A 227,031-nucleotide genomic window follows, 5' to 3' on the forward strand; every position below is an offset into this window, starting at 1 on the left:
TGACCTGTTTCAGGTCGTTCCGTTTGAGCTCGCGCATCGATTCGATCTCCTGATAAAAGTTGACTTTGGCCGGCTGCATCTGCGATCACACTCAGTGCCGACAACGCACTCTATCCGCAGGAGCCGTCTCGATAAATATGGAATTTCTCATGGGTGTGAAGAAATCCGCGACGAAATCGCTGAACCGCTCCGCTCAAGATGCAGGCTCAAGAATCGAGATAACTGTCGGGTTCAGGGATTCGTAGACCGCACCCGTTTCCCGCCGGCCGGGTATCGGCTTTCGTCTTGCGGAGAAGGGGGATACGCGGAACCGTGGAAACAAAAAGAAAAACCCCGCACAAAGGCGGGGTTGATCTATACAGATTCTGCTGACGGGAGGTCAGAACGGAATATCGTCGTCCATCTCGTCGAAGCCGCCACCTGCCGGTGCGCTCGGACGGCTCTGCGCGCCGCCGCCAGCACCGCCACGCGCCGCGCCGCCGGCACGACCGCCGCCACCACCGCCGCGCTCCATCTGCTCGCCACGACCGCCGCCGCCACCACCACCGTAGCCGCCGCCGTAACCGCCTTCGTCACCACCACCGCCGCCACCGCCCGCACCGCCGCGGCCGCCGAGCATCTGCATCTGGTCCGCGACGATTTCGGTCGAGTAACGATCCTGACCGTCCTGACCCTGCCACTTGCGCGTGCGGATGCGGCCTTCGATATAGACCGACGAACCCTTCTTCAGGTATTCGCTGACGATCTCCGCCAGACGGCCGAAGAACGCGACGCGATGCCACTCGGTCATTTCCTTGAAATCGCCGCTTGCCTTGTCCTTGTAGCGGTCGGTCGTCGCGAGACGAATGTTCGCAACCGCGTCGCCGCTCGGCAGGTAACGGACTTCAGGATCGGCGCCGAGATTGCCGACGAGGATGACCTTGTTGACGGATGCCATGTGTTTCTCCAGTAAATTCGATGCCGGGCCGCCCGCGCGTGCGTCGGAGCAGCCCGCCGGACAAGCCGGCGACGCCGCCGGTGCCTGCCCGACAATAGGTTCAGGCCTTGCGCGGCGGCGCTTTCATGCTGGCCGCGATTATAAGCCACGCTGCAACGAGCCCAGAACACGCGTAGAACACCGTGTTCGCACCGCCGTGCTTCAGCAGCCAGCCGCCCGCGATGCCGCCGAGCGCGAGCCCGATCGACTGCGTGGTGTTGTAGACGCCCGTGGCCGCGCCCTTGCGCGAACCCGGCGCGAGCTTCGACACGAGCGACGGCTGCGACGCTTCCAGGATGTTGAACCCCAGGAAGTACACGAACAGGATCGCCGCCACAATCATGATGGTATGCGGCGCGCTGCCCAGCAGCAATTGGCCGATCAGGATAGCCAGAATGCCGCCCAGCAGCACCGGCTTCATCTTGCCCCGTTTTTCCGCGACGATGATCGCCGGGACCATCATCACGAACGCGAGCCCCATCACCGGCAGATACACCTTCCAGTGCGCGGCGACCGGCAGCCCGCCGTCGACGAGCAGGCGCGGCACGACGAGGAACAGCGCCGTCTGCGTCGCGTGCAGCACCAGCACGCCGAAGTTCAGGCGCAGCAGCTCGACGTTGTGCAGCACCTCGGCGAACGGCGCGGGCACGTGCACGGGCTTGGCCGCGTCGGGCACGATCCACAGCACGACGCCGATTGCGAGAATCGACAGCACGCCGACGATCGCGAACAGCCCGCTCATCCCGACCCAGTGGAACACGATCGGCGCGCCGACGATCGCGACCGCGAACGACACGCCGATCGACCCGCCAACCATTGCCATCGCCTTCGTGCGGTTCTGCTCGGAGGTCAGGTCGGCGATGAACGCCAGCACCGCGGACGACACGGCGCCCATCCCCTGGATCACGCGACCGACGATGATCCACGTGATGTCGTGCGCGGACGCGGCGACGAAGCTGCCGAGCGCGAAGATCACGAGGCCCGTGGCGATCACCGGCTTGCGGCCGAACTTGTCGGACGCCCAGCCGTAGAAGATGTAGAACAGCGACTGCGTGACGCCGTAGGCCCCAAGCGCGATACCGACGAGCAGCACGTTGTCGCCGCCCGGGATGGTTTTCGCGTAGACCGAGAACACCGGCATGATCATGAACAGGCCGAGCATGCGCAGCGCGAAGATCGCCGCGAGCGACGTGGTCGCGCGCAATTCGGGCGCAGTCATGCGGGAAGACGTGGCAGACGGATTGGACATCGGGAATGAATTTCGAATGATCGGAATGTCCGCCCGACACCGGGCGGCGGAAGATCAGGACCAGCGGCCCGGGAGGCCTGACGGGCGACACGTCGGGGCAGGATGCCGGCGGCCTGCGGGCCGCCCTGAACCGCGCGGCGCGACCGCTTTCCCCGGCGCAGGCGCCGCCTTGCTGCCACCTGCTGTAAAGGCTGGGGGCCCCAAACGACGGTCTCGAAAAGCCGTTATAGTAGCAGGTTTGGTTCCCTCCATTTTCGCCAGGTTCATGGAACAGATCCGTATCCGTGGGGCACGTACCCACAACCTGAAAAACGTCAATCTCGACCTGCCGCGCCACAAGCTGATCGTGATTACCGGGTTGTCCGGGTCGGGCAAGTCGTCGCTCGCGTTCGACACCCTTTATGCCGAGGGCCAGCGCCGCTACGTCGAAAGCCTGTCTGCGTATGCCCGCCAGTTCCTGCAGTTGATGGAGAAACCCGACGTCGACCTGATCGAGGGTCTGTCGCCCGCGATCTCGATCGAGCAGAAGGCGACGTCCCACAACCCGCGTTCGACCGTCGGCACGGTCACCGAAATCCACGACTACCTGCGACTTTTGTACGCACGTGTCGGCACGCCGTACTGCCCCGATCACGAGATTCCGCTCGAGGCACAGAGCGTGTCGCAGATGGTCGACGCGGCGCTCGCGCTGCCCGAGGAAACCAAGCTGATGATCCTCGCGCCCGTCGTCGCGAACCGCAAGGGCGAGCACGCCGAGCTGTTCGAGGACATGCAGGCGCAGGGCTTCGTGCGCTTTCGCGTGCGCTCGGGCGGCGGCACCGCGAACGAAGGCGTCGCGAAGATCTACGAGGTCGAGTCGCTGCCGAAGCTCAAGAAGAACGACAAGCACACGATCGACGTCGTCGTCGATCGTCTGAAGGTCCGCCCGGACATGAAGCAGCGCCTGGCCGAATCGTTCGAGACGGCGCTGCGCCTTGCCGACGGCCGCGCGATCGCGCTCGAGATGGACACCGACCACGAGCACCTGTTCAGCTCGAAGTTCGCGTGCCCGATCTGCTCGTACTCGCTGCAGGAGCTCGAGCCGCGCCTGTTCTCGTTCAACAACCCGATGGGCGCGTGCCCGGAATGCGACGGCCTCGGCCAGATCACGTTCTTCGACCCGAAGCGGGTCGTCGCGCACCCGTCGCTGTCGCTCGCCGCGGGCGCCGTGAAGGGCTGGGACCGCCGCAACCAGTTCTACTTCCAGATGCTGCAGAGCCTTGCGGCGTTCTACGAATTCGACATCGACGCCGCCTTCGAGGATCTCCCGGAAAAGATCCGGAAGGTGCTGCTGTTCGGCTCGGGCAAGCAGACGATCCCGTTCTCGTACATCAACGAGCGCGGCCGCACGACGATCCGCGAGCACGTGTTCGAAGGGATCATCCCGAACCTCGAACGCCGCTACCGCGAGACCGATTCGGTCGCGGTGCGCGAAGAACTGTCGAAGTACCAGAACAACCAGCCGTGCCCGTCGTGCGAAGGCACACGCCTGCGCCGCGAGGCGCGCCACGTGCGGATCGGCACGGGCGACTACGCGCGCGGCATCTATGAAATCAGCGGCTGGCCGCTGCGCGACGCGCTCGGCTACTTCGACGGCCTGACGCTCGAAGGCGCGAAGCGCGAGATCGCCGACAAGGTGATCAAGGAAATCGTCGCGCGCCTGACGTTCCTGAACAACGTCGGCCTCGACTACCTGTCGCTCGAGCGCAGCGCCGAAACGCTGTCGGGCGGCGAAGCGCAGCGCATCCGGCTCGCGTCGCAGATCGGCTCGGGCCTGACGGGCGTGATGTACGTGCTCGACGAGCCGTCGATCGGCCTGCACCAGCGCGACAACGACCGCCTGATCTCGACGCTCAAGCACCTGCGCGACCTCGGCAACTCGGTGATCGTCGTCGAGCACGACGAGGACATGATCCGCACGGCCGACTACGTCGTCGACATGGGCCCCGGCGCCGGCGAACACGGCGGCGTGGTAGTGGCCGAAGGCACGCCGAAGCAGGTGCAGTCGAACCCGCAGTCGCTGACGGGCCAGTACCTGCTCGGCAAGCGCACGATCGAGTATCCGGACGAACGGCTCGCGCCCGATCCCGAGCGCATGCTGCGCATCGTCGACGCGTACGGCAACAACCTGAAGCACGTCGATCTCGAACTGCCGGTCGGCCTGCTGACCTGCATCACCGGCGTATCGGGTTCCGGCAAGTCGACGCTGATCAACGACACGCTGTATCACGCGGTCGCGCGCCACCTGTACGGTTCGTCGGCCGAGCCGGCGCCGCACGAGGCGATCGAGGGCCTCGAGCACTTCGACAAGGTGATCAACGTCGACCAGTCGCCGATCGGCCGCACGCCGCGCTCGAACCCGGCCACCTATACCGGCCTGTTCACGCCGATCCGCGAGCTGTTCTCGGGCGTGCCGACCTCGAAGGAGCGCGGCTACGATCCGGGCCGCTTCTCGTTCAACGTGAAGGGCGGCCGCTGCGAATCGTGCCAGGGCGACGGCGTGCTGAAGGTCGAGATGCACTTCCTGCCGGACGTCTACGTACCGTGCGACGTGTGCCACGGCAAGCGCTACAACCGCGAAACGCTCGAAGTGCAGTACAAGGGCAAGAACGTCAGCGAAGTGCTCGACATGACGGTCGAGCATGCGTACGAGTTCTTCAGCGCGGTGCCGGTCATCGCGCGCAAGCTGAAGACGCTGCTCGACGTCGGCCTCGGCTACATCCGCCTCGGCCAGTCGGCCACGACGCTGTCGGGCGGCGAGGCGCAGCGCGTGAAGCTGTCGCTAGAGCTGTCCAAGCGCGACACGGGCCGCACGCTGTACATCCTCGACGAGCCGACCACCGGCCTGCACTTCCACGACATCGCGCTGCTGCTCGAGGTGATCCACCGGCTGCGCGACCAGGGCAACACGGTCGTGATCATCGAGCACAACCTCGACGTGATCAAGACGGCCGACTGGGTGATCGACCTCGGCCCCGAAGGCGGTGCCGGCGGTGGCCAGATCATCGCGCAGGGCACGCCCGAGCAGGTCGCGAAGACCAAGGCGAGCTTCACCGGCAAGTACCTCGCGCCGCTGCTCAAGCGCCCGACCCGCAAGGCCGCGGTCGGCTGACGCGCGTTGCACCCTTCCCGCGCGCGGCCGCCCGGCCGCGCGCGTCCCTCCGCGACGCGCCGCCCGCCTCCCCTCGTTTTCCCTTCTGCGTTTACACCATGCGCCAAACGGCCCGGTTGCGGACCATAATGGCGGCTATACTTTACGGTCGTAAGGTTCGTCCTACGCACCAATCCGGTGCAACTCCGGGCGGGCACCGCTCTGTCGCGCATTACGCGGCATGACACACGAACGACAGGAATCCACGATGGAGAAGCAACAAGACTCGTCGCGCGATGCGCAGAACCGCGAGCCGCACCTGCGCAGCGTGCGGCTGACGAGCGACTTCAGCCTGCCGAATCTGTCGGCACTCGAAATCGGCAGCTATCTCTTCGCGATCGTTGCAATGTGGCTCGTGATCGAGCTCAAGCTGCTCGGCGGGCTGCTGGCCGGCCTGCTCGTCTATCAGCTCATCCACACGATCGCGCCCGTGATCGAACGCCACACCACGAGCATGCGCGCGCGCTGGGTCGCCGTCGTGCTGCTGTCGATCGTGATCGTCGGCGGGCTCACGGGCCTGACGATCGGCATCATCGAACACTTCGAGCGCACGGTGCCGAACCTGCAGAGCCTGCTCGACCAGCTGATGCAGATCGTCGAGCAAACCCGCGCACGCACGCCGGCCTGGATCGCGAACCTGCTGCCCGTCGACGTCGAACAGATGAAGACCAAGGCCGCCGTGCTGATGCACTCGCACATGGACCAGCTCCAGCAGAGCGGCAAGAGCGTCGCGCGCGGCTTCGGCCACGTGCTGTTCGGGATGATCATCGGCGCGATGATCGCGATCGGCGTCGAGCACGGCAAGGTGCGCCGGCCGCTGTCGACCGCGCTCGTCACGCGCGTGTCGCGCTTCTCCGACGCGTTCCGCCGCATCGTGTTCGCGCAGATCAAGATCTCGGCGATCAACGCGGTGTTCACCGGCATCTACCTGCTCGTCGCGCTGCCGCTCTTCCACGAACGGCTGCCGCTGTCGAAAACGCTCGTGCTCGTCACGTTCATCGTCGGCCTGCTGCCCGTGATCGGCAACCTGATCTCGAACACGCTGATCGTCGCCGTGTCGCTGTCGGTCAGCATGGGCACCGCGATCGCGTCGCTCGCGTTCCTCGTGGTCATCCACAAGCTCGAATACTTCCTGAACGCGAAGATCATCGGCGGCCAGATCGAGTCGCGCGCGTGGGAGCTGCTGCTCGCGATGCTGATCATGGAAGCCGCGTTCGGGCTGCCGGGCGTGATCGCCGCGCCGATCTTCTATGCGTACCTGAAGCGCGAGCTGTACCTGCTGCGGCTGATCTGAAGCCCGCGTATCAGGCGATAAAAAACGCCGCGCCCCGTGAAGGGCGCGGCGTTTTCATTTGTGCCGGCAGGCCGATCAGCGGAACACGACCGTCTTCGTCCCGTTCAGCACGACCCGGTGCTCGACGTGCCACTTCACCGCGCGCGCGAGCGTCACGCACTCGACGTCGCGGCCGATCGCGGTCAGCTGGTCGGGCGTCATGCTGTGGTCGACGCGCTCGACTTCCTGCTCGATGATCGGGCCTTCGTCGAGATCGGTCGTCACGTAGTGCGCGGTCGCGCCGATCAGCTTCACGCCACGGTCGAACGCCTGGTAATACGGCTTCGCGCCCTTGAAGCTCGGCAGGAACGAATGGTGGATGTTGATCGCGCGCCCGGCGAGCTGCTGGCACATGTTCGGCGACAGGATCTGCATGTAGCGCGCGAGCACGACCAGATCGGCCTGGTGCTCGTCGATCACTTCCAGCACGCGCGCTTCCTGCGCGGCCTTCGCGGCATCGGACGAGCCGCCGATCAGCGGGAAGTGATGGAACGGGATGTTGTAGCTCGCGGCGAGCTGGTAGAACTCCTTGTGGTTCGACACGATCGCCGGGATCTCGATCGGCAGCTGGCCGGTGCGATAGCGGAACAGCAGGTCGTTCAGGCAATGGCCGATCTTCGACACCATGATCACGACGCGCGGCTTCACGGCCGCGTCGTGCAGCTCCCAGCGCATCGAGAAGCGTTCCGCGAGCGGCGCGAATTCCTTGCGAAGCGTGTCGAGCGCCGACGCGGCATCCGCGCCGCCGCCGTCCTGCTCGAAGTGCACGCGCATGAAGAATTCGCTGGTACGGCTGTCGCCGAACTGCGCCGAATCGAGGATGTTGTTGCTGCGCTCGAACAGGAAGCCCGAGACCGCGTGGACGATGCCGTGCCGGTCGGGGCACGACAGTTTCAAGATAAAGCTGTGATCGGTCGGCATGACCGCTACTCCCTTCGTTTCCGTATTCGTCAAATTGCCCGTTCGCACCGCGGGGCCGCCAGTCGCGGCGCGCGTCACGCGGCCGGCGCGAACAGCGCGTCGATGCCCGCCGCGTCGGCCGCCGCGAGCCAGCGATGGCGCAGCAGCGTATCGAGCGTCGCGAGGCTCGCATCCATCGTCGCGCGGCCTTCGCGCAACCAGCCGATCACCTCGGGCACGCCGGCCAGCAGGTGCTCGGCCACTTCGCCGTCCTGGTTGCGCGGCGCGAAGTCGTGCGGCAGCGGCAGGTCGTACACAAAGATCAGTTCGGACTGCGTGCCTTCCGGCAGCGAGCACAGCACCTGCACCGCGCGGCCCGCGATCGCGCGCACCGCCAGTTCGGCCGGAATACCGGCTTCTTCCCAGCACTCCTTCGCGAGCGTCTCGTGAACGCTCAAGCCCCAGCCGATGCCGCCCGCGACGACGTTGTCGAGCATGCCGGGATCGGTTGCCTTGGTCGCGCTGCGGCGGCCGAGCCACATCTGCGGCACGGCCGCGGCGGAAGGCGCGCCCGGCGCAACCGCATATTCTACGATGCCGTTCAGATGCACCGCATAAGTCTGCGTGCCGAAAAAGCGCGACGCGGCGCGCTCGATGTACGCGAGCGGCGGATCGTCGAAGCGGTTGCGGATCGCATAGATCTCGTCGCGCCAGCCCGGAATCGCGCCTTCGGCCGCGAGCGCGCCGATCGCGCTCGCCAGCGCCATGCTGCGCGCGTCGACCGAGTCGTAGCGCGCCGACAGCACGACGTGCTCGCCGGTCAGCTCGAACACGTCGGGCCAGCGGGCAAGCTTCGCGACGTCCTGGCGGCGCACCCAGCCAACCGCCTGGCCGGCGATCTCGAAACGCAGGTGCGCGGCCGGATCGAAGCGCCGCGCGGCCGCGATGCACGGAAACGTCATCGCCATCAGTCCTTCAGCGCGACGCGGATGCCAAGCGCGATGAAGGTCGCGCCGGCCAGCCGGTCGAGCCACACGCCGGCCTTCGGGCGGCGCTTCAGCCAGGCGCCGATCGCACCCGCGCCGACGCCGAACAGCGAGAAGATCGCGGCCGTCTGCAGCATGAACAGCGCGCCGAGCTCGAACATCTGCAGCGTCACGCCCTGCACGCCGTGCGGATCGACGAACTGCGGCAGGAACACGACGAAGAACAGCGTGACCTTCGGGTTCATCAGGTTGCCGATCACGCTCTGCCGGAAGATCGTGCCGAGCGGCTGTGGCGGGCGCTCGTGCGCATTCGAGAGGCCCTGGCTGCGCAGCGCCTTGATGCCGATCCACACCAGATACGCGGCGCCCGCGAGCTTCAGGATCTCGAACGCGACCGGCGACGAACGCAGCAACGCCGCGACGCCGAGCGCCGCGAGCGTCGTGTGGAACAGGATCCCGGCGCTGAAGCCGAGCGCGGCGACGAAGCCGGCCGCGCGGCCCTGCGAGATGCCGCGTGCGAGCACCTGCAGGTTGTCGGGACCCGGCGCGAAGGTGATCGCGATCGACGTGGCGAGAAACAGCATGAAGTTGGGCATCGTGACCTCGCGGTTTAAGCCGGGTTTCAGTGGCCGGCGAATTCGGTGACGGTATAGACGGGCAGTCCCGCGTTGCGCAGCAGCGCCGAGCCGCCGAGATCGGGCAGGTCGATGATCGCCGCGCCTTCGACGACTTCCGCGCCGAGCCGCTGCAGCAGGTTGCGCCCCGCCATCATCGTGCCGCCGGTCGCGATCAGGTCGTCCATGATGATCACGCGGTCGCCGGGGCGGCACGCATCTTCGTGGATCTCGACCGTCGCGCTGCCGTATTCGAGGTCGTACGACTCCGAGCGCGTCTTGTACGGCAGCTTGCCGACCTTGCGGATCGGCACGAAGCCGACGCTCAGTTCGTACGCGACGATCGGTGCGATGATGAAACCGCGCGCATCGAGGCCCGCGACATAGTCGAGCTTCGCATCGACATAACGTTCGACGAACAGGTCGACGAGGATGCGCAGCGCCTTCGGGCTCTGCAGCAGCGTCGTAATGTCGCGGAACATCACGCCGGGCTGCGGCCAGTCGGGCACCGTGCGAATCTGGCTGTGGATGAAGGCGACCGGATCGAGCGGCGCGCCCGACGACGAATGCGGCATGAAACTCTCCGAAAAAAACGGTGCGCGAAGATCGGGCACCGTTTCGAATAAATACGGGTCAGGTTATTGAATCGTGGCTCAAGCGGCCGCGGCCGGCGGATCGCGCCGATGGCGCGACAGCCGCTCCTCCGCGAGCGCGAGCGCCTCGGGCAGCCCGCGCAGCACGACGATGTCGCTCGCGCGCAGCTTGGTCTGCGGGTCGGGTTCGACGCCGCGGATGCCGTGCCGGCGGATCGCCGTGACTTCCAGCCCGAGCGCATACAGCCCGAGCTCCTCCAGCGAGCGCCCGACCGCATCCGCGCGCGCATCGACCGGCACCGATTGTAGCCGCACCTGCTCGTGGTCGTCGTCGTCCGCGTCGTCCGCGCCGCGGAAATAACCGCGCAGCAGGCTGTAGCGCTCGTCGCGCATCTCCTCGACGCGCCGCACGACCTTGCGCATCGGCACGCCGACCAGCACCAGCGTGTGCGACGCGAGCATCAGGCTGCCCTCGACGATCTCCGGAATCACTTCGGTCGCGCCGGCCGCGAGCAGTTTCTCGAGATCGGCATCGTCGACGGTACGCACGATCGCGGGCAGCGTCGGCTCGAGCTCGTGCACGTGGTGCAGCACGCGCAGCGCGGACGGCGTGTTCGCATAGGTGATCGCGACGGCCGCCGCACGGTGGATACCGGCCGCGAGCAGCGACTCGCGGCGCGCCGCGTCGCCGAACACGACCGATTCGCCGGCGGTCGCGGCCGCGCTCACGCGATCGGGGTCGAGGTCGAGCGCGACATACGAGATGCCTTCCTGTTCGAGCATCCGCGCCAGGTTCTGGCCCGCGCGGCCGTAGCCGCAGATGATCACGTGGCCGCGCTGCTTGAGGCTCTGCGTCGCGATCCGCGTCATCTGCAGCGACTGCTGCATCCATTCGGTCGACGACAGCCGCATCACGATCCGGTCGGCGTTCTGGATCAGGAACGGCGCGGCGAGCATCGACAGCAGCATCGACGCGAGGATCGCCTGCAGCAGCGTCGAATCGACGAGATGCCGGTCGAGGATCAGGTTCAGCAGCACGAAGCCGAACTCGCCGGCCTGCGCGAGCCCGATACCCGTGCGCATCGCGACGCCCGGCGTCGCGCCGAACAGCCGCGCGAGCCCCGTGATCATCGTGGCCTTGAACAGCACCTGGCCGACGAAGAAGCCGAGCACGAGCAACGGATGCTCCCAGATCACGCGCGGGTCGAGCAGCATCCCGGTCGTCACGAAGAACAGGCCGAGCAGCACGTCGCGGAACGGCTTGATGTCCTCCTCCACCTGGTGACGGAACGGCGTCTCGGAGATCAGCATCCCCGCGATGAACGCGCCGAGCGCGAGCGACAGGCCGAACTTGTCGGTGATGAACGCGGCGCCGAGCGTGACGAGCAGCAGGTTCAGCACGAACAGCTCCTGCGAGCGGCGCCGCGCGACGACGTTGAGCCAGCGCGTCATGAAGCGCTGCCCGATGACCAGCAGCAGCGTGAGCGCGATCACGATCTTCACGGCCGCAAAGCCGAGCGTCAGCGCGAGATCCTTCGACGATTCGGCACCGAACGCGGCGATCACGATCAGCAGCGGCACCACCGCGAGATCCTGGAACAGCAGCACGCCGAAGATGTTGCGGCCGTGCTCGGTCTCGATCTCGAGCCGCTCGGCGAGCATCTTCGACACGATCGCCGTCGACGACATCGCGAGCGCGCCGCCGAGCGCGATGCTGCCCTGCCACGTGATGTGCACCCAGCGCTCGAACAGCGCGCCGAGCGCGAGCGCGAGCACCAGCGTCGCGACCACCTGCAGCAGCCCGAGCCCGAACACGAGCCGCTGCATCGACCTCAGCTTCGCAAGGGAGAATTCGAGGCCGATCGAGAACATCAGGAACACGACGCCGAATTCCGCGAGATGCTCGGCGCGTTCGAGATCCGCCGCGATCCCGAGCGCATGCGGGCCGACCAGGATGCCGACGGTCAGGTAGCCGAGCATCGGCGGGAGGTTCAGCGAACGGAACACGACGACGCCCACCACTGAAGCCAGCAGCAGCATGAGCGTCATTTCGAGCGGGGAAATCACGGGCAAAGCGTCCTCGTTCGTCGGGGCCACCGCAAAGCGGGCACGGTGGCGTAGCGTGGGATAGGCAACTTCGGACGAGTCCGAAGGCCCGGCGCGGCGAACAAACGCCTTTGCTATACTCCGCGCATGATAGCGAAAATCAATGACAACCGCGCGCTCGCGCTCGCCCGCGACGTGCTCGACATCGAGGCGGACGCCGTGCGCGCGCTGCGCGACCAGCTCGACGGCGACTTCGTCCAGGCCGTCGCGCTGCTGCTCGGCTGCAGCGGCCGCGTGGTGGTTTCCGGAATCGGCAAATCGGGGCATATCGCCCGCAAGATCGCAGCAACGCTGGCGAGCACCGGCACGCCGGCCTTCTTCGTCCATCCCGCCGAGGCCAGCCACGGCGACCTCGGGATGGTCACCTCCGACGACGTCTTCATCGGCATCTCGTACTCCGGTGAATCGGAAGAACTCGTCGCGATCCTGCCGCTCGTCAAGCGGATCGGCGCGAAGCTGATCGCGATCACGGGCCGCGCGGAATCGAGCCTCGGCACGCTCGCCGACGTGAACCTGAACGCCGCGGTGTCGAAGGAAGCGTGCCCGCTGAACCTCGCGCCCACCGCGAGCACGACCGCCGCGCTCGCGCTCGGCGACGCGCTCGCCGTCGCCGTGCTCGACGCGCGCGGCTTCGGTTCGGAAGACTTCGCGCGCTCGCACCCGGGCGGTGCGCTCGGCCGGCGCCTGCTCACCTACGTGCGCGACGTGATGCGCTCGGGCGACGACGTCCCGTCCATCGGGCTCGACGCGACGCTGTCGGATGCGCTGTTCCAGATCACCGCGAAGCGCCTGGGCATGACGGCGGTGGTCGACGCCGACGGCAAGGTCGTCGGCATCTTCACCGACGGCGACCTGCGCCGCGTGCTCGCGCGCGACGGCGACTTCCGCACGCTGCCGATCGCCGACGTGATGACGCACAACCCGCGCACGATCGCGCCGGACCACCTGGCGGTCGAGGCCGTGGAACTGATGGAGCGCCACCGGATCAACCAGATGCTGGTCGTCGATGCCGACGGCGCGCTGATCGGCGCGCTGAACATGCACGACCTGTTTTCGAAGAAGGTGATCTGATGAGCGCAGCGTTGACTGCGGCCGAGCGCGCGAGCCGCGTGAAGCTGATGATTTTCGACGTCGACGGTGTATTGACCGACGGCGGCCTGCTGTTTACCGCCGCCGGCGATGCGATGAAGTCGTTCAACTCGCTCGACGGCCACGGTGTGAAGCTGCTCGGCGAAGCCGGCATCGCGACCGCGATCATCACGGGCCGCCGCTCGGAAATCGTCGCGGCGCGCGCCAGGGAAATGAAGATTGCGCACCTGTTCCAGGGCGTCGAGAACAAGCTCACCGTGTTCGCCGACCTGATCGCGTCGCTCGGCCTCACCGCCGACGCATGCGGCTACATGGGCGACGACTGGCCCGACCTGCCCGTGATGCTGCGCTGCGGCTTCGCGACCGCGCCCGCCAACGCACACCCCGAGGTGATCGCCCGCGCGCACTGGGTGGCCGAGGCCCGGGGCGGCCAGGGCGCCGTGCGCGAAGTCTGCGACGCGATCCTGCGCGCGCAGCGCCGCTACGACGCGCTGCTCGCGGCCGCCTGCGGAGCCTGACGGATGAGTACGCATTTCCGCTGGACCCAGCTGCTGCCGCTCGCCGCGGTCGCCGCGCTCGCGGGCATCACCTGGTGGCTGCTGCAGGCCACGCTGCCGCTGCCCGGAGAGGGCGTCGCGCAGCCGAAGCGCCATACGCCCGATTATTTCGCGGACAACTTCTCGGTCACCGAGCTCGACCAGTCCGGCACGACCCAGTACCGGCTGACGGCCGCGAACCTGATCCACTACGAAGACACCGAAAACAGCGACCTGACCGATCCGGCCATGCGCGCATTCCAGCCCGGCAAACCGGTTGTGACGACCACCGCGAAGCGCGGCACCGTCAACGGCGACGTGTCGATCGTCGATTTGTACGACAACGCGCGCATCCTGCGCGCGGCCGGCGGCGGCGATCCGCAGATGCAGGCCGATTCCCAGCATTTCCGGATCTTCGTCAATGACGATGTGATCCAGACCGAAAAGCCGGTTAAACTTCAGCGCGGCCTGTCGCTCGTCAACGCGACCGACGGCATGAAGTACAACAACGTCACCCGGGTCATCGAGCTTTACGGCAACGTGCGCGGCACGATTGCCGCGACGGACACGTCCGGCGGCTCGAAAGGTCAACCCAAGTGACGCATCCCTCACGTGACTGCATGAACGAACCGTTCCCTCGACAGAATTCCGGCGGCGCTGCGCGCGCCGTCCGCGCCGCGCTCGCCGCGACGCTCGTGGCGCTCCCGCTGATCGGGCTGGCGCCGCTCGCCCATGCCGAGAAGGCCGACCAGAGCAAGCCGATCAACGTCGAGGCCGACAACCTGACCTACGACGACCTGAAGCAGGTCACGGTCGCGGCCGGCAACGTCGTGATCACGAAGGGCACGATCATCATCAAGGGCGATCGCGTCGAAGTGCGCCAGGACCCGGAAGGCTATCAGTACGCCACGTCGTTCGGCAGCAGCAAGAAGCACGCGACGTTCCGCCAGAAGCGCGAAGGCCTCGACGAATACATCGACGGCGACGCCGAGCGCATCGACTACGACGGCAAGCAGGACCTGACCACGCTGACGACCGCCGCGACCGTGCGCCGCCTGCAGGGCACGTCGACCATCGCCGACACCGTGCACGGCAGCGTGGTCACGTACGACGGCCAGCGCGATTTCTACACCGCCAAGGGCGGCAAGGATGTCGCCGCGCCGGGTAACCCGAACGGCCGCGTGCGCGCGATGCTGTCGCCGAAGAACGGCGGCCCCGCTCCGCTGAACGGTGCGCCGGCGAAGCTGTCGCCGTCGACCACCATCCAGGGAGCGCCGGGCCAATGAACGCGTTACCGAACCGCCAGCCGGCCGGCACCACGAGTTCGCTCGTCGTCCGCAACCTGAAGAAGCGCTACGGCTCGCGCACGGTCGTCAAGAACGTGTCGCTCGACGTGAAGAGCGGCGAAGTCGTCGGCCTGCTCGGCCCGAACGGTGCCGGCAAGACCACGTCGTTCTACATGATCGTCGGCCTCGTGCCGCTCGACGCGGGCGAGATCTCGCTGAACGGCAGCTCGATCAGCCTGCTGCCGATCCACAAGCGCGCGTCGCTCGGCCTGTCGTACCTGCCGCAGGAAGCATCCGTGTTCCGCAAGCTGACCGTCGAGGAAAACATCCGCGCGGTGCTCGAGCTGCAATACGGCGAGGACGGCAAGCGGCTGTCGAAGGACGGGATCGCGTCGCGCACCGAAGCGCTGCTCGACGAGCTGCAGATCGGCCACCTGCGCGAGAACCCCGCGCTGTCGCTGTCGGGCGGCGAACGACGCCGTGTCGAAATCGCGCGCGCGCTCGCGACCAACCCGAGCTTCATCCTGCTCGACGAACCGTTCGCCGGCGTCGACCCGATCGCGGTGCTCGAGATCCAGAAGATCGTCAAGTTCCTGAAGCAGCGCAACATCGGCGTGCTGATTACCGATCACAACGTCCGCGAAACGCTCGGCATCTGCGACCACGCGTACATCATCAGCGACGGCTCGGTGCTCGCCGCCGGCGCGCCGAGCGATATCATCGAAAACGAAAGCGTACGCCGCGTGTACCTCGGCGAGCACTTCCGCATGTAACTCCCTCCTCGTGGCTGGCTGCACCCCGCCCGGCATCGCCGCGCGGGGCAGCGCCCCGCTTCGCGGCCATGCCCGCGACCGGGCGGCGCGCCGCGCGTAATCGCGGATGGCTCAACGCGCCTGGGTCGTGGCACACTGCCGGTATGACTCCCTCCTTGCCATGAAAGCCAGCCTTCAACTCCGCCTGTCGCAACATCTGGCGCTGACGCCCCAGCTACAGCAGTCGATCCGGCTCCTGCAGTTGTCGACGCTCGAATTGCAACAGGAAGTCGCGATGGCCGTCGCGCAGAACCCGCTCCTCGAGAGCGACGACGAATGGATCGCGAGCCCGTTGCGCGTTGCATCGGACGGATCGCTGATCGCGCAGACGCCCCCCGCGCAGAACACCGAGCCAAGCGCGGCGAACAGCAGCAGCCAGTCGAGCGATCGCGCGGAGCGCGACGAACCGGCCGGCGCGGACGAATACGACGGTTATGGATCCGGCGACGGCAACGACGGCCCGCAATGGAATCTCGACGAATACGGCCGCTCGAGCGGCGCATCCGACGACGACGACCTCCCGCCGCTGCAGGTACAGGAAGCCGCGACGTCGCTGCGCGACCACCTGTCCGCGCAATTGCGCGTCACGCAGGCCGGCCCGCGCGATCGCGCGCTCGTGATGTTCCTGATCGAATCGCTCGACGACGACGGCTACCTGACCGCGACGCTCGACGAAGTGCTCGCCGACCTGCCGTCCGAGCTGGAGATCGACTGCGACGAACTGAACGCGGCGCTCGCGCTGCTGCACAGCTTCGACCCGGCCGGGGTCGGCGCCCGCTCGGCCTCCGAATGCCTGAAGCTGCAGTTGCTGCGCCTCGATCCGTCCCCGACGCGCACGCTCGCGCTCGAGATCGTGTCGCAGCATCTGGAACTGCTCGCCGCACGCGACTTCACACGGTTGCGCAAGCACCTGAAGGCGAGCGACGACGCGCTGCGCGACGCGCACGCGCTGATCCGCTCGCTGGAGCCGTTCCCCGGCGCCGCGTACGGCAAGGCCGAGGCCGACTACGTCGTGCCTGACATCATGGTGAAGAAGGTCGGCCAGGGATGGCTCGCGGAACTCAATCCGGAGGTCGTGCCGCGTCTGCGGATCAACAACCTCTACGCGAACATCCTGCGCAACAGCCGCGGCGATCCGTCGGCCGGTTCGCTGAAGCAGCAGCTCCAGGAAGCACGCTGGCTGATCAAAAACATCCAGCAGCGTTTCGACACGATCCTGCGTGTCGCGCAGGCTATTGTCGAGCGTCAGAAGAATTTCTTTGCGCACGGTGAAATTGCCATGCGCCCCTTGGTTTTGCGGGAAATAGCTGATACGCTGGGCCTACACGAGTCGACTGTCAGCCGTGTGACAACCGGGAAGTACATGCTGACCCCGTTCGGGACGCTTGAATTTAAGTACTTCTTCGGATCTCACGTTTCGACCGACACCGGTGGCGCCGCCTCGTCGACCGCCATCCGAGCCCTCATCAAGCAACTGATAGGAGCTGAAGACCCAAAATCGCCACTTTCGGACAGCCGCATTGCCGAGCTGCTGGCAGAACAGGGTTTCGTGGTCGCGCGCCGCACGGTTGCGAAATATCGCGAAGCCCTCAAAATCCCGGCAGTGAATCTGCGCAAGTCTCTTTAGGCCTGCTGCCTGCCCGGCGGCAGGCGTGTTCCGGCCACCGCGCACACGGGGAACAAGCCGGGCGACCTGTCCGCGATACGCCGCTTCGTGCGGCAAGGGCAAGTCGACCGGAGCGCCGCCTCGATGCGGCCGGGTGGTCACTCGCTTGGAGAAGCACTATGAACCTGAAGATCAGTGGACATCATCTCGAAGTCACGCCTGCAATTCGCGAGTACGTCATCACCAAGCTGGACCGGGTGCTACGGCATAGCGATCAGGTGATCGATGGCACTGTGATCCTCTCGGTCGACAATCACAAGGAAAAGGACAAGCAGCAGCGCGCGGAAATCAACCTGCACCTGAAGGGCAAGGACATCTTCGTCGAAAGCGCGAACGGTAACCTGTACGCAGCGATCGATCTCCTGATCGACAAGCTGGATCGCCAGGTCGTCAAGCACATGGAGCGCCTGCAAACGCACGCGCACGACCCGATCAAGCTTCAGCCGTCGATCGACCAGATCGAACTGCCGCCGCAGTAACCGACACCGCAACACGCACGCCGCCCGGTTCGCCGGGCGTTTTTTTTGCGACTCCGCGCCCGTGGTGCGACCGGTCCGTCCATGCTGCGCCACGCACGCGGCTGTGCTCTATAATGTTCCGGTTATCGCCGGGGGGGCGTTGGGTGCGGTAGCTGCGTTGCAGGTTGCCGATGCCAAATGCCTTGATATCGCCTGAACATGGAAAATCAGTCTGCCGCCGCAAGGAGACCCCAGGCCGCCCAATCGCCTGCCAACATGAATCGCCTAGCCAAAATCCTGCCCATAGAGAACGTCGTCATCGACCTCTCAGTCACCAGCAAGAAACGCGTCTTCGAACAAGCCGGGCTGATGTTCGAGAATCAGAACGGCGTCGCCCGCAGCACCGTCACGGACAACCTGTTCGCGCGCGAGCGCCTCGGCTCGACCGGGCTTGGCGAAGGCGTCGCGATTCCGCACGGGCGCATCAAGGGTCTCAAGCACCCGCTCGCCGCGTTCGTCCGGCTCGCCGACGCGATCCCGTTCGAAGCGCCCGACGGCCAGCCGGTTGGCCTCCTGATTTTCCTGCTCGTCCCCGAGCAAGCCACCCAGCAGCACCTCGAAATCCTGTCGGAAATCGCGCAACTGCTGTCCGATCGCGACGCGCGCGAGCGTCTGCACAACGAAACGGACATCGCCGAGTTGCATCGCCTGCTCACTCAGTGGCAACCTTGAGTTGATCCGGGCGGAATATTTTCCCGTACAAGGCGGCACACGCCGCCGACCAGGGCCGCCCGGTGCCGGCCCGGCATGGCGACGTCCGTCGCCGCGCGCATGCGCCGGCCCATTGGAGTGACGAAAGTCATGGATACGTCCAGCATCAACGCCCAGAGCATCTTCGACGACAACGCGGCCACGCTGAAACTGAGCTGGCTGACGGGGCATGAAGGCTGGGAACGCGGCTTTTCGGCCGACACGGTCGGCAATGCGACCTCGAGCGCCGACCTCGTCGGCCACCTGAACCTGATCCACCCGAACCGGATCCAGGTGCTCGGCGAAGCCGAAATCGACTACTACCAGCGACAGACCGACGAAGACCGCTCACGCCACATGGCCGAGCTGATCGCCCTCGAACCACCGTTCCTCGTCGTCGCCGGCGGCGCCGCCGCGCCGCCCGAACTCGTGCTCCGCTGCACGCGCTCGTCGACTCCGCTGTTCACGACGCCGATGTCGGCCGCCGCGGTGATCGACAGCCTGCGGCTCTACATGTCGCGCATCCTCGCGCCGCGTGCGACGCTGCACGGCGTGTTCATCGACATCCTCGGGATGGGCGTGCTGCTGACCGGCGATTCGGGCCTCGGCAAGAGCGAGCTCGGTCTCGAGCTGATCAGCCGCGGCCACGGCCTCGTCGCCGACGACGCGGTCGATTTCGTCCGTCTTGGCCCCGATTTCGTCGAAGGGCGTTGCCCGCCGCTGCTGCAGAACCTGCTCGAGGTGCGCGGCCTCGGCCTGCTCGACATCAAGACGATCTTCGGCGAGACCGCCGTGCGGCGGAAAATGAAGCTGAAGCTGATCGTCCAGCTCGTGCGCCGCCCCGACGGCGAATTCCAGCGCCTGCCGCTCGAAAGCCAGACCGTCGACGTGCTCGGCCTGCCGATCAGCAAGGTCACGATCCAGGTGGCGGCCGGCCGCAACCTCGCGGTGCTCGTCGAGGCAGCCGTCCGGAACACGATCCTGCAGTTGCGCGGAATCGACACGTTGCGCGATTTCATGGATCGGCAACGACTCGCGATGCAAGATCCCGACAGTCAGTTCCCCGGCAAGCTGGTGTAACCCGCACGCGCCGGCCGCGCAACGCCGACGCGTCGAGCCGGTGCTATGATGAAACGTCAGGATTCTCTGCTTCCCATGCGCATCGTCCTTATCACCGGCATCTCCGGCTCAGGCAAGTCCGTCGCGCTGAACGCGCTCGAAGACGCAGGCTATTACTGCGTCGACAACCTGCCGCCGCGCGTGCTCCCCGAACTCGCCCGCTACCTCGCCGAGGACGGCCAGCGCCGGCTCGCGGTCGCGATCGACGCGCGCTCGAGCGCATCGCTCGACGAAATGCCCGGCCTGATCCGCGATCTGTCGCGCGAGCACGACGTGCGCGTACTGTTCCTCAACGCGAGTACCCAGGCGCTGATCCAGCGCTTCTCCGAAACGCGCCGCCGCCATCCGCTGTCCGGCTCGCCGTCGCACGACGCGAACGTTGGCCTGCTGTCGTCGCTGGAGGAAGCGATCGAGCGCGAGCGCGACCTCGTCGCGCCGCTCGCCGAATTCGGCCACCAGATCGATACCAGCACACTGCGCGCGAACGTGCTGCGCACGTGGGTCAAGCGCTTCATCGAGCAGAAGGACAACGACCTGATGCTGATGTTCGAGTCGTTCGGCTTCAAGCGCGGCGTGCCGCTCGACGCCGACCTGATGTTCGACGTACGCGCGCTGCCGAATCCGTACTACGACCACGAGTTGCGCCCGCTCACCGGGCTCGACCAGCCGGTCATCGCCTTTCTCGACGCACTGCCGATCGTCCACCAGATGATCGACGACATCCATGCGTTCCTGATGAAATGGCTGCCGCACTTCCGTGATGACAACCGCAGCTACCTGACCGTCGCCATCGGCTGTACGGGCGGCCAGCATCGCTCGGTGTTCATCGCGGAAACGCTCGCCGCGCGCGTCGCGCACGAGGCGAACGTGATCGTGCGGCATCGTGACGCGCCAGTGGATGTCGACGCGTCGTCGCGGCTCGTCTCCGAGGTCCACCGACCCTAGCGACGCCCGCTCCTTCGTCAGCGCGCCATGTCCTCTCTATCGACCACCCTGATCGACCTGCCGTTGTTTCCGCTGCATACGGTGCTGTTTCCGGGAGGCCTGCTCCCGCTCAAGGTGTTCGAGGCGCGCTATCTCGACATGTCTCGCGCATGCCTGCGCGACGATGCGCCGTTCGGCGTGTGCCTGCTGAAGAGCGGGCCCGAAGTCGCGCAGGACGGCGCTGTATCGGTGCCCGAAACCATCGGTTGCATGGCGCGCATCACCGAATGCGACACCGGTGAATTCGGGATGCTGTATCTGCAGGCGGTCGGCACGCAGCGTTTCGAGCTGCTGTCGTATCGCGTCGAAGGCAACGGGCTGCTGGTCGGCATCGCGGAGCCGCTGCCCGACGACATCCCGCTCGAAGGCGAGCAGACGCTCGCGCAGTTCGGCTCGTGCGCCGAGGTGCTCGAGCGCATCATCGACGCGCTGAAGAAGTCCGAACCGGGCAAGATGCCGTTCGGCGAACCGTTCCGCCTCGACGATCCGAGCTGGGTGTCGAACCGACTGGCCGAACTGCTGCCGCTCGACCTGCGCGCGCGGCAAAAGCTGATGGAGTTTCCGGACGTCGGCGCCCGCATCGACGCCGTGCATCACGTGCTCGACCGGCACGGCTGGCTTTGAGTACCTCCAGCCACACCCTGCGCCGACAGAGTCGCTCCCCAGGAAGACTTCCCACCTGGGGCGGCCCGGCGCGCTCTTGAGCGCGCGAGCCACGCCCTTCTCCTTTCGTTACAGCAGCGGCCCGCTCAGCGCATCGAGCAGCTTGCGCACCGGCGCCGGCACACCGTACGCGTCGAGCCGGCTCAGCGGCACCCATGTGGTGTCCGCGTCCCGCCCGTGCGGCAGCACACCACCGCCATCCGTCATGTCGCTCAGCCGCGGCTCGATCTCGAGCCGGAAATGCGTGAACGTGTGCGTGAGCGGCGCGAGCGGCACCGGACCGCCGCCGCCGAAGCCACGCGCGAGTTCCGCGAGCGCGGCGTCGCCGTCGGCTTGCGGCAGGCTCCACAGGCCCCCCCAGATGCCGGCCGGCGGCCGCCGCTCCAGCAGCACGGCGTCGCCGTCGCGCAGCACGAGCATCCAGGTCTTGCGCGTCGGCACGGCCTTCTTCGGCCGCGCGGCCGGCAGTTCGCGCTGGCGGCCCGTCGATTGCGCGACGCAGTCGCCCGCGAACGGACAACGCGCGCAATCGGGCTTGCCGCGCACGCACAGCGTCGCGCCGAGATCCATCAAGCCCTGTGTATAGGCGCTCACGTCGGCCGCGTTCGCGGCGTCGGGCAGCAGCGATTCGGCGAGTGCCCACATGTCGTTCTCGACGCGCTTCTCGCCCGGAAAACCCTCGACGCCGAACACCCGCGCGAGTACGCGCTTCACGTTGCCGTCGAGGATCGTCGCGCGCGCGGCGTAGGCGAACGACGCGATCGCCGCGGCCGTCGAGCGGCCGATGCCCGGCAGTTCGGCCAGCGCGTCGGGGGTCGACGGAAACACGCCGCCATGCTCGGCGACGACGACCTGCGCGCAGCGGTGCAGGTTGCGCGCGCGCGAGTAGTAGCCGAGCCCCGCCCACAACGCCATCACGTCGTCGATCGGCGCCGCCGCGAGCGCGGCGACGTCAGGGTAGCGTTCGAGAAAGCGCGTGTAATACGGGACGACGGTCGACACCTGCGTCTGCTGCAGCATGATTTCCGACAGCCAGATGCGGTACGGATCGCGGGTGTTCTGCCAAGGCAGGTCGTGGCGGCCGTGCTCGCGCTGCCACGCGACCAGGCGCGTGGCGAACGTGCGATGCAGCGGCGTGACGGGGAACGGAGCGGGTGCGGGGCGGGGCGGCTTCAAGTTTTCTAATCGTGGGAAAAGGTTTTAACGCTGGTCTTCAACGCTGGCAGGTCGGGCAAAAATAAGTCGACCGCTGGCCCTGCACGATCTGGCGGATCGGTGTGCCGCATACGCGACAAGGCTGGCCCGCACGATCGTAGACGAAGCAGTCGAGCTGGAAATAGCCGCTTTCGCCGTTGCTGCCGACAAAATCGCGCAGGGTGCTGCCGCCGCGCTCGATCGCGTCGGCGAGCGTCGCGCGCACGGCATCGGCCAGCCGTTCGTAACGCGGCAGCGAGACCTTGCCGGCGGCCGTCGTCGGCCGGATGCCGGCGCGAAACAGGCTCTCGGATGCATAGATGTTGCCGACGCCGACGACCATGTCGCCCGCGAGCAGCGCCTGCTTGACCGACACCGTGCGGCCGCGCGTGCGCGCATGCAGCAGCGCGCCGGTGAACGCCGGCGAGAACGGCTCGACGCCGAGGCTCGCGAGGAGCGGATGCGCATGCACGTCGCCCGCTTCGCGCGGGTGCCACAGCACGGCGCCGAAGCGGCGCGGATCGCGGAACCGCAGCACGAATTCGTCGAAGATCCAGTCGATGTGGTCGTGCTTCGCGGCAACGGGCACGCCGGCCGCGGGCAGCACGCGCAGCGTGCCCGTCATGCCGAGATGGACGATGAACCAGCCCGCATCGACCTCGAACAGCAGGTACTTGCCGCGACGCTCGACGGCGAGCACCTCGCGCGCGCGCAACTGCTCGGCGAGCCCCGCCGGCACGGGCCAGCGCAGCATCGCGGTACGGACGTCGACACGCTCGACGCGGCGGCCCGCGACAAAGGGCTCGATGCCCCGGCGCGTGACTTCGACTTCTGGCAACTCTGGCATGTTTTGCGGGTCTGAGACTAGGGTCTGTTTACATAGGGAACGCGCATGCGTTGCCACGAGAACGGCCGCTCGCGAGGCGCGCGACGCCGCGAATACTGGCGTATTCGCAAGGAGCGCAACGCGGCGAGCGGCCGTTCTCGTGGCAACCCCAAATTAAAGAATTCATGTCACGGGAATGCCCCGAAATCGCCCGCATGGCGGCGTCGCTCGTCGCTTGTTTGGCTCGCCAAACGGCCCTCCTCGCTTCTTGCCATGCGGGCGATTTCGGGCATTCGCATGTACGTTCCCTATGTAAACAGACCCTATCACGATCGTGCGTGTATTGTAGCGAGCGCGTTACAATCGGTTGAAACATCGAACGGATTTCCATGACCCTGCCCTCGAAGCTGCTTCAGAAGCGCCCCGCCGCCGTGCGCGGCGCGCGCGCCTTCCCGGTCCGCCGTGCACTCGGCGCCGCGTTGTTTGCCGCCTGGACCCTCACCGCCTTCCCGGCTCACGCGCAGGATCCGGGATCGGACGACGCGGAGCCGCAGGGCGCGTTCGAGCATGTAATGCCGGACGAGCAGAAGAATCTCCCCGGCGTCCCGCTGACGAGCCAGATCGTCTACCAGGTGCTCGCCGCCGAGGTCGCGCTCCAGCGCAACCAGCCCGCGCCGGCCTACCAGACCTACCTCGCGCTCGCCCGCGACACGCGCGATCCGCGCATGGCGCAGCGCGCGACCGAGATCGCGCTCGGCGCGCAGAGCCCGGCCGACGCGCTGTCCGCCGCGAACCTGTGGCGCCAGTACGCGCCGGACTCGAACCGGGCGTCGCAGGTCGACGCCGCGCTGCTGGTGCTCGCCGGCAAGCCGGCCGACGCGCAGCCGATGCTCGCGCGCGAGCTGGCCCGTGCAACCGGCGAGACGCGCGGCCCGGCAATCCTCGCGCTGCAGGCGCTGCTCGTGCGCGGCCCCGACCGCGTCGGCGGCCTCGCGGTGCTGAAGGACATGCTGAAGAGCGACATGAACCGGCCCGAGACGCAGCTCGCGATCGCGCGGCAGCAGCTCGCGGTCGACGATAAGGACGGCGCCGCGCAGTCGCTGAAGCAGGCGCTGCAGCTCCGCCCCGACTATCTGCCGGCAGCGCTGATGCTGTCGCAGATGGGGCCGGCGGAACGCGCGGCGGGCATCGCGTCGTTCGAGAAATATGTTCAGCAGAATCCGAAGTCGCGCGACGCGCGGCTGGCGCTGTCGCAGCTCTATCTCGCCGACGATCGACTCGAGGACGCGCAGAAGCAGTTCGAGACGATGCGCAAGCTCGATTCGAAGGATCCGACGCCGCTGATGGCGCTCGCGCTGATCAAGATCCAGCAGAAGAAACTCGACGAAGCAACCGCCTACCTGAAGCAGTACGTGCAGCTCGGCGACAAGCAGCCGAACCTCGACGTCGGCCAGGGCTACATCTACCTCGCGCAGATCGCGATCGACCAGGACAACGACGCGCAGGCGTCGCAATGGCTCGACAAGGTCGACCAGACGAGCCAGCACTACCTGCCCGCGCAGATCACGCGCGCGCAGTTGCTGCAGAAACAGGGCAAGACCGACGAGGCGCGCAAGGTGCTCGACGACCTGCCCATCTCGGATCCACGCGACGCCGCCGTGGTCGCGCGCACCGACGCGTCGATCCTGTTCACCGCGAAGCGCTATCCGGAAGCCGAGGCGCGGCTCGGGCAGGCGGTCCAGGACTTCCCCGACGATCCCGACCTGCGCTACGACTACGCGATGGCGGCCGAAAAGACCGGCCACTACGCAACGATGGAAAAGCAGCTGCGCGAGCTGATCCGCACGCAACCCGACAACCCGCAGGCATACAACGCGCTCGGCTATTCGCTCGCCGACCGCAACCAGCGCCTGCCCGAGGCCAGCAAGCTGATCGACAAGGCGATGGCGCTCGCGCCGAACGACGCGTACATCATGGACAGCCTCGGCTGGGTGAAGTACCGGATGGGCGACACGACCGGCGCGGCGACGGTCCTGCGGCGCGCGTACGACCTGCAGCCGAACGCCGAGATCGGCGCGCACCTCGGCGAAGTGCTGTGGAAGAGCGGCGCGCAGGACGACGCGCGTTCCGCGTGGCGTGCCGCGCAGAAGCTCGAGCCCGACAACGACACGCTCGTGCAGACGCTGAAACGCCTCCAGATCAACGGCCTTTGATGCAGATGTTCCCGATGCTTTCCCTGTCTTCCCGCGCGCAGCGCACGCTGGCCGCGGCCGGCGCGGCGCTCGCGCTCGCCGGCTGCGCAAGCACGCCGCCGTCGGCCAGCGCGCCGACAGGCGCGGCGCTGCAGACCGCCGCGACGCACGCTTACCATGGCCGCTTCGCGGTGCAGTACGACGACCGTCTCGGCAAGCAGCAGAACGTGTACGGCAACTTCGACTGGCAGGAGCACGGCGACGACGTGTCGCTCGAGTTGCGCAGCCCGCTCGGCCAGACGCTCGCGGTCGTGAAATCGACGCCGAGCGCGGCGTCGCTCGAGTTGCCGAACCGTCCGACGCAATATGCGACGGACGTCGGCGACCTGATGCAGAAAACGCTCGGCTTCGACCTGCCGCTCGCGGGCCTGCGCTACTGGCTGCAGCCGACGCCCGCGCCCGCGACGCCCGCCGAGACGGTGCGCGATCCGGCCGACGGCACGCGCGTGAAGCAGATCCGCCAGGACGGCTGGACCATCGATTACCTTGCCTACGCGGATGCCCCGGCCACGGGCGTCAAACGCGTCAACCTCGTGCGTGCGACACCGCCGCTCGACATCAAGCTCGTGCTCGACCAGTGAGCACGCCCAGCCCCGACAACCGCATGACCGATTCGACCCGCTCGCTGCGCAACTGCCTTGCGCCCGCGAAACTCAACCTGTTCCTGCACATCACCGGCCGCCGCCCGAACGGCTATCACGATCTGCAGAGCGTGTTCCAACTGCTGAACTGGGGCGATACGCTGCACTTCACGCTGCGCGACGACGGCCGCGTGTCGCGCGTCACCGACGTGCCCGGCGTGCCCGAGGAAAGCGATCTCGTCGTGCGCGCGGCCAACCTGCTGAAGGCGCACACGGGCACCGCGTCCGGCGTCGACATCGAGATCGACAAGTGCCTGCCGATGGGTGCCGGCCTCGGCGGCGGCAGCTCCGACGCGGCGACGACGCTGCTCGCGCTGAACCGCCTGTGGCAACTCGACCTGCCGCGCGCGGAGCTCCAGTCGCTCGCGGTAAAACTCGGCGCGGACGTTCCGTTTTTTATTTTTGGAAAAAATGCGTTCGCAGAGGGTATCGGAGAAGAATTAGCTGAGGTAGAATTGCCGACTCGCTGGTTCTTGGTTGTGACGCCACGTGTTCATGTCCCGACCGCTGAAATATTTTCAGATGAGTTGTTGACAAGAGATTCGAAGCCAGTCACAATTGCTGACTTTCTTGCACAGCAAAACAGCGATGCGGGATGGCCAGACAGCTTCGGCCGGAACGATATGCAGCAAGTTGTGACAAGTAAGTACGCGGAAGTTGCGCAGGTGGTCAAATGGTTGTATGATGTGACCCCCGCGAGGATGACCGGCTCCGGAGCAAGCGTGTTTGCAGCGTTTCGCAGCAAGCATGAGGCAGAAGCGGCGAAAGCCAGGCTGCCCATCGGTTGGAACGGTGCAGTTGCCGAGAGCCTGAACGAGCATCCGCTCTTCGCTTTCGCGTCATGAAGTTTTACTTGGCCGGACGGCCTACACAAGTCCGGTTGAGTTATCAGTTAAGTGTAGGGGAGTCGCCAAGTTGGTCAAGGCACCGGATTTTGATTCCGGCATGCGAGGGTTCGAGTCCTTCCTCCCCTGCCAAAAATTTTTCCCGCATTTCCCGCCTAAGCCTGAAGCAGGTGCACGATGAGCAGCCATGACGGCCTGATGGTTTTTACTGGCAACGCGAATCCCGCGCTCGCCCAGGAAGTCGTCAACATTCTTGGAATCCCCCTCGGCAAAGCAATGGTCAGCCGTTTCTCCGACGGCGAGATCCAGGTCGAGATCCAGGAAAACGTGCGTGGCAAGGACGTCTTCGTCCTGCAATCCACGTGCGCGCCGACGAACGACAACCTGATGGAACTGATGATCATGGTCGATGCGCTCAAGCGCGCATCCGCCGGCCGGATCACTGCTGCCATCCCCTACTTCGGCTACGCCCGCCAGGACCGCCGCCCGCGTTCGGCGCGTGTTGCGATCTCGGCGAAGGTCGTCGCGAACATGCTGGAAATCGCCGGCGTCGAGCGGATCATCACGATGGATCTGCACGCCGACCAGATTCAAGGCTTCTTCGACATCCCGGTCGACAACATCTACGCAACGCCGATCCTGCTGGGTGACCTGCGCAAGCAGAACTACTCGGATCTGCTCGTCGTGTCGCCGGACGTCGGCGGCGTGGTGCGTGCCCGGGCACTCGCGAAGCAGCTCAACTGCGATCTCGCGATCATCGACAAGCGTCGTCCGAAGGCGAACATCGCCGAAGTGATGAACATCATCGGTGAAGTCGAAGGCCGCACCTGCGTGATCATGGACGACATGGTCGATACGGCCGGCACGCTCTGCAAGGCCGCGCAAGTGCTGAAGGACCGCGGTGCGAAGCAGGTGTTCGCCTACGCGACGCACCCCGTGCTGTCGGGCGGCGCCGCCGATCGCATCGCCGCATCGGCACTCGACGAGCTGGTCGTCACCGATACGATCCCGCTGTCGGCCGAATCGCTGGCGTGCACGAAGGTCCGCTCGCTGACGAGCGCGAGCCTGCTGGCCGAGACGTTCTCGCGGATCCGTCGCGGCGACTCGGTGATGTCGCTGTTCGCGGAATCCTGATCGCGACTCGACGCAACCAAGTATTCGCAAAAAGCGAAGCGGCAACGCTTCGCTTTTTGCACAATCGGACGGGATAGACGAAACCCCGGCCGTTTCATCGGGGGCCGCCGTTTGACGGCCCCGTTTTACTGCCTGGTCGCGGGCAGCTATTGGAGAATCACATGAAAGTCGTCGCTTTCGAGCGCCAAGAGCAAGGTACGGGTGCGAGCCGCCGCCTGCGCAACGCCGGTAAGACCACGGGTATCGTTTACGGTGGCGAAGCAGCCCCGCAAAAGATCGAACTCGATCACAACGCCCTGTGGCACGCCCTGAAGAAGGAAGCCTTCCACTCGTCGATCCTCGATCTCGAAGTGGCCGGCCAGTCGCAACAGGTTCTGCTGCGCGACGTGCAATATCACCCGTTCAAGCAACTGGTGCTGCACGTGGACTTCCAGCGCGTTGACGCATCGAAGAAGCTGCACACGAAGGTGCCGCTGCACTTCATCAACGCTGAAGTCAGCCCGGCCGTGAAGCTGTCGAGCGCGATCGTTTCGCACGTCGCGACGGAAATCGAAATCGAGTGCCTGCCGGCTGCCCTGCCGGAGTTCCTCGAAGTCGACCTGTCGAAGATCGAAGCCGGTCAATCGCTGCACGCGAAGGACATCACGCTGCCGAACGGCGTCGCGCTGGTCGCACACATCGATGCGGAAAACCCGGTTGTCGCATCGGCGACGGTCCCGGCTGGTGCCGTGTCGGACGCAGCAGGCGATACGCCGGCTGCCTAAGCGCCCAATCGATCCGTTTCACGAAACGGTCGACGCAACCCGCCGCGGCTTGCCCGGCGGGTTTTTCTTTTTCTGCGCCCAGGCGGCAGTTGCCGCCTTCGAAACGTCATGATCAAACTGATCGTCGGCCTCGGCAATCCCGGGGCGGAATACACCGCGACGCGCCACAACGCCGGCTTCTGGCTGATCGACCAGCTCGCCCGCGAAGCAGGCACGACGCTGCGCGACGAGCGCCGCTTCCACGGCTTCTACGCGAAAGCGCGCCTGCACGGCGAGGAAGTCCACCTGCTCGAACCGCAGACCTACATGAACCGCTCCGGCCAGTCGGTCGTCGCGCTCGCGCAATTCTTCAAGATCCTGCCCGACCAGATCCTCGTCGCGCACGACGAGCTCGACCTGCCGCCCGGCACCGTGAAGCTGAAGCTCGGCGGCGGCAGCGGCGGCCACAACGGCCTCAAGGACATCTCCGCGCACCTGTCGTCGCAGCAATACTGGCGGCTGCGGATCGGCATCGGCCATCCGCGCGACCTGATTCCGGAAAGCGCGCGCGCCGGCGCGAAGCCCGATGTCGCGAACTTCGTGCTGAAACCGCCGCGCCGCGAGGAACAGGATGTGATCGACGCGTCGATCGAACGCGCGCTCGCCGTGATGCCGATGGTCGTCAAGGGCGAACTCGACCGCGCGACGATGCAGCTGCATCGCAACTGAACGCGCATCGCACCGGCACGGTGCATCGAGCCGTCCGGCCGCGCCGGGCGGCCCCGCCCTTCCCACCGTGACGCCCACATGCGGTAATCTCGTCGTTTTGCCCGACAGGAGCCAAGCGGTGAGCCGTTACTGGAGCGACGTCGTTCAGCAACTCGTGCCTTACGTGCCGGGCGAGCAGCCCGCGCTCGCGCACCCCGTCAAGCTGAACACCAACGAGAATCCCTATCCGCCGTCGCCGCGCGTGGTCGCGGCGATCGCACGCGAACTCGGCGACACCGGCGATACGCTGCGCCGCTATCCGGACCCCGTCGCGCGCGCGCTGCGCGAGACGGTCGCGGCCCATCACCGCATCAAGCCCGAGCAGGTGTTCGTCGGCAACGGTTCCGACGAGGTGCTCGCGCACACGTTCCAGGCGCTGCTCAAGCACGACCGGCCGCTGCGCTTTCCCGACATCACGTACAGCTTCTATCCGACCTATGCGCGCCTGTACGGCGTCGCGACGACGGTCGTGCCGCTCGCGGACGACTTCTCGATTCGCGTCGACGACTATCTCGACGACGCCGGCGGCGTGCTGTTTCCGAACCCGAATGCGCCGACCGGGCGCGCGCTGCCGCTCGCGGACGTCGAGCGGATCGCGGCCGCGAACCCGTCGTCGGTGGTCGTGATCGACGAGGCGTACGTCGATTTCGGCGCGCAGTCCGCGATCACGCTGATCGACCGCTATCCGAACCTGCTCGTCGTGCACACGACGTCGAAGGCGCGCTCGCTCGCGGGCATGCGCGTCGGCTTCGCGTTCGGCGATGCGGCGCTGATCGACGCGCTGAACCGCGTGAAGGACAGCTTCAACTCCTATCCGCTCGACCGGCTCGCGCAGGCCGCCGCGCAGGCCGCATACGAGGACACCGACTATTTCGACGCGACCTGCCGGCGCGTGATCGACAGCCGCACGCGGCTCACGCATGCGCTCGACGCGCTCGGCTTCGACGTCGTGCCGTCGGCCGCGAATTTCGTGTTCGCGCGCCATCCCGCGCACGATGCGGGCGCGCTTGCGGCGAAGCTGAAGGAACGGGAGATTTTCGTGCGGCACTTCCGGCTGCCACGGGTCGACCAGCATCTGCGCATCACCGTCGGCACCGACGCCGAATGCGACGCGCTCGTCGCGGCATTGCGCGAGCTGCTGGCCTGAAACGGAAGAACCGGCGCCGGGCGGCGCCGCTCGGGAAGCGAGACACGTGCGCCGGCAGACGAAGGCGCGCGCGTCACCGCAGGATCACGACGCGTCGTCGCCCTTCGCGGCGATCAACACGTGATACTTCTCCATCAATTGCGCGTGCGATTCGTCATGCTGCGGATCGCGCGGAATGCATTCGACCGGACACACCTGCTGGCACTGCGGTTCGTCGAAATGGCCGACGCACTCGGTGCACTTGTTCGGGTCGATCACGTAGATGTCCGGGCCCATCGAAATCGCGCCGTTCGGGCACTCGGGCTCGCACACGTCGCAATTGATGCACTCGTCGGTAATCATCAAAGCCATACTGATCTCACTTCTTCAGGCCGGCGGCCGGCTCCGCAACGAAACCGGCCGGCGCCGCGTCACGCGGCAGGGCCTCCCATCGCGGTGACTTTCTCGGTCAGCCATTTCTCGACGGACGGGAACACGAACTTGCTGACATCGCCGCCCAACTGCGCGATTTCACGCACGATCGTCCCCGAGATGAACTGGTACTGATCGGACGGCGTCATGAACATCGTCTCGACGTCGGGCAGCAGATAGCGGTTCATCCCGGCCATCTGGAACTCATATTCAAAATCGGACACGGCGCGCAGGCCACGCACGATCACGCGTGCGTTGTTGGTGCGGACAAAATCCTTCAGGAGACCGGTGAAGCTCATCACCTTCACGTTCGGATAATGGCCGAGCACCTCGTTCGCAATCGTCAGACGTTCTTCCAGCGAGAAGAACGGCTTTTTCGCGCGGCTGTCGGCAACCCCAACCACCAGCGTATCAAAAATGCTCGACGCACGCCGCACGAGGTCTTCGTGCCCGCGCGTCAGCGGATCGAACGTACCGGGATACACGGCGACTACCATGTCGCTCCTCCTGTCATCACGCAAACGGGATGGCAGCCGTGCGATGCGCACGCCACTGCCGAGATGGGCATGCGTCGCCTTTGCGGCGCGCCGCCTCGTATCGAACGCGCATTATTCATCATTTTCGCGCCGCAGCAAATGATAGTGAACCGCACCCGCCTTGCCGTGCTTCACGACCTCCCAGCCCGCCAGCGCGTCGTGCGCGGCCGGATCGAGTTCCGCGCCGGTCTCGACGTACAGCGCGCCGTCCGCCGAAACGAGCGGCGCCGCCAGCGCGAGCGCGCGCTCGAGCACGGCCGGCTCGCCGAACGGCGGATCGAGAAACACGACGTCGAACGCGCCCGGCGAGAGCCCGGCCGCGAGCCGCAGCGCGTCGGCCTCGGCAACCTCGACCGTGCGGGCGCCAAGCTTGTCCTTGATTGCACGCAGCTGCTGCGCGGCGCGCGGATGGCGCTCGACCATCACGACGCTTGCCGCGCCGCGCGACGCGGCCTCGAAGCCGAGCGCGCCGGTGCCCGCGAACAGGTCGAGGCAGCGCCACCCGTCGAGATCCTGGCCGAGCCAGTTGAACAGCGTTTCGCGCACGCGATCGGGCGTCGGCCGCAGGCCGTCGAGATCGAGCACCGCGAGCGGCGTGCGTTTCCAGTCACCGCCGATGATGCGGATCGTGTGCGGCTTGCCGCGGCCGGGAGGGGCCGCCGGGCGGCCGGAAGAGGAACGGGACATACGGAATAGTGACAACGGAGGGACCGGGCGCGCGCAGGGGCGCACCGCCAAACAGGCGCACGTTACCACAGCGGCGACGCGCACTGACGCGAGCGCCACGCCGCACTGATAAAATGCACGGTTTCGGCCACCGTGCGCCGCGTCCGCGCGAACGCAGAACGGCCCCTCCGGCACCCCGCCCCTGGCGGCGGCCCGCCCTCTTCCCGACGTCAGACCATGTTCAGCTTCTTCAAACGATTCAAGAAAACGCAGGAGCCCGATCCGGCGGAATCGCAATCGGCCGACGCGTCGCAAGCGGACGCGTTGTCCGATGCGCCCGCGGTCGAGGCCCCGCCCGCGGCCGACGTGCCGCAAGCGCCCGTGCATCCGGCCGCACCGGCCGTCGTGATGACGGTCACGCCGACCAACGACGGCCGCGACGAAGTCGTCGAGACGGTCGAAATCGTCCCGCCGCCAACGCAGGACGCATCCGCGAAGAAGTCGTGGCTTGCGCGCCTGAAAACGGGGCTCGCCAAGACGGGCTCGAGCATCACCGGCGTATTCGTCAACACGAAGATCGACGAGGACCTGTACGAAGAGCTCGAAACCGCGCTGCTGATGTCCGACGCGGGCGTCGACGCGACCGAGTACCTGCTCGACGCGCTGCGCGAAAAGGTGCGCACGGGCCGGCTGACCGACCCGCAGCAGGTGAAGAGCGCGCTGCACGACCTGCTCGTCGAGTTGCTGAAGCCGCTCGAGAAATCGCTGATGCTCGGCCGCGCGCAGCCGCTCGTGATGATGATCACCGGCGTGAACGGCGCGGGCAAGACGACCAGCATCGGCAAGCTCGCGAAGCACCTGCAGAGCTTCGACCAGTCGGTGCTGCTGGCCGCGGGCGACACGTTCCGTGCAGCCGCGCGCGAACAGCTGGCGGTCTGGGGCGAGCGCAACAACGTGACGGTCGTGCAGCAGGAAAGCGGCGATCCGGCCGCGGTGATCTTCGACGCGGTCAGCGCCGCACGCGCGCGCAAGATCGACGTGATGATGGCCGACACGGCCGGCCGCCTGCCGACGCAGCTCCACCTGATGGAAGAGCTGAAGAAGGTGAAGCGCGTGATCTCGAAGGCGCACGACGGCTCGCCGCACGAGGTGCTGCTGGTGATCGACGCGAACACCGGCCAGAACGCGCTCACGCAGGTGAAGGCATTCGACGACGCGCTCGGCCTCACGGGCCTCATCGTCACGAAGCTCGACGGCACCGCGAAGGGCGGGATTCTTGCCGCGATCGCACGGCAACGCCCGGTGCCCGTCTACTTCATCGGTGTCGGCGAGAAGGTCGAGGACCTGCAGCCGTTCAGCGCCGAGGAATTCGCGGACGCGCTGCTCGGCTGAACGCCGCCGGCACGCACCGCACGGGGCGCCTTCGGGCGCCCTTTTTCATGCGCGCCCGCAAACCGGGCGCCACGCTCACTCGGCGTCGGGCTGCACGCCGGGCTCGGCGGCCTTGAACGCGTCGAGCGTCGCCGCATGATCGGCGATCCGCTGGATCGTCGGATAACGCGTCGTATCGATCGAGAAGCGGTTCGCGTTGAACACCTGCGGGACGAGGCACACGTCGGCGAGCGTCGGCGTATCGCCGAAACACAGCTTGCCGGTGCGCGGATCGTTCGCCAGACGCGTCTCGAGCGTTTCGAAGCCCGCCTCGATCCAGTGCCGGTACCACGCGTTCTTCGCCTCCTCGGGCACCTGCAGCGTGTGCTTCAGGTACTTCAGCACACGCAGGTTGTTGAGCGGATGGATCTCGCACGCGACCTGCAGCGCGACCGCGCGCACATACGCGCGATCGACCGGCTGCTTCGGCAGCAGCGCGGGCTCGGGATGGGTTTCCTCGAGATATTCGATGATCGCGAGCGACTGCTGCAGCGTCGCGTCGCCGTCGGTCAGCGTCGGTACGACCGCATCGGGATTGAGCGCGCGGTACTCGTCCTTCAGTTGCTCGCCGCCGTTGCGCAGCATGTGCACGGGCACATAGTCGAACGGCAGCTGCTTCAGGTTCAGGGCGATCCGCACGCGGTACGACGCTGAACTGCGGAAATAGCTGTAGAGCTTCATGGGATGTCTCTCGTAGTCGTATTCGGCCGGCAACGGCACAGGCGCGGCACAGCCGGCGCGCGCACGGCCGGGAACCAGAGTGTAGCGCGACGCGATGCGCGGCCGCGCTGACCCCGGCCGCGCCCGTGCGATACTCGGGGCATTCCTCACCGCTCACCGCGCGGCCCGATGCCGGCCGCCCGCCCCACGCCCCGATGACCGCTTCCCACGATCCCGCCGCCGTTCCGTTCCCCTGCGCCCGCTTCATCAAGGAAATCGGCCGCGGCCCGCACGGCGCGCGCGCGCTGTCGGCCGAGGACACGTTCGAACTTTATCGCGCGATGCTCGATGCACGCGTGTCGGACGTCGAACTCGGTGCGATCCTGATCGCCTATCGGCTGAAGGGCGAATCCGCCGACGAACTGGCCGCGATGCTGGCCGCCGCGCAGGCGTCGTTCGAGCCCGTGCACGTGCAGGACGCCGCGTTCCGCCCTGTGTCGATTCCGAGTTACAACGGCGCGCGCAAGCAACCGAACCTCGTGCCGCTGCTCGCGCTGCTGCTCGCGCGCGAAGGCGTGCCGGTGCTCGTGCACGGCGTCGAGCGCGATCCGGGCCGCGTGACGAGCGCCGAGATCTTCTCGGCGCTGTCGCTTCCGCCGTCGACGTCGCACGACGCGATCGAGGACACGCTCGCCGAGCGCCGCGTCGCGTTTGCACCGATCGAAGCGCTGGCGCCGCGCATCGCGCACCTGCTGTCGATGCGCAGCGTGCTCGGCGTGCGCAACTCGACGCACACGCTCGTGAAGATCCTGCAGCCGTTCGCGCCGGCCGGCCTGCGGCTCGTCAACTACACGCATCCGCCGTACCGTGACAGCCTCGCGCAACTGTTCCGCGACCATCCGGACGCCGCGCTCGGCGGCGCGCTGCTCGCGCGCGGCACCGAAGGCGAGGCCGTCGCCGACACGCGACGCCAGGTGCAGGTCGACTGGCTGCACGACGGCGTGTGCGACACGCTGATCGAAGCCGAACGATCGTCGGCCGATGCGCCGCCCGTCGCACTGCCCGAATCGCGCGATGCGACGACGACGGCCGCGTGGACGGACGCCGTGTTGCGCGGCGAGATGCCGGTGCCCGACACGGTCGCGCGACAGGTCGCAACGATCGTGCAGATCGCCCGCATCGCACGCTGACGGCGCGGCGTCGACCCGCCCCCGCGCCCCGGCCATTTGACACGCGCCCGCAATCTGGCATAGAGTTGCCGTAATGCGTTCCTTTCCGAACACCCTCCGAATTACCTCCGGCCGCCTAGCGCGGCCGCTATCGCTACGACTAGCCTAAGGCTGTCGTAGCGCCGTGTGCTGTCCGCACGGTCCCTCCCAGCAGTTCCTCGCAGTACCCCTCTCGCAGTTTTTACAACCCGAAGTCGTCAGCATTCGTCCGTCTATCCGTCGGTCGATTCGCGAAGATCATCCGCATCCGCAGCGCCATCGTGTGCCGCGGTGCGAGGCAGCGCCAACCGTCGCCCATGCCGCCCGTCTTCGCTCGCGACTTGAGACCCGAGGTCCCGAAGATGCAGCGCAATCCGCAAGACAAATACCGCCCGTTCGAACCCGTCCGCCTCAATGGCCGCCGCTGGCCGGCCCGCACCATCGAACGCGCGCCCGTCTGGATGAGCACCGACCTGCGCGACGGCAACCAGTCGCTGATCGAGCCGATGAGCATCGAGCAGAAGCTCGAGTTCTTCGAGATGCTGGTCGCGATCGGTTTCAAGGAGATCGAAGTCGGTTTTCCGTCTGCGTCGCAAACCGACTTCGATTTCGTCCGCAAGCTGATCGACGACAAGCGGATTCCGGACGACGTGACGATCGAGGTGCTCGTGCAGTCGCGCGAAGACCTGATCGCACGCACGTTCGACGCGCTCGACGGCGTGCCGCGCGCGATCGTGCACCTGTACAACGCGATCTGCCCGTCGTTCCGCCGCATCGTGTTCGGGATGTCGAAGCACGACGTGAAGGCGCTCGCGGTCGACGGCACGCGCAGCATCAAGGCGCACGCCGCCGCGCGCCCCGACACGCACTGGACCTTCCAGTACTCGCCGGAAACCTTCAGCATGACCGAGCTGACGTTCGCGCGCGAGATCTGCGATGCCGTTGCGCAGACCTGGCGGCCGACCCGCGACCACAAGATGATCGTGAACCTGCCGGCGACCGTCGAAGCCGCGAGCCCGAATGTGTTCGCCGACCAGATCGAATGGATGGACCGCAACCTCGCGTATCGCGACAGCATCGTGCTGTCCGTGCATCCGCACAACGATCGCGGCACCGCGGTCGCGGCGGCCGAACTCGCGCTGCTCGCGGGCGCCGACCGCATCGAAGGCTGCCTGTTCGGCAACGGCGAGCGCACGGGCAACGTCGATCTCGTCACGCTCGCGCTGAACCTCTACACGCAGGGCATCGACCCAGGCCTCGATTTCTCCGACATCGACGCGGTGCGCCGCGTCGTCGAACGCTGCAACCAGATTCCCGTGCATCCGCGCCATCCGTACGCGGGCGACCTCGTGTTCACCGCGTTCTCCGGCTCGCACCAGGACGCGATCCGCAAGGGCTTCGCGCAGCAGCGCCCCGACGCGGTCTGGGAAGTGCCGTACCTGCCGATCGACCCGGCCGACCTTGGCCGCAGCTATGACGCGGTGATCCGCGTGAACAGCCAGTCCGGCAAGGGCGGCGCGACGTTCCTGCTCGAACGCGGAATGGGCTTCACGCCGACGCGCCGCGTGCAGATCGAATTCAGCCACGCGGTGCAGACGCTCGCCGACGCGTCCGGCGAGGAAGTGACGGGCGACGCGATCTGCGCGCTGTTCGCCCGCGAATTCTTCGAGACCGACGGCCCGGCTGCACGCCACGGCAGCAACGCGCGCTGGCGGAACCGCGAGATCGCGACGGCGCCGGCGGCCGACGCGACGCCGGAGGACGCCGTGCGACGTTTGGCCGCGGCATTTGCGGCGGCCGCCGGCGCGTCGATCGACGTCGCGTCGTGCGAACACGCGCGCACGACGGACGGCCGGTTCGCGGTGTCGGTCGGCTGCCGGGTCGGCGATGCACCGCAGCGGCACGGCGTCGGCCTGCATGCGGATGCGGCGAGCGCCGCGCTCGACGCGGTCGTCAGCGCGATCAACCGCTCGGCATGGCATTGCACGGACCGCCGCGCGGCGGCCTGACCGTCGGGCTTCGATTCAGGGTTCAAACGTCAGCGAGCGGGGCGTGACCGCCCGTGCGCCGCGCGATCCGCGTCGCACGAGGCAACAAAAAGCGGCCCAGAAGGCCGCTTCGGTCGGGACATGAAAAAGAGCGCCACGTGCGCTCATGTCTCGGTCGCGCACCGCGTCGCCTGCCAGGCGAGCAGGCTCCAGCGGCCCTGCTCGTGGGTGTGGACGGACGTATAGGCAATCGGGAAGACCAGGCCGCCGTTGTTCGTTTCCATCTCGATCAACGCGCGCCCGGTGACGACGCAGGTTTCGTCGCCAACGGGCAACACGTCCTGCGACTGGATTTCGATCTGACGATAGCGACGGCGGCCTGCGACGATGGCGTCGATGAACTGCTGCTTGGTTTCACGTTTGCCGTTGGTGTGAACAAAGAACACCTTGTCCGACAACAGCGCGTCGAGCGCCTCGCCGTCCCCGTCCACCATCGCCCGGAACCGATCGCGCTCGAGCGCGCGGATCGCATCGACCACCTTCGCCATCGCCTGACTCCTCGGCAACGCGCACGCCGTGCGCGGGCATGCGGATCAGAAGTTGTACTGCACGTAGAACTGGTGGAAATTTATACCAGGATTCGGCTCTTTGATACCCGCGTTAGACACATGTTGAAAACGGTAACCGACCTGATATTGTTGCCGTTCCCCGAACTGCGCGCCGACACCGACGACGTCCACGAACTGGAACGAGGTCCCCAGCGAAAGATGGGTGGAGATCGTCGGCGAAGTCAGGAAGCGGATGCCGGCGCCGGCCTCGACGAACGGGCGCACCTGGCCCGCGCTCTTGATGAAGCGGAACATCGGCGTCGCGCCGAATTCGCCGAGGCCGCTGTGAACGTTGCCGCCCGTGTGCCAGTAGCCGACGTGGCCTTCCATCACGAACGTGAAGTGCCAGCCGCCGATTTCCCACCAGTTCCAGCCCGGATCCCACACCACGCCGAGATCGGCCTTGTCGATCCCGTGACGATCCGAAAACCCGCCGCCCGCCTGGATCCCCCATCGATCCGCAAATGCCGCGCCCGATCCGCCCAGAAGTGACGCCGCCAGCATCGCGTGCAGCGCAAGCCGGCTGCGGGGCCGGCGATTCTTCTTATTGTTCATCTGACACTCCAACTTTTTGGGTTGAATGGAGCCGGCCGCACCGGCCTGGCCCGAGCGAACTGAATGGTATGGTAAAGGACTTTTCGGATCGGCATCGCGAAGCGAAATGGCTTCCTTCCAAAACGACAAAAATCGAAATCGTCTACTGATTCCTATCAGAAACAACGGTTTACGGAACTTCGATCCGCCGCTTTGGTCGCAGATTAGACTATCGACTCGACTACTTCGATAGAAAACTGGGAACTCCGATGCCCACGCCCGCTCTAAGGAATTAGCACTCGGATTACGGGAGTGCTAAGATTGGCTCCGGTCTTTCATCCGAGACCCGGGGTTTGTCCCTGATTCCAAAGGAGTTTTTTAGTGAGCAACGCCCTGACCCTTCCGAACACCCTGAGCCCGACGCCGGCCAAGGCCGAATCGGCAGGCTCGCTGGCGCTCGCAGCTCAATCGATGTTGCCGGGCCAGCTGGGCAACATCGACGCGTATATCCAGGCCGTCAATCGCATTCCGCTGCTGACGCCGGAAGAGGAACGCCAGTACGCGACCGAATTCCGCGAAAACAACAACCTCGATTCGGCGCGCCGCCTCGTGCTGTCGCACCTGCGGCTCGTCGTGTCGATCGCGCGCAACTATCTCGGCTACGGCCTGCCGCACGGCGACCTGATCCAGGAAGGCAACATCGGCCTGATGAAGGCCGTGAAGCGCTTCGATCCGGCCCAGAACGTGCGTCTCGTGTCGTACGCGATCCACTGGATCAAGGCCGAAATCCACGAGTACATCCTGCGCAACTGGCGCATGGTGAAGGTCGCGACGACGAAGGCGCAGCGCAAGCTGTTCTTCAACCTGCGCAGCCACAAGAAGAGCATGCAGGCGATGACGCCCGAGGAAATCGACGGCCTCGCGCAGGAGCTCAACGTCAAGCGCGAAGACGTGTCCGAGATGGAAACGCGCCTGTCGGGCGGCGACATCGCGCTCGAAGGGCAGGTGGAAGACGGCGAGGAGTCGTACGCGCCGATCGCCTACCTGGCCGACTCGCATAACGAGCCGACCGCCGTGCTCGCCGCGCGTCAGCGCGACACGTTGCAGACGGACGGCATCGCGCAGGCGCTCGACGCGCTGGACGCGCGCAGCCGCCGCATCATCGAGGCGCGCTGGCTGCACGTCGACGACGACGGCTCGGGCGGCTCGACGCTGCACGATCTCGCCGCCGAGTTCGGCGTGTCGGCGGAACGTATCCGCCAGATCGAAGCGAGTGCGATGAAAAAGATGCGCACCGCCCTCGCCGAATACGCATAAATCCCCGACGATTTAGAGCGCCTCATCGAAAACCGCTGCCCGACCGGCAGCGGTTTTTTTTCGCCCGTCTTTTGCGCGTGCTTTTCACGCGCTTCTCCGTTCGTTTCTCCGCCGATTAATTGACCTGATTCATCAGGTATTAGGCTGTTTGCGGCCCCCTTCCGCATAACCTTGATCTGCCTCAAGTTTCGGTCCGCGTTTCGCGACGGTCTGCCGCAGCGCAGCACTCGGCATCGGAAAGCAGTCCTTTTAAAATTGGCATGTCCGGCGCAAAGGGATTAAAACAGCTTCACGGCCGTCATAAATCCGACGTAAAGTCGCCCCAAAACCGACCTAAATCGATTCAGGATATTCGCCTTGATCTCGATCAATAAAGAGCCTGCGCCGCCTCCCCCGCGGCCGGCCGGCACGATCGGCTGGCGCGCGCGCATCGCCGCGTGGGCACGCGGCCCGACCCTCGCCCGCGACATCACCCTGGTGCTGATCGTCAAGCTGATCCTCCTGATGTCGCTCAAATACGCATTCTTCAATCATCCGCAGGCCGAGCACATGTCGCTTCCGCCTGCCGCCGTCGCCGAGAAGCTGCTTTCGGTGCCGGCGCCTGCACCCACCGAGGGAGACCACCATGATAAGTAGTGAAGTCGTCGATCTGTCACGTCTGCAGTTCGGCATCACGGCGCTCTACCACTTCCTGTTCGTGCCGCTGACACTCGGCCTGTCCTGGCTGCTCGTCATCATGGAAGCGGTCTACGTGATGACCGGCAAGCAGGTCTACAAGGACATGACCCAGTTCTGGGGCAAGCTGTTCGGGATCAACTTCGCGATGGGCGTGACGACCGGCATCACGCTCGAATTCCAGTTCGGCACGAACTGGTCGTACTACTCGCACTACGTCGGCGACATCTTCGGCGTGCCGCTCGCGGTCGAAGGCCTGATGGCGTTCTTCCTCGAATCGACGTTCGTCGGCCTGTTCTTCTTCGGCTGGAACCGCCTGTCGAAGGTCAAGCACCTGATCGTCACGTTCCTCGTCGCGCTGGGTTCGAACCTGTCCGCGCTGTGGATCCTCGTCGCGAACGGCTGGATGAACAACCCGGTCGGCGCCGAGTTCAACTACCAGACGATGCGCATGGAGATGACGAGCCTGTTCGACGTGCTGTTCAACCCGGTCGCGCAGGTGAAGTTCGTGCACACGGTGTCGGCGGGCTATGTGTCGGCCGCGATGTTCGTGCTCGGCGTGTCGTCGTGGTACCTGCTGAAGAAGCGCGACGTCGACTTCGCGCTGCGCTCGTTCGCGGTCGCGGCCGGCTTCGGCCTCGCGGCGACGCTCTGCGTGATCGTGCTCGGCGACGAATCGGGCTATACGACTGGCGAAGTGCAGAAGATGAAGCTCGCCGCGATCGAATCCGAATGGGAAACGGCACCCGCGCCCGCTCCGTTCACGCTGATCGGCATTCCGAACCAGGAGGAACAGCGCACCGACTACGCGATCAAGATCCCGTACGCGCTCGGCCTGATCGCAACGCGCTCGATCGACGAACCCGTCATCGGCCTCAAGGACCTGATGAAGCGCAGCGAGGAGCACATCCAGAGCGGGATGATCGCGTACGGCGCGCTGCAGAAGATCAAGGAAGGCGACACCAGCGCCGCGACGCACGAGCTGTTCGACCAGCACAAGCAGTATCTCGGCTACGGGCTGATGCTCAAGCAGTTCACGCCGAACGTGGTCGACGCGACGCCCGAGCAGATCAAGGCCGCCGCGAAGAAGACGATCCCGCCGGTCGCGCCCGTGTTCTTCTCGTTCCGGATCATGGTGGCCCTCGGCTTCCTGTTCGTCGCGACGTTCGTTGCCGCGTTCTGGTTCTGCGCGCGCCGCGAACTGCTGCAGGACAACCGCCGCTGGTTCCTGCGCTACGCGGTGTGGGCGATCCCGCTGCCGTGGATCGCGATCGAATTCGGCTGGATCGTCGCCGAGCTCGGCCGCCAGCCGTGGACGATCGCGGGCGTGCTGCCGACGCACCTGTCGGCCTCGAGCCTGACGCCGACCGACCTGTACCTGAGCCTCGCGGGCTTCATCCTGTTCTACACCGCGCTGTTCGTCATCGAGATCAAGCTGATGTTCAAGTACGCGCGCCTCGGCCCGTCGTCGCTGCATACCGGCCGTTACCACCACGAACTCGCGGCCGCCAGCGAGCGCGCCCCGGCCTGAGCACGCACCCGAAACGGAACAAGGAATCGCTATGGACTATGCAACTCTCAAGCTGATCTGGTGGCTGCTCGTCGGCGTGCTGCTGATCGGCTTCGCCGTCACCGACGGCTTCGACATGGGAGCGACCGCGCTGCTGCCGTTCCTCGGCAAGACCGACGACGAGCGCCGCATCATCGTCAATACCGTCGGCGCGACGTGGGAAGGCAACCAGGTGTGGCTGATCACGGCCGGCGGCGCGATGTTCGCCGCCTGGCCGCTCGTCTACGCGGCGTCGTTCTCCGGCTTCTACTTCGCGATGCTGCTCGTGCTGTTCGCGCTGTTCTTCCGGCCGGTGGGTTTCGACTACCGCAGCAAGCGGCCTGACCCGCGCTGGCGCGCGGGCTGGGACTGGGGCCTGTTCGTCGGCGGCTTCGTGCCGGCGCTCGTGTTCGGCGTCGCGTTCGGCAACCTGCTGCAGGGCGTGCCGTTCAAGTTCGACAGCGACCTGCGCGTGACCTACTACGGCAGCTTCTGGGCGCTGCTGAACCCGTTCGCGCTGCTGTGCGGGCTCGTCAGCCTCACGATGCTCGTCGCGCACGGCGCCGCGTTCATCAAGATGAAGACCGACGGCGTGATCGCACGCCGTGCATCGATCGCGCTGCGCGTGTCGGCGTTCCTCGCCGTCGTGCTGTTCGTGCTGGCCGGCGTGCTGATCGCCTCATATATCGGCGGCTTCCACATCACGCGCGCCGCGGCGACCGACACGGTCGCGAACCCGCTGCTCAAGGACGTCGCCGCCGGCTCGGGCCTGTGGCTCGCGAACTACAGCCAGTATCCGTGGATGATCGCGGCGCCCGTCGTCGGGATCGCGGGCGGCCTGCTCGCGCTGCTGCTCGCCGGCTCGAAGCAGGAGAAGACGGCGTTCTTCTGCACCGGGCTGATGATCACCGGCGTGATCCTGACCGCGGGCTTCTCGATGTTCCCGTTCATCATGCCGTCGTCGCTCGACCCGCGCAGCAGCCTGACCGTGTGGGATTCGACGTCGAGCCACATGACGCTGCAGGTGATGCTGTTCGCGGTGATCGTGTTCCTGCCGATCGTCCTGCTCTATACGAGCTGGGTGTATCGCGTGATGCGCGGCAAGGTCACGCACCAGACGCTCGAAGAGAACAAGCACTCGATGTATTGAACCGGGCCGGGGCGCGCAGGCGCCCCCGCCCACCGTTTCGCAAGGAGTCGGATCATGTGGTATTTCAGCTGGATTCTCGGTATCGGCGTCGCGCTGTCGTTCGGCATCGTCAACGCGATGTGGCTCGAAGCGCGGCAGAAGACGCAGGAAGCGCCCGTGCGGGCGCGCCGCGACTGACGCGTGACGCGTGCGGCGGATCGCACCGCCGCTGTCCGGACAGAACCTCGCTTCGCGCGAGGTTTTTTTTCGTCCCGGCCGCGCGGACAGGCCCGGCACGCCGATGCCAATTTAGCGCCAGATTGATACCACTTGAATACCAATAAAAGGTTTCATAAGATCTTTGGACACGGCCGCTGACAGGCCGAATCCATCTGGTGGGGGAGACATGCGAATCCCGTTTATGGCGCGCGCCTGCGCGCCGTGTCGTCATCCGTGGGCGGCCGCGCCCGCCGTCGCCGTCGTGCGCGCCCGGTCGAGCGCAGCCGGTTGCGGCCGCCACGCCGCCGCGGCGGTTGCCGCGCGCCGCCGATGAGCACGCGTACGCCACCCCGCCGATCCGATCGGCACGCCTGCCCGCCCCCCGTTCCGTAACGCACGCCCCCGCGTGCCGAATGCGCGCGGTGCGGCCGCATCGCCCCGCGTGCTGTATCTCCCGCAGCTCCATTGAAAGACCCGAACGCAGCGACGTCGCTCCACGACGCCGCCACGCCCCCTTTTTTCTCAGGAGTTCGAATGAAGCGTACCTTGCCATCCCTGTTTGCCGGCCTGTTGATCGCGGCGCTGTCGCCGGTCGCGATCGGCGCGCAGCCTGCGTCGACCGCCGGCACCGCACCATCGGCAGCACAACCGGCCGCGCAACCGGCCAATCTCGCGGCGCTGCTGTCGAACGGCCTCGCGTTGCGCGTCGCCGTCGACAACAACCACGCGGCGGCCGCCGGCGTGCCGTGCGCCGATCTCGGCGCCGACGGCGCGGCCTGCGCGACGGGCCGCCTGATCCTGCAGAACCGCGGCCATCAGGCAATCGCCGACGGCGGCTGGAAGCTCTACCTGCACAGCATCCGCCGCCTGCTGCGGATCGACCGTCCGGGCTTCGCGCTGCGGCGGCTCACCGGCGACCTGTACGAACTGACGCCGCAGCCGGGCTCGGTGCGGCTTGCACCGGGCGAACGTATCGAACTGCCGTTCGTCGCCGAATACTGGCTGCTGCGCTACAGCGACGTGATTCCGCGCCCGTACGTGGTCGTCGACGGCGCGCCGCCGGCCGTGCTTCGTTACAACGACACCGACGACGAGCTTCGCTACGTCGAATCGCTGCCGGCCGACGCGCAGAACAACTCGACCGGCAACGCGCAGCCCGTGGCTGCACGGCCCGACGCAACCCGTGCGCTGCCGAGCGTGAAGCGCGAGCAGTCGCTGCCCGGCACGCTCGACCTGCGCGGCGTCGAACTCGCGCTGCCCAACCTGCCGGACGCGCAGGTCGCGGCGCTGCGCGATCGCGCGACGACACTCGGGCTCGACGGCGCGCGCGTGCCGGTGTGGGGCGCGGTCGCGCCGCGCCGGCTGCCGGCCGACATCGCGACGCCGGGCGGCTACCGGCTCGCGATCGGGCCGCGCGGCGTGTTCATCGAGGGCTACGATCGCGCGGGCCTCTACTACGGCGTACAGACGCTCTTCTCGCTCGCGCCGGCCGGCGGCGGCCCGATCCCGGCGATGCTCATCGAGGATGCGCCGCGCTTCACGCATCGCGGGATGCACGTCGACCTCGCGCGCAACTTCAAGCACCCGGCGACGCTGCGCCGCCTGATCGACCAGATGAGCGCGTACAAGCTCAACCGGCTGCACCTGCATCTGTCCGACGACGAGGGCTGGCGCATCGAGATTCCCGGCCTGCCCGAGCTGACCGAAATCGGGGGACGCCGCTGCCACGACCCGAGCGAAACGCGCTGCCTGCTGCCGCAGCTCGGCTCCGGCCCGGACAACCGCTCCGGCGGCGGCTACCTGACGCGCGACGACTACGTGGCGCTCGTGCGCTACGCGGCCGCGCATTTCGTCGAGATCATCCCCGAGATCGACATGCCCGCGCATGCACGCGCGGCCGTCGTGACGATGGAGGCGCGCTACCGCCGCCTGCATGCGGCCGGCCGCGAGCAGGAAGCGAATGCATACCGGCTGCTCGATCCGCAGGACACGTCGAACCTGACGACGGTGCAGTTCTACGACCGGCGCAGCGACCTGAACCCGTGCGTGCCGGGCGCGCTCAATTTCGCATCGAAGGTGATCCGCGAGATCGCGGCGATGCATGCGGACGCACAGGCGCCGCTGCACATCTGGCATTTCGGCGGCGACGAGGCGAAGAACATCTTCCTCGGCGCGGGCTTCCAGCCGCCGAACGGCACCGATCCGAACAAGGGGCGCATCGATCTCGCCGCGCAGGACAAGCCGTGGGCGCGTTCGCCCGCGTGCACGGCGCTGCTCCAGCGCGGCGAGATCAAGTCGATCGACGAACTGCCGACGCGTTTCGCGCAACAGGTGAGCGCGGCGGTCAACGCGAACGGGATCGACACGATGGCCGCGTGGCAGGACGGCATCAAGCATGCGAACGGGCCGCAGGACTTCAGCACGCGTCACGTGATGGTGTCGCTGTGGGACACGATCTTCTGGGGCGCATCGGACAGCGCACGCGCCCTGAGCGGCAAGGGCTACCTGACGGTGCTCGCGCTGCCCGACTACCTGTACTTCGACTTCCCGTACACGCTCAACCCGCGCGAGCGCGGCTACTACTGGGGCTCGCACGCGACGGACGAGTACAAGGTGTTCTCGCTCGCGCCCGAGAACCTGCCGCAGAACGCCGAGGTGATGGGCGACCGTGACGGCAACACGTTCGAGGTCACGGGCACGGGCCCCGCGCCGCGCATCGAAGGCATGCAGGGGCAAGCGTGGGGCGAGGTGATGCGCAACGACACCTTCCTCGAATACATGGCCTATCCGCGGCTGCTCGCGCTCGCCGAGCGCGCGTGGCACCGGGCCGACTGGGAGCTGCCGTACGCGGCCGGCGTGCGCTACAAGCGCGGCGACACGCATCACGTCGACACGGCCGCGCTGCAGCGCGACTGGGCCGGTTTCGCGACGCTGCTCACGCAACGCGAATTGCCGAAGCTCGACCGCGCGGGTGTCGGCTACCGGAAGCCGACCTTCACGCTGACGAACCCGTGAGCGGTTGAGCGATACGCGACGCGGGCGAACGCATCGCGCCATCGCCCCGCCAATGAAAAACGGCTTGCGACGCATCGCAAGCCGTTTCCATTTTTGCCGGCCGGCCCGAACCCGTGTTGTGGATCAGGCCGGCTTCATCGCATCAGGCCGGCTGGGCGGCCGCCCCGCTGCCCGACGGCGGCAGGCGCGCGCCGAGCTGCTCGGCATAGCGTTGCGCCGCGTTGCCGCAGACGATGTGGAACGTGTCGAGCGACACCCACGCGACATCGAGCGCGCCGAGACGATCGCGATCGACGGCCGACGGATCACGCACGACGACGCGCAGGCGCGTGGTCGCGATCGCATCGAGCGACACGACGTTGGTCGCCCCGCCGAACACCGCGAGCCAGCGGGCCGGTTCCGGATCGAGCGGGCCGGCGGCCGCGCCCGTGACGGGTTGCGCCGCGGCGGCGGTCGCCGTCGCTGCCGCGCCGGTCGCGCCGCTGCCGATCGCTGCACGCATCTCGTCGGCAATGATGTCGGCCTCGGGCCCGATGATCACCTGCACGCTGTTGCCGCCGCGCTTGAGCACGCCGCGCGCGCCGATCGACTTCAGTTCCGGCTCCGAGACCTTCTCCGGATCGACGACGGTCAGGCGCAGACGCGTCGTGCATGCGTCGACGACCGACAGGTTGCCCGCGCCGCCCAGCGCGGCGATGTAGCGCTGCGCACGCGGCGCAGCCGCGGCGGCACCCGCAGCCGGTGCGACGAAGCCGCCCGATGCGTACGATTCGACTGCCGCATCGGCCGATGCCGGCTCACGGCCCGGCGTTGCCATGTTGAACTTGCGGATGAAGAAGCGGAACAGCCCGTAGTACGCGGCGCCGTACGCGATGCCGAGCGGGATCGCGATCCAGCCCTTCGTCGACAGCCCGTAGTTCAGCACGTAGTCGATCGCGCCGGCCGAGAACGTGAAGCCGAGCTTCACGCCGAGGATCTGGCAGATCGCGAGCGACAGCCCCGTCAGCACCGCGTGGATCACGTACAGCACCGGCGCGAGGAACATGAAGCTGAATTCGATCGGTTCGGTCACGCCGGTCAGGAACGACGTGAGCGCCATCGAGAACAGCAGGCCGCCGACCATCGCGCGGCGCTCCTTCGGCGCCTCGTGCAGCATCGCGAGACACGCCGCCGGCAGGCCGAACATCATGATCGGGAAGAAACCGGCCATGAAGGTGCCCGCGGTCGGGTCGCCCGCGAAGAAGCGGTGCAGGTCGCCGTGCACGATGTCGCCGCCGGCGGGCGGCGTGAAGTTGCCGAACACGAACCACGCGAGCGAGTTGATGATGTGGTGCAGGCCCGTGACGAGCAGCAGGCGGTTCAGGAAGCCGAACACGAACGCACCGATCGCGCCCGCCGTCGTCAGCCACTGGCCGGCCGCGTCGATCGCATGCTGGACCGGCTGCCAGACGTACCCGAACGCAATGCCGAGTATCACGCAGACCAGCCCCGTGATGATCGGCACGAACCGTTTGCCGCCGAAGAACGCAAGGTAGTCCGGCAGCTTGATGTCCTTGTAGCGGTTGTACAGCAAGCCCGCGACCACACCCGCGATGATCCCGGACAGCACGCCCATGTTCAGCTTGGGATCGATGTCCTTCATGATCGCGGTTTCGATCAGGTAGCCGATCGCGCCCGCGAGCGCAGCAACGCCGTTGTTGTCCTTCGCGAAGCCGACCGCCACGCCGATCGCGAACAGCAGCGGCAGGTTGTCGAAGATCGCACCGCCGGCGTCGGCGATCATCTTGATGTTGAACACGTCGGGCTGGCCGAGTCGCAGCAGAATGCCGGCAACCGGCAGTACCGCGATCGGTAGCATCAGCGCCCGTCCCAGGCCCTGTATTTTCAGAAACGGATTCCCGTTCATTCAGTCCTCCAATCCTTGTCTCGTCGTTAATCGTCGTTGACCTAATTACGCTCTTGTACCGAAACGGGCCACGCGCCCGCCGTCGACGTTCAGTCGAGCGGCCAGACCTCGCGGCTTGCTGCCCTTACCGCCTGTGCCGAATCGAGCGCGAGCAGATCCTGCGCGCGCTGACGGCACAACTGGTAATCGAGACGGCGCACACGCGCCTTGATGCCCGGCACCGACACGGGGTCGACCGACAGTTCGGTCACGCCGAGGCCGACCAGAATCGGCACCGCGAGCGGATCGCCGCCGAGCGCGCCGCACACGCCGACCCACTTGCCGTGCTTCGCGGCACCGCGCACCGCGATGTCGATCAGGCGCAGCACGGCCGGATGCAGGCCGTCGGACTGCGCGGCGAGATCGGCCTGGCAGCGGTCCATCGCGAGCGTGTATTGCGTCAGGTCGTTGGTGCCGATCGACAGGAAATCCGCGTGTTGCGCGAGCTGGTCGGCCAGCAGCGCGGCCGACGGCACTTCGATCATCACGCCGACCTCGATCGGCTCGGTGCGGCCCTGCGCGCGCGCGAATTCGTCGATGCGCTTTCTCAGCCGCACGAGTTCGCCCGCGTCGGTGACCATCGGCAGCAGGATGCGCACCGCGCCGAACGGCTTCACCGCGAGCAGGCCCTGCAACTGATCGTCGAGCAGATCGGGGCGCACCTGCGCGAGGCGGATGCCGCGCAGGCCGAGCGCCGGGTTCGGTTCGGGCGGCAGCGTCAGGTAGTCGACTTCCTTGTCGGCGCCGACGTCGAGCGTGCGGATGATCGCCGCGCGGCCCTGCAGCGCGTCGACGATCGACTGGTAGCTCTGCTGGTGTTCGGCGACCGTCGGCGCGGCCTGGCGATGGATGAACATCAGTTCGGTGCGCAGCAGGCCGACCGCGTCCGCGCCGTTGTCGACCGCGGTGTTCGCGTCGTCGAGCGTCGCGATGTTCGCGGCGACCTCGATCGCGCGGCCATCGACCGTCTCGGCGGCAACGCCCGCCAGTTGCCGGTTCGCTTCGCGCACGCCGTCCAGGCGCTGGCGCTCGTGGCGCGCACGCTCGACGTCGAGTGCGGTCGGCGCGTGCTCGAGACGGCCCGCGCTCGCATCGACGACGACCTGCGTGCCGTCCGGAATCGCGTACAGCGCGTCGCCGACCGCGACCAATGCGGGGATGCCGAGTTGCCGCGCGATGATCGCCGCGTGCGACGTCGCGCCGCCGCGCGCCATCACGAGCGCGGTCACGCGCTGGCGGTCGAGCGACGACAGGTCCGACGGCGTGAATTCCTCGGCCGCGAGCACGGCCTCGTCGGGCAGCGCACGCGCCGCGCCGTTCGTGTGGCCGAGCGCGCGCAGCACGCGCTTCTCGATGTCGCGCAGGTCCGCCGCGCGTTCGGCGAGCAATGCGTCGTCGAGCTTCGACAGCGTATCGATCTGCGTGCGGATCGTCGCGCGCCACGCGAAGCCCGCGCTCTTGCCGAGGCTGATCAGGTCGCGTGCCGCGTCGATCAGCGTCGGGTCCTCCAGCAGCACGCGATGCACCGCGAAGATGCCCGCTTCGCCGACCGCGCCGCGCGCCGACGCGTTGCGCACCGTTTCGTCGAGTTCGCCGTCGACGGCCTTCAGCGCCTGGTCGAGCTGGCGGCTTTCCGCGGCCGGCGTGCCCGATGCCTGCTCGGGCGGCACGATTTCCGCGTCGTCGAGACGCACCAGCGTGCCGACTGCGATGCCCGGTGCCGCGCAGACGCCCGCGAGCGTGTTCGGATCAATCGGAGCGCCGACGTTGCGCGCGATCGTCTGCGGCGCGGGCGACCGCAGCCGCGCCGGTTTTTCCTCGACTTCGCCGTGCGCTTCGCGCAGCAGCTCGTGCTCGACCGCATCGACGGCCTGCTGCGCGTGCGCGCCCCGGCCGACGAGTTCGACCGTCGCGCCTTCGCCGGCACCGAGGCCGAGCAGGCCGACGACGCTCGCGATCGACGCGTTGCGGCCGTCGAACCGCACGTCGACGGTCGCGTCGAACCCGCGCACGGCTTCGCGTGCACGCGCGGCCGGCCGCGCATGCAGGCCGCCCGGCTGCGCCAGCACGATCTCGCGGCGCACTTCGTTGTGTGCCGCCGCGCCGGCCTGCGCCGCCTGTGCGGCGGCTTCGCCCTTGCCGCGCAATGCGAGCAGCGGCGTCTCGCCGGCCGTCGCGAAACCGCTTGCGCGGTCGACGACCTCGAACGCGTCGGAGTTCGCGATCGCGATCACCGACACGAGCGAATGCGCGCTGCGTGCGACCGTGTCCTGGTCGAACTCGATCAGCAGATCGCCCGCTTCGACGCGCGCGCCGGCTTCGACGTGCGAGGCGAAGCCCTGCCCGTTCAGCTCGACGGTGTCGATGCCGATGTGCAGCAGCACTTCCGCGCCTTGCGGCGTCGTGATCGTCACCGCGTGGCCCGTGCGCGCGAGATGCGACACGATGCCCGCGCACGGCGCGACGAGCTTGCCCGCGAGCGGGTCGATGCCGATGCCGTCGCCGAACATCCCGCCGGAGAACACCGGATCGGGCACGTCGGCCAGCGCGACGATCGGCCCCGTCAGCGGGGCAAGCAGGACGATCTGATCGTGGGTGGGGCTCTTCAACTGGGACTCCTCGGCGCGTCTCATCGGCTGTCTCGGCTATCAGTGCGTTTCGGTGACTTTGTTCAGGTGGCGCGGCGTGTCGGGATTGCGGCCGCGCGCGACGGCGAGATCCGCCGCCATCACGTAGAACGAAAGAATGGCGGCGATCGGGTCGAGCGCCGAATGGGCGGACTGCGCGAGCGGCAGCGTCGCGCCGGGCGTGCCGGCGGGCGCCGCGAGCAGCACGGCGGCGCCGCGGGCGCGCATGTCTTCAGCAAGCTGCAGGAGGCCAGCCTGCTCGGGCCCCGGCGGCGCGAACACGAGCAGCGGATAGTCGCGGTCGATCAGCTCCATCGGGCCGTGGCGGACTTCGGCGCTCGAGAACGCCTCGGCCTGGATGCCGGACGTTTCCTTCAGTTTCAGCGCGGCTTCCTGCGCGATGGCCAGACCGAGGCCGCGGCCGATGACGATCATCCGCTCGATGCGCTCGAGCGCGGCGACGGCCGGCGACCAGTCGAGCCGGCCGGCCTGCGCGAGCACGTCGGGCAGGCCGCGCAGCGCGCTCACCAGCGCGGCGTCGCGCTGCCAGTAGGCAACGATCTGCGCGGACAGCGACAGCATCGCGATATAGCTCTTCGTCGCGGCGACCGACAGTTCGGGGCCGGCGAGCAGCGGCAACTGGTGCTCGCACGCGTCGGCGAGCGGCGACGGCAGCACGTTCACGGCGGCGACGGTGCGCGCGCCGGCTTCGCGCAGCGCGGCCATCGTATTGACGAGATCGGGGCTCTTGCCCGACTGGGAGAATGCAATCGCGAGCTGGTCCTGCACCTTCAGCGGCGCCTGCTGCAGCGTCGCGACCGACATCGGCAGCGACGCGACCGGCACGCCGAGGCGACTCATCGTCAGGCTCGCGAAATAGCCCGCGGCGTGATCCGAGCTGCCGCGCGCGACCGTCAGCGCGACGGCCGGCGGGTGATCGAGCAATTGGCCGGCGAGCGCTTCGACGCGCGTGGTGTCGGCGATCTGCGCGGCGACGACCTGGGCGGACTCGCGCGCTTCCTTAAGCATATTCGACAATCGATTCTCCTTCGACGTAGGTCGCGGTGAGGTTCAGGTCGCGATCGAACACCGCGAGGTCGGCCCATGCGCCGCGCTCGAGGCGGCCGCGATCGGCGACGCCGAGGTAGTCGGCCGCATAACGCGACATCCGGTTCGACACGTCGGCGATCGGCAGGCCGAGCGACACGAGGTTGCGCAGCGCCTGGTCCATGGTCAGCGTGCTGCCGGCGAGCGTGCCGTCGGCCAGCCGCACGCCGCCGAGGCATTTCGTCACGTGCTGGCTGCCGAGCCGGTATTCGCCGTCGGGCATGCCCGTTGCGGACGTGCTGTCGGTCACGACGTACAGGCGCGGGATCGCGCGCAGCGCGGCACGAATCGCGCCCGGGTGCACGTGCAGCAGGTCGGGAATGATTTCCGCGTATTCGGCATGCGCCAGCGCCGCGCCCACCAGGCCCGGGTTGCGGTGATGCAGCGGCGACATCGCGTTGAACAGGTGCGTGAAGCCACACGCGCCGTGCTTGAGCGCGGCGACAGCGTCGTCGTAGGTCGCGAGCGAGTGGCCGAGCTGCACACGCACGCCGCGCGCGGCCATCTCGCCGATGATCTCGATGTGGCCGGCGATTTCCGGTGCGAGCGTGACGACCCGGATCGGCGCGATCGACAGGTACTTCAGCACTTCGTCGAGCACGGCCGACACGGCCGCGTCGGGCTGCGCGCCGAGCTTGCCGGGGTTGATGTACGGCCCTTCGAGGTGCACGCCGAGCACGCGCGCGCCGCCCGGCGTGCGGGTGCGCGCGACGGTGCCGAGGTTGCCGACGACTTTCATGAGTTCGTCGCGCGGCGCGGTCATCGTCGTCGCGAGCAGGCTCGTCGTGCCGAATTGCGCGTGCGTGCGGGCGATCGTCTCGATCGCGTCGCCGCCTTCCATCACGTCGGCGCCGCCGCCGCCGTGCACGTGCAGGTCGATGAAACCCGGCAGGATGTACGGCGCGTCGTTCTTCGCGGGATCGACGGGCTTGCCGTCGAGCGTGGTGATGCGGCCGTTCTCGCTATCGAGCGAACCGTGAATCCAGCCGTCGGGGGTGAGGATGTTTCCAGTCAGCATGACGTTCTCTTGATGATCTGGTGACGCGGGCATCCGCGTCGTGATTTGCAAATCCGTGTCGTTGCTTCGCGCCTGTCGCGCGCGGGCAGTCTCGCGCGTCAGCGTTTCAGTTCGGCGACGAAGTCGTAATAGTCGTCGCGGCAATACGTTTCGGACACTTCGATCGCGCGCTGGTCGGCACCGTAGCCGATGCGCGTGATCACGAGCAGCGCCGAGCCCGGCTTCACCGCCATCCATTTCGCGATCGCGTGCGTCGCGTTCGCCGCGCGAAAGTGCTGCAGCGCGCGGACGACGGTCATCCCGCGCGCTTCGAGGTATTCGTACAGCGACGCGCCGAGCGCCTGCGGATCGGGTACCACCGCGGCCGGCAGCGTCGAATGCTCGACCGCCATCACGATGCCGTCCGCGCGGCGCAGCCGTTCGAGCCGCGCCACCGTCGCGCCGGGCGCGAGACCGAGACGCGTGAGCTCGTCGCGGGTGGCGGCGCGCAGCGTGCGCGACAGCCATACCGAATCGGGCACGAAACCACGCTGCCGCATCTTCGCGGTGAAGCCGACGAGACGCGACAGCGGATCGGCGACGCGCGGCGTGATGAAGCTGCCCGCTCCGCGCGCCCGCTTGATCAGCCCCTGCTCGACCAGCAGCGCGAGTGCGCGGCGTGCCGTGATCCGCGATACGCCGACCGACACCGACAGCAGCCGCTCCGACGGCAGCGCCTCGCCGGCCTGCCACGCGCCGCCGTGTATCGCGCTCGCCAGGTTGCGGGCGAGCTGCAGATAAAGCGGCGTGTCGATGAGCGGATCGGGCGCCAGTTCGGACCAGCTGGTTTCCATGTGTCTCCGGGTGTCGGACGACGACCTCGGGCCGTCGAAAGTGAACGCATTATATAACCACCATAATACCAGTCAACGAAGTGGTATTAGCGGTGCGAAAATCGCCGGAAGCCTTGCCCGGCAAGCGTTTTAGTATCGACAAAGCCTTTGTTTACAACGCAGTGCGGGATAGGGATTTACCCGAATTGGTATGCAAGGGGACAGTTCCGGTGCGCGTCCTGGCCGGATTTTGGGTACGAATATGAGACCGGAATAGAACCAGTTGAGCCGACTGGTATGCATCGCACAAGCCGGCCCGATGCCGGCGCCTTAGTGGAATTCGCGGCTCGACGTGCGCAGGCCGCCGAGCAGCGGCGTCAGATCCTCGAAATGCTGCGCGACGAGGTGCCTCACGTCGCTCGCGACCTGCCACACGCCGGACGCGGCGAGCAGCCGCGAATCGAGCGTTTCGCGGCGCTGCCGCGCGAGCAGCTCGGGCCGGACGATCACGTTCACGCAGCCCGTTTCGTCCTCGAGCGTCATGAACATCACGCCTTTCGCGGTGCCCGGCATCTGCCGCGCGGTCACGAGCCCGCATGCGCGCGCGAGCCGGCCGTCGGGACGGTCGTGCAGTTCGGCCGCGGACGACAGCCGCCGCGCGCGCAGCGCGGGCCGCAGCAGCGCGACCGGGTGGCGGTTCAGCGTGAGGCCGGTGGTGTGATAGTCGGCAAGGATGTCGTCGCCCTCCGACGGCGCGCCGAGCGCGGGCTTCTCCGTTTCGTCGATCGGCGCGGCCGCGAGCAGGTCGCGCTCCGGCGCCGCGGCAACGGCCTGCCACAGCGCATCGCGACGATGGCCGGCGAGCGTCGCGAGCGCGTTCGCGGCGGCGAGCGCTTCGAGATCGCGGCGTTCGAGCTGCGCACGGCGCGCCAATGTGTCGACGGTCTCGAAGCGGCCGGCCGCGCGCGCGATTTCGATGCGCCGCGCGGCCGCCTCGCCGAGACCGCGCACGAGCGACAGGCCGAGCCGCACCGCCGGCTGGCCGTGCGGCGGCGGCTGATCGGGCAGCGCTGCGAGCGACGCTTCCCAGTTGCTTTGCGTGACGTCGATCGGCAGCACCTGCACGCCGTGCCGCTTCGCGTCCTGCACGAGTTGCGACGGCGGATAGAAACCCATCGGCTGGCTGTTCAGCAGCGCGGCGAGGAAGATCGCCGGTTCGTGGCATTTGAGCCAGCTGCTGGCGTAGGCGAGCTTCGCGAAACTGGCCGCGTGGCTCTCGGGGAAACCGTAATCGCCGAAACCCTTGATCTGCTCGAAAATCTGCTCGGCGAATTCGGGCGGATAGTCGCGCTCGCGCATCCCGTCGACGATCCTGCGGTGATACTGCTCCAGATTGCCCTTGCGCTTCCACGCGGCCATCGCGCGACGCAGTTCGTCGGCCTCGCCGGGCGTGAAACCAGCCGCAATCATCGCGATCTGCATCACTTGTTCCTGGAAGATCGGTACACCCTGCGTGCGTTCAAGTGCGGGCTTCAGGTCTTCCTTCGGGTAACTGACTTTTTCGATGCCCTGGCGCCGTTTCAGATAGGGGTGCACCGCGCCACCCTGGATCGGCCCCGGCCGCACGATCGCGACCTCGATCACCAGATCGTAATAGGTGCGCGGCCGCAGGCGCGGCAGCATCGACATCTGCGCGCGCGATTCGATCTGGAACACGCCGACCGTATCGGCGCGGCAGATCATGTCGTAGGTCGCTTCATCGTCCTGCGGAATGTGCTTCAGCGTGAACGGCTCGCCGTCCGGCTCCGGCGGCCCGCGCCACGCGGTGCGCATGTCGAACGCACGATGCAGCGCCGACAGCATGCCGAGCGCGAGCACGTCGACCTTCATCAACCCGAGCGCTTCGAGATCGTCCTTGTCCCACTGGATCACGCGCCGCCCGTCCATTGCCGCGTTCTCGACCGGCACGAGCCGCGTGAGCTTGCCGCGGCTGATCACGAAGCCGCCCGAGTGCTGCGACAGGTGGCGCGGAAAGTTGAGCAATCGCCCCGACAGTTCGGCCCATGCGCGAATCATCGGCGTCGCCGGGTCGAGCCCGGTCGTCGCGAATTGCTGCAGCAGATCGCGGCTGCCGTCGAACCAGCGATGCCCCTTCGCGACACGGTCGATCAGCATCGGATCGACACCGAGCGCCTTGCCGGTTTCGCGCAGCACACCACGCGGACGATAGGTCGAAACGGCCGCCGCGATTGCGGCGCGATCCTTGCCGTATTTCCTGTAGATATGCTGAATGACTTCTTCCCGGCGCTGATGCTCGAAGTCGACGTCGATATCGGGCGGCTCGCCGCGCTCCTCGCTGATGAAGCGCTCGAACAGCATCGTGCTCTGTTCGGGATTCACCTCGGTGATGCCGAGGCAGAAACAGACAACCGAGTTCGCTGCCGAGCCTCGGCCCTGGCAAAGAATGTTCTGGCTGCGCGCGTATTTGACGATGTCGTAGACGGTCAGGAAGAACGGTTCGTAACGCAGCTTCTCGATCAACGCCAACTCGTAGTCGATCCGCTCCTGCACGTGCTCGGGTATCGTTCCGGAGTAACGTTGAAGTGCACCGTCCCGAGTCTCCTGCTTGAGGTAACTCGTTGGCGTATGTCCCTTCGGCACGATCTCGTCGGGATACTCGTAGCGAAGCGTGCCGAGGTCGAAATGACACGCATCGAGAATCGCGCATGTCTCCGCGATCTCCTCCGGCGAAAACAGCTTCGCGATCCGTCCGCGCGAACGCAGATGCTGCTCCGCATTCGGCGCAAGCGCATAACCGCACTCCGAAACCGGCATGCCGACGCGGATCGCCGTCATCACATCCTGCAGCGCCTTGCACGAACGCCGGTGCATCGTCACATCGCCGAGTGCAACGACGCGCACGCCACGCCGCTCGCCCGCCGCGCGAATCTCCTCGCGCTGCACACCATCCAGCGCGCGCTGCAATTGCACGAGCCCAAGCCGCGCACGCTCGCCGAACGTCGTGCGAAACCATGCGACCTGCGCATCGAGCACGTTCGCGCGAACCGGATACGCGGGGACAAGAATCGCGAAGCAATCCGGCACCCCGCGCAGATGTACGAATTCCTCGGGGGGTGCCGACAGCATCCGCGACGTCAGCGTGTAGGTGCCCTTCGGCGATGCCATCCGCCGCCACGAAATCAGCTCGGACAGGTTGCCGTAACCCTCGCGGTTCTGCGCAAGCAACACGAGCCCGAACGCACCGGGGCCCGGATCGTGGCCGGGCGCGACTTCATCCGGCGTGACGTCGAAATACGAACCGATGACGAGCGGCAGCCCCGGCAGCCCTTTCGCCTTTGCCTCTGCCTTCACCGCGACATGCATGCGTGGTGCGCCTGCGAGCGAGCATTCGTCGGTGATCGCGATCCCGCGATAGCCGAGCTCGACCGCACGCTCGACCAGTTCCTCCGCATGCGACGCGCCATGCAGGAACGAAAAGTTCGAACGGCAGAACAACTCCGCGTAGTCAGGAAGAAACTTGAATTCCGCAGCCATCACCGTTCACCCGAACAGGCCGTGCAGGAACCAGCGCGGCTCGGACTCGCTCCCCGCTCGCTCCCTGAACACCCAGTAGCACGCACCGGCTTCATCCTGCGCAACGTGATAATCGCGCGCGGCAAGCTGACCGTCGAACCACCCGGCCTCGATCCGCTCGGGCGACGACATCATCCTGAGCGGCGTATGAAATACCGGCCGGTTCTCGCGCATCAACAACGGCTGCGGCTCGGCCAGCAGCCACGCGGGACGCGGCGGCACGGCCGGCGGACCACCGGCCGGCTTGCCGGCCTGCGCATCGAGCGGCAGCCAGCGGTTCGCGGCCTCGGGCCGGTGATCGGCAACGGGCGCCGCACGCAGCACGTTCTCCGCGCCGAGCCGCGCGGCCAGCAACTCGAACAGCCGCGCACGCGTCTCGCGCGTGCCGCCCGGCTCGGGAAAAAGATCGTCGGCCGGCGGCGCGACCGATTCGACGCGGGTGGCCTTCAGACGCACCGCGATCACCGCGGCCGGCAACTCGACGCGCGCGAGCCGCTCGCCGAGCAGCCGCATGAAGTGCACCTCGTCGCGCACGGGCGCGGCGAACGCGAGTTCGAGCGGCGTCGGCGGCACGGCCTGGCGGCCGCGCTCGTGCTCGAGATCGAACGTCATCGCGGCCAGCGACAGTTGCCGCGCGGCCAGCCAGCCGCAGAGCTGCACGACGAGCCGCCGCGCGGCGAACAGCACGGCTTCCGCGTATTCGACCCGCTCCGGCAATTCGAGCCGCACGTCGAACACGGGCGGCACCGCCATCCATGCAAGCGGCTCGACCGCCTCGCCGTATGCGCGGTCGAGCGCGGCCAGCAGCGCGGGCCCGCAGCGGCGCTGCAGCCCCGCGCGCGGCAGCCCGCGCAGATCGGCGAGCGTGCGGCACCCGAGACCGTCGAACCAGCCCGCATACGGACGCGCATCGGGCAACAGCACACAGGGCAGCCCGTCGAGCGAGCGGACGAGCGAGGCCTGAGCGGCGACGCGGCGCCGGATGCGCGCACGGGACGACGTGCGCGCGAGCAGCCACGCACCGCGCCCGGTCGGTGCGGCGGACAGGCGCGCCGCGTAGCCGAGCGCCGCGAGCGTCGCGCGCACCTGGCGGCACAGCGACGGCAGGCCGCCGAACAGGCGCAGGCTCGGGCCGACGTCGACGATCAGCGTGGCTTCGTCGTCGAGCGCGACGCACGGCGAGAAGCGCAGCAACGCGAGCGCGACCGCGCGCAGCGCATCGGCCTCGCGCGCGGGATCGCGTTCGACGAGCTGCGTCTCGGGCGCGAGCGTCAGCACGCCGCCGCGCTTCATGCCCGCGCGCACGCCGTGCCGCTGCGCGAGCGCATCGGCGATCAGCACGACGCCCTGCTCGAGCACCGCGCAGCCGGCGCCGCCGGCCTCCGCGTCAGACGGCTGCGGGGCGCACACGTCGAGCGGCAGGCGCGGCAGATGGATGCCGAGCAAGACGCGCATAACGACTCTCCACGATGGGCGACGGCAGGTCGAGCGCGAGCGGCTCGCTGCGTGCGGGACCGCGACGCTTGACGATGTCGAGCGAGACGCCGCCCGGCACGGGATACAGCACGACGCGCAGCACGGCCGGCGACGGCTGCCGCGCGGCCGACAGCGGGCGCAGCATCACGAACAGCGTGTCGCCCGTGCGCGCGGCCGCGAGATGCAGGCGCCGCAGCGCATCGGGCCGCGCGTCCTGCCAGAGCAGCAGCGCGCCGCAGCAGCCGGTCTTGAGCGCCTGCTCGGCGGCCCACAATGCATCCGTGCGGCTGCCGGCGCGCAGCCACAGCAGCGCGTCGGCCGGCACGCCGAGACTGGCGAGCGCGGTCGCATGCGGCGATTGCGGCGGCGCGACGAGCGCGAGCGGACGCCGGGCGCTGACGGTGCGGGCGAGCGCGGGCGCGAGCAGCCGCATCTCGCCACAACCCGGCTGCGCGGCCAGCAGTTCGACGAGCCCGCCGACCGGCCAGCCGCCGCCCGGCAGTTCGGCGGTCAGCGGCGCGAAGCCGGTATCGATCGTGCGCGGGCCGCCGCGCGCGAGCTGCGAGCCGCGCCAGAGCGACGGATGAAGGGATTCGGGAGAAATGGAGGATGCGAGCATGACGCCACCCACAACTGTATGGATATACAGTATATGGCAATGCGCTCACGCCGCACAGCACCGGTGCGAAACCGGTGTTTCGTCAGAGGAAAACAGGGAGGGAAGCCGGCGCGCGCGCCATGTTACGGCGCGCCGGCCCGCCGGTCAGCTCAGCAACAACGCGTCGTCGTCGAGCTGCTCGTGACGCACCTTCTCGAACATCTGCAGCAGGTCCGGCACGTCGAGCCCCTTGCGCGCGTCGCCCGACACGTCGAGCACGACCTGCCCCTGGTGCAGCATCACCGTGCGGTCGCCATAGTCGAGCGCCTGCCGCATGCTGTGTGTGACCATCATCGTGGTCAGCTTGCTCTCGGCGACGATGCGCGCGGTCAGCTCCAGCACGAACGCGGCCGTCTTCGGGTCGAGCGCGGCCGTGTGCTCGTCGAGCAGCAGGATCCGCGACGGCCGCAGCGACGCCATCAGCAGGCTCACGGCCTGCCGCTGGCCGCCCGACAGCAGCCCGATCCGGTCGGTCAGCCGGTTCTCGAGGCCGAGATTCAGCAGCCGCAGCTTGTCGCGGAACAGCTCGCGCGACGGCCGGTCGAGCGCGGCCCGGAAGCCGCGCCGCACGCCGCGCGCCGTCGCGAGCGCCATGTTCTCCTCGATCGTCAGCGCCTCGCAGGTGCCGGCCATCGGATCCTGGAACACGCGCGCGACGAGGTGCGCGCGGTCCCACGCGGCCTGGCGCGTGACGTCCGTGCCGTCGATCGAGATGCGCCCCGAATCGACGCGCTGGTCGCCGCTGACCGCATTGAGGAAGGTCGACTTGCCGGCGCCGTTCGAGCCGATCACCGCGACGAACTGGCCGTCGGGGATCTCGAGCGACAGCCCGCGCAGCGCGCGCGTCTCGATCGGCGTGCCGGGATTGAACGTGAGTTTCAGGTCTTGTGCGGACAGCATGTCATGCCCCTCCGTTCTTGCGCGCGAACAGCTTCTTGCGCGTCGCCGGCAGCACCAGCGCGATCGTGACGAGCGCGGCCGTCACGAGGTTCAGATCCTGCGCCTTCAGGCCGATGAATTCGCTGTTCAGCGCGAGCGCGATGAAGAAGCGGTAGACGATCGCGCCGAGCACGACCGCGAGCGTCGTCAGCACGAGCCGGCGCGCGGGCAGCAGCGTCTCGCCGATGATCACGGCGGCCAGCCCGATCACGATCGTGCCGATCCCCATCGAGATGTCCGCGCCGCCCTGCGTCTGCGCGAACAGCGCGCCGGCGAGCGCGACGAGCGCGTTCGACAGCGCCATCCCGGCGAGCGTCGCGCGGCCCGTCGCGATGCCTTGCGCACGCGCCATCCGCGGATTCGCGCCGGTCGCGCGCATCGCGAGGCCGAGCTGCGACGAGAAGAACCAGTCGAGGCCGAGCTTCGCGACCACGACGACGATCGCGAGTAGCGCCGGGCGCAGCACGTAGTCGGGCATCCAGTCGGGCTGCAGCACGGTGAAGAGCGTCGGCTCGGTGATGAGCGGCACGTTCGGCCGACCCATGATCCGCAGGTTCACCGAATAGAGCGCGATCATCATCAGGATGCTGGCGAGCAGATCCATGATCTTCAGGCGCACGTTGAGCCAGCCGGTGATGAAGCCGGCCACCGCGCCCGCGACGATCGCGAACACTGTCGCGGAGAACGGGTCGTAGCCGGCCGAGATCAGCGTCGCGGCAACGGCGCCGCCGAGCGGAAAGCTGCCGTCGACGGTAAGGTCGGGGAAGTTGAGGATGCGAAACGAGATCAGCACCCCGAGGGCGACGAGACTGAAGATCAGGCCGATCTCCAGGGCGCCCAGTAACGAGAACAGAGACATGATGGGGAATCCTGTTGCTTCCCGGCCGGACGTGTACGGCCGGGCGAAGCGGACGGGCGGCCCCGGGTGGGAGCCGCCCGTCCGGCGGTATCGTTCAGGCCCGGATCGGGCCTGCCAGCGCGGCGGTCGGGCCGCGGCTTACTTGATGACCGTCTTCGCTTCCTTCACGAGATCCGACGACAGCGTCACGCCCTGCTTCGCGGCCGCGCCCGTGTTGACGAACAGCTCGAGGTTGCTGCTCGTCTCCGACGCGATCGCGCCCGGCTTCTGGCCCTTCAGGATGCGCGCGACGACCTTGCCCGTCTGGCGACCGAGGTCGCCGTAGTTGATGCCGAGCGCGGCGATGCCGCCACGCTTCACGCTGTCGGTATCGCCGGCGACGAGCGGGATCTTCGCTTCGTTCGCGACCTTCACGAGCGCTTCGTACGCGGACACGACGTTGTTGTCGGTGTTCGTGTAGATCACGTCGACCTTGCCGATCAGGCTCTTCGCGGCCGGCCCGATGTCGACGGTGCGCGGCGCGGCCGCTTCCTTGAGCGTCATCCCCTGCTTCGCGAGGAGCTCCTTGAGCGCTTGAACGACGACGACCGAATTCGCCTCGCCCGGGTTATAGACCATGCCGACCGTCTTCGCATTCGGCACGACGCGCTTGATCAGCGCGACCTGGCGATCGAGCGGCAGCTTGTCGGACACGCCCGTCACGTTGGTGCCCGACGGGCCCCAGCCCTTCACGAGCTGCGCGGCGACCGGATCGGTGACGCCCGAATAGACGACGGGCACGCTCTTGGTCGCCGCGACGACCGACTGCGCGGCCGGCGTCGCGATCGCGACGATCACGTCGGGCTGGTCGCCGACGAACTTGCGCGCGATCTGCGCGGCCGTGCCCGTGTTGCCCTGCGCGCTCTGGTATTCCCACTTGAGCTTGTCGTCGCCGAAGCCTTCCGCCTTCAGCTCGGCGCGCACGCCGTCGCGGATCGCATCGAGCGCCGGATGATCGACGATCGACAGGACCTTGACGGTCTGCGCATGCGCGGCGCCCGCCAGCGCGAGTGCGGCCACGCCGGCCGTGATCGAACGGATCGCGAAAGTCTTGAATCGCTTCATGGGTGAGTCTCCCCCGTATTGTGTCGGTTCTGGATGATGGATTCCCGCCGCCGTCATGCGGGCGCGCCGCGCGTGAAACGCAGCGGCGGCCGGCCCGCTCGCGCCCCGGGAAGGCGTGCGGCGGCGAACGCACGAGGATACCATTTCCGCAGACCACCGCCTGACTCCGCGCTTTCGCCCGGCGCACCGGATCGCACCGCCCGCGGAAGCCCCGCGCCCCCGCGAGAAGCCCGTCCGGCGGCGGCTTCCGCCGGTGTCCGCGCAACGCGTCAGCCGCGCTTGCGGCTTTACGTTATGCTGTCGGCCGACCCATTCCACTCCATCGGAGGACAGATGAAACGGGGGATCCGTGCAATCGCATTCGCGGCCGTCGCGCTGGCACTGCCGGGCGCGGCGTTCGCGCTGACCGACGGCAGCGAGCAATACGACGACTGCATGCTCAACGCGCTGCGCGAAAGCCGCAACGGCGCGGCGGCCCAGTTGATCCAGCGCTCCTGCGACGCGCTGTACCGCAACAACGCGATGCTGCTGCCGCGCGAGCGGCGCTATCACGAGTGCGTCGTGCAGTCGCTGCCGGGCGTGCGCGACAACTACGCGATCCAGCAGATCATGTCGATCTGCTCGCGGCGCGGCGAGATGTGAGCGAGCGCTGAACGCCTGGCGCCGCGCGGCCGTCGATCGGCTGCGCCAACGAAAAAGGGCCTGCGCGATGCAGGCCCTTTTCGTTCAGCGGTCCGACCGGTGTGCGGCGTTCAGAACGACGCGACCATCGAGCCCTTGAACTGCTTCTTGATGAATTCCTTCACTTCCGGCGACTGGTATGCCTTGACCAGCTTCTTCACCCACGGCTGGTCCTTGTCCTTCGCGCGCACGGCGATCAGGTTCGCATACGGGCTCGTCAGCGCCTCGAGCGCGATCGCGTCCTTGGTCGGCTGCAGGTTCGCGGCGAGCGCGTAGTTCGTGTTGATCACGGCCGCGTCGACGTCCGACAGCACGCGCGGCAGTTGCGCGGCGTCGAGCTCGGATATCTTCAGCTTCTTCGGGTTCTCGGCGATGTCGAGCACCGTCGCGTTGTTGCCGCCCGTGCCGGCGCCCGCCTTCAGCTTGATCACGCCTTGCGTCTGCAGCAGCAGCAGCGCGCGGTTCTCGTTCGACGGATCGTTCGGCACCGCGAGCTTCGCGCCTTGCGGCAGGTCCTTCAGCGCCTTGAACTTCTTCGAGTACACGCCGATCGGCGAGATGTAGGTCAGGCCCGCGCTGACGATCTTGTAGCCGCGCTGCTTCACCTGGCTGTCGAGGTAGGGCTGGTGCTGGAAGCTGTTCGCGTCGAGGTCGCCCGAGTCGAGCGCCGCGTTCGGCTGCACGTAGTCGTTGAACTCGATGACCTTCACGTTCAGGCCTTCCTTCTCCTTCGCGACCTTCTGCACGAGCTGCCACACTTCCGAATCCGGGCCGGCGACCGTGCCGACCTTGATCACCTTGTCTTCGGCGTGCGCGCCCGCCGACAGCGTCAGCGCTGCACCGGTAGCCAGCACGGAAAATACCTTCAGGAGACTGCGACGCTTCATCTGTTTCTCGCTTTCTTGCTTACTGGAAATAGGGCGCGATACGGGTAAGCCCCGACTCGCAGGAAGGCGCAAATGGTGTCACAGGATCGGCGGGAAGTGAAATACATCCCGCTCATATGGGTATGCACCGCAGCGGTGCTGGCGGCGGCGGCATGACCCGGCCGTTAGTTGCGTTTAAACCGACAACGTCAAACCACCATCTCGTCGGCCGCCTTCGCGCCGAACGCGGGTTCGGCCGCCCGTGCGCCGGCCCGGCGCGGCGACAGGCCGCCGGCGTCGCCGGTCCGGAATGCGCCGACCGCGTCGCGCAGCCGCGCGGCCTGTTCCTGCAGCGATGCGGCAGCCGCGGCGGCCTCCTCGACGAGCGCCGCGTTCTGCTGCGTCACCTGGTCCATCTGCGTAACCGCGCGCCCGACCTGCGTGATGCCGCTCGCCTGCTCCTCGGACGCGGCCGCGATCTCGCCCATGATGTCGGTCACGCGCGCGACCGCCTGCAGGATCTCGCCCATCGTCGTGCCGGCCTGGCCGACCAGCGTCGAACCGTTGCGCACGCGCTCAACCGAGTCGACGATCAGCTCGCGGATTTCCTTCGAGGCCGTCGCGCTGCGCTGCGCGAGCGAGCGCACCTCGCCCGCGACCACCGCGAAACCGCGGCCCTGCTCGCCCGCGCGCGCGGCCTCGACCGCCGCGTTCAGCGCGAGGATGTTGGTCTGGAACGCGATGCCCTCGATCACGCCGATGATGTCGGCGATCTTGCGCGAGCTGTCGTCGATCTCGCCCATCGTGCCGATCACGCGGTTCACGACGTCGCTCCCCGTGCGCGCGATGTCCGACGCGTTGTTCGCGAGCCCGCTCGCCTGCCGCGCGTTGTCCGCGTTCTGCTTCACCGTCGCGGTCAGCTGCTCCATGCTCGCGGCGGTTTCTTCCAGCGACGCGGCCTGCTCCTCGGTGCGCTGCGACAGGTCGTCGTTGCCGGCCGAGATCTCGCGGCTCGCCGACGCGATCGCTTCCGCCGACTGGCGAATCCCGCCGATCGTCGCCTGCAGCCGGGCCTGCATGTCGTGCATCGCGGCCATCATGCTCGTGCGGTCACCCGCGCGCACGGGCACCGGCTGCGTCAGGTCGCCCTGCGCGATGCGCGTCGCGAGCGCGGCCGCTTCGTCGGGCTCGCCGCCGAGACTGCCGCGCACGTTGCGGATGATCACCAGCATCGCCGCGCTGATCACGAAGCCGATCACGAACACGACCGCGAGGTGGCCGAGCAGCGTGCGGTAGTAGATGGTGTCGATGTCCTTCAGGAACACGCCGCTCGAGATGTTCCAGTCCCACGGCGCGAAACGCGTGACGTAGCTGATCTTCGGCACGGCGGTCTCGCTGTGCGGCAGCCGCCCGCGATATTCGGCGAAACCGCTGCCGGTCGCCTTCGCCGCGTTCAGGATCGTGACGAACAGCGGCTTGCCGTCCGGATCGAGATAGTCGCCGACCTGCGTGCCGACCAGCTTCGGCAGCGTCGGATGCATCAGCACGACCGGCTTCGAGTCCATCACGAACACATAGCCCGAATCGCCGTAGCGCATCGCGGCGAGACTCGCGAGCGCGTCGCGCTTCGCGTCGGCCTCGGGCAGCGTGCCGCTCTGCGCGAGCGCGTGATACGCCGTCACGATGCCGGCCGCCGAATCGACGAGGTTCGCGATGCCCGCCTTGCGTTCGGCGAGCATCGTCGCGCGCGTCTCGTAGGCGCTCCATGCGCCGACGCCCAGGAGACCGATCCATACCAGCGCAAGCGCGAGCCACAGCTTGCGGTTCAAACTCATTCTGCTCATCTGCGTGCCTTGTTGTCGATGTCGATGCGCACGAACGGCCCGCCGCGCGCAAACGGTTGCCCTTTTATTTACGGCAACGAGGCTTACAACTTGAATACACGCCGGTGCGACGTACCTGCGGCCGACACGCAGCCGTCACCCCGCCACGCGCCCGCCGGCGCGACAGCCCGCATCCGCTGTGCTACAAAGACCGGCTGGCCGGCGCGCGCAGCACCGGCGATATTCCAGGGCCATCCATGTACGTCATCGACATCCACTACACCGCGTCGCTCGAGCGCATCGACGACGCGCTCGAACGCCACCGCGCGTATCTGCAGCCGCTGTTCGACAAGGGCATCTTCATCGCGGCCGGGCCGAAAGTGCCGCGCGAAGGCGGCGTGATCCTCGCGGCCCGCATCGATCGCGACGAACTGGACGCGATCCTGAAGACCGATCCGTTCGTCACCGAGGGGCTCGCCACGTATCGCGTGACGGAATTCCGGATCACGCGCGCCGCGTCCGGCTTCAACGTGCCGGCGCTGCCGTAACGCGACGCCTGCACGGCACGCCTGCGCAACGCACGCGCAGGCCGACGCGCCGCCCGACGGGCAGCGCATGCAAACAACGAGAGGGAAAGAGAGAAGGCGTGACGGCGCGTGGCGGCCGTCAACGCGATCGCCGGGCCGCGCGCCCGGCGGATGCCGCTCAGTCGACCAGCAGCTTCAGGTCGTGGACCCACGGGCCGGGGCCCTGGCCGTCGCGCACGAACAGGCGCAGCTTGCCGTCGCGGTCAAACACGTAGCTCGCGGCGGTGTGATCCATCGTGTAGCTGTCGGGCGTCTTGCCGGGCACCTTCGCGTAATAGACGCGGAAATCCTTCGTGACCTTCTTCAGCGCCGCTTCGTCGGCCGGCCGCAGGCCGATGAACGACGGATCGAACGCAGGCACGTACTGGCCGAGCAGCGCCGGCGTGTCGCGCTCCGGATCGACTGTGACGAACAGCACCTGCACGCGCTTCGCGGCATCGGGCCCGAGCTGCTTCAGCGCCTCGGACAGCTCGGCCATCGTGGTCGGGCACACGTCCGGGCAGTGCGTATAGCCGAAGAACATCACGACAGCCTTGCCCTTGAAGTCGGCGAGCGTGCGCACCTTGCCGGCCGTGTCGGGCAGCGAGAAGTCGTTGCCGAACTGCGTGTTGCCGGTGATGTCGAGATTCTGGAATTTCGGCGCGTTGTCGCATCCGGCGAGCAGCAGCGCTGCCGTGAATGCGCACGCGAGCATCCAGCCTTGGCGCGCGCGGCGCCCGAACCGTGAATGGAGCATTGCGTTCAAACCGTGCGGTTACACGCCGAGCAGCGGGCGTGCGTAGTGATCGACGAGCAGCGCGGCGAACAGCAGCGACAGATAGACGATCGAGTAGCGGAAGGCCTTGCGGGCGAGTTCATCCGAATAGTCGCGGTAGATCTTCCACGCATACGCGAGGAACACCGCGCCGAGCAGCACCGCGCTCGTCAGGTAGACAGCCCCGCTCATCCCGGAGATGAACGGCATCAGCGTGACCGCGAACAGGATCACCGTGTACAGCAGGATGTGCAGCCGCGTGAACTTCTCGCCGTGCGTGACGGGCAGCATCGGCAGCCCCGCGCTCTCGTAATCCTTGCGGCGATAAAGCGCGAGCACCCAGAAATGCGGCGGCGTCCACACGAAGATGATCAGCACGAGAATCCACGCGTCGCCGGGCACCGCGCCGGTGACCGCGGCCCACCCGAGCGCCGGCGGCATCGCGCCCGACGCGCCGCCGATCACGATGTTCTGCGGCGTCATCGGCTTGAGCAGCAGCGTGTAGATCACCGCGTAGCCGACGAACGTCGCGATCGTCAGCCACATCGTCAGCGGGTTCGTGAACGTATAGAGCGTCCAAGCGCCGACGCTGCCGAGCACGGCCGAGAACACCAGGATCTGCGGCGTCGTGATCTCGCCGCGCGCGGACGGGCGCCACGCGGTACGGCGCATCATCGCGTCGATCTTCTGTTCGACGAGGCAATTGATCGCGAACGCGGCGCCGGCCAGCAGCCAGATGCCAACGGTGCCGCCGATCAGCACATGCCACGGCACCATGCCCGGTGTCGCGAGGAACATGCCGATCACCGCGCAGAACACCGCGAGCTGCGTGACACGCGGCTTCGTCAGCGCCATGTACTGGGAAAACCGGCTACCGGGCGATTGGGAGAGGGTGCTTTGCATGGGGGCGGTCACGCCGGGGCCGTGTCGCGCGCAGGCTGCGCGACACGGCCGGGGCGGCTTGAAAGGATGCGAAAGTTTAACATGACGACGAGCAGCAGCAGGATCGCGGCCCCGCCGTTGTGCGCGACGGCGACCGGCAGCGGCCACTGCAGCACGATGTTGGTCAGGCCCGTCACGAACTGCAGCAGGACGACCAGCAGCACGCCGTTCGCGGGCCGCCGCAGCGACTCGAAGCGGCGCATCTTCAGCGCGAACGCGACCAGGTACGCGACCACGACGAACGCGAACGTGCGGTGCGTCCAGTGGATCGCGACCAGCGCGTCCTGCGTGATCGCGTCGCCGTCCTTCGTCATCCCGAGCGCGCGCCACAGATGGAAGCCCTGCCCGAAGTCCATCGGCGGAATCCACTGACCATTGCAGGTCGGGAAATCGGTACACGCGAGCACCGCGTAGTTGGTGCTCACCCAGCCGCCGAGCGCGATCTGCACGACCAGCAGCACGAGCGCCGCAAGCGCGGCCGCGCGATAGCGTCCGGCCTCCGAGTCATGCGACGGCAGCGGCGTCTGCCGCGCCGCGAGCCAGCCGAGCGTGCCGAGCAGCATGAGGCCGAGCAGCAGGTGGGTCGTGACGATCACGGGCTGCAGCTTCATCGTGACCGTCCACGCGCCGAACACGCCCTGCACGACGATCAGCAGCAGCAGGCTCGTCGGCCACCACGGCGACACGTGCAGCGGGCGGCGGCGCAGCCGCGCGGACCACGCGATCACGACCTGCGCGATGATCAGCACGCCGATCGCCATCGCGAAATAGCGGTGGATCATCTCGATCCACGCCTTGGTCATGCTGACGGGGCCCGTCGGCATCGCCTGGTGCGCGGCCGTGATCGCGGCGTGCGCGATGAACGGCGACGACGTGCCGTAGCAGCCGGGCCAGTCGGGACAGCCGAGCCCCGAATCGGTCAGCCGCGTGAAGCCGCCGAACATCACCAGATCGAGGGTGAGGAAGGTGGTGATCCACACGAGCTTGCGGAACTTGTCGTCGTCGGCCTTCACCCACACGTACGACAGCGGCAGCAGCGCGATGCAGAAGCCGATCAGGCCGAGTTGCAGTAGATACGACATCGGAATGGTGCCTCGTTCTCTCGCCTTAGCCGATGCTCGACCACTTCAGCAGCTTCGTGACGTCCGCCTTGATCTTGCTGGGATTCGGATCTTTCGGGAAACGCATCATCAGGTTGCCGTTCGGGTCGACCATGTAGATGTGGTCGCTGTCCTTCGTGCCGGCGTCGGCCGGCAGCCACGCGGCAACCGCCGCCGGATCGGCGACGAGCCGGCGCGTGTCGGGATACGCATCCAGCACCTTCTGCGGCATCGCGCCCGCATCCCCGCGCAGCCACACCATCGTGATCCGGTGCCGTTCGCCCGCCTGCGTGACGCGGATCTGGCGCATGAAATAGAGCTTCTGCGCGCACGCTTCGTCGCACGCGCTGCGGTCGGTCATCACGAACAGCCATACGCCGCGCAGCGACGACAGCGGCACGGTCTTGCCGGTTTCGTCGGTGACTTGCAGATCCGCCGGAATCGGCCGCTGCGGCTCGATCAGCGTGCCGTAGTTCGTCGAGCCGCCCTTCGGCTTGATCACGTAATAGGTGAAGTACGACGCGAGCATCGGCGCGGCGCACACGAGCCCGAGCAGCACGAGCATCCAGCGGCCGCGCTTGCGGGCCGCCGGCGAAACCGGCTCGGCGGCCGGACCCTGACGGGAAGATTGCATGGACAAATCAGACCTCTCGAAACGAACCCGCGGCACTTGCGCCGCGTCCTGGCAAGGCGCTCATGCGCCGGCCGACTTCTTCGCCGCACGCCGCGCGGCGTACAGCCCGAAGCCGAGCGCGGCCGCCGCCATCGCCCACCACTGAAACATGTAACCGTAATTGCGCTCGACGCCGGTCGTCGCCGCCGGCCAGTCGCGCACCAGCTTGTCGCCGTCGTCGCTCGTCTGCTGGATCACGAACGGCTGCAGCGGCAGCCCCGTTTCCCGCGCATACGCGCCGACGTCCAGGTTCTGCCGGATCTTCTGGTGCGCCGCCGAACCGCCTTCGCCGAGCTCGAACGCGCGCGACGCGTCGGCGCGCGCGATGCCCACGATCTCGACGTCGCCCGCGGGCGTCGCGAACGGCTCGATCGCCGTGCGATCGGCGATGCTGCGCGGCAGCCAGCCGCGGTTGACCAGCACGACGCCGCCGCCCGTGAGTTTAAACGGCATCACGACGTAAAAACCCGGCTGGTCGTTATACGGCCGATTGTCGAGAAACACGGCTTGCTCGGGCACGAACCGGCCTTTCGCACGCACGCGATGAAACTCGATCGACGCCAGCGGAATCGGCTGCGCGCCGATGTCGACCGGCGCCGCATGCTCGAAGCGCTCGATGCTCGCCTGCAGCGCTTCCTTCTGGTGCGCACGGTCGCGCTGCCAGAAGCCGAGACGGATCGTGACGGCGACGACGACGAGGATCAGCAGCGCAGGCAGCCAGCGAATCTTCATCATGCCGCCCGCCCGGCACATGCGCGAAAGCGAAGTGCGATAATTATCCCCCTCCTTTCGAATTGCCGTCGTCCGGTTCGTGTCATGCACATCCTCGTTCCCATCGCCTTCGTCCTCATCATTGCCAGCATGGGCTCGGCGCTCTACTTCATGATGCACGACCGCGGCCACACGAAACGCATGGTCTGGTCGCTCGCCACCCGCGTCGGGCTGTCGGTCTCGCTGTTCCTGCTCATCCTGCTCGCGAACTGGATGGGCTGGATCCATCCGACCGGCTTGCCGATCGGGCGTTGATGCATGTGCCGCCACGGCCGCTGCCACCCGCTGTGACATTTCGCCGCATGGCCGCGGCACCAAGCAAAAGCGCCGCCTGACTGAGTCGCGGCGGCGCCAGGGTGGTGTCGGCAGGCAGCCAGCCGCTGCCCGCTCGACACCAATGAAAACGGCCCGCGCATTGCTGCGCGGGCCGTTGTTCCATTTACAGCCAGTAGACGACGACGTACAGGCCGAGCCAGACGACGTCGACGAAGTGCCAGTACCACGCGGCGCCTTCGAATGCGAAGTGATGTTCGGGCGTGAAGTGGCCGCGGATCATCCGCACCAGCACCACCGCGAGCATCGTGCCGCCGAGGAACACGTGGAAGCCGTGGAAGCCGGTCAGCAGGAAGAACGTCGAACCGTACACGCCCGAATTCAGCGTCAGGTTCAGTTCGTTGTACGCGTGGTAGTACTCGAAGCCCTGCAGGAACAGGAAGCAGATACCGAACGCGAGCGTCGCGGCCATCCAGGCGATCGCCTTCTTGCGATGATCGTCACGCAGTGCGTGGTGCGAGATCGTCAGCGTCACACCGGACGACAGCAGGAATGCCGTGTTCAGCGTCGGGACCGGCCACGGGCCCATCGTCTTGAAGTGACCGGCGAGTGCTGCGGGGCCTTCGTTCGGCCACACTGCGGAGAAATCCGGCCAGATCAGCTTGTAGTCGAGGCTGCCGAGCTGGTGCAGCGCGATTTCACGCGCGTAGAACAGCGCGCCGAAGAACGCGCCGAAGAACATGACTTCCGAGAAGATGAACCAGCTCATGCTCCAGCGGTACGACTTGTCGACGTTCTTGCCGTAATGACCGCCTTCCGATTCGGCGATCGCGTCGCCGAACCAGTGATACAGCGTGAAGAGCAACCACAGCAGGCCGAGCAACGCCGTAAACGGCGCCCAGTCGTGACCGTTGATCCACAGCGCCGCCGATCCGAGCATGACCAGCAGGCCGGTGGCCGCACTGATCGGATGGTGCGACGGATGCGGCACGAAATAGTACGGGGTCTGGTTTTGACCGCTCATGCTTGATTCTCCACTTCAGTCCAATTTGTGTACCGGAAACCGCTCCGGCTTTATTTCTTGCGCGGCGTGACCGCCACCGCGCTTATCCGCACGCGTCGCCGTGGCGCCGCGCACTGCATTCTTTCGTTGCCGCGGGCTTCAGCCCACGACCGCACGCACGATCAGGATCAGCACGCCGATGAACACGCCGGCCGCGATCAACGCGACGATCAGCACGTGCAGCGGATTCAGCTGCGTCGCGTCGGCCTCCAGGTCGCGCCGCTTGCGCACCCCGAAGAACGACCACAGCACGGCCTTCACTGCCTGGCCGAACCCGCCGCGCTTGACCTCCGTCATCGCCCCGCCTCCGTCGTCATGCACCCGGCGTCGCCGCGCCCTGCGACGCCGTGCTGCGCGTCGCCGGCGCCGGTGCGGCCGGCGTATTCAGTTCGAAGAACGTGTACGACAGCGTGATCGTCTTCACGTCCTTCGGCAGTTTCGGATCGATCACGAACACCACCGGCATCTTGCGCGACTCGTTCGCGGCCAGCGTCTGCTGCGTGAAGCAAAAGCATTCGATCTTCTTGAAGAACTCCGTCGCCTGCTTCGGCGCGTAGCTCGGAATCGCCTGTGCAACGACCGGCCTGCCCTGCCCGTTCGTCACGTCGTACACGATCGTCGTCAGTTCGCCCGGATGCACGTCGAGACTGTTGTGCTCCGGCTTGAAACCGAGCGGCCCGCGCGCGTTCGCATCGAACTCGACCGACACCGTGCGGCTATAGTCGACCTGCGAGTTCTTCACCTCGCGCTCGCTGACGTCGCGCTGCACCAGGTTGTTGATGCCGGTGATCTGGCAGATCGCCCGATACATCGGGATCAGCGCGAAGCCGAACCCGAACATCAGCCCGGCCACGACGAAGAGCTTCACCAGCATCGAACGATTGAACGCGCGATCGACGGCGCCCTCTTCCGGCTTCGACATACGACAACTTCCTCGCTACTGCGTCAGTTACTGCTTCAGTGAGTGGACAGCCACCACTGCTTGATCACGACACCCACAAAAAAAACGGCGGCGATGACGAGCAGGATGAGGCCGAGCCGCTTGTTGCCCGCGCGGATCTGCTCGGGCGTTCGTCTTTCTTGTGGATTCCGGGTCATCTGAAACTTCGGTTCGGCGCCCGCCGCGCCTGCCTGAGCGGCAGGCAGCGGCGGAACGCACAGTGAAACTTACTCGACGTGCGGCGGTTGCTCGAACGTGTGGAAGGGAGCCGGGCTCGGCACCGTCCACTCGAGGCCCGTCGCGCCATCCCACGGCTTGTCCGACGCCTTTTCCAGCTCGCCGCCGCCACGGTAGGCCGGCAGCGCGACCGCGAACAGGAAGTACACCTGCGCGAGGCCGAAGCCGAATGCGCCGATCGTCGCAACCTGGTTGAAGTCCGTGAACTGCGCCGGGTAGTCCGCATAACGACGCGGCATGCCTGCGAGACCGACGAAGTGCATCGGGAAGAACGTCAGGTTGAAGAAGATCATCGACGCCCAGAAGTGGATCTTGCCGCGCGTCTCGTTGTACATCCAGCCCGTCCACTTCGGCGCCCAGTAATACCAGCCCGAGAACAGCGCGAACAACGAACCCGCCACCAGCACGTAGTGGAAGTGCGCCACCACGAAGTAGGTCCCGTGATACTGGATGTCGAGCGGCGCCATCGCGAGCATCAGGCCCGTCAGGCCGCCGAACGTGAACACGAACAGGAAGCCGATCGCGAACAGCATCGGGGTTTCGAAGGTCATCGAGCCGCGCCACATCGTCGCGAGCCAGTTGAACACCTTCACGCCCGTCGGCACGGCGATCAGCATCGTCGCGTACATGAAGAACAGCTGGCCGGTGACCGGCATGCCCGTCGCGAACATGTGGTGCGCCCAGACCATGAACGACAGGATCGCGATCGAAGCCGTCGCGTACACCATCGAGCTATAGCCGAACAGCGTCTTGCGTGCGAACGCCGGGATCACCTGCGACACGATCCCGAACGCCGGCAGAATCATGATGTACACCTCGGGGTGGCCGAAGAACCAGAAGATGTGCTGGTACATCACCGGGTCGCCGCCGCCTGCCGCGTTGAAGAACGACGTGCCGAAGTGGCGGTCGAACAGCACCATCGTGATCGCGCCTGCCAGAACCGGCATCACCGCGATCAGCAGGTACGCCGTGATCAGCCACGTCCATGCGAACATCGGCATCTTCATCAGCGTCATGCCCGGTGCGCGCATGTTCAGGATCGTCACGACGATGTTGATCCCGCCCATGATCGACGATGCACCCATCAAGTGGACCGCGAAGATCGCGAAGTCCATGCCCGGGCCCATCTGCGTCGACAGCGGCGCGTACAGCGTCCAGCCGGCGGCCGTCGCGCCGCCCGGCGCGAAGAACGAGCCGACCAGCAGCACGGCGGCAACCGGCAGCAGCCAGAAGCTGAAGTTGTTCATCCGCGCGAACGCCATGTCGGATGCGCCGATCTGCAGCGGAATCATCCAGTTCGCGAAGCCGACGAACGCCGGCATGATCGCGCCGAACACCATGATCAGACCGTGCATCGTCGTGAGTTCGTTGAAGAACTCCGGACGCATGATCTGCAGGCCCGGCTCGAACAGCTCGGCACGGATGCCGAGCGCCATCACGCCGCCCGACAGGAACATGATGAACGAGAACAGCAGGTACAGCGTACCGATGTCCTTGTGGTTGGTGGCGAACAACCAGCGCCGCCAGCCATGCGGTGTTTCGTGCGCGTGGTCGTCGTGCGCGTGGTCCGCGGCTACGTCGTGCCCGATGCTAGACATGAGAATCTCCTAATGCGAATACGTCGACTAACTGAGCGACACGTCAAGCCGCCGGACCGATCTCGACCCGCCGGGCTTCCTTAGCGTCAGCCCCGCCCGTGATCGTTTCCGGCTTTTTCATGATGATGTGGTCTTCCGCCACGCCGGCCGCCTTCAGCGCGTCGCGCACAGCCAGTGCGCGCTGCTTGGCCAGTTCGGCGTTCGCGTCGGCCGAGCCCGTCTTGTCGGTGAAGCCCGACAGCGCGAGCTTCGCGTCCGGATGTGCCTTCGCATAGTCGGCCGCGGCGGCGATCGCCGCCTTCGCGTCGGCCGGCAGCGCGCTCTTGCCCGTTTCGAAGTAGATCGTCGACAGCGCGGCCGATGCCGATGCTGCCGCCGGCTGCTCGGCTGCGCCCGACGCGGCTTGCGCCGGTGCCGCTGCAGCCGGCGCCGCTGCGCCCGCCGTGTCTTCCGGCATCTTGCCGTTGCGCGCGTCAGCCACTTGCTTCGGCTGCAGCAGGTCGTTCTTGTGGTTGCCCCACGAATTGCGCTCGTACGTGATGACCGATGCGATGTCGAGGTCCGACAGCGATGCCCACGACGGCATTGCACCCTTGCCGTGCAGCACGCGCTCGACGTGTCCGGCGATCGGGCCGTTCACGATCGGGCTGCCGTCCATCGCCGGGAACGCGCCGAGGCCCTTGCCGCTCACCTGGTGGCAGGCCGCGCAGTTCGCCTTGTAGACTTCCTCGCCGTGCGCGACGAGTTCGGCCATCGTGTATACCTTGTTCGGATCGACCGACGCGCTGGCCATCTTGGCCTTCTGCGCGGTCACCCACTTCGCGTAGTCGTCTTCCGACAGGACTTCGACGACGACCGGCATGTACGCGTGTTCCTTGCCGCACAGCTCGGTACAGAAACCGCGGAAGGTACCGACCTTGTCGGCCTTGAACCACGTGTCGCGGACGAAGCCGGGAATCGCATCCTGCTTCACGCCGAACGCGGGCACGTACCACGAGTGGACGACGTCGTTCGCGGTCGTGATGATGCGGATCTTCTTGTTGACCGGCACGACGAGCGGGTTGTCGACTTCCTGCAGATAGGTGTCGGTGATCGGCTTCTTGCCCATCACTTCGTCACGCGGGGTGCTCAGCGTCGACAGGAAGCCGATGCCCTCGCCCGGGCCCTTCACGTAGTCGTAGCCCCACTTCCACTGGTAGCCGGTGACCTTGATCGTGAGATCGGCGTTCGTCGTGTCTTTCATCGCGACGACGGCCTTCGTCGCCGGCAGCGCCATCAGCACGACGATGACGAACGGCACGATCGTCCAGATGATCTCGACGGTCGTGCTTTCATGGAAATTGGCGGCCTTGTGGCCCTTGGATTTGCGGTGCGCGAAGATCGAATAGAACATCACGCCGAACACGCCGACGAAGATCACCGTACACAGGATCAGCATCATCGTGTGGAGATCGTAGAGCTCCTCGGCGATTTTCGTGACCGGCGGCTGAAAGTTGATCTCGTTGACGCGGGGGCCGCCCGGGCTATCACCGACCGCCAGGGCGGCACCGGCAAAGAGCAAACCGCTGCATGCCAGCACGCCCGTGAGGGCTCGCTTGATTGTTTTCATAGCATCCTTACCCAAAATTTCCATTCAAACCCTCCCCCGTCGCAAGCCGCCGGCCTGTTCCCGGCCGGTGCCCGCGCCTCGTCAGCCGCAGCGCCTGAGCGACACTCGCAGTTCGTCGGCGAACTGCGCACGCTTGTACTGCGCGAGATGCTGCCCGATTACGACGGTCTGCCCGCGCGATACCAGTCGAATCGGATCGCGTGGCGTCGCACCCGGCTCGACCCGCACCCAGCGCGGGTTGAATTCGATCTGCGTGAGCCGCTCCGCATCCATCCGCTCGATCACGAGCCGGTGCGGAAACAGCCTGATGCGTTCGTAATCGACCGCATGGCGAGCATAGATCGCAAATGCGACACCCACCACCAGCAACTCGATTCCGGTGAAGGGCATGACGAGCCAGGCCCCCCTCCACATCAGCAACGTCGCAATCACCAGCGAGAAGCCCGCAAGCGACGCGTAAAACAGCACGAACTGGCGTGGCGACACCGAACAGTTGCGTTTGATCAGCCAGTCCTGGAGGACCGGTTCGCCGTTCGTCGTCTCCGCCGAAACACTCGCTGCTTCCATCGCCGCCTCACGCGAATGGCATGCGATGCATGCCTGCATCGGACTCGTCGCCCCGTATTGCGGGGACCCCGGGACGACAAGCTGACGCATTATAGGCGGGTTCAATGGCATCCACAAGCAAGCGCCTATCGCCCCGCAAGCCAAGCGCGACAAGCTTTCCGGCCGTTTTTGGCGCCAATTCGACCCCGCTTTGCGCCGCTAATTTCAGACATAACAAAACCCCTCTTTACCGCTTTACCGATTCTTCGGACGGCCCTTCCCGATGTCCTCGATGCGCACGATCCCGTGCCCTTCGGCGGTCGTGCGCGGCACGGCCTTCCAGGCGTGGCCGTAGATCACCTCGAAGGTCAGCGGAATCGTGCCGTCCGCGCGCCGGCGCGCCTCCAGCGCGTCGCCGAGCGCCGCGCGAAAGCGCCGCGTCGCGCGCTGCGGCGCCGCGCGCTCGAACGGATAGGCGCCCCAGCGGCGCACGTCGGCCAGCAGGGAGTCGGGGGATTTGTAGGTGACGGTCAGCACTTCCTGATCCATCACGGGAATCTCGAAGCCGCTCTCGACGAGCATGTCGCCGAGGTCGTGCATGTCGACGAAATCGATCACGCGCGCGGCAGGCGGCGCAATGCCGAGCGCCGCTTCGGCGTCCGCGCAGGCCGCGCGCAGTTCGCGCAGCGTATCGGGGCCGAGCGTGCTAAACATCAGCAGGCCGTTGACGCGCAGCACGCGCTGCCATTCGGGCAGCACCGCGTCGGGGCGCGAATGCCAGTGGAGGGCGAGGTTCGACCAGATCAGGTCGAACGCGCCGCCCGGAAACGGCAGCGCGGCGAAATCGGCCTGCGCGACGCGCGGGCCGCGCTGGCCCAGTGCCCGGCCGAGCGAAGCCGGCAGCCAGCGGCGCCAGCTCGCCTGCTCGACCTCGCGCTGGCCGGCCCGCGCGAGCATCGCGCCGGACAGGTCGACGCCGAATACGGGCGCCTCCGGAAAGCGCGCGCGCAGCGCCGGCAGGTCGTCGCCGGGGCCGCAGCCCGCGTCGAGCACGGCCGTTGGACTCACCTTGATGTATTCGAGGCGTTCGTTCATCCGCTGCGCGATCTCGCGCGGCAGGAACGCGACCGCGTCGAACGTGGCGGCACGGCGGTCGAAGATCCGCCGCAGGCGCCCGGCGTCATTGGCCGGACGGCTGGTTGAAGTCGAAGCTGGGGACATGTCGGGCACACTGGCGAAGAGCCCGAAGTATACTCGCTCGCCCCGCAGGCTTCATCGAGACGGGGCGGCCAGGAGTGTTCGCGATGATCCGCAGTTCCGCTCCGCGCACGATGCGCGTCGTTTTGTCGCAGGCTCGCGCGCTGGCAGCACGCATCGCCGCGATCGCGTTGCCGAATCGCTGCGCACTGTGCGGCAATTTGTCACATGCCGTGATTTGCGGCGCTTGCGACGCCGCGTACTGGAATGAAGCGCGGCTGCGCTGCGACGTCTGCGCGCTGCCGCTGGGCACCGGGCGGCCGCGTTCGGACCCGTCGTCCCGCGGCGGGCACACCCGTGCCGGCCGCGCGGCCGCCTACCGGTGCGACGCGTGCCGCACGGCGCCACCGCCATTCGACGCGACGCTCGCGCTTGCGGATTACCGCGCGCCGCTCGACGGGCTCGCGCGCGGCCTGAAGTTTCATGCGCGACTCGCGATCGGCGCCGAATTTGCAACGCGGCTCGCCCGGCTGGTCGACGATACGCACGGCACAAGCGGCTTCGACCTGGTCGCGCCGGTGCCGCTGTCGCACCGGCGGCTCGTCGCGCGTGGCTACAACCAGGCGTGGGCGATCGCGCGTCCTCTTGCGAGCCGGCTCGGCGTCCGCGCGGATGCGGTGCTGCTCGCGCGCGTCACCGACACCGCGCCGCAGTCGCGGCTCGACCTTCGCGCGCGACGCGACAACGTGATGGCGGCGTTCGCGGTGGCCGGCGACGTCGCCGGCCGTCACGTCGCGCTCGTCGACGACGTGATGACGTCCGGCGCGACGCTCGCGGCCGCCGCGCATGCGCTGAAGGCGGCGGGCGCCGCGCGCGTGACGAATCTGGTTGCGCTGCGCACCGCCAGGGATTAATTAGATACAGAGGCCGGCCGCCGCGAACGCGGCCGTCACGAACCGGCCGGCCGGGAACGAGCGCCATGCTCCGCCCCGGCCGGCCCAGCCAAACCGAAACATGTTCAACGTCGTCCTCGTCGCCCCCGAAATTCCGCCGAACACCGGCAACGTGATCCGCCTGTGCGCCAACACAGGCGCGCGCCTGCACCTGATCGAGCCGCTCGGCTTTCCGCTCGACGACGCGCGGATGCGCCGCGCCGGCCTCGACTATCACGAATATGCGCAGATGCGCGTGCACCGCGACTGGGACGCGTTCGTCGCGGCCGAATCGCCCGATCCCGCGCGGATGTTCGCGTTCACGACGCGCGGCTCGGGCCGCTTCCACGATCACGCGTTCCTGCCCGGCGACTGGTTCGTGTTCGGCTCGGAGACGCGCGGCCTGCCCGCCGAGCTGCTCGAACGCTTCCCGAACGAACAGCGCGTGCGCCTGCCGATGCGGCCGGACAACCGCAGCCTGAACCTGTCGAACACGGTCGCGGTGGTCGTGTTCGAGGCGTGGCGCCAGGCCGGCTTCGAAGGCGGCGCCTGACGCGTGCCGGGCGCGGCCCGCGCCGCGCAATGCGTCAGGTCCGCGCGAGCCGCGCGCGATACAGGTCGTGGATGTCGGAGGAAAAGCACGCGAACACCACGCGTGTGAGGCTCGGTGCCTGCGGCAGCATTTCGGCGACGGTGCCGACCGCGATGTCGACGGCCTCGCCGGCCGGATAGCGGTAGATCCCGCAACTGATCGCCGGGAACGCGATCGACGTCGCGGCAACCTCCTCGGCCAGTTCGATCGCGCGCCGGTAGCACGACGCGAGCAGGTCGGGCTCGCCGCGCCCGCCGCCGTGCCACACCGGCCCGACGGCATGGATCACGTAGCGCGCCGGCAGCCCGTGGCCGCGCGTAAGCTTCGCGTCGCCCGTGTCGCAGCCGCCGAGCGTGCGGCACTCGGCGAGCAGGCCGGGGCCGGCGGCACGATGAATCGCGCCGTCGACACCGCCCCCGCCGAGCAGCGAACCGTTCGCGGCGTTGACGATCGCGTCGACATCGAGCGTCGTGATGTCGACCAGTTGCGCATCGAGCGTGGTGGAATGGATCTGCAGCATGACAACCTCCCGGAACGCCGGAGACTGTTCAAGCGTAGTGCGCTTTGGCGCCGCGCGCTTGGCGCGGCCGCACCGGCCGGTGCCGGCCCGCGCTACTCGGCGCGCGCGTCGCGCCGCAGCAGGCCGCTGACGGCGTCGCGCGGCGCGATGCCGTCGAACAGCACACCGCACACGGCTTCGGTGATCGGCATTTCGATCGATTGCGCGCGCGCGATCGCCAGCACGGCCTGCGCGCAACGCACGCCTTCTGCCACGTGGCCGAGCGCGCCGAGGATGTCGTTCAGCGAGCGGCCGGCCGCCAGTTGCAGGCCGACCGTGCGGTTGCGCGACAGGTCGCCCGTCGCGGTGAGGATCAGGTCGCCGAGGCCCGTGAGGCCCGTGAAGGTTTCCGCACGGCCGCCGAGCGCGACGCCGAGCCGCGACATTTCGGCGAGGCCGCGCGTGACCAGCGCCGCGCGTGCGTTCAGCCCGAGGCCGAGGCCGTCGGCGATGCCGGTTGCGATCGCCAGCACGTTCTTCACCGCACCGCCAACCTCGACGCCGACCACGTCGTCGCCCGTATAGATCCGCATCGCGCCGTGATGGAACGCGGCGACCGTGCGCTCGCGGCATTCGGCGGACGTGCTCGCCACCGTCAGCGCGACGGGCAGCGACTGTCCGACCTCGCGCGCAAAGCTCGGCCCCGACAGCACGCCGTTGCCGTGCTGTTCGGGCAATTCGGCCGCGATCACCTGATGCGGCAGCAGATGCGTGTCGGCCTCGAAGCCCTTGCAGACCCAGACGACGTGCGCGGGCACGCAGCCCGCGTCGCGCATCGCATGGCACAGCGTGCGCAGCCCGGCCACCGGCGCGGCGATCACGCACAGCGCGTCGTCCGCGGCGCCATGCGCGAGCGCGGCGCCGAGATCGGCGTCGTAGCGCAATGCGTCAGGCAGCGCGATGCCGTCCAGATAACGGGAATTCTCGTGCCGAGCCTGCAGCTCGGCGATGAGCGCGGCGTCGCGCGCCCACAGAAGCGTATCGTGCCGCGCGGCCAGATGGCCCGCGAGCGCGGTGCCCCAGGCACCGGCGCCGAGAACGGCTACTTTCATACCCAGCACCGGTCCGAGTGATACGTCAGTTCAGCGTCGTGCCGTTCGGCGCGCCTTCTGCGCCGGCGTGCTGCTGCTGAAGCTGCGCGAGACGCTGCTCGTACAGCGCCTGGAAGTTGATTTCCGCCAGGTGGATCGGCGGGAAGCCCGCGCGCGTGATCGCGTCGGCGATGTTCGAACGCAGGTACGGGAACAGGATCGTCGGGCAAGCGATGCCGACGAGCGGGTCGAGCTGTTCGTCGGGAATGTTGCGAATGTCGAAAATGCCGGCCTGCTTCGCTTCGATCAGGAACGCGACCTTGTCCTTCACCTTCGCGGTGACGGTACCCGACACGACGACTTCGAACACGCTTTCCGCCAGGCGGTCGGCCTTCACGTCGACTTCGACTTCAACCGACGGCATGTCCTGCTCGAGGAAGATTGCCGGCGAATTCGGCTGCTCGAGCGACATATCCTTCAGGTAGACGCGCTGGATGTTGAAGAACGGTTGGTTTTCGACGTCGGACATGGTGTTTCCCTAAAAGTGGTGACGGGGCGGCCCGGCTTCTCGCCGGCCGCCGCGGATGAATCCTGCGCGCCCAAGCCGCGGCGCGGCCGGCGGCCATTCTGCCTTAATCAGGCCGCTTGCAGAAGCGGTTCGAGCCCGCCTTCGCGGTCGAGCTTCGACAGATCGTCGTAGCCGCCGACGTGCGTGTCGCCGATATAGATCTGCGGCACCGTGCGGCGCCCCGTGCGCGACATCATTTCGTCGCGGCGGGCCGGATCGCGGTCGATCAGCACCTTTTCGATCTGCTCGACACCGCGCAGCTTCAGCAGGCGCTCGGCCTGCATGCAATACGGACACACCTGCGTGCTGTACATCAAAACCTTGTTCACTTCGCCGCTCCTTGTTTGACGACCGGCATCCCGGCCTGCTGCCAGGCGGCCACGCCGCCCTCGAGCACGTGCACCTCGGCATAACCCGCCGCCTCGACCTCGCGCGCCGCCTTCTGCGACTGCTGGCCGTTCTGGCAGACGAGCAGCACGGGCGTGCTCTTGTTCTTCGCGACCTGCGCGATCTTCGCGCCGATCTCGCCCGCCGCGACCTGACGCGCCGACGGCAGGTGGCCGGCGGCGAAATCGGACGCGGCGCGCACGTCGATCACGACGGCGTTGCGGCGGTTGATGAGTTGCGTCGCCTCTGCGGCCGACAGGCCGCCGCGGCCGCGGCGCAGTGCGGGCCAGGCCAGCAGGCCGCCGGATACCACCAGGATGGCGATAAGGGCCAGGTTCGTGTAATCGGTAAAGAACGTCACGGAATTCCGCCGGAAAAAGAGAAATCGGATGAGGACAATCCCGCCATTATAAAATAACCGTCTTGCGCGATGGCGGGCCCCGGTCGGGTCCCGTGCGATGCGCACCGCTTCCTTCACTACCGACCGCAAGATCCATGTACAAACTCGTTCTCATCCGCCACGGCGAATCGACGTGGAACAAGGAAAACCGCTTCACCGGCTGGGTCGACGTCGACCTGACCGAACAGGGCCGCAACGAGGCCTACCAGGCCGGCGAATTGCTCAAGGAGGCCGGCTACACGTTCGACATCGCGTACACGTCGGTGCTCAAGCGCGCGATCCGCACGCTGTGGCACGTGCAGGACCGGATGGACCTCATGTACTTGCCCGTCGTCCACTCGTGGCGCCTGAACGAGCGCCACTACGGCGCGCTGTCGGGCCTGAACAAGGCGGAAACGGCCGCCAAGTTCGGCGACGACCAGGTGCTCGTCTGGCGCCGCAGCTACGACACGCCGCCGCCCGCGCTCGAGCCGACCGACGAGCGCGCGCCGTTCAACGACCCGCGTTATGCGAAGGTGCCGCGCGAGCAACTGCCGCTCACCGAGTGCCTGAAGGACACGGTCGCGCGCGTGCTGCCGCTGTGGAACGAGTCGATCGCGCCGGCGGTCCGCGCCGGCAAGCAGGTGCTGATCGCCGCGCACGGCAACTCGCTGCGCGCGCTGATCAAGTATCTCGACGGCATCTCGGACAGCGACATCGTCGGCCTGAACATCCCGAACGGCGTGCCGCTCGTGTATGAACTCGACGAGAACCTGAAGCCGATCAAGCACTATTACCTCGGCGACCAGGACGCGATCGCGCAGGCGCAGGCCGCCGTCGCGAAGCAGGGCAAGGCGGGCTGACGCCCGTCGGGCCGGGCGGGCCGCGTCCGGCGCGGCGTGCCCGCCCCGGCCCGGCGCGCCGCGCGAACCTTCGCGGCCCCGCTGCTGTCGAACCCGCTTTCGAACCCGCAGCGCGCCCGGCGGTGCCCGCCCGGCCTTCTCCGGGCCCTTTTCGCGCCGTTCCACTGAGTCATCGGACGAACAGTTATACTTGTCCGCTACATCCCCGCTACCGCCACGCGCTTCCCGACCGCACCAGATCTCTATGCGAATGAAATTGAAGAACATCGGCCTGATTGCCGCGGGCCTTGCCACGGGCGTGTTCGCCACGCTGCAGGTTTCCGCATCGGCCGAGCAGACCGCCACGGCGCCGCTTCCCCTCGACCAGCTCCGCCTGTTCGCGGAAGTATTCGGCCAGATCAAGCGCGAGTACGTCGAACCGGTCGACGACAAGAAGCTGCTGACGGCGGCGATCAAGGGCATGGTGTCGAGCCTCGACCCGCACTCGTCGTTCCTCGACAAGACCGACTATGACGAGCTGCAGGAGCAGACCAAGGGCCGCTTCGCGGGTCTCGGCATCGAGATCTCGCAGGAAGACGGCCTCGTGAAGGTGATCTCGCCGATCGAGGACACCCCTGCCTTCCGCGCTGGCATCCGTCCGGGCGACCTGATCACGCGCATCAACGACAAGCCGGTGCGCGGCATGACGCTCGACAAGGCCGTCAAGCAGATGCGTGGCGAGCCGGGCACCAAGGTCACGCTGACGATCTTCCGCAAGAGCGACGACCGCACGTTCCCGGTCACCGTCACGCGCGCGATCATCAAGGTCCAGAGCGTCAAGATGAAGATCCTCGATCCGGGCTACGCGTATGTCCGCATCACGAGCTTCCAGGAACGCACAACGCCCGATCTCGCGCAGAAGCTGCAGGACATCGCGCGCCAGCAGCCGAACCTGAAGGGCCTCGTCCTCGACCTGCGCAACAACGGCGGCGGCCTGCTGCAGAGCGCGGTCGGCGTCGCCGGCGCGTTCCTGCCGCCCGACTCCGTCGTCGTGTCGACCAACGGCCAGATCCCCGATTCGAAGCAGGTCTACCGCGATACGTACGACAACTATCGCCTGCCGTCCTTCGACGGCGATCCGCTGAAGAACCTGCCGCCGGTCTTCAAGACCGTGCCGATGATCGTGCTGACGAACGCCTATTCGGCGTCCGCGTCGGAAATCGTCGCCGGCGCGCTGCAGGATTCGAAGCGCGCGCAGATCATGGGCAAGACGACGTTCGGCAAGGGTTCGGTGCAGACGGTTCGCCCGATGACGGCCGACACCGCGCTGCGCCTGACGACGGCGTACTACTACACGCCGAGCGGCCGTTCGATCCAGAACAAGGGCATCACGCCCGACGTGCCGGTCGATCAGTACTCGGACGGCGATCCGGACGACGTGCTCGTGACGCGCGAGGTCGACTACTCGAACCACCTGGCGAACACGCAGGACCCGAACGAGAAGAAGGAACAGGAAGACCGCGAGCAGCGCCGGATGGATCAGCTGCGCGTCCTCGAAGAGCAGAACGACAAGAAGACGCCGGAGCAGCGCCAGAAGGACCGCGATCGCAAGCCGATCGAGTTCGGCAGCGCCGACGACTTCATGATGCAGCAGGCGCTCAACAAGCTCGAGGGCAAGCCCGTCCAGCAATCGAAGTCGCTGCTCGCCGACAGCACGACGAAGAGCCCGGCCGGCAAGGCCACCGCGGCTCCGAAGGCATCGGGCGCAAGCGCGAAGCCGAGCGCCGCACCGAAGCCCGCGTCAGCGCCGCAGTAAGCGCCGGCCGGCATCCGACGGGCCATCGCGGGAAGACCGCGATGGCCCGTTTTTCATGCGCGCCTAAAATAACGCTACGTCCGCCCGCCTCGCCCACGACTCCCCATGAACGACGATCAACTCCTTCGCTACTCCCGTCACATCCTCGTCGACGAAATCGGCATCGAGGCGCAGCAGCGCTTTCTCGACGCGCATGCGATCGTCGTCGGCGCGGGCGGCCTCGGTTCGCCCGCGGCGATGTACCTCGCGGCATCGGGAGTCGGCACGATCACGCTCGTCGACGCCGATACGGTCGACCTCACGAACCTGCAGCGGCAGATCCTGCACGGGACGGCATCGGTCGGCCGCAGCAAGGTCGAATCGGGGCGCGACACGCTCGCGCAACTGAACCCCGGCGTGAAGGTGAACGCGGTCGCGGAACGCGTCGACGACGCATGGCTCGACGCGCACGTGCCGGGCGCGACCGTCGTGCTCGACTGCACCGACAACTTCGCGACGCGGCACGCGATCAACCGCGCGTGCGTCGCGCATGGCGTGCCGCTCGTGTCGGGCGCCGCGCTGCGTTTCGACGGGCAGATCAGCACGTTCGACTTCCGCGATCCGGCCGCGCCCTGTTATGCGTGCGTGTTTCCGGAAGACCAGCCGTTCGAGGAAGTCGCGTGCGCGACGATGGGCGTGTTCGCGCCGACGGTCGGGATCATCGGCGCGATGCAGGCCGCCGAAGCGCTGCGCGTGATCGGCGCGATCGGCACGACGCTCAATGGACGGCTGATGATGCTCGATTCGCTGCGGATGGAATGGACGACGATGAAGATCGCGCGCCAGGCCGACTGCCCCGTGTGCGGGGGCCGGCACTGACGCGCGACGTGCATGCGCCGGCCGGCGCATGCGTGATGCTTCGCTGCGGTTAGCCGCGCAGCGGGTGCCTAAGCGGCGGCGTCCGCGCGCGGCACGGCGACCGACAGGCGCTGCAGCGCCGCCTGCACTTCCTCCGGCTCGAACGACGCGAGCACGTCGGCCGTCGGCTTCTCGAGCGCCTTCAGGTGCGCGCGCAGGATTTCCTGTTTCACGACGAGCAACTGGCTCGGGTGCATCGAGAACTCGGTGAGCCCCATCCCGAGCAACAGGCGCGTGAGCGCCGGATCGCCCGCCATCTCCCCGCACACCGACACCGGCACACCCACGCGCTTCGCCTCGCGCAGCGTGTACGAGATCAGATGCAGCACGGCCGGATGCAGCGGGTCGTACAGGTGCGCGACCGCGTTGTCCGCGCGGTCGATCGCGAGCGTGTACTGGATCAGGTCGTTGGTGCCGATCGACAGGAAATCGAACCGCTTCAGGAACAGCGGCAGTGCGATCGCCGCGGCCGGAATCTCGATCATCGCGCCGATCCGCACGTTCGGATCGTATGCGAGGCCCGCGTCGTCGAGCTGACGCTTCGCCTCGCGGATCAGGTCGAGCGACTGGTCGATCTCCTGCGCGTGCGCGAGCATCGGAATCAGGATCTTCACCTGGCCGAACGCGGACGCGCGCAGGATCGCGCGCAACTGCGTGAGGAACATCTGCGGCTCGGACAAGCTCCAGCGGATCGCGCGCAGGCCGAGCGCGGGGTTCGGTGCGGTTTCGTAACCTTCGTCGAGCGCCTCGAGCGGCTTGTCCGCGCCGACGTCGATCGTGCGGATCGTCACCGGCATGCCCTTCATCCACTCGACAGCCCGCTTGTACGCGGCGAACTGCTCCTCCTCCTCCGGCATCTCCTTCTGATGCATGAACAGGAACTCGGAGCGGAACAGGCCGACGCCGACCGCGCCGGCCTCGACCGCCGCCTTCGCGTCGTCGGGCAACTCGATGTTCGCGTACAGCTCGATCTTGGTGCCGCACAACGTTTGCGTCGGCGAGAACTTCAGACGCTGCAGCTTGCGTTGCTCCAGCAACTTCTCGGACTGCCGGTACGAATATTCCTCGAGGACGATCGGCGCGGGATCGACGATCACGATGCCCTGGTCGCCGTCGACGATGATCAGGTCGTCCTGACGGATCAACGTGCTCGCATGCTGCACGCCGACCGCGGCCGGAATGCCGAGGCTGCGCGCGACGATCGCCGTGTGCGACGTGCGCCCGCCGAGATCGGTGACGAACGCCTGGAACGACTGCGACTTGAACTGCATCATGTCGGCCGGCGCGATGTCGTGCGCGACGACGATCATCTCGTTCGTGCCGTTCGCGGCCGCGCGGTCGAGCGCCTGCGACGCGGACGGCGCACCGGCGAGGGCCTTCAGCACGCGCTCGACCACCTGCTCGATGTCGGCCTTGCGCTCGCGCAGGTATTCGTCCTCGATGTCGTCGAAGTGGCGCGTGAGCAGCCCGAGCTGCTCGGTCAGCGCCCATTCGACGTTGTAGCGGCGCGTGCGAATCAGATCGATGGTTTCCTGCACGAGCATCGCGTCGCTGAGGATCATCGTGTGCACGTCGATGAACGCGCCCACTTCGCTCGGGGTGTCGTCGGTCAGGTCGGCACGCAACGCGGCGAGTTCGTGATGCACGACGTCGAGCGCCGTGCGGAAACGTTCGACCTCGGCGTCGATCTGGTTCGCCTCGATCAGGTAATGGGCGACGTCGAGCGCCGCCGGCGCGATCAGATACGCTCGCCCGATCGCGATACCACGTGAGACGGGAATGCCATGCAGCGTGAAGGACACGCGCACCTCCTCTGTACAAGTAAAGCCGCGGCACACTGCTGCGATGCGCTTATGACCCCGGTTAGTGATTATAAATTCCGCGACTCCCTGCTGACTGCATGCACCGCAGCATTGCACATTCCGCATCAATGCTTCCGACGAAAAAAATGCCGCGAAATCCGCGGCATTCTGACTGGAAACGGCAACGATCCCGCGCGATGATCACTGGCCTTCGCCGAACTTGTCGGCGATCAGTTTCAGCAGCGCGTCCATCGCTTCCCGCTCGTCGGCCCCTTCGGTCTCGATCGTCACGGTACTGCCGATGCCGGCCGCCAGCATCATCACGCCCATGATGCTCTTCGCATTGATCTTGCGCCCGTTGCGTGTCATCCAGACTTCCGACTGGAAGTTGCCGGCCAGTTGCGTAAGCTTGGCCGATGCGCGCGCATGGAGCCCCAATTTATTGACGATGGTGGTTTCTTGTTGAAGCATGATTCTCGGTCGGGTCGGTCTAAAACTGAAAACGGATGATCAGTGCGATTCGGTGCGCGGCTGCGGTTCGGGCGGAATCGGCGCGCACTGGCCGCAGCCGGCTTCCGTCGGCGGCGGCGGGGTGCCGGCCGCCACTTCGTGGACGCCCTTCGCGCCGCCGGACAACGCCTTGTCGACGAGTTTGTCGAGCGGCACGGTGCGGTAGCAGACGGCCCGCACGAGCATCGGCAGGTTCGCGCCCGCGAGCACGCGCACGTTGTCGATTTTCGCGAGCTGGCCCGCGATGTTCGCGGGCGTCGCACCGTACATGTCGGTCAGCACGATCACGCCGTTCTCTTCCTTGAGCCGCGCGAGCTCCGCGTGCGCGAACGCCATCACCTGGGTCGGATCGCTGTCCGCCGTCACGTCGATACAACCGATGCGCGCGGGCACGCCGCCGTAGATGTGCGCGATGCAGTCCCGCAGCGCGGTGGCGAGCGGGGCATGCGCGATGATCAGGATCCCGGCCATGTCAGATCGCTCCCGGCCGCCCCTGGCGGGCCGATACCCCGCGGCGGGGCAATGAGCGTAGCGAGTGTGGGAAACGTTTCATGTTCAGCCTTGCGACAGTTTCGGCCCGACCGCCGGGCCTTCGGTGCGCCGATCTCGGCACCTGGCAAGCGGGCATTGTAGCAGGCCGGTCAAGCTGCTCCGGCGACGGGGGACCTGCGCGGCCGCCGCCGGGGTTGCGCGGGAAGCAGCCTACGCGGCCGCACGCTCCAGCGCGTCGATGAACATCGCGGCGACGTCGAAGCCCGTCTGCTCCATGATCTCGCGGAAGCACGTCGGACTCGTGACGTTCACCTCGGTCAGCCAGTCGCCGATCGCATCGAGGCCGACCAGCAGCAGCCCGCGCGCCGCGAGCACGGGCCCGAGCGTCCGGGCGATCTCGCGATCGCGTTCGGTCAGCGGCTGCGCGACACCCAGCCCTCCCGCGGCGAGATTGCCGCGCACCTCGCTGCCCTGCGGAATCCGCGCGAGCGAATACGGCACCGGCTCGCCGCCGATCAGCAGGATGCGCTTGTCGCCAGCCTTGATCTCGGGAATGAACTTCTGCGCCATCACCGAGCGCGTGCCGTCGTGGCTCAGCATCTCGACGATCGAGCCGAGGTTCATGCCGTCCGGCTTCACGCGGAACACGCCCATCCCGCCCATGCCGTCGAGCGGCTTCAGGATCACGTCACCGTGCTCGGCGTGGAATGCGCGCAGCCGTTTCGCGTCGCGCGTGACGAGCGTCGGCGCGACGAACTGCGGAAACTCGCCGATCGCGAGCTTCTCCGAATGGTCGCGGATCGACTGCGCCTTGTTGAACACGCGTGCGCCGGCGCGCTCGGCCAGCTCGAGCAGCCACGTCGACGTCACATATTCCATGTCGAACGGCGGATCCTTGCGCATCAGGATCGCGCCGAACGATTCGAGGCGGCGCGCGTCGACCGGGCCCGCTTCGAACCAGGTCTCGCGATGCAGGTCGTCCAGTTCGCCGACGAACGTGATGCGCCGCACGTCGGCTTCGACGGCCGACCCCGTCCACGCGAGGTGGCCCGGCTCGCACGCGTACACCGCATGCCCGCGCCGCGCGGCCTCGGCCATCATCGCGTAGGTCGAATCCTTGTAGATCTTGAAGCGCTCGAGCGGGTCGGCGATAAAGAGAATGTCCATGCGGGTCCTGTACGTAGCGAAGGTCCGTTACACCTGGATGGCTTCGGGATCGGTCTTTTCCAGTTCGATCGACGACGCGATCAGCGACAGCCGCGCGACGACGCCGTACATGTAGAAGCGGTTCGGCGGCGCGGCACCCGGCTTGGCGCCGGCATCCGGCAGCGCGGTGTGCTCGAAGCCGAGCGGCACGTAGTGCATGCCGGGTGCGTTCAGGTTCTGGTCGCGCTCGCGGCCGCCGTGCGTGCGGTAGAAACCGCCGACCACGTAGCGGTCGATCATGTACACGACCGGCTCCGCGACTTCGTCGCCGACGCGCTCGAACGTATAGACGCCTTCCTGCACGATCACGTCGCGCACCGTCAGGCCGGCCTTCGTCTCGGCCATCTGCGCGCGTTCGGCCTTCGACATGCGGCCGATCTCGGCCGCGTCGTGCACGGTCATCACGCCGCGCCCCGCCGTGCCCGCGTCGGCCTTCACGACGACGTACGGCTTCTCGCTGATCCCGTATTCGCGATACTTGCGCGCGATCTTCTTCAGCACGCCGTCGATCGCGTCGGCGAGCGCCTGCTCGCCTTCATGCGCCTGCCAGTCGACGCCCTCGACGTGCGCGAAATACGGATTCACCATCCACGGATCGACGCCGACCATCTTCGCGAACTTCTTCGCGACGTCGTCGTAGCACGAGAAGTGCGTCGACTTGCGGCGCACGGCCCAGCCCGCGTGCAGCGGCGGCAGCAGGTACTGCTCGTGCAGGTTTTCCAGCACGGCCGGGATGCCGGCCGACAGGTCGTTGTTCAGCAGGATCGAGCACGGATCGAAATTCTTCAGGCCTAGGCGGCGCTGCGAACGCTCGAGCGGTTCGAGCACGATCTTCTGGCCGTCGGCCAGCGTGATCGGCGTCATGTCGGTGATGCTCGGGTCGAGCGAGCCGAAGCGCACGTTCAGTCCGGCCTGGCGCATGATCGTCGCGAGGCGCGCGACGTTTTCCAGGTAGAACGCGTTGCGGGTCGGCAGCTCGGGAATCACGAGCAGGTTCTTCGCATCCGGGCAGATCTTCTCGATCGCGGCCATCGCGGCCTGCACGGCGAGCGGCAGCACTTCGGACGGCAGATTGTTGAACGCGCCGGGAAACAGGTTCGCGTCGACGGGCGCCAGCTTGAAACCGGCGTTGCGCAGGTCCACCGAACAATAGAACGGCGGGGTGTGTTCCTGCCATTCGAGCCTGAACCAGCGTTCGATCGCAGGCGTCGCGTCGAGGATCTTCTGCTCGAGTTCGAGCAGCGGACCGTTCAACGCGGTAACGAGGTGGGGAACCATGAATCACTCGCGAGCGGGAGAATGAAGATTGTAGAGCAATTGCCCTGCCCATTTGGGGATTGTTCCCGGCTTCGCAAGGGTTTGGAGGAAGTTTTCGGCTATTGACCCGATAGTGCGCAGGGTTATGCGCTACGGCAGTCGATGACAGGAGAAAAAAAGCCCGCCGGGTGGGCGGGCCGAAGTCGCTGCGCTCATTCGTGGCGGGCGCCGTCGTCGCGGCGGCCCGCCGTTCATCCTTACGACTTATTCGACGTGCTCGCCGTGCAGGATCACGTCGAGGCCTTCGCGCTCTTCCTCTTCGGACACGCGCAGACCGATCGTCATGTCGATCAGCTTCAGCAGCACGAAGCTCAGCACGCCGCTGTAGACCAGCGTGATCAGCACGCCCTTCGCCTGCAGCAGCAGGCTGCCGTCGGCACCGCCGATGTCCTTGACCGCGAACACGCCCGTCAGCAGCGCGCCGAGAATCCCGCCCACGCCGTGCACGCCGAACGCGTCGAGCGAATCGTCGTAGCCGAGCTTCGACTTGAGCCACGTCGCCGACCAGAAGCAGACCACGCCCGCCGCGATACCGATCACCAGTGCGCCGGTCACGCCGACGAAACCGGCAGCCGGCGTGATCGCGACGAGACCCGCGACCGCACCCGACACGATGCCGAGCACCGACGGCTTGCCCTTCGCGATCCACTCGGCAAACATCCAGCCGAGCGCCGCGCAGGCCGTCGCGACTTGCGTCGTCAGCATCGCGAAGCCGGCACGGCCGTCGGCCGCAACCGCCGAACCCGCGTTGAAGCCGAACCAGCCGACCCACAGCATCGAGCCGCCGATCATCGTCAGCACCAGGTTGTGCGGTGCCATCGATTCACGGCCGTAGCCGACCCGCTTGCCGAGCACGAGGCACGACATCAGGCCCGCGATACCGGCGTTGATGTGCACGACGGTGCCGCCCGCGAAGTCGAGCACGCCATCCGACGACAGCCAGCCGGTCGGCTCCCACACCATGTGCGCGATCGGCACATAGACGATCAGCGACCAGAGCGTCATGAACACGAGCATCGCCGAGAACTTCATCCGGTCGGCGAACGCGCCGCAGATCAGTGCCGGCGTGATGATCGCGAACGTCATCTGGTAGACGAAGTAGACGGTTTCCGGAATCGTCGGCGCCAGGTGGCTGACGGTCAGCGTGGTCGCCTTGTCGCCGTGGATGTAGTTCATCCCGTGCAGGAACACGCGCGACAGGCCGCCGATGAAGCCGTTGCCCGGCGTGAACGCGAGGCTGTAGCCCACCACCGTCCACAGCACCGTGATCAGCGCGGTGATCGCGAAGCTCTGCATCACGGTCGCGAGCACGTTCTTCTTGCGGACCATGCCCGCGTAGAACAGCGCGAGGCCCGGGACCGTCATGAACAGCACGAGCGCGGTGGAGGTCAGCATCCACGCGGTGTCGCCCGCGCTGATCTTCGACGAATCGACCGAGAACGGCGCGGTCGGCGCGGCGGGTGCGGCCGGCGCGGACGCGGCAGCGGCGGCCGATGCGTCGGCGGCGCCCGAAGCCGGGGCGGCTGCCGCGGCGGCGGGTGCGGATGCGTCAGTGGCCGCCGGTGCGGAAGCAGCCGGAGCGGCCGCAGCCGATGCGTCGGAAGCCGTTGCGGCGGGCGCGGACGCAGCCGCGGCGGACGCCGCGTCGTCCGCGAGCGCGGAACCGACGCCGGTCGCGATCAGCGAGCCGGCCATCAGCAGGGACATCAGAAGTTTGCGCATCTTGGGTTTCCTCTTGTCGCTTGTCTTGTCTGTTCTGTTACAGCGCGTCTGCGCCGGTCTCCCCGGTGCGAATCCGGATCACCTGTTCGATTTGCGTGACGAAGATCTTGCCGTCGCCGATCTTGCCGGTACGCGCGGCCCGCTCGATCGCCTCCACCGCCTGGTCGACGAGATCGTCGGACACGGCCGCCTCGATCTTCATCTTCGGCAGGAAATCGACCACGTATTCGGCGCCGCGGTACAGCTCGGTATGCCCCTTCTGGCGCCCGAACCCTTTCACCTCCGTCACCGTGATGCCCGAGACACCAAGCGCCGACAGCGCTTCGCGTGTCTCATCGAGCTTGAACGGCTTGATGATTGCGGTAATGAGTTTCATGAAGTCCTCTCGCTGGGTTGTCCCGTCGAATTGGTTGGAATGTTGTAACGGACTCTTCTCAGCAACTCGCATGCCATGTCTGTCCGAGCACCGTCTCGAACGGCTCCTGAACGGGGTCGCATCCCGCGATGTAAGGCGCGGAAGCCCGGCCGAATGGCCAACGTGGCGCGGTTTGCTGGCGCGGCGAAAGGAACGTTGCTAGAGTGCACGCACGTCCCGGATCGCCGGGACATTCACCCATGCGGGCGCCATGCCCGGAATTCGCGCCCCGGGCGCACCATTTCCGGTCATGCGTGCATCATGGGCACGTACGCAACTGAAGATGCACAATTTTTGTGCAAGGAAGGGGAATCACATGAAGCAACCCAGCGACGTTTTCAACGATCTGCAGTCGCGCGTCAGCGATCTGCTGAAAAACTCGCCGGCCAAGGACGTCGAGCGCAACGTGAAGGCCATGCTGTCGCAAGGCTTCTCGAAACTCGATCTCGTCACGCGCGAGGAATTCGACACGCAGGCGCAGGTGCTCGCCCGTACCCGCGTGCGCCTCGAGGAACTCGAAAAGCGCGTCGCGGAACTCGAGCAGAAGCTCGCAGCGCCGCAGGCCTGACGCCTCCACCCGGGCCGCAAGGTCCGGGCGCGGGCCGCCTCGCGCGGCCTGCGCCCGCCGCCCCGAAGCCGAAGCCGTTCCACCGCTTTTCGTAGTCCGTCGTTCTCCGCAGCACCCCCGCTCTTCGCAACGCTCCCGCTCTTCGCCGTTCATCGCTCTTCGCAGTTCGTCGTTCCGCAGCGCCTCGTTCTTTCCCCGCGCCACGCCGGCAAGCGCGCACCGATTCCTCCGATTCCCGCGGCATGCGGCCCCGAACGGCCGTCGTCCGTCTGCTTACAGGAGCCTCGCCATGTCGCTCGCCGTGGTGCGCAGTCGCGCGCCCGCATCCGGCCGCGCGCCGGATGTCACCGTCGAAGTCCATCTTGCCAACGGGCTGCCGTCGTTCTCGATCGTCGGCCTGCCCGATCTCGAAGTCCGTGAAAGCCGCGAGCGCGTACGCGCCGCGCTGCAGAACTGCGGCTTCGAATTCCCCGTGCGCCGTATCACCGTCAACCTCGCGCCGGCCGATCTGCCGAAGGAATCGGGCCGGTTCGACCTGCCGATCGCACTCGGCATCCTCGCTGCGAATGGCCAGATCCCGGCCGACGCGCTGGCCGGCCGCGAATTCGCGGGCGAGCTGTCGTTGACCGGCGCGCTGCGGCCGATGCGCGGCGCGTTCGCGATGGCGTGTGGCGCGGCGCGGGACTGGCGCGCTGGCGAAACCGGATCGGGCCTCGGATCGAGCCCGGATTCCGTCGCCCTATCCGGCTCCGTGGCGGCGTCGCGTCCACCCGAACTGTACCTGCCGCTCGACAGCGCGGCCGAGGCAGCGCTCGTGCCGGGCGTCACGGTATATGGCGCGCGCGACCTACCCGCGCTGTGCGCGCATCTCGCCGATGCGCCGGACGGGCGGCTCGCGCCGGTCGCGGCACCGTGCCTCGACGGCCTGCCGGCGCCCGCCGCCCCCGACCTCGCGGACGTGGTGGGCCAGCGCGGCGCACGACGTGCGCTCGAAGTCGCTGCCGCGGGCGGCCATCACATGCTGATGGTCGGGCCGCCGGGAGCCGGCAAGTCGATGCTGGCCGCGCGGCTGGCCGGCCTCCTGCCGCCGCTGACCGACGACGAGGCGCTGGCGTCCGCCGCGCTCCTGTCCGCGAGCCGCATCGGCTTCTCGCCCGCGCAATGGCGCCGGCGGCCGTTCCGCTCGCCGCATCACTCGTCGAGCGCCGCCGCGCTGGTCGGCGGCCGCAACCCGCCGCAGCCGGGCGAAATCACGCTCGCGCACCTCGGCGTGCTGTTTCTCGACGAACTGCCGGAATTCGACCGGCACGTGCTCGAAATGCTGCGCGAGCCGCTGGAAGCCGGCCGCATCACGATCTCGCGCGCGGCCCAGCAAGCCGACTTTCCGGCCGCGTGCCAGCTGATCGCCGCGATGAACCCGTGCCCGTGCGGCTGGCATGGCGATCCGTCCGGGCGCTGCCGCTGTTCGCCGGACGTCGCCGCGCGCTACCTGCGCAAGCTGTCGGGGCCGCTCCTCGACCGCATCGACATCCAGATCGACCTGCCCGCGCTGTCGCCGGCCGAACTCGCGTCGCGCGCGTCGGCGCCCGGCGAACCGAGCGCCGCGGTGGCCGCTCGGGTCGCGCAGGCGCGCGCGCTGCAGCTCGGCCGGCAGGGCAAGACGAATCACATGCTGAGCGGCCGCGAGACCGACGACCTGTGCCGGCCGACCGACGAGGGCGAGCGGCTGCTGCGCGAGGCCGGCGAGCGCTTCGGCTGGTCGGCGCGCGCGTATTTCCGCGTGCTGAAGGTCGCGCGGACGATCGCCGACCTGGCGGGCGACCCGCTGCCGACGGCCGCGCAGATCGCCGAGGCGATCCGCTACCGGCGCGCGCTCACGGGGCTCTGAACGCCCTCGGGGGACAAAAAACGGCTGTCAAGACTTGACTTATGCACAATTTCTCGAATCCGGCCCCGGATCGCACCTCGCCGGGGCCTTTGCCGGACGGAATCCGTATCTCGTTGTTTTGATTGATTTTTCTCAAACCGCACGCGAGCGACCAAACGAGCCGGAAGGCCGTCCGGCGCGGCTTAGCGGGAAATCCGGCCGACTTTTCAACAAAGTTATCCACATGCGCTGTGGATAGTCGAAAAACCCCCGCAAAATCCGGCGATTAGCGTCGAAAGCTGCGAATGAACTTTCAGTTGCGACACAGAGTCTGAGCGCCCTCGCCGGCCATCGTCAGTCGAGTTTGAACGAGCCGAAAAACTGGTCGAGCTGCTCCTGCGCAAGCGGCCCGTCGGCGATCACGACCGCCTGGTACGCGTGCCGGCCGCGCGCGGCGAGCCGCGCGACGATCGTCTTGCGCGCGCGATCGCCGCCGGCGGCCGCGCCCGCGATGCGCAGCTCGAGCCCGTTCACCGCGCCGCCGGCCGCGAGCGGCACGGGCACCGAAGCCGTCTGCGGCGCGCCTTCGAGGTTGCGGGACAGCCCGGCGCGCAGGAAGTCGAGCGCCGCGCGGCGCGTGTCGTCGCGGTCGTCGGGCAGCGTCAGCGTGCCGACCGCGAACACCGCGCCATCGACGTGCGCGGCCTGCATCCGCATCGGCATCGACGCGCCGCCGATCGCAACCGGCTGCTCCTCGACGGTCGGCTTCGCCGGCAGGTCGATCGTGTAGCCGGCGTCGTTGTGCAGCGTGCGCCAGTCGTACGACGGCGAGCACGCGGCCAGCGCGACGCTCGCGCAGGCGAGCGCGGCGAAGTGTCGCAGAGGACGAAAAAGGGGGCGCAACGAATCGATGACTTCCTTCGGCATGGCGTGGATCGGGCAGGAAAAACGGGCATTATCCGCCGAACGTGAAAACCGGGATGTGCGGCCGCCGCCGGTGCGCGCGCCGCATTCGCGTTAAAATGAGCGACGAATTTCGACGTCCTTTGCATTGATCCGCGTCATCGACCGACTCCGAGAGCACCGAAGATGAACACCACGCCTCCCGCCCGCCGCAGCACCGGCCCCGTCCGCTACATCGTCGCGGCCGCAATCGTCGCGGCCATCGCCGTAGCCGGCTTCTTCGCGTTCAACGGCAAGTCCAGCGTGCCGGATGCGACGTTCACGCTGCTGTCGGGCCAGAAGGTCTCGACCGCCGGCGACCTGAAGGGCAAGGTCTATCTCGTGAATTTCTGGGCGACGAGCTGCGCGACCTGCATGCAGGAAATGCCGCAGATGGTCGATACCTATAACCGCTTCAAGGGTCAGGGGCTGGAATTCGTCGCGGTCGCGATGAACTACGATCCGCCGATGTACGTCGCGAACTACGCGCAGACGCGCCAGTTGCCGTTCAAGGTCGCGCTCGACGACGGCAGCGTCGCGAAGCAGTTCGGCAACGTGCAGCTCACGCCGACGACTTTCGTCGTCGACAAGAACGGCAAGATCCTGAAGCGCTACGTCGGCGCACCGCAGTTCGCGGAACTCGACGCGCTGCTCAAGAAGGCACTCGACAGCAACGCGGCCTGAGCGCCGCCCGATCCGGATCGAAGGGCCGCGCGCCCTTCGCCGACCACGGACCGCACGACCGGCCAGCCCGGTTCCGCGGTCCGTTTGCTTTTCAGCGCTCGGTTTCGCCTTTCGCCGACAGCCCGTAGCGCTTCATCTTCTCGTAGAGCGTCGCCTTGCCGACATGCAGCCGGTCGGCCGTCGCGGCGACCGCCCCGCCCGTCTGGTTCAGCGCCTCGGCGATCACCGCGCGCTCGAACTGCTCGATGCGCTCCTTCAGCGTCTGCTCGTTGTCGGTTTCGTCGCCGCCCGCGCCCGTTTCCTGCGGCATGTCGGCCACGCCGAGCACGAAACGGTCGGCCGCGTTACGCAGCTCGCGCACGTTGCCGGGCCAGTCGCGCTGCATCAGGCTCGCGCGCTGCCGGTCGGTCAGCACGGGCGCCGGCCGCCCGTAGCGCACGGCTGCATCGAGCATGAAGTGCTCGAACAACGGCACGATGTCCTCGCGGCGCTCGGCGAGCGGCGGCAGTGCGATCGTCACGACGTTGAGCCGGTACAGCAGGTCGCGCCGGAACGTGCCGGCCGCGACGAGTTCGCTCATGTCGCCCTTCGCGGCTGCGACGACGCGGCAGTTCACGCGGATCGGCTGGTTCGAGCCGAGCCGCTCCAGCACGCCGTCCTGCAGCACGCGCAGCAGCTTCACCTGCAGCGCAAGCGGCATGCTTTCGATTTCGTCGAGGAACAGCGTGCCGCCGGACGCATATTCGAGCTTGCCGACACGCCGCTTCGCGGCACCGGTGAACGCGCCGGGTTCGTAGCCGAACATCTCCGACTCGAACATCGGCTCGGGCAGCGCGCCGCAGTTCACCGCGATGAACGGCTTGTCGCGGCGCGGCGACAGCTCGTGCAGGCTGCGCGCGATCAGCTCCTTGCCGGCGCCCGTATCGCCGTTGATCAGCACCGACGCGTCGGTGGGCGCGACGTTCGCGATCAGCTTGCGCACCTGCTCGATCGCGGGGCTCCTGCCGATGATGCGCGGTGCGACGACGTCCTTCCCGGCCAGCTCGCGCCGCAGCGCATGGTTCTCGAGCACGAGCTCGCGCCGCTCGAGCGCGCGGCGCACCGTCTCGATCAGGCGCTCGGCCGCGAACGGCTTTTCGATGAAGTCGTAGGCGCCGTCGCGCATCGCCTGCACGGCCATCGAGATGTCGCCGTGCCCGGTGACGAGGATCACCGGCACGTCGGGCACACGCTCGCGGCACTGCGCGAGCACGTCGAGGCCGCTGGCGCCGGGCAGCCGGATGTCGCTGACGATCGCGCCGGCGGTGTCCGCGACGATCGCCTTGTCGGCCGCTTCGGCCGACTCGAAGCCGGCGACGTCGAAGCCCGCCAGCTGAAGGCTCTGCACGCTCGCCCGGCGAACGAGCGCATCGTCTTCGATATAGATCACTTGCAGCCGGTTGGCCATCGTACTCACTTGCTCCTGACGGGCCGCGCGGCGCTGTCGCGCGCGCGGCGGCGTTGATGCCGGTCGTTCGCCGACCGGGCCTGCGACTGACGTGTGCTCAATGCGAGCCCGCCGGCTCGGACACGGAGTCCGGATGATGCGTGCGTGCGCGCCGCAGCGTCAAGACGAACTGCGCACCGCCCGACGGCGCGTTGCGCGCGGTCAGCGCGCCGCCCGCGTCGCTCGCGATCGACGACGAGATCGCGAGACCGAGCCCGAGCCCGCGCCCCATTTCCTTGGTCGTAAAGAACGGCTCGAACAGGCGCGGCAGCAGGTCGGGCGCAATGCCGGACCCGTTGTCGCACACCTCGATCGCGAGCGTCGCGGCCGACACCGCGATCGTCACCTCGATGGCAGGCGCCGCGACGCCCGCGACCGCGTCGAGCGCGTTGCCGAGCAGGTTGATCAGCACCTGTTCGAGCCGCAGGTCCTCGCAGCGGGCAACGAGTTCGGGATAGTCGCAAGCCAGATCGAGCGGCGCGTCGTGCACGGGCGACACGATCGTGTCCTGCAGCGTCAGCGTGAGCGCGACGCCGCGCAGGCGATCGCCGAGCAGCGACAGCACGCTGCGCAGCGCACGCACGACGAGCGCCCGTTCGTTGCGCGGCTTCGCGCGGCCGACGAACAGCTTCAACTGGTTCGTGATCTTGCCCATCCGCTCGGTGAGCGCGGCGATCGCCTCGAGATTCTCGCGCGCGGCCGCCTGCTCGCCGCGATCGAGCAGCACGCGCGTGTTGTCCGAGAAGCTGCGCAGCGCCGCGAGCGGCTGGTTCAGTTCGTGCGTGATGCCGGCCGCCATCTGGCCGAGCGCGGCGAGCTTGCTCGCCTGGATCAGCTCGTCGTGCGCGGCGCGCAGTTCCTGCTCCGCGCGAATCCGGTCGCCAACCTCCTTCTGCAATTGCTCGTTCGCTTCCGACAGGTCGACCGTGCGCTCCTCGACGCGCCGGTTCAGCTCCGCATAGGCCTGTTGCAGCAGCGCACGGCCGCGGATCATTTCGCGCACGCGCGCGCGGCGCATCCGCCAGTAGAACGCGAACAGCGCGACCGACACGAAGCCGAAGCCCGTGACGATCGTCGCGTTGCGCGCATCGGCGTCGACGGGCGCGATCGGCGCGAGCGTGACGAGCAGCCAGTCGGGCTCGCCGATCCGGCGCTTGCTGGCCAGGAAGCGCGGCGCACGCAGGCCCGCGCCGAGCCGCACGATCTCCGCATCGGCGCCGAGCGTCTGCTCGATACGCAGCGGCAGCGGCGTGACCGGTTGCTGCGCGTACTGGCGCGTCTCGTAGATCGACGCGGCGACGGGCCCCGTCAACGGGCGCAGCGTGTGGTACTTCCACGCGGGCACCGACGACAGGAACACCACGCCGTGATCGTCCGCGACGACGAGCGGCTCGGACGCGTCGGCGCCCTGGAACCATTCGAGGTTGAGCTTCACGACGACGACGCCCGCGATCTTGCCGTCGCGCCACACGGGCTGCGAGATGTAGTAGCCGGGATCGCGCGAGATCGTGCCGATCCCGAAGAAGCGGCCGACCTGGCCGTGCATCGCGTCGACGAAATACGGGCGGAAGCGGTATTCGATCCCGACGAAGCTGTCGGGCGCGCGCCAGTTGCTGGCGGCGACGCACAGGCCGTCCGCGCCGATCACGTAGGTGACGGTCGCGTGCGCGTGTTCGTTGAGATCTTCGAGATAGCGGTTGACGCGCGCGCTGTAGTCGGCGCGCTTCGGCTCGGCGAGCAGGTCCTGCACGTACGGATGGCTGCCGAGCAGATAAGGCAGCGATTCGTAGCGGTCGAGCGTGCTCTTGAGCGCGCTGGTGGTGCGGTCGACGCGCACCGCGGCATTGCGCTGCAGCTCGGCGACGCCGCGCCGCCAGGTGATGGTCCACGTCAGCGTGCATGCCGCGGCGAGCGCGGCGGCAAGCACGACGAGGATGAGCAGGCGGCGCGTCACGGTCGAGGCTTCCTGGCGATGCGGATCGCCTATTGTGTCATAGGCCTCCGGATTGCCGCCGCGTGCCGCGCCGCCGGCGGGCGGTGCCGCCGCCTGCTCCTTCATGATGTCAGACGCCGGCCGTCTCGGTCGCAGCGACTTCGCCGCCGCCCTTCAGCGCCTGGCGCAGCTTGTTGCGGTCGAGCTCCTTCTCCCATGCGGACACGACGACCGTCGCGACGCCGTTGCCGACGATGTTGGTCAGCGCGCGGCATTCGCTCATGAAGCGGTCGATGCCGAGGATCAGCACCATGCCCGACAGCGGGATCGTCGGCACCACGGCCAGCGTCGCGGCGAGCGTGATGAAGCCCGCGCCCGTGACGCCGCTCGCGCCCTTCGACGTCAGCATCGCGACCGCCAGCAGCGTGAGCTGCTGCATCCACGTCAGTTCGATGTTGGTCGCCTGCGCGATGAACAGCACGGCCATCGTCATGTAGATGTTGGTGCCGTCGAGGTTGAACGAATAACCGGTCGGCACGACGAGGCCCACGACCGAACGCGAGCAGCCGGCCTTCTCGAGCTTTTCCATCAGCTGCGGCAGCGCGGCTTCCGACGAGCTCGTACCGAGCACGATCAGCAGCTCTTCCTTGATGTAGGACACGAAGCGGATGATCGAGAAGCCCGTGAAGCGCGCGATCGCGCCGAGCACGACGAGCACGAACACGACCGACGTCAGGTAGAACGTGCCGATCAGCTTGAGCAGCGGCACCAGCGAACCGACGCCGTACTTGCCGATCGTGAACGCCATCGCGCCGAACGCGCCGATCGGCGCCAGCTTCGTGACGATGTGCACGATGCCGAACAGCACGCGGGTGAGCCCGTCGATGAAGTCGGTGACGACCTTGCCGCGCTCGCCGAGGTGCGCGAGCACGCTGCCGAACAGCAGCGCGATCAGCAGGATCTGCAGGATTTCACCCTGCGCGAACGCATCGACCATCGTGTTCGGGATGATGTGCATCAGGAAGTCGACCGTCGACTGCCCGTGCGCCTTCGCCGCGTACGACGCGACGGCCTTGCCGTCGAGCGTCGCCGGATCGATGTTGAAGCCGACGCCCGGACGCAGGATGTGCGTGGCCGCGAGGCCGAGCAGCAGCGCGAAGGTCGACACGATCTCGAAGTACAGCAGCGCCTTGCCGCCAACGCGGCCCACCTTCTTCATGTCCTCCATGCCGGCGATGCCGGTGACGACCGTACAGAAGATGATCGGACCGATCACCATCTTGATCAGCTTGATGAAACCGTCGCCGAGCGGCTTCATGTCGGTGGCGAGCGCCGGGTAGTAGTGGCCGAGGATCACGCCGACGATGATGGCGAAGATCACCTGCACGTAGAGGACTTTGTAGAAGGGTTTCTTCTTCACGATGGTTCCTGCTGAAGTAGATGAGCCGGTGGAAACGGCGTCACGCGCGCGGGCGAATGCCAGGGGAGTCATTCGCCCGCGCGGCTGCCGTGCCGCAACAAGCGATGCCTCAAGACGTCCGGAGGGGGAGGAAGGCAGCGGTCATCGATTGTCTCCTTGTTTAATAGTCAGGCCGGTGGGCGGCCATGCGTTTTATATTGCAAGGTCGATGCCAGGTTCCCGAAACCCCTCAAGCCGTTGTTTTCATTGTATTTCTCACAATGCGGCAGGCAAGGAAATCCGGGATTCCGGATTTCCGGAAAATATCCGTCCGGCGATCCGGACGGATACGCGCATTCATCCGACGAATCAGTGCTGCACGGCCTTGCCGGCCAGCAGGCCCGTCTGCGCGTAGAACTCCTGCTGCTCGAACGCGGCGCGCTCGCGCCGTGCGCGCTCGCCGCGATCCGCGAGCGAGCCGACGATGATCCCGATGAACGCGAGCGGCACCGACACGAGCGCCGGGTTGTCGAGGAACACCGGCGCGTGCGCGTGGTGCAGCACGTCGACCCACACCGACTTCGACAGCACCGTGAGCGCCACCGCCGACACGAGGCCGAGGCCGCCGCCGAGCACCGCGCCGCGCGTCGTCATCCCGCGCCAGAAGATCGACATCGCGAGCACCGGGAAATTCGCGCTCGCGGCCACCGCCGCGACGAGCCCCACCATGAACGCGACGTTCACGTGCTCGAACAGGATCGACAGCCCGATCGCGACGGCCGACAGCACGATCGTCGCCGCACGCGAGATGCGCATCTCCAGGCGCTCGTCCGGCTTGCCGCGCGCCCACATCTGCGCGTACAGGTCGTGCGAGATCGTCGTCGCGCCGGCGAGCGTCAGGCCCGCGACCACCGCGAGGATCGTCGCGAACGTGACGGCCGCGATGAAGCCGTAGAACCAGTTCCCGCCGACCGCCTGCGCCAGCTTCACCGCGACCATGTTCGAGCCGCCGAGCAGGTCGTGCGTCAGGTTGAACGTGCCGTTCGCGGCGAGCCGGAAGAATTCCGGATGCTGCGCGAGCAGCACGATCGCCGAGAAGCCGATCACGAAGGTCAGCAGGTAGAAGTAGCCGATGAAGCCGGTCGCATAGAGCACCGACTTGCGCGCCTCCTTCGCGTTCGGCACCGTGAAGAAGCGCATCAGGATATGCGGGAAGCCGGCCGTGCCGAACATCAGCGCGATCCCGAGCGACAACGCGTTGGCCGGATCGCGGATCAGCTTGCCGGGCCCCATGATGCCGAGCGCGCCCGGGTGCACGGCCACCGCGCGGCGGAACATCTCGTCGACACTGAAGCCGAATTCACCGAGCGCGAGCAACGCGAGAAGTGTCGCCCCGCACAGCAGCAGCACGGCCTTGATCACCTGCACCCAGGTCGTCGCGGTCATCCCGCCGAAAAACACGTAGACCACCATCAACACGCCGACGATCAGTTCGGCCGTGCCGTACGACAGCCCGAACAGCAGCTGGATCAGCTTGCCCGCGCCGACCATCTGCACGACGAGGTACAGCACGACGATCGTCAGCGCGTTCGCGGAAGTCATCAGCCGGATCGGCCGCTGCGCGAAGCGGTACGCGACGACGTCGACGAACGTGAACTTGCCGAGGTTGCGCAGCGGCTCGGCGATCAGGAACATCACGAACGGCCAGCCGACCAGAAAGCCGATCGAATAGATGAGCCCGTCGAAGCCGAACATGAACACCATCCCGGACAGCCCGAGGAACGACGCGGCCGACATGTAGTCGCCCGCGATCGCGAGGCCGTTCTGCAGCCCGGTGATGCCGCCGCCGGCCGTGTAGAAATCGCGCGTCGAGCGGGTGCGGCGCGCGGCCCAGCGCGTGAGCGCGAGCGTCGCGAACACGAACGCGAAGAACATCCCGATCGCGACCGGGTTCAGCTCGACCTTGTCGGGCATCGGGCCCGCGACGGATACCGCATGGGCGGCGGAGGAAACGAGAGAAGCAAGCGCGCCGAGCGCGATCGATGTGCGTCGCATGTCGGCCTCCATCACGAGCGCTGCAGAATCGCGTCGACCCGGCGGTCGAACACGCGGTTCGCGCGCAGCACGTAGCACGCGGTCAGGCCGATCGCGACCAGGATGATCGCGACGCCCGCGGCGATCCCGACCGTCGTCGTCGCGCCGCGGTACAGCGGCGTCGCGAGCACGTGCGGCGCAAGCGCGACGAACAGGATGAAGCCGTAGTAGGTGGCGATCATCAGCGCCGTCAGCACGAAGCTGAAGCGGCGCCGCGCACGCACGAGCTGCTGGTAGTCGCGGCGCGCCGTGACCGATTCGATGACGGAAAGCTCCATGGTGTCTCCAATGTCTTCTCGTCATGTCGCGAGAAGTTGGCCGGCGCGTGATCCGATCCGCCCGCGCCGCGGCGGCAAATAAACGCGTTACACGATGCGATCCGCACGCAGCCGCGCGACTTCATCAGCCGACATCCCGAGCCAGCCGCCGAGCACCGCCTCCGTATCCGCGCCCAGCACCGGCGGCGCGCCGCGCACCGGCAACCGTGCGCCGTCGAAGCGGTACGGCGGTGCCAGCAAGTCGACCTCGCCCGCGACCGGATGCGGCTGCCGCGTGACGAGCCCGGCGCGGGTCGCGCGCTCGGACGTCAGCGCTTCGTGCAAGCCGAGCACTTCGCCGCACGGAATGCCCGCGTCGGCGAGCGCCGCGAGCAGCGTCGCGCGCGACCGGCGCGCGAGTTCGCGGCGAATCTCGGGCAGCAGGTCCGCGCGGTTTTCCGAGCGGCCGAGGTTGGTCTTGTAACGCGCGTCGGCCGCGAGGTCGGGCCGCTCGATCGCATCGCAGAAGCGCGCGAACTGCGTGTTGTTGCCGACCGTGATCACGAGCGGGCCGTCGGCCGCGTCGAACACGCCGTACGGCACGATCGACGGATGCGCGTTGCCGTAGCGCGGCGGGTCCTCGCCCATCAGCAGCGCGTCGAGCCCGTAGTACGCGGTGATCATCAGCCCGCAGTCGAACAGCGCCATCTCGATGCGCCGCCCGCGCCCGGTCGCATGGCGCTCGTACAGCGCGGCGAGGATCGCCTGCGCCGAATACATGCCGGTGAACAGGTCGACCGCCGCGACGCCGAACTTCAGCGGCGGCTGGCCGGCCTCGCCGTTCAGCGCCATCAGCCCGGCCTCGCCCTGCACGACGAGGTCGTAGCCGGGCCGCGCGGCCTCGGCGCCCGAACGGTCGTAGCCCGAGATCGCGCAGTGCACGAGGCGCGGATTCAGCTCGGCCAGCGCGTCGTAGCCGAGGCCGAGCTTTTCCGCGCCGCCGAACTTGAAGTTGTGGATCACCACGTCGGCCTGCGCGGCCAGTTTGCGCGCGACGCGCTGCCCGGCTTCCGTCTGCAGGTCGACGCAGATCGACCGCTTGCTGCGGTTCACGCTGTTGAAATACGTGGTCTCGGTGTCGCCGATCCGCAGCCCCCAGTCACGCGTATCGTCGCCGCGCGCCGGATGCTCGACCTTGATCACTTCCGCGCCGAAATCGGCGAGCACCATCGCACACCACGGGCCCGCGAGCACGCGCGAGAAATCGAGCACCTTCACGCCGGCCAGCGGCAACGCGCGCGGTTCGTTCGTCATCCTTGTCTCCTCCATTCGCGTCGTTTGCTTTTACTGTTTCGACAGCGCGATGTAGCGCGCGAGATGGTGATCCTCGTCGCCGAGCTGGTGATCGATCATCACGAGGCGTTTCGCGTAATGCGACAGCGGCAGCTCCCACGTCATCCCGATCCCGCCGTGCAACTGGATGCTCTCTTCCGCGACGAGCGTGCCGATCCGGCCGATGCTGACCTTGGCCGCCGCGAGCGCGCGTTCGCGTGTCACGCGCGGCGCATCGAGCTGCGCGGCCGCGTTGATCACGGCCGAGCGCGCCTGCTCGACTTCGAGCAGCAGGTCGGCCATCCGGTGCTGCAGCGCCTGGAAACTCCCGATCGGCATGCCGAACTGCTTGCGCGTGCGCAGGTATTCGAGCGTGTGCTCCTTCGCGACGTCCATCGCGCCGAGCGCTTCCGCCGACAGCGCGAGCAACCCGTAGCCGAGCACGCGTTCGAGCAGCGCCGCGCCCGCTTCGCCTTCGTGATCGCCGAGCACGGCATCGGCCGGCAGCGCGACGCGCTCGAAGCGCACCTCCGCCGCGCGGCCGCCGTCGATCTTCCGGTAGTCGCGCAGCGACACGCCCGGCGCGTCGGCCGACACGACGAACAGGCCGATGCCGGCCGCATCGTCGTCGCGACCCGACACGCGTGCGCTGACGACGAAGAACGCCGCCTGCGCGGCCTGGTCGACGACGCCCTTCGCGCCCGTCAGCACCCAGCCGTCACCCGATCGTTCGGCGCGTGTGCGCACGGTCGTCAGTTCATAGTGCGAGCCCGGCTCGTCGTGCGCGAACGCGGCGCTCGCGCTGCCGTCGATCAGCGCCGCGAGCTTGTCGCGATGCGCGTCGCCGCCGGCGAGCGACAGCGCGCGGCCGGCCAGCAGCGCGCCGAGGAACGGCTCGACGACGAGCCCGCGCCCGAGGCACTCGAACACCACGGCGATGTCGAAACCCGCGCCGCCGAAGCCGCCGTCGGTTTCGGGAAACAGCGCGCCGACCGTGCCGAGCCCGGCAAGGCGCTGCCACATCGTTCGATCGAAGCCTTCGGCCGACTGCGCGATGCGATCGCGCACCGGGAACGCGTACTGTTCGGCGATGAAGCGGTTCAACGTGTCCGCCAGCATCCGGCGGTCTTCTGTGTGCTGGAAATCCATCGTCGCGTCCCTCGTTACAGCCCGAGCATCATCTTCGCGATGATGTTCTTCTGGATCTCGTTCGAGCCGCCGAAGATCGACAGCTTCCGGTTGTTGAAGTACTGCTGCGCGGCGCTCGCGGCGTCGTCCGGGCCGACCGGTTCGCCGTCGTAGTCCGCATCGAGCGCTGCGTCGACGAACGGCTGCGCGTACGGCCCCATCGCGCGCCGCATCAGCGACGTGATCTCCTGGCGGATCTGCGTGCTGCGGATCTTCAGCATCGAGCTTTCCGCGCCCGGCGCGCCGCCGCCCGCGACCGCGGCCAGCACGCGCAGGTTGGTCGTGCGCATGTTCTCGAGCTCGATCTCGACGCGCGCGACGCGCGCCGCGAAGAACGGATCGTCCGCGAGCGGCCTGCCGTTCTTCGTCACCTTCGCGGCGACCGCGCGCAGCCGGTCGAGCGCGGCCGTCGAGAAGCCGATCCCGGCAATGTTGGTGCGCTCGTACGTGAGCAGGAATTTCGCGTAGGTCCAGCCGCGGTTCTCTTCGCCGACGAGGTTGTCCGCCGGCACGCGCACGTCGGTGAAGAACACCTCGTTCACCTCGTGCTCGCCGTCGAGCGTGATGATCGGGCGCACGTCGACGCCCGGCGTGTTCATGTCGATCAGCAGGAAGCTGATGCCTTCCTGCTTGCGCACGTCGGTCGCGGTGCGCACGAGGCAGAAGATCATGTTCGCGTAGTGGCCGAGCGTGGTCCACGTCTTCTGGCCGTTCACGATGTAGTGCTCGCCCTGCGCGTCGATCCCGCGCACCGCGCTCGTCTTCACCGCCGCGAGATCGGAACCCGCGCCCGGCTCCGAGTAGCCCTGGCACCACCAGTCGGTGCCGTCGAGGATGCGCGGCAGCCAGTGGCGCTTTTGCGCTTCGTTGCCGTACTTGATCAGCACGGGGCCGAGCATGTTCACGCCGAACGGCACGATACGCGGCGCACCGGCGAGCGCGCATTCGTTGTCGAACAGGAACTTCTGCGCGACGCTCCAGCCGGGGCCGCCGTATTCGCGCGGCCAGTGGCTCGCGAGCCAGCCGCGTGCGTTGAGGATCGCGTGCCATTCGCGCATGTCGTCGCGCGTGAGATGCAGGCCGCCCTTCACCTTGCGCGCGATGCGCTCGGGGAGTTCGGCTTGCAGGAAGCGCTGCACTTCCGTGCGGAACGCTTCCTCATCGGGAGTGAAATTGAGGTCCATCTTCGGTCCGTTGCGAATGCGGTTGGCGTTCAGTCGACGCGGTTCAGGCTCGCGAAATCCGCGCCGCGCGCGACGAGTTCGACGAGGAGCGGCGAAGGCTTCCAGAACAGCGGATCCTCCTTCGCGAACGCGCGGATATCGGCGAGCACGTTCGCGAGGCCGAGCGTGTCCGCGTAGTGCATCGGGCCGCCGCGATAGCGCGGGAAGCCGTAGCCGTACAGGAACACCGCGTCGACATCGAGCGGACGCAGCGCGATCTTCTCGTGCACGACGTTCGCGCCTTCGTTGATCATCGCGGCGAGGTAACGACGCAGGATTTCGTCGTCGCTGAACGTGCGCGGCGTGATGCCCTTCTTCTCGCGCTCTGCCGCGACGATCGCGTCGACTTCCGGGTCCGGCGTGCCGACGCGCGCGCCGTCCGGATACAGGTAGTAGCCGCGCGACGTCTTCTGCCCGAACCAGCCGCGCTCGCACAGCCGGTCGGAAATTTCCACGTAGCGGGCCCGCGGGTCGCGCGTCGCCGCGCGGCGCTTGCGGGTCGCCCAGCCGATGTCGCCGCCCGCAAGGTCGACGACCTGGAACGGCCCCATCGGGAAACCGAATGCGCGCACCGCGCGATCGATCTGGTACGGCGACGCGCCGTCTTCCATCAGGTAATCGGCCGCCGTGCGATAGACGGCGAGGATCCGGTTGCCGATGAAGCCGTCGCACACGCCCGCGCGCACCGGTGTCTTCTTCAACTGCTTCGCGAGCGCGAATGCAGTCGCGACGACGTCGGCACTCACGCGCGCCGGCACGACGATCTCGAGCAGCTTCATCACGTTGGCCGGCGAGAAGAAATGCAGGCCGATCACGTCGGCCGGCCGGTCGATGCTCGCGGCCAGCGCGTCGATGTCGAGATACGACGTGTTGGTCGCGAGCACCGCGCCCGGCTTGCAGACGCGCACGAGCTCGGCGAACACGGCCTGCTTCACGGCCATGTCCTCGAATACGGCCTCGATCACGACGTCGGCCTGCGCGAGCGCGTCGTACGACGTGCTGCCCTTGAAGCGTGCGAGCCGCGCCGCGTGCGCGGCCGGCGTCATCCGCCCTTTCGCGACGAGGCCGTCGTACACCTTCTCGACGTGCGCACGGCCGCGCGCGAGCGACGCTTCGTCGCGTTCGATCATCGTCACCGGCAATCCGGCGTCGAGCGCCGCGACCGCGATGCCCGCGCCCATCGTGCCGCCGCCGACCACGCCGATCCGCTCGACCGGCCGCGCGCTCGCCCGCCGCGCCTCGGGCGCCTTCGCCGCTTCGCGCTCCGCGAAGAACGCATGCACGAGGCCCGCGCGCTGCGGGCTGTCGATGCACTGCAGGAACAGGCTGCGCTCGAACTTCATCCCCGCGTCGAACGACTGCGTGAGCGCGGCCTCGACCGCGTCGACGATCTTTGCCGGCGAGAACAGCCCGCGCGATTTCTTCGGCAGCTCCGCGCGCGCCGCGTCGATCGCGGCCTGCGCGGCCGCGCGATCGGCGAGCCCCTGCGCATCGCGCGTGCGGCGCACCGGCGCGCCGAGCGACAGGAGTTCCTGCGTATAGGCGAGGCCTTCGGCGAGCGTGTCGTCGCTGTGCGCGACGCGGTCGACGAGACCGAGCGTGAGCGCTTCGTCGGCGCTCGCGTGGCGGCCCGTCAGCATCAGGTCGAGCGCGGCCTTCGCGCCGATCAGGCGCGGCGCACGCTGCGTGCCGCCCGCACCGGGCAGCAGGCCGAGCGTGACTTCGGGCAGCCCGAGCTTCGCGCCGGGCACCGCGAGCCGGTAATGCGCGGCCAGCGCGACTTCGAGGCCGCCGCCGAGCGTCGCGCCGTGCAGCGCGACCACGACCGGCTTCGTGCCCGATTCGATCCGCTCGCACACGTCGGGCAGCGACGGCGGCACGGGTGGCTTGCCGAATTCGCGGATGTCGGCGCCCGCGATGAAGTTGCGGCCGGCGCCGACGATCAGCACCGCGCGAATCGCGTCGTCGGCCTGCGCGGCGTCGAGCGCGTCGGCGAGGCCGCGCCGCACGTCGGCGGACAGCGCGTTGACGGGCGGGTGGTCGATCGTGACGACGAGCACCTTGTCGCGCCGCTCGCGCGTGACGGTGCCGGCCTGCGGTGTGGCGGGAGATGCGGGGGAATTCATGGTGTCTCCTGTGGTGTGTGCACCAAGCATGTCCCGATTCTCGATTGATCGAGATTCATTGACAATTCCCGCACGCCTTTACAAGCTGTCAAGTCTGACTTGACACTGAATGCTTTCCGACCGTTAAACGGGACGGATCAGGAGCACACGCATGGACCTGAACGCGCTGACGCTGCTCGTCGAGATCCTCGACGCCGGCAATCTCAGCAAGGCCGCGCAGCGGCTCAAGATGAGCCGCGCGAACGTCAGCTACCGGCTGAACCAACTCGAGCGCTCGATCGGCCAGCAGCTCGTGCGGCGCACGACGCGGCGTATCGAGCCGACCGAGATCGGGCTGAAGTTGTACGAGCACGGCCGGCGTATCCGCAACGAGCTGCTCGCCGCGGAGGAATCGGTGACGACGCTCGGCCAGGACCTGCAGGGCCGCGTGCGGCTGTCGGTGCCGAGCGGCTACGGGCAGATGGTGATGTCCGAATGGCTGCTCGCGTTCAAGCGGCTGCACCCGGGCATCGTGCTCGACGTCGTGTTCGAGAACCGCGTGGAAGACCTGATGCGCGACGAGATCGACATTGCGGTGCGCGTGATGCCCGAACCGCCGCAGAACCTCGTCGCACGCGACATGGGCGCGGTGCGCTACGTCGCGTGCGCGTCGGCCGCGTTCGCGGCCGCGCACGGGATGCCGTCGAGCCTCGGCGCGCTCGCGGCCGCGCCGGTCGTCACCGCGACGGTGATGGGCCGCCAGCTCAGGATCGCCGCGTATCTCGGCGACGAGCGGCATGAAGTGCTGCTCGAGCCGACGCTGATTTCGGAGAACTTCCTGTTCCTGCGCCAGGCGATCCTCGCGGGGATCGGCGTCGGCATCGTGCCCGACTACGTGGTGCAGGACGACATGCGGCGCGGCGCCGTCGTCACGTCGCTCGACGCGTACCGGCTCAGCATCTTCGGCACGCACATGTACATGCTCTACATGCCGAACCGGCACCACACGCGCGCGACGTCGACGTTCATAGAGTTCATCCTCGAACAGGCCGGAAAGACCGGCCGGGGCGGGCCCGGCGGGATGCGTCAGGGTTTCCTGTCGGGTGACAATCCGCCGGCCGCGCGGCGACAATAGCGCGCAGGGGCGCGCACGGCGCGCAGCCTGCGCGGGCAGCCCCGTTGCGCCGGCACCGCCGCCGCCATCGAATTCACTGCTGCCGAGGGTTCAATGTTCGACCGGATTCGTCCGCATTCGCGTCCCTGGACGCTGCTCGCCGCCGTCGCGCTCGTCGCGTTCAACGCGGGCTGCACGTCCCCGTCCACGCCGTCGGGCGCCGTCGTCCCGGTTGCCGCCGCGTCGGGCGCCGCCGTCCCGCTGCCCGGCTTCCACGCGCCCGAGCAGTCGTCCGGGTGGACCGACAAGCCGGGCTGGACCTCGCAGCACTTCATGATCGCGGCCGCGAACCCGCTCGCGACACAGGCCGGCTACGACATGCTGAAAGCCGGCGGCACCGCGATCGACGCCGCGATCGCGACGCAGATGGTGCTCACGCTCGTCGAGCCGCAATCGTCGGGGATTGGCGGCGGCGCGTTCATGCTGTACTTCGACGGCAAGGCGACGCAGGCGTACGACGGCCGCGAAACCGCGCCCGCCGCCGCGACCGACCGCCTGTTCTACAGCCCGACCGGCCAGCCAATGGGTTTCTACGAAGGCGTCGTCGGCGGGCGCTCGGTCGGCGCGCCGGGCGTGCTGCGCATGCTCGACGCCGCGCACCGCGCGCACGGCAAGCTGCCGTGGCGCCGGCTGTTCCAGCCGGCGATCCGGCTCGCCGAGCACGGCTTCACGATCAGCCCGCGGCTCGCGATGCTGATCGCGAACGACAGGTACCTGAAGAACGACCCGGCCGCGCGCGCGTACTTCTACAACCCGGACGGCACGCCGAAGGCGGCCGGCACGGTGCTGAAGAACCCGGCGCTCGCGACCGTGCTGCGCCAGGTCGCCGACCGCGGCGCGAACGCGTTCTACACCGGCGCGATCGCGCGCGACATCGTCACGAAGGTGCGCAAGCACCCGACCAATCCGGGCCTGCTGACGCTCCAGGATCTCGCGCGCTACAAGGCGAAGGTGCGCACGCCGCTGTGCGCCGACTACCGGCGCTCGGTCGTCTGCGGGATGCCGCCGCCGTCGTCGGGCGGCCTCGCGATCGCGCAGATGCTCGGCATCCTCGAGGCGATGCCCGACTGGCAGCAGATCGGCGCGCAGAAGCCGGTGCGCAACGACGTCGGCTACGAGCCGACGCCGTTCGCCGCGCACCTGTTCAGCGAAGCCGGACGCCTCGCGTATGCGGACCGCGCGCGTTACGTCGCCGATCCCGATTTCGTGCCGCTGCCGGGCGGCAACTGGGCCAGCCTCACCGACAAGACCTATCTCGCGCAGCGCGCGCGCCTGATCGGCGACAACAGCATGGGCGTCGCGCAGGCCGGCACGCCGCAGGGCGCGACGCTCGCGATGGCCGACGACCGCAGCCCCGAACTGCCGTCGACGTCCGACATCGCGATCGTCGACCGCTACGGGCAGGCGCTGTCGATGACGACCAGCGTCGAGAATGCATTCGGCTCGCGGCTGATGGTGCGCGGCTTCATGCTGAACAACCAGCTCACCGACTTCTCGTTCGTGGCGAACGACAACGGCCGGCCGGTCGCGAACCGCGTGCAGCCCGGCAAGCGGCCGCGCTCGGCGATGTCGCCGGAACTCGTGTTCGACAAGAAGACGAAGCAGGTGACGATGATCGTCGGCTCGGCCGGCGGCCCCGCGATCATCAATCACGTCGCGAAAGCGCTGGTCGGCGTGCTCGACTGGGGCATGACGATGCAGCAGGCGATCGCGCTGCCGAACTTCGGGTCGATGAACGGGCCGACGCAGCTCGAGCGCGGCCGCGTGTCGGACGCGCTCGCCGAAGGGCTCAAGGGCCGCGGGCACGACGTGCAGGTCGTCGAGATGAACTCGGGGCTGCAGGGCATCCAGCGGCTGAACGTGCAGGGGCAGACGGTGTGGTTCGGCGGCGCGGATCCGCGCCGCGAAGGGATCGCAATGGGCGAATGAGCGCGGCAGGGCGGCGCGTGTGCGTCGCCCGCGTAATCTGCGCCGCGTCAGCCTCTGCCCTTCCACGGCACGATCCGCCGCTCGACCCATCGCATCGCGAGGTCGAACAGCCACGCGATCGCGCCGATGATCAGGATGCCCATCACGACGATATCCGTGCGCAGGAAGCTCGATGCGTTCAGCACCATCTGCCCGAGCCCGGCCGTCGCGGCGACCATCTCGGCCGCGACGAGCGTCGTCCAGCCGAACCCGATCGCGATCCGCAGCCCGGTGAGGATCTCCGGCAGCGCGGCCGGCAGCACGACATGGCGCACGATCTGCGCGAAGCTGCCGCCGAGCGAATACGCGGCGTTGATCTGCTCGACCGTCGCCGCACGCACGCCGGCGCGCGCGGCCATCGCGATCGGCGCGAAGCACGCGAGGAAGATCACGACGAGCTTCGCCGTTTCGTCGATGCCGAACCAGATCACGACGAGCGGCAGATATGCGAGCGGCGGCAGCGGCCGGTAGAACTCCAGCAGCGGATCGAGCACGCCGCGCGCGATGCGGCTCACGCCCATCAGGATGCCGGCCGGCACGCCGAGCGCGGTCGCGAACAGGAACGCACCGAACACGCGCGCGGCACTCCACAGCAGATGCTCGGACAGCGGCAGGCCGCCCTGGATGCGGCCGTGCCATGCGTCGACGAACGCCGTCCATACGGCTTCAGGTGCCGGCAGGAACAGCGGCGGCAGCCACTGCCGGTGCGTCGCGACCCACCACAGTACGGCCAACGCCGCGACCGTCGCCGCGCTCAGCCCTGCGGTCTTGCCCTGCCCCGGCAACCGGTAACGGTGCGACGCGCGCACGGCGCGCGCCGCCGCAGGACGCCGCGTCGTGCGCTCGTCCTGCTCGAAACCCGCGGCCGCGCGATCGGCCGCCCACGAATCCTGCGTGCTCATGTTGTCCTGCCTGGTCAAAGTGCTGTTCCGGCCGCGCCCGACGGCCACGCCCTGCCGCGCGAGCTCGCGCATCACGCGGGCTCCGCGACCGCCTCGTCGCGATGCAGGTACGCGATCAGCCGCTCGCGCCACGCGATGAAATCCGGCGACGACTTCACCGCGCGCGCATCGCGCGATTCGACGTAACGACGCGCGAACGGCAGTTCGAAGGTTTCCGCGATCCGGCCGGGGCCCGGCGTCATCACGACGAGACGCGTCGCGAGGAACAGCGCCTCCTCGACATCGTGCGTGATGAAGAACACCGTCTTGCCGGTGCGCGCCCACACGTCGAGCACGAGCGCCTGCATCGTGCCGCGCGTCATCGCGTCGAGCGCGCCCATCGGCTCGTCCATCAGCAGCACGCGCGGATCGCTCGCGAGTGCGCGTGCGATGCCGACCCGCTGCTGCATCCCGCCCGACAGTTCGTACACGCGCGCATGCGCATGGCCGTCGAGCCCGACGAGCGCGAGCATCTCGCGCGCCCGCGCCTCGCGTTCGGCCTTCGACACGCGCGCAAAGCGCAGCCCGAGCGCGACGTTGTCGAGCACGTCGAGCCACGGCAGCAGCGCGTATTTCTGGAACACGACGCCGCGATCGGCGCCGGGGCCCGTGACCGGCACGCCGTCGACGCGCACGTCGCCGGTCGTCGGCGCGACGAACCCGGCCATGCAGTTCAGCAGCGTCGTCTTTCCGCACCCGGACGCGCCGAGCGCGACGACGAATTCACCGGCGTCGATGCGCAGGTCGACGCGCGCGAGCGCCTGCGTCGTCGGCCGTCCGCGCTCGCCCGGATAGGCAACCGATACCTGACGGACTTCCAGCGTGCTCATGGTCGATGGCTCCGCGATGGGTCGCCGCGCTCAGCGCGCGGCCTTCTGCACGAACTGCGGATCGACGCCGGCCGAATAGTCGGACAGCACCGTCTGGATCGTGCCTTGCGATTTCAGGAACGTGGCCGTGGCCGCGAGCGACTTCGCGGCGCCCGATTGCGCACCGCCGCCGAGCCACGTCGGCGACGCCTGCTCGGCCGCCGTCGGGAACGCATAGAGCGCGAGGCTGGCCGGCACGTCCTGCGCGTTCGCGCCCGACACCTTCGCCACCGCCGCGACCTGCGGCGAGCCGACCTTCCACGCAGCCGCATGCGCGCGGTAGTCGGCATCGGCGGCCGCGAGCACCTTCACGAAGCGCGTGACGAACTCGGGGTTGTCGCGCGCGAACTTGCGGCTCACGACGAAGCCGTCGAGGGTCGCCTTGCCACTTTCTTTCGCAACCTGGCCCGACGTCGTCAGCACGGTGCCCGATTGCTTGACCTTCGCGAGCACGGGATCCCAGATATAGGTCGCGTCGATGTCGCCGCGCGCCCAGGCGGCCGCGACTTCCGGCGGACGCAGGTTGACGATCTTCACGTCGTTCGGATTGACGCCTGCGGCCTGCAGCGCGACGAGCGTATGGAAATGCGACGTCGACACGAACGGCACACCGATCTTCTTGCCCTTCAACGCCGCGATGCTGGTGACGCCCGAGCCGTTGCGCGCGACGAGCGCCTCGGCATCGTTGATGTTGTCGAGCACCCAGAACAGCGAGATGTCGAGCCCCTGCGACAGGCCGGCCGCGATCGGGCTCGAACCGGCTTCGCCGAGTTGCACGGAGCCCGACGCGAGCGCGCGGATCACGTCGGCGCCGCTGTCGAGCTTGCGGAACGTCACCTTGTAGCCGGTTGCCTTTTCGACTTCACCGCTCGCCTGCGCGTAGCGCCACGGCACGACCATGTCCTGGTACGCGATCACGACTTCGCGCGATTCGGCGTGTGCCGCGCCGAACGCGGCCAGGGCGGTCAGCGCGACGACGGCGCGGCGGATGAAGCTGAAACGGGACATGCGGCTCTCCTTCGGAATGCGGGCATTGCTGCGGGAGAGCCGACTATAGGAGCTTTGCGCGCGACGGGAGCGAACTTATCCTGCGAAGCTATCGATGCCGTTTCAGCTTTGCTTTCCACGTTCGACCGGATTGCGCGTCCGGTCGGGTGGCGGTTGCGTTGCGGGGGCGCGGGTGGCCGCCGCGCCAACAAAAAAGCCCGCATCGCTGCGGGCTTTTTCGACTGCGTGAATGCAGCGGGAACGCGACGCTCAGACCACGCCGGCCCCATGCGCCTGCAGATCGGCGTGATAGCTCGAACGCACCATCGCGCCGACGGCCGCGTGCGTGAAGCCCATCTTGTACGCCTCTTCCTCGTACATCTTGAACGTATCCGGATGCACGTACGCACGCACCGGCAGGTGGTGCTCGGACGGCTGCAGGTACTGGCCGATCGTCAGCATGTCGACGTCGTGCGCGCGCAGGTCGCGCATCACCTGCAGGATTTCCTCTTCGGTCTCGCCGAGGCCGACCATCAGGCCCGACTTCGTCGCGACGTGCGGATGCAGCGCCTTGAAATCCTTCAGCAGCTTCAGCGAGTGCGCGTAGTCCGAACCCGGGCGCGCTTCCTTGTACAGGCGCGGCACCGTTTCGAGGTTGTGGTTCATCACGTCGGGCGGCGCGGCGTTCAGGATCGAGATCGCGCGGTCGAGACGGCCGCGGAAGTCCGGCGTCAGGATCTCGATGCGCGTGTCCGGCGACTGCTCGCGCGTTTCGCGGATGCACTCGACGAAGTGGGCGGCACCGCCGTCGCGCAGGTCGTCGCGGTCGACGCTCGTGATCACCACGTACTTGAGCTTCAGCGCGGCGATCGTGCGCGCGAGGTTCTTCGGTTCATCGGTGTCGAGCGGATCGGGGCGGCCGTGGCCGACGTCGCAGAACGGGCAGCGGCGCGTGCACTTGTCGCCCATGATCATGAACGTCGCGGTGCCCTTGCCGAAGCATTCGCCGATGTTCGGGCAGCTCGCTTCCTCGCACACGGTATGCAGGTTGTGCTCGCGCAGGATCGTCTTGATCTCGTTGAAACGCGAGCTGCCGGTGGCCGCCTTCACGCGGATCCACTCGGGCTTCTTCAGCTTCTCGATCGGAATGACCTTGATCGGGATGCGCGCCGTCTTCGCCTGCGCCTTCTGCTTGGCGGTCGGATCGTAGGCCGGGGTCGCGGCCGAATCGGCCGGTGCGGGAGAAGCGGTAACGTCAGTCATTCGAATGTTCCAGTGCCTGCGGCTTGTCGGCGGCCGCGGATGCGCCGTCGAGGTTGGCGATCAGACGGCGCACCAGCGTGTGGGCGACGTCGTTCCAGTCGGCGGCAACCTCGAGGCTCGCCATGTCGACAGTTTCCAGTCCGGCATAGCCGCACGGGTTGATCGCAAGAAACGGGCGCAGATCCATCTTCACGTTCAGGCTCAGCCCGTGATAGCTGCAGCCGTTGCGGATCTTCAGGCCGAGGGCCGCGATTTTCGCGCCTTCGTGCGCGCCGGATGCCACGTAGATCCCGGGCGCGCCCGCCTTGCGGACCGAAGCGAGATTATACGCCGCGAGGGTTTCGATCACGGCCTCCTCGATCTTCGTCACGAGCGTGCGCACCATCAGCTTGCGCCGGCGCAGGTCCAGCAGCAGGTAGACGACGATCTGGCCGGGGCCGTGGTAGGTGATTTGTCCGCCGCGGTCGACCTTCACGAGCGGCACGCCGCTGTCGGCCACCAGCAGGTGGGCCGGGTCACCGGCCTGGCCGAGCGTGTAGACGGGCGAATGCTCGACCACCCAGATCTCGTCGCCGGTGTCGGCCGTGCGCGTGTCGGTGAACGCGCGCATCGCGTCGAAGCTCGTTTCGTAGGGCTCGACGCCCCGCCAGCGCACGGTGACCGGGTGAACCGGCGATTCGGCGGGCGTTGCGGAAACGGCGACAGGCGTGGACACGATGGAAACCGGCGAAACGGACATGGGCGGTAGTTTACCGAAAACCCATGGGTCTCGCCGGCCCTGGAAAGGGACGGATACCCGGTATCCGTCGGAGGAAATGCCGGTCAGACGGTGCGCCATCCATCATGGAACAGCGCAGTGACGCGTTCGCGCAGCCGTGCCAGCCCGCCGAGCGCGACCTCCCGGGTCGGCCGCGACACCGAGAACGCGACGCACGCGCCCTCCCGGCCTTCCGCGCTGAGCCACAGCCGCTCGCCGCGGCGCAGCTTCAGCGTCTCGCCGTCGACCAGGAAGTAGTCGTCGACGTCGTTGCTGCGCGTGGCCCACACCGGCCCGCACTGGACCACCAGCCGCGTGCTGCGTTGCACCTTCATCGGCACCGTTTCGCCCGCAGGGATTTCGAACGTGATGCTTGAAGAAATTTCTTGCATGATCGACTCCGCCAATAAATGCTTCGATGGCTACAATCGTAGTCACTTCAAGGCGTCCGACCAAACGACCAATTTTCACGTCGATGTGAGGAAAATTAGCAAATGGACCTCCGACAGCTACCTGCGCTGAATGCGATTCGCGCGTTCGAAGCCGCCGCCCGTCACGAGAATTTCTCGCGCGCCGCCGACGAGCTGTTCGTCACGCACGGCGCGGTCAGCCACCAGGTGCGCGCGCTCGAGGAAGAGCTCGGCGTGCAGCTTTTCACACGCAACGGCAAGCGGCTGTGCCTGACCGACGCCGGCATGCGCTACGCGCAGCAGGTGCGCGGCGCGCTGATGGTGATCGCCGACGCGACCCGCGACGTGCGCGCGAGCGACCGCGACCGGCGCCTCGTGGTGTCGATGCTGTCGTCGTTCGCCGCGCGCTTCATCACGCCGCGCATCGGCCGGTTCATCGAGCGGCATCCGGAAATCGACGTCGAGCTGCAATCGACCAACTCGCTCACCGATTTCGCGCGCGACGACGTGGATCTCGCGATCCGCTTCGGCTTCGGCACCTATCCGGGGCTGCATGTCGAGCCGCTGTTCGAGGAAGTGTTCTTTCCGGCGTGCGCACCGACGCTGAACGGCGGCAAGCTGCCGCAGACGCCCGCCGATCTCGTGCACTACAACCTGCTGCGCTCGGACGACGAGCTGTGGCGGCCGTGGTTCGACGCGGCCGGGCTCGATACGCTGACCGAGCCGAAGCGGGGGATTCTGTACCAGGATTCGTCGAACCTGCTGCTGGCCGCGATCGACGGCCAGGGCATCGCGCTCGTGCGCCGCTCGCTCGCGGTGCACGACCTGCTGGACGGGCGCATCGTGCGCCTGTTCGACATCGACGGGCCGAGCCCGTGGCACTATTTTTTCGTGTGTCCGCCGCCGCTGCTGAACACGCCGCGCGTGCAGGCGTTCAGGACCTGGCTGCTCGAGGAAGTCGCCGAATTCAAGCGGCTGTGCGACGAGCTGGACGCGCGGCGCGCGGCGGGGAAGACCCCCGCCGAGTGCGCGCAGGAAGGAGGCGCTTAGAGTACGACCTTGACCATCGGATGGCCGGTCAGTGCGCGGTAGATGTTGTCGAGCTGTTCCTGGCTCGTCGCGCGCACGGTGATCGTGAGGCCCGTGTAATTGCCGCCGCTCGACGCGCGCTCCTCGATCTTCTCGACATCGATCTCGTTGTCGTGCACGGCGACGACCTTGAAGATCGTGTCCTTGAACTCGGGGTGCGCCTTGCCCATGATCTTGATCGGGAAATCGCACGGAAACTCCAGCAGCGACTCCTTCCGGGTCTCGATCGCGCCGGTGACCTCGACGGTTTTGGTCGGTTCGCTCATCATTTTCTCCGGGTTAGGTCAAACTGTTCAAACTCGCGTGCCTTCGCACGCTGGTACGCGTCGTACAACGCCGCGAACACGGGGCCCGGCTTGCCGCCCTGCACGGGCAGATCGTCGAGCGACGTGACGGGCAGCACTTCCTTCGTGGCCGACGTGATCATGATCTCGTCCGCGGCACGCAGCTCGACCTCGCTGATCTCGCGTGCGACGAACCGAATGCCGCATTCGTCGGCCAGTTGCTCGACCAGCGCATAACGGATCCCTTCGAGGATCTTGTTGCTGCGCGGCGGCGCGAGCAGCTCGCCGTTCTTCACGATCCACACGTTCGACGACGAGCCTTCGGTCAGGTAGCCGTCGCGCAACTGCAGCGTCTCGAACGCGTCGCGTTCGGCCGCATGTTGCGCCATCAGCACGTTGCCGAGCAGCGAGATCGACTTGATGTCGCAATGCAGCCAGCGGCGATCCTCGGCCGTCACGCAGCGCACACCCTTCGCGCGCTCCTCTTCCGGCGGCAGGCGCAGCGGGCTCGTCATCGCGAACACCGTCGGCACCGTGTTCGCCGGGAACGCATGGCCGCGCTTCGCGACGCCGCGCGTCACCTGCAGGTAGACAAGCGCGTTGCCGTCGCCGAGGCCGTCGGCATTCGCCGCGACGACGCGCTCGATCAGCGCGCGCCAGCCGGCCGCGTCGTGCGGGTTCTCGATGCCGATCTTCTTCAGGCTCCGCGCGAGCCGCTCCAGATGCTGCTCGATCCGGAACGGCACGTGCGCGCCGTCGTGCGCATAAACGGGGACGACTTCATACACGCCGTCGCCGAAGATGAACCCGCGGTCGAGCACCGGGACACGGGCTTCCGACAGCGGCACCAGTTCCTCCTGCGACGAGACGCTGAGGTAGACGATCGGTTCGAATTCGGCTTGGCTCATGGCTATGACAGATGGGGATGAAGTCGTGAAAACAAAGGCCCGTCGTGCTTACTTCTTCTTGCTGAACATCAGCAGGATCGAGTCCCAGATACGCCCGAAGATACCCGCTTCCGGCACCGCCTGCAGCGCAACGACCGGGAATTCGGACAGCGTCTTGCCGTCGGCGACGATCTTCACGGTGCCGACCTGCTGGCCTTCCGCGAGCGGCGCGATCAGCGGCGCATTGACGTCGACTTCCGTCTTGACCTTGTCGCCGAGGCCGCGCGGCACGGTCGCCCACTGGTCGCTCTTCACGCCGACCTGCACGGTGTTTTCCTTGCCCTTGTAGATGCGCGGCGTCGAGATCGCCTGGCCGCCCTTGAACAGGCGCACCGAATCGAACGCGCTGTAGCCGTAGTTCAGCATCTTCATGCTGTCCTGCGTGCGCTCGCCTTCCTTCTGCTCGCCCATCATCACCGACACCAGGCGGCGCTGGCCGTCCACGCCCGGAATCGCGCGCTTGGCCGATGCGATCAGGCAGTAGCCGGCCGCTTGCGTATGGCCCGTCTTCAGGCCGTCGACCGTCGGGTCGAGCCACAGCAGACGGTTGCGGTTGCCCTGGCGGATGTTGTTGTACTTGAATTCCTTCTCCGAGAAGATGCTGTAGTACTGCGGAAAATCGCGGATCAGGTGGGCCGACAGGTTCGCGAGGTCGCCGGCCGTCGTGTAGTGGTTCGGGTCGGGCATGCCGTTCACGTCGGCGAAATGCGTGCCCTTCATGCCGAGGCGCTTGACCTCGTCGTTCATCATGTTGACGAACTGCCCTTCGCTGCCGCCGACGAGTTCGGCCAGCGCGATCGCGGCGTCGTTGCCCGACTGGATGATCATCCCGTACACGAGGTCGTGCACCGACACCGGCTTGTTCGCCTCGATGAACATGCGCGACTCGTCGCGGCCGACGCGGCGTACCGCGTCGCTCGGCGTGACGATCTGCTCCATCGAGATCTTCTTCTTGTCGAGCGCCTCGAACACGAGGTAGGCCGTCATCAGCTTGGTCAGCGACGCGGGCTCGACACGCTCGTCCGCATTGCCCGACGCAAGCACCGTGTTGCTCGTCGCATCGACGAGCACCCACGAGCGCGCGTTCACGCCCGGCGGCGGCACCGCGCCCGGCATGTAGGTCGCGGGCGCGCCGGTGAACTGCTCGGCGGCGGCGGCCGGCGCCGCATGCGCGGCCTTGGCCTTGGCGGCCGGCTTCGCCTCGGCGACGACGATCGTCGACGCGAGCGCGACAGGCAGCATCACGCCGAGCGCGACGTTACGCGCGGCGGTGCCAAAGGCGATGGAGGAAGCGAGGGACTTGAGGCCTTGGGGAGACAGACGCATGATCGATTCAGGCTGATGGCAGAAAGTGCGGTGCGAAACGCGCAGGGTTGAACGGCAAGGCGGCGGGCGTTTCGGGCACTCGCCCGAAATCGTCGGGCGACGCGAAACGCGCCGGTTGGACTCGTGCGGACGCGTTCGGTTCGCGGCCGTCGCGAGCGGGCGGACAGGCGGCGAAACGAGCGCCGCATGGGCCCAGCCGGGCCGCGGGCGACGCGGAATGCGGCCATTATACGTGGCCGCGAAGGGCGTTTTCGCGAACCGGGTGTCGTGCCCGCTGCCAGGCGGTGCCGATGTGCCGGCGGATTCACGCTCGCGGCAACGCGCAAACCGCGGCGATGCGCAGCGGCATCGCGAGGAATTGCCACGCCGCCACGGGCGCGAAGGTGCGGCACATCGGTACGGATTGGCGTCGGACACGGCACGGTCGCCGGCCGGCCGCATATCGGCTTCGAGAGCATAGCGCGGGTGCGCCGCCGGTCATCACGCTCGAAGCCGCGCGAAAGGCGCGCGCAGGCGGTGTGCAAGTCGGGTTGCGCCGCACGCTGCGGCGCGATGTCGCGCGGGTGAAGTGGCGCATCCGGCGGGTGCCGGGTGCGCGAGGTGAGCCGTCGGCGGTCAGCCGGTCAGCGCCACGCGTCGACGATGATGCGCTTCAGCACGTGCAGCTTGCGATGGAGGAAATGTTCGGCGCCGGGGATCACGACGACCGGCAGTTCCTGCGGCCGCGCCCAGTCGTACACCGATGCGATCGGCACCGTATCGTCGGTTTCGCCGTGAATCACGAGCGTGTTCTCGGGCACGTCGGCCACCTGCCAGCGGCTCGCGGCCGTACCGACGAACACCATCCGCTCGATCGTCTCGCCCGCGTCGCGCAGCCGCTTCGCGACGTGCGACAGCACGAAGGTGCCGAACGAGAAGCCCGCGAGCACGAGCGGCAGGTCCGCATACGCGGGCTGCGCGCGCATGTGCGCGAGCACCGCGAGCAGGTCGTCGGCTTCGCCGGTGCCGTTGTCGTGCACGCCTTCGGTCGCGCCGACGCCGCGGAAGTTCGACCGGTAGACGACGTAGTCGAGCTGGACCAGCGTGCGCGCCAGCGTTTGCGCGACCTTGTTGTCCATCGTGCCGCCGAACAGCGGATGCGGATGCGCGACGAGCGCGATGCCGCGCGGCGCGGCGCCGCCTTCGCGCACGGCGTCGGGCAGGTCGACCGCGATTTCGATCTGCCCGACCGGGCCCGCGATCAGCGACTTCTGCGTATGAACGTTCATTCGGCCGACCCGCTCAGATCTTCAGACGGTCGACAACCTTGCCGTCGCGCAGGTGCGATTCGACGATCTCGTCGATGTCGGCCTGGTCGACGTACGTGTACCACGTGCCTTCCGGATACACGACCATCACGGGCCCTTCCTCGCAGCGGTCGAGGCAGCCGGCCTTGTTGATGCGAACCTTGCCGGGCCCCGCGAGGCCGAGTTCCTTCACGCGCTTTTTCGCGTATTCCTGCATGGTCTGCGCGTCGCATTGTGCGCAGCTCGGGCGTTCGGCACCCGGGTCGCGCTGGTTCAGGCAGAAGAAGACGTGGTGCTGGTAGTAGGAATCCATGATGGTGGCGAGCGGCCCGGCGCGATGCCGTGCGGAAAGAGGAGCGATTGCCGTTGCACGGGGCAACGGATGATGGTCCGGACGATTATAGCGACCGGCGCGCACCGCTGCCCGCGACGAAGCAGCGGCCGCCCCGCCCGAAGCGCCGCGTCAGCGGCGCAACGCGGCCGGCAGCCACGCGTGCTCGACGCGCTGGCCGAGCCAGATCAGCGCCGCGTAGGGCCAGATCCACGCGAGCCAGCGCGCGATGCTGTTGAAGTGCACGTAGCGGCCCTGCCGCCAGCCCGACAGCGTGAAGTCGAAGAACGGATTGACGGGCAGCAGGTTGACGAGCGCCACGCCAGCCAGCAGCGCGAGCGCCGCGAGCGTTGCGCGCCACGTCGCCGGCACGCGCAGCGCGACGAGCGCGGCCGCGAAACCGAGCTCGATCCCGAGCCGCGCGCCGGGCGTCGCCCACACGACGACGAGGCCGGTGGCCGACTGCATGAACGTCGCGGCCGCCTTCAGCACGAGCGTCGCGGCGACGAACGCGATCAGGAGCCGGATGCGCGGCGCGCGCGGCCGCATCGCGAGCGACGCGATCGCCAGCGCGGCGAACAGCATCAGCCCGCCAAGCGCGGCTTCCCACGCGGAGTCGGACAACCAGCCGTCGACGCGCTCGGGCCATTCGCTCACGCGCCACGCGGTCGGCAGCCACGTGAGCAGCGCGTCCTGCATCGACGCGTCGGCGCGCTCCCACAGCGCGGCCGGCCAGTCGCCGATACCGAACAGGAACGGCGACGGAAACAGGATCGCGAACGGCCACAGCCCGGCGAGCAGCAGCGGCGTCGCGCCGTCCACCTCGAACCACGCGAAGCGCAGCCGGCGCAGCGCGCCGCGGTCGAGCAGCGCGCCCGTGGCCGGCGCGACAAGCGCCGCGCCCAGCAGCGCGCCGAGCGCATTGGCCGCGAGATCGAGATTCGACGCGACGCGCGTCGGCAGGTAGGTCTGTAGCGCCTCCATCGAGCCCGACAGCAGCACGCCGAGCCCGCCCGCGATCAGCGTCGCCGCAACGCCGCGCCAGCGCGGGTGCAGCGCGAGCACAGCGAGCGCGCCGAACGGCAAATAGCCGAGCACGTTCGTGACCACGTCGAATGCGGTCACATAGCGCTGCATCGGCGCGAACAGGTAATCGAACGGCCCGATGCCGAGCGACACCCAGCCTTCGAACGGATACAGCGATGCGTAGACGATGAGCGCCGCGTAAGCGGCAAAGGCCTGCCGCGCGAGCGACGACGCGCGGGGCGCGCCGGGCGCGTTCATCGCGGCTGCGCGGCACGCGTCACGGCGTGCCCGCGTACGCCTGCATGCCGACCCACGCGGCGATCTGCGACACGAGCTCGTCGCTCGCCGCCGCGAGCGCGCGCGCACCGCCGGCCGCATCGGGCGTGCTCGACGGCGCACGCGCGACGAACGTGCGCTGGCCGAGCACCTTGCCGTCCAGCGTCAGCGTCGCGCGCGCGGTGACGGCGCCGTGGCTCTGCGACTGGCCGTCGAACACCTGCTCGAATTCGTTCAGGTCGACCTTGAGGGTCGGCGCGCGCACGCCGTCGGAGCCTTCGAGCACCGCGCCGCGCGCCGACAGCGCGCCGCGCAGCCGCTGCGTGAGCAGTTGCGCGGGCGGTGCCGTCCAGCGGCTGTCGCGATAGACGGCCACGTGCTGCGCATCCGCGTACGCGAGGCGATACGCGAACTTGTCCGAATCGAGCGCATCGGGCGCGGCGACGTCGAGCACCTTCAGCGCGGGGCCCGCGCCGGCCGTCACGACCGAAGCAGCCGGCCCGAGGTCGTAACGGACATTCGACAGCGCCGCGCTGTTGCCGGCGCAGCCGGCCGCAAGCGAGAGCGTCAGCACGGCGAGCGCGGCCGCGGCCGGACGCAGCGCGCGGTCAAGGATTCGTGGCATGGCGTGTTCCTGCATGATGTTTCCGGTTTCGAAGGGCGTCACTGTCCGGCCGTCGCACCCGGCCACACAAAGTCCGCTTCACCGGGCCCGGGCGCCGAGCCAGGCGTACCGAACAACAGACTGCTCGGGTTGCGGCCGAGTTCACCGGCGACGTCCTTCAATTGCCGCGACGCGTCGCCGACGCTGCCGGCCAGCGCATTGAAGCGCGGCAGCGTGTCGTACTGCACGCGCGCGTTGAGATCGTTCAGCGCGACGCCGACCTGCTCCGCGGCCGTGCCGGCCTTGTTCAGGTTCGACACGAGCGGCCCGTTCGGCTGCAGCAGCGTGTTCGCCGACGCCATCGTGCGGTTCACCTGGTGCATCGTCTCCGGCAGCGCGGCGACGGCCGGGGCGAGCTGCTTCGACAGCGTCGTCGCGCCGTCGGCCGCGTGCTGCAGGCTTTCGGCGGTCGCGCGCAACTGCTCGCGCATCTCGGGCGACATCAGCGCGTTCGCGCTCTTCGCGGCCAGTTCGAGTTGCCGCAGCAGCACGTCGCCGCGCTCCTGGATCTGGTCGAACAGGCTCGGCCGCATCGGGATCTGCGCGATTGCCTTCGGCGACGACGGCAGCGGCGCCAGGTCGCGGCCCGTATCCTCGAGCTGCACGAACGCGATGCCCGTCACGCCCTGGAAACCGAGACTGCCGTAGGTCGACTGCGTGATCGGCGCATCGTGGTCGACGAGAATCCGGATCCGGATCTGGCCCGGGTGCGTGCGATCGAAGCCGATCGACTGCACCTTGCCGACGTCGAGGCCGCGAAACCGCACGGCCGCGTCCGGGAACAGCCCCGTCACGTTGGTGCGCGCGAGCAGGTCGTACGGCACGCGCACGGTGCGGTCGACGTTGAACCAGAACACGGTGCCCGCGATCGCGAGCGTCAGCGCGATCGTGAACAGGCCGGCCCAGAACGCATGTGATTTGTTTTCCATTCGCGGATTCCTTGCTCCTTGCCTTGCCTACAGCTCGACGCTCGACAGCGCCGGTTCGAGGGCCGCCTTCGGCAGCTTCGCGCGCCGCTCGGGCGGCAGCGCCTGCAATGCACGGCGCCCGCGCAGCCCCAGGAAATATTCGTGGATGAACGGATGGTCGACGTTCGCGACCTCCTCGACCGGCGCGGCGACCAGCACCTTGCGGTCGGCCAGCACCGCGACGCGCGTCGACAGCGCGACCATCGTGTCGAGATCGTGCGTCACCATCACGACGGTCAGCCCGAGCGTGCGATGCAGCGTCGCGATCAGCTCGACGAATTCGTCCGATGCCTGCGGGTCCAGGCCGGCCGTCGGCTCGTCGAGGAACAACAGCTCGGGCTCGAGCGCGATCGCGCGCGCGATGCCGACCCGCTTCACCATCCCGCCCGACAGCGCGGCCGGCATCTTCGACGCGTGCTTGCACGGCAGCCCGACCATCTCGAGCTTCAGCATCACGATGTCGTGCAGCAGGTCCGGCGGCACGCGGCCGAGCTCGCGCAGCGGCTGCGCGACGTTGTCGAACACCGTCATCGACGAGAACAGCGCGCCCTGCTGGAACAGCATCCCCGAGCGCGTGCGCATCATCCGCGCGCTCGCGTCGTCGATCGTCGCCGTATCCTCGCCGAACACCTTGATCGTGCCCGACGTCGGCCGCTCGAGGCCGAGGATCTGCCGCACGAGCGTGGTCTTGCCCGAGCCCGAACCGCCGACGACCGACACGATCTCGCCGCGCCGCACGTCGAAGTCGAGCTTCTGGTGAATGATGTTGCGCCCGTAGCGCTTCGTCAGGTTGCGCACCTCGATCACGAGGTCGCCGGTATCGGCCGCAGCATGGGCCACAGCGGCATCGGCCGCAGATTCGTTCGACGCGTTCATCCGAGCCCCACGTTCTGGAACAGGATCGCGAACACCGCGTCCGCGAGGATCACGACCGTGATCGACGACACGACCGACGTGGTCGTGCCTTCGCCGAGGCTCTGCGAGTTCGCCTTGATCCGGAAGCCGAAATGGCAGGCGACCAGCGCGATCAGCATGCCGAACACGACGCCCTTGCCGACGCCGATATACAGGTTGGCGATCGGCACGACGCCCGGCAGCGAGCGCACGAAGTAGTTGACGTCGATCCCGAGCACGAGCTTCGCGGCGAGCGCGCCGCCGGTCAGCGCGATGATGTTGGTCCACATCACGAGCAGCGGCATCGCGACGCCGAGCGCGAGCACGCGCGGCAGGATCAGCCGCAGCCCGTGCGGGATGCCCATCACGCGCATCGCGTCGAGCTCCTCGGTCACGCGCATCACGCCGATCTGCGCGGTGATCGCCGAGCCCGAGCGGCCCGCGACGAGGATCGCCGACAGCACCGGCCCGAGCTCGCGGATCACCGACAGCCCGAGGATGTTCACGATGTAGCGGTTCGCGCCGAACATCTGCAGCTGCTGCGCGGACAGGTAGCTGAGCACGATGCCGATCAGGAACGCGACGAGCGCGGTGATCGGCAGCGCCTGCGCGCCGGCGCTGTAGATGTTCGCCGAGGTTTCCTTCCACGGCATGGTCCGCGGGCGGCGCAGCACCGACAGCGCATCGAGGATCACGAGGCCGAACATCGCGATGCCGCCCTGCAGGTGTTCGCCGAACGAGAAGATCGCCTGGCCGAGCCGCGTGACGGGATCGAAGCGCACGACGCGCTCGGGCGCCTCGCGCGCGCTGTCGAGCCGCTCGATGCGCTCGAAGATCGTGCGCTGCGTGGCGCTCAGCGCGACGCCGGCCGGCAGCTTGCGGCCCCACACGCGCCACAGTGCCTGGCCGCCGACGTGGTCGAGCCGCTCGATGCCGGACAGGTCCCATTCGCTCACGCGCCCGGAGCCGATGCTCGCGACGCGACGCGCGACCGCGCCGCGATTGCGCGCGAGCGCGAGCGCGGTCCACTGGCCGTACAGGCGCACCGTCCGGCCCTGGCCGCCGGCGTCGACCGACAGGCCGGGAGGAGTCTCGAAGTCCAAGGGCAGGTTGTTTGCAAAAGGATGACAGCGGCCATTGTAGCGAACCGCCCGGCGCCGCGACGTGAGGATTTCCGTGAGGGCGCCTGGCTGGGGGCGCCCGGCCCGGGTCTGCTCGTTGGCCGCCGCACACCGCCGCCCGCAGCCGGCGTCGCCACCTTTCATTCTTCCGTCACGTTTCCTTTCGATACTCTCACGCGCCGCACCTCAGGCCGTCGGCGCCCCGCGCCGCCATTGTGTTGCGCACCTCGCCAAAACAGAACAGAACTCCAAACAGGACAACCGATGCGTTTCCCCCCGCTTTCCCGCCGCCGCGTACCGGCCGCCACCGCGCTCGCCAGCCTCGCCTTTGCCCTCGCCGGCTGCGGCGGCGACGACATCTCCGCCCCGCCGCCGTCGCAGCCGCAGGCCCAGACGCCGGTCGGCACGAAGGCCACGCTCGCGCTGCTCGAGACGACCGACCTGCACACCAACGTGCTGTCGTATGACTATTTCAAGCTCGCCGCCGACAACTCGCTCGGCTTCGAGCGCGTATCGACGCTGATCGCGCAGGCGCGCGCGCAGTATCCGAACACGCTGCTGCTCGACAACGGCGACACGATCCAGGGCACCGCGCTGTCGGACTACCAGGCGCTCGTGAAGCCGGTCGGCTGCGACCAGACGCTCGCGATCTACAAGGTGATGAACGCCGCGAAATTCGACGGCGGCGGGATCGGCAACCACGAATTCAACTACGGGCTGCCGTACCTGTCGCAGGTGACCGGCAACACGTTCGAGGTCGACGGCCTGCCGGCCCCGGCCCAGCAGAAGAAGTGCGCGGGCCCGAACTTCCCGCAGGTGCTCGCGAACGTGATCAGCGCGAAGACCAACGCGCCGCTGTTCACGCCGTACACGATCCTGACCCGCACGGTGACGGCGACGACGCCGGACGGCAAGACGGTCAGCGCGCCCGTGAAGATCGGCATCATCGGCTTCACGCCGCCCGCGATCATGAACTGGGACAAGCGCTGGCTCGACGGCAAGGTCTACACGACCGGCCTGAAGGAAGCCGCCGAGAAGTACATTCCCGAGATGCGCGCGAAGGGCGCCGATCTCGTCGTCGCGATCTCGCACGGCGGTCTCGACAATTCCGCATATTCGCCGACGATGGAGAACGGCAGCTGGTGGCTGTCGACCGTGTCCGGCATCGACGCGATGCTGATCGGCCACTCGCACCAGGTGTTCCCGGACGCAAACAGCACCGTGTCGCAGTTCAACCTGCCGGGCGTCGACAAGGTCAAGGGCACCGTCAACGGCGTGCCGACCGTGATGGCCAACTACTGGGGCAAGCACCTCGGCGTGATCAAGCTCGGCCTGAAGTTCGACGGCAAGGCGTGGAGCGTCGACAAGTCGCAGACGACCGTCGAGGCGCGGCCGATCCAGAACGCCGACAAGTCCTACGTCGCGGCCGATCCGTCGGTATCCGCGGCGATCGCCGCCGAGCACCAGGCGACGATCGATTACGTGAAGACGCCGATCGGCTCGACCGACTACCGGATGAACTCGTACTTCGCGGATGTCGGCGATCCGGGCGCGATCCAGATCGTCAACGAAGCGCAGGCCGACTACGTGAAGACCTACGTGCAGGCGAACCTGCCGCAGTACGCGTCGCTGCCGGTGCTGTCGGTCAGCGCGCCGTTCAAGAGCGGGTTCGGCGGCGGCAGCGACTACACCGACGTCGCGCCGGGCGCGCTCGCGATCAACAACGCGGCCGACCTGTACCTGTATCCGAACACCGTGTACGCGGTGAAGGTCAGCGGCGCCGACGTGAAGAGCTGGCTCGAGACGGCCGCGAAGCGCTTCAACCGGATCGACCCGACCAAGGCGACCGTGCAGCCGCTCGTCAGCACCTTCCCCGGCTACAACTTCGACATGTTCACGTCCGCCGATCTCGCGTACGAAATCGACGTCACGCAGCCGCTCGGCAGCCGGATCAAGAACCTCACGTACAAGGGCGCGCCGATCGACCCGAACGCGCAGTTCATCGTCGCGACCAACAACTACCGCGCGAGCGGCGGCGGCAACTTCCCGGGCCTCGACGGCAGCAAGACGATCTTCGCGTCGCCGGATGCGAACCGCGACGTGCTGATCGCATTCGTGAAGCAGCGCGGCAAGATCACGCGCACCGCCGACGGCGCGCAGCGCAGCTGGCGCTTCACGAAGCTCGCGAGTTCGGTCGCGCACGTGCAGTTCGCGTCCGCGCCGAACCGTCTCGGCGATGCGGCGGCGGCCGGCCTGGCCGGCATCACGCAGGTCGCGGCCGACGACGGCTCGGGCAAGAACCTCGCCATCTACGAGATCGACCTGACGCAATGAGACACGCGATGCAACCGATCCGGACGATGCGGCCGGCCGAAACCGGCCTCGCCGCCGCCGCGCGGCGCCTGCTGCGCGCAAAACTCCCGCCGGCCGCGCTGCTCGCGGCGGCGGCCGTGACCGTCGCGGCCGTCGTCGCGGCGACCGGCCTGCGCGGGGCCGGCCCCGCGCCGAGCGCCGCGCAGCTCGACGAGTGGCAGGCAATGGTCACGCAGGCCACCGAGCCGCACGCGCTCGCGCAATTGCGCACCCTCGCGCGCCGCGGGTCGGGCGCCGCGCAGGCGGCGCTCGGCATCGCGCTCGTCGACGCGCGCGAACCGGGGCTGCGCGACGAGGGGCGCGGCTGGCTGGAAACCGCCGCGCAGGCGAACGGCAAGGCCGACGCACCGGCCGCGCGGCGCGCGCAGCTCGCGCTCGGCAAGGCACTGCTGCTCGGCAGCGGCGACATCCCGAAGGACTACGCACGCGCACGCGCGCTGCTCGGCGAAGCTGCCGAACAGGGCGACCCGGCCGCCGCGTATTACCTCGGGCTGATCTATCGCAGCGGCTACGGCATCGCCGCCGATCCCGTGCAGGCCGCGCACTGGTTCGGGATCGCGTCGCGCGCGGAGATTCCGGCCGCGGACTTCATGCTCGCGAACGCGTACCGCGACGGCAGCGGCGTGCCGCGCGACGACGCGCACGCACTGGCGCTGTATCGCCGGGCCGCCGAACACGAGTTGCCGGAAGCCGTGCAGACGCTCGCGATGGCCTATCGCAACGGCGAGCTGGGACTCCGGCCCGACGCGGACGAATTCCACGCGCAGTGGATCGAAACCGCGCATGCGCTGAAGCACCCGGTCGTCGCGCCATGACGGTTCGCCCGCCTGCGCCAACACGCACCAGAGGAACCACAGCAGTCTGACGCGCATGACCCGCGCCCCGCGATCGTCCGGAACCGGAACCGATCGCGGGGCGCGGGCGTGCGCGCCGGTCGATCGGCGCGCGCCAATGCCTTAACATGCAGCCTCACAATAAAATCTGAGAGAACTGCACCCATGTCCGATCGCCTGTCCCGGCTTCGCGCCGCCGTCGGCGCTGCCGCCATTTCCGTCGCCGCCGCCCCGCTCGTCGCACTCGCCGCGCCGCCCGCCCATCCCGACATCTTCAACGCCGCGCTCTGCAAGCCGCCGTTCACGTCGGACATGATGGATTCGATCTACAACACCGCGAAGGCAACCGATCCGAAGCCGGACGAGTCGATGCTCGGCGCCGCGGTCTTTCGTCTGCCGGAGCCGATCCACCGTGACGGCTTCACGACCCAGCACGTCGTGTTCGTCAGTACCGGGATCGGCGTGCTCGTCGACGGCGAAGTCGCCGACCGGCTCGCCGCGCGCTACCAGCTCACGCCCGAGAAGGGCCACCTGCTGGGCGCGTCGTCGGTCGGCTATTCGCGCCGGCTGACGGTCCGCGGGCCGGGGGGCGCGCTGATCCTCGTGTCGGCCCGCCAGGGCCCGGCGCTGAAGGGAAAAACGCTGCTTGCGTGCGAGATGACGTCGGAGGAAGACATCAAGGCGCTGGAGCAGATGGAAAAGCAGTAAGGCGTGTGGCGGGGTGCCGATAATCGAGCGGCCCGTCATTGCGAGCGGCGCTAAAGCAAACGGGACACGTAAGGTTCAAGATAAAGCAGACCCGCGAGTAGGGTCCCGATTCCGAGCGCTGCACTCCATCTTTTGCATGACCAACGCCGATACGCTATTGCATTGACGACGCTGAAGAACACCGCTGGCGCAAACAAGTACGTGAAGAAAAGCAGCCCTTACCACCATGAGATCGGGCATTTGTCGATCTCATAGCCCCCCCGCGCCGGTGTGCCTGGGGTTTCCGGCCATCTTATAAGGCTGTATGCATCAAGGTAGAGCCAGGTCAATAGCAAGCCACCGATGGTTCCAGAAAGCGTAATCCAGAATCGCTTCACGCAATCTCCCAAAACCAGATTGAATTCGATCTCCCGAAATCGGAATAACTGAGGCTTGGCAGAACGCTCGCACCCTGCCGAAATGATGCTATCCCGATATATCGCCCTAGCATGATTGTGCCGCAAGGATTGTCGCAGCAGCCAGGCGAACAGGCGGGAATAAACTCGATCTCGATCCGGTTACGCTGGCTCGGGAGAATGAGCGAATCGTTTCGCCACATCTTTGTATCGATGTTGATTCGACTCCGCGAAATCCCAAGATTCTAAAGATACACCTCAACAGATTCCGCTCGGCGACGCGCAACGGTCATCGCATCTTGTTCGCTTCCGTCCGCGAACCCGTAAATTACGACGGGACCGTCCTTCGCCGCACCATCACGGACGGTGATCAACAGACCGGCAAGCTCGACTCGGTCCGCGTTCGAAAGAGATGTAACACCGCGCTCGATCTTTCCACCGTACTGCAACGGGAAACTACACGCGAAAGCCATTCCACAAACACTTGGCACTGAAAAACCGATCAACGCACGGAACGTACCAAACACTATCGTCCGCACTTCTGTTTATCGCGATAAAGTTGATTCATATCGTTTGGAGACGGGCATGATGAACCAATGCACCTCAATCTCCTTTCCGTTTTTTTCTTTCCCGGTTTCGCCCGCATACATACCCACGCCAGCCGCCGATTACCGAGGCCACAACCAGGGACACAAACCAACCAACAAAAAACAGGTTGGCGACATGTGGGTTCGTATCGAACAGACTGCCTCTCCCGTGAAGAATCAACACGCCGAACAGATACAACCCGCCCCAACAAACAATCGTGGCCATGACCGAGCCAGAAATTGCACCGACGATGGGCTTCAACAGCTTCATTTTATCGGGAAGAACATGATTTTTTTAGACATACGAAAATCAGACCACAATCCTGGAATCACGATATTCCAGCGGGTTCGAAGCCCAGTACCGAATCCCGTGAGTTTTTCGCCGTTCCATAGATCAATGTGCCCGCCGCTTGCGTTTCCCTCTGCTTCCCCGTCGCGAGTCCAGTAACCGTCAAACATAATGATGCCAGTTCGCCCTTTGACTCTATCCCTCCAATCATCTCCAGTGACGTTTTCCGCCCTCCCCAGGCCCGCAAAAGGCTGCAGCTTCAACCATTCCCCGAGTTCATTGGCGCGCGTGGCGGTTGCTTTTCCATTCAGCAGGATTCGCCCGATGCTCGACTGACCAGCAAGCGGCTTGACCAGTTTCGATGAAAACGACTTCATTTCAACGCCGACACGATGAAAGGCGACGCTCATGCGGATGGCGCATTGATTCGTATAAGCCGGATTGTCATAGGGATTGCCCGACGGGTAGGCATCCCACAGCTCCTTGAATGTTACCGCCCTCAGTTGCACACCCTTGATGGAATCGGGCGTCGTGTTCGTTCTTACCGTTGTCGGGCTGTTTGGCATGGCGTCCAGTCCTTGTGTACAAGAGCGTCTTCGCCCCAATAGATCGTGTAACTGTCGGCGGTCTCGGAATGGATACGTGGCAACACGCCATCACCATTCACGTACCCTGCGAAGGTGCGCCCGTTACTCATTTCGATCAGATATGGATAGTTCTGCGGTAACGTGGTGCCTATGCCGACACGCACCTGTTCGTCGTAGCAGGGCGCGACGTCCGCTCGTGTCGCTACGACTTCCCCTTTGTCATCGGCTGTTTGAGCTAGCTTGTCTTTCTTGGACGCTCTCGCCTCTTCGGAGGTCACGATCATTTTCATGCCCCGCTCCGCATAGAACACAGGAGGCGGGTTGCATCCGCATACATTGATATCGCCGCTCAATGCCCATGATTTGCCATTGGGGCCCGTGCCCGGCAAACGCGGACCTTCCGGCGCGATGAATCCTTCCTGTTTGCAAGCTGCGCAGTAGGTCTTCATGTAGAGCGTTGCGATCTGTACGCGTGGTGGTGGATTAGAACATGTGACGGACTCCAGCCCTTCCGTAATCACGGCGTTACCGCCCCGGTCACCTTTGGCGAGGAAATAACGAATCATGCTGACTCACCTCGAAACGTCGCGCCCGAACGCTTCGCATCCGCATAAGGACGAACCGGTCCCGATTCGATGACTGCCTTATTGCCGGCCCGGATACTCCCGCTGCTTTCTGCAGCAAGCCGGCGGATAACCGTAGAAGAAGATGCTGGCGACTCTTGCCCGTTGCTCATCTGGATTCCCCGTCGTCAATGGCTGGCATCCAAAATGCCAAAACAGCAAAATGGAATCAATCAGACGAATTCGAAATCCTAATCAATTTATATGGGTCGACGATGTTTTCCTCATCACCCGACAAGAACGGGCCAGACTTCATTTTGCTGGACGATGCACTTCCGCTTGATTGCACGACATCTTCGCCTGACGGCAACGAAATTCGAGCCAACGCGTCGCGACGATCCAGGCAAGCTCCCCGACAAACACCTCCCCGCATCCCGACGCGCCCCCAGCCCCCTGTCGCTACAATAGCCACCATGAACGCCCCCACCTCCTCCGACACGCCCGATTCCGGCGACGCGCACATCGCGCGCAACCGGCTCGAGGCGCACCTGGACGCCGCGCCGCGCGCGTGGCCGCTCGACATCGTCGCCGCCACCGGCTCGACCAACGCCGACGTCGCGACGCGGCTCAAGGCGCTGCCGCGCAACGCGAACGCGTTGCCCGCGCCGCTCGTGCGCGTCGCATTCGAGCAGACGGCCGGCCGCGGCCGGCAGGGCCGCCCGTGGTTCGCGCAGCCCGGCAATGCGCTGCTCTGCTCGGTCGGCTGCATCGTGCCGCGCCCCGTCGACGCGCTCGCCGGCCTCAGCATCGCGATCGGCGTCGCGCTCGCCGAAGGGCTGGCCGCGCTGCCGCTCGATGCCGGCATGCGCGTCGCGCTCAAATGGCCGAACGACCTGCTGCTGACGGCCCCCGGCGACGACACGCCGCGCATCGTCGGCAAGCTCGCCGGGATCCTGATCGAAACCGTCTGGACCACCGCCGACGCAACCGCCGTCGTGATCGGCTTCGGCATCAACGTGCGTGGCGCGGAAGCCGTCGCCGCGCAGGTCGACGCGCTGCGCGCGCGCGAAGCGACGCTCGCGAGCGGGCTGCCGCCCGCCGCGCTGTCGATCGCGTGCGCATCGGCCAACCTCACCGATACGCTCGCCGCGTCGCTGAACGCGCTCACGCCGGCGCTCGCGCAGTACGGCGCCGACGGGCTCGCGCCGTTCCTGCCGCGCTGGCACGCGCTGCACGCGTTCGCCGGCCGCGAAGTCGTCCTGCTGGAACAGGGCGTCGAACGCGTGCGTGGCATCGCGACGGGCATCGATGCGACCGGCCAGTTGCTGCTCGACACGCCGAACGGCGTGCAGGCGATCGCGGCCGGCGACGTGTCGCTGCGCGAGGCGCAATGAGCGAGCCGCACCTGCTGATCGACGCCGGCAACAGCCGGATCAAGTGGGCGCTCGCCGACGCGCGGCGCACGCTCGTCGATACGGGCGCGTTCGGCCACACGCGCGACGGCGGCGCCGATCCCGACTGGTCGAACCTGCCGCGTCCGCGCGGCGCATGGATCTCGAACGTCGCGGGCGCCGACGTGGCCGCACGGCTCGACGCGCTGCTCGACGCCCGCTGGCCGGGCCTGCCGCGCGCGGCGATCCGCTCGCGCGCCGCACAATGCGGTGTGACGAACGGCTATACGACGCCCGAACAGCTCGGCAGCGACCGCTGGGCCGGCCTGATCGGCGCGCGCGCGGCATTTCCGGGCGAGCATCTGCTGATCGCGACGTTCGGTACCGCGACGACGCTCGAGGCGCTGCGCGCGGACGGCTGCTTCACGGGCGGGCTGATCGCGCCGGGCTGGGCGCTGATGATGCGCGCGCTCGGCACGCACACCGCGCAGTTGCCGACGCTGACCACCGACATCGCGAGCGGGCTGTTGGCGGGCGCGCAGGCCGAACCGTTCCAGGTCGACACGCCGCGTTCGCTGTCGGCCGGCTGCCTGTACGCGCAGGCCGGGCTGATCGAACGCGCATGGCGCGACCTCGTCGACGCATGGCAGGCGCCCGTGCGGCTCGTGCTGGCCGGCGGTGCGGCGGACGAAGTCGCGCGCGCGCTGACGGTCCCGCATACGCGGCACGACGCGCTGATCCTGTCCGGGCTCGCGCTGATCGCCGAGGATGCGACTGCGCAGGATTGACGGAAATTCGCCGGCTTCGCCGCCGCGGCGGCGGATTCGACGAACGCCCATGCAGGGCTTCGTCGCGGTGACGATGGGGAAGTGTGCGCCGCGGCGATACAGGCGGCAGGCCGTTCGCGCGGCCACGATCGAAGGTGTGTTGCCTGACTGTTGCGAACCGTCATGGAAGCAGCGAAAAGGCCGGCCATGCGGCCGATCCGACTGAACGACGAAACGACTGAACGAAGAACCGACGAAAAGGAGTGTCGACGATGTTGCGCTGGCTGATCGCTGTTCTCTTTCTCGCCAACATGCTGGCGTTCGTGGTGGCGCGCGGCGTGTTCGGGCCGCTGCCGGCGGCCGGCCCGCGCGAACCCGGCGTGCTGTCGCGGCAGGTGCAGCCCGACGCGCTGCGCGTGACGCCGCTGGCGCAGGCGACCGACCAACCCGTCGTCGGCGGCCCGATCGTGCCGCCGGCCGTCACGGCCGCGCCGCTCGCGGCGTCCGCACCCTGAGCTCGTCAGGCCGCGCTCAGGACTGCTGCGCGCGCACCTTCTTCAGCAACGCGGTGGTCGAGCGGTCGTGCTCGAACGGAATCGCCAGCGCGCGACCGCCCCAACCGCGCACGAGCGCCGATTCCGGCAGCGCATCCATGTCGTAGTCGCCGCCCTTCACGAGGATGTCCGGACGGACGGCCTCGATCAGCGACACCGGCGTCTTTTCCTCGAACTTCACGACCCAGTCGACGCTTTCCAGCGCCGCGAGCAGCGCCGCGCGGTCGTCCTCGCGGTTGATCGGCCGATCGTCGCCCTTGCCGAGCATGCGCACCGACACATCGCTGTTCACGCCGACGATCAGGCATGCGCCGAGCGCTTTCGCGTCGGCGAGATACGTGACGTGGCCACGGTGCAGGATGTCGAATACGCCGTTGGTGAACACGACGGGCGACGGCAGCGACGCGCGCAGCGCGACGAGGGCATCACGGGTGATCAGCTTGCGTTCGAAAGTGGCGGACATGATGGCGATCGGACGGAATGAGCGACGGCGCGCGCAGCGGGCCTGACGGCAGCGGCGGCGCCAGATAAAAAGCCCGCCGGACCGGCCGGGCGGGCTTCATGCAACGGATGCGAAACGGCGCAACGCGGCGCCGTGCGGCCTCAGGCCGGCTGCGCGGCCGACGACGGGCCGCTTTCGGCCTGCAGGCGGCCGGTGACTTCCTTGCGATACCGGTTCAGTTCCTGCGCGGTCGCGAACGTGCGCTCGAACAGGATCGACAGGTTGTGCAGGATGCGCTCGACGACCTTCTTTTCCCACTCGCCGTCGAAGCGAATCTGTTCGTCGAGCCAGCGCTCGAGCCATTCCGGATCGGGCAGGCGCGACTGCACGGTGTCGCGCGGGAACAGCGCCTGATTCACGTGCAGGTTGGTCGGGTGCAGCGGCTTCTCGGTGCGGCGCGCCGACGCCATCAGCACGCCGATCTTCGCGAACGCGGCACGCGCGACGTCACCGCAGTTGTTCAGCGCCTTCTTCATGTAGCGCAGGTATGCGCCGCCGTGGCGCGCTTCATCGCGCGAGATCGTTTCGTAGATCTGCTTGATGACCGGCTCGGTGTGCCAGTCGGCCGCGCAACGATACCAGTGGTTCAGGCGGATCTCGCCGCAGAAGTGCAGCATCAGCGTCTCGAGCGGCGGCGCCGGATCGAACTGGAAGCGCACCGCGTGCAGCTCCTCTTCGGTCGGCACCATTTCCGGCTTGAAGCGGCGCAGGTATTCCATCAGCACGAGCGAATGCTTCTGCTCCTCGAAGAACCACACGCTCATGAATGCGGAAAAGTCGCTGTCGTGCTGGTTGTCGCGCAGGAACATTTCCGTCGCGGGCAGCGCCGACCATTCGGTGATCGCGTTCATCTTGATCGTCTTCGCCTGCTCGTCGGTGAGCAGCGAAGCGTCGAACTTGTCCCACGGAATGTCCTTCTCCATGTCCCAGCGGACGGCTTCGAGCGACCTGTAAAGTTCCGGATAAAGCATCGTGTTCATGATGGTCCCACCCCTGTTCTGCGCAATGCGACTTCGCTAAACGTGACTGTTGCCGCGAAAGCGCACCGTGCGCGCTTTTTGCAGCCAAGACTGTAATTTTACGCGTGAAACCGACCCTCCGGACGCTGATTCCACGTCCGGCAGCCGGGCGGCCGCGCCGCCGCCGTTGGGCATCCCGCCGCCCCGCACCGTTCGAACGGTGCCGGCCGCGCTTGCCTGAGTTGGGGGCCGGCGCTGGCCGGCTCGTTGGCGCGCCCGTCCCCTGCCCCAGGCGGGTTCCCGGCAGGGTTCCCGTGCGGATGCCGGATCGGCGGGCTGCTCGATATGGTGTATACGGCGGCGGCCATGATATCACGCGTACATGTCGGTTCCGAGACGCCTGCCGGCCCGCGCGCCGCCCGTCGCGGTGCGGCGATCGGTCGCGGCCGACCGTCGCGAAAACACAACCTCGCGCGATCCACGCGCGTCAGACCCGTATTTCGCCCGTCGCGCGGCCGTCTTCCGGCGGCGTGCCGGCCGCCGTCGCGCTGCCGCCGTCCGCCAGCGCGATCCAGCCAGCGAGCATGTCGCGCTGCGCGCGCCCGTCGCGGTAGCCGAGCTCGATCAGTTCGCGCGTGAACGCCTCCTCGAACAGCAGGTAGCTCGCGAACGACGCGCCGGCCGGCTGGCTGCCGCCGATCGCGCCGAGCAGCCCGCGCATCGTCGCCGGCATCTGCTTCAGGTGCTTCGCGGCGATCAGCTCGATGCGCTCGGACGGCGCGATCGCGAGCACGTCGACGTGCCGCCAGCCGCTGTCGACCTCGACCTGGTGCGGCAGGTGCTCGATCATCCGGTTGATGTGCTCGATCCGCTCGATGTCCGAGCCGATCGAGTCGAGGAACACGCTCGCGAGCACCTGCTGGCCGATCTGCGCGAGCGTCGGGTAGCCGCGCACCAGGCCCGCGCCGTTCGCGGCCGGAATCTCGGGCCGCGGGTCGGCCGCGCCGACCACGACGATGCGGTCCGCGCCGAAGTGGATCGCCGGCGACAGCGGCGCGATCTGCCGGATCGAACCGTCGCCGAAGTACTCGATCTGCCCGTCGAGCACGAGCGGCACGGCCGGGAACACGAACGGAATGGCCGACGACGCGAGCAGGTGCGACGCCGACAGGTCGACGAGCCGCGCGGTGCGCTGCGCGCGCCGCCACGCCTGGATCGGCTCGGCCGCCTGGTAGAACGTGAGGTGCCGGCCGCTCGAATAGCTGAGCGCCGTCACCGCGAGCGCGTGCAGCAGGCGCGCCTCGAGCATCTGCTCGATCCGGTGGAAGCTCAGTTCGCGGTGCAGCAGGTGCGCGAGCGGCGTGTTGTCGAGCAGCCCGCGCGGCGAGCGGCGGGACGCCCAGCCGAACGTCATCGCCGCGAGCCAGCGGGCGCCGGCGGCCGCGACGCCGAGCCAGTCGGTCCGATACACGTAGTCGGCACGCAGCGGCTCCCAGAATTCGAGCAGGCGCCGCACGCCGTGCGAAAAGTCGTCCGCGTGGCTCGCGATCGACGTCGCGTTGATCGCGCCGGCCGACGAGCCGCACACGACCGCGAACGGCAGCGTGTGCCGTTGCGGATCGGCCTCGCGCGCGATCTCGGCCAGCGCCTTCAGCACGCCGACCTGGTAGGCGGCACGCGCGCCGCCTCCCATCAGAACGAGCGCGAGCCGCATGATCGACCTGCTACCTGCGCCGCGTCACGTCGAGCGCTTCGGCGGACGGGTGGCGGGCGACGACGCGGCTGCCGCGCGTGCCGCGGCCGAATCGGCCGGCTTCGCGCGCTTCGCCGCGGGCTTGCGCGGTGCGGCGGCAGCCGGCGCGGGCTTCGCGGCCGGCTCCGGCGGTGCGGCGGCCGCATCCGGCGGCGCGTCGCCCGGCGCCGCGGGCTGCATGCCCGGCTGCGCCATCGCGAGGCTCGCGAGCTGGTTGAACTGCGACTGCAGCAGGTTCCACCAGCCGGACGGGTCGAAGGCCTGCTGCGCGGCATCGCCTTCCGGCGGCGCATCCGCGGCGGACCCGGAAGCCGCGGCGTCCGGCGATGCCGATGCGGCTTTCGCCGCCTGCGCCGCCGCGACGGCCGCTTCCTCGGCCGCCGACATCGAGCTTTGCGCGAACGCGCCGAACGCCCGCAGCGTCGCGAGCGTCGCGCGCTGCACTTCGAGCGCCTGGATCGCCGACTGCAGCATCCCGAGATTGAGCTTCAGCCACTGCTCGACCGCGCGCAGATCGGTGATCCGCTTGTCGAGTTCCTCGACGCTCGTGAGCGGCGCCATCATGTCGGACATGCTCGACAGCGACGGCGGCAGCCCGTGCGCGGCGCCCGGAAACGACGCCATCCCGCCGAACGGCGACATCCGCATCATGTCCCACATCCGGTCCATCATGTCGGCGGGCTTGAAACCGGCAAAGCCGGCGAAAGGGTTGGAGCCGGAGGCATCGGTCGTCATACGGGCGTCCTGGTTGACTGGGGGAGCGAGGCGGCCGCCATGCGTCGCGCAGCCGCGCGTGGTTCGATCATAGCGCGCGTCAGAACGGCGCGTCGCCGGGGAAGTCGGGCGGGCGCCGCTCGCGCAGCGAACGGATGCCTTCCTGCACGTCGGGCCCCGAGAAGCCCATGAATTCGAGCGCGAGCGACGTATCGAAGGTCGGCCCGGCCGTGCGCAGCCAGTTGTTCAGCGCGTACTTGGTCCAGCGGATCGCCGATTGCGAACCGTGCGCGAGCCGCTCGGCCACTTCGTACGCCTTCGGCAGCAGGTCGGCCGGCTCGACCGCGAGCGACACCAGGCCGATCCGCTCGGCCTCCGCGCCGCTCACGGGCTCGCACAGCAGCAGGTAGTACTTCGCCTTCGCCATCCCGCACAGCAGCGGCCACACGATCGCCGCGTGGTCACCGGCCGCGACGCCGAGCCGCGTATGGCCGTCGATGATGCGCGCATCCTTCGCGGCGATCGAGATGTCGGCGAGCAGCCCGGCGACGAGCCCCGCGCCGACGGCCGGGCCATGCATCGCCGACACGATCGGCTTGCTGCAGTTGATCACGTTGTAGACGAGGTCGCGCGCCTCGCGCCACACGCGGGCGCGCACGTCGAAGTCGTTCGCCATGTCCTCGACGAGCGCGAGATCGCCGCCCGCCGAAAAGCCCTTGCCTTCGCCGCGGATCACCGCGACGCGCGTGTCGGGATCGCGGTCGACGTCGCGCCAGATGTCGGCCAGCTCGCGATGCATGCGCGCGTTCGCGGTCGCGAGACCGCTGCGGTTCGCGCCCTCGCCGCTCATCACGATGTCGAGCACGCCGTGGTCGCGGCGCGTCACCTTCAGTGCTTCGTAACCGCTGTACGCGGCGAGATCGGACATGGGCTGCTCCTATGCTTGATCGAGTGTAGCCAAGCCTGCGCGAGCAAACATCAGGCGAAACCCGGCGCGCGGGCCGGGATCGGGTTTCGCGCGGGTCGCGCGGCTTAAGCCGCGCCGTCGGGCGGTGCGACCGACTGCTCGATCGCGCCGAAGATCGACTTGCCGGCCGCGTCGAACATCTCGATGCGCACGGTGTCGCCGTAGCGCATGAACTCCGTCTGCGGCGCGCCGTGTTCGATCGTCTCGAGGCAGCGCTTCTCGGCGATGCAGCAGTAGCCGCGCTTCGCGTCCTTGTTCGACACCGTGCCCGAGCCGACGATCGAGCCGGCGCGCAGGTTGCGCGTCTTCGCCGCGTGCGCGACCAGCTGGCCGAAGTGGAACACCATGTCGGTGCCCGCATCGGGCTGGCCAACCTTCTTGCCGTTCCAGTGCACGATCATCGGCCGGTGCACGCGGCCATCGCGCCATTCGTCGCCGAGCTCGTCGGGCGTCACGGCGACCGGCGCGAACGCGGTGGCCGGCTTGCTCTGGAAGAAGCCGAAGCCCTTCGCGAGCTCGGCCGGAATCAGGTTGCGCAGCGACACGTCGTTGACGAGCGTGACGAGCCTCACCGCCTTCAGCGCGTCGTCGGGCGAAACGCTCATCGGCACGTCGCCGGTGATCACCGCGACTTCCGCCTCGAAATCGATGCCCCACTCCTCGGACGGGCACACGACGTCGTCGCGCGCGCCGAGGAAATCGTCGCTGCCGCCCTGGTACATCAGCGGGTCGGTCCAGAACTCGGGCGGCATCTCCGCGCCGCGCGCGCGGCGCACGAGCTCGACGTGGTTCACGTACGCGGAGCCGTCCGCCCACTGGAACGCGCGCGGCAGCGGCGCCATGCAGTTGGCCGGATCGAACGTGAACGCGTTGCGCGCGCGGCCGTGGTTCAGTGCGTCGTACAGGTCGCGCAGCTGCGGCGCGTAGAACGCCCAGTCGTCGAGGACGCGCTGCAGCGTCGGCGCGATCGCGTCGGCGATCGCCGCGGTGTGCAGGTCGCGCGACACGACGATCAGCTGGCCGTCGCGTGTGCCGTCCTTCAGCGAAGCAAGTTTCATAGGGAGTTCTGCCGTTGTAGTGACGATGGAAGGAATCTATTTTACGATGGTGAATCCATGCGGCGCGCCACGATCGCGCACGCCGTCTTCGCTCCGATCCTTGCCGCATTTTCGCGCACCCGCTGCCCATGCCCGCCAACCCGCTTCCCGACGACGATCTCGCCGACTCCGACACCGATGACGCCGGCTCCGGCGAGCACGGCGAGAAGGTCCGTTCCGGCATCCAGTCAATCGAGGTCGGCTTCCGCCTGCTCGACGTGCTGACGAGCGAGCCGCGCGCGATGATGCTGCGCGACCTCGCGCAGCGCGCGGGCATGAGCCCTGCGAAGGCGCACCGCTATCTGGTCAGCTTCTCGCGGCTCGGCGTCGTGTCGCAGGACCCCGTCTCGGGCCGCTACGAGCTCGGCGGCTTCGCGCTGCAGATGGGGCTCGCGCGGCTCGCGCGCGTCGACGGCGTGAAGCTCGCGCGGATCGCGCTGACCGAATTCCGCGACCGCCTCGACCAGACGGTCGGCATCGCGGTGTGGGGCAACCAGGGGCCGACGATCGTGCACTGGATGGAATCGAGCCATCCGGCGAAGGCGTCGCTGAAGCTCGGCGACGTGATGCCGCTGCTCGGCTCCGCGACGGGGCTGCTGTTCGCCGCATACCTGCCGCGCGGCAAGACCGCCGCGATGCTCGAGCGCGAACTCGCCGATACGCGCCGCTCGCCGCACCACGGCGGCCCGCGCACGCTCGACGAGGTCGACGCGGTGCTCGCCGACGTGCGCGAGCACGAGGCCGCGCGCGTCGAGGGGATGCTGCTGCCGACGATCCACGCGTTCTGCATGCCCGTGTTCGATGCGGTCGGCGAACTCGCGCTCGCGATCGTCGCGCTCGGCCAGGAAGGCTCGTTCGACATCGCGTGGGGCGGCGAGATCGACACGGCGCTGCGCGCGTGCGCGCGGAAACTGTCTTACGAACTCGGCTATAGTCCCGACGCGCGCGACGCCTGACTCGCGCGCGACACCCCGGTACACGCCGCGCACCGCGAACGCGCGGCGCATCCGACGGTCCGACTCCTGTGGCGCGCACTGCGCGCCCGACGTCACGCGCTCGCCCCGATCCTGTTCCGATGCCCATGCAGCCTGCCGACATCCGCCCGCGTCACGCCCTGCCCCGCCGCTGGCTGCGCGTGGGTATCGCGCTCGTCGTCGTGCTGGTGCTGCATGCGCTCGCCGCGCTCTGGCTGATGCGCAACCGCGATTCGTTCACGCCGCCCGCGCCCGCCGAAGTCCCCGTGCAGATCGAGCTGCTGAAGCCGCAACCGATCGAGCGCCAGCCCGCACCGCCCGCGCCGAAGCCGGTCGAGCATCCGGTCGCGGCCGCAGCGGCCGCGCCCAAGGCCGCCGCACCGAAACCCGCGCCTGAGCCCGTCCTCACATCGACACAGACCGCCGAGCACGCGGAGCCGCCACCGGCCGCCGCATCCGCGGCAAGCGGCGTACCCGGCGCATCGGGCGCATCGGGCGCGCACGCCGCGTCGGCTGCCAGTGCCGCCAGTGCCGTGACGCCGGGCCCCGCGACGAACGGCGTGAAGTTCTCCGCGCCGCCGTCCGGCGACCTGCAATACGACACGTTCTACAACGGGATGCAGAACATGATCGGCACGATCCACTGGCGCACCGACGGACGCACCTACGACCTGTCGGTATCGATGCCCGTGCCGTTCGTCGGCCCGTTCACCTATCGCAGCGAAGGCCGCATCGACGCGTTCGGCGTCGCGCCCGACCGTTACGTCGAGAAGCGCGGCAAGCGGCCGGAAGACATCGCGATCTTCAACCGCGAGATCCGGCAGGTCGTGTTTACGCGCACGCCGAACAACGCGCCGCTGCCCGACGGCGTGCAGGACCGCTTCAGCATGCTGATGCAGTTGTCGGGGCTCGTGCGCGGCAATCCCGCCGCCTACAAGCCGGGCGTCACGCAGCAGTTCTTCGTGATCGACAACAACAGCGGCGAGACCTGGCCGATCACGGTGATCGGCGACGAGCAGGTGCAGACGCAAGCCGGTATCATCAATGCGCGGCACTTCATGCGCCTGCCGCGCCGCGACGGCGACACGCGCCGCATCGACATGTGGCTCGCGCCGTCGCTCGACTGGCTGCCAGCACGGCTCGTGCAGACCGAGCCGAGCGGCGCGCAGATCGAACTGCTGTGGCACGGCCGGCTCTCGGCGCCGAGCGCGCCATCCGATGCCGCGCCGGCAGGCGGCGCAACGAACCCGCCCGCCGCCGCCGCGGCGCCCGACACATCAACCGACGAACCGGCACAACCCGCGCAGCCGGCCGTCGTGCAACCGCCGGCACAACCGGCTGCACCGCCCGCATCGTCGCCGGCTGCACCGTGAATGAACGCACGCGATTCGGCAATTTCGACCGATTACAGATTTCCGCGAAATGGCCGATGACACTCTTTAACAACTATTTCCGTACACCGGCAGACAATAAGAAACGTTTCATAGACATCGGCTTCTAACCGATACACCCTACACAACGGGAACAGGGTGTGCAGCGCAAGCCCCTTGAAACCGGCAAGGCTCGCCCCACCTAGGGGACAACAAGGCCAGATGCCACTGCGAAGAGGAGTGCCGCCATGCAAATGATCTACAACAGCCCCAACTACTGCGTCGTCGAATTCGCGCCGCAGGCCGGCCACCATCTGATGAATGCCGGTGGGTACGAAATCGTCGACAAGAACGCGCAGCGCGAAATCTTCATCGACGGCGAACTTGCCGAACGCTTCCGCGCACACGTGAAACAGCTGATCGAGGATGAACCGTCGCTCGATGAAGTCGACGAATTCCTCGGACAATTCGACAGCCTGATGATGATGCCGGTCGTGCTGCACTGACGACCTCAGCCCGGCGCCTCGTGCGGCCGGGCCATTCGCCGCGCATCGACGCGGCGCCGCGAGCACTCCGATCATGCCCCCGCCCGGTTCGCCGCGCGGGGGTTTTCATTTGGCGGGCAGGCCGCCTGCACCGCGCAAGGCCGGGCGACGGCCAGGCGCACCGGCTACAATGACGCTTTTCCCGTCTTCGCCGGTCCATCGCCCATGTCTGCGACTCCTCTCGCCGCTTCCGCCCCGCTCGACGCGCGCTACACGCGCGGCGCCGCACTGCCCGCGCTGCTGAAATCGCGCATCCTGATCCTCGACGGCGCGATGGGCACGATGATCCAGCGCTACAAGCTCGACGAAGCCGCGTATCGCGGCGAGCGCTTCAAGGATTTCCCGCGCGACATCAAGGGCAACAACGAGCTGCTTTCGCTCACGCAGCCGCAGATCATCGGCGAGATCCACGACCAGTACTTCGCGGCCGGCGCCGACATCGTCGAGACCAACACGTTCGGCGCGACGACCGTCGCGCAGGCCGACTACGGGATGGAAGATCTCGTCGTCGAGATGAACGTCGAATCGGCGCGGCTCGCGCGCGAATCGGCCGCGAAATACGCGACGCCCGACAAACCGCGCTTCGTCGCGGGCGCGATCGGGCCGACGCCGAAGACGGCGAGCATCTCGCCGGACGTCAACGATCCGGGCGCGCGCAACGTCACGTTCGACGAGCTGCGCACCGCGTACTACCAGCAGGCGAAGGCGCTGCTCGACGGCGGCGTCGATCTGTTCCTCGTCGAGACGATCTTCGACACGCTGAACGCGAAAGCCGCGCTATTCGCGCTCGACGAGCTGTTCGAAGACACCGGCGAGCGCCTGCCGATCATGATCTCGGGCACCGTCACCGACGCATCCGGCCGGATCCTGTCGGGCCAGACGGTCGAGGCATTCTGGAATTCGCTGCGCCACGCGAAGCCGCTCACGTTCGGCCTGAACTGCGCGCTCGGCGCGGCGCTGATGCGCCCGTACATCGCCGAGCTCGCGAAGCTGTGCGACACCTACGTGTCGTGCTACCCGAACGCGGGCCTGCCGAACCCGATGAGCGACACCGGCTTCGACGAAACGCCTGACGTCACGTCGGGCCTGCTGAAGGAATTCGCGCAGGCCGGGCTCGTGAACCTCGCGGGCGGCTGCTGCGGCACGACGCCCGAGCACATCGCCGAGATCGCGAAGGCGCTCGCCGACGTGAAGCCGCGCCGCTGGCCGAACCAGTACAGCGACAACGCCTGACCCGACCGCCCACGCCCTTCATTACACGAATTCGCACACCATGACCGATCACATGATGCGCCTTGCCGGCCTCGAGCCGTTCAACGTCACGTCCGGAACGCTTTTCATCAACGTCGGTGAACGCACCAACGTCACCGGCTCGAAGGCGTTCGCGCGGATGATCCTCAACGGCCAGTTCGACGACGCGCTGGCCGTCGCGCGCCAGCAGGTCGAGAACGGCGCGCAGGTGATCGACATCAACATGGACGAGGCGATGCTCGATTCGAAGGCGGCGATGGTGCGCTTCCTGAACCTGATCGCGTCGGAGCCGGACATCGCGCGCGTGCCGATCATGATCGACTCGTCGAAGTGGGACGTGATCGAGGCCGGCCTCAAGTGCGTGCAGGGCAAGGCGATCGTGAACTCGATCTCGCTGAAGGAAGGCGAGGAAGCGTTCCGCCACCACGCGAGCCTGATCCGCCGCCACGGCGCGGCCGCCGTCGTGATGGCGTTCGACGAGACGGGCCAGGCCGATACGTACGCGCGCAAGACCGAGATCTGCAAGCGCTCGTACGACTTCCTCGTGAACGAAGTCGGCTTCCCGCCGGAAGACATCATCTTCGACCCGAACATCTTCGCGGTCGCGACCGGCATCGAGGAACACAACAACTACGCGGTCGACTTCATCGAGGCGACCCGCTGGATCAAGCAGAACCTGCCGTACGCGAAGGTGAGCGGCGGCGTGTCGAACGTGTCGTTCTCGTTCCGCGGCAACGACCCGGTGCGCGAGGCGATCCACACCGTGTTCCTGTACCACGCGATCCAGGCGGGGATGGACATGGGCATCGTGAACGCGGGCCAGCTCGGCGTGTATGCCGATCTCGACGCGGAGCTGCGCGAGCGCGTCGAGGACGTGATCCTGAACCGCCGCGACGATTCCACCGACCGCCTGCTCGAGATCGCCGACAAGTTCAAGGTCGGCGGCGCGAAGAAGGAAGAGAACCTCGAGTGGCGCAACCAGCCGGTCGAGAAGCGGCTCTCGCATGCGCTCGTGCACGGCATCACGACCTTCATCGTCGAGGATACCGAGGAAGTGCGCGCGAAGATCGACGCGGCGGGCGGCCGCCCGATCAACGTGATCGAAGGCCCGCTGATGGACGGGATGAACATCGTCGGCGACCTGTTCGGCCAGGGCAAGATGTTCCTGCCGCAGGTCGTGAAGTCGGCGCGCGTGATGAAGCAGGCCGTCGCGCACCTGATCCCGTTCATCGAGGAAGAAAAACGCCTGCTCGCGGAAGCGGGCGGCGACGTGCGCGCGAAGGGCAAGATCGTCATCGCGACCGTGAAGGGCGACGTGCACGACATCGGCAAAAACATCGTGTCGGTCGTGCTCCAGTGCAACAACTTCGAAGTGGTCAACATGGGCGTGATGGTCCCGTGCAACGAGATCCTCGCGAAAGCGAAGGTCGAGGGCGCGGACATCATCGGGCTGTCGGGCCTCATCACGCCGAGCCTCGAGGAAATGGCCTACGTCGCGTCCGAAATGCAGCGCGACGACTACTTCCGCGTGAAGAAGATCCCGCTGCTGATCGGCGGCGCGACCACGTCGCGCGTGCACACGGCCGTGAAGATCGCGCCGCACTACGAAGGCCCGGTCGTCTACGTGCCCGATGCGTCGCGCTCGGTGTCGGTCGCGTCGAGCCTGCTGTCGGACGAAGGCGCGACGAAGTACCTCGACGAGCTGAAGTCCGATTACGAACGCATCCGCGACCAGCACGCGAACCGCAAGGTGCAGCCGATGGTCACGCTGGCCGAAGCGCGCGCGAACAAGGCGAAGATCGACTGGGCGAACACCACGCCCGCGAAACCGAAGTTCATCGGCCGCCGCGTGTTCAAGAACTACGACCTGAACGATCTCGCGAACTACATCGACTGGGGCCCGTTCTTCCAGACGTGGGATCTCGCGGGCCCGTACCCGGCGATCCTGAACGACGAGATCGTCGGCGAATCGGCGCGACGCGTGTTCTCCGACGCGAAATCGATGCTCGCGCGCCTGATCCAGGGCCGCTGGCTGACCGCGAACGGCGTGATCGCGCTGCTGCCGGCGAACACCGTCAACGACGACGACATCGAGATCTACAGCGACGAGTCGCGCTCGGAAGTGCTGCTCACGTGGCGCAACCTGCGCCAGCAAAGCGTGCGTCCGGTGGTCGACGGCGTGATGCGGCCGAACCGCTCGCTCGCCGACTTCATCGCGCCGAAGGAATCGGGCGTCGCCGACTACATCGGGATGTTCGCGGTGACGGCCGGCCTCGGCGTCGACGTGAAGGAAAAGCAGTTCGAAGCCGACCACGACGACTACAGCGCGATCATGCTGAAGGCGCTCGCCGACCGCTTCGCGGAAGCGCTCGCGGAAGCGATGCACGCACGCGTGCGACGCGAGCTGTGGGGCTACGCGAACGGCGAAACGCTCGACAACGACGCGCTGATCGCCGAGAAATACGCGGGCATCCGCCCGGCGCCCGGCTACCCGGCCTGCCCCGACCACCTCGTGAAGCGCGACATGTTCGACGTGCTGCGCGCCGACGAGATCGGCATGAGCGTGACCGACTCGCTGGCGATGCTGCCGGCCGCGAGCGTGTCGGGCTTCTACCTCGCGAACCCGGACAGCCGGTATTTCTCGGTCGGGAAAATCGGGCAGGATCAGCTCGAGGACTACGCTCAGCGCATGGCGCTGTCGCTCGACGACGCGCGCCGCGCGCTCGCGCCGCAGCTCTGAGCGGTGCCGGCGGGCGGCCGGCCGCCCGTTTGGTCAGACAAAAAGAAAAAGCCCGCTCGAAAGCGGGCTTTTTCCTGCCTTTCCGACCCGCTTACCGCCGGGCAAGGAAGCTCAGAAACCCCAGTGCACGTCGGCCTCGCCGGCCTTCGCTTCGCGCAGCATCATCAGGAACGGCGCGACGCGCTGTGCCAGGTTCGGCGGCACTTCGTGGTGCGCATGGTCGGCTTCGTCTTCGTGGAAATGGCCGGCGTGCTCGGCGCGCTCCTGCTTCGCCTGCGCAACCGCCCCTTCCAGCTTCGCGATCGCGCTGTCCAGTTCGTCATGCGTAATCACGCCGCGCTCGCCCAGCTGCTTGCCGACGAGGCTCAACACATATACGGCGAAATCCTTCAGCACGTCGAGATCCTGTGCCGCCTTGCTCTTGAACGTAATCATGACTATTCCCTTTTCTCTTGTTGTGCCTGCGCGATGCCGTTGGGGAACGCCGGCAGACCGGCGCCCGGCCTCGCGGACACGGGCCGCCTGATCGGCATATTAGCACCTGTTAAAATTCTGCGATCCCTGAAACGCGCGCTTAAAAAGTGCGCCGGCGGGCCGGCGTTTCCGGCCGCCACCAACCAAGCCTTCTACCAGCATGCTGCCAGCACACAAACAGACCCTCGAAGCCCTGCTCGCGGATAGCGTCAAGCAGGTCGCACACGCGCTGAAAGGCGCCGACGCTGCGTTCGTCGCCCCGGCCATCACGCTGGAGCGCCCGAAGGTCGCCGCGCACGGCGACGTCGCGTGCAACGTCGCGATGCAGCTCGCCAAGCCGCTCGGCGCGAACCCGCGCCAGCTCGCCGAGCAGATCGTCGCCGCGCTCAACGCGCAGCCGGCCGCGCAAGGGCTCGTCGAGGCCGCCGAAATCGCCGGCCCCGGCTTCATCAACCTGCGCCTGTCGGCCGCCGCGAAACAGGCGGTGATCGCCGCCGTGTTCAACCAGGGCCGCGCGTTCGGCACGTCGGATCGCGAGAAAGGCAAGCAGGTGCTGCTCGAATTCGTGTCGGCGAACCCGACCGGCCCGCTGCACGTCGGCCACGGCCGCCAGGCCGCGCTCGGCGACGTGCTGGCGAACGTGATCGCGAGCCAGGGCTATGCGGTGCACCGCGAGTTCTACTACAACGACGCGGGCGTGCAGATCGGCAACCTCGCGATCTCGACCCAGGCGCGCGCGCGCGGCCTGAAGCCGGGCGACGCGGGCTGGCCGGAAGCCGCGTACAACGGCGAATACATCGCCGACATCGCACGCGACTACCTGAACGGCGAAACGGTCGCCGCGTCCGACGGCGAACCGGTGAAGGGCACGGGCGACGTCGAGGATCTCGACGCGATCCGCAAGTTCGCGGTGACGTACCTGCGTCGCGAGCAGGACATGGACCTGCAGGCGTTCGGCGTGAAGTTCGACCAGTACTATCTCGAGTCGTCGCTGTACAGCGAAGGCCGCGTCGAGAAGACGGTCGACGCGCTGATCAAGGCCGGCATGACCTACGAGCAGGACGGCGCGCTGTGGCTGCGCACGACCGACGAAGGCGACGACAAGGATCGCGTGATGCGCAAGTCGGACGGCACCTACACGTACTTCGTGCCGGACGTGGCGTACCACGTGGCGAAATGGGAGCGCGGCTTCACGAAGGTGATCAACATCCAGGGTTCGGACCACCACGGCACGATCGCGCGCGTGCGCGCGGGCCTGCAGGGGCTGCACGTCGGGATCCCGAAGGGCTATCCCGACTACGTGCTGCACAAGATGGTCACCGTGATGCGCGACGGCCAGGAAGTGAAGCTCTCGAAGCGCGCGGGCAGCTACGTGACGGTGCGCGACCTGATCGAATGGTCGGGCGGCGCGGCGCCGGGCCAGGAAGCGGCACCCGACCTGATCGACGAGGCGACCATCACGCGCGGCCGCGACGCGGTGCGATTCTTCCTGATCTCGCGCAAGGCCGATACCGAGTTCGTGTTCGACATCGATCTCGCGTTGAAACAGAACGACGAAAACCCGGTCTATTACGTCCAGTACGCGCATGCGCGGATCTGCTCGGTGCTCAACGAACTGAAGTCGCGCTACAACGTCGACGCCGCGCAGCTGCCGGGCGCCGACCTGTCGCAGCTCACGAGCGCGCAGGCCACGTCGCTGATGCAGAAGCTCGCCGAGTACCCGGACATGCTCACGCACGCGGCGAACGAGCTGGCGCCGCACGCGGTCGCGTTCTACCTGCGCGATCTCGCTGGCGAATTCCACTCGTTCTACAATGCGGAGCGCGTGCTGGTCGACGACGAAGCGCCGCGCAATGCGCGCGCCGCGTTGCTCGCCGCGACCCGGCAGGTGCTCGAGAACGGTCTGGCGGTGCTCGGCGTATCCGCGCCCGCCAAGATGTAAGGATGTAAGCGGCCCGAACCGGGCAGCGAATGGCCGCGGCAGCGCCCGCCACGGGAGCGCCCGCCGCGGCCTTTTCACGATTCTTTTTGCAGGTGACTCAAGCAATGGCACAACCACGCCGAACTTCGAAGCAATCGAAACAAGCCGGAGGAACATTTCTTGGAATCGTGCTGGGCCTGATCGTCGGCCTCGCAATCGCCGTGGTGGTGGCGCTCTACATCACGCGTTCGCCGTCTCCGTTCGTGTCGAAGGTCGCGCCGCCGCCGGCCGACGCCGGCGCGAGCCAGCCGCAGCAGTTCGACCCGAACCGCGCGCTGCAGGGCAAGACGCCCGGCCAGCCGGTGCCGCAGGCCGCGCAACCCGCGCCGCCCAACACCGCGCCCGGCCAGGCCGCGAACCAGACCCAGGGCGGCCTGCTGCCCGAGCCGCAGATCGTCGAAGTGCCGCCGTCGGCCAACGGCTCGAACAGCACCGGCAGCTCGAACAGCACGACCGCGTCGAACAATCCGTCGTCGAGCAACGGCGTCGCCGTCGCGCCGAAGCCGGCCGACAACACGCCGCCGAAGAAGACGCCGCCTCCGGCGCAGCAACAGCAGCAGGCAGGCGAGGACGACCTCGCGCGCTTCGCCGCGCAGAAGCAGGCGCAGCAAGCCGCCGCGCAAAAGCAGCAACAGCAGGTGGCCGCCAACACGCCGAAACCGACGTCGTCGGCCACGGCCGCCGCGGCAGCGAAGCCGCCGACCGCGAGCGACGCGAATACCGGCTACTTCCTGCAGGTCGGCGCGTACAAGACCGAAGGCGATGCCGAGCAGCAGCGCGCGCGCCTTGGCTTCCAGGGCTTCGAGTCGAAGGTGTCGAAGCGCGACGTCAGCGGCGTGACCTATTTCCGCGTGCGCGTCGGCCCGTTCTCGAAGTTCGAGGATATGAACTCGGCCCGTCAGCGCCTGTCCGATGCAGGTGTCGACACGGCAGTGATCCGCTTCACGAAGCAGTGAGCCGCCGGCCGAGCCCACGCAGAACCCGCTACGTTTCGCAACCCGAGCAACTGATTCGACGTTCACAACATGAAAAAACTGCTTAGCACGCTCCTTCTGTCCCTGGGCCTCGCGGCCGGCTTCGCCCAGGCTTCGCCCGCCGCGCCGGTCGCCGGCAAGGACTTCGAGGTGATGAAGTCGCCGCAGCCGGTGTCCGCACCGGCCGGCAAGGTCGAGGTGATCGAGTTCTTCTGGTACGGCTGCCCGCACTGCTACGAATTCGAGCCGACGATCGAGGCCTGGGTGAAGAAGCAGGGCGACAAGATCGACTTCAAGCGCGTGCCGGTCGCCTTCCGTGACGATTTCGTCCCGCACTCGAAGCTGTACTACGCGGTGTCCGCGCTCGGCATCTCCGAGAAGGTCACGCCGGCGATCTTCAACGCGATCCACAAGCAGAAGAATTACCTGCTGACGCCGCAGGCGCAGGCCGACTTCCTGGCCACGCAGGGCGTCGACAAGAAGCAGTTCATGGACGCGTACAACTCGTTCAGCGTGCAGGGCGAGGTGAACCAGTCGGCCAAGCTGCTGAAGGACTACGCGATCGACGGCGTGCCGACGGTCGTCATCCAGGGCAAGTACAAGACGGGCCCCGCTTACACGAACAGCATCCCGGGTACGGCCCAGGTGCTCGACTTCCTCGTGAAGCAGGTTCAGGACAAGAAGCTCTGATCCCCGCCCGCGCGCCGGCATGACTACTCCGCTGAAGGTCTTCATCACCGGCGCGTCGAGCGGCCTCGGCCTCGCGATGGCCGAGGAATACGCCCGTCAGGGCGCCACGCTCGCGCTCGTCGCGCGCCGCACCGATGCGCTCGATGCGTTCGCGCGGCGGTTCCCGAAGCTGTCCATCTCCGTCTATTCCGCCGACGTGCGCGATGCCGACGCGCTCGCGACGGCCGCCGCGTCGTTCATCGCGACGCACGGCTGTCCCGACGTCGTGATCGCGAACGCGGGCATCAGCCAGGGCGCCGTCACGGGCCAGGGCGATCTCGCGACGTTCCGCGACGTGATGGACATCAACTACTACGGGATGGTCGCGACGTTCGAACCGTTCGTCGGCCCGATGACGGCTTCGCGCCACGGCACGCTGGTCGGCGTCGCGAGCGTCGCCGGCGTGCGCGGCCTGCCCGGCTCCGGCGCGTACAGCGCGTCGAAATCGGCCGCGATCAAGTATCTCGAATCGCTGCGCGTCGAGCTGCGCGCCGCCGGTGTCGGCGTCGTGACGATCGCGCCCGGCTACATCCGCACGCCGATGACCGCGCACAACCCGTACCGGATGCCGTTCCTGATGGACGCCGACCGCTTCGCCGCGCGCGCGGCGCGCGCGATCGCGCGGCAGCACGCGTTCCGCGTGATTCCGTGGCAGATGGGCGTCGTCGCGAAGGTGCTGCACGTGCTGCCGCGCTGGCTCTACGACCGCCTGTTCGAGAAGGCGCCGCGCAAGCCGAAGGCCGGCGCGCACTGACACACCGGCGGCCCGGCCCGCGCGACACGCGCCGGGCCGTATCGCCGCCTCGAAGCTTCGATTTCGCGGCAATTCCCGCGGCGCCAGCGCTGGTCCCGCCGCAATCCCTGACGGTGCCGTGCCCCGTCCCCGCCGCCCGCCTCTCCCGCCTCTCCCGCCTCTCCCGCCTCTCCCGCCTCTCCCGCCTCTCCCGCCTCTCCCGCCTCTCCCGCCTCTCCCGCCTCTCCCGCCTCTCCCGCCTCTCCCGCCTCTCCCGCCTCTCCCGCCTCTCCCGCCTCTCCCGCCTCTCCCGCCTCTCCCGCCTCTCCCGCCTCTCCCGCCTCTCCCACCTCTCACGCCGCCACCGCGGCACCCGCCGCCGCATCAACACCCGTTCCGTCGCGAACGCAGCCGTTTGTCGGCCAATTCGCCGCGTTCCGGCGCCTTTTTTCACGCGTCGCATGCTTTGACGGTATGCTATTCGTCAGCCGCGCCGGCCCTATCCGCTTCCGGGCCGCGCCCGCATCCCGTTACCCAGCAAAAAACACAAGCCACGTGGGAGATCCTATGCACGTCAAGCTGTTCGCCGCGGCCGCGGTCGCCGCCGCACTCGCCGCCCCCGGCCTCGCCGCCGCCAAGCCGCTCACCGTCTGCACGGAATCGAGCCCGGACGGCTTCGACGTCGTACAGTACAACTCGCTCGTCACGACCAACGCGTCGGCCGACGTGATCTTCAACACGCTCGTGTCGTACGACGAAGCCGCGAAAAAGGTCGTGCCCGCGCTCGCCGACAAATGGGACGCCAGCGCCGACGGCCTCACCTACACGTTCCACCTGCGCCCGAACGTCGCGTTCCAGACCACCGACACCTTCAAGCCGGGCCGCGCGCTCGACGCGGACGACGTCGTGTTCACGTTCAGCCGGATGCTCGACGATGCGAACCCGTGGCACAAGGTGGCCGGCGCGAGCGGCTTCCCGCACGCGCAGTCGATGGGCCTCGTGAAGCTCGTGAAGTCGGTCACGAAGGTCGACGACAGCACGGTGAAGTTCGTGCTGAACGAGCCGAACGCGACGTTCGTGCCGATCCTGACGATGGGCTTCGCGTCGATCTACTCGGCCGAATACGCGGACCAGTTGCTGAAGGCCGGCAAGCAGGCCGACCTGAACGCGAAGCCGGTCGGCACGGGCCCGTTCGTGCTGAAGAGCTATACGAAGGACGCGCTGATCCGCTATGACGTGAACCCGACGTACTGGGGCACGAAGCCGAAGGTCGACCGGCTGATCTATGCGATCACGCCCGACCCGTCGGTGCGACTGCAGAAGGTGAAGGCCGGCGAATGCCAGATCGCGCTGTCGCCGAAGCCGCAGGACGTGCTCGCCGCGAAGGGCGAAAGCGCGCTGAAGGTCGTGCAGACACCTGCGTTCATGACCGCGTTCGTCGCGCTTAACACGCAGAAAAAGCCGCTCGACAACGACAAGGTGCGCGAGGCGCTGAACCTCGCGTTCGACCGTGCGACCTACCTGAAGGTCGTGTTCGACAACACCGCGACGGCCGCGAACAACCCGTATCCGCCGAACACGTGGAGCTACGCGAAGGACGTCTCGCCGTATGCGTACGATCCCGCGAAGGCAAAGCAGCTGCTCGCGCAGGCCGGCTTCCCGAACGGCTTCTCGACGACGATCTGGACGCGCCCGACCGGCAGCGTGCTGAACCCGAACCCGAAGGTCGGCGCGGAGCTGCTGCAGGCCGACCTCGCGAAGATCGGCGTGAAGGCCGACGTGAAGGTGATCGAATGGGGCGAGCTGATCAAGCAGGCGAAGCTCGGCCAGCATGACATGCTGTTCATGGGCTGGGCCGGCGACAACGGCGATCCGGACAACTACCTGTCGCCGCTGTTCAGCTGCAACGCGGTGAAATCGGGCATCAACTTCGCGCGCTTCTGCGACGCGCAGCTCGACAAGCTGATCGCCGACGGCAAGTCGACCGCCGACCAGGCCAAGCGCGCGAAGCTGTACGAAGCCGCGCAGAAGATCATCCACGACCAGGCGCTGTGGATCCCGCTCGGCTACCCGACCGCGGCCGCGCTCACGCGCACGAACGTGAGCGGCTATCACGTGAGCCCGTTCGGACGACAGAACTTCACGACGGTCTCCGTGCAGTAAGCACGCGTGGCGCGCAAGCGACGGCGTGCGCGCCCGTCGCTTGCGGCCCGCGTGCGGCGCTTGCTACACTCCGCGCCTATTCCTCATACCGGACGCCAGCCAAAGTGAACAACTAAGCCTTCCCAAAATGTTTTCGCCGCCGTGCCACGCACGCCGCGCGAAGGTCTTCACGCATTTTCGGAGGTGCTTATGGCTGCTGCCACGCCGACCGGCGCGCTCGTCGCGCTTCATCACGTTTCCTTTCGCTTCGACGACGGCGTCACGCTGTTCGATTCGCTCGACCTTTCCATCGACCGCACACCGACCGGCATCGTCGGGCGCAACGGCATCGGCAAGAGCCTGCTCGCGCAGCTGATCGCGGGCCGCCGCGCGCCGAGCTCGGGCACGATCGACCGGCACACGCCGGTCGTCTACGTCGCGCAGCAGCACGACGATGCGTCGGCCGGCCCGCGCACCGTCGCGCAAATCGCCGCGCTCGATGCGCCGCTCGGCGCGCTTGCGCGACTCGCCCACGGCCGCGCGGAGCAGCACGACTTCGACCTGATCGGCGAGCGCTGGAATCTCGCCGAGCAGTTGCGCGCGGCGCTCGACGCGGCCGGCCTGTACGACGTGCAGCCCGCCACGCCCGCGCAGGCGCTGAGCGGCGGCCAGCTCGCGCGCGTCGCGCTGATCGGCGCGTTGCTGTCCGGCGCCGGCCTGCTCGTGCTCGACGAACCGACCAATCATCTCGACGCGCCGGGCCGCGCGTGGCTGCGCGCGGCGCTCGACGGCTGGCGCGGCGGCCTCGTCATCGTGAGCCACGACCGTGCGCTGCTCGCCGGCGTGCAACGGATCGTCGAACTGACACCGCACGGCGCGCGCTCGTACGGCGGCAACTACGCGCTCTACCGCGCGCAGCGAGACGCCGAACAGGATGCAGCGCACGCGGCACTCGATCATGCCCGCACCGAGCGCGGGCGCGTCAGGCGCAGGCTCGAACAGGAACACGACACGATCCAGCGCCACGCGGCCGGCTCGCTGCGCGACGCAAAGACGGCCAACTTGTCGTCGATGGCGAAACAGAGCCGCAAGGGTGCGGCGCGCCACATCATGGGGCAGGTTCGGCGTCGTCAGGACACGTTCAAGGCGACGCTCGACGAACGCGTGCAGCAGGCCGCCGCACGCGTCGAAGCCGATGCGCCCGTGCTCGTGTCGCTGCCGGGCACCGAGGTCAGCGCGCGGCGCCAGCTGTTCGCGCTCGAACACGCGCAACTGCCGTGGCGCGTCGCGGGCGACGCCGAAACGATCACGTGGTCGGCGAGCGGCGCCGTGCGCATCGCGCTGACGGGCCCGAACGGCTGCGGCAAATCGACGTTGCTGCGGATGCTCGCGGGCGAGCTCGCACCGCGTTCAGGCGCATGCACGACGCACGTGAGCGCCGCGTATCTCGACCAGCGGCTCGCGCTGCTCGATCCCGAGCGCTCGATTGTCGAGCAGCTCGGGCTGCTCGATACGCCGCTCGCCGAAGGCGACCTGCGCAGCCGTCTCGCGCTGTTGCAGCTCGACGCGGCGCGCGCGACGCAGCCGGCGCGGCAGCTGAGCGGCGGCGAACGGCTGAAGGCCGCACTCGCATGCGCGTTGTGGCGCGGCACGCCTGCGCAACTGCTGCTGCTCGACGAGCCGACCAATCACCTCGATCTGGAATCGGTGCGCGCGATCGAAGCCGCCCTGGCCGGCTTCCCGGGCGCGATCGTGGTCGCGTCGCACGACACCGCGTTTCTCGCGGCGCTCGCACCGACGCACACGATGCAATGGCATCACGACGGGTGGCGTTACGAACCCGTCGTGTGAGGAGAACGAAGCGGTATCAGCGGGCGGTGCGGAATCGCAGCACGCCGTCGTCGCCCTGCTCGCGCACGAGTTCGCCCGCGAGCCACAGCAGGTTCAGGTGCGCGAGCGCCTCGCCGAGCGCGAACGTCATCTGGTGGATATCGAGCTCGCGGCGGCGGAACATGATCGGCACGATATCGGCCGCGCTCGTCGGCTGCTCCGCGCACGCGACGCGCACTTCGTCGAGCCGCGCGTCGTGGTGCGCACGCAGTTGCGCGATGCGCGTGCGCACGCCGCGGAACGGCTTGCCGTGCGACGGCAGCACGAGCGTGTCGGGCGCCATCGTCTCGTAGCGGCCGAGCGACTGCAGGTACAGCGCGAGCGGATTCGCTTCCGGTTCGAGGTCGAACACCGACACGTTGGTCGAGATGCGCGGCAGCACCATGTCGCCGGAGATCAGCACGTCGTCCGCCTCGCTGTGCAGCGCGCAATGTTCAGGCGAATGGCCGAAGCCGGTGACGACGCGCCACGTGCGCGTGCCGATCGTCACCGCGTCGCCTTCGCGCAGGCGCCGGTAGCGCGGCGGCACGGCCGGCACGAGATCCGAGTAGTAGTTGCGGCGGTTGCGCAGCTTGTCGAGCGCGGCGGGATCGGTCAGCCCGTGGCGCGCGAAGTGATCGGCGGCCGCCGCGCCGCCCGCGTTCGAGCCGTTGCCGGCCGCCATCAGGCAGCCGAACATGTACTCGCCGAGCGTCATCCACAGCCGCACGTTCCAGCGGCCCCGGTCGCCGCCTTCGCATAGCCAGTTCGCGAGGCCGAAGTGATCGGGGTGGCAGTGCGTGACGAGCACGCGCAGCACCGGCAGGCCGTCGAGATGCGTGTCGAAGATCTGTTCCCAGTGCGTACGGATCGCGTCCGACGAGATCCCGCAATCGACGATCGTCCAGCCGGCCTGCCCGTCGATCTCGTCGCGCAGCAGCCACAGGTTGATGTGGTCGAGCGAGAACGGCAGCGGCATGCGCAGCCAGCGCACGCCGGGCGCGACCTCGAACGTGTCGCCCGCGGCGGGCAGCGTGTCGGCGAAGGGATAGTCGAGTTGGTGTTCCAGTGCGTTCATCGGTGGGGCGTCTCGTCGTTATCGGTGCGAATGCGCGCCGGCGGCAGGCCGCGGCGGGCGATCCGTCGATTCTATCGCCGTCGCACGGAACGCGTGCCCGGCGGCAGCCGGCCCGTCAAAAAAAGTTCGTGTCAGAATCGGTTCCGTACCCGTATCTTTACGCGAAGATGCACCGAACAGCCCCCAACGGCGAATAACGCGCCGACTGACGACCGCCGGTGCGTCCCCGCTAAAGTCATTGAAACGCCGACTTGGGCGCTAAAATGGCGAGTGCTTACAGCCCCTCCCGAACGAGCCTGCACGCGATGAATCACTTCCCCAAACTGCTGTCTTCGCAGATCGGTTTCGACGTCGCGCAGACGATGCTCGAAAACTTCGACCGCCACTACCGGATCTTCCGCGAAGCGGCCGTCGAGGCGAAGACGCTGTACGAGCGCGCCGACTGGCACGGGCTGCAGCGGCTCGCGCGCGAGCGGATTACGTCGTACGACGAACGCGTGCAGGAATGCGTCGAGTGGCTGGAGGACGAATACGACGCGGAGAACATCGACGACGAGGTCTGGCAGCAGATCAAGCTGCACTACATCGGCCTGCTGACGTCGCACCGCCAGCCCGAGTGCGCGGAAACGTTCTTCAATTCGGTGTGCTGCAAGATCCTGCACCGCTCGTACTTCAGCAACGATTTCATCTTCGTGCGCCCGGCGATCTCGACCGAATATCTCGAGAACGACGAGCCGGCCGCGAAACCGACCTACCGTGCGTACTATCCGGGCACCGACGGGCTCGCGGTCACGCTCGAGCGCATCGTCACGAACTTCCAGCTCGAACCGGCGTTCGAGGATCTCACGCGCGACATCGCGTGCGTGATGCAGGCGATCGACGACGAATTCGGCCACTTCGACGAAGCGCCGAATTTCCAGATCCACGTGCTGTCGTCGCTGTTCTTCCGCAACAAGAGCGCGTACATCGTCGGGCGCATCATCAACGCCGACCGCGTGCTGCCGTTCGCGGTGCCGATCCGCCACGTGCGCCCGGGCCTGCTCGCGCTCGACACCGTGCTGCTGCGCCGCGACCTGCTGCAGATCATCTTCAGCTTCTCGCACTCGTATTTCCTCGTCGACATGGGCGTGCCGTCCGCGTACGTCGACTTCCTGTGCACGATCATGCCCGGCAAGCCGAAGGCGGAAATCTACACGTCGGTCGGCCTGCAGAAGCAGGGCAAGAACCTGTTCTACCGCGACCTGCTGCACCACCTGTCGCATTCGAGCGACCGCTTCATCATCGCGCCCGGGATCAAGGGCCTCGTGATGCTCGTGTTCACGCTGCCGTCGTTCCCGTACGTGTTCAAGATCATCAAGGATCACTTCCCGCCGCCGAAGGAAACGACGCGCGCGCAGATCATGGAGAAGTACCAGCTCGTGAAGCGCCACGACCGCCTCGGGCGGATGGCCGACACGCTCGAGTATTCGAGCGTCGCGCTGCCGCTCGCGCGGCTCGACCACGCGCTGGTGCGCGAGCTGGAGAAGGAAGTGCCGTCGCTGCTCGAATACGAGGACGACAATCTCGTGATCAAGCACCTGTATATCGAGCGCCGGATGACGCCGCTCAACCTGTACCTGCAGAACGGCACCGACGCGGACATCGAGCACGGCGTGAAGGAATACGGCAACGCGGTGAAGGAGCTGATGAAGGCGAACATCTTCCCCGGCGACATGCTGTACAAGAACTTCGGCGTCACGCGCCACGGCCGCGTCGTGTTCTACGACTACGACGAGATCGAGTACCTGACCGACTGCAACGTGCGCCGCGTGCCGCCGCCGCGCAACGAGGAAGACGAGCTGTCCGGCGAACCGTGGTATACCGTCGGCCCGCACGACATCTTTCCGGAGACCTACGGGCCGTTCCTGCTCGGCGACCCACGCGTGCGAGGGGTCTTCATGAAGCATCACGCGGACTTTTTCGATCCCGCGCTGTGGCAGGCAAGCAAGGACAAGCTGCTGCAGGGCGAATTGCCCGATTTTTATCCGTACGACGCGGCGCTGCGCTTCAGCGCACGCTATCCGGCGCGCTTCGGCGCGGCGGACCAGAACGACGGCGAAGGCGACGCGCAGCGCGCCGCCTGACGCCGGTGACACCGAATCCGATATCGACCTGATTTCCGCACACGGAATCCACACCGATGAACACCCAAGACAACCCGCTTTCACACCTGTTCGACAACAACGACGCCTGGGTCAAACGCAAGCTCGCCGACGATCCCGAATTCTTCACGCGCCTCGCCGACCAGCAGGCGCCCGAATATCTGTGGATCGGCTGCTCGGATTCGCGCGTGCCCGCGAACCAGATCATCGGCCTGCCGCCGGGCGAAGTGTTCGTGCACCGTAACATCGCGAACGTCGTCGTGCACAGCGACCTGAACTGCCTGTCGGTGATCCAGTTCGCGGTCGACATCCTGCGCGTGAAGCACATCATGGTCGTCGGCCACTACGGCTGCTCGGGCGTGAACGCAGCGCTGCACAACCGGCGCGTCGGCCTCGCGGACAACTGGCTGCATCACGTGCAGGACGTGCGCGAGCGCCACGCGGCGCTGCTCGACGAATGGCCGGTGGGCGAAGCGCGTTATCGCCGCCTGATCGAACTGAATTCGATCGAGCAGGTCGTCAACGTGTGCCGCACGACGATCGTCAACGACGCGTGGGCGCGCGGCCAGTCGCTCACCGTGCACGGGCTCGTGTACGGCGTGCACGACGGGCGGATGCGCAACCTCGGGATGGCCGTGTCGAGCTTCGACGCGCTCGACGAAACCTACAAGCGCTGCGTTGCCGCGCTCACCGCACGCGGCGAGCATGCGCCCGACAACGACATGGTCGCGGCGGACGCCGCGCGGCTCGACGGCGTCGCGCAGGCAGTCGCCGACACGCTGAAGCCGTGCGGGGACGCGCAGTAACGTCACGCTGCTGCCGCTGCTGCGGCGAGGCCGCCACGACACGCATCGAACGGATCTGACACCGGCACCGCCGCCACGGCGGTGCCCAGGAAAGGAGCGACGGGCATGAAAACCGTACTGATCGTCGGCGCATCGCGCGGCCTCGGCCGCGAATTCGTCAGGCAATACCGGCGCGACGGCTGGAACGTGATCGCCACCGCGCGCGACGAAGCGTCGCTCACCGAACTGCACGCGCTCGGCGCGCAAGCGCATGCGCTCGACATCGCTCAGCCGGAGCAGATCGCCGCGCTCGGCTGGAAGCTCGACGGCGAGCGGCTCGATGCGGCCGTGCTCGTGTCGGGCGTCTACGGGCCACGCACCGAAGGCGTCGAGACGATCACCGCCGAGGATTTCGACGCGGTGATGCACACGAACGTGCGCGGACCGATGCAGTTGCTGCCGATCCTGCTGCCGCTCGTCGAGGATGCGCGCGGCGTGCTGGCCGTCGTGTCGAGCCGGATGGGCAGCATCGCCGAGGCGACCGGCACCACCGGCTGGCTGTATCGCGCGAGCAAGGCCGCACTGAACGACGTGCTGCGCATCGCGTCGCTGCAGACGCGTCACGCCGCGTGCATCTCGCTCCATCCCGGCTGGGTGCGCACCGACATGGGCGGCGCGCAGGCCGCGATCGATCCGGAAACCAGCGTGACCGGCATGCGCCGCGTGATCGCCGAAGCCAACGCGGACGTGTCGCAGGCCAACGGCCGTTTCTTCCAGTACGACGGCATCGAGCTGAGCTGGTGAGCCGAACCGACAACCCGGCGTCGTTAATTCCCGTTTCGCATGATTTTGACCCGACCTGACGCGTGCCCGTGCGGCGGCGCGTCCCCCGCTCCCGCCGGCAAAGCCCCGGCGCCCCGCTATGCGGCCTGCTGCGGCCGCTTCATCGACGGCGGCGCCGCCGCGCCGACCGCGCTCGAGTTGATGCGCTCGCGGTACAGCGCGTACGTGCTCGGCGCCACCGACTACCTGCGCGCGACGTGGGCGGCGCGCACCTGCCCGCCCGATCTCGACACCGACCCCGAAGCGCCCGATGCGCCGCGCTGGCTCGGCCTCGCGGTGAAACGCCATGCGCCGCTCGACGAACGGCACGCGGAGGTTGAGTTCGTGGCCCGCTACAAGGTTGGCGGGCGCGCTTACCGGCTCCACGAGACGAGCCGTTTCGAGCGCGACGAGCAGGGTTTCTGGCGCTATGTCGACGGTGAAGTAAGTGAACGCTGACAAATAGTTGCTGTGTCAGACGCCGGGTAATTCCCGCATTGCACAACCCGAATTTGTCGGGCTACGATGACCCCGAATTGGTCATGTTGCATGGCAGGGCTTACGAATGGCGTTCAGCAAGGTATTGGTGGGATGGATGGCGGCCTGTGCGCTGTCGGCCGCTCAGGCCGGTACGCTGCCGAACGCGAATACGGGTGCCGGCACGGCAACCGGATCGCTCGCCCACGCCGAGCGCTTCGATTACAGCGACGCGAACCTGCCGCAGGTCGCGGCCGACCTCAACGAACAGATCCTCCGCATTCCGGCCAATGCTTCGGGCTCCGTCACGCTCGAAGCGACCCTCTTCAAGCCGGATGGCCCCGGCCCGTTCCCGCTCGTCGTCTTCAACCACGGCAAGAACACCGGCGATCTCCATCTGCAGCCGCGCAGCCGGCCGCTCGCGTTCGCGCGCGAATTCGTGCGCCGCGGCTACGCGGTGATCGCGCCGAACCGCCAGGGTTTCGCCGGCTCGGACGGCACCTACCAGCAGGAAGGCTGCAACGTCGGGAAGAACGGCCTCGCGCAGGCCGCCGACGTCGACGCGACGGTGCGCTACATGTCGCGCCAGTCTTACGTCGATGCGTCGCGCATCGTCGTCGCCGGCACGTCGCACGGCGGCCTCGTGTCGGTCGCGTACGGCACCGAAGCCGCACCGGGCGTGCGCGGCATCATCAACTTCTCGGGCGGGCTGCGCCAGGACCTGTGCGACGGCTGGCAGCGCAACCTCGTCGACGCGTTCGACCAGTACGGCGCGCACACGGCCGTGCAATCGCTGTGGCTGTACGGCGACAACGATTCGGTGTGGACGCCCGGGCTCGTCGCGCAAATGCACGACGCGTACGTGTCGCACGGCACGCAGGCCCAGTTCATCGATTTCGGCCGCTACAAGGACGACGCGCACCGGCTGATCGTCGATCGCGACGGCGTGCCGATCTGGTGGCCGGCCGTCAACGCGTTCCTCGCGAAACTGAACCTGCCGACCACGGTGCACTATGCGGTCGCGAACCCGCACGAACCGAAAGCCACCGGCTATGCGGCCATCGATGCGGTCAACGCGGTGCCGTATGTCGACGAAGCCGGCCGTGACGGCTACCGCCGCTTCCTGAACCAGCATCCAAGCCGCGCGTTCGCGGTGTCGTCGGAAGGCGCGTGGTCGTGGGCCGAAGGCGGCGACGACCCGATGGCGCTCGCGCTCGACAACTGCGCGAAGCAAGGCGCGGGCGCGTGCCGGCTGTATGCGGTCAACGACCGCGTCGTGTGGAACACGACGCAGACGGCCGACAACGGCGACGACAATACGCGCGACACCGCTACGCCCGCGCTGGCTTCGCGCTGACACTGACGCTCGGCGGGTAATACGCTGCGCCAATTTCGCTGCCGTTCCCGGCTCCCGCTTCCCGTCTCATTTCTCATTCTTCCGTGCGTGATCGCGTCGCGCGTCGCAGCATGCGCGTTTGCGCCATCCCGCTATCGTCTGCCATTTCGACGGCCCACTCCCGCGCCTGATTCCGCAGACCATTCCGCCGCCACCCTTCGCGCGTGGTATCGCTTCCCTCCGCCGCGCCCCTTCGATCCCCGATTTTTCGCGATCGCACCGCATGCCGCCCCGCGATTTTTTTCTGTCGGGGGGTCTCACTCGAACGTCGTCATCTGCCGTCATTTCCGGGCATCCGATCCGTTCCGTTCCGAGCCGCTCCGATCTGCGCCGAACTCCCGCCCCGTAAGGCTTTGCGGTGTTTGTAACCGCTAGTGCAACGTCGCGCGGAACACGCTAATCTCAGCCCGTTTTCGTATCTGCCGCGCGGCATCCCGTCGATGCCGCGCGGCCGTTTTACCCTCCGGAGTTGCCTTGAGTACGCCAGCCACCGACGACTGGGTCGCGCGCAGCCTGCGCGCGGTCTGGCACCCCTGCACCCAGATGAAGCACCACGAGCGCCTGCCGCTCGTTCCCGTCGCGCGCGGTGCGGGCGTATGGCTGTACGACCGCGACGGCCGCCGCTACTTCGACGCGATCAGCTCGTGGTGGGTCAACCTGTTCGGCCATGCGAACCCGGACATCAACGCGGCGCTGAAGGACCAGCTCGACACGCTCGAACACGCGATGCTCGCCGGCTGCACGCACGAGCCCGCGATCGAGCTCGCCGAGCGGCTGCACGCGCTCACCGCGCGCACGCTCGGCCATGCGTTCTTCGCATCGGACGGCGCGTCCGCCGTCGAGATCGCGCTGAAGATGAGCTTCCACGCGTGGCGCAACCGCGGCCGCGCGGGCAAGCAGGAATTCGTGTGCGTCGCGAACAGCTATCACGGCGAGACGATCGGCGCGCTCGGCGTGACCGACGTCGCGCTGTTCAAGGACGCATACGACCCGCTGATCCGCCATGCGCACGTCGTCGCGTCGCCCGATGCGCGCGGCGCGCTGCCGGGCGAGACGGCCGCCGACGTCGCGGGCCGCGCGCTCGCCGACGTGCGTCGCCTGTTCGTCGAACGCGGCGACCGGATCGCCGCGCTGATCGTCGAGCCGCTGGTGCAGTGCGCGGCCGGCATGGCCATGCACGATCCGTCGTACGTGCGCGGCCTGCGCGCACTGTGCGACGAATTTGGCGTGCACCTGATCGCCGACGAGATCGCGGTCGGCTGCGGCCGTACCGGCACCTTCTTCGCGTGCGAGCAGGCTGGTGTCTGGCCCGATTTCATGTGCCTGTCGAAAGGCATCAGCGGCGGCTACCTGCCGCTGTCGCTCGTGCTCACGCGCGACGACGTGTTCGCGGCGTTCTACGACGACGACACGACGCGCGGCTTCCTGCACTCGCATTCGTACACCGGCAACCCGCTCGCGTGCCGCGCGGCGGTCGCGACGCTCGACCTGTTCGCGCGCGACGACGTGCTCGCGGCAAATTCCCGCAAGTCGGCCGCGATGCGCGCCGCGCTCGCGCCGCTCGACACGCATCCGCAAGTGCGCCACCTGCGCGAGCGCGGCACGTTGTTCGCGTTCGACGTCGCACTCGACGGCGACGCGGCGCGCGGCTTCTCGCGGCGCTTCTTCGAACGCGCGCTCGAACGCGAGCTGCTGCTGCGCCCGATCGGCACGACCGTGTACCTGATGCCGCCGTACGTGATGAGCGACGACGACATCGCATGGCTCGCGCAGCGCACGCGCGACACGCTCGACGCAACGCTCGCGGAGATTGCACGATGAGCCTGCTCGACACCCTGCAGCGCGGCCTCGCCGATCTCGACGCGCAAGGGCTGCGCCGCGTGCGACGCACCGCCGATACCGCGTGCGACGCGCGCATGACCGTCGACGGCCGCGAGATCGTCGGCTTCGCGAGCAACGACTACCTCGGCCTCGCCGCGCATCCGGCGCTCGTCGCCGCATTCGGCGAAGGTGCGCAGCGCTACGGCTCCGGCAGCGGCGGCTCGCACCTGCTCGGCGGCCATTCGCGCGCACACGCGACGCTCGAGGACGAACTCGCGGGCTTCTCGGGCGGCTTCTCCGACGCGCCGCGCGCGCTGTACTTCAGCACCGGCTACATGGCGAACCTCGCCGCGATGACTGCGCTGACCGGCAAAGGCGCGACGATCTTCTCCGACGCGCTGAACCACGCATCGCTGATCGACGGCATGCGGCTGTCGCGCGCGAACGTGCAGGTCTATCCGCATGCGGACACGGCCGCGCTCGCCGCGCTGCTCGACGCGTCCGACGCCGAAACGAAACTGATCGTCAGCGATACCGTGTTCAGCATGGACGGCGACCTCGCGCCGCTCGCCGAACTCGTCGCGCTGGCCGAACGCCACGGCGCGTGGCTCGTCGTCGACGATGCGCACGGCTTCGGCGTGCTCGGCCCGCAGGGCCGCGGCGCGCTCGCGGCCGCCGCGCTGCGTTCGCCGAATCTCGTCTACGTCGGCACGCTCGGCAAGGCGGCCGGCGTCGCGGGCGCCTTCGTCATCGCGCACGAGACCGTGATCGAATGGCTGATCCAGCGTGCGCGCAGCTACATCTTCACGACGGCCGCACCGCCCGCCGTTGCACATGCGGTATCGGCCAGCCTGAAGGTGATCGCGGGCGACGAAGGCGACGCGCGCCGCGCGCATCTCGCCGCGCTGATCGAGCGCACCCGCGCGCTGCTGCGCAACACGCGCTGGCAGCCGGTCGATTCGCACACGGCCGTGCAGCCGCTCGTGATCGGCAGCAACGACGCGACGCTCGCGGCGATGCGCGCGCTCGACGCGCACGGCCTGTGGGTGCCCGCGATCCGGCCGCCGACGGTGCCGGCCGGCACGTCTCGACTGCGCGTGTCGCTGTCGGCCGCGCATTCGTTCGACGATCTCGCGCGGCTCGAGACTGCATTGATCGAAGCCAGCGAGAAGCCGGACCACCCCCACGCTCACTCTCGTTCGCTGCCCCCCGAGGGGGCTGCAGCCTCCCTTGGGGCGGCCCGGCGGGAGACTGCAGCATGACGGCCCCGCTCTCGCTCTTCGTCACCGGCACCGACACCGAAATCGGCAAGACCTTCGTATCGGCCGCGATGCTGCACGGCTTCGCGCAGCTCGGCCTGCGCGCGGCTGCGCTGAAGCCCGTCGCGGCCGGTGCGTACGAACGCGACGGCGTCTGGCGCAACGAGGATGCCGACCAGCTCGACGCGGCCTCGAACGTGGTGCTGCCGCCCGAACTGCGCACGCCGTTCCTGCTGAAGGCGCCGGCCGCGCCGCACATCGTCGCCGCGCAGGAAGGCGTGACGCTCGACATCGACACGATCGTCGCATGCCACCGCGAAGCGCTGACGCGCGCGGATATCGTCGTCGTCGAAGGCGCCGGCGGCTTCCGCGTGCCGATGAACGACACGCAGGACATGGCCGATCTCGCGGTCGCGCTCGGCGTGCCGGTCGTGCTCGTGGTCGGCGTGCGGCTCGGCTGCATCAACCACGCGCTGCTCACCGCCGACGCGATTGCCGCACGCGGCCTCAAGCTCGCAGGCTGGGTGGCAAACCACGTCGACCCGGCCATGTCGTTCCCCGACGAGAACATCGCAACAATGCGCGACTGGCTCGCGCGCGAGCACCGCGCACCGCTGATCGGCCGCATTCCGTACATGGCGCCGGCCGCGCCCGAATCCGCCGCGGCGATGCTCGACATCGACGCGCTCGTCGAGTCGCTGCGCACCGCGCAGCGCTGACCCAACCGAATCCCCACTCCCGCCCAGGACAGGAAAACGAAATGACCCAAGCCCAGACCGCCGCCGTGCAACCCGACGCGATTCCCGTGGCCGCACCGGCCCCGCAGCGCTGGCGCGTCGCCGACGTCGTCGCGCTGTTCGCGCTGCCGTTCAACGACCTGATCTTCCGCGCGCAACAGGTGCATCGCGAGCACTTCGACGCGAACGCGGTGCAGCTGTCGACGCTGCTGTCGATCAAGACGGGCGGATGCGAGGAAGATTGCGGCTACTGCTCGCAGTCGTCGCATCACGACACGGGCCTGAAGGCCGAAAAGCTGATGGACGTCGACACGGTGCTCGACGCCGCACGCGCGGCGAAGGCGAACGGTGCGAGCCGCTTCTGCATGGGCGCCGCGTGGCGCAACCCGAAGGAGCGCCACATGCCGGCGCTGACCGAGATGGTGCGCGGCGTGAAGGAGCTCGGCCTCGAGACCTGCATGACGCTCGGCATGCTGGAAGACGAGCAGGCGCAGCAGCTCGCGACCGCAGGCCTCGACTACTACAACCACAACCTCGACACGTCGCCGGAGTTCTACGGCCAGGTGATCTCGACGCGTACGTACCAGGACCGCCTCGACACGCTCGACCGCGTGCGTGACGCCGGCATCAACGTGTGCTGCGGCGGCATCATCGGGATGGGCGAATCGCGCCGCGAACGCGCGGGCCTGATCTCGCAGCTCGCGAACCTGAACCCGTATCCGGATTCGGTGCCGATCAACAACCTCGTCGCGATCGAAGGCACGCCGCTCGAAGGCACCGCGCCGCTCGACCCGTTCGAGTTCGTGCGCACGATCGCGGTTGCGCGCATCACGATGCCGAAGGCCGTCGTGCGCCTGTCGGCCGGCCGCGAGCAGCTCGACGACGGGCTGCAGGCAATGTGCTTCCTCGCCGGCGCGAACTCGATGTTCTACGGCGACCAGCTGCTGACGACCAGCAACCCGCAATCGCAGAAGGATCGCGCGCTGTTCGAACGCCTCGGCATCCGCGCGAGCGACGCGGACGCGATGTCGGCCAGCGCGTAAGCGCAACGCACGGCGGATTCGTCCACCGAAGAAAAAAGGTTCATCGCGGAATTCCGGGGAACGCGGCGCGGATCTTGAGGAAGAAGTATTCCTCGTCGCGGTACCCGTAAGCCCTGCGCTTGATGACCTTGATAGTGTTGTTGATGCCTTCAACAACGCTGGTATTGAGCGGATGGCGGCAGCGAGTCACGATTCCATGCCAATACCCCTGCAAGCGCTGGGCGAACTTTTGCAGGGCGGCAATCCCGCTTTGCTGGGCCTGTTCGAACCATTGCCCCCAGGCTTTTTCCGCCCAGGCTGGCTTTCGGTAGAACCAGAGCCGCTTGAGTTCGTCGCGCAGCACATAGACGCATAGCAGCGATTGATTGGCGGCCAGCAGTTCCTTCAGGTGTACCGCCTGTTCTGGTTTCAAGTTATGGCGGTTGCGCAGCAACAGCCAGCGGCTGGACTTCAGAACCTTCCGCGCTGGTTTGTCATCTCGCAGTTGGTTGGCCTGATCCACCCGAACTCGGTCGATCACTTCGCGCCCGTACTTGGCCACGACGTGGTACAGATCGAAGACGATTTCCGCCTGCGGGCACTGTTCCTTGATCTCCAGCTCGTAGGCCGTGGTCATGTCGATCGCAACTGCTTCGATACGCTCGGCCACGCCTTCAGGGAGTTGTTCGAAGAAGGCTCGCGCCGTTTCGCGCGAACGTCCTGGCCCGACCCAGAGCACCTGCCGGCCGATCGGATCAACCACCACCGTGGCGTAGCGATGGCCTTTGTGCAGCGCGAACTCGTCCATCGCCAGATAGCGGATCGTCGACCAGTCCGGCTCGGCCACGCGTGCTCGCAGGCGCATCTTGTCGATCGATTTGACCGTGTGCCAGCCCAGATCGTAGAAGCCCGCCACCGCTTGTACGCTGGCCGCTTGCAGCAACTTCTCGCAAGCCTTGGCGAACCGCTCCGTCACTCGCTGGTAGCGGCCCAGCCACGCCAGCTTCTCCAGTCGCGGGCCGCCGCAGTGTTCGCACCAGACCCGGCGACGGGGAACGTGCAGCACCACCCGATATTCGAACAGCGGCAGATCGCGCACTCGACGAACCACCGTCTCATGGATTTGCTGGCAGCGTGCACCGCATTGCTCGCAGTACATGACCTTGCTGACCGGCCTCAGATATAGCGACAGCGTGCGCTCTTCTCCTTGCGGCCATTCCACCCGTTCCAACCGATAGCCGGTCCAGCAGCCCAGCGCCTGAAGTGCCTTTCGATCGAGCAATTGCTTCCTCCGACATCCTTAAAATCATGTGTCAGATTATGCAATCGCTCGAAAACGCTCCACGGTTTCCTGCGATGAACCAGAAAAAAGCCGGGATGCGTCCCGGCTTTTTTCATGCGGGTTCGCCGCGCACTCAGGTCGCGCCGCCCAGCGCGCGCGGCTCCATGAACGTGTGCCTGAAGTAGTCGCGCACCGCGTGCATCGCGGGGCTCAACTCGATGTTCTTGCGCCACGCGAGGCCGACGCTCATCGGCGGCACCGGGTCGCGCAGCACGATCGTCTCGATACGCCGCCCTTCGAGCGACCACGGGCGATACACCATGTCGGACAGGATCGCGACGCCGCTGCCGTTCGCGACCATGCTGCGCACGGCCTCGACCGACGACGTGCGCAGGATCACGTTCGGCCGGTACGGCGTCTCGTTCCAGTAGCGCAGCGCCGTCTGTCCGGCCTCGTCGACCGTCAGCATCACGAACGGCTCGTGTGCGACCTCCGCGAACGTGACGCTCTCGCGCCTGAGCAGCGGATGATGCGCGCCGACCCACAGCCGGCGCACCGAATGGATCACCGGCTCCAGCACGAGCGCCGGGTTCGACACGTTCGACGTAAGCAGCACGGCCATGTCGTAGCGGCCCGCGATCAGCCCTTCCTCGATCGACTCGCGGTTCAGTTCATGCAGGTGGATCGTCAGGCGCGGATAGAGCGTCTTCAACCGCAGCACGTGATGCGGCAGGAAGTAGCCGAGCACCGTGTAGCTCGCGGCGATCGCAAGCGTGCCGGTCAGCGTGCTTTCGAGGTTCGGGATCCGCATCGCCTCGTCGACCGACGACAGGATCGTGTACGCGTGATTGAGAAAGCGCCGCCCGGTGTCGGTGAGCGTCACGCCCGCCGACGTGCGCAGGAACAGCTGCGTGCCGAGGCTGTCCTCCAGCTCCTTGATGGCGCTCGTCACGGCCGACTGCGAGATCGTGAGCTGGATCGCGGCCTGCGAGATCTGTCCGAGCTCGGCGGTCGCGACGAAGTACTTGAGCTGTCTGAGAGTCAGGGCCATGTCCGGTGGAAAACTGATGGGCACACGGCAAACATCATATCAACCGCTCCGCCGGCGGCAATCCGTGACCGCCCGACCCACGCACACGGGCCTGTGGCGGCGCTGCGCGGCCGATTCGCGCGATATCTGAAAAATCGATACGGTCGCATATAAAAATAGAACTATTTTGACGCACCCCGCACGGCTAACCTGCGTTCAACACGGTTTCGGCCCGCGCCCCGGCGCAAACGAGACCGGAGAACCTGGAGGAACGAACCGTATGAGGAAGCACAGTGTCGACCTGAATTCCGACATGGGCGAGGGTTTCGGCCCGTGGACGATCGGCGACGGCGTCGACGAGCAGATCATGCCGCTCATCAGCTCGGCGAACATCGCCACCGGCTTTCATGCCGGCGATCCGAACATCATGGCGCGCACGGTGCAGCTCGCGCGCGACGCCGGCGTCGGCATCGGCGCGCATCCGGGCTTTCGCGATCTGGTCGGCTTCGGCCGCCGCACGATCACCGAAACGCCGCAGGCGCTCGTCCACGACATCCTGTACCAGCTCGGCGCGCTACGCGAATTCGCGCGCCTGAACGGCGTGAGCCTGCAGCACGTCAAGCCGCACGGCGCGCTCTACATGCATGCGGCATCCAATGAAGCGTTCTCGCGGCTGCTGATCGAGACGCTGCAGCGCGTCGACCCCGGCCTGTGGCTGTACTGCATGGAAGCATCGGTTACCTATCGCGTGGCAATGGAGTACGAACAGCCGGTGATCCGCGAGTTCTACGCCGACCGCGACTACGACCGCAGCGGCTCGATCGTGTTCACGCGCCGCGTCGGCCGCCTCGACCCGCAGCAGATCGCCGACAAGGTGCTGCGCGCGTGCATCGACGGCAAGGTGCGCACGATCGACGGCGACGACATCGACATCGATTTCGATTCGGTCTGCATCCACAGCGACACGCCGGGCGCGCTCGACCTCGTCCGCGCGACGCGCGATGCGCTGGTCCGCGAAGGCATCCGGACCGCGGGACCGCGACCGCTCGCCGCCCATCACTGAACCCGATTCAAGGAGACGCCAGATGGCATTGCACGATATCGTCAGCCCGTTGCCGGGCACGTTCTACCGGCGCCCGTCGCCCGATGCGGCCTACTACGTCGCGGTCGATGCGACGGTCGCCGCGGGCGCCGTGGTCGGCCTCGTCGAAGTGATGAAGCAGTTCACCGAGATCGAAGCCGACGCGGCCGGCCGCGTCGTCGAGCTGCTCGTCGAGGACGGCGAACCGGTCGACGCGGGCCAGGTACTGATGCGGATCGAGGGGTGACGCGATGAAGCCGGCAACCTCCCCCGACACGTTCTATCGCCCGTCGCGGATCAAGACCGTGCTGGTCGCGAACCGCGGCGAAATCGCGGTGCGCGTGATTCGCGCGGCACGCGAGCTCGGCATGCGCGCGGTCGCCGTGGTCAGCGACGCCGACCGCGACAGCCTCGCCGCGCGCATGGCCGACGAGGCGATCCACATCGGCTCGTCGCATGCGGCGAAAAGCTATCTGAATCCTGCCGCGATCCTCGACGCCGCGCGGCAATGCGGTGCGGACGCGATCCATCCGGGCTACGGCTTCCTGTCGGAGAACGCCGCATTCGCCGCCCAGGTCGAGGCGGCCGGGCTGATCTTCGTCGGCCCGGATTCGCAGGTGATCGCGACGATGGGCGACAAGGCGCGCGCCCGCGACACCGCGCGGCGTGCGAACGTGCCGACGGTGCCCGGCAGCGACGGCGTCGTGCAGTCGCTCGACGAGGCCCGCGCGGTCGCCGCGCGCATCGGCTATCCGATCATGATCAAGGCGGCCGCGGGCGGCGGCGGGCGCGGCCTCCGCGTCGCGCACGACGCCGCGCAGCTCGACGCCGAGCTGCCGCTCGCGCAGCGCGAGGCGCAGGCCGCGTTCGGCGACGGCGGCGTCTATCTCGAACGCTTCATCGCGCGCGCCCGGCACATCGAGGTGCAGGTGCTCGGCGACGGGCATGACGTCGTCCACCTGTTCGAGCGCGAATGCTCGCTGCAGCGCCGCCGCCAGAAGATTCTCGAGGAAGCGCCATCGCCATCGCTCACGCCGGCGCAGCGCGACGCGCTGTGCGCATCGGCGACGCGCCTTGCGCGCGAAGTCGGCTATCGCAGCGCGGGCACGCTCGAATACCTGTTCGACGACGCGCGCGGCGAGTTCTACTTCATCGAGATGAACACGCGCATCCAGGTCGAGCATCCGGTGACCGAGGCGATCACCGGCATCGATCTCGTGCGCGAGACGCTGCGCATCGCCGACGGCGAACCGCTGCGCTTCGCGCAGCAGGACATCGCGATGCGCGGCGCGGCGCTCGAATGCCGGATCAACGCAGAGGACCCGCTGCAGGATTTCCGCCCGAATCCCGGCCGGATCGATGCACTGGAGTGGCCGACCGGCCCCGGCGTGCGTGTCGATTCGCTGCTCTATCCGGGCTACGTCGTGCCGCCGTTCTACGATTCGCTGCTCGCGAAGCTGATCGTGCACGACGAGAGCCGCGCGGCCGCGCTGCAACGGCTCGCACGCGCGCTCGGCGAACTGCACGTCGGCGGCGTGAAGACCACCGCGCCGCTGCACGTGGCGCTGCTCGCGGACGACGACGTGCGCGCCGGACGCTACCACACGAATTTTCTCGAAGCGTGGATGCCGCAGTGGCGCGAAGCCGCGACGGACGCCGCGCGCGAGCATGCAACCGAGGACGCCGTGCGCGTCGGGGAGGCCCTGTGACGACCCGCTATACGTTCGGCGGCGACGAGTTCGTGTTCGTCGAAATCGGCGAAGCCATGTCGCTCGGCGCGTTCTTCAAGGGCACGGCAATCACGCGCGAACTGCAGCGGCGCGCGGTGCCGGGCATCACCGAGATCTGTCCGGCGAACGCGTCGTACCAGGTGCGCTACGACCCGGACGTGATCGATCCCGACGCGCTCGTCGCGCTGCTGAAGACGGTCGAGGCCGACGTCGGCGAAGCATCGCTCGAACTCGACACGCGCATCGTCGAGATACCCGTGCTCTACAACGATCCGTGGACGCATGAAACGCTGATGCGGTTTCGCGAGCGCCACCAGGATCCGTCGTCAACCGATCTCGAATATGCGGCGCGCATCAACGGCAAGCAAAGCGTCGACGAATTCATCGCCGCGCATTCGGGCTCGCCATGGTTCGTGTCGATGGTCGGCTTCGTCGCGGGCCTGCCGTTCATGTACCAGATGGTCGAGCGCGCGCGCCAGCTCGAAGTGCCGAAATACCTGCGGCCGCGCACCGACACGCCGAAGCTCACCGTCGGCCACGGCGGCTGTTTCGGCTGCATCTATTCGGTGCGCGGCGCGGGTGGCTACCAGATGTTCGGCGTGACGCCGGCGCCGATCTTCGATCCCGCGCAGCGGCTCGACTACCTGCACGATTTCATGGTGTTCTTCCGGCCCGGCGACATCGTGAAGTTCACGCCGATCGACCGCGATGCGTACGACGCCGCCGTCGCGGCGGTCGATGCCGGCACCTTCTCCCTGCGCGTGCGCCCCGTCAAGTTCTCGCTCGACGCATTCCTGCGCGATCCCGACGCGTACAACCGCTCTCTCGTCGAGGTGCTGCATGCAAGCTGACGCGCACAACGTGATCGAGGTCGTGAAACCCGGCCTCGCGACATCGGTCCAGGACACGGGCCGGCAAGGCTATTACCACGTCGGCATTCCGCCGTCGGGCGCGCTCGACCAGTACGCGTCGCGCGCGGCAAACCTGCTCGTCGGCAATCCCGAACAGGCGGCCGTGCTCGAATGCACGCTGCTCGGCCCCGAGCTGATGTTCCATGTCGACGCGCTGATCGCCGTCACCGGCGCCGAGATGACGCCGAAGATCGACGGCGTCGGGCAGCGCTGCAACGTCGCGCTGCGGATCCGCGCCGGCAGCGTGCTGTCGTTCAACTACGTGAAGAGCGGCGCGCGCGCGTACCTCGCCGTCGCGGGCGGTATCGACGTGCCGGTCGTGCTCGGCAGCCGCTCGACGTATGCGCTCGGCGCGATCGGCGGCCATGCGGGCCGGCGTCTGCAGAAAGGCGACCGGCTGCCGATCGGCGCCGCGCACGGCACGCACCGCGAGGGGCGCGAACTGCCGGCGGCCGTGAGCCGGCCGCTCGACAGCCAGGTCGAGCTGCGCGTGCTGCCGGGCCTGTACCACTACCGCCTCACCGACGCATCGGCGCAGACGTTCTTCGACGACGAATGGACGGTCGCGCCCGAAGCGGATCGCATCGGCTATCGCTACAGGAACGGCCGCCCGCTGCAGTTCCGGCCGCGCGAGCAGCCGTTCGGCGCGGGCGCCGATCCGTCGAACATCGTCGACGCGTGCTACCCGATCGGCTCGATCCAGGTGCCGGCCGGACTCGAGCCGATCATCCTGCATCGCGATGCGGTGTCGGGCGGCGGCTATGCGACGATCGGCACGGTCATCAGCGCCGACATGGACCTGATCGGCCAGATGCAGCCGAACCACCGCGCGCGCTTCGTGCGCGTGACGATGGCCGACGCGCTCGCGGCGCGCCGCGAATACCAGCAGCGCCTCGCGCTGCTGCGCGCCGTGCTGCGGGACTGAACGCCGCGCGCCCGACCGTCGCGCCGGGCGCTGTTTGCGGCCGCACGCCGCCTGCGCTTCACGCATTCCGCTTTTCGCTATCCGTTTCCCGCCCGCGCGGCCACGCGCCGCGCGGCGGGGGCGCTTGCGCGTTTTTTCTGCCGGACCGGTTGCCCGCCCGACGTCGGGGCAGCCCTGCGGATCGCATGTGCCGCGGCCGAGACGTCGTTCGCAATTTTGCTCATCGAGGAGCACGATCATGGCCAACCTGGCTCAGGCACGCACCGACGAGGATCTCGACCTGTCGACGCTCGCCATTCCCGATCACGCGCGCATGCCGCCCTTTTCGCTGACGATGGCGTGGTGGGCCGTGTGCAGCGCGGTGTTCTACATCGTCGTCGGCGCGACGCTCGCGCTCACCTACGGCGCGCGCAACGCGCTGATCGGGATGGCGCTGTCGGTCGTGTCGTACGGCGTCGTCAATTCGATCATCAGCCGCTACGCGATCCGCACCGGCCTGTCGGTCGCGCTGTTCTCGCGCGTGCTGTTCGGCAGCGCGGGCGCGGCACTCGCGACGCTGATCTTCTTCGCGACGGCGATCTACTACGCGGTGTTCGAAGGCTCGGTGATCGCGGTCGCCGCGCACCATCAGTTTCCGGCGCTCGACTACAAGTGGGCCGCGCTGATCGTCGTTTTCTACAGCGTGCCGCTCGTGTTCGGCAGCGTGCAGCACTGGCTCGACAAGTTCAACGGCGTGCTGCTGCCGTTCTACCTGCTCGGGCTGCTCGCGGCCGTCGGGCTCGCGACGGCCGAGTACGGCTACCACGCCGCGTGGCTCGATTTCGGCCCCGCCGGCGGCGCGCCGGCCAGCGGCTGGTGGCACTGCTTCGTCTACTACATGGGCGTGTGGGTGCTGATGATGTTCACGTTCGACTATGCGCGTTTCGGGCGCAAGGAAGACACCGACTATCATGGCCGCTTCAACTTCGGGATGCCGTTCTATCTCGTCACGTTCCTCGTCAACGGCGCGGCCGGCATTTATCTCGTCAGTACGATTCCGGGGCTCGGTACGCTATCCGAAGTGTCGGTCGTGCTCGCGCTGCTGAAGCTGATGGGGCTGTGGGGGCTGCTGTTCGTGTGGGTCACGCAATCGCGCATCAACACCGCGAACTACTACCTCGCGACCGTCAACATGCAGGCGTTCTTCCAGAAAGTGGCCGGCCTGCGCGCGCCGAAATTCGTCTGGGCGCTCGTGGTCGGCGCGGTCGTCTATGCGCTGATGATGGCCGACATCTTCTCCCGGATCCTGCAGGCGCTCGCGTACCAGGGCATCTTCGTCGTCGCGTGGGTCGGTGTCGCGCTCGCGCACATCCTGTCGGCGCGTTACGGGCAACTCGTCGGCGACGACGTCGAATGCCGCGACGCGCATGTGCCGACGTTCAACCCGGGCGGGCTGACCGCGTGGTTCTCCGGCGCGTTCGCGGGACTCGCGCTGAACCAGGCAACGGGGTTCGCCGCGTCGCTGTCGGCGCCTGCAACTTTCGTCGTGTCGTGGGCGGTCTATCGCACGTTGCTGGGCACCGCGAAACGAACCTGGTTCGTGCGCAATACGTGACGGTGAAGACGTAGCGCCAACGTGCGCCGCCGCGTGTCATCCGATCGTCTGCACCGCGTTGCCCTGCGCGTCGCGGATCACGGTCTTCTCGACACGCCAGCGCACACCGTCGAGCCCGTCGACCGCATACTCGCCGGCGCGCGGCTGCAGCGCGCGCGCCAGTGCCTGGACGGTCGTGTCGGTAAGCTGCAGCGTCAGCGTGCCGTCTTCGTCGGTCACGCCGTTCGCGTCGCCGCGCACGAACCGCACCGCGCCGGCCTGACCGACCAGCCGGAACGGCCGGTCGAACGGCAGCCGCAACGGCAACAGCGTGACGAGTTCGTCGACCTGTCGCGCGCCGACGGTAATCTCGACGACCGGCGCGCGCAGCAGCCGCTTGCGCGTTTCCCAGCCCAGCACGTCGGTGAACAGGTAGCCGCTCGCCGAGCCGTCGCGCTGCGTGCCGGCGTCGACCTGCGCACGCACGTCCGCGCGCTCGAGCAGCGACGCGCGGCCGAGATCGGTCACCCACAGCGGCAAGTGCGGCAGCAGCGTGTCGAGCAGCGCGCGCGTGCGCCAGCGCTTCGCGGCACGCTCCTCGTCGAGCGTCAGCCCGACGATCTGCAGGAACGCCAGGCGACCGTGCGGCGTGTCGATCGCCGGCAGTTCCGGATCGAACGCGAAGCCCATCGAGCAGAGCGCCGTGTCGGTGTCGAGCGCGATCGGGCCATTGGCCGTCATCCAGTGGCCGTCGTCGAATGCGTTGCCGCTCTGGAACACGTAGCGCGCGAGGTTCTGCAGGAAGCTGAACGCCCAGCGCGGCGGCTCCTCATCGCCGGCATCGCAGGCGACGCGAATCGTCAGCTCGAACCCGAAGCCGCTGACGGCCGGATCGTCGGACTCCTTCGCATACAGCTCGCTCAACCCGTACGTGACGAAATGCCAGTGCGGCACGGGTTCCACGCGCTTCCACACGCTGATCCCGTCGAGCGGATCGGGGCCGCCGAGCCGCCACTTGATCAGCGTGCCGTAATGCTTCGGCTCCTGGCCCGGATAGAGGCACGCAAGCGCGCTGTCGATCGCGTCCCAGCCCGGCGCGCCGTCATCGTCCGCGCCGCCCTGCGTGTCGTGTGTTGCGTCCGTCATGTGGCCCTCTCTCCCGGGTGGAGTCTTTGCGTGTCGGGCACGCGCGTGCGGCGGCCGTGCGCGTTACGCGCGGGTCACACGTGCGACGCCGCGCCGTCGAGCGCCGCGCGCACCCTTTCGACGAGTTGCACGTCGACGCCCGCCAGCACCTCGCCGCGCGGCCGCACGCCCGAGCCGAAATGCACCGCGCGCACGCCGGTCGCCAGGACGAACTCGCCGACCGCGTCGACCGTGAGCCCCGAGCCGGCCAGCACCGTGCACGTCGAGCCTTCGGCCTGCCGCACCATCCGCGTGATCGTCGCGGCCGCGTCGAGCACCGACGGATGGCCGCCCGACGTCAGCACCGACGTGACGGCCGGCACGCGCAGCAGCGCGTCGAACGCGGCGTTGAGGTCGCGCGACACGTCGAACGCACGGTGGAATGTCAGCGCACGGCCATCCGCGGCCGCCGCGATGCGGGCCAGCGCGCCGAGGTCGATATCGCCGCGCGCGTCGAGCGCGCCGAACACGACACCGTTCGCGCCGGCCGCAACGGCCGCGCGCACGTCGCGCTCGATCACGCGCAGGTCGTCGGCGTCGTAGACGAACGACCGGCTGTGCGGGCGCACGATCACGTTGACGGGAATCGGCACGGCGGCCACGACGGCCTCGATCAGGCCGACGCTCGGCGTCAGCCCGCCTTCGGTGATCGCGGTCACGAGTTCGAGGCGGTCGGCGCCCGCGCGGGCGGCGGCTTTCGCATCGCCGACGGTCGTGGCGATCACCTCGAGGAGGACGGAGGAAGCGGCGTTTCGGTTCATCGGCGGCTCGCGATTCGTCAGGACAATTCGCGCATCCTAGCCGAGCAGCGTGACGGGCGCCAGCGTACCGGGCGCCGCGAAAGTCAGCCGCGCCGCACGAGCCACATGCCGGCCAGCGCGGACAGCGCCGTCACCACGGCGCCCGGCGCGAACCGGAACATCCGCGCGTTCAGGTCCAGGCCCTGCTGCTGCATCACGTCGACGATCCCGGGCGCCAGCATGAACGACGCCCAGCCCATCATCCCGAGCGCGGTGGTCGCGGTCGCGATGAGCAGCGCAATGCCCGCGCCCCGCGCGCGCGGCCGGAACGCACCGGCGAACGCGCCCGCGGCGAAGAGCACGGCCGAACACGCGAACAGCGCGGCGATGAATCCGGACATCACGCCCGTTTGGCCGACCCGCATGAACGCGCCCATCTGCGCGGTGATCACGCACATGCCCGCGATCGTGAACAGCACGATCGCCAGCGCATTGCGCACGAAGCTCATGCGAGCGACTGGCGGAAATACGCGGTCGCCGGGCGCCGGAACAGCAGGTAGATGAACAGCGCGAACAGCAGGAAGCCGGGAATCAGCACCGCGAACATCGACGCCGGCATGTTGACGAACGAAAACGCGAAGCCCAACACGGACGTCGCGATGTAAGCCTTGCGCGACCACTCGCGGCCCTTGAGGATCGCGATGCCGATCACGACGTTCGCGGCTTCGATGATCACGCTGACGCCGAGCGTCGCCCAGACGGGCAGCAGGTAGTGCGACAGCAGCGCCTGGGTGGTCGGCATGCCGATCGAGAACGGCGTATAGACGCACGTGATCGCGTTGGTCACGATGATGATCCACGCGAGGATGGTCAGCGAAATCGGTCTTTTCATTGTGTTGTCCTTTTATTCGCCGCCATGGTGGCCCCCGGAACGGCGCGATCGCGGTCACGACGGCCGCGATCGGGCCATTCTCGGGGAAGCGTGCGGCGAATGCAACGGCCGGCCGGCGCCGGTGCGCCCCGGTCGCCAGGATCGCCGCACGCACCGCAGGCGGCGCTAACCGGCGTCCGCTTCGTCGTCGGCCCAGTCGATATCGCCGCACAGCACGCGCTGCGCATCGCCGACGCGCACGGCCACCGACAGCGTCACGCACGGCTGCGCCTCGTTGATCGACAGGTACGGCCGCGTGACCTGCACGCGCCCCGGTTCGGCGATCGCCGAGCGGAAATACGGCCGGCGCAGCCAGTTCGCGCCCTGCGCGTCCGCGAGCGGCGAGAAGCGTGCCTCGCTCAGCGCGCGATCGGCGCGCAGCACGACGTTGCGGCCCGACTGCCGGCCGTGCGCATCGAGCAGGAAGCAGCGCGCGGCCGCGTCGAGCGCGAGGAAATTCCAGCACACCTCGTCGAGCGGCTCGCCGGACGCGAGACGCTCGGCCGCGCGCTCGAACGCGCGCAGGTACGGCGCAAGCCGCTGCGCGTCGCGCCGCTCGCGCACTTCGGTTTGCTGACGAAAGCGCTCGGTCAGCTCGCCGATGCAGCCCGTCGCGGCCGCGCTGTCGGGCAGCCCGGGCGCCGGGCGGCCGAAGTAGTAGCCCTGCACGAAATCGGCCTCGCACGACAGCGCGATCTGCGCCTCGTGCTCGGTCTCGATCCCCTCGACGAGCACGAGCTTGCCGGCCTCGTGCAGCAGCGTCACGAGCCCGTGCAGGATCGCGGTGAGCCCCGTGCGGTGTGCCGCGTGCGACAGCATGATCCGGTCGAGCTTCACGATGTCCGGGTTCAGTTGCCAGATCCGTTCGAGGTTCGAGTGGCCCGCGCCGAAATCGTCGAGCGCGATCAGGAAGCCATGCGTGCGGAATTCGCGCACGGCCTCGGCGAGCCGCTCGACGTCGTCCGCGCGCTGTTCGAGCACTTCGAGCACGATGCGGCGCGGCGGCATGCCGAGCCGCTTCAGGTTCGCGAGCAGCGCGGCCGCCTGGAACGGGTCGGTGAGCACGCCCGGATGGACGTTGAGAAACAGCCACTCGCGCTCGGCGCCGAGCAGCGCGAAGTTCTCGAGATGCAGCGCCTGCGCGAGCCGGTCGAGCTGCAGCAATTCGCCCTGGCGCGCGGCTTCGCCGAACACGTCGAGCGGCGACACGGGGCGGTCGAGCGCATCGTGTGCGCGCAACAGCGCCTCGTAGCCGACCGCACGCTGGTGCGACAGGCTGAATATCGGCTGGAACACGGTCGTGAGCGTCAGGTCGCGATGTTGCGTCGCCAGACGTTCGAGGCCGGAGCTCATCTCCCGCTCGAACCGGTACGGCGACGCGGCGGCCGGACGCTCCTGTTGCACGATCGTCATGCCTTCCTCCTGGTGATGCACTCGCGCGCGACGACCGACGAAACGGACGACGCGCGCAATGTCATGGTTGGACCCTCGGTTGCCCGGTCGATGCCGGACGGCTGACCTGCATCAAGCAAGCTCCGTGCAAGGTGCGTTCAGCCCATATGCCGTGCGGGCGCGCCGGACTGCCGCACCACCGTGGCGCGTGTCCGATGCACCATTTTCGTGCGCACGCACCGGCCGCTCGAACGCACCCGTCACGCCGGCACGCTACACTCCGTACGATCGTTTCATTCCCCGTATTCGCCGTATCGATGGAAATCGTCTTCACCGTCCTGATCCTGCTGCTGACCGTCGCGCTGTCCGGCGCGGTCACGCGCCTGCTGCCGTTGCAACTGCCGTTACCGCTGATGCAGATCGTGTTCGGCGCGATGCTCGCATGGCCGAAGCTGAACCTGCACGTCACGTTCGATCCCGAAATCTTCATGCTGCTGTTCATTCCGCCGCTGCTGTTCGCGGACGGCTGGCGGATTCCGAAACGCGAGCTGTACCTGCAGCGCCGCGCGATCCTGATGCTCGCATTCGGGCTCGTGTTCATGACGGTACTCGCAGTGGGCTACTTCGCGCATTGGCTGATTCCCGAGTTGCCGCTGCCGATCGCGTTCGCGCTCGCGGCCGTGCTGTCGCCGACCGACGCGGTCGCGCTGGCCGGCATCGCCGGCAAGGGACGAATCCCGCCGCAACTGATGCACATCCTCGAAGGCGAGGCGCTGATGAACGACGCGTCGGGCCTCGTTGCGCTGAAGTTCGCGATCGCGGCCGCGCTGACGGGCATGTTCTCGCTGCGGGCCGCGTCGGTCACGTTCGTGATCGTCGCCGCCGGCGGGCTCGCGACGGGCGCGATCGTGTCTTGGGTGTTCAGCGCGCTGTCGACGCGCTTCCTGAACGCCGAGCAGGAAGGCGATCCGGCCCCCGGCATCGTGATGACGCTGCTCGTGCCGTTCGCGGCCTACCTGTTCGCCGAGCATCTCGACCTGTCGGGCGTGCTGGCGGCCGTGTCGGCCGGGATGATGATGAACTACACGAGCTTCTCGCGCAAAAGCACCGTCGCATCGCGCGTGCGTGCCGAAAGCACGTGGGCGATGATCGAGTTCGTGTTCAACGGCATGGTGTTCATCATGCTCGGGCTGCAGCTGCCGCACATCATCGGCCGCGCGCTCGTCGACGCGCACCATACGAGCGACGCGCTCGTCGGCCGGATGATCTTCAACGTGTGCGCGATGATGCTCGCGCTGTATGCGATCCGCTTCCTGTGGGTCTGGCTGCTGCGCTGGATCGCGAGCCGCCGCGCCGCGCGCCAGGGCCTCGCGGGCACGATGGCCGGCGTGCGCACGATCGCGGTGATGACGGTCGGCGGCGTGCGCGGCGCGGTCACGCTCGCCGGCGTGCTGTCGATCCCGGTCGCGCTCGCCGGCGGCGCGCCGCTGCCGGGGCGCGACACGGCGATCTTCATCGCGTCGGCCGTGATTCTCGGCTCGCTCGTCGTCGCGGTGATCGGCCTGCCGTTGCTGCTGCGCGGCGTGCGCTCGTCGCGCAACCCGCTCGCCGACGAGGAGCGCACCGCGCGCTCGGCGGCCGCGCAGGCCGCGATCCGCGCGATCGACTCGTCGCACGACGCGATCTCGGCCGACCTCGACGAATCGGGTGCCGCGCGCTGCGCGGACATCTCCGCGCGCGTGATGGACCAGTATCGCCGCCGGCTCGCCGCGCTCGCCGAGGACGGCCCGACGCCGCGCGCCGAAGCGAAGCAGAGCGAAACGATGGAACTGCAGATGCGGATCGCCGCGATCCGCGCGGAGCGCTCGGTGCTGTACCGGCTGCGCAGCGACAGCAAGATTTCCGACGAGACGCTGACGAAGCTGATCCGCGAGATCGACCTGTCGGAAACCGCGCTGTCGACGCGCAAGAAAGGCATTGTCTGACGGGCCGGCCGATGCCCGCGCGCAGCCGCCCATAAAAAAACGGCGACGCCGCAGCGTCGCCGTTCTTGCATCCGCCCGCGTTCGCGTTACTTCGCGACGACGACCGGGATCCCCTTCAGCATGCCGGCGCCCTTCATCTCGTCGAGCGCATGCTGCACGGCCGCGCTCGTCGCCGCGTCGATGCCGAGCTGCAGCGCGAGCTCGCGCTCGGCGCGCTTCACGCCGGCCAGGTTGCGCACCTTCACGTGACCGAAACCGCGCACGCGCGCATGCAGGTCGGCCAGCTGCGTGACTTGCTCTGCATTGCCGGCCGTCATCGCGGCGAGCGCACGCGCGAGCGTCGTCTCGTAGTCGTCGGCGAGCGCGCGCTCCATCCTGCGCTCGACGGTGCGGCCGAACGGATCGAGCCACGTGCCGCGCAGGCTGCGCACACGCGCCAGCATGCCGAACACCGGCCACATCCATTGGCCGAACACGCGTTTCTTCGGCGTGCTGCCATCGCTGCCGGCCTTCGCGACCGTCGGCGGTGCAAGGTTGAACTTCACGCGGTAGGCCTGCCCCGGCACGCCTTCGAACTGCGCCTCGAGCGCGGTGCGGAATGCGTCGTCCGTGTAAAGCCGCGCGACCTCGTATTCGTCCTTCACCGCGAGCAGCCGGTAGAACGTCGTCGCGACCGCGCGCGTCAGCGCGTCGTCGCCCTTCGCGCGCGCCGCCGTCACCAGCGCACGATAGCGCTCGACGTAGCGCGCGCCGCCGTACGCGTCGAGACGCACCTCGCGATCGGCGATCAGTTCGGCGAGCGTCTCCGGCGCGGCGTGCACGGCCACCGTGTGGCGCGCGTTCCACAACGCATCAAGGCCCGCCGCGTCGCCGGCCGACATCCGGCCGATCGAGAACGCGAGCTTGTTCATCGGCACCGCGACGTTGTTCAGCTCGATCGCGCGCATCATCGCGGCGAGCGACACCGGCACGAGGCCGAGCTGCCACGCGTAACCGAGCATCAGGATGTTCGCGCCGATCGAGTCGCCGAGGAATTTCGCGGCGAGCGCCTGCGCGTCGCAGCTCGACAGGTAGCCGTCGCCGGCCGCGTGATGCATCTTTTCGAGGAGCGCATCCGCATGCAGGTTCGCGTCGGGGTTCTGCACGAACGACGCGTTCGGGATCCGGTGCGTGTTGACGACGATCCGCGATCGCTCGTGACGCACCGTCTGCAGCGCTTCGGCGCTCGCGCCGACGACCATGTCGCACGCGAGCAGCACGTCGGCCTGCTGCGTGTCGATGCGCACCTGGTTCAGCCATTGGTCGCTCGACGCGATCCGCACGAATGACAGCACCGAGCCGCCCTTCTGCGCGAAGCCCATGAAGTCGAGCACCGAAGCGCTCTTGCCTTCGAGGTGCGCGGCCATGCTGATCAGCGCGCCGACCGTCACGACGCCCGTGCCGCCGACGCCCGTCACGAGCATGTCGAACGGCGCCGCGTCGAGATGCGTCGCCGGCACCGGCAGCGCGTCGACGCGCGCGGCAAGCGCCGCTTCGTCGAACGCCGCGCCCGCGGCCTTCTTCAGCGCCGCGCCTTCGAGCGTCACGAAGCTCGGGCAGAAGCCGTTCACGCACGAATAGTCCTTGTTGCACGACGACTGGTCGATGCGGCGCTTGCGGCCGAGCGGCGTTTCGAGCGGTTCGACCGACAGGCAGTTCGACTGCACGCCGCAATCGCCGCAGCCTTCGCACACCGCGTCGTTGATGAACAGGCGCTTGTCCGGATCGGGGAATTCGCCTTTCTTGCGGCGGCGGCGCTTCTCGGCCGCGCAGGTCTGGTCGTAGATCAGCACGGTGACGCCCGGCGTCTCGCGCAACTCGCGCTGCACGGCGTCGAGCTCGCTGCGGTGATGGAACGTCGTGCCCGTCGGGAACTGGCCGTGATGGCCGTCGTACTTCTCCGGTTCGTCGGACACGACGACGAAGCGCGACACGCCTTCCGCCTCGACCTGCCGCGCGATCTGCGGCACCGAGATGCTGCCGTCGACCGGCTGGCCGCCCGTCATCGCGACCGCGTCGTTGTAGAGGATCTTGTAGGTGATGTTCGCTTTCGCGGCGACCGCCTGGCGGATCGCGAGGATGCCCGAGTGGAAGTAGGTGCCGTCGCCGAGGTTCTGGAACACGTGCTTCGTGTTCGTGAACATCGCGTGCGCCGCCCAGTCGACGCCCTCGCCGCCCATCTGGATCAGCCCCGTCGTGTCGCGCTCCATCCACGACGCCATGAAGTGGCAGCCGATGCCGGCCTGCGCGATCGAGCCTTCCGGCACCTTCGTCGACGTGTTGTGCGGGCAGCCCGAGCAGAAGTACGGCGTGCGCTTCACCGCGTCGGCCTCGTTCGACAGGATCTGCGGCGCGACGAGATCGACGACGCGTTCGCGGCGGTCGAGCGCCGGCTTGTGCCGCGCGAGCCATTCGGCGAACACCGGCAGGATGCGCGACGGGCGCAGCTCGCCCAGCTCGGACAGCAGGCAGGCACCGGCCGCGTCGTGCTTGCCGAGCACGCGCGGACGCGCACCTTCGGTGCGGTTGTACAGAGTGTCCTTGATCTGCTGCTCGATGACCGGGCCCTTCTCCTCGATCACGAGCACTTCGGCCAGCCCGTCGACGAAGGTCTCGATACGCGTCATCTCGAGCGGATACGACAGGCCGACCTTGTAGATCCGCACGCCGGCCGCGTCGAGATCGGCCACCGTCAGGTCGAGGCGGCGCAGCGCTTCCATCAGGTCGAGGTGCGCCTTGCCGCAGGTGACGATGCCGACGTTCGCCTGCGCGCTCGGCGCGATCCACTTGTCGATGCTGTTGGTGCGCGCGAAATGGCGCACCGCGTCGAGCTTCGCGGCAAGGCGTGCCTCGATCGTGAGGCTCGGCAGGTCGGGCCAGCGGTTGTGCAGTCCGCCCGCCGGCGGCGTGAAGCCCGCCGGCGCCGGCCACTGCGTCTGCAGTGCGTCGAGGTCGACGGTCGAACCCGACTCGACCGTTTCCGAGATCGCCTTGAAGCCCACCCACGCGCCCGAATGGCGCGACAGCGCCCAGCCGTACAGCCCGAATTCGAGCATGTCGGCGATGTTCGCCGGGTTCACGACCGGCATGTGCCACGCCATCATCGCGAAGTCGCTCTGGTGCGGCATCGACGACGACACGCAGCCATGATCGTCGCCCGCGACGACCAGCACGCCGCCGTGCGGCGACGAGCCGTACGCGTTGCCGTGCTTCAGCGCATCGCCGGCGCGATCGACGCCCGGGCCCTTGCCGTACCACATCGCGTACACGCCCTCGACCGTGCGCTCGGGATCGGCCTCGACGCGCTGCGTGCCGAGTACGGCCGTGCCGCCGAGTTCCTCGTTGATCGCGGGCAGGAAGCGCACGCCGCTGCCGTCGAGCAGTTTCTTCGCCTTCCACAGCTGCTGGTCGACCATGCCGAGCGGCGAGCCGCGATAGCCGCTGACGAAACCGGCCGTGTTGAGCCCCTGCTCGGCGTCGACCGTGCGCTGCATCAGCAGCAGGCGGACCAGCGCTTGCGTGCCGGTCAGGAAGATCCGGCCGCGCGTCGCGGTCAGGTTGTCGGTCAGGCGGTAGTCGGACAGGGCAGGCGTGCCGTCGATGGGCAAGCGGGCGGTCATGGGGGGTGTCTCCTGATTGTGCTGTTCTGGGCTGCGCGGCGGGACGTCGGGCGACGTGTGGCCACCGGCAGCGAATGCCTCTATTTTTTCGTGCGCAGACGAGAATGTTTTTTCTCTTCTTGCTCGGACAGGCCCGCGGCGAGAAAAACTGCGCGGCTTTTTACCGGGATTTGAGAGAGTTTTCGCGCGCGGCTGTGGGGGCGGGATGGGTGGGGTGTCGGGATGGTCGGGCGGCTTGGCGGAAAGCCGGAACACTTCGGACGGCAACCCGCCGGGGTGGCGACAGGCGCTGGCGTCCCGTGTGACAAGGGTTTTGGCGGCTTAAGGCAGTCACCCTCACCGTCGGAATGCACAGCGTTCCGATTGGTCGATGGCGTGGGATGTCCACAATGCCGCGCCCTCTAGCCGATCGGGCTCGCGCGCTCACCGTTCGATTGCACAGCGTTTCGACTGGCGTCGGGGCGGGGATGTCCACATCCGTCATTGGTCTGCAATTCGCTCCGGCGCCGACCCTCACCGTCGATATTCACAGCGCGGCGAGTGGATTTCGACGGCGGATATCCACACCGAGATCGACGCACTGTGTCGGTCCGGTGTTCATCGTCATCGTTCGAATACACAGGATCGCGAGTGCGCTCGCCGGCTGGATATCCAGGTCGGCCCAGCTTGCTGCGCAATCGCGGGGCTCGCGCTCACCGCTGAAATACACAGGGCTTCGAGTGGCTGCGATGGCCGTTGTTCACACAGGAACCGGCATTGCCACCCAGTCTCGCGCCGACCCTCACCGTTGAAAACCACAGCGCTTCGAGTGGGCCGGAGGGCAGGATATCCACATGAACGAGAATCGCCCAATCGATCGCGGACGCGCGTTTCGAAGCACACCGACGACCGGCAACCCACGCCTGGCACCGCGCACCGTCCGATCGGGCGCCGGCGCTCACCTTCAAAATACACAGTGCCGCGAGTTGTTTCGGCAACCGGATATCCACACTGGAATCCGTGCTGTCTTCGTTCGCGTGCTGGCATTCGAGCCGGACCCACGCAGCGTGTCAGACGGCTTCGGCAGCCGAATGGCCGCATCCTGGCGGGCTTTCCGCCGATCGCGTGAAGACGCTCACCGTTGAATTGCACAGCGCTTAGAGTTGCTTGAGAACACGGGTATGCGCAGCGAAATCTGCACGTTGCAGACCACGCGCCTGCGCTCACCGTTAGAATGCACACCCCTTCGAGTGGCTTGCGGAACTGGATATCCACGTCGCGGCGCACTCGCGGTTCGGTCACGCATGCGCGCGTTCGGCTAGAATGCGCGGCGCCCGGAACCATGCCAAAGACCGGGAAACGGTGCTGGAGCGGGCGCGTCGCGAGATCGGGTGCCGACACTCACCGTTGAATTCCACAGCATTTCGCTTCGTCTTGCGGGCGAGTTGTCCACAACCCTCTTCATGCGTTTCGCGGCATCCGGTCATCCTCACCGGTGAAATGCACAGGGTGCCGAGTCGTTTCGGGGTGTGGATATCCACAACCGATCGCGCAAGGAAACCTGCATCTCCACATCGGCAGAACCGGCCCGCGCATCGGCTCGCGGCAATCGAGCGATAACCGGAAAGCCCTATCCAGACGGCCTCCGCGGCACCCTCACCATTCAAATGCACAGTGTTTCGAGTCGCCTCGGCGGTGGGTTGTCCACACCCGTCCGGCCACGCATCGTCGAGCAGGCCCGCGCTCGCGAGCGGCGCTATTCGGCAATCGACCGGATGACCGTCGCCGGATTGCCGCCGACCAGCTTATTCGGGGGAACGTCCCTGGTGACGACCGCCCCGGCCGCGACGACCGAATTCTCGCCCACCGTCACTCCGCCGATGATCGTCGCGCCGGCGCCGATCCACACATTCCGTTCGATCAGGATCGGCTTCGCGACGACGAAGTCGCGCCGCCGGGAAGGTTCGACGGGATGACCTGACGTGATGAGGCTGACGTTCGGCCCGATCATCACGTCGTCGCCGATCTCCAGACCACCCAGGTCGTAGAACGTGCAGTTCTGGTTGACGAACACGTTGCGCCCGACCTTCATGCCGGTGCCGCCCGTCGCATGAAATGGCGGGATCAGCACGAAGCCGTCGTCCACCTGCGTGCCGACGAGTTCGCTGAACAACGCGCGAACTTCAGCCGCATCGTCGAACGTCAGACGGTTGAGCTTCGCGGTGATCGCCATCGCTCGTTTCACCTCGGCGACCATTGCCGCCGATTCCGGTGTTCGTCGCGGAATGCTCGTGGTGCGATCGTCGTTTGCCATGCGTGACTTGTCTCCTTGATTTCAGCGTCTCACGACGCGCGGTGATTGCGGCCGGAGGCTTGCTTTGCCGAGCGTGCGGGTGCTGCGGAGTCGGCCGGGGCACATTGTAGAGATGCCGATCTGCGTGTCAGCTTTCGCGCACCTTATAACTAGTTTTAATATAACTAGTTATTCATTGAACTCGTATTGCAGCAGGCTTTGCCCGGCTTTCCGCCCGATTCCCGTTCGACACAACGCGTCGAACCAGACTCGCACACCTGGGCGGGCGCCCCTGTCCGAACCTCCTGCGCTCGGGTACGCTTGAGCATCCACCGGACCGACACCTGCATCCACACGCGGAGGCGCGATGAAGCTCTACTACTGGCCCAAGACCCGGGCATTCCGGGCGTTGTGGATGCTCGAGGAAATCGGCGTGGTGTACGAACTCGTGCCGATCGACCTGCGCTCGCACGAACAGGGCAGCGACGCGTTCGTGCAGGTCAACCCGATGGCCAAGCTGCCCGCGCTCGACGATGGCAGCGTACCGTTCGCCGAATCGGGCGCCGTACTGCTGTATCTCGCCGACCGCTGTCCGGGCGCCGGGCTCGGCATTGCACCCGACGATCCGCTGCGCGGCCGTTTCCTGCAGTGGCTGTTCTTCACGCCGACCTGCCTCGAACCGGCGATGGCCGAGAAATTCACGGGCGCGTCGGGCAATCCGGTCGCGTTCGGCTGGGGCAACATCACGCGCGTACAGCGTGCCCTCGCGCAAGCGCTTGCCCATAGCCCGTGGCTCGTCGGCGACCGTTTCACCGCGGCCGACCTGCTGCTCGCCAGCACGCTGAAGATCGCGCTCGACGCGCATCTGCTGCCGCACGAAGGCGTGCTCGGCGATTACGTCGCGCGTGCCGAGGATCGCGATGCGTTCCGCCGCGCGGTCGCGATCGAACAGCGCGAAGCGGCCCGCCTGCTGCACGCGTGATGCCTGGGCGCCGCCGCCGGCCTCCCCGGACGCGCTTACGCGGCCGGGCCCGGCGCCGCGGCGCCGGCTTCGACCACCACGCCCGGTGAACCACGCTCGTCGGTATCCGCATCGACCGGCACGACCTCGTGAAAATGCGTGTAGTCGATGTGCGTGATGCCGTCCTCGTCGTGCATCAGGTCGACATAGCGGTGACGCCAGCGGATTTCCCCATGCGCCCATGAATGACGCGCCTGCATGACCTGCGCAGTCGTCTCGTCCGAGCCCTCGATCGTGATCAGCAACGACGCGTCGCGCGCGGCAAGCGATTCGGGCGTCTCGCCGAACAGCGCACTCGATTCGTCGATCACGTGCATCAGGTTCCAGCCGAGCAAAAAGATCGGATGCTCGCTGCGCACCAGCGACAGGTCGTGGATCTTGCGCAGCGAGTAGCCCTCGTGCGTGCCTTCGACGCGCATCAGCCGCAATTTCGCCTGCGCCTCGGCAATCACATTCTGGCGCGCATTCGCGGCACGCACCATCAGCGTCATCCGGCCGTTCAGCGGCCGCACGATCGCATAGCGCGCGAACAGGATCTTCGCCTGCGGCCGGGAAAACCGCGCGAACACCAGCCCCGTGGCCAGCGCGATGCTCGACATCCCGACGAAGATTTCGAATGTCGCGACCATGTGCGCATAGAGGGTCTGCGGATGCATGTCGCCGTAACCGACGGTCGCGAGCGTCTCGACGCTGAAGAAGAACGCGCCGCCAAACCCGGCCGGCGACTGGTTCGCGATCGGCGCGCGGCCGAGCAGGTAGAGCGTCGCGAAGCCGCCGTTGAGCAGCAGGAACACCAGCGCGAGCGACAGGAAGAACACGGGCCAGCTCACCGTCAGCGCGCGGTGATAGAAGTCGCGCCAGCCGAGCGGCGGCATCCCGTACGCGATCACCGGGCGGGTGCCCGACCAGATCTTGCGGCCACGACGGCGGGGAGCGGAGGAGGACGAATCGACGTTCATCGCACGGTGCCTGTTGCAGGGAGGCGATGAGCGTAGCACGCGCGGCGGCGGCCGGGAATGCGGGCCGGTTCGGAACGGAAATCCTCCGTGCCGCCGGATGCACACGGCCGTGCAGCGTCGAAAAAAAACCGGCCGCGTGAGCGGCCGGCAGCATCGTCGTCGTGCGAACAAGCGCGGTGCGCGCCGCGGTCACTTCCGGTCGACGATCACCTGATCGAACGTGCCGCCATCGGCGAAATGGGTCTTCTGCGCGTTCGCCCAGCTGCCGAAGACCTGCTCGACGCTGAACGTCTTCAGCGACTTGAACTCGGCCGCATGCTTCTTCAGCACGTTCGCGTCGCGCGGGCGCAGATGGTGCTGCGCGATGATCTCCTGCGCTTGCGGCGTATACAGGAAGTCGAGATACGCCTGCGCGACCTTGCGCGTGCCCTTCTTGTCGACGACCTTGTCGACGACGGCAACGGGCGGCTCCGCGAGGATGCTCACCGACGGATACACGGCGTCGAACTGCGCGCCCGACGCGCCGGTGTCCATCAGCGCGACTTCGTTCTCGAACGTGACCAGCACGTCGCCGATCCCGCGTTGCGTGAACGTCGTCGTCGCGCCACGGCCACCCGAGTCGAGCACCGGCACGTTGCGGAAGATCGCCTTCTCGAAGTCGAGCGCCTGCTGGTCGGTCGCGCCCTTCTCCTTCTGGAAGCCCCAGGCGGCGAGATACGCATAACGGCCGTTGCCGGACGTTTTCGGGTTCGCGATGATCACCTGGACGCCCGGCTTCGCGAGATCGCTCCAGTCCTTGATCGCCTTCGGGTTGCCCTTGCGCACGAGGAACACCATCGTCGTCGAGTACGGCGAGCTGTTGTCCGGGAAACGCGCGCGCCAGTCCTTCGGCAGCAACTGGCCGCGTTCGGCGAGCAGGTCGATGTCGTTCGGCTGGTTCATCGTCACGATGTCAGCCTGCAGCCCCTGCAGCACCGACAGCGCCTGCGCGCTCGACGCGCCGTGCGACTGCTTGATCGCGACCGTCTCGCCGGTCTTCTGCTTGTAGGCGGCGGCAAAGCTCGTGTTGATGTCCTTGTACAGCTCGCGCGTCACGTCGTACGACACGTTCAGGATCGACGTATCCGCGTGGGCCGCCGTCGCCGCCACGACCAGCGCCGCCGCCGCGCCCGTATGCAGCCAGCGGCCGATCCCCTTGATGCTTGCCATCGTGATATGCCCCGTTCCAGTGGTGGTGAAAGTGCGTGACGGCACGCGTACGCGCTGTCATCGAAACGTAAGCGGGCATTCTAGCGGCCGGGCGCGGCGCGCTTTCCAATCAGTCGTGGAAAGCAAATCTCGAATCCTGCTAAACGGCGGCGGACGCTCGCGCGCGGGTCCGGTCCGGTGTTAAGATCGCCGCTCAGCCCACTTCACGGTTCATCCATGTCCGCTGCCCTGCGTTCGCCGTCGATCCTTGCCGCCATCGCGGCAGGTGCGCGCGCGGCCGGGCTGAAACTGAAAAAACGACTCCTCGACTGACGGGGACGTCGCGTCCCGTCAGGCGAATGCCGGACGGGATGCCCGCAGGTCGTTTCTTTCTCCTTGCACGCATGCCTCATTCCGGCAAACCGCCGGCGGAACGGTTCCTTCCCACTCCGTTTCCACCATGAGGCTTTGCATGAACACACGTTTCGAAGGTATCTGGCTGCCGATCATCACGCCGTTCCACCACGGCGAAGTCGATCATGCGGCACTCGCGCGGCTCGCGCGCCACTATGCGGCCGCGGGCATCGCGGGATTCGTCGCGGGCGCGACGACCGGTGAAGGCGTGCTGCTCGACGCGCGCGAACAGGACGCCATGTTCGCGACGCTGCGCGACGCGGCGCCCGGACTGCCGATCGTCGTCGGGCTGACCGCGAGCGCGACGCACTTCGCGGCCGCCCGCGCACGCGAACTCGCCGCGCTGCGGCCCGACGGACTGCTCGTCACGCCGCCCGTCTACGTGCGGCCGACGCAGGACGGCATCCGCCGCCATGTCGAGGCGATCGTCGACGCGGCCGACCTGCCGGTGCTCATCTACAACATTCCTTACCGCACGGGCGTGAACGTCGAACTGGACACGCTGCAGGCGCTTGCGCGCGACCCGCGTGTCGCGGGCATCAAGGAATGCGGCGGCACGCTCGACCGGATGAGCCGGCTCGTGCACGACACACCGCTCGCGATCCTGTCCGGCGACGACAACCAGAACTTCGCGGCACTGTGCGCCGGCGCGCACGGTGCGATCGCGAGCAGCGCGCACGTGCTGCCCGAATGGCATGTGCGCATCCATGCGCTGCTGCGCGACGGGCGGCTCGCCGATGCGCGGCGCCTGTCGGTCGCGCTGCAACCGCTCGTCGCGGCGCTGTTCGCGGAGCCGAACCCGGCACCGGTGAAGGCCGTGCTGGCCGCGCAAGGATGGTGCGAGGACGGGTTGCGGCTGCCGTTCGTGCCGGCGAGCGAAGGGTTGCGGGAAAGGCTGGTTGCCCTCTGCGCGGCACTCGACGAAATCGAGTCGAACGTCGCGGCGGCATAGACTGCCGCGACTCCCCCGGCGCAGGCGACGGGTGAATCTCGACCCGGAGACTATTTCAAACTGTCAGAACCAGAGACAGGCCGTACCGCGCAAGAAGCGCGTCGGCAGTCACGAGCTGAAGCGGCTCGTGCCGCGCCTGCGCGACCAGCAAGCGATCGAACGGATCGCGATGATGGTGGGGCAAATCACGGACTGCCGCCCCATGCACGGCCCTGACCGGCAACTCGCGAATCCCGCTTGCGCCGATCGAGCGGACCAGCTTGCCCACGTCGATGTCGAGCTTTCCCAGGCCGGCCTTGATGGCGGCTTCCCAGATACTCGCGCTGCTGACGAAACGTTCGTCGGCAGCCGAGATCAGTCTGCGCGCCCGTGCGCTGAGCCTCGGGTCATGGGTCACGATCCACAAGAAGATGTGCGTATCGAGCAGCCGCCGCATCAGCGCCCTTCGAAAGCATCCAGCAGGTAATCGGGAAGCGGCGCGTCGAAGTCGTCCGCGATCCACGCCTGCCCTTGCAGGACGCCGAACCGAATGGGCGACTTGGCGGACGCCCCGTCGCCGCGGGTCGTGGCATCGGCCCGTTGCGATGGATCGATCGCACTGGCATCGGGAATGTTCGCGTTTCGCATGATGACCTCCGTTACAGGTGACCCTCACTGTAGTCAGGTTCTCGCGATCGATCCATTCGACCGATCGGCAGAGGGGCTGTCGAGCCGCAGCCTGCAACGGCAATCGAACGTCTTGTCACGCAGCCAGCGCCACCGCCGCCCCCTCCGTCGCCTCCCGCACCGCCTGCGTCACGATCTGCGCGAGCCGGTCGACGGTCGGCGTCGCCGACGACGTGCGCCGCAGCAGGATCAGCGGCAGGCTCGGCAGTGCCGGCAGGCCGAACGACGAAGCGTCGAGCACGCGCACCGACGCGGGCAGCCCGTAGTGCGAGCGCACCGTCAGCCCGAGGCCGGCCGCCGCCGCGGCCCATAGGCCGGCAAGGCTCGGCGTCGTGAACGCGACGCGCCACGGCACGCCCGCGCGGTCGAGCGCGCCGGTCGCCGCGCCGAAGAACCGGCACGGCCGGTCGAACACGACGAGCGGCAGCGGCTCGTCCGGCGCGCGCACCGCACGACTGCCCGGTTCTCCCGCACCGCCGCCTGCGCCATCCTCCGCGCCGCCGTCCGCCCCCCCGAAGCCGCCCGCGCCCGCCGCGCCGATCCATTGCATCGGCACCTGCGCGATCACTTCGCCGTCGATCCCCGTCCGCGCGACAAACGCCGCCGACGCCGGATCGCCCCACACGAGCGCGAGATCGAGCTGGTTCGCGTCGAGCCGGTCGAGCAGATCGGCATTGCGCGCCACGCGCGCCTCGATCTTCACCTTCGGATGCGCACGCGCGAATCGCCCCAGCACGTCGGGCAGGATCGCCTCGCCGAAGTCCTCCTGCAGCCCGACCCGCACCCAGCCGTCGAGATTCACGCCGCGCACGGCCGCGGCCGCCTCGTCGTTCAGCTCGATCATCCGCCGCGCATAGCGCAGCATCGCGTCGCCGGCGTCGGTCAGCGCGAGCCCGCGCCCGGCCTTCACGAACAGCGGCGTGCCGGCCTGCTCCTCGAGCTTGCGGATCTGCGCGCTCACCGCCGACGACGAACGCGCGACGCGGTCGGCCGCCTTCGCAAAACTGCCGAGATCCACGCCCGCGACGAGGCTGCGCAGCGCCGCCACGTCGAAGTTGGGCCGGGCCAGCGCGGCATCGGGCACCGCGAGCGACTCGCCGCCGCCGCGCGGGATATCTTGTCCGGACATATCAACCATCCCGTTTTATCGAACGATTCATCAAAAACTTTCCGATTTTCAGGATGAATGTAGGCCGCCACACTGTCGATGTCAATTTGCAACCGGGACTGCCGCCATGGACACCTCGTGCATCGCTTCTCCCTCCTCGCCCGTCCGCGCCACGCGCGGCCCGGCCCATCGCTGGCGCGTGCTGGCGGCCGGCGTCGCCGCGAACATGAGCTTTTCGGCCGCCGCGGCCGGCATTCCGACCACAGCCGTGTGGATGCGCACGGCCTATCACCTCGACAACGGCGCGCTCGGCCTCGTGCTCGGCGCGCTCGGCTTCGGCGTCGCGCTATCCGAGCTGCCGTGGGGGATCGCCGCCGACCGCTTCGGCGATCGCCGCGTGCTGCTGACCGGGCTCGTCGCGACGGCCGCGATGCTCGCGTTGATGGTGTGCACGATCGTCCCGACCGCGCACGCGGTGCCGCCGCTGATGCGCGTCGTCGTGGCGATGTGCGGCGTCGGCCTGCTCGGCGGCAGCGTGAACGGGTCGAGCGGGCGCGCGGTGATGCGCTGGTTCGGCGAACGCGAACGCGGGCTCGCGATGAGCATCCGGCAGACCGCCGTGCCGCTCGGCGGCGGCGTCGGCGCGGCGCTGCTGCCGTCGCTCGCGTCGCATCTGGGTTTCGCCGCGGTGTTCGGCGCGCTGATGCTGCTGTGCGCGGGATCGGCCGCGCTGACCTGGCGCTGGCTGCACGAGCCACCCGCCGCACCGGCTGCCGCGCACGTCGCCGCGCCTCGCCCGATCGAGCAACAACATCAGCCTGCGCGGCACTCGCGCAGCCCGCTCGCAAGCGGCGCCGTGTGGCGCATCGTGCTCGGCATCGGCGCGCTGTGTGCGCCGCAGTTCGCGGTGCTCACGTTCGCGACGGTGTTCCTGCACGACTTCGGCCGGCTCGGCCTCGCCGGCATCAGCGCAGCGATGGTCGCGCTGCAGCTCGGCGCGATGGTGATGCGTGTCTGGAGCGGCCGCCATACCGACCGGCACGGCAACCGGCGTGCGTACCTGCGCGGTTCGGTGCTCGTCGCGGCCGGGTCGTTCACGCTGCTCGCGGCCGCGACGGCCGGCAGCGCGCACGTGCCGCTCGCGGCGATCGTCGCGATTCTCGTGTTCGCCGGCATCTGCGTATCGGCGTGGCACGGCGTCGCGTACACGGAGCTCGCGACGCTCGCGGGCGCGAACCACGCGGGCACCGCGCTCGGGATGGCGAACACGATCGTCTACCTCGGGCTGTTCGCGACGCCGCTCGCGATTCCGCCGCTGCTCGCCGTCAGTTCGTGGAGCGTGGTGTGGCTCGCGGCCGCGCTGGTCGCGGGCGCGACCTACCCGCTGTTCGCCGCGCGATAGCAACCGCGCGTTGCTTGCGGGCGTCGTGGCAAACACCGCGACGCCCGCCGCTGCGTCAGCCCGCCTCGCGCGCCAGCGCACGCCGCGCGGCCGGCCGTTCGGCCTCGCGCTGCGCATGCGCGGTCCACGCGGGATGCCGCGCCATGTCGAGTCCGATCGCGACACCCCAGCGATACAGCACGAACAGGAACGGATCGACGATCGAATGCGCGCCCGGCTCGCCCCACGTGCGGCCGTCGGCGAGCGCGGCTTCGATCGACGCGTTCGCGGTTTCGATCACGCCGCGACCGTGCTCGCTGACCGCACCGTGCAGGGCCGGATCGCCGATGAAGCGGCCGGGCCGCCACAGCGCGCCGTAACCGACGCCATGCACCCAGCCGACCAGCCAGGCGAGCCATTCATGGCAACGCGCCTCGCGCAGCGGATCGCCGAGCGGCAGCAATTGCGCGTCCGGATAACGGCGCGCGAGATACGTGAGGATCGCGGGCGTTTCGGTCAGCACGCGCGGTTCGCCCGGAATCGCGAGCACGGGCACGCGTGCCTTCGCGTTGATCGCGAGATAACGCGCTTCGAGGTTCTGCTGCTTCTGCACCGAGACGATCTCGACGTCGAACGGCGCGCCGGTTTCCTCCAGCGCGATGTGAGCGGCCAGCGAGCAGGCGCCCGGCGAAAGATAGAGACGATATGCGTTCATGGTGGTGTGGCCCGACGGGGCTGTGGAAGACGGAACCGAGTGTAGGAACGCGTGCCCGTGCGCCGCAAACGATGAATTGTCGTGCTCGGACATTAGTGTTACTAATACCCGCATGCGACGCATCCACCTTCCTCCACTGCAGACGCTGCGTGCGTTCGAGACCGCCGTGCGGCTGCAGAGCTTCACGCGCGCGGCCGATGCACTCGCGCTCACGCAAGGCGCGGTCAGCCAGCACATCCGCGCGCTCGAGGCGCAGCTCGGTTATCCGCTCTTCACGCGCGAGCGCAACGGCGCGACCCCGACGCAGGCCGCGCATGCGCTCGCGCTGCAGGTGCGCCAGGGCCTGAGCGTGCTCGAACGCGCATTCGAGCCGGCGCTCGCCATGCGCAGCCGCCCGCGCACCCGCGACGTCACGCTGAACGTCAGCGTGCTGCCGAGCGTCGCCGAGCGCTGGCTCGCGCCGCGCCTGCCGCGCTTCGCGGCCGCGCATCCGCACATCGCGATCGCGCTGCATCCGGACGTGGCGCTCGCGCCGCTGCGCAAGCGCGACCGCATCGACGTCGCGCTGCGCTACGGGCCCGGCACGTGGCCGGGCGTCGTCGCCGAGAAGCTGATGAACGAGACGATCTTCCCGGTCGCGAGCCCCGCGTACCGCAATCGCGACGGCATCGCACCGCGCGCGCCGGCCGACCTCGTGCGCGCGACGCTGTTGCGCCACCCGGCGCAGCCGTGGGAACCGTGGTTCCAGGCCGCACGGCTCGACCTCACCGAATCCGCGCGCGCGCCACGTTTCACCGATACGAACGCGCTGATCGACGCGACGCTGAAAGGACGCGGCGTCGCGCTCGCGCGTCGCTCGCTGATCGAACCCGAACTCGCGGACGGCACGCTGGTGCGCGTGTCGACGGTGCGCGTGACCGACGTGTATGCACACTACGTCGTGTGGCGCCCCGGCCATCCGCACGAAGCGGCGATCCGCACCTGGCTCGACTGGCTGCGCAGCGAGGTGCGGCGCAAAACGCCGCGACGCTGACAGGCGGCACGCGGCGATGGCCGCACGCCGCCCGCACGCGCACGCGCGAAAGCAATTAGTCGGCTTGGCGAAAGCATTTCGCGATCACGCACCGGTCGCAAACGATTCACCGAAACGTCGCATCGCTTCGGCATACTCGAGAACGTTTCCCGATCAGCCTGCCAGGAGAGAAGTCATGCGTCGCGTTTTCGTCGCCGTCGTTCTGTGTGCCGCCGCTTTCGTCGCCGCCTGCAGCGATGACGCGCAGCACGATGCGCACGCGACCGACGCCTCGCAGCAGGCCGGCGCATCGGCCGGCTCCGCCAGCGCGTTCAACAACGAGGCATCCGCGAACGCCGCCGCGTCCGATGCCGCCCCGCTCGCGCCGCCGGTCGTGCACTACCCGCCCGATGACGACGACGATGCGAAGCCCGCGATGAACGCGGCCGCGTCGAGTGCCGCCGCGTCGTCGCCGGGCTGATTCCGCCGCTTCCGTCCCCCTGACCGCAGAACCGAGGTGAACAACATGCCGTCATCGAGCCGCCGCCGTTTCCTGCATACCGTCGCACAATCCGCGGGCGCCGCCGTTGCGCTCAATGCATTTCCCGAATCGATCCGCCGCGCGCTCGCGATTCCCGCCGCGCGCGGCACCGGCACGATCCGCGATGTCGAGCACATCGTCGTGTTCATGCAGGAAAACCGCTCGTTCGATCATTACTTCGGACACCTGCGCGGCGTGCGCGGCTACAACGACCGCTTCCCGATTCCGCTGCCGAACGGCAAGCCGGTGTGGTACCAGCCGTCGAAGGCCGATCCGGGCAAGCCCGTGCTGCCGTTCCGGCTGAATACGCTGACGACGAGCGCGCAGTGCGTGGGCGACCTCGACCACTCGTGGTACAAGACGCACGCGGCGATCGACGGCGGCCGCTACGACCAGTGGCCCGCGAACAAGACCGACATGACGATGGGCTATCACGTGCGCGAGGACATCCCGTTCCACTACGCGCTCGCCGATGCGTTCACCGTGTGCGACAACTACTTCTGCTCGCTGCCGGGCCCGACGCACCCGAACCGTTCGTACCTGATGACCGGCACGGTCGACCCGACCGGCAAGTTCGGCGGCCCGCTGCTCGACAACAGCGACTATGTCGACGGCGACGGGCCGCCCGCCTACCAGCTGCTGTCGTGGACGACCTTCCCCGAGCGCCTCGAGGCACACGGCGTGTCGTGGCAGATCTACCAGCAGGGCACGACGGGCAACGATCCGTACAACGGCAACTACGGCACGAACGTCCTGCAGAACTTCGCGAACTTCATCAACGCGAAGCCGGGTTCGTCGCTGTACCAGCGCGCGCAGACGGTGCGCACGCTCGACAACCTGAAGGACGACGTGATCAACGACCGGCTGCCGCAGGTGTCGTGGCTGTGCCCGCCCGCGGCGTTCTCCGAGCATCCGAAATACACGCCCGCATACGGCGCGAACTACACGTCGCAGATCCTCGACGCGCTCACGTCGAATCCGGACGTGTGGCGCAAGACCGTGCTGTTCATCATGTACGACGAGAACGACGGCTTCTTCGACCACATCGTGCCGCCGCAGCCGCCGACGTCGGCCGCGCAGGGTGCATCGACCGTGACGACCGACGGCGAGCTGCACACGGTCGTGAACCCCGGCCGCGGCGGCAGCTACACGGCCGACGGGCTGCCGTACGGCCTCGGGCCGCGCGTGCCGATGACGGTCGTGTCGCCGTGGACGAAAGGCGGCTTCGTGTGCTCGCAGGTGTTCGACCACACGTCGGTGATCCGCTTCATCGGCGAGCGTTTCGGCGTCGACGAACCGAACATCACGCCGTGGCGCCGCACGATCTGCGGCGACCTCACCGCCGCATTCGACTTCCGCTCGTCCGACGCGTCGTTCCCGCCGCTGCCCGACACGAGCCAGTACCGCTCGATCGCGGACCAGCAGTGCACGTCGCAGCCCGCGCCGACCGTGCCCGCGACGCCGTCGCCGGTCGCCCCGCAGGAGCCCGGCGTGCGGCCGGCGCGCGCGCTGCCGTACGAGCTTCACGTGAACGCGAGCGTCTACGGCGGGAACACGCTGCGCATCGAGTTCGCGAACCGCGGCAACCAGGGCGCGCACTTCCACGTGTATTCGACGAACCGCACCGACGGCCCGTGGCGCTATACGGTCGGCGCGCGCCGCCTGCTGCATGCGGATTTCGACCTGACGGTGACGAACGGCGCATATGCGTTCTCGGTGTACGGGCCGAACGGCTTCGTGCGCGTGTTCTCGGGCAACGTGTCGGCCGGAACCGCGCCTCATCGCAAGCCCGCGCAGCCGGAGGTGAAGGCCGGCTACGACGTCGCGAACGGGAATTTGTACCTGAAGCTGCACAACCATGGCGGAGCCCACGTCACGCTGACGCTGACCGACAACGCGTACGGTGCGCCGGCGCGGCAGGTCACGCTGCACGGCGGCGACGAGCGCGTCGAGCAGTGGGCGCTCGCATCGAGCCACCAATGGTATGACGTGACGGTGAGCGACGGCGCGAACGGCACGTTCTCGCGCCGTTTCGCGGGCCACGTCGAGAACGGCCGGCCGAGCTATTCGGATCCGGCCGCGGTGCAGCCCGTCACGGCATAGCGCATACGCGCAAGCCGGCGATTCTCGTCCCGCCAAAGAAAGCCCGCGGTACATGAGAAAATGCGGCGCCCCGGCCAGCAATGTGACCGGGGCGCCGTTCGGCAGACGCGCCACTCGCCCGCCTGCCGTTCGGTCAGCGAGGGCCGCCAGTAAAGCCAGCGAAGGCTCCGCCGAGCCCGCCGCTGACCATGCCGGCAATACCGGCAGACGGCCAATGACCTCCGATGGCCATTGCGCCTGCAGCGCTCGTTACGCCACCGACTACCGCCCCCTGCAACCCGCCCATTATCGCCCCCGGAATATTGCCAGCACCACTCACCGTGGACAATTCGTCACGGGTGAGCTCTCTTGGCCCCCAATGACCGAACATCGTCGGTGCGCCCGCGATGAAAACCTCTGCTTTGTTAAAATGGATTTCATGCGTCATTATATTTTTCCCCGTATATTCGAAAAACTTCGATAAAAGAATTCACCGAGCAACGCCGCAACCACTGCGGAAATCGCATCGATGTAATGCAGCACAACATCAACAGCAAAGCGTTCCAACAGCCGATGAACGCCGAGGAACAACAAGAAAGTCAGAAGTAGTCGCAACAGAATAATCCAGCCCTCACGCTTCATGCTTATGCTCCACCGGTGTGCAAACACAACCCGTCGGATTTCGTTCGGCATGCATTCAAGTTTCAGAAATCCCGGGGTTGCTCGATTTCATTGCAATCTTTAATACGAATAATCCGAAATAGATTCTTCGCGGCCTATAGCAAATCATCCAATTCGACGCAAATCATCCATAACAGTACTATCCAACGGCAAATGAGCCCGCAAGCGCTCAATTGCATCGGGCGTCGAGACTGAATGGGAAGTGAGCCAGGAGTTGACTGCAGATGGGCCGCAGGCTATCGGAGATGGTTGGTCATCTGTCAGGTGATCAACGATTTGGACAAGACAAGAATCTGCACCGTTGAGCAAATGAGTGCCGTGCTCGACGGTACCCGGACACTGGAACTCACGCCGCCCGCGAACGCACAGGCGCGATGCACGTGGATCGCGTCGGTTCTGGCGCCCTTGAGTTACCGCCCCCTCAAGCGCAGCCGATCGCGGGCTGGTGCTACTGTATTTGCGTCGCTTTCGCGGCGTCAGCCGCGCCCATGTCACACGGCTGGTGAAGCACTCGATCAATTTCAAGACACTGATGCGCGTCAGACGGGCTTCGTCGAATGCCTTTTGTGCGACGCTACACGGCTGCCAATCGGGACGTGCTGACCAAAGTCGAGCGCGAGTATGGTCAGTCGTCGGAGCCGGTGATGTTCGTCGTGCTGCGACGCATGTACCCGGTCCACAACGACGTCTGGAGCCTCGCAAAATCGCATGCTGCCTGAATTACTGCCCTTAGAATGGTCCAGTACTCAACGATCAACCGAACAGAACCACAGAGCGCTCCAGGCTCAATTCGGTTTCGGAAAGGACAATTGACGTTTCGCCGGCCTCGTCCGTCGTCTCGCGAAAGCGCAGCGGCGCCGCGCAGTGCACCAGCGTGTCGATGAAGTACTTCGCGCGCGGCCACGGCCCGAAGCCGGCGGCCGTGTTGATGTGCCCGGCGTCGCCGAGGTTCACGAACGCGCTGCCCAGGCGCTGCGCGAGCGTGCGCGCATCGGCGAGCGGCATCCACGGATCGGTCTCGCTGCCGATCACGATCGACGGCGCCGCGAGCCGGCGCGCGTCGAACGGCCCGGCGAACTTGAATTTCGCGGGGCTGGCGGGCGCGACGAACAGCACGCCCGCGACGTCGCCGGCATGCGGCCACTGCGCGAGCGCATGCGCGGTCGCGAGGCAGCCGAAGCTGTGCGCGGCCAGCACGAACGGGCCGCGCTCGCGGTCGAGCAGCGCGCGCACGGATTGCGCCCAGCGCACGAGATCGGGTGCATCCCAGTCGTCCTGCTCGACCCGCAGCGAGCGCGGGAACTGTCGTTCCAGCCAGGTCTGCCAGTGAGCGCCTTCGCTGCCGTGCAGGCCCGGAACGGTGACGAGCCTCGGCGGCCACGCCGATTTGCTGCATGCGCGCATGATTGCCCTCGCTTGCTTGAAGACGGGGTTCGATTGTGGCGCGCCGTATCCGGCGGCCGAACCAATATTTTGTGCTTTGCTTTTGCGCGGGGCGGCCGTCCGCGGGGCGGCGACCCGGGGCGGGCCACCCCGCGCCGGGCGGCCCGTCCGCGCACCGGCGCGCGATGCGCCGCGAAACCGTAGAATGTGGGCTTCCCGTCAGCTTCACACGGAACCGGACCGGGCGCCGACGCGCCGGGCCCGGTCGTCAGGAGACGCCCCGATGTCCGCTACGCCCGCCGGCGCGCTGCGCCCGTTCCATCCTGCCTGTCCCGCGACGCGCCGCACCGGCGTGCGCGAAATCACGCGATGAGGATCCTTTTTTATTCGCCTCATCAGGAAGCCGGCGCGTGGCGCGACGAGATCGCGCACGCGCTGCCGGAAGCCGAACTGCGCGCATGGCAGCCAGGAGACACGGCCGCCGCCGACTACGCGCTCGTCTGGCGCGCGCCGCGCGAGTTCTTCGCGCCGCGCGACGGCCTGCGCGCGATCTTCAACCTCGGTGCGGGCGTCGACGCGTTGCTTGCCCTCGACCGCGCGCATCCGGGCACGCTGCCGCCGCACGTGCCGCTCGTGCGGCTCGAGGATTCGGGCATGGCGCAGCAGATGGTCGAATACGTGACGCATGCAGTGCTGCGCTACCTGCGCCGCTTCGACGAATACGACGCGCAGCAGCGCGAGCGCCGCTGGCACCCGCTCGAACCGCATCCGCGCGCGAGCTTCACCGTCGCCGTGCTCGGCCTCGGCGTGCTCGGCGCGCAGGTCGCGCTCGCGCTCGCCGCGCTCGGCCTGCCCGTGCGCGGTTACAGCCGCAGCGCGAAGCAGCTCGCCGGCGTCACGACCTTCGCCGGCGACGGAGCGTTCGACGCGTGCATCGACGGCGCGAAGGTGCTCGTCAACCTGTTGCCGAGCACGCCCGACACGGACGGCATCCTGTCGGCGCGCACGTTCGCGCGGCTCGCGCCCGGCGCGTATGTCGTCAACGTCGCGCGCGGCGCGCATCTCGTCGAGGCCGACCTGCTCGACGCGCTCGAGAGCGGCCGGATCGCCGCGGCGACGCTCGACGTGTTCCATCGCGAGCCGCTGCCGGAAGACCATCCGTTCTGGCGCGCTCCGCGTATCACCATCACGCCGCACAGCTCGGCCGAGACATTGCGCGCGGAGGCCATCGAACAGATCGCCGGCAAGATCCGCGCATTCGAACGCGGCGAGCGCGTCGGCGGCATCGTCGACTACGCGCGCGGCTATTGAATTCCGCCTTGCACAGATATCAGGAACCAGGAGACAACCATGACGTTCCCCACCGCCGTCAAGATCGTCGAAGTCGGCCCGCGCGACGGGCTGCAGAACGAGAAAACCTTCGTGCCCACCGACGTGAAGATCGCGCTCGTCGACCGCCTGTCGCGCGCCGGCTTCCGCAACATCGAGGCCGCGTCGTTCGTATCGCCTAAATGGGTGCCGCAGATGGCCGACGGCGCCGACGTGATGGCCGGCATCGAGCGCCGCGCGGGCACCGTGTACTCGGTGCTCACGCCGAACCTGAAGGGTTTCGAGAACGCGCTCGCCGCGCGCGCCGACGAAGTCGTGATCTTCGGCGCGGCAAGCGAGGCGTTCTCGCAGCGGAACATCAACTGCAGCATCGCCGAGAGCATCGCGCGCTTCGAGCCCGTCGCGAAGGCCGCGAAGGATGCGGGCCTGCGGCTGCGCGGCAGCGTGTCGTGCGCGCTCGGCTGCCCGTACCAGGGCGAGGTGCCGGTCGCGTCGGTCGTCGACGTCGTCGAACGCTTCGCGGCGCTCGGCTGCGACGAGATCGACATCGCCGACACGATCGGCGTCGGCACGCCGAACCGCACGCGCGAAGTGCTCTCGGCCGTCACGCGCGTGTTCCCGCGCGAACGCCTGTCGGGCCACTTCCACGACACCTACGGCCAGGCGCTCGCGAACATCTACGCGGCGCTGTTCGAAGGGATCGAGATCTTCCACGCGTCGGTCGCCGGCCTCGGCGGCTGCCCGTACGCGAAGGGCGCGACCGGCAACGTCGCGACCGAGGACGTGCTGTACCTGCTGCAGGGCCTCGGCATCGACACGGGCGTCGATCTCGCGCAGGTGGTGGCCGCCGGCGACTTCATCTCGAACGCGATCGGCCGCACGAACGTGTCGCGCGCCGGCCGCGCGCTGATCGCCAAGGCGCAGAGCGCGGCCGACGCCGCGAACTGCGTCTGACCCCGGCATTCCATGGATTCCTCACTATGACGACACCTGCTTCATTCGATTCCCTCCCTGATTCCGCGCGGCGCGTCGCGCTGCTGCTGCGCGAGCGCGGACATGCGAAAGGCATCGTGATGCTCGCCGAAACCGGCAAGACCTCGGCCGAGGCCGCAGCCGGGCTCGGCTGCTCGGTCGCGCAGATCGCGAAGTCGATCCTGTTTCGCCGGCAGTCGGACGGCGCGCCCGTGCTGGTGGTCGCGAGCGGCGTCAACCGGGTCGACGAGAAGAAGGTCGCCGCGCAGGTCGGCGCGGTCGGCCGCGCGGACGCGAAGTTCGTGCGCGACAACACCGGTTATGCGATCGGCGGCGTCTGCCCGATCGGCCATCTCGTCGAACCCGTCACGCTGATCGACGCCGACCTGCTCGAGCTCGACAGCCTGTGGGCCGCCGCCGGCCATCCGCACGCGGTGTTCAACCTGTCGCCGCACGAACTCGTGTCGCTGACGGGCGCGCCGGTCGCGGATGTCGCGTTGCGGGACCAGGCATGAGCGACGTGCCGGTGGCAGTGGTAGTCGGCACGGTCGCATCGCCGTGCACGGACGTCTGCAGGATCGATCCGCGCACCGACTGGTGCGCGGGCTGCCTGCGCACGCGCGGCGAGATCAAGGCGTGGCGTGCGTCGGACGACGACGCGAGGCGCGCGCTGCTCGCGCGGCTCGATGCGCGGCGGCGTCTGATCGCCGGCAGCGAGACATAAAAAAAAGCCGTTCAGCCTCACGGGCGAACGGCGTCGAGATCGGAATCCTGTGAACGTGATCAACGTCACAGCCCGCATCATACGAGCGACGCGGCCGCATCGCATCGGGTGTTTCCCTACAACTTCTTACAGCGTCTTTCACGCGTGCGCGCGGGCCCCATTCGTGAGCAGTCCGCACGCAATCCTCGTTGTCGATTAACACCCCAGGCAAGCCGCGGCGCGGCCCCGTAGCGGCGCCGAATCGTACGATCGTTTCAGTTGCCGACCGCCGCGCGACGCACGGGCACGATGCGCCAGCCGAGATTCACGCCGGCCGCCGCGAGCAGGATCAGCAGCGCGCCGAACACCTGCGTCCACGCGAGCGTCTGCCCGAACGCGACGTGATCGACGACGATCGCGACGACCGGATAGACGAACGACAGCGCACCGGTCATTGCAGTCGGCAGCTTCTGGATCGCGCCGTACAGCAGCACATACATCAGGCCCGTGTTCACGACGCCGAGCACGACGAGGTCGAGCCACTGCGCGGCGGTCGCCGGCAACGTGCCGAAGTGCGCGAACGGTGCGAGCAGCACGACGCCGAGACCGGCCTGCAGCAGCGCGAGCAGATGCGGCGGCGTGCCCTTCAGGTGCTTCGTGACGATCGACGAGATCGCATACAGGAATGCCGCGCCGAGCGACAGCGCGACGCCTTCCAGATATTCGCCCGGCACTGCGAGCACGGCTGGCTCGACGCGCACCACGAAGACGAGCCCGGCGAACGCAAGCGCGAGCCACGCGATCGTCGACGCGGAGATCCGTTCGCGGAACACGATCGCGCCAAGCGCGACGAGCATGAACGGCTGCGTGTTGTAGACGGCGGTCGCCATCGAGATCGACGCGCGCGAATAGGCGGCGAACAGCAACAGCCAGTTCGCGACGATCGCGACACTGCCGAGCGTCGCGAGCGCGAGCATCCGCGGCGAGAACAGCGAGCGGCGCAGGAAGCCGAACGCCGCGCAGACGATCGCGAGCGTCGCCGCGCCGAACAGGCAGCGGAAGAACACGACGTTCGTCAGCGGCTGCTTCGACGACATCACCAGCCAGCCGATCGTGCCGGACATCATCATCGCGACGATCATCTCGGCGGCACCGCGGCGCATTTCATTCGAGGCCATCATGAACTCCGTTGAAGAGAGTGGATGACTTCGATTCTAGAAACTTGCTTTCGTCGCAACCATGGCTAAACTGAAGTGAAACAATCGATTCACCTTCGAAAGCAAAGCAATCATGCCGAAACGCCTTTCCCCGCCAGCCGTCACGTCGCTCGACGCGACCGACCGCGCGATCCTCGCGGCGCTTGCCGACGACGCGCGCATCGCAACCAGCGAACTCGCGCGGCAGATCGGGCTGTCGGCACCCGCGACCGCCGACCGTGTGCGGCGGCTCGAGGCGCAAGGCGTGATCGCCGCGTTCACCGTCGAGCTCGACCCGCGCGCGCTGGGTTACACGCTGCAGGCGATCGTCCGCGTGAAGCCGCTGCCCGGCCAGTTGCATCTGGTCGAGGAGTTGTTGCGGCGGATTCCCGAATTCGTCGAATGCGACAAGGTGACCGGCGAGGACTGCTTCATCTGCCGGCTCTACCTGCGCACGATCGAGCACCTCGACGACATCCTGTCGAAGGTGACGGAGCGCGCGGAGACGAGCACCGCGATCGTGAAATCGACGCCCGTGCCGCGCCGCCTGCCGCCGCTCGCCGAGGACGACGGCGCGCACCGCTGAGCGGCCGGCCCGCGCCGCCCGTGCGCGGCCCTTATGCGGCCGGGTCGCGCGCCTCGAAGAACGCGAGCAGTTCGTCGATCAGCGCGACGGGCGCCTCTTCCGGAATGTAGTGACCGCACTCGAGCGCACGGCCGCTGACGTCGCGTGCGACGCGCCGCCATTCGTCGAGCGGATCGAAGCAGCGGCCGACGACCCCGTTCGCGCCCCACAGCACGCGCAGCGGGCACGCGACCTTGTTGCCGCGTTCGAGATCCGCACGGTCGTGCTCGAGATCGATCGTCGCCGACGCCCGGTAGTCCTCGCACATCGCATGCACGGCGCCCGGCTGCGCGAGCGCGGCACGGTACGCGTCGAGCGCCTCGGGCGCGAACGGCGCGAGCCCGGCGGACCGGTTGCCCATCACGCGTTCGATATACGCATCGGTATGCGCGCCGATCAGCATCTCGGGCAGCGGCTCCGGCTGGATCAGGAAGAACCAGTGGAAATACGCGGTCGCGAACGCGCGATCGGTTTTCTCGTACATCGCGAGCGTCGGCGCGATGTCGAGCAGCATCATCCGCTCGACGGCGTCCGCGTGATCGAGCGCGAGCCGGTGCGCGACACGCGCGCCGCGATCGTGCGCACACACGTGGAACTGCTCGAAGCCGAAATGCCGCATCACGGCGACCTGATCGGCCGCCATCGCACGTTTCGAATACGGCACGTGCCGCGCGTCGCTCGGCGGCCGGCCCGATGCGCCGTATCCGCGCAGGTCGGTGGCGATCACCGTGAAGTGATTCGCGAGCGTCGCGGCAACGCGATGCCAGATCATGTGGGTTTGCGGATGCCCGTGCAGCAACAGAAGCGGCGGGCCCGCGCCTCCTTTGACACCGAAGATGTCGGTGTCCTGCACCGTCACGCGAAACGGTGCAAACGCCTCAAACGACATGGTTTATTTCTCGTTGGTTTGTTATGGCGGCTATTTTAGGAGCGCTTGCGCGTCTTCACAGCGGGGTAGCCGCCAGAATCCGTAGAAAGAGAACACTCACTCGATTGCCGCCACACCGCGCAGTTTGTTAAGCTCGCGTAGAATCGCACGACCGTTCGTATTAATATGAGCGAACGAAGTCGTTCCGCAGCTACACTCGAATCACCGTTCGAAACGCAAAGCATGGTGTCGGCGTCAGCGCGACCGCGCGGGTGCCGACCGCCCCTGGAGACTGGAGACATCACATGGCATTGCCCACTGTCCTGCAGAACCTGACGCTGCCCGTCATCGCGTCGCCGATGTTCATCGTCAGCTACCCCGAACTCGTGCTCGCGCAATGCAAGGCGGGCATCGTCGGTTCGTTCCCCGCGCTCAACGCCCGTCCGGCCGAACTGCTCGACGAGTGGCTCACGCAGATCCAGTCGGCGCTCGCCGACCACAAGGCGCAACACCCGGACGCGGTGATCGGCCCGATCGCGGTCAACCAGATCGTCCACCAGTCGAACGCGCGGCTCGAGCACGACGTGCGCGTCTGCGTCGAGCACAAGGTGCCGATCTTCATCACGAGCCTGCGCGCACCGGCGCGCGAGATCGTCGACGCGGTGCACAGCTACGGCGGCATCGTGCTGCACGACGTGATCAACCTGCGCCACGCGCAGAAGGCGCTCGAAGCCGGCGTCGACGGACTGATCCTGGTCGCGGCCGGCGCCGGCGGCCACGCGGGCACGACGTCGCCGTTCGCGCTCGTCGGCGAAGTCCGCAAGATCTTCGACGGTCCGATCGTGCTGTCCGGCTCGATCGCGAACGGCGGCTCGATCCTCGCCGCGCAGGCGATGGGCGCCGATTTCGCGTACATGGGCACGCGCTTCATCGCGACGCAGGAAGCGCACGCGATCGACGACTACAAGCACGCGATCCTGAACGCGAAATCGTCCGACATCATCTACACGAACCTCTTCACGGGCGTGCACGGCAACTACATCCGCGAGAGCATCGAGAAGGCCGGCCTCGATCCGGAAGCGCTGCCGGAATCCGACAAGACCAAGATGAATTTCGGCGGCGACAAGACGAAGGCGTGGAAGGACATCTGGGGCGCCGGCCAGGGCGTCGGCCTGATGGACGACCTGCCGAGCGTGGGCGCGCTCGTCGAGCGCCTGAAGCGCGAGTACGACGACGCGAAGGCGCGGCTCGGCATTACGCGCTGAAGGATGCGGCGGCCATGATCCGGCCGCCGCCGCCGCGATAACGTCGGACCCAACAAAAAGCGCGAACCGCAATTGAACTGCACCCCAAAAGTTGGACATCGATCCAACCTTTGGGGTGTTTTTTCATGACGAAGTACAACGAGCAGTTCAAGCGGCAAATCGTAGACGAGTACCTTGCCGGCAACGCTGGGGTGAAGGCGTTGGGCAAGCGATACGGCCTGAGCTATACGCTAGTGCACCGGTGGGTCGCCCGGTATCGTGAGCACGGCGATGCCGGACTGAGTAAGAAATACAGCCACTATGATGAGCAGTTCAAGCTTTCGGTTTTACAGCGTATGTGGCGCGATGAGCTTTCGTATCGCGAGGTCGCGACACTATTCAACATTCGTGGTGACCGAACCGTGGCAACTTGGGTGCGCTTGTATCATGACGGCGGTATAGATGCTCTGAAGCCTCGCCGACGAGGACGCCCGCCCAGCATGAAGCCTGAACCAGACATGAAACCGGAGTTCCCGCTGCAGCCCGATGAGGCACGCACGCCGGACACGCTCTCACGCGACGACCTGCTCAAAGAGAACGAATATCTGCGTGCGGAGGTGGCGTACCTAAAAAAGCTCGATGCGCTGCTGCGATCAAAGGAGCAAGCAGCGCCAAAGAAAAAGCGCAAATAGTGCGCGAGCTCAGGCAATGCCATCCGATAGCAGCCCTTCTGAAAGCAGCAGATCTGGCGCGCAGCACGTTCTACTATCAGTTGAAGGTGCTGGATGCCGGTGATCGACATGCCGATCTCAAAGCCAGGATCCGGACCGTGTACGAGCATCACCAAGGTCGTTACGGCTATCGGCGAATCACCGCCACAATCCGGCAGGCAGGACACGCGATCAACCATAAGACCGTGCAACGACTGATGGGACAATTGCGACTGAAGTCCTTGGTGCGCCCAAAGAAATACCGCTCCTGGCGAGGCGAAGTTGGTCGTGTCGCGCCTAATCTGCTGCAGCGCAAGTTCGATGTCGAGCGCCCGAATCAGAAATGGGTAACCGACGTGACTGAGTTCAACGTCGGTGGCCAGAAGCTGTACCTGTCGCCAGTGATGGATCTGTACAACGGGGAGATCGTCGCCTATCAGATGGATCGACGGCCAAGCTTCGAGATGGTCAGCCGTATGCTGAAGAAGGCGCTGACCAAGCTTGGACGCAAGGATCGACCGCTGCTGCATTCGGATCAGGGCTGGCAGTATCAGATGCCAGCGTATCGTCGGCTGCTTGGCCAGCACGCGTTGACGCAGAGCATGTCACGCAAAGGCAACTGCTTGGACAACGCCGCGATGGAGAGCTTCTTCGGTACGCTCAAGTCAGAGTGCTACAGGCTGCAACGCTTTGCTAGCGTCGAACAGTTACGCGATGCGTTGGATCGCTACATCCATTACTACAACCACGATCGCATCAAGCTCAAACTAAAAGGGCTGAGTCCCGTTCAATACAGAACTCAGCCCTTGGGCGCCTAGCCTTCTTAAACTGTCCAACTTTGTGGGGTCAGTTCAAATGGTTCGCGCTTTAATGAGATGGTCAGCCTGACCGAAACGGCCCGATCAGCGTACGCTGATCGGGCCGTTTCCTTTCTGGGAGATCATCATGGGCACCGCGACGTTGATCGGGATCGATCTAGGCAAGCACTGCTTCTTTCTACATGCGCAGGACCGTCACGGTCACGAAGTCTGGCGCAAGAAGGTGACGCGTGCTCAGTTGCTGGTGTTGCTGGCGGGTTGTCCAGCCAGCACAATCGCCATGGAGGCCTGCGCGGGTGCGCACTGGCTTGCGCGCAAACTGCAGGTGTTCGGGCATCAGGTACGCCTGATCGCGCCGCAATTTGTCCGCCCCTTTGTGAAGGGCAACAAGACCGACTTCGCCGATGCCGAAGCAATTTGCGAGGCCGCTTCTCGCCCCAGCATGCACTTTGTGGCAGTTAAGACGCCGGATCAGCAGGCGCTGATGGCGCTGCATCGAGTACGCGAAGCACTGGTGAGCGAGCGCACCGCCACGATCAACCAGGCTCACGCGTTCCTGCTCGAATTCGGTATCAGCTTGCCGGTCGGCGCGCTTGCCATTACCCGCCTGCCAATCTTGCTCGATGATCCAGCATCGACACTGCCGCCCCGGCTGGTGGCGATCCTGCAGCGCTTGCATCGGCGATATGGCCAACTCAGCGAGGAGATCGCCCAGTGCGACGGCGAACTCAAGCGCCAACTCGCTGAGGACAACGCGGGGCAGCGGCTCATGACGATCCCCGGAGTCGGTCCGATCACGGCCAGCAATCTGCTGGCGATGGCCGGTGATGTGCATGCGTTCAAACGTGCTCGCGACTTCGCTGCTTCGTTGGGGTTGGTACCTCGTCAGCATTCGACGGGAGGACGCCCGACCTTGCTCGGTATCAGCAAGCGAGGCGACAAGCGCCTGCGATGTTTGCTGATTCAAGGCGCAAGAGCCGTCATGCGTTACGTCGAGCGCCGTACCGATGCATTGGGTATCTGGGTGCAAGCGCTGCTGCGTCGCCGTCATGGCAACGTTGTCGCCTGCGCGCTAGCCAACAAAATGGCCAGAATCGTATGGGCGATTCTGGCCAGGGGCGGCGAGTACCGGGCTCATCCGGCTATCGCCTGATCGAAGTACCTGCCTGCTTTTGCGACCTCTGATCCGTGATGAAGACAATCGGCTCACGGCCCGACAGAAAACCTGACATGAAATTCAGTCTCGCAGACTGAAGCTTTTTTAAGGCCTGTCGGGCGCGGCTTCTCATCGAGGGCCGGGCGCGATCCGCGCCCATTTCGAGCCCGGATACATTAGCGCAAGCCTTTCTATCTTAGTCACTGTCCAAGGTTGCAAAAAACAGGCTGACCATACATTTTCATGGCCCCGTCGCAGCGGGATGCGCAGTTCAGCCCGTGCGCTTGATCCGCGTGATCGGCAGCACCCGCAGGCGCGATTCGATCGACGGGCACAGCGACTGCCCTTCGAAACGCGCCGCCAGGAAATCGACGAACGAACGCACCTTCGCGGACACGTGCCGGCGGCTCGCGTAGACCGCATAGATCGGCGCCTCGTGCGGCGGCACCGAATCGAGCAGCACCGGCACGAGCCGGCCGGATTCGATGTCGTCGCCGACCACCTCGGTGCCGAGCAGCGCGATGCCCGCGCCCGCGAGCACGGCCGCACGCAGCCCTTCGAGATGGTTCACGATCAGGTTGCCGTTGAGGTTCACGCGCGACGCGGCCGCCGCGTCGATCACCATCGAGTCGAGCATCGTCGAATTCGAGTCGCGCCGCAGGTAGTTGTGGTGCGCGAGATCGGCGATCGTGTCGGGCGTGCCGTGCTTGTCGAGATACTCGGGCGACGCGACCAGCAGGATGTGCGCGGTCGCGATCTGCCGCGCGACCAGCGACGACGATTTCAAGCCGTTCGGCGCCGCGCGTACCGCGACGTCGTAGCCTTCCTCGATCAGGTCGACCACGCGATCGGACAGCGTCATGTCGACGGTCACGTCCGGGAACCGGCCCGCGTAATCGGTGACGGCCTGCATCACGTGCCGCAACCCGAACGCGGACAGCGACGTCACGCGCAGCCTGCCTTGCGGCACCACGCTCGCGGCGCCGACGGCCTGCCCAGCTTCGTCGAGTTCAGACAGCGCCTGCACGAGGCGCTCGTAATATTCGCGTCCGGCCTCGGTAGGCGCGACGCGTCGTGTCGTGCGATGCAGCAGCCGTGCGCCGAGCTGCTGCTCGAGATGCATCACGTGCTTGCTCGCCATCGCAGCCGACATCTGCATGCGCTCGGCCGCGCCGACGAAGCTGCCCACTTCGACGACGTAGCGAAACACATTCATGCTGACGAGGGTATCCATCGAACTAGCTCGTAATGACGGGGGAATGGTCCAATTACGAGATAGGGTAACAAAGGCAGGGAAACAGAAAGGTCAAGAAAGGCAAAACGGCGCCGCGGGTGGCGGCGCCGTTTCGGGCGGGAAAACATGCAGCCGGAACACGCGATTTACGCGCGCGTCCGGCACACCGATCGCGCGTACGCGTCAGAACTTCGCGCGGATGCCTGCGCCGAACGTGTTGCCGCTCGACAGGCCGCTGATGTGATCGTTCATGTACGCAGCGTAGACGTCGGTGCGCTTGGACAGCGGATAGTCGTAGCCGACGGCCCAGGTCTGGCGCGTCTGGTCGAGGCCGCCCGCGTCGCGCGAATACGCGTACGACGCCATCGCGCTGCCCACGCCGAGCGGCACCGACACGCCGCCTTGCGCGGTGTTCACGTGCCAGCTGCCCGCGACCTGGTCATTCTTCGTATACATGTACTGGCCGAACAGCTTCACGAGCTTCAGGTCGTAGGTCGCGCCGACGAGCGCGATGCCCTGGCTCTTCATGCCGGCGACGAGCGCGCTCAGGTCCTGCGGGCCGTTGTTGAAGTTCACGTACTGATACGTGGCGGTCGCCGCGAACGGGCCGTTCGCATAGTTGAACTGCGCGCTCCACTTCTTCGAACGGTTGTCGCCGGCCTGGTTGCCGAGCGCGTACATCGCGCCGAAATTCAGGCCACCGAACGACGGCGACGTGTACGACAGCGCGTTGTTCCAGCCCGAATCACCCACCGCGCCCTGATCGCTCGGGTAGGTCGGGAACGTGCCGAGGCCGAGGAACACGTGGTACACCATCGGCGAGAAGGTGTACGAGTCGTAGAACGGGTTGAACAGGATCGTCGACAGGAACAGGTGCGTCGTCAGGCGGCCGGCCGTCACCGTGCCGTACGGCGAATCGATGCCGACATACGCGTTGCGCGCGAAGAACGTGTCGCCCTGGAAGCGGCCGAACTGACCGTTCTGCGCGCGGAAGAAGCTTTCCAGCGTGAAGATCGCCTTGTAGCCGTTGCCCAGATCCTCGGTGCCGTGCAAGCCCCAGTACGACGTCGACATGCCGCCGCCGCTCACGTTCCACGCGCGGTCGCCGCCCGGGAACTTGGTTGCGCCGACCCATTCGTCGACCTGACCGTAGAGCGAAACGCTCGATTGCGCATGGACGGGAGCGGTAGCCGCCACGCAGGCAGCGGCTGCGATCAGCTTGACGGACGTGCGCGACGCACGGCGGGCGAATGCTTTCATGGGATCTCCAGGTTTTGTCGAATAGTCGATAAGTGGCGCGAGCGTTGTTTTATGGAGCCGAGTGCTTGCGTCGTATGGGGCGCAGCCATCTTTACGGATCATTCGTCCGGTCAAAATTGCGCACACTTATTGCTGGTATAGCGCCAGCATTAACTTCGAGGAATTGATACATGGCCGGGTACACGTCGGCGGCCCGGCGCTAAAGCGACGGCGCGGCGGGACGGCGGCGTGGCACACGCGAGCCGGGCGCGAAAGATAGCGCAATGCGACGGGAAAATCAGCGGAAATCTGCGCGCGACTGTGGCGAATTCGCATCAGCCGGCGGGGGGACGAGCGCGCGGGCGCTCAGTTTCGGTAGAACGGGGAGAACAGCGGCGAGTGTGCAGGCTCTTCCTGCGAGCGGGGCGGCGGCATCGGACGGCCGCCGCGTTCCTCGTTGTAGCGCGCGACGTCGGCGCGGATCGAACCGGCGCGCAACGGCACGTTGCCGCCGCCCGGCGGGCGCGGCATCTGGCGCGCGTCGGCGCTGATCGGGCGATACGGGCTTTGCGCGGCGTAGTGGCCGTACGACGGCGTCGGCCGCAGCCCCCAGCGGGAGCCGTAGCTGCTCACGCCGCCGGGGCGTACACCGGCGGGGGGCGGAACGCGGCGCCAGACGGGCCCGCCGCCGGCCTGGCCGTACGCTTGACCGTACGCGCGCATGTCGCCGCCACCGAAGCCGTGGCCGCCGAACCCATGACCGCCGTGGGGCGGTTGCGCGAGCGCGAGCGGCATCAGCAGCGCGCCGAGCACGCCTGCCACCCATCGTCCGATCTTCCGTTTCACCCGTTCCGTCATCGTTCAGTGCCTGTCCACGCCCTGCGTCGGCTCCTTTCGGCCGACCCATGGCTTTCAGCAGTAATTTATGAGCGGGCCGAAAGTGTGTCGAGCCAAAAAGTGTTATGTCGCGGGCATCGGTGTAACACCATGTTACTGCTAGGTTTTTTCACTTCAGGGCGCGAACGCGACAGAACATTCTTCTGCCGTTTTGCGCATTGCCGGGCGCGAGCGATGGCCTGCATTGCATGCAGCAGATTCATCAATCGATTCCCACAATGAATTTGTGTAGTGAATGGCCAACCGGGACAATAACGCGATCCGCGCGCGCGACGCGCGCCTTTGTCGTTTCCGAATCGAGTTTCCGATGGCCCGTCCCCGTTTTCTCCCCGACAACTTCACGCTCGCGCTCGTCGGCACCGTCGTGCTCGCGAGCCTCCTGCCGTGCCGCGGCCCGGCCGCCCATGCGTTCAACTGGGCGACCAACATCGCCGTCGGCCTGCTGTTTTTCCTGCACGGCGCGAAGCTGTCGCGCGAAGCCGTCGTCGCGGGCGCGACCCACTGGCGGCTGCACGCGGTCGTGCTGCTCAGCACGTTCGCGCTGTTCCCGCTGCTCGGCCTCGCGCTGAAACCCGTGCTGCAGCCACTCGTCACACCGACGCTTTATGCGGGCGTGCTGTTCCTGTGCACGCTGCCGTCGACGGTCCAGTCGTCGATCGCCTTCACGTCGATCGCGAAGGGTAACGTGCCGGCCGCCGTGTGCGCGGCATCCGCGTCGAGCCTGCTCGGGATCTTCGTCACGCCGGCGCTCGTCGGGCTGATGATCACGTCGCAGTCGGCCGCCGCCGCGTCGCCGTGGAGCACCGTCGGCAGCATCGTGATGCAGTTGCTCGTGCCGTTCGTCGCCGGCCAGTTGCTGCGCCCCGTGATCGGCGGCTGGATCGAACGCAACCGCGGCGTGCTGCGCTTCGTCGACCAGGGCTCGATCCTGCTGGTCGTCTACGTCGCGTTCAGCGAGGCCGTCAACCAGGGCCTGTGGCACCAGATTCCGGCCCACGCGCTCGGCGGCCTGCTCGTCGTCAACCTCGTGCTGCTCGCGATCGCGCTGCTGCTGACCGCGTTCGTCAGCAAGCGGCTCGGCTTCAACCGCGCCGACCAGATCACGATCATCTTCTGCGGATCGAAGAAAAGCCTCGCGGCCGGCGTGCCGATGGCGAAGGTGATCTTCTCGGCGAACGCGGTCGGCGCGATCGTGCTGCCGCTGATGCTGTTCCACCAGATCCAGCTGATGGCGTGCGCGGCGCTCGCGCAGCGCTGGGGTGCGCGCGACATGAGCGGCGAGCGCGGCGGGCAGGACGACGCGGCATCGGCGCCCGGCGCGCTGAACGCGGGCAAGCGCTGACGCACGCAGCGGCGCGACGGCCGCCGGAAGGCGGCCTTCCGTCACCCGCCGGACGCGCACCGCTGCGCGCCCCGGCGCGATGCACCACCGACGCGCATCGCGTCACGAAATCTTCATTCAACTCTCCGCGAGCGGTGCCGTTAAGCCGGGCGTCCCGTCGATTCGGCTGCCCTCGCCCATGCCCGCGCTCCACCCCGCCCCCGCTGCCGTCAGCACCGCGCGCCTGATCGCGGACCGCGCGCTCGCCGCCGTCTTCCAGCCGATCGTCGACCTCGGGTCGGGGACCGTCGTCGGTTACGAGGGCCTGATACGCGGCCCGCGCGGCACCGACCTCGAGCCGCCCGCCGCGCTGTTCGCGCAGGCGGCACGCGAAGGCGCGACCATCGCGCTCGAACAGGCCGCCGCGCGCACCTGTCTCGACGCGTTCGCGGCGCTCGGCTGCGACGGCAAGCTGTTCCTCAACTTCAGTGCCGGCACGATCCTGCAACTCGCGCGCGAACGCGAGCGCGCACGCGCGCTGCTCGGCCGTGCGCGGGTCGGCGCCGAGCGCATCGTGATCGAGCTGACCGAGCAGAACGCGGTGCCGGACATCGCGCACATCGGGCCGGCGGTCGCCTCGCTGCGCGACGCCGGCATCCAGTTCGCGCTCGACGACTACGGCACCGCGAACGCGAGCATGAACCTGTGGCTGCGCCTGCATCCGGACGTCGTGAAGATCGACCGCTTCTTCATCCACGACATCGCGCGCGACCCGCTCAAGTTCGAGGCCGTGAAGGCGATGCAGCACTTCGCGCACGCGAGCGGTGCGCAATTGATCGCGGAAGGCATCGAGAACGAATGCGACCTGATCGTCGTGCGCGACATGGGCATCTGCTGCGTGCAGGGCTTCCTGCTCGGCCGGCCGAACGCGCAGCCGTCGCGGGTCGTCGCGCCGGCCGCGCGCGACGCGATCCGCGCGCCGCACATCGCGGTGTTTCCCGGCGCGACGCGCACCGTGCGGCCGGCCGGCACGATCGCCGCGAAGATGCTCGTCTCCGCGCCGGCGCTGCCGCGCGACGCGACCAGCAACGACGTGCTCGACCTGTTCAACCGGATGCCCGAGCTGCACGCGGTCGCGCTCGTCGAACGCGGCCGGCCCGTCGCGCTCGTGAATCGCCGCGGCTTCATCGACCGCTTCGCGCTGCCGTACCACCGCGAGGTGTTCGGGAAGAAGCCGTGCCTGCAGTTCGCGAACGACGCGCCGCTGATGATCGACAACGCGACGACGTTCGAGGAGCTCGCGATGCTGCTCGCGAGCCACGACCAGCGCTATCTCGCGGACGGTTTCGTGATCACCGAACATGGCCGCTACGTCGGGCTCGGCACCGGCGAGAGCCTGGTGCGCGCGGTGACCGAGATGCGCATCGAGGCCGCGCGTTACGCGAATCCGCTGACGTTCCTGCCCGGCAACATCCCGATCAGCGCGCACATCGACCGCCTGCTGCAGCGCGACGCCGGCTTTCATGCGTGCTACGTCGACCTGAACCAGTTCAAGCCGTTCAACGACCAGTACGGCTACTGGCAGGGCGACGAGGTGCTGAAGTTCGCCGCGACGGTGCTGGCCGGCGTGTGCGATCCGCAGCGCGACTTTCTCGGGCACGTCGGCGGCGACGATTTCCTCGTGCTGTTCCAGCGCGACGACTGGTACGCGCGCGCCGCCGACGCAATCGCGCGCTTCAACGAAGGCGCGCAGCTCTTCTACACGCAGGCCGACCGCGAGGCGGGCGGGCTGCACGGCGAGGACCGTCACGGCAACCCGGCGTTCTTCGGCTTCGTGACGATGGCGATCGGCGCGGTCGGCGTGCCGGCCGGCGCGCACGGCGCGCAGCGCTACGGCAGCGACGAGATCGCGTCGGTCGCGGCGCTCGCGAAGCGGCGCGCGAAGCAGCAGCCGGACGGGCTCGCGGTCGTCGATCTCGACGCGGGGCGCGCCGCGCTGCGCAATCGCGGCGAACCGCCGGCCGCGGCGATGCGCTGAACGGCCGGCGACTGCCGTTCGCGGCTACGACCGCGCCCCGCGCGACGGGGGCGACCGTCCGCCCTTCTTCCGCCGGACCGTTGCGCACCGGCTTCCCACCGGCCGGTGCAGGCCACCGAGCCACTGCGCGGACGCACGAAACACGCTCGCTTCCCGTCCACTTCCCGCCCGCCGTGCGCACCGCCAGGCACCTACACGGTCACCTTGCCTTTTTCGCGTTTTGTTTAGTATTTTTAGTAACGTCGTTTTCGCAGATTAGCGCTTAAATGCCCGTAATTTTCGGGTATTCCCCGGCTATCCGGCCCGAATTCCGCGATACGTTTTACTATACAATCGCTTTCACCCTAAACAAACCGGACCCCGAACGATGGGTACCACCATTCGCGATGTGGCGCGGGCGGCAGAGGTCTCGATCGGCACCGTCTCCCGCGCGCTGAAAAACCAGCCGGGCCTGTCCGAAGCAACGCGTGCGCGCATCGTCGAGATCGCGCAGCAGCTCGGCTACGATCCCGCGCAGTTGCGGCCGCGCATCCGCCGGCTCACCTTCCTGCTGCACCGCCAGCACAACCGCTTTCCCGCGAGCCCGTTCTTCTCGCACGTGCTGCACGGCGTCGAGGATGCATGCCGCGAACGCGGCATCGTGCCGACGCTGCTCACGGTCGGCCCGAACGACGACGTGCTGCGCCAGATGCGTCCGCACGCGCCCGACGCGATCGCGGTCGCCGGCTTCATCGAGCCCGAGACGATCGAGGCGCTCGCCGCGACCGGCCGGCCGCTCGTGCTGATCGACCTGTGGGCGCCCGGGCTGCGCTCGGTCAACATCGACAACGCGACGGGCGCCGCGCTCGCGATGCGCCACCTGCTGGCCACCGGCCGCTCGCGGATCGCGTTCATCGGCGGCTCGCCCGCGCACTACAGCATCGCGCAGCGTGCGATCGGCTACCGGCGCGCGTTCTTCGAGGCCGGGCGGCTGTTCGATCCCGCGTACGAAGTGACGATCGACGCGGGGCTCGACCCCGACACGGGCGCCGCGCGTGCGATGGAACAACTGCTCGACGCGCCGGGCCCGCGCCCCGAAGCCGTGTTCGCGTACAACGACGCGGCCGCGCTGGCCGCGCAGCGCGTGTGCACCGCGCGCGGCCTGCGGATTCCGGACGACATCGCGATCGTCGGCTTCGACAACATCCCGGCCGCCGCGCACGCGAGCCCGCCGCTCACGACGCTCGCGGTCGACAAGGAAGCGCTCGGCCGCCGCGGCGTCGAGCTGCTGCTCGCCGAATCACCCGAGCGCACCGAGCTTTCCCTGCCCGTCGAGCTGATCGTGCGGGCCAGCAGCCAGCCCGCCGGCTCCCCGGCACTCGATATCGCAACGGCCACCGAATCATGAACATGCCCCCGGTCCAACCCTGCACGGCCGCGCCGGCCGCCCACACGCAAGCCGCGCCGTTCGTCGCGAGCTTCCGCGATCCGTCGTTCCTGCTGTCGCACATCGAGGACACGCTGCGCTTCTACGCGACGAACGCGTTCGACCCGACGGGCGGCTTCTACCACTACTTCCGCGACGACGGCAGCATCTACAACCGCACGTCGCGCCACCTCGTCAGCAGCTGCCGGTTCGTCTTCAACTACGCGATGGCGTACCGGCATTTCGGCGATCCGCGTCACCTCGAATACGCGCGCCACGGGCTGCGCTTCCTGCGCGACGCGCACTGGGACGACGAACTGCAGGGCTACGACTGGGAACTCGACTGGCGCGACGGCGCGAAGCGCGCGACGCTCGATGGCGCGCGCCACTGCTACGGGCTCGCGTTCGTGCTGCTCGCGGCCTCGCACGCGACGATGGCCGGCATCGACGAGGCGCGCCCGCTGATCGCGGCGACCTACGAACTGGCCGAGCACCGCTTCTGGGACGCGGCCGCGGGCCTGTACGCGGACGACGCGACGCCGAACTGGATCGTGTCGTCGTACCGCGGCCAGAACGCGAACATGCACATGACGGAAGCGCTGCTCGCGGCCTACGAGGCGACCGGCCACCTCACGTACCTCGATCGCGCGGAAAAGCTCGCGAGCCACATCACGCAGCGCCAGGCCGCGCTGTCGGGCGGGCTCGTGTGGGAGCACTACCATGCGGACTGGTCGGTCGACTGGGACTACAACAAGGAAGACAGTTCGAACATCTTCCGTCCGTGGGGCTTCCAGCCCGGGCACCAGACCGAATGGGCGAAGCTGCTGCTGATCCTCGAACGGCACCGCCCGCTCGACTGGCTCGTGCCGCGCGCGGCCGAGCTGTTCGACGCGGCGCTCACGCACGCGTGGGACGCCGATCACGGCGGCCTGTACTACGGCTTCGGCCCCGACTTCACGATCTGCGACCACAACAAGTACTTCTGGGTGCAGGCGGAAACCTTCGCGGCGGCCGCGATGCTCGGCGCGCGCACCGGCAGCGAACGATTCTGGGACTGGTACGACGAGATCTGGCGCTATAGCTGGACGCACTTCGTCGATCATCGCTACGGCGCGTGGTACCGGATCCTCACCTGCGACAACCGCAAGTACAGCGACGAGAAGAGCCCGGCCGGCAAGACCGACTATCACACGATGGGCGCGTGCTACGACGTGCTCGCGACCCTCGCGCGCACGGTGCGCAGCGAGCCGACGCAATGAGCGGCGGCACGTTTCCGGCTTTCGTGTCGGCAGGCGACATCCTGACCGACATGGTGCGGGCGGGCGATGCGCAGTGGACGTCGGTGCCGGGCGGTGCCGGCTGGAACGTCGCGCGCGCGGTCGCGCGGCTCGGTGTGCCGAGCGCGCTCGCGGGCTCGATCGGCGAGGACTGCTTCTCCGACGCGCTGTGGCGCACGAGCGAAGCGGCCGGGCTCGACCTGCGCTTCCTGCAGCGCGTCGCGCGGCCGCCGCTGCTCGCGATCGTCCACGAGACGCGCCCGCCCGCGTACTTCTTCATCGGCGAAGCAAGCGCCGATCTCGCGTTCGATCCCGCGCGGCTGCCGGCCGGCTGGACCGACCAGGTGAAATGGGCGCATTTCGGCTGCATCAGCCTCGTGCGCGAACCGCTCGCGGGCACGCTAGCCGCGCTCGCGGCCGACCTGCATGCGCGCGGCGTGAAGATCAGCTTCGACCCGAACGTCCGGAACCTGATGACGGCCGCGTACCGGCCGACGCTGGAGAAGATGGCCGGCCTCGCCGACCTGATCAAGGTGTCCGACGAGGATCTGCGGCACCTGTTCGGCGGCGACGGCCCCGACGCGGTCGCGGCGGTGCGCGCGCTGAACCCGCGCGCGGCCGTGCTGGTCACGCGCGGCGCGCAGGCGGCGACGCTCTACGCGGACGGCGACGTGCACGAAGCCAGCCCGCCGCGCGTCGAGGTGGCCGACACCGTCGGCGCGGGCGACGCGTCGATCGGCGGCATGCTGTTCAGCCTGATGGCCGCGCCGCAGCGCGCGTGGCGCGAGCATCTCGTGTTCGCGCTGGCGGCCGGCGCCGCCGCATGCCGGCACACGGGCGCGCACGCGCCGACGCTCGACGAGGTGGTCGCGCTGATCGAAGGGTGATCGAGCGCCGACCGGGCCGTTCGGTCACCGATAAGCCCCGCTGTACATGCTGCGCCGCGGTGCTACGATGAAGTGTCCTTTTGCGGGAGAGCACGATGGACACCAACACGTTCACGAAAGGCATCTACACGGCCAAGGCGCATACCCAGCATTCGGCCAACGGGCAGTTCCAGGGTTACGTGATCCTCTCGCGGGACGATGGGGACGATACCGAGAACACGCG

General features: G+C 67.6%; 211 protein-coding genes and 1 tRNA gene (2 of these 212 running past the window's edge). 98 read left to right on the forward strand and 114 right to left on the reverse strand.

Features of this window, described 5'->3' with window-relative positions:
* The 3 genes from ACN22W_RS15460 to ACN22W_RS15470 all read right to left on the reverse strand — a co-directional run.
* Positions 1–79: the beginning of a hypothetical protein gene (locus ACN22W_RS15460; RefSeq protein WP_412023005.1), read on the reverse strand. The gene continues 152 nt to the left of window position 1, outside the view; 79 of the gene's 231 nt are visible here — the first part of the coding sequence; the start codon lies at positions 77–79; the stop codon falls past the left edge of the window.
* 300 nt (positions 80–379) lie between these two features.
* Positions 380–937: a single-stranded DNA-binding protein gene (locus ACN22W_RS15465; RefSeq protein WP_021162583.1), complete on the reverse strand. Its 558-nt coding sequence runs from the start codon at positions 935–937 to the stop codon at positions 380–382.
* 100 nt (positions 938–1,037) lie between these two features.
* The gene (locus ACN22W_RS15470) at positions 1,038–2,225 is read right to left on the reverse strand and encodes an MFS transporter (protein WP_048246943.1); all 1,188 of its coding nucleotides are present in this window, start codon (positions 2,223–2,225) and stop codon (positions 1,038–1,040) included.
* A 265-nt stretch (positions 2,226–2,490) separates the two neighbouring features.
* Between ACN22W_RS15470 and uvrA the strand changes: the two genes are divergently transcribed.
* Positions 2,491–5,376 carry an excinuclease ABC subunit UvrA gene (uvrA, locus tag ACN22W_RS15475; protein ID WP_193099109.1) on the forward strand — a complete coding sequence of 962 codons (2,886 nt, stop codon included), beginning with the start codon at positions 2,491–2,493 and terminating at the stop codon, positions 5,374–5,376.
* Positions 5,377–5,623: 247 nt separating this feature from the next.
* Positions 5,624–6,709, forward strand: a complete 1,086-nt coding sequence (locus tag ACN22W_RS15480; RefSeq protein WP_193099111.1) for an AI-2E family transporter — start codon at positions 5,624–5,626, stop codon at positions 6,707–6,709.
* Positions 6,710–6,784: 75 nt separating this feature from the next.
* On the opposite strand, the gene purU is transcribed toward ACN22W_RS15480, so the two are convergent.
* The 5 genes from purU to ACN22W_RS15505 all read right to left on the reverse strand — a co-directional run bounded on the left by purU (position 6,785) and on the right by ACN22W_RS15505 (position 11,908).
* Complete coding sequence (purU, locus tag ACN22W_RS15485; protein ID WP_048246948.1) at positions 6,785–7,669, reverse strand: formyltetrahydrofolate deformylase; 885 nt, start codon at positions 7,667–7,669, stop codon at positions 6,785–6,787.
* Positions 7,670–7,743: 74 nt separating this feature from the next.
* Positions 7,744–8,610, reverse strand: coding sequence for a DUF4743 domain-containing protein (locus tag ACN22W_RS15490; protein WP_419685339.1), 867 nt, complete (start codon positions 8,608–8,610; stop codon positions 7,744–7,746).
* Positions 8,611–8,615: 5 nt separating this feature from the next.
* Positions 8,616–9,230, reverse strand: a complete 615-nt coding sequence (locus ACN22W_RS15495; RefSeq protein WP_419685340.1) for a LysE family translocator — start codon at positions 9,228–9,230, stop codon at positions 8,616–8,618.
* A 26-nt stretch (positions 9,231–9,256) separates the two neighbouring features.
* Positions 9,257–9,823 carry an adenine phosphoribosyltransferase gene (locus tag ACN22W_RS15500; protein WP_011353218.1) on the reverse strand — a complete coding sequence of 189 codons (567 nt, stop codon included), beginning with the start codon at positions 9,821–9,823 and terminating at the stop codon, positions 9,257–9,259.
* Positions 9,824–9,901: 78 nt separating this feature from the next.
* A complete protein-coding gene (locus ACN22W_RS15505) occupies positions 9,902–11,908 on the reverse strand; it encodes a monovalent cation:proton antiporter family protein (RefSeq protein WP_048247155.1) in 2,007 nt (668 codons plus the stop codon).
* Between the two features lie 126 nt (positions 11,909–12,034).
* On the opposite strand from ACN22W_RS15505, the gene kdsD reads away from it, so the two are divergent.
* The 11 genes from kdsD to ACN22W_RS15560 all read left to right on the forward strand — a co-directional run bounded on the left by kdsD (position 12,035) and on the right by ACN22W_RS15560 (position 21,271).
* Positions 12,035–13,018 carry an arabinose 5-phosphate isomerase KdsD gene (kdsD, locus tag ACN22W_RS15510; protein WP_129512993.1) on the forward strand — a complete coding sequence of 328 codons (984 nt, stop codon included), beginning with the start codon at positions 12,035–12,037 and terminating at the stop codon, positions 13,016–13,018.
* Complete coding sequence (locus ACN22W_RS15515) at positions 13,018–13,554, forward strand: KdsC family phosphatase (protein ID WP_129512994.1); 537 nt, start codon at positions 13,018–13,020, stop codon at positions 13,552–13,554. The genes kdsD and ACN22W_RS15515 overlap by 1 nt, the downstream gene beginning before the upstream one ends.
* 3 nt (positions 13,555–13,557) lie before the next feature.
* Entirely contained in the window at positions 13,558–14,172 is a 615-nt protein-coding gene (gene lptC / locus ACN22W_RS15520) for an LPS export ABC transporter periplasmic protein LptC (RefSeq protein WP_419685341.1), read from the forward strand.
* Positions 14,173–14,192: 20 nt separating this feature from the next.
* Positions 14,193–14,858, forward strand: coding sequence for a lipopolysaccharide transport periplasmic protein LptA (gene lptA, locus ACN22W_RS15525; protein ID WP_419685342.1), 666 nt, complete (start codon positions 14,193–14,195; stop codon positions 14,856–14,858).
* Positions 14,855–15,631 (forward strand): LPS export ABC transporter ATP-binding protein, encoded by a 777-nt coding sequence (lptB, locus tag ACN22W_RS15530; protein WP_129512997.1) that lies wholly within the window; start codon positions 14,855–14,857, stop codon positions 15,629–15,631. The genes lptA and lptB overlap by 4 nt, the downstream gene beginning before the upstream one ends.
* A 160-nt stretch (positions 15,632–15,791) precedes the next feature.
* On the forward strand, positions 15,792–17,297 hold the full coding sequence (locus ACN22W_RS15535) for an RNA polymerase factor sigma-54 (protein ID WP_129512998.1): 1,506 nt from the start codon (positions 15,792–15,794) through the stop codon (positions 17,295–17,297).
* A 158-nt stretch (positions 17,298–17,455) separates the two neighbouring features.
* Entirely contained in the window at positions 17,456–17,815 is a 360-nt protein-coding gene (gene hpf, locus ACN22W_RS15540) for a ribosome hibernation-promoting factor, HPF/YfiA family (protein WP_006477786.1), read from the forward strand.
* A gap of 198 nt (positions 17,816–18,013) precedes the next feature.
* Positions 18,014–18,526, forward strand: coding sequence for a PTS sugar transporter subunit IIA (locus ACN22W_RS15545; protein WP_048246965.1), 513 nt, complete (start codon positions 18,014–18,016; stop codon positions 18,524–18,526).
* A gap of 129 nt (positions 18,527–18,655) precedes the next feature.
* The gene (gene hprK / locus ACN22W_RS15550) at positions 18,656–19,624 is read left to right on the forward strand and encodes an HPr(Ser) kinase/phosphatase (RefSeq protein ID WP_011353227.1); all 969 of its coding nucleotides are present in this window, start codon (positions 18,656–18,658) and stop codon (positions 19,622–19,624) included.
* 75 nt (positions 19,625–19,699) lie between these two features.
* A complete protein-coding gene (gene rapZ / locus ACN22W_RS15555) occupies positions 19,700–20,608 on the forward strand; it encodes an RNase adapter RapZ (protein WP_419685343.1) in 909 nt (302 codons plus the stop codon).
* Between the two features lie 27 nt (positions 20,609–20,635).
* A complete protein-coding gene (locus tag ACN22W_RS15560; protein WP_048246968.1) occupies positions 20,636–21,271 on the forward strand; it encodes an LON peptidase substrate-binding domain-containing protein in 636 nt (211 codons plus the stop codon).
* 108 nt (positions 21,272–21,379) lie between these two features.
* Here ACN22W_RS15560 and mutY read toward each other — a convergent pair whose 3' ends face one another.
* Both mutY and mutM read right to left on the reverse strand, forming a co-directional pair.
* Positions 21,380–22,486: an A/G-specific adenine glycosylase gene (gene mutY, locus ACN22W_RS15565; protein ID WP_419685344.1), complete on the reverse strand. Its 1,107-nt coding sequence runs from the start codon at positions 22,484–22,486 to the stop codon at positions 21,380–21,382.
* A gap of 37 nt (positions 22,487–22,523) precedes the next feature.
* Positions 22,524–23,351: a bifunctional DNA-formamidopyrimidine glycosylase/DNA-(apurinic or apyrimidinic site) lyase gene (mutM, locus tag ACN22W_RS15570; protein ID WP_048246970.1), complete on the reverse strand. Its 828-nt coding sequence runs from the start codon at positions 23,349–23,351 to the stop codon at positions 22,524–22,526.
* 368 nt (positions 23,352–23,719) lie between these two features.
* Between mutM and ACN22W_RS15575 the strand changes: the two genes are divergently transcribed.
* From ACN22W_RS15575 to hisC, 8 genes are all read left to right on the forward strand, one after another.
* Positions 23,720–25,543, forward strand: coding sequence for a tetratricopeptide repeat protein (locus ACN22W_RS15575; RefSeq protein WP_193099118.1), 1,824 nt, complete (start codon positions 23,720–23,722; stop codon positions 25,541–25,543).
* Positions 25,543–26,163, forward strand: coding sequence for a lipoprotein insertase outer membrane protein LolB (gene lolB / locus ACN22W_RS15580; protein ID WP_193099120.1), 621 nt, complete (start codon positions 25,543–25,545; stop codon positions 26,161–26,163). The genes ACN22W_RS15575 and lolB overlap by 1 nt, the downstream gene beginning before the upstream one ends.
* 23 nt (positions 26,164–26,186) lie before the next feature.
* A complete protein-coding gene (gene ispE, locus ACN22W_RS15585) occupies positions 26,187–27,068 on the forward strand; it encodes a 4-(cytidine 5'-diphospho)-2-C-methyl-D-erythritol kinase (RefSeq protein ID WP_419685345.1) in 882 nt (293 codons plus the stop codon).
* A gap of 55 nt (positions 27,069–27,123) precedes the next feature.
* Positions 27,124–27,200, forward strand: a tRNA-Gln gene (locus ACN22W_RS15590).
* A 45-nt stretch (positions 27,201–27,245) separates the two neighbouring features.
* Positions 27,246–28,202, forward strand: coding sequence for a ribose-phosphate pyrophosphokinase (locus tag ACN22W_RS15595; protein ID WP_129513006.1), 957 nt, complete (start codon positions 27,246–27,248; stop codon positions 28,200–28,202).
* A 161-nt stretch (positions 28,203–28,363) separates the two neighbouring features.
* Positions 28,364–28,966, forward strand: a complete 603-nt coding sequence (locus ACN22W_RS15600) for a 50S ribosomal protein L25/general stress protein Ctc (protein ID WP_048246977.1) — start codon at positions 28,364–28,366, stop codon at positions 28,964–28,966.
* A gap of 108 nt (positions 28,967–29,074) precedes the next feature.
* On the forward strand, positions 29,075–29,674 hold the full coding sequence (gene pth / locus ACN22W_RS15605; protein WP_048246979.1) for an aminoacyl-tRNA hydrolase: 600 nt from the start codon (positions 29,075–29,077) through the stop codon (positions 29,672–29,674).
* Between the two features lie 118 nt (positions 29,675–29,792).
* Complete coding sequence (gene hisC / locus ACN22W_RS15610; protein WP_419685346.1) at positions 29,793–30,860, forward strand: histidinol-phosphate transaminase; 1,068 nt, start codon at positions 29,793–29,795, stop codon at positions 30,858–30,860.
* A gap of 84 nt (positions 30,861–30,944) precedes the next feature.
* Here the strand turns inward: hisC and ACN22W_RS15615 are convergent, their stop codons facing one another.
* The 3 genes from ACN22W_RS15615 to rsmD form a co-directional block, all read right to left on the reverse strand.
* Positions 30,945–31,211 carry a YfhL family 4Fe-4S dicluster ferredoxin gene (locus ACN22W_RS15615; RefSeq protein WP_193099126.1) on the reverse strand — a complete coding sequence of 89 codons (267 nt, stop codon included), beginning with the start codon at positions 31,209–31,211 and terminating at the stop codon, positions 30,945–30,947.
* 59 nt (positions 31,212–31,270) lie between these two features.
* Positions 31,271–31,768: a pantetheine-phosphate adenylyltransferase gene (gene coaD / locus ACN22W_RS15620; protein WP_021163047.1), complete on the reverse strand. Its 498-nt coding sequence runs from the start codon at positions 31,766–31,768 to the stop codon at positions 31,271–31,273.
* 111 nt (positions 31,769–31,879) lie between these two features.
* Positions 31,880–32,494: a 16S rRNA (guanine(966)-N(2))-methyltransferase RsmD gene (gene rsmD / locus ACN22W_RS15625; RefSeq protein WP_419685347.1), complete on the reverse strand. Its 615-nt coding sequence runs from the start codon at positions 32,492–32,494 to the stop codon at positions 31,880–31,882.
* Positions 32,495–32,710: 216 nt separating this feature from the next.
* Here rsmD and ftsY point away from each other — a divergent pair, with 216 nt between their 5' ends.
* Positions 32,711–33,865 carry a signal recognition particle-docking protein FtsY gene (gene ftsY / locus ACN22W_RS15630; protein WP_419685348.1) on the forward strand — a complete coding sequence of 385 codons (1,155 nt, stop codon included), beginning with the start codon at positions 32,711–32,713 and terminating at the stop codon, positions 33,863–33,865.
* Between the two features lie 75 nt (positions 33,866–33,940).
* Here the strand turns inward: ftsY and maiA are convergent, their stop codons facing one another.
* Positions 33,941–34,585: a maleylacetoacetate isomerase gene (gene maiA, locus ACN22W_RS15635; RefSeq protein ID WP_193099132.1), complete on the reverse strand. Its 645-nt coding sequence runs from the start codon at positions 34,583–34,585 to the stop codon at positions 33,941–33,943.
* 194 nt (positions 34,586–34,779) lie between these two features.
* Between maiA and ybiB the strand changes: the two genes are divergently transcribed.
* Both ybiB and leuA read left to right on the forward strand, forming a co-directional pair.
* Positions 34,780–35,754, forward strand: coding sequence for a DNA-binding protein YbiB (ybiB, locus tag ACN22W_RS15640; protein ID WP_419685349.1), 975 nt, complete (start codon positions 34,780–34,782; stop codon positions 35,752–35,754).
* A gap of 380 nt (positions 35,755–36,134) precedes the next feature.
* Positions 36,135–37,781: a 2-isopropylmalate synthase gene (leuA, locus tag ACN22W_RS15645; RefSeq protein ID WP_419685350.1), complete on the forward strand. Its 1,647-nt coding sequence runs from the start codon at positions 36,135–36,137 to the stop codon at positions 37,779–37,781.
* A 143-nt stretch (positions 37,782–37,924) separates the two neighbouring features.
* Here the strand turns inward: leuA and ACN22W_RS15650 are convergent, their stop codons facing one another.
* Both ACN22W_RS15650 and ACN22W_RS15655 read right to left on the reverse strand, forming a co-directional pair.
* Entirely contained in the window at positions 37,925–38,308 is a 384-nt protein-coding gene (locus ACN22W_RS15650; RefSeq protein WP_048246995.1) for a nuclear transport factor 2 family protein, read from the reverse strand.
* Between the two features lie 45 nt (positions 38,309–38,353).
* Positions 38,354–38,923 carry an acyloxyacyl hydrolase gene (locus tag ACN22W_RS15655; protein WP_129513014.1) on the reverse strand — a complete coding sequence of 190 codons (570 nt, stop codon included), beginning with the start codon at positions 38,921–38,923 and terminating at the stop codon, positions 38,354–38,356.
* A gap of 360 nt (positions 38,924–39,283) precedes the next feature.
* Here ACN22W_RS15655 and rpoH point away from each other — a divergent pair, with 360 nt between their 5' ends.
* From rpoH to ACN22W_RS15685, 6 genes are all read left to right on the forward strand, one after another.
* Positions 39,284–40,219 carry an RNA polymerase sigma factor RpoH gene (gene rpoH, locus ACN22W_RS15660; RefSeq protein WP_129513016.1) on the forward strand — a complete coding sequence of 312 codons (936 nt, stop codon included), beginning with the start codon at positions 39,284–39,286 and terminating at the stop codon, positions 40,217–40,219.
* 357 nt (positions 40,220–40,576) lie between these two features.
* The gene (gene cydP / locus ACN22W_RS15665; RefSeq protein WP_048246999.1) at positions 40,577–40,855 is read left to right on the forward strand and encodes a cytochrome oxidase putative small subunit CydP; all 279 of its coding nucleotides are present in this window, start codon (positions 40,577–40,579) and stop codon (positions 40,853–40,855) included.
* Positions 40,845–42,425: a cytochrome ubiquinol oxidase subunit I gene (locus ACN22W_RS15670; RefSeq protein ID WP_419685351.1), complete on the forward strand. Its 1,581-nt coding sequence runs from the start codon at positions 40,845–40,847 to the stop codon at positions 42,423–42,425. The genes cydP and ACN22W_RS15670 overlap by 11 nt, the downstream gene beginning before the upstream one ends.
* A 31-nt stretch (positions 42,426–42,456) precedes the next feature.
* Positions 42,457–43,593 (forward strand): cytochrome d ubiquinol oxidase subunit II, encoded by a 1,137-nt coding sequence (gene cydB / locus ACN22W_RS15675; RefSeq protein WP_129513018.1) that lies wholly within the window; start codon positions 42,457–42,459, stop codon positions 43,591–43,593.
* Positions 43,594–43,647: 54 nt separating this feature from the next.
* Entirely contained in the window at positions 43,648–43,770 is a 123-nt protein-coding gene (cydX, locus tag ACN22W_RS15680; RefSeq protein WP_006477761.1) for a cytochrome bd-I oxidase subunit CydX, read from the forward strand.
* 555 nt (positions 43,771–44,325) lie between these two features.
* The gene (locus ACN22W_RS15685; protein ID WP_419685352.1) at positions 44,326–46,806 is read left to right on the forward strand and encodes a family 20 glycosylhydrolase; all 2,481 of its coding nucleotides are present in this window, start codon (positions 44,326–44,328) and stop codon (positions 46,804–46,806) included.
* A 142-nt stretch (positions 46,807–46,948) separates the two neighbouring features.
* On the opposite strand, the gene nagE is transcribed toward ACN22W_RS15685, so the two are convergent.
* The 11 genes from nagE to ACN22W_RS15740 all read right to left on the reverse strand — a co-directional run bounded on the left by nagE (position 46,949) and on the right by ACN22W_RS15740 (position 62,945).
* On the reverse strand, positions 46,949–48,712 hold the full coding sequence (nagE, locus tag ACN22W_RS15690; protein WP_129513020.1) for an N-acetylglucosamine-specific PTS transporter subunit IIBC: 1,764 nt from the start codon (positions 48,710–48,712) through the stop codon (positions 46,949–46,951).
* Between the two features lie 89 nt (positions 48,713–48,801).
* The gene (ptsP, locus tag ACN22W_RS15695) at positions 48,802–51,384 is read right to left on the reverse strand and encodes a phosphoenolpyruvate--protein phosphotransferase (protein ID WP_419685353.1); all 2,583 of its coding nucleotides are present in this window, start codon (positions 51,382–51,384) and stop codon (positions 48,802–48,804) included.
* Between the two features lie 15 nt (positions 51,385–51,399).
* On the reverse strand, positions 51,400–52,407 hold the full coding sequence (locus tag ACN22W_RS15700) for an SIS domain-containing protein (RefSeq protein WP_419687432.1): 1,008 nt from the start codon (positions 52,405–52,407) through the stop codon (positions 51,400–51,402).
* Entirely contained in the window at positions 52,400–53,503 is a 1,104-nt protein-coding gene (gene nagA, locus ACN22W_RS15705; protein ID WP_048247011.1) for an N-acetylglucosamine-6-phosphate deacetylase, read from the reverse strand. The genes ACN22W_RS15700 and nagA overlap by 8 nt, the downstream gene beginning before the upstream one ends.
* 98 nt (positions 53,504–53,601) lie before the next feature.
* On the reverse strand, positions 53,602–54,336 hold the full coding sequence (locus tag ACN22W_RS15710) for a GntR family transcriptional regulator (RefSeq protein WP_129513022.1): 735 nt from the start codon (positions 54,334–54,336) through the stop codon (positions 53,602–53,604).
* A 309-nt stretch (positions 54,337–54,645) separates the two neighbouring features.
* On the reverse strand, positions 54,646–57,870 hold the full coding sequence (locus ACN22W_RS15715) for an error-prone DNA polymerase (RefSeq protein ID WP_419685354.1): 3,225 nt from the start codon (positions 57,868–57,870) through the stop codon (positions 54,646–54,648).
* 6 nt (positions 57,871–57,876) lie between these two features.
* Complete coding sequence (locus ACN22W_RS15720; RefSeq protein WP_419685355.1) at positions 57,877–59,364, reverse strand: Y-family DNA polymerase; 1,488 nt, start codon at positions 59,362–59,364, stop codon at positions 57,877–57,879.
* Positions 59,297–60,004 (reverse strand): translesion DNA synthesis-associated protein ImuA, encoded by a 708-nt coding sequence (imuA, locus tag ACN22W_RS15725; RefSeq protein WP_419685356.1) that lies wholly within the window; start codon positions 60,002–60,004, stop codon positions 59,297–59,299. Before imuA ends, ACN22W_RS15720 begins: the two co-directional genes overlap by 68 nt.
* Before the next feature lie 144 nt (positions 60,005–60,148).
* Positions 60,149–60,943, reverse strand: coding sequence for an ABC transporter ATP-binding protein (locus ACN22W_RS15730; protein ID WP_048247023.1), 795 nt, complete (start codon positions 60,941–60,943; stop codon positions 60,149–60,151).
* 1 nt (position 60,944) lies between these two features.
* Positions 60,945–61,841: an ABC transporter permease gene (locus ACN22W_RS15735; protein WP_048247024.1), complete on the reverse strand. Its 897-nt coding sequence runs from the start codon at positions 61,839–61,841 to the stop codon at positions 60,945–60,947.
* A 138-nt stretch (positions 61,842–61,979) separates the two neighbouring features.
* Positions 61,980–62,945, reverse strand: a complete 966-nt coding sequence (locus ACN22W_RS15740; protein WP_048247026.1) for an ABC transporter substrate-binding protein — start codon at positions 62,943–62,945, stop codon at positions 61,980–61,982.
* A gap of 333 nt (positions 62,946–63,278) precedes the next feature.
* Here ACN22W_RS15740 and ACN22W_RS15745 point away from each other — a divergent pair, with 333 nt between their 5' ends.
* The gene (locus tag ACN22W_RS15745; protein WP_048247028.1) at positions 63,279–63,587 is read left to right on the forward strand and encodes a VF_A0006 family four-cysteine protein; all 309 of its coding nucleotides are present in this window, start codon (positions 63,279–63,281) and stop codon (positions 63,585–63,587) included.
* A 110-nt stretch (positions 63,588–63,697) separates the two neighbouring features.
* Here the strand turns inward: ACN22W_RS15745 and ACN22W_RS15750 are convergent, their stop codons facing one another.
* Positions 63,698–64,513, reverse strand: coding sequence for a MetQ/NlpA family ABC transporter substrate-binding protein (locus ACN22W_RS15750; RefSeq protein WP_129513028.1), 816 nt, complete (start codon positions 64,511–64,513; stop codon positions 63,698–63,700).
* Positions 64,514–64,701: 188 nt separating this feature from the next.
* On the reverse strand, positions 64,702–66,336 hold the full coding sequence (locus ACN22W_RS15755) for a methyl-accepting chemotaxis protein (protein WP_419685357.1): 1,635 nt from the start codon (positions 66,334–66,336) through the stop codon (positions 64,702–64,704).
* A gap of 236 nt (positions 66,337–66,572) precedes the next feature.
* Here ACN22W_RS15755 and ACN22W_RS15760 point away from each other — a divergent pair, with 236 nt between their 5' ends.
* A complete protein-coding gene (locus tag ACN22W_RS15760; protein ID WP_034179097.1) occupies positions 66,573–66,863 on the forward strand; it encodes a YciI family protein in 291 nt (96 codons plus the stop codon).
* Between the two features lie 157 nt (positions 66,864–67,020).
* Here ACN22W_RS15760 and ACN22W_RS15765 read toward each other — a convergent pair whose 3' ends face one another.
* From ACN22W_RS15765 to ACN22W_RS15785, 5 genes are read right to left on the reverse strand one after another with little or no spacing between them, the layout of a single operon-like run.
* Positions 67,021–67,638, reverse strand: a complete 618-nt coding sequence (locus ACN22W_RS15765; RefSeq protein ID WP_129513030.1) for an SCO family protein — start codon at positions 67,636–67,638, stop codon at positions 67,021–67,023.
* Between the two features lie 18 nt (positions 67,639–67,656).
* A complete protein-coding gene (gene cyoE / locus ACN22W_RS15770) occupies positions 67,657–68,559 on the reverse strand; it encodes a heme o synthase (RefSeq protein ID WP_048247036.1) in 903 nt (300 codons plus the stop codon).
* A gap of 8 nt (positions 68,560–68,567) precedes the next feature.
* The gene (locus tag ACN22W_RS15775; RefSeq protein ID WP_419685358.1) at positions 68,568–69,680 is read right to left on the reverse strand and encodes a COX15/CtaA family protein; all 1,113 of its coding nucleotides are present in this window, start codon (positions 69,678–69,680) and stop codon (positions 68,568–68,570) included.
* A 25-nt stretch (positions 69,681–69,705) separates the two neighbouring features.
* On the reverse strand, positions 69,706–70,332 hold the full coding sequence (locus ACN22W_RS15780; protein WP_193099153.1) for an SCO family protein: 627 nt from the start codon (positions 70,330–70,332) through the stop codon (positions 69,706–69,708).
* A gap of 60 nt (positions 70,333–70,392) precedes the next feature.
* On the reverse strand, positions 70,393–71,103 hold the full coding sequence (locus tag ACN22W_RS15785) for an SURF1 family protein (protein ID WP_419687433.1): 711 nt from the start codon (positions 71,101–71,103) through the stop codon (positions 70,393–70,395).
* A gap of 84 nt (positions 71,104–71,187) precedes the next feature.
* On the opposite strand from ACN22W_RS15785, the gene ACN22W_RS15790 reads away from it, so the two are divergent.
* Positions 71,188–71,397 carry a twin transmembrane helix small protein gene (locus ACN22W_RS15790; protein ID WP_048247042.1) on the forward strand — a complete coding sequence of 70 codons (210 nt, stop codon included), beginning with the start codon at positions 71,188–71,190 and terminating at the stop codon, positions 71,395–71,397.
* Positions 71,398–71,581: 184 nt separating this feature from the next.
* Here ACN22W_RS15790 and ACN22W_RS15795 read toward each other — a convergent pair whose 3' ends face one another.
* The 8 genes from ACN22W_RS15795 to ACN22W_RS15830 form a co-directional block, all read right to left on the reverse strand.
* Positions 71,582–72,439 carry a cytochrome c oxidase subunit 3 gene (locus ACN22W_RS15795; protein ID WP_048247044.1) on the reverse strand — a complete coding sequence of 286 codons (858 nt, stop codon included), beginning with the start codon at positions 72,437–72,439 and terminating at the stop codon, positions 71,582–71,584.
* Between the two features lie 138 nt (positions 72,440–72,577).
* Positions 72,578–72,775, reverse strand: a complete 198-nt coding sequence (locus tag ACN22W_RS15800) for a DUF2970 domain-containing protein (protein WP_048247046.1) — start codon at positions 72,773–72,775, stop codon at positions 72,578–72,580.
* Between the two features lie 16 nt (positions 72,776–72,791).
* Positions 72,792–73,400 carry a cytochrome c oxidase assembly protein gene (locus tag ACN22W_RS15805; RefSeq protein WP_129513034.1) on the reverse strand — a complete coding sequence of 203 codons (609 nt, stop codon included), beginning with the start codon at positions 73,398–73,400 and terminating at the stop codon, positions 72,792–72,794.
* 35 nt (positions 73,401–73,435) lie between these two features.
* Positions 73,436–73,576 (reverse strand): cytochrome oxidase small assembly protein, encoded by a 141-nt coding sequence (locus ACN22W_RS15810; protein ID WP_034179107.1) that lies wholly within the window; start codon positions 73,574–73,576, stop codon positions 73,436–73,438.
* Between the two features lie 69 nt (positions 73,577–73,645).
* Entirely contained in the window at positions 73,646–75,253 is a 1,608-nt protein-coding gene (gene ctaD, locus ACN22W_RS15815) for a cytochrome c oxidase subunit I (protein WP_048247050.1), read from the reverse strand.
* Between the two features lie 43 nt (positions 75,254–75,296).
* Positions 75,297–76,886, reverse strand: coding sequence for a cytochrome c oxidase subunit II (gene coxB, locus ACN22W_RS15820; RefSeq protein WP_419685359.1), 1,590 nt, complete (start codon positions 76,884–76,886; stop codon positions 75,297–75,299).
* Positions 76,887–76,943: 57 nt separating this feature from the next.
* Entirely contained in the window at positions 76,944–77,468 is a 525-nt protein-coding gene (locus ACN22W_RS15825; protein WP_129514702.1) for a DUF2244 domain-containing protein, read from the reverse strand.
* Between the two features lie 195 nt (positions 77,469–77,663).
* Complete coding sequence (locus ACN22W_RS15830; protein ID WP_129513036.1) at positions 77,664–78,629, reverse strand: methyltransferase domain-containing protein; 966 nt, start codon at positions 78,627–78,629, stop codon at positions 77,664–77,666.
* 83 nt (positions 78,630–78,712) lie between these two features.
* Between ACN22W_RS15830 and ACN22W_RS15835 the strand changes: the two genes are divergently transcribed.
* A complete protein-coding gene (locus tag ACN22W_RS15835; protein WP_419685360.1) occupies positions 78,713–79,519 on the forward strand; it encodes a phosphoribosyltransferase family protein in 807 nt (268 codons plus the stop codon).
* Between the two features lie 100 nt (positions 79,520–79,619).
* On the forward strand, positions 79,620–80,090 hold the full coding sequence (gene trmL / locus ACN22W_RS15840; protein WP_048247058.1) for a tRNA (uridine(34)/cytosine(34)/5-carboxymethylaminomethyluridine(34)-2'-O)-methyltransferase TrmL: 471 nt from the start codon (positions 79,620–79,622) through the stop codon (positions 80,088–80,090).
* 34 nt (positions 80,091–80,124) lie between these two features.
* On the opposite strand, the gene ACN22W_RS15845 is transcribed toward trmL, so the two are convergent.
* The 5 genes from ACN22W_RS15845 to ACN22W_RS15865 form a co-directional block, all read right to left on the reverse strand.
* A complete protein-coding gene (locus ACN22W_RS15845; protein WP_419685361.1) occupies positions 80,125–80,649 on the reverse strand; it encodes an O-acetyl-ADP-ribose deacetylase in 525 nt (174 codons plus the stop codon).
* 92 nt (positions 80,650–80,741) lie between these two features.
* Positions 80,742–81,740 carry an NAD(P)H-dependent glycerol-3-phosphate dehydrogenase gene (locus ACN22W_RS15850; RefSeq protein ID WP_419685362.1) on the reverse strand — a complete coding sequence of 333 codons (999 nt, stop codon included), beginning with the start codon at positions 81,738–81,740 and terminating at the stop codon, positions 80,742–80,744.
* Between the two features lie 25 nt (positions 81,741–81,765).
* Positions 81,766–82,248, reverse strand: coding sequence for a protein-export chaperone SecB (gene secB / locus ACN22W_RS15855; protein WP_047899099.1), 483 nt, complete (start codon positions 82,246–82,248; stop codon positions 81,766–81,768).
* Positions 82,249–82,355: 107 nt separating this feature from the next.
* Complete coding sequence (grxC, locus tag ACN22W_RS15860; RefSeq protein WP_129513039.1) at positions 82,356–82,616, reverse strand: glutaredoxin 3; 261 nt, start codon at positions 82,614–82,616, stop codon at positions 82,356–82,358.
* A complete protein-coding gene (locus ACN22W_RS15865) occupies positions 82,613–83,035 on the reverse strand; it encodes a rhodanese-like domain-containing protein (RefSeq protein ID WP_048247066.1) in 423 nt (140 codons plus the stop codon). The genes grxC and ACN22W_RS15865 overlap by 4 nt, the downstream gene beginning before the upstream one ends.
* Before the next feature lie 134 nt (positions 83,036–83,169).
* Between ACN22W_RS15865 and gpmA the strand changes: the two genes are divergently transcribed.
* The 3 genes from gpmA to ACN22W_RS15880 all read left to right on the forward strand — a co-directional run bounded on the left by gpmA (position 83,170) and on the right by ACN22W_RS15880 (position 86,569).
* Complete coding sequence (gpmA, locus tag ACN22W_RS15870; RefSeq protein ID WP_021164239.1) at positions 83,170–83,916, forward strand: 2,3-diphosphoglycerate-dependent phosphoglycerate mutase; 747 nt, start codon at positions 83,170–83,172, stop codon at positions 83,914–83,916.
* A 244-nt stretch (positions 83,917–84,160) separates the two neighbouring features.
* The gene (locus tag ACN22W_RS15875) at positions 84,161–85,711 is read left to right on the forward strand and encodes a S41 family peptidase (RefSeq protein WP_129513040.1); all 1,551 of its coding nucleotides are present in this window, start codon (positions 84,161–84,163) and stop codon (positions 85,709–85,711) included.
* 105 nt (positions 85,712–85,816) lie between these two features.
* Positions 85,817–86,569 carry a HesA/MoeB/ThiF family protein gene (locus ACN22W_RS15880; protein ID WP_419685363.1) on the forward strand — a complete coding sequence of 251 codons (753 nt, stop codon included), beginning with the start codon at positions 85,817–85,819 and terminating at the stop codon, positions 86,567–86,569.
* A gap of 68 nt (positions 86,570–86,637) precedes the next feature.
* Here the strand turns inward: ACN22W_RS15880 and ptsP (ACN22W_RS15885) are convergent, their stop codons facing one another.
* From ptsP (ACN22W_RS15885) to ACN22W_RS15915, 7 genes are all read right to left on the reverse strand, one after another.
* Complete coding sequence (ptsP, locus tag ACN22W_RS15885; protein WP_193099161.1) at positions 86,638–88,410, reverse strand: phosphoenolpyruvate--protein phosphotransferase; 1,773 nt, start codon at positions 88,408–88,410, stop codon at positions 86,638–86,640.
* A 201-nt stretch (positions 88,411–88,611) separates the two neighbouring features.
* Entirely contained in the window at positions 88,612–88,881 is a 270-nt protein-coding gene (locus ACN22W_RS15890) for an HPr family phosphocarrier protein (protein WP_072437289.1), read from the reverse strand.
* 39 nt (positions 88,882–88,920) lie between these two features.
* Positions 88,921–89,391 carry a PTS sugar transporter subunit IIA gene (locus tag ACN22W_RS15895; protein WP_193099163.1) on the reverse strand — a complete coding sequence of 157 codons (471 nt, stop codon included), beginning with the start codon at positions 89,389–89,391 and terminating at the stop codon, positions 88,921–88,923.
* A 231-nt stretch (positions 89,392–89,622) separates the two neighbouring features.
* A complete protein-coding gene (gshB, locus tag ACN22W_RS15900) occupies positions 89,623–90,579 on the reverse strand; it encodes a glutathione synthase (RefSeq protein ID WP_412022975.1) in 957 nt (318 codons plus the stop codon).
* Between the two features lie 27 nt (positions 90,580–90,606).
* Positions 90,607–91,896 carry a glutamate--cysteine ligase gene (gshA, locus tag ACN22W_RS15905; protein WP_048247079.1) on the reverse strand — a complete coding sequence of 430 codons (1,290 nt, stop codon included), beginning with the start codon at positions 91,894–91,896 and terminating at the stop codon, positions 90,607–90,609.
* Between the two features lie 243 nt (positions 91,897–92,139).
* Positions 92,140–93,657 (reverse strand): ammonium transporter, encoded by a 1,518-nt coding sequence (locus tag ACN22W_RS15910; RefSeq protein WP_129513044.1) that lies wholly within the window; start codon positions 93,655–93,657, stop codon positions 92,140–92,142.
* Between the two features lie 37 nt (positions 93,658–93,694).
* The gene (locus ACN22W_RS15915; RefSeq protein WP_038711752.1) at positions 93,695–94,033 is read right to left on the reverse strand and encodes a P-II family nitrogen regulator; all 339 of its coding nucleotides are present in this window, start codon (positions 94,031–94,033) and stop codon (positions 93,695–93,697) included.
* A gap of 355 nt (positions 94,034–94,388) precedes the next feature.
* Between ACN22W_RS15915 and ACN22W_RS15920 the strand changes: the two genes are divergently transcribed.
* Both ACN22W_RS15920 and ACN22W_RS15925 read left to right on the forward strand, forming a co-directional pair.
* Positions 94,389–94,640, forward strand: coding sequence for an accessory factor UbiK family protein (locus tag ACN22W_RS15920; protein WP_006489451.1), 252 nt, complete (start codon positions 94,389–94,391; stop codon positions 94,638–94,640).
* 289 nt (positions 94,641–94,929) lie between these two features.
* Positions 94,930–96,528 carry a YifB family Mg chelatase-like AAA ATPase gene (locus tag ACN22W_RS15925; RefSeq protein WP_419685364.1) on the forward strand — a complete coding sequence of 533 codons (1,599 nt, stop codon included), beginning with the start codon at positions 94,930–94,932 and terminating at the stop codon, positions 96,526–96,528.
* Between the two features lie 333 nt (positions 96,529–96,861).
* Here the strand turns inward: ACN22W_RS15925 and ACN22W_RS15930 are convergent, their stop codons facing one another.
* Entirely contained in the window at positions 96,862–97,434 is a 573-nt protein-coding gene (locus ACN22W_RS15930; protein WP_419685365.1) for a hypothetical protein, read from the reverse strand.
* A 162-nt stretch (positions 97,435–97,596) separates the two neighbouring features.
* Here ACN22W_RS15930 and ACN22W_RS15935 point away from each other — a divergent pair, with 162 nt between their 5' ends.
* Entirely contained in the window at positions 97,597–98,133 is a 537-nt protein-coding gene (locus tag ACN22W_RS15935; protein WP_419685366.1) for a TlpA disulfide reductase family protein, read from the forward strand.
* A gap of 91 nt (positions 98,134–98,224) precedes the next feature.
* On the opposite strand, the gene ACN22W_RS15940 is transcribed toward ACN22W_RS15935, so the two are convergent.
* The 9 genes from ACN22W_RS15940 to ACN22W_RS15980 all read right to left on the reverse strand — a co-directional run bounded on the left by ACN22W_RS15940 (position 98,225) and on the right by ACN22W_RS15980 (position 111,171).
* Positions 98,225–99,580, reverse strand: a complete 1,356-nt coding sequence (locus tag ACN22W_RS15940; RefSeq protein WP_419685367.1) for a sigma-54-dependent transcriptional regulator — start codon at positions 99,578–99,580, stop codon at positions 98,225–98,227.
* Positions 99,581–99,677: 97 nt separating this feature from the next.
* Positions 99,678–101,678: a sensor histidine kinase gene (locus tag ACN22W_RS15945; protein WP_419685368.1), complete on the reverse strand. Its 2,001-nt coding sequence runs from the start codon at positions 101,676–101,678 to the stop codon at positions 99,678–99,680.
* A 4-nt stretch (positions 101,679–101,682) separates the two neighbouring features.
* Complete coding sequence (locus ACN22W_RS15950; RefSeq protein WP_419685369.1) at positions 101,683–102,972, reverse strand: dicarboxylate/amino acid:cation symporter; 1,290 nt, start codon at positions 102,970–102,972, stop codon at positions 101,683–101,685.
* Positions 102,973–103,320: 348 nt separating this feature from the next.
* Entirely contained in the window at positions 103,321–105,006 is a 1,686-nt protein-coding gene (gene actP / locus ACN22W_RS15955; RefSeq protein ID WP_129513052.1) for a cation/acetate symporter ActP, read from the reverse strand.
* Positions 105,007–105,017: 11 nt separating this feature from the next.
* Positions 105,018–105,323 carry a DUF485 domain-containing protein gene (locus ACN22W_RS15960; RefSeq protein WP_048247102.1) on the reverse strand — a complete coding sequence of 102 codons (306 nt, stop codon included), beginning with the start codon at positions 105,321–105,323 and terminating at the stop codon, positions 105,018–105,020.
* Between the two features lie 87 nt (positions 105,324–105,410).
* Positions 105,411–106,616, reverse strand: a complete 1,206-nt coding sequence (locus ACN22W_RS15965; protein WP_419685370.1) for a CaiB/BaiF CoA transferase family protein — start codon at positions 106,614–106,616, stop codon at positions 105,411–105,413.
* A gap of 30 nt (positions 106,617–106,646) precedes the next feature.
* A complete protein-coding gene (locus ACN22W_RS15970) occupies positions 106,647–107,783 on the reverse strand; it encodes an acyl-CoA dehydrogenase family protein (protein ID WP_419685371.1) in 1,137 nt (378 codons plus the stop codon).
* A 14-nt stretch (positions 107,784–107,797) separates the two neighbouring features.
* Positions 107,798–109,006, reverse strand: coding sequence for an acyl-CoA dehydrogenase family protein (locus ACN22W_RS15975; protein WP_419685372.1), 1,209 nt, complete (start codon positions 109,004–109,006; stop codon positions 107,798–107,800).
* A gap of 29 nt (positions 109,007–109,035) precedes the next feature.
* Positions 109,036–111,171: a 3-hydroxyacyl-CoA dehydrogenase NAD-binding domain-containing protein gene (locus ACN22W_RS15980; RefSeq protein WP_419685373.1), complete on the reverse strand. Its 2,136-nt coding sequence runs from the start codon at positions 111,169–111,171 to the stop codon at positions 109,036–109,038.
* Positions 111,172–111,322: 151 nt separating this feature from the next.
* On the opposite strand from ACN22W_RS15980, the gene ACN22W_RS15985 reads away from it, so the two are divergent.
* Positions 111,323–112,285, forward strand: coding sequence for a LysR family transcriptional regulator (locus ACN22W_RS15985; protein WP_048247113.1), 963 nt, complete (start codon positions 111,323–111,325; stop codon positions 112,283–112,285).
* A 93-nt stretch (positions 112,286–112,378) separates the two neighbouring features.
* Positions 112,379–114,253 carry a gamma-glutamyltransferase gene (ggt, locus tag ACN22W_RS15990; protein ID WP_419685374.1) on the forward strand — a complete coding sequence of 625 codons (1,875 nt, stop codon included), beginning with the start codon at positions 112,379–112,381 and terminating at the stop codon, positions 114,251–114,253.
* Positions 114,254–114,300: 47 nt separating this feature from the next.
* Here the strand turns inward: ggt and ACN22W_RS15995 are convergent, their stop codons facing one another.
* From ACN22W_RS15995 to ACN22W_RS16020, 6 genes are all read right to left on the reverse strand, one after another.
* Positions 114,301–115,266, reverse strand: a complete 966-nt coding sequence (locus ACN22W_RS15995) for an ABC transporter permease subunit (RefSeq protein WP_419687435.1) — start codon at positions 115,264–115,266, stop codon at positions 114,301–114,303.
* Positions 115,266–116,063, reverse strand: a complete 798-nt coding sequence (locus ACN22W_RS16000) for a taurine ABC transporter ATP-binding protein (RefSeq protein ID WP_048247118.1) — start codon at positions 116,061–116,063, stop codon at positions 115,266–115,268. Before ACN22W_RS16000 ends, ACN22W_RS15995 begins: the two co-directional genes overlap by 1 nt.
* Before the next feature lie 30 nt (positions 116,064–116,093).
* On the reverse strand, positions 116,094–117,110 hold the full coding sequence (gene tauA, locus ACN22W_RS16005; protein WP_419685375.1) for a taurine ABC transporter substrate-binding protein: 1,017 nt from the start codon (positions 117,108–117,110) through the stop codon (positions 116,094–116,096).
* 249 nt (positions 117,111–117,359) lie between these two features.
* The gene (gene lipA / locus ACN22W_RS16010; protein WP_048247121.1) at positions 117,360–118,352 is read right to left on the reverse strand and encodes a lipoyl synthase; all 993 of its coding nucleotides are present in this window, start codon (positions 118,350–118,352) and stop codon (positions 117,360–117,362) included.
* Complete coding sequence (lipB, locus tag ACN22W_RS16015) at positions 118,345–119,091, reverse strand: lipoyl(octanoyl) transferase LipB (RefSeq protein ID WP_412023371.1); 747 nt, start codon at positions 119,089–119,091, stop codon at positions 118,345–118,347. Before lipB ends, lipA begins: the two co-directional genes overlap by 8 nt.
* Positions 119,092–119,174: 83 nt before the next feature.
* A complete protein-coding gene (locus tag ACN22W_RS16020; RefSeq protein WP_048247164.1) occupies positions 119,175–119,501 on the reverse strand; it encodes a DUF2917 domain-containing protein in 327 nt (108 codons plus the stop codon).
* A gap of 102 nt (positions 119,502–119,603) precedes the next feature.
* Here ACN22W_RS16020 and ACN22W_RS16025 point away from each other — a divergent pair, with 102 nt between their 5' ends.
* On the forward strand, positions 119,604–120,569 hold the full coding sequence (locus ACN22W_RS16025; protein WP_419685376.1) for a transcriptional regulator GcvA: 966 nt from the start codon (positions 119,604–119,606) through the stop codon (positions 120,567–120,569).
* Here the strand turns inward: ACN22W_RS16025 and ACN22W_RS16030 are convergent.
* From ACN22W_RS16030 to ACN22W_RS16075, 10 genes are all read right to left on the reverse strand, one after another.
* Positions 120,566–120,874, reverse strand: coding sequence for a YbeD family protein (locus tag ACN22W_RS16030; RefSeq protein WP_011546305.1), 309 nt, complete (start codon positions 120,872–120,874; stop codon positions 120,566–120,568). The two genes, ACN22W_RS16025 and ACN22W_RS16030, sit on opposite strands and share 4 nt — an antisense overlap.
* A complete protein-coding gene (locus ACN22W_RS16035; protein ID WP_419685377.1) occupies positions 120,874–121,800 on the reverse strand; it encodes a D-amino acid aminotransferase in 927 nt (308 codons plus the stop codon). The genes ACN22W_RS16030 and ACN22W_RS16035 overlap by 1 nt, the downstream gene beginning before the upstream one ends.
* Positions 121,801–121,848: 48 nt before the next feature.
* The gene (locus tag ACN22W_RS16040) at positions 121,849–123,165 is read right to left on the reverse strand and encodes a D-alanyl-D-alanine carboxypeptidase family protein (RefSeq protein ID WP_048247128.1); all 1,317 of its coding nucleotides are present in this window, start codon (positions 123,163–123,165) and stop codon (positions 121,849–121,851) included.
* Positions 123,166–123,788: 623 nt separating this feature from the next.
* Positions 123,789–124,433, reverse strand: coding sequence for an alpha/beta hydrolase (locus ACN22W_RS16045; protein WP_048247130.1), 645 nt, complete (start codon positions 124,431–124,433; stop codon positions 123,789–123,791).
* 13 nt (positions 124,434–124,446) lie between these two features.
* A complete protein-coding gene (locus tag ACN22W_RS16050) occupies positions 124,447–124,764 on the reverse strand; it encodes a (2Fe-2S) ferredoxin domain-containing protein (RefSeq protein WP_006485233.1) in 318 nt (105 codons plus the stop codon).
* 150 nt (positions 124,765–124,914) lie between these two features.
* Positions 124,915–126,066: a VanZ family protein gene (locus ACN22W_RS16055; protein WP_419685378.1), complete on the reverse strand. Its 1,152-nt coding sequence runs from the start codon at positions 126,064–126,066 to the stop codon at positions 124,915–124,917.
* 19 nt (positions 126,067–126,085) lie between these two features.
* The gene (locus ACN22W_RS16060; RefSeq protein ID WP_412022957.1) at positions 126,086–126,724 is read right to left on the reverse strand and encodes an ABC-type transport auxiliary lipoprotein family protein; all 639 of its coding nucleotides are present in this window, start codon (positions 126,722–126,724) and stop codon (positions 126,086–126,088) included.
* Between the two features lie 23 nt (positions 126,725–126,747).
* The gene (locus ACN22W_RS16065) at positions 126,748–127,677 is read right to left on the reverse strand and encodes an MlaD family protein (RefSeq protein WP_419685379.1); all 930 of its coding nucleotides are present in this window, start codon (positions 127,675–127,677) and stop codon (positions 126,748–126,750) included.
* A 27-nt stretch (positions 127,678–127,704) separates the two neighbouring features.
* Positions 127,705–128,592 carry an ABC transporter ATP-binding protein gene (locus ACN22W_RS16070; protein WP_419685380.1) on the reverse strand — a complete coding sequence of 296 codons (888 nt, stop codon included), beginning with the start codon at positions 128,590–128,592 and terminating at the stop codon, positions 127,705–127,707.
* Positions 128,589–129,713: an MlaE family ABC transporter permease gene (locus ACN22W_RS16075; protein ID WP_129513064.1), complete on the reverse strand. Its 1,125-nt coding sequence runs from the start codon at positions 129,711–129,713 to the stop codon at positions 128,589–128,591. Before ACN22W_RS16075 ends, ACN22W_RS16070 begins: the two co-directional genes overlap by 4 nt.
* 282 nt (positions 129,714–129,995) lie before the next feature.
* Between ACN22W_RS16075 and ACN22W_RS16080 the strand changes: the two genes are divergently transcribed.
* The 3 genes from ACN22W_RS16080 to ACN22W_RS16090 all read left to right on the forward strand — a co-directional run bounded on the left by ACN22W_RS16080 (position 129,996) and on the right by ACN22W_RS16090 (position 133,645).
* Positions 129,996–132,065: a bifunctional 2',3'-cyclic-nucleotide 2'-phosphodiesterase/3'-nucleotidase gene (locus ACN22W_RS16080; RefSeq protein ID WP_419685381.1), complete on the forward strand. Its 2,070-nt coding sequence runs from the start codon at positions 129,996–129,998 to the stop codon at positions 132,063–132,065.
* Between the two features lie 8 nt (positions 132,066–132,073).
* Positions 132,074–132,919, forward strand: coding sequence for a tetratricopeptide repeat protein (locus ACN22W_RS16085; RefSeq protein WP_419685382.1), 846 nt, complete (start codon positions 132,074–132,076; stop codon positions 132,917–132,919).
* 183 nt (positions 132,920–133,102) lie between these two features.
* Complete coding sequence (locus tag ACN22W_RS16090) at positions 133,103–133,645, forward strand: hypothetical protein (RefSeq protein ID WP_419685383.1); 543 nt, start codon at positions 133,103–133,105, stop codon at positions 133,643–133,645.
* A gap of 998 nt (positions 133,646–134,643) precedes the next feature.
* Here ACN22W_RS16090 and ACN22W_RS16095 read toward each other — a convergent pair.
* From ACN22W_RS16095 to ACN22W_RS16105, 3 genes are read right to left on the reverse strand one after another with little or no spacing between them, the layout of a single operon-like run.
* A complete protein-coding gene (locus tag ACN22W_RS16095) occupies positions 134,644–134,898 on the reverse strand; it encodes a hypothetical protein (RefSeq protein ID WP_155420244.1) in 255 nt (84 codons plus the stop codon).
* Complete coding sequence (locus tag ACN22W_RS16100; RefSeq protein WP_080970864.1) at positions 134,895–135,482, reverse strand: type VI secretion system amidase effector protein Tae4; 588 nt, start codon at positions 135,480–135,482, stop codon at positions 134,895–134,897. Before ACN22W_RS16100 ends, ACN22W_RS16095 begins: the two co-directional genes overlap by 4 nt.
* On the reverse strand, positions 135,458–136,069 hold the full coding sequence (locus ACN22W_RS16105) for a hypothetical protein (protein ID WP_230684475.1): 612 nt from the start codon (positions 136,067–136,069) through the stop codon (positions 135,458–135,460). The genes ACN22W_RS16100 and ACN22W_RS16105 overlap by 25 nt, the downstream gene beginning before the upstream one ends.
* Positions 136,070–136,539: 470 nt before the next feature.
* Here ACN22W_RS16105 and ACN22W_RS16110 point away from each other — a divergent pair, with 470 nt between their 5' ends.
* The 3 genes from ACN22W_RS16110 to ACN22W_RS16120 all read left to right on the forward strand — a co-directional run bounded on the left by ACN22W_RS16110 (position 136,540) and on the right by ACN22W_RS16120 (position 138,739).
* Entirely contained in the window at positions 136,540–137,460 is a 921-nt protein-coding gene (locus ACN22W_RS16110) for a biotin--[acetyl-CoA-carboxylase] ligase (protein WP_419685384.1), read from the forward strand.
* A complete protein-coding gene (locus tag ACN22W_RS16115) occupies positions 137,457–138,245 on the forward strand; it encodes a type III pantothenate kinase (protein ID WP_419685385.1) in 789 nt (262 codons plus the stop codon). The genes ACN22W_RS16110 and ACN22W_RS16115 overlap by 4 nt, the downstream gene beginning before the upstream one ends.
* Positions 138,246–138,496: 251 nt before the next feature.
* The gene (locus tag ACN22W_RS16120) at positions 138,497–138,739 is read left to right on the forward strand and encodes a hypothetical protein (RefSeq protein WP_048247171.1); all 243 of its coding nucleotides are present in this window, start codon (positions 138,497–138,499) and stop codon (positions 138,737–138,739) included.
* A 16-nt stretch (positions 138,740–138,755) separates the two neighbouring features.
* Here the strand turns inward: ACN22W_RS16120 and rfaE2 are convergent, their stop codons facing one another.
* From rfaE2 to ACN22W_RS16150, 6 genes are all read right to left on the reverse strand, one after another.
* Positions 138,756–139,241 (reverse strand): D-glycero-beta-D-manno-heptose 1-phosphate adenylyltransferase, encoded by a 486-nt coding sequence (rfaE2, locus tag ACN22W_RS16125; RefSeq protein WP_419685386.1) that lies wholly within the window; start codon positions 139,239–139,241, stop codon positions 138,756–138,758.
* A gap of 140 nt (positions 139,242–139,381) precedes the next feature.
* Positions 139,382–140,260: a diiron oxygenase gene (locus ACN22W_RS16130; RefSeq protein ID WP_011353352.1), complete on the reverse strand. Its 879-nt coding sequence runs from the start codon at positions 140,258–140,260 to the stop codon at positions 139,382–139,384.
* Between the two features lie 466 nt (positions 140,261–140,726).
* Positions 140,727–141,953 (reverse strand): patatin-like phospholipase family protein, encoded by a 1,227-nt coding sequence (locus ACN22W_RS16135; RefSeq protein WP_419685387.1) that lies wholly within the window; start codon positions 141,951–141,953, stop codon positions 140,727–140,729.
* A gap of 24 nt (positions 141,954–141,977) precedes the next feature.
* Complete coding sequence (locus tag ACN22W_RS16140; RefSeq protein ID WP_419685388.1) at positions 141,978–142,727, reverse strand: PhaM family polyhydroxyalkanoate granule multifunctional regulatory protein; 750 nt, start codon at positions 142,725–142,727, stop codon at positions 141,978–141,980.
* A 79-nt stretch (positions 142,728–142,806) separates the two neighbouring features.
* Positions 142,807–143,634, reverse strand: coding sequence for an enoyl-CoA hydratase/isomerase family protein (locus ACN22W_RS16145; RefSeq protein WP_193099214.1), 828 nt, complete (start codon positions 143,632–143,634; stop codon positions 142,807–142,809).
* 104 nt (positions 143,635–143,738) lie between these two features.
* Entirely contained in the window at positions 143,739–144,731 is a 993-nt protein-coding gene (locus tag ACN22W_RS16150) for a fumarylacetoacetate hydrolase family protein (protein WP_129513074.1), read from the reverse strand.
* Between the two features lie 128 nt (positions 144,732–144,859).
* Here ACN22W_RS16150 and ACN22W_RS16155 point away from each other — a divergent pair, with 128 nt between their 5' ends.
* The 5 genes from ACN22W_RS16155 (at position 144,860) to metH (ending at position 151,650) form a co-directional block, all read left to right on the forward strand.
* Positions 144,860–145,726 carry an IclR family transcriptional regulator gene (locus ACN22W_RS16155; RefSeq protein WP_129513075.1) on the forward strand — a complete coding sequence of 289 codons (867 nt, stop codon included), beginning with the start codon at positions 144,860–144,862 and terminating at the stop codon, positions 145,724–145,726.
* Between the two features lie 119 nt (positions 145,727–145,845).
* Positions 145,846–147,117 carry a DUF3108 domain-containing protein gene (locus ACN22W_RS16160; RefSeq protein ID WP_419685389.1) on the forward strand — a complete coding sequence of 424 codons (1,272 nt, stop codon included), beginning with the start codon at positions 145,846–145,848 and terminating at the stop codon, positions 147,115–147,117.
* A 245-nt stretch (positions 147,118–147,362) separates the two neighbouring features.
* Positions 147,363–147,620, forward strand: a complete 258-nt coding sequence (locus tag ACN22W_RS16165; RefSeq protein ID WP_006477667.1) for a DUF3567 domain-containing protein — start codon at positions 147,363–147,365, stop codon at positions 147,618–147,620.
* A 204-nt stretch (positions 147,621–147,824) separates the two neighbouring features.
* Positions 147,825–148,892 carry a homocysteine S-methyltransferase family protein gene (locus ACN22W_RS16170; RefSeq protein ID WP_129513077.1) on the forward strand — a complete coding sequence of 356 codons (1,068 nt, stop codon included), beginning with the start codon at positions 147,825–147,827 and terminating at the stop codon, positions 148,890–148,892.
* A gap of 40 nt (positions 148,893–148,932) precedes the next feature.
* Positions 148,933–151,650 carry a methionine synthase gene (gene metH / locus ACN22W_RS16175; protein WP_419685390.1) on the forward strand — a complete coding sequence of 906 codons (2,718 nt, stop codon included), beginning with the start codon at positions 148,933–148,935 and terminating at the stop codon, positions 151,648–151,650.
* Between the two features lie 111 nt (positions 151,651–151,761).
* Here metH and ACN22W_RS16180 read toward each other — a convergent pair whose 3' ends face one another.
* The gene (locus ACN22W_RS16180) at positions 151,762–152,085 is read right to left on the reverse strand and encodes a DUF1840 domain-containing protein (protein ID WP_048251702.1); all 324 of its coding nucleotides are present in this window, start codon (positions 152,083–152,085) and stop codon (positions 151,762–151,764) included.
* Between the two features lie 199 nt (positions 152,086–152,284).
* Here ACN22W_RS16180 and argS point away from each other — a divergent pair, with 199 nt between their 5' ends.
* The 6 genes from argS (at position 152,285) to ACN22W_RS16210 (ending at position 160,534) form a co-directional block, all read left to right on the forward strand.
* Positions 152,285–154,066 (forward strand): arginine--tRNA ligase, encoded by a 1,782-nt coding sequence (gene argS / locus ACN22W_RS16185; RefSeq protein WP_419685391.1) that lies wholly within the window; start codon positions 152,285–152,287, stop codon positions 154,064–154,066.
* A 104-nt stretch (positions 154,067–154,170) separates the two neighbouring features.
* Positions 154,171–155,061, forward strand: coding sequence for an SPOR domain-containing protein (locus ACN22W_RS16190; RefSeq protein ID WP_419685392.1), 891 nt, complete (start codon positions 154,171–154,173; stop codon positions 155,059–155,061).
* 69 nt (positions 155,062–155,130) lie between these two features.
* Complete coding sequence (locus ACN22W_RS16195; protein WP_193099223.1) at positions 155,131–155,769, forward strand: thiol:disulfide interchange protein DsbA/DsbL; 639 nt, start codon at positions 155,131–155,133, stop codon at positions 155,767–155,769.
* A 19-nt stretch (positions 155,770–155,788) separates the two neighbouring features.
* Complete coding sequence (locus ACN22W_RS16200) at positions 155,789–156,562, forward strand: SDR family oxidoreductase (protein WP_129513081.1); 774 nt, start codon at positions 155,789–155,791, stop codon at positions 156,560–156,562.
* A gap of 546 nt (positions 156,563–157,108) precedes the next feature.
* Complete coding sequence (locus ACN22W_RS16205; RefSeq protein ID WP_412022942.1) at positions 157,109–158,704, forward strand: ABC transporter substrate-binding protein; 1,596 nt, start codon at positions 157,109–157,111, stop codon at positions 158,702–158,704.
* A 189-nt stretch (positions 158,705–158,893) separates the two neighbouring features.
* Positions 158,894–160,534: an ABC-F family ATP-binding cassette domain-containing protein gene (locus ACN22W_RS16210; RefSeq protein WP_419685393.1), complete on the forward strand. Its 1,641-nt coding sequence runs from the start codon at positions 158,894–158,896 to the stop codon at positions 160,532–160,534.
* A 16-nt stretch (positions 160,535–160,550) separates the two neighbouring features.
* Here ACN22W_RS16210 and ACN22W_RS16215 read toward each other — a convergent pair whose 3' ends face one another.
* Entirely contained in the window at positions 160,551–161,630 is a 1,080-nt protein-coding gene (locus ACN22W_RS16215) for an MBL fold metallo-hydrolase (protein WP_193099228.1), read from the reverse strand.
* Positions 161,631–161,935: 305 nt separating this feature from the next.
* On the opposite strand from ACN22W_RS16215, the gene aceK reads away from it, so the two are divergent.
* From aceK to bioB, 9 genes are all read left to right on the forward strand, one after another.
* Positions 161,936–163,753 (forward strand): bifunctional isocitrate dehydrogenase kinase/phosphatase, encoded by a 1,818-nt coding sequence (gene aceK, locus ACN22W_RS16220; RefSeq protein ID WP_419685394.1) that lies wholly within the window; start codon positions 161,936–161,938, stop codon positions 163,751–163,753.
* Between the two features lie 56 nt (positions 163,754–163,809).
* Entirely contained in the window at positions 163,810–164,577 is a 768-nt protein-coding gene (gene can, locus ACN22W_RS16225; RefSeq protein ID WP_412022938.1) for a carbonate dehydratase, read from the forward strand.
* Positions 164,578–164,682: 105 nt separating this feature from the next.
* Positions 164,683–165,360 (forward strand): SDR family oxidoreductase, encoded by a 678-nt coding sequence (locus ACN22W_RS16230; protein ID WP_129513088.1) that lies wholly within the window; start codon positions 164,683–164,685, stop codon positions 165,358–165,360.
* Between the two features lie 39 nt (positions 165,361–165,399).
* Positions 165,400–165,837 carry a YchJ family protein gene (locus ACN22W_RS16235; protein ID WP_419685395.1) on the forward strand — a complete coding sequence of 146 codons (438 nt, stop codon included), beginning with the start codon at positions 165,400–165,402 and terminating at the stop codon, positions 165,835–165,837.
* A 106-nt stretch (positions 165,838–165,943) separates the two neighbouring features.
* On the forward strand, positions 165,944–167,212 hold the full coding sequence (locus ACN22W_RS16240; RefSeq protein ID WP_419685396.1) for a dienelactone hydrolase family protein: 1,269 nt from the start codon (positions 165,944–165,946) through the stop codon (positions 167,210–167,212).
* A 513-nt stretch (positions 167,213–167,725) separates the two neighbouring features.
* Complete coding sequence (bioA, locus tag ACN22W_RS16245; RefSeq protein ID WP_419685397.1) at positions 167,726–169,072, forward strand: adenosylmethionine--8-amino-7-oxononanoate transaminase; 1,347 nt, start codon at positions 167,726–167,728, stop codon at positions 169,070–169,072.
* Positions 169,069–170,334 (forward strand): 8-amino-7-oxononanoate synthase, encoded by a 1,266-nt coding sequence (gene bioF / locus ACN22W_RS16250; protein WP_419685398.1) that lies wholly within the window; start codon positions 169,069–169,071, stop codon positions 170,332–170,334. The genes bioA and bioF overlap by 4 nt, the downstream gene beginning before the upstream one ends.
* On the forward strand, positions 170,331–171,050 hold the full coding sequence (bioD, locus tag ACN22W_RS16255; RefSeq protein ID WP_419685399.1) for a dethiobiotin synthase: 720 nt from the start codon (positions 170,331–170,333) through the stop codon (positions 171,048–171,050). Before bioF ends, bioD begins: the two co-directional genes overlap by 4 nt.
* Positions 171,051–171,091: 41 nt before the next feature.
* Positions 171,092–172,111 carry a biotin synthase BioB gene (bioB, locus tag ACN22W_RS16260; RefSeq protein ID WP_419685400.1) on the forward strand — a complete coding sequence of 340 codons (1,020 nt, stop codon included), beginning with the start codon at positions 171,092–171,094 and terminating at the stop codon, positions 172,109–172,111.
* A gap of 40 nt (positions 172,112–172,151) precedes the next feature.
* On the opposite strand, the gene ACN22W_RS16265 is transcribed toward bioB, so the two are convergent.
* Together ACN22W_RS16265 and ACN22W_RS16270 are read right to left on the reverse strand one after the other, a co-directional pair.
* The gene (locus ACN22W_RS16265; RefSeq protein ID WP_419684184.1) at positions 172,152–173,372 is read right to left on the reverse strand and encodes an ISL3 family transposase; all 1,221 of its coding nucleotides are present in this window, start codon (positions 173,370–173,372) and stop codon (positions 172,152–172,154) included.
* A gap of 133 nt (positions 173,373–173,505) precedes the next feature.
* Positions 173,506–174,423: a LysR family transcriptional regulator gene (locus ACN22W_RS16270; RefSeq protein ID WP_419685401.1), complete on the reverse strand. Its 918-nt coding sequence runs from the start codon at positions 174,421–174,423 to the stop codon at positions 173,506–173,508.
* Between the two features lie 259 nt (positions 174,424–174,682).
* Here ACN22W_RS16270 and ACN22W_RS16275 point away from each other — a divergent pair, with 259 nt between their 5' ends.
* The 6 genes from ACN22W_RS16275 to ACN22W_RS16300 all read left to right on the forward strand — a co-directional run bounded on the left by ACN22W_RS16275 (position 174,683) and on the right by ACN22W_RS16300 (position 180,643).
* Positions 174,683–175,465 (forward strand): 5-oxoprolinase subunit PxpA, encoded by a 783-nt coding sequence (locus tag ACN22W_RS16275; protein ID WP_419685402.1) that lies wholly within the window; start codon positions 174,683–174,685, stop codon positions 175,463–175,465.
* A 22-nt stretch (positions 175,466–175,487) separates the two neighbouring features.
* Positions 175,488–175,730, forward strand: a complete 243-nt coding sequence (locus ACN22W_RS16280) for an acetyl-CoA carboxylase (protein ID WP_129513097.1) — start codon at positions 175,488–175,490, stop codon at positions 175,728–175,730.
* A 4-nt stretch (positions 175,731–175,734) separates the two neighbouring features.
* Complete coding sequence (locus tag ACN22W_RS16285) at positions 175,735–177,192, forward strand: acetyl-CoA carboxylase biotin carboxylase subunit (protein WP_419685403.1); 1,458 nt, start codon at positions 175,735–175,737, stop codon at positions 177,190–177,192.
* Entirely contained in the window at positions 177,189–178,064 is an 876-nt protein-coding gene (locus ACN22W_RS16290) for a 5-oxoprolinase subunit B family protein (RefSeq protein WP_419685404.1), read from the forward strand. Before ACN22W_RS16285 ends, ACN22W_RS16290 begins: the two co-directional genes overlap by 4 nt.
* Positions 178,054–179,049 (forward strand): biotin-dependent carboxyltransferase family protein, encoded by a 996-nt coding sequence (locus ACN22W_RS16295; RefSeq protein ID WP_419685405.1) that lies wholly within the window; start codon positions 178,054–178,056, stop codon positions 179,047–179,049. The genes ACN22W_RS16290 and ACN22W_RS16295 overlap by 11 nt, the downstream gene beginning before the upstream one ends.
* A 238-nt stretch (positions 179,050–179,287) precedes the next feature.
* Positions 179,288–180,643: a purine-cytosine permease family protein gene (locus ACN22W_RS16300; protein ID WP_419685406.1), complete on the forward strand. Its 1,356-nt coding sequence runs from the start codon at positions 179,288–179,290 to the stop codon at positions 180,641–180,643.
* A gap of 36 nt (positions 180,644–180,679) precedes the next feature.
* Here ACN22W_RS16300 and ACN22W_RS16305 read toward each other — a convergent pair whose 3' ends face one another.
* The 5 genes from ACN22W_RS16305 to ACN22W_RS16325 form a co-directional block, all read right to left on the reverse strand.
* Positions 180,680–181,768 (reverse strand): suppressor of fused domain protein, encoded by a 1,089-nt coding sequence (locus ACN22W_RS16305; RefSeq protein WP_419685407.1) that lies wholly within the window; start codon positions 181,766–181,768, stop codon positions 180,680–180,682.
* A gap of 74 nt (positions 181,769–181,842) precedes the next feature.
* The gene (locus ACN22W_RS16310) at positions 181,843–182,568 is read right to left on the reverse strand and encodes a copper homeostasis protein CutC (RefSeq protein WP_419685408.1); all 726 of its coding nucleotides are present in this window, start codon (positions 182,566–182,568) and stop codon (positions 181,843–181,845) included.
* 83 nt (positions 182,569–182,651) lie between these two features.
* Positions 182,652–183,056: a hypothetical protein gene (locus ACN22W_RS16315; protein ID WP_343492556.1), complete on the reverse strand. Its 405-nt coding sequence runs from the start codon at positions 183,054–183,056 to the stop codon at positions 182,652–182,654.
* The gene (locus ACN22W_RS16320; RefSeq protein ID WP_419685409.1) at positions 183,053–183,439 is read right to left on the reverse strand and encodes a hypothetical protein; all 387 of its coding nucleotides are present in this window, start codon (positions 183,437–183,439) and stop codon (positions 183,053–183,055) included. Before ACN22W_RS16320 ends, ACN22W_RS16315 begins: the two co-directional genes overlap by 4 nt.
* A 165-nt stretch (positions 183,440–183,604) precedes the next feature.
* Positions 183,605–184,891, reverse strand: coding sequence for an EAL domain-containing protein (locus ACN22W_RS16325; protein WP_129513106.1), 1,287 nt, complete (start codon positions 184,889–184,891; stop codon positions 183,605–183,607).
* A 296-nt stretch (positions 184,892–185,187) separates the two neighbouring features.
* On the opposite strand from ACN22W_RS16325, the gene ACN22W_RS16330 reads away from it, so the two are divergent.
* Positions 185,188–186,855 (forward strand): Na+/H+ antiporter, encoded by a 1,668-nt coding sequence (locus ACN22W_RS16330; protein WP_419685410.1) that lies wholly within the window; start codon positions 185,188–185,190, stop codon positions 186,853–186,855.
* An 86-nt stretch (positions 186,856–186,941) separates the two neighbouring features.
* Here the strand turns inward: ACN22W_RS16330 and ACN22W_RS16335 are convergent, their stop codons facing one another.
* On the reverse strand, positions 186,942–190,514 hold the full coding sequence (locus ACN22W_RS16335) for an indolepyruvate ferredoxin oxidoreductase family protein (RefSeq protein ID WP_419685411.1): 3,573 nt from the start codon (positions 190,512–190,514) through the stop codon (positions 186,942–186,944).
* 1,735 nt (positions 190,515–192,249) lie between these two features.
* Positions 192,250–192,807 (reverse strand): sugar O-acetyltransferase, encoded by a 558-nt coding sequence (locus ACN22W_RS16340; protein WP_419685412.1) that lies wholly within the window; start codon positions 192,805–192,807, stop codon positions 192,250–192,252.
* A gap of 346 nt (positions 192,808–193,153) precedes the next feature.
* Between ACN22W_RS16340 and ACN22W_RS16345 the strand changes: the two genes are divergently transcribed.
* Complete coding sequence (locus ACN22W_RS16345; RefSeq protein WP_193099256.1) at positions 193,154–193,768, forward strand: glutathione S-transferase family protein; 615 nt, start codon at positions 193,154–193,156, stop codon at positions 193,766–193,768.
* A 35-nt stretch (positions 193,769–193,803) separates the two neighbouring features.
* Here ACN22W_RS16345 and ACN22W_RS16350 read toward each other — a convergent pair whose 3' ends face one another.
* Positions 193,804–194,766, reverse strand: coding sequence for an ion channel (locus tag ACN22W_RS16350; protein WP_193099258.1), 963 nt, complete (start codon positions 194,764–194,766; stop codon positions 193,804–193,806).
* Positions 194,767–194,955: 189 nt separating this feature from the next.
* Positions 194,956–195,975, reverse strand: coding sequence for a sulfate ABC transporter substrate-binding protein (locus ACN22W_RS16355; protein ID WP_419685413.1), 1,020 nt, complete (start codon positions 195,973–195,975; stop codon positions 194,956–194,958).
* A 451-nt stretch (positions 195,976–196,426) separates the two neighbouring features.
* On the opposite strand from ACN22W_RS16355, the gene dapA reads away from it, so the two are divergent.
* Positions 196,427–197,320: a 4-hydroxy-tetrahydrodipicolinate synthase gene (gene dapA, locus ACN22W_RS16360; protein ID WP_419685414.1), complete on the forward strand. Its 894-nt coding sequence runs from the start codon at positions 196,427–196,429 to the stop codon at positions 197,318–197,320.
* A gap of 55 nt (positions 197,321–197,375) precedes the next feature.
* Here dapA and ACN22W_RS16365 read toward each other — a convergent pair whose 3' ends face one another.
* From ACN22W_RS16365 to ACN22W_RS16375, 3 genes are all read right to left on the reverse strand, one after another.
* Positions 197,376–197,756: a type II toxin-antitoxin system VapC family toxin gene (locus tag ACN22W_RS16365; RefSeq protein WP_419685415.1), complete on the reverse strand. Its 381-nt coding sequence runs from the start codon at positions 197,754–197,756 to the stop codon at positions 197,376–197,378.
* Complete coding sequence (locus ACN22W_RS16370) at positions 197,756–197,947, reverse strand: hypothetical protein (RefSeq protein ID WP_419685416.1); 192 nt, start codon at positions 197,945–197,947, stop codon at positions 197,756–197,758. Before ACN22W_RS16370 ends, ACN22W_RS16365 begins: the two co-directional genes overlap by 1 nt.
* Positions 197,948–198,062: 115 nt before the next feature.
* Positions 198,063–199,115 carry a LysR substrate-binding domain-containing protein gene (locus ACN22W_RS16375; protein ID WP_419685417.1) on the reverse strand — a complete coding sequence of 351 codons (1,053 nt, stop codon included), beginning with the start codon at positions 199,113–199,115 and terminating at the stop codon, positions 198,063–198,065.
* 106 nt (positions 199,116–199,221) lie between these two features.
* Between ACN22W_RS16375 and ACN22W_RS16380 the strand changes: the two genes are divergently transcribed.
* Entirely contained in the window at positions 199,222–200,496 is a 1,275-nt protein-coding gene (locus tag ACN22W_RS16380; protein WP_419685418.1) for an MFS transporter, read from the forward strand.
* Between the two features lie 55 nt (positions 200,497–200,551).
* On the opposite strand, the gene ACN22W_RS16385 is transcribed toward ACN22W_RS16380, so the two are convergent.
* Complete coding sequence (locus ACN22W_RS16385; RefSeq protein WP_419685419.1) at positions 200,552–201,190, reverse strand: glutathione S-transferase family protein; 639 nt, start codon at positions 201,188–201,190, stop codon at positions 200,552–200,554.
* Positions 201,191–201,302: 112 nt separating this feature from the next.
* Here ACN22W_RS16385 and ACN22W_RS16390 point away from each other — a divergent pair, with 112 nt between their 5' ends.
* From ACN22W_RS16390 to ACN22W_RS16400, 3 genes are all read left to right on the forward strand, one after another.
* Positions 201,303–202,223 carry a LysR substrate-binding domain-containing protein gene (locus ACN22W_RS16390; protein WP_419685420.1) on the forward strand — a complete coding sequence of 307 codons (921 nt, stop codon included), beginning with the start codon at positions 201,303–201,305 and terminating at the stop codon, positions 202,221–202,223.
* A gap of 175 nt (positions 202,224–202,398) precedes the next feature.
* Entirely contained in the window at positions 202,399–202,683 is a 285-nt protein-coding gene (locus tag ACN22W_RS16395; protein ID WP_419685421.1) for a hypothetical protein, read from the forward strand.
* 45 nt (positions 202,684–202,728) lie between these two features.
* On the forward strand, positions 202,729–204,846 hold the full coding sequence (locus ACN22W_RS16400; RefSeq protein WP_419685422.1) for a phosphocholine-specific phospholipase C: 2,118 nt from the start codon (positions 202,729–202,731) through the stop codon (positions 204,844–204,846).
* 133 nt (positions 204,847–204,979) lie between these two features.
* On the opposite strand, the gene ACN22W_RS16405 is transcribed toward ACN22W_RS16400, so the two are convergent.
* Positions 204,980–205,273, reverse strand: a complete 294-nt coding sequence (locus ACN22W_RS16405) for an ABC transporter permease (RefSeq protein ID WP_419685423.1) — start codon at positions 205,271–205,273, stop codon at positions 204,980–204,982.
* Entirely contained in the window at positions 205,273–205,467 is a 195-nt protein-coding gene (locus tag ACN22W_RS16410; protein WP_419685424.1) for a hypothetical protein, read from the reverse strand. Before ACN22W_RS16410 ends, ACN22W_RS16405 begins: the two co-directional genes overlap by 1 nt.
* A gap of 635 nt (positions 205,468–206,102) precedes the next feature.
* On the opposite strand from ACN22W_RS16410, the gene ACN22W_RS16415 reads away from it, so the two are divergent.
* Complete coding sequence (locus tag ACN22W_RS16415) at positions 206,103–206,225, forward strand: hypothetical protein (protein ID WP_412022907.1); 123 nt, start codon at positions 206,103–206,105, stop codon at positions 206,223–206,225.
* Between the two features lie 34 nt (positions 206,226–206,259).
* Here the strand turns inward: ACN22W_RS16415 and ACN22W_RS16420 are convergent, their stop codons facing one another.
* On the reverse strand, positions 206,260–206,910 hold the full coding sequence (locus ACN22W_RS16420; protein WP_412022906.1) for an RBBP9/YdeN family alpha/beta hydrolase: 651 nt from the start codon (positions 206,908–206,910) through the stop codon (positions 206,260–206,262).
* Between the two features lie 348 nt (positions 206,911–207,258).
* Here ACN22W_RS16420 and ACN22W_RS16425 point away from each other — a divergent pair, with 348 nt between their 5' ends.
* Genes ACN22W_RS16425 through ACN22W_RS16440 form a run of 4 tightly spaced genes read left to right on the forward strand, consistent with a single transcriptional unit; the run spans position 207,259 to position 209,914 of the window.
* On the forward strand, positions 207,259–208,200 hold the full coding sequence (locus ACN22W_RS16425; protein WP_419685425.1) for a 2-hydroxyacid dehydrogenase: 942 nt from the start codon (positions 207,259–207,261) through the stop codon (positions 208,198–208,200).
* Positions 208,201–208,239: 39 nt separating this feature from the next.
* Positions 208,240–209,172: a hydroxymethylglutaryl-CoA lyase gene (locus tag ACN22W_RS16430; protein WP_129513124.1), complete on the forward strand. Its 933-nt coding sequence runs from the start codon at positions 208,240–208,242 to the stop codon at positions 209,170–209,172.
* 26 nt (positions 209,173–209,198) lie between these two features.
* Positions 209,199–209,705, forward strand: coding sequence for a YbaK/EbsC family protein (locus ACN22W_RS16435; RefSeq protein ID WP_048247763.1), 507 nt, complete (start codon positions 209,199–209,201; stop codon positions 209,703–209,705).
* Positions 209,702–209,914, forward strand: a complete 213-nt coding sequence (locus tag ACN22W_RS16440; RefSeq protein ID WP_129513125.1) for a DUF1289 domain-containing protein — start codon at positions 209,702–209,704, stop codon at positions 209,912–209,914. Before ACN22W_RS16435 ends, ACN22W_RS16440 begins: the two co-directional genes overlap by 4 nt.
* 254 nt (positions 209,915–210,168) lie before the next feature.
* Here the strand turns inward: ACN22W_RS16440 and ACN22W_RS16445 are convergent, their stop codons facing one another.
* Positions 210,169–211,071, reverse strand: a complete 903-nt coding sequence (locus tag ACN22W_RS16445) for a DMT family transporter (RefSeq protein WP_193099281.1) — start codon at positions 211,069–211,071, stop codon at positions 210,169–210,171.
* A gap of 112 nt (positions 211,072–211,183) precedes the next feature.
* Here ACN22W_RS16445 and ACN22W_RS16450 point away from each other — a divergent pair, with 112 nt between their 5' ends.
* A complete protein-coding gene (locus tag ACN22W_RS16450; RefSeq protein WP_048247769.1) occupies positions 211,184–211,675 on the forward strand; it encodes an Lrp/AsnC family transcriptional regulator in 492 nt (163 codons plus the stop codon).
* Positions 211,676–211,706: 31 nt separating this feature from the next.
* Here the strand turns inward: ACN22W_RS16450 and ACN22W_RS16455 are convergent, their stop codons facing one another.
* Positions 211,707–212,603, reverse strand: coding sequence for an alpha/beta fold hydrolase (locus ACN22W_RS16455; RefSeq protein ID WP_419685426.1), 897 nt, complete (start codon positions 212,601–212,603; stop codon positions 211,707–211,709).
* Positions 212,604–212,887: 284 nt separating this feature from the next.
* Here ACN22W_RS16455 and ACN22W_RS16460 point away from each other — a divergent pair, with 284 nt between their 5' ends.
* The 3 genes from ACN22W_RS16460 to ACN22W_RS16470 all read left to right on the forward strand — a co-directional run bounded on the left by ACN22W_RS16460 (position 212,888) and on the right by ACN22W_RS16470 (position 216,507).
* Positions 212,888–213,847, forward strand: coding sequence for an NAD(P)H-dependent flavin oxidoreductase (locus tag ACN22W_RS16460; protein WP_129513128.1), 960 nt, complete (start codon positions 212,888–212,890; stop codon positions 213,845–213,847).
* Positions 213,848–213,972: 125 nt separating this feature from the next.
* A protein-coding gene (locus tag ACN22W_RS16465) for an IS3 family transposase (RefSeq protein WP_419685427.1) occupies positions 213,973–215,354 on the forward strand; the annotation gives its coding sequence in 2 pieces (ribosomal slippage) (positions 213,973–214,453 and positions 214,453–215,354; 1,383 coding nt in all).
* 127 nt (positions 215,355–215,481) lie between these two features.
* Complete coding sequence (locus tag ACN22W_RS16470) at positions 215,482–216,507, forward strand: IS110 family transposase (protein ID WP_419685428.1); 1,026 nt, start codon at positions 215,482–215,484, stop codon at positions 216,505–216,507.
* Between the two features lie 274 nt (positions 216,508–216,781).
* Here the strand turns inward: ACN22W_RS16470 and ACN22W_RS16475 are convergent, their stop codons facing one another.
* The 3 genes from ACN22W_RS16475 to ACN22W_RS16485 form a co-directional block, all read right to left on the reverse strand.
* A complete protein-coding gene (locus ACN22W_RS16475) occupies positions 216,782–217,744 on the reverse strand; it encodes a LysR family transcriptional regulator (RefSeq protein ID WP_129513129.1) in 963 nt (320 codons plus the stop codon).
* 183 nt (positions 217,745–217,927) lie between these two features.
* Positions 217,928–219,004, reverse strand: a complete 1,077-nt coding sequence (locus ACN22W_RS16480; protein WP_129513130.1) for a porin — start codon at positions 219,002–219,004, stop codon at positions 217,928–217,930.
* A 345-nt stretch (positions 219,005–219,349) separates the two neighbouring features.
* Positions 219,350–219,841: a peptide-binding protein gene (locus ACN22W_RS16485; protein WP_419685429.1), complete on the reverse strand. Its 492-nt coding sequence runs from the start codon at positions 219,839–219,841 to the stop codon at positions 219,350–219,352.
* 346 nt (positions 219,842–220,187) lie between these two features.
* Between ACN22W_RS16485 and ACN22W_RS16490 the strand changes: the two genes are divergently transcribed.
* The 6 genes from ACN22W_RS16490 to ACN22W_RS16515 all read left to right on the forward strand — a co-directional run.
* Positions 220,188–221,222 (forward strand): bile acid:sodium symporter family protein, encoded by a 1,035-nt coding sequence (locus ACN22W_RS16490; protein WP_193099287.1) that lies wholly within the window; start codon positions 220,188–220,190, stop codon positions 221,220–221,222.
* A gap of 178 nt (positions 221,223–221,400) precedes the next feature.
* Positions 221,401–223,239 (forward strand): EAL domain-containing protein, encoded by a 1,839-nt coding sequence (locus ACN22W_RS16495; protein ID WP_419685430.1) that lies wholly within the window; start codon positions 221,401–221,403, stop codon positions 223,237–223,239.
* A gap of 367 nt (positions 223,240–223,606) precedes the next feature.
* A complete protein-coding gene (locus tag ACN22W_RS16500; RefSeq protein WP_048247783.1) occupies positions 223,607–224,626 on the forward strand; it encodes a LacI family DNA-binding transcriptional regulator in 1,020 nt (339 codons plus the stop codon).
* The gene (locus tag ACN22W_RS16505; RefSeq protein ID WP_419685431.1) at positions 224,623–225,903 is read left to right on the forward strand and encodes an AGE family epimerase/isomerase; all 1,281 of its coding nucleotides are present in this window, start codon (positions 224,623–224,625) and stop codon (positions 225,901–225,903) included. Before ACN22W_RS16500 ends, ACN22W_RS16505 begins: the two co-directional genes overlap by 4 nt.
* A complete protein-coding gene (locus ACN22W_RS16510) occupies positions 225,900–226,808 on the forward strand; it encodes a carbohydrate kinase family protein (protein WP_419685432.1) in 909 nt (302 codons plus the stop codon). The genes ACN22W_RS16505 and ACN22W_RS16510 overlap by 4 nt, the downstream gene beginning before the upstream one ends.
* 95 nt (positions 226,809–226,903) lie before the next feature.
* Positions 226,904–227,031, forward strand: partial view of a hypothetical protein gene (locus ACN22W_RS16515; protein WP_129513135.1) — the 5' portion only. 94 nt of this gene lie beyond the right edge of the window; the window shows 128 of its 222 coding nt (coding positions 1–128); the start codon lies at positions 226,904–226,906; the stop codon falls past the right edge of the window.

Source organism: Burkholderia theae, assembly GCF_048565265.1.
GTDB classification, from domain to species: Bacteria; Pseudomonadota; Gammaproteobacteria; order Burkholderiales; family Burkholderiaceae; genus Burkholderia; species Burkholderia theae.

Coding starts and splice junctions, on each gene's coding strand:
- ACN22W_RS15465 (WP_021162583.1), bottom strand. CDS start 937: ATGGCATCCGTCAACAAGGTCATCCTCGTCGGCAATCTCGGCGCCGAT.
- ACN22W_RS15470 (WP_048246943.1), bottom strand. CDS start 2,225: ATGTCCAATCCGTCTGCCACGTCTTCCCGCATGACTGCGCCCGAATTG.
- uvrA (WP_193099109.1), top strand. CDS start 2,491: ATGGAACAGATCCGTATCCGTGGGGCACGTACCCACAACCTGAAAAAC.
- ACN22W_RS15480 (WP_193099111.1), top strand. CDS start 5,624: ATGGAGAAGCAACAAGACTCGTCGCGCGATGCGCAGAACCGCGAGCCG.
- purU (WP_048246948.1), bottom strand. CDS start 7,669: ATGCCGACCGATCACAGCTTTATCTTGAAACTGTCGTGCCCCGACCGG.
- ACN22W_RS15490 (WP_419685339.1), bottom strand. CDS start 8,610: ATGACGTTTCCGTGCATCGCGGCCGCGCGGCGCTTCGATCCGGCCGCG.
- ACN22W_RS15495 (WP_419685340.1), bottom strand. CDS start 9,230: ATGCCCAACTTCATGCTGTTTCTCGCCACGTCGATCGCGATCACCTTC.
- ACN22W_RS15500 (WP_011353218.1), bottom strand. CDS start 9,823: ATGCCGCATTCGTCGTCGGGCGCGCCGCTCGATCCGGTCGCCTTCATC.
- kdsD (WP_129512993.1), top strand. CDS start 12,035: ATGATAGCGAAAATCAATGACAACCGCGCGCTCGCGCTCGCCCGCGAC.
- ACN22W_RS15515 (WP_129512994.1), top strand. CDS start 13,018: ATGAGCGCAGCGTTGACTGCGGCCGAGCGCGCGAGCCGCGTGAAGCTG.
- lptC (WP_419685341.1), top strand. CDS start 13,558: ATGAGTACGCATTTCCGCTGGACCCAGCTGCTGCCGCTCGCCGCGGTC.
- lptA (WP_419685342.1), top strand. CDS start 14,193: ATGAACGAACCGTTCCCTCGACAGAATTCCGGCGGCGCTGCGCGCGCC.
- lptB (WP_129512997.1), top strand. CDS start 14,855: ATGAACGCGTTACCGAACCGCCAGCCGGCCGGCACCACGAGTTCGCTC.
- ACN22W_RS15535 (WP_129512998.1), top strand. CDS start 15,792: ATGAAAGCCAGCCTTCAACTCCGCCTGTCGCAACATCTGGCGCTGACG.
- hpf (WP_006477786.1), top strand. CDS start 17,456: ATGAACCTGAAGATCAGTGGACATCATCTCGAAGTCACGCCTGCAATT.
- ACN22W_RS15545 (WP_048246965.1), top strand. CDS start 18,014: ATGGAAAATCAGTCTGCCGCCGCAAGGAGACCCCAGGCCGCCCAATCG.
- hprK (WP_011353227.1), top strand. CDS start 18,656: ATGGATACGTCCAGCATCAACGCCCAGAGCATCTTCGACGACAACGCG.
- rapZ (WP_419685343.1), top strand. CDS start 19,700: ATGCGCATCGTCCTTATCACCGGCATCTCCGGCTCAGGCAAGTCCGTC.
- ACN22W_RS15560 (WP_048246968.1), top strand. CDS start 20,636: ATGTCCTCTCTATCGACCACCCTGATCGACCTGCCGTTGTTTCCGCTG.
- mutM (WP_048246970.1), bottom strand. CDS start 23,351: ATGCCAGAGTTGCCAGAAGTCGAAGTCACGCGCCGGGGCATCGAGCCC.
- ACN22W_RS15575 (WP_193099118.1), top strand. CDS start 23,720: ATGACCCTGCCCTCGAAGCTGCTTCAGAAGCGCCCCGCCGCCGTGCGC.
- lolB (WP_193099120.1), top strand. CDS start 25,543: ATGCAGATGTTCCCGATGCTTTCCCTGTCTTCCCGCGCGCAGCGCACG.
- ispE (WP_419685345.1), top strand. CDS start 26,187: ATGACCGATTCGACCCGCTCGCTGCGCAACTGCCTTGCGCCCGCGAAA.
- ACN22W_RS15595 (WP_129513006.1), top strand. CDS start 27,246: ATGAGCAGCCATGACGGCCTGATGGTTTTTACTGGCAACGCGAATCCC.
- ACN22W_RS15600 (WP_048246977.1), top strand. CDS start 28,364: ATGAAAGTCGTCGCTTTCGAGCGCCAAGAGCAAGGTACGGGTGCGAGC.
- pth (WP_048246979.1), top strand. CDS start 29,075: ATGATCAAACTGATCGTCGGCCTCGGCAATCCCGGGGCGGAATACACC.
- ACN22W_RS15615 (WP_193099126.1), bottom strand. CDS start 31,211: ATGGCTTTGATGATTACCGACGAGTGCATCAATTGCGACGTGTGCGAG.
- coaD (WP_021163047.1), bottom strand. CDS start 31,768: ATGGTAGTCGCCGTGTATCCCGGTACGTTCGATCCGCTGACGCGCGGG.
- rsmD (WP_419685347.1), bottom strand. CDS start 32,494: ATGTCCCGTTCCTCTTCCGGCCGCCCGGCGGCCCCTCCCGGCCGCGGC.
- ftsY (WP_419685348.1), top strand. CDS start 32,711: ATGTTCAGCTTCTTCAAACGATTCAAGAAAACGCAGGAGCCCGATCCG.
- maiA (WP_193099132.1), bottom strand. CDS start 34,585: ATGAAGCTCTACAGCTATTTCCGCAGTTCAGCGTCGTACCGCGTGCGG.
- ybiB (WP_419685349.1), top strand. CDS start 34,780: ATGACCGCTTCCCACGATCCCGCCGCCGTTCCGTTCCCCTGCGCCCGC.
- leuA (WP_419685350.1), top strand. CDS start 36,135: ATGCAGCGCAATCCGCAAGACAAATACCGCCCGTTCGAACCCGTCCGC.
- ACN22W_RS15650 (WP_048246995.1), bottom strand. CDS start 38,308: ATGGCGAAGGTGGTCGATGCGATCCGCGCGCTCGAGCGCGATCGGTTC.
- ACN22W_RS15655 (WP_129513014.1), bottom strand. CDS start 38,923: ATGAACAATAAGAAGAATCGCCGGCCCCGCAGCCGGCTTGCGCTGCAC.
- ACN22W_RS15670 (WP_419685351.1), top strand. CDS start 40,845: ATGATAAGTAGTGAAGTCGTCGATCTGTCACGTCTGCAGTTCGGCATC.
- cydB (WP_129513018.1), top strand. CDS start 42,457: ATGGACTATGCAACTCTCAAGCTGATCTGGTGGCTGCTCGTCGGCGTG.
- cydX (WP_006477761.1), top strand. CDS start 43,648: ATGTGGTATTTCAGCTGGATTCTCGGTATCGGCGTCGCGCTGTCGTTC.
- ACN22W_RS15685 (WP_419685352.1), top strand. CDS start 44,326: ATGAAGCGTACCTTGCCATCCCTGTTTGCCGGCCTGTTGATCGCGGCG.
- nagE (WP_129513020.1), bottom strand. CDS start 48,712: ATGAACGGGAATCCGTTTCTGAAAATACAGGGCCTGGGACGGGCGCTG.
- ptsP (WP_419685353.1), bottom strand. CDS start 51,384: ATGAGACGCGCCGAGGAGTCCCAGTTGAAGAGCCCCACCCACGATCAG.
- ACN22W_RS15700 (WP_419687432.1), bottom strand. CDS start 52,407: ATGCTTAAGGAAGCGCGCGAGTCCGCCCAGGTCGTCGCCGCGCAGATC.
- nagA (WP_048247011.1), bottom strand. CDS start 53,503: ATGCTGACTGGAAACATCCTCACCCCCGACGGCTGGATTCACGGTTCG.
- ACN22W_RS15710 (WP_129513022.1), bottom strand. CDS start 54,336: ATGGAAACCAGCTGGTCCGAACTGGCGCCCGATCCGCTCATCGACACG.
- ACN22W_RS15715 (WP_419685354.1), bottom strand. CDS start 57,870: ATGGCTGCGGAATTCAAGTTTCTTCCTGACTACGCGGAGTTGTTCTGC.
- ACN22W_RS15720 (WP_419685355.1), bottom strand. CDS start 59,364: ATGCGCGTCTTGCTCGGCATCCATCTGCCGCGCCTGCCGCTCGACGTG.
- imuA (WP_419685356.1), bottom strand. CDS start 60,004: ATGCTCGCATCCTCCATTTCTCCCGAATCCCTTCATCCGTCGCTCTGG.
- ACN22W_RS15730 (WP_048247023.1), bottom strand. CDS start 60,943: ATGCTGTCCGCACAAGACCTGAAACTCACGTTCAATCCCGGCACGCCG.
- ACN22W_RS15735 (WP_048247024.1), bottom strand. CDS start 61,841: ATGTCTCTGTTCTCGTTACTGGGCGCCCTGGAGATCGGCCTGATCTTC.
- ACN22W_RS15740 (WP_048247026.1), bottom strand. CDS start 62,945: ATGAAGCGATTCAAGACTTTCGCGATCCGTTCGATCACGGCCGGCGTG.
- ACN22W_RS15745 (WP_048247028.1), top strand. CDS start 63,279: ATGAAACGGGGGATCCGTGCAATCGCATTCGCGGCCGTCGCGCTGGCA.
- ACN22W_RS15750 (WP_129513028.1), bottom strand. CDS start 64,513: ATGAAGCGTCGCAGTCTCCTGAAGGTATTTTCCGTGCTGGCTACCGGT.
- ACN22W_RS15755 (WP_419685357.1), bottom strand. CDS start 66,336: ATGAGCAGAATGAGTTTGAACCGCAAGCTGTGGCTCGCGCTTGCGCTG.
- ACN22W_RS15760 (WP_034179097.1), top strand. CDS start 66,573: ATGTACGTCATCGACATCCACTACACCGCGTCGCTCGAGCGCATCGAC.
- ACN22W_RS15765 (WP_129513030.1), bottom strand. CDS start 67,638: ATGCTCCATTCACGGTTCGGGCGCCGCGCGCGCCAAGGCTGGATGCTC.
- cyoE (WP_048247036.1), bottom strand. CDS start 68,559: ATGCAAAGCACCCTCTCCCAATCGCCCGGTAGCCGGTTTTCCCAGTAC.
- ACN22W_RS15775 (WP_419685358.1), bottom strand. CDS start 69,680: ATGTCGTATCTACTGCAACTCGGCCTGATCGGCTTCTGCATCGCGCTG.
- ACN22W_RS15780 (WP_193099153.1), bottom strand. CDS start 70,332: ATGCAATCTTCCCGTCAGGGTCCGGCCGCCGAGCCGGTTTCGCCGGCG.
- ACN22W_RS15785 (WP_419687433.1), bottom strand. CDS start 71,103: ATGAAGATTCGCTGGCTGCCTGCGCTGCTGATCCTCGTCGTCGTCGCC.
- ACN22W_RS15790 (WP_048247042.1), top strand. CDS start 71,188: ATGCACATCCTCGTTCCCATCGCCTTCGTCCTCATCATTGCCAGCATG.
- ACN22W_RS15795 (WP_048247044.1), bottom strand. CDS start 72,439: ATGAGCGGTCAAAACCAGACCCCGTACTATTTCGTGCCGCATCCGTCG.
- ACN22W_RS15800 (WP_048247046.1), bottom strand. CDS start 72,775: ATGACGGAGGTCAAGCGCGGCGGGTTCGGCCAGGCAGTGAAGGCCGTG.
- ACN22W_RS15805 (WP_129513034.1), bottom strand. CDS start 73,400: ATGTCGAAGCCGGAAGAGGGCGCCGTCGATCGCGCGTTCAATCGTTCG.
- ACN22W_RS15810 (WP_034179107.1), bottom strand. CDS start 73,576: ATGACCCGGAATCCACAAGAAAGACGAACGCCCGAGCAGATCCGCGCG.
- ctaD (WP_048247050.1), bottom strand. CDS start 75,253: ATGTCTAGCATCGGGCACGACGTAGCCGCGGACCACGCGCACGACGAC.
- coxB (WP_419685359.1), bottom strand. CDS start 76,886: ATGGAAATTTTGGGTAAGGATGCTATGAAAACAATCAAGCGAGCCCTC.
- ACN22W_RS15825 (WP_129514702.1), bottom strand. CDS start 77,468: ATGCAGGCATGCATCGCATGCCATTCGCGTGAGGCGGCGATGGAAGCA.
- ACN22W_RS15830 (WP_129513036.1), bottom strand. CDS start 78,629: ATGTCCCCAGCTTCGACTTCAACCAGCCGTCCGGCCAATGACGCCGGG.
- ACN22W_RS15835 (WP_419685360.1), top strand. CDS start 78,713: ATGATCCGCAGTTCCGCTCCGCGCACGATGCGCGTCGTTTTGTCGCAG.
- trmL (WP_048247058.1), top strand. CDS start 79,620: ATGTTCAACGTCGTCCTCGTCGCCCCCGAAATTCCGCCGAACACCGGC.
- ACN22W_RS15845 (WP_419685361.1), bottom strand. CDS start 80,649: ATGCTGCAGATCCATTCCACCACGCTCGATGCGCAACTGGTCGACATC.
- ACN22W_RS15850 (WP_419685362.1), bottom strand. CDS start 81,740: ATGAAAGTAGCCGTTCTCGGCGCCGGTGCCTGGGGCACCGCGCTCGCG.
- secB (WP_047899099.1), bottom strand. CDS start 82,248: ATGTCCGACGTCGAAAACCAACCGTTCTTCAACATCCAGCGCGTCTAC.
- gpmA (WP_021164239.1), top strand. CDS start 83,170: ATGTACAAACTCGTTCTCATCCGCCACGGCGAATCGACGTGGAACAAG.
- ACN22W_RS15875 (WP_129513040.1), top strand. CDS start 84,161: ATGCGAATGAAATTGAAGAACATCGGCCTGATTGCCGCGGGCCTTGCC.
- ACN22W_RS15880 (WP_419685363.1), top strand. CDS start 85,817: ATGAACGACGATCAACTCCTTCGCTACTCCCGTCACATCCTCGTCGAC.
- ACN22W_RS15890 (WP_072437289.1), bottom strand. CDS start 88,881: ATGCTTCAACAAGAAACCACCATCGTCAATAAATTGGGGCTCCATGCG.
- ACN22W_RS15895 (WP_193099163.1), bottom strand. CDS start 89,391: ATGGCCGGGATCCTGATCATCGCGCATGCCCCGCTCGCCACCGCGCTG.
- gshB (WP_412022975.1), bottom strand. CDS start 90,579: ATGGACATTCTCTTTATCGCCGACCCGCTCGAGCGCTTCAAGATCTAC.
- gshA (WP_048247079.1), bottom strand. CDS start 91,896: ATGGTTCCCCACCTCGTTACCGCGTTGAACGGTCCGCTGCTCGAACTC.
- ACN22W_RS15910 (WP_129513044.1), bottom strand. CDS start 93,657: ATGCGCAAACTTCTGATGTCCCTGCTGATGGCCGGCTCGCTGATCGCG.
- ACN22W_RS15915 (WP_038711752.1), bottom strand. CDS start 94,033: ATGAAACTCATTACCGCAATCATCAAGCCGTTCAAGCTCGATGAGACA.
- ACN22W_RS15920 (WP_006489451.1), top strand. CDS start 94,389: ATGAAGCAACCCAGCGACGTTTTCAACGATCTGCAGTCGCGCGTCAGC.
- ACN22W_RS15925 (WP_419685364.1), top strand. CDS start 94,930: ATGTCGCTCGCCGTGGTGCGCAGTCGCGCGCCCGCATCCGGCCGCGCG.
- ACN22W_RS15930 (WP_419685365.1), bottom strand. CDS start 97,434: ATGCCGAAGGAAGTCATCGATTCGTTGCGCCCCCTTTTTCGTCCTCTG.
- ACN22W_RS15935 (WP_419685366.1), top strand. CDS start 97,597: ATGAACACCACGCCTCCCGCCCGCCGCAGCACCGGCCCCGTCCGCTAC.
- ACN22W_RS15940 (WP_419685367.1), bottom strand. CDS start 99,580: ATGGCCAACCGGCTGCAAGTGATCTATATCGAAGACGATGCGCTCGTT.
- ACN22W_RS15945 (WP_419685368.1), bottom strand. CDS start 101,678: ATGAAGGAGCAGGCGGCGGCACCGCCCGCCGGCGGCGCGGCACGCGGC.
- actP (WP_129513052.1), bottom strand. CDS start 105,006: ATGCGACGCACATCGATCGCGCTCGGCGCGCTTGCTTCTCTCGTTTCC.
- ACN22W_RS15960 (WP_048247102.1), bottom strand. CDS start 105,323: ATGGAGCTTTCCGTCATCGAATCGGTCACGGCGCGCCGCGACTACCAG.
- ACN22W_RS15965 (WP_419685370.1), bottom strand. CDS start 106,616: ATGACGAACGAACCGCGCGCGTTGCCGCTGGCCGGCGTGAAGGTGCTC.
- ACN22W_RS15970 (WP_419685371.1), bottom strand. CDS start 107,783: ATGGATTTCCAGCACACAGAAGACCGCCGGATGCTGGCGGACACGTTG.
- ACN22W_RS15975 (WP_419685372.1), bottom strand. CDS start 109,006: ATGGACCTCAATTTCACTCCCGATGAGGAAGCGTTCCGCACGGAAGTG.
- ACN22W_RS15980 (WP_419685373.1), bottom strand. CDS start 111,171: ATGAATTCCCCCGCATCTCCCGCCACACCGCAGGCCGGCACCGTCACG.
- ACN22W_RS15985 (WP_048247113.1), top strand. CDS start 111,323: ATGGACCTGAACGCGCTGACGCTGCTCGTCGAGATCCTCGACGCCGGC.
- ggt (WP_419685374.1), top strand. CDS start 112,379: ATGTTCGACCGGATTCGTCCGCATTCGCGTCCCTGGACGCTGCTCGCC.
- ACN22W_RS15995 (WP_419687435.1), bottom strand. CDS start 115,266: ATGCGCGAGCTCGCGCGGCAGGGCGTGGCCGTCGGGCGCGGCCGGAAC.
- ACN22W_RS16000 (WP_048247118.1), bottom strand. CDS start 116,063: ATGAGCACGCTGGAAGTCCGTCAGGTATCGGTTGCCTATCCGGGCGAG.
- tauA (WP_419685375.1), bottom strand. CDS start 117,110: ATGTCCCGTTTCAGCTTCATCCGCCGCGCCGTCGTCGCGCTGACCGCC.
- lipA (WP_048247121.1), bottom strand. CDS start 118,352: ATGACTGACGTTACCGCTTCTCCCGCACCGGCCGATTCGGCCGCGACC.
- lipB (WP_412023371.1), bottom strand. CDS start 119,091: ATGTCCGTTTCGCCGGTTTCCATCGTGTCCACGCCTGTCGCCGTTTCC.
- ACN22W_RS16020 (WP_048247164.1), bottom strand. CDS start 119,501: ATGCAAGAAATTTCTTCAAGCATCACGTTCGAAATCCCTGCGGGCGAA.
- ACN22W_RS16025 (WP_419685376.1), top strand. CDS start 119,604: ATGGACCTCCGACAGCTACCTGCGCTGAATGCGATTCGCGCGTTCGAA.
- ACN22W_RS16030 (WP_011546305.1), bottom strand. CDS start 120,874: ATGAGCGAACCGACCAAAACCGTCGAGGTCACCGGCGCGATCGAGACC.
- ACN22W_RS16035 (WP_419685377.1), bottom strand. CDS start 121,800: ATGAGCCAAGCCGAATTCGAACCGATCGTCTACCTCAGCGTCTCGTCG.
- ACN22W_RS16040 (WP_048247128.1), bottom strand. CDS start 123,165: ATGCGTCTGTCTCCCCAAGGCCTCAAGTCCCTCGCTTCCTCCATCGCC.
- ACN22W_RS16045 (WP_048247130.1), bottom strand. CDS start 124,433: ATGAACGTTCATACGCAGAAGTCGCTGATCGCGGGCCCGGTCGGGCAG.
- ACN22W_RS16050 (WP_006485233.1), bottom strand. CDS start 124,764: ATGGATTCCTACTACCAGCACCACGTCTTCTTCTGCCTGAACCAGCGC.
- ACN22W_RS16055 (WP_419685378.1), bottom strand. CDS start 126,066: ATGAACGCGCCCGGCGCGCCCCGCGCGTCGTCGCTCGCGCGGCAGGCC.
- ACN22W_RS16060 (WP_412022957.1), bottom strand. CDS start 126,724: ATGCAGGAACACGCCATGCCACGAATCCTTGACCGCGCGCTGCGTCCG.
- ACN22W_RS16065 (WP_419685379.1), bottom strand. CDS start 127,677: ATGGAAAACAAATCACATGCGTTCTGGGCCGGCCTGTTCACGATCGCG.
- ACN22W_RS16070 (WP_419685380.1), bottom strand. CDS start 128,592: ATGAACGCGTCGAACGAATCTGCGGCCGATGCCGCTGTGGCCCATGCT.
- ACN22W_RS16080 (WP_419685381.1), top strand. CDS start 129,996: ATGCGTTTCCCCCCGCTTTCCCGCCGCCGCGTACCGGCCGCCACCGCG.
- ACN22W_RS16085 (WP_419685382.1), top strand. CDS start 132,074: ATGCAACCGATCCGGACGATGCGGCCGGCCGAAACCGGCCTCGCCGCC.
- ACN22W_RS16090 (WP_419685383.1), top strand. CDS start 133,103: ATGTCCGATCGCCTGTCCCGGCTTCGCGCCGCCGTCGGCGCTGCCGCC.
- ACN22W_RS16095 (WP_155420244.1), bottom strand. CDS start 134,898: ATGAAGCTGTTGAAGCCCATCGTCGGTGCAATTTCTGGCTCGGTCATG.
- ACN22W_RS16100 (WP_080970864.1), bottom strand. CDS start 135,482: ATGCCAAACAGCCCGACAACGGTAAGAACGAACACGACGCCCGATTCC.
- ACN22W_RS16105 (WP_230684475.1), bottom strand. CDS start 136,069: ATGATTCGTTATTTCCTCGCCAAAGGTGACCGGGGCGGTAACGCCGTG.
- ACN22W_RS16110 (WP_419685384.1), top strand. CDS start 136,540: ATGAACGCCCCCACCTCCTCCGACACGCCCGATTCCGGCGACGCGCAC.
- ACN22W_RS16115 (WP_419685385.1), top strand. CDS start 137,457: ATGAGCGAGCCGCACCTGCTGATCGACGCCGGCAACAGCCGGATCAAG.
- ACN22W_RS16120 (WP_048247171.1), top strand. CDS start 138,497: ATGTTGCGCTGGCTGATCGCTGTTCTCTTTCTCGCCAACATGCTGGCG.
- rfaE2 (WP_419685386.1), bottom strand. CDS start 139,241: ATGTCCGCCACTTTCGAACGCAAGCTGATCACCCGTGATGCCCTCGTC.
- ACN22W_RS16130 (WP_011353352.1), bottom strand. CDS start 140,260: ATGAACACGATGCTTTATCCGGAACTTTACAGGTCGCTCGAAGCCGTC.
- ACN22W_RS16135 (WP_419685387.1), bottom strand. CDS start 141,953: ATGCGGCTCGCGCTCGTTCTGATGGGAGGCGGCGCGCGTGCCGCCTAC.
- ACN22W_RS16140 (WP_419685388.1), bottom strand. CDS start 142,727: ATGACGACCGATGCCTCCGGCTCCAACCCTTTCGCCGGCTTTGCCGGT.
- ACN22W_RS16145 (WP_193099214.1), bottom strand. CDS start 143,634: ATGTCCGATCTCGCCGCGTACAGCGGTTACGAAGCACTGAAGGTGACG.
- ACN22W_RS16150 (WP_129513074.1), bottom strand. CDS start 144,731: ATGAAACTTGCTTCGCTGAAGGACGGCACACGCGACGGCCAGCTGATC.
- ACN22W_RS16155 (WP_129513075.1), top strand. CDS start 144,860: ATGCCCGCCAACCCGCTTCCCGACGACGATCTCGCCGACTCCGACACC.
- ACN22W_RS16160 (WP_419685389.1), top strand. CDS start 145,846: ATGCCCATGCAGCCTGCCGACATCCGCCCGCGTCACGCCCTGCCCCGC.
- ACN22W_RS16165 (WP_006477667.1), top strand. CDS start 147,363: ATGCAAATGATCTACAACAGCCCCAACTACTGCGTCGTCGAATTCGCG.
- ACN22W_RS16170 (WP_129513077.1), top strand. CDS start 147,825: ATGTCTGCGACTCCTCTCGCCGCTTCCGCCCCGCTCGACGCGCGCTAC.
- metH (WP_419685390.1), top strand. CDS start 148,933: ATGACCGATCACATGATGCGCCTTGCCGGCCTCGAGCCGTTCAACGTC.
- ACN22W_RS16180 (WP_048251702.1), bottom strand. CDS start 152,085: ATGATTACGTTCAAGAGCAAGGCGGCACAGGATCTCGACGTGCTGAAG.
- argS (WP_419685391.1), top strand. CDS start 152,285: ATGCTGCCAGCACACAAACAGACCCTCGAAGCCCTGCTCGCGGATAGC.
- ACN22W_RS16190 (WP_419685392.1), top strand. CDS start 154,171: ATGGCACAACCACGCCGAACTTCGAAGCAATCGAAACAAGCCGGAGGA.
- ACN22W_RS16195 (WP_193099223.1), top strand. CDS start 155,131: ATGAAAAAACTGCTTAGCACGCTCCTTCTGTCCCTGGGCCTCGCGGCC.
- ACN22W_RS16200 (WP_129513081.1), top strand. CDS start 155,789: ATGACTACTCCGCTGAAGGTCTTCATCACCGGCGCGTCGAGCGGCCTC.
- ACN22W_RS16205 (WP_412022942.1), top strand. CDS start 157,109: ATGCACGTCAAGCTGTTCGCCGCGGCCGCGGTCGCCGCCGCACTCGCC.
- ACN22W_RS16210 (WP_419685393.1), top strand. CDS start 158,894: ATGGCTGCTGCCACGCCGACCGGCGCGCTCGTCGCGCTTCATCACGTT.
- ACN22W_RS16215 (WP_193099228.1), bottom strand. CDS start 161,630: ATGAACGCACTGGAACACCAACTCGACTATCCCTTCGCCGACACGCTG.
- aceK (WP_419685394.1), top strand. CDS start 161,936: ATGAATCACTTCCCCAAACTGCTGTCTTCGCAGATCGGTTTCGACGTC.
- can (WP_412022938.1), top strand. CDS start 163,810: ATGAACACCCAAGACAACCCGCTTTCACACCTGTTCGACAACAACGAC.
- ACN22W_RS16230 (WP_129513088.1), top strand. CDS start 164,683: ATGAAAACCGTACTGATCGTCGGCGCATCGCGCGGCCTCGGCCGCGAA.
- ACN22W_RS16235 (WP_419685395.1), top strand. CDS start 165,400: ATGATTTTGACCCGACCTGACGCGTGCCCGTGCGGCGGCGCGTCCCCC.
- ACN22W_RS16240 (WP_419685396.1), top strand. CDS start 165,944: ATGGCGTTCAGCAAGGTATTGGTGGGATGGATGGCGGCCTGTGCGCTG.
- bioF (WP_419685398.1), top strand. CDS start 169,069: ATGAGCCTGCTCGACACCCTGCAGCGCGGCCTCGCCGATCTCGACGCG.
- bioD (WP_419685399.1), top strand. CDS start 170,331: ATGACGGCCCCGCTCTCGCTCTTCGTCACCGGCACCGACACCGAAATC.
- bioB (WP_419685400.1), top strand. CDS start 171,092: ATGACCCAAGCCCAGACCGCCGCCGTGCAACCCGACGCGATTCCCGTG.
- ACN22W_RS16270 (WP_419685401.1), bottom strand. CDS start 174,423: ATGGCCCTGACTCTCAGACAGCTCAAGTACTTCGTCGCGACCGCCGAG.
- ACN22W_RS16275 (WP_419685402.1), top strand. CDS start 174,683: ATGAGGAAGCACAGTGTCGACCTGAATTCCGACATGGGCGAGGGTTTC.
- ACN22W_RS16280 (WP_129513097.1), top strand. CDS start 175,488: ATGGCATTGCACGATATCGTCAGCCCGTTGCCGGGCACGTTCTACCGG.
- ACN22W_RS16285 (WP_419685403.1), top strand. CDS start 175,735: ATGAAGCCGGCAACCTCCCCCGACACGTTCTATCGCCCGTCGCGGATC.
- ACN22W_RS16295 (WP_419685405.1), top strand. CDS start 178,054: ATGCAAGCTGACGCGCACAACGTGATCGAGGTCGTGAAACCCGGCCTC.
- ACN22W_RS16300 (WP_419685406.1), top strand. CDS start 179,288: ATGGCCAACCTGGCTCAGGCACGCACCGACGAGGATCTCGACCTGTCG.
- ACN22W_RS16305 (WP_419685407.1), bottom strand. CDS start 181,768: ATGACGGACGCAACACACGACACGCAGGGCGGCGCGGACGATGACGGC.
- ACN22W_RS16310 (WP_419685408.1), bottom strand. CDS start 182,568: ATGAACCGAAACGCCGCTTCCTCCGTCCTCCTCGAGGTGATCGCCACG.
- ACN22W_RS16315 (WP_343492556.1), bottom strand. CDS start 183,056: ATGAGCTTCGTGCGCAATGCGCTGGCGATCGTGCTGTTCACGATCGCG.
- ACN22W_RS16320 (WP_419685409.1), bottom strand. CDS start 183,439: ATGAAAAGACCGATTTCGCTGACCATCCTCGCGTGGATCATCATCGTG.
- ACN22W_RS16325 (WP_129513106.1), bottom strand. CDS start 184,891: ATGACGATCGTGCAACAGGAGCGTCCGGCCGCCGCGTCGCCGTACCGG.
- ACN22W_RS16330 (WP_419685410.1), top strand. CDS start 185,188: ATGGAAATCGTCTTCACCGTCCTGATCCTGCTGCTGACCGTCGCGCTG.
- ACN22W_RS16335 (WP_419685411.1), bottom strand. CDS start 190,514: ATGACCGCCCGCTTGCCCATCGACGGCACGCCTGCCCTGTCCGACTAC.
- ACN22W_RS16340 (WP_419685412.1), bottom strand. CDS start 192,807: ATGGCAAACGACGATCGCACCACGAGCATTCCGCGACGAACACCGGAA.
- ACN22W_RS16345 (WP_193099256.1), top strand. CDS start 193,154: ATGAAGCTCTACTACTGGCCCAAGACCCGGGCATTCCGGGCGTTGTGG.
- ACN22W_RS16350 (WP_193099258.1), bottom strand. CDS start 194,766: ATGAACGTCGATTCGTCCTCCTCCGCTCCCCGCCGTCGTGGCCGCAAG.
- ACN22W_RS16355 (WP_419685413.1), bottom strand. CDS start 195,975: ATGGCAAGCATCAAGGGGATCGGCCGCTGGCTGCATACGGGCGCGGCG.
- dapA (WP_419685414.1), top strand. CDS start 196,427: ATGAACACACGTTTCGAAGGTATCTGGCTGCCGATCATCACGCCGTTC.
- ACN22W_RS16365 (WP_419685415.1), bottom strand. CDS start 197,756: ATGCGGCGGCTGCTCGATACGCACATCTTCTTGTGGATCGTGACCCAT.
- ACN22W_RS16370 (WP_419685416.1), bottom strand. CDS start 197,947: ATGCGAAACGCGAACATTCCCGATGCCAGTGCGATCGATCCATCGCAA.
- ACN22W_RS16375 (WP_419685417.1), bottom strand. CDS start 199,115: ATGTCCGGACAAGATATCCCGCGCGGCGGCGGCGAGTCGCTCGCGGTG.
- ACN22W_RS16380 (WP_419685418.1), top strand. CDS start 199,222: ATGGACACCTCGTGCATCGCTTCTCCCTCCTCGCCCGTCCGCGCCACG.
- ACN22W_RS16385 (WP_419685419.1), bottom strand. CDS start 201,190: ATGAACGCATATCGTCTCTATCTTTCGCCGGGCGCCTGCTCGCTGGCC.
- ACN22W_RS16390 (WP_419685420.1), top strand. CDS start 201,303: ATGCGACGCATCCACCTTCCTCCACTGCAGACGCTGCGTGCGTTCGAG.
- ACN22W_RS16395 (WP_419685421.1), top strand. CDS start 202,399: ATGCGTCGCGTTTTCGTCGCCGTCGTTCTGTGTGCCGCCGCTTTCGTC.
- ACN22W_RS16400 (WP_419685422.1), top strand. CDS start 202,729: ATGCCGTCATCGAGCCGCCGCCGTTTCCTGCATACCGTCGCACAATCC.
- ACN22W_RS16405 (WP_419685423.1), bottom strand. CDS start 205,273: ATGACGCATGAAATCCATTTTAACAAAGCAGAGGTTTTCATCGCGGGC.
- ACN22W_RS16410 (WP_419685424.1), bottom strand. CDS start 205,467: ATGAAGCGTGAGGGCTGGATTATTCTGTTGCGACTACTTCTGACTTTC.
- ACN22W_RS16420 (WP_412022906.1), bottom strand. CDS start 206,910: ATGCGCGCATGCAGCAAATCGGCGTGGCCGCCGAGGCTCGTCACCGTT.
- ACN22W_RS16425 (WP_419685425.1), top strand. CDS start 207,259: ATGAGGATCCTTTTTTATTCGCCTCATCAGGAAGCCGGCGCGTGGCGC.
- ACN22W_RS16430 (WP_129513124.1), top strand. CDS start 208,240: ATGACGTTCCCCACCGCCGTCAAGATCGTCGAAGTCGGCCCGCGCGAC.
- ACN22W_RS16435 (WP_048247763.1), top strand. CDS start 209,199: ATGACGACACCTGCTTCATTCGATTCCCTCCCTGATTCCGCGCGGCGC.
- ACN22W_RS16440 (WP_129513125.1), top strand. CDS start 209,702: ATGAGCGACGTGCCGGTGGCAGTGGTAGTCGGCACGGTCGCATCGCCG.
- ACN22W_RS16445 (WP_193099281.1), bottom strand. CDS start 211,071: ATGGCCTCGAATGAAATGCGCCGCGGTGCCGCCGAGATGATCGTCGCG.
- ACN22W_RS16450 (WP_048247769.1), top strand. CDS start 211,184: ATGCCGAAACGCCTTTCCCCGCCAGCCGTCACGTCGCTCGACGCGACC.
- ACN22W_RS16455 (WP_419685426.1), bottom strand. CDS start 212,603: ATGTCGTTTGAGGCGTTTGCACCGTTTCGCGTGACGGTGCAGGACACC.
- ACN22W_RS16460 (WP_129513128.1), top strand. CDS start 212,888: ATGGCATTGCCCACTGTCCTGCAGAACCTGACGCTGCCCGTCATCGCG.
- ACN22W_RS16470 (WP_419685428.1), top strand. CDS start 215,482: ATGGGCACCGCGACGTTGATCGGGATCGATCTAGGCAAGCACTGCTTC.
- ACN22W_RS16475 (WP_129513129.1), bottom strand. CDS start 217,744: ATGGATACCCTCGTCAGCATGAATGTGTTTCGCTACGTCGTCGAAGTG.
- ACN22W_RS16480 (WP_129513130.1), bottom strand. CDS start 219,004: ATGAAAGCATTCGCCCGCCGTGCGTCGCGCACGTCCGTCAAGCTGATC.
- ACN22W_RS16485 (WP_419685429.1), bottom strand. CDS start 219,841: ATGACGGAACGGGTGAAACGGAAGATCGGACGATGGGTGGCAGGCGTG.
- ACN22W_RS16490 (WP_193099287.1), top strand. CDS start 220,188: ATGGCCCGTCCCCGTTTTCTCCCCGACAACTTCACGCTCGCGCTCGTC.
- ACN22W_RS16495 (WP_419685430.1), top strand. CDS start 221,401: ATGCCCGCGCTCCACCCCGCCCCCGCTGCCGTCAGCACCGCGCGCCTG.
- ACN22W_RS16500 (WP_048247783.1), top strand. CDS start 223,607: ATGGGTACCACCATTCGCGATGTGGCGCGGGCGGCAGAGGTCTCGATC.
- ACN22W_RS16505 (WP_419685431.1), top strand. CDS start 224,623: ATGAACATGCCCCCGGTCCAACCCTGCACGGCCGCGCCGGCCGCCCAC.
- ACN22W_RS16510 (WP_419685432.1), top strand. CDS start 225,900: ATGAGCGGCGGCACGTTTCCGGCTTTCGTGTCGGCAGGCGACATCCTG.